The organism is Paenibacillus sp. sgz302114, from assembly GCF_056120345.1.
This window is the reverse complement of record NZ_JBVYOI010000002.1, coordinates 287,739-518,424: the sequence shown is the minus strand read 5'-3', so window position 1 is coordinate 518,424 and position 230,686 is coordinate 287,739. Positions and strand designations below refer to the sequence as shown.

211 protein-coding genes, 7 tRNA genes, 1 pseudogene and 1 riboswitch (1 of these 220 running past the window's edge) are annotated in these 230,686 nt (G+C 47.9%); of the genes and pseudogenes, 165 read left to right on the top strand and 54 right to left on the bottom strand.

All coding sequences use genetic code 11. The features are described 5' to 3' along the window. On the top strand, positions 1-149 hold the final stretch of the coding sequence (locus AC0LWF_RS07455; protein WP_474650917.1) for a hypothetical protein. It extends 232 nt beyond the left edge of the window; the window shows 149 of its 381 coding nt (coding positions 233-381); the start codon falls outside the window, past its left edge; its stop codon occupies positions 147-149. Between the two features lie 52 nt (positions 150-201). Here the strand turns inward: AC0LWF_RS07455 and AC0LWF_RS07450 are convergent, their stop codons facing one another. Beyond that, complete coding sequence (locus tag AC0LWF_RS07450) at positions 202-1,458, bottom strand: BaiN/RdsA family NAD(P)/FAD-dependent oxidoreductase (protein WP_474650916.1); 1,257 nt, start codon at positions 1,456-1,458, stop codon at positions 202-204. Between the two features lie 218 nt (positions 1,459-1,676). On the opposite strand from AC0LWF_RS07450, the gene AC0LWF_RS07445 reads away from it, so the two are divergent. The 6 genes from AC0LWF_RS07445 (at position 1,677) to nadE (ending at position 6,039) form a co-directional block, all read left to right on the top strand. Next, positions 1,677-3,383, top strand: coding sequence for an ATP-binding protein (locus AC0LWF_RS07445; protein ID WP_474650915.1), 1,707 nt, complete (start codon positions 1,677-1,679; stop codon positions 3,381-3,383). Positions 3,384-3,398: 15 nt separating this feature from the next. After that, the gene (locus AC0LWF_RS07440; protein WP_474650914.1) at positions 3,399-4,097 is read left to right on the top strand and encodes a hypothetical protein; all 699 of its coding nucleotides are present in this window, start codon (positions 3,399-3,401) and stop codon (positions 4,095-4,097) included. Positions 4,098-4,118: 21 nt separating this feature from the next. Then, on the top strand, positions 4,119-4,244 hold the full coding sequence (locus tag AC0LWF_RS28010; protein ID WP_488656650.1) for an acid-soluble spore protein SspM: 126 nt from the start codon (positions 4,119-4,121) through the stop codon (positions 4,242-4,244). A 15-nt stretch (positions 4,245-4,259) separates the two neighbouring features. Further along, positions 4,260-4,679 (top strand): DUF3905 domain-containing protein, encoded by a 420-nt coding sequence (locus AC0LWF_RS07435; protein ID WP_474650913.1) that lies wholly within the window; start codon positions 4,260-4,262, stop codon positions 4,677-4,679. 98 nt (positions 4,680-4,777) lie between these two features. Then, the gene (locus AC0LWF_RS07430) at positions 4,778-5,212 is read left to right on the top strand and encodes a BrxA/BrxB family bacilliredoxin (RefSeq protein WP_474650912.1); all 435 of its coding nucleotides are present in this window, start codon (positions 4,778-4,780) and stop codon (positions 5,210-5,212) included. A gap of 17 nt (positions 5,213-5,229) precedes the next feature. Further along, the gene (gene nadE, locus AC0LWF_RS07425) at positions 5,230-6,039 is read left to right on the top strand and encodes an NAD(+) synthase (RefSeq protein ID WP_474650911.1); all 810 of its coding nucleotides are present in this window, start codon (positions 5,230-5,232) and stop codon (positions 6,037-6,039) included. 757 nt (positions 6,040-6,796) lie between these two features. Here nadE and AC0LWF_RS07420 read toward each other — a convergent pair. Further along, positions 6,797-7,459, bottom strand: coding sequence for a DNA-binding response regulator (locus tag AC0LWF_RS07420; protein ID WP_474650910.1), 663 nt, complete (start codon positions 7,457-7,459; stop codon positions 6,797-6,799). Positions 7,460-7,913: 454 nt separating this feature from the next. Here AC0LWF_RS07420 and AC0LWF_RS07415 point away from each other — a divergent pair, with 454 nt between their 5' ends. The 3 genes from AC0LWF_RS07415 (at position 7,914) to AC0LWF_RS07405 (ending at position 9,805) form a co-directional block, all read left to right on the top strand. After that, entirely contained in the window at positions 7,914-9,050 is a 1,137-nt protein-coding gene (locus AC0LWF_RS07415) for an SGNH/GDSL hydrolase family protein (RefSeq protein ID WP_474650909.1), read from the top strand. Positions 9,051-9,071: 21 nt separating this feature from the next. Then, positions 9,072-9,464, top strand: a complete 393-nt coding sequence (acpS, locus tag AC0LWF_RS07410; protein WP_474650908.1) for a holo-ACP synthase — start codon at positions 9,072-9,074, stop codon at positions 9,462-9,464. Between the two features lie 119 nt (positions 9,465-9,583). Next, positions 9,584-9,805 (top strand): hypothetical protein, encoded by a 222-nt coding sequence (locus tag AC0LWF_RS07405; protein ID WP_474650907.1) that lies wholly within the window; start codon positions 9,584-9,586, stop codon positions 9,803-9,805. Between the two features lie 74 nt (positions 9,806-9,879). On the opposite strand, the gene AC0LWF_RS07400 is transcribed toward AC0LWF_RS07405, so the two are convergent. Beyond that, positions 9,880-10,230 (bottom strand): c-type cytochrome, encoded by a 351-nt coding sequence (locus AC0LWF_RS07400; protein WP_474650906.1) that lies wholly within the window; start codon positions 10,228-10,230, stop codon positions 9,880-9,882. A gap of 150 nt (positions 10,231-10,380) precedes the next feature. Between AC0LWF_RS07400 and AC0LWF_RS07395 the strand changes: the two genes are divergently transcribed. The 3 genes from AC0LWF_RS07395 (at position 10,381) to AC0LWF_RS07385 (ending at position 13,394) form a co-directional block, all read left to right on the top strand. After that, the gene (locus tag AC0LWF_RS07395) at positions 10,381-11,238 is read left to right on the top strand and encodes an AraC family transcriptional regulator (protein ID WP_474650905.1); all 858 of its coding nucleotides are present in this window, start codon (positions 10,381-10,383) and stop codon (positions 11,236-11,238) included. A gap of 58 nt (positions 11,239-11,296) precedes the next feature. Further along, the gene (mutY, locus tag AC0LWF_RS07390) at positions 11,297-12,664 is read left to right on the top strand and encodes an A/G-specific adenine glycosylase (protein WP_474650904.1); all 1,368 of its coding nucleotides are present in this window, start codon (positions 11,297-11,299) and stop codon (positions 12,662-12,664) included. Between the two features lie 97 nt (positions 12,665-12,761). Next, positions 12,762-13,394 (top strand): bifunctional 4-hydroxy-2-oxoglutarate aldolase/2-dehydro-3-deoxy-phosphogluconate aldolase, encoded by a 633-nt coding sequence (locus tag AC0LWF_RS07385; RefSeq protein ID WP_474650903.1) that lies wholly within the window; start codon positions 12,762-12,764, stop codon positions 13,392-13,394. A 530-nt stretch (positions 13,395-13,924) separates the two neighbouring features. Here the strand turns inward: AC0LWF_RS07385 and AC0LWF_RS07380 are convergent. Then, positions 13,925-14,293: a hypothetical protein gene (locus AC0LWF_RS07380; RefSeq protein WP_474650902.1), complete on the bottom strand. Its 369-nt coding sequence runs from the start codon at positions 14,291-14,293 to the stop codon at positions 13,925-13,927. Positions 14,294-14,428: 135 nt separating this feature from the next. On the opposite strand from AC0LWF_RS07380, the gene AC0LWF_RS07375 reads away from it, so the two are divergent. The 4 genes from AC0LWF_RS07375 (at position 14,429) to AC0LWF_RS07360 (ending at position 19,496) form a co-directional block, all read left to right on the top strand. Further along, the gene (locus AC0LWF_RS07375) at positions 14,429-14,698 is read left to right on the top strand and encodes a tyrosine-type recombinase/integrase (protein ID WP_474651217.1); all 270 of its coding nucleotides are present in this window, start codon (positions 14,429-14,431) and stop codon (positions 14,696-14,698) included. Between the two features lie 582 nt (positions 14,699-15,280). After that, positions 15,281-16,771 (top strand): HNH endonuclease, encoded by a 1,491-nt coding sequence (locus AC0LWF_RS07370; protein ID WP_474650901.1) that lies wholly within the window; start codon positions 15,281-15,283, stop codon positions 16,769-16,771. A 298-nt stretch (positions 16,772-17,069) separates the two neighbouring features. Beyond that, the gene (locus AC0LWF_RS07365; RefSeq protein ID WP_474650900.1) at positions 17,070-18,410 is read left to right on the top strand and encodes a restriction endonuclease PLD domain-containing protein; all 1,341 of its coding nucleotides are present in this window, start codon (positions 17,070-17,072) and stop codon (positions 18,408-18,410) included. A 399-nt stretch (positions 18,411-18,809) separates the two neighbouring features. After that, positions 18,810-19,496 carry a hypothetical protein gene (locus AC0LWF_RS07360; RefSeq protein WP_474650899.1) on the top strand — a complete coding sequence of 229 codons (687 nt, stop codon included), beginning with the start codon at positions 18,810-18,812 and terminating at the stop codon, positions 19,494-19,496. Between the two features lie 357 nt (positions 19,497-19,853). On the opposite strand, the gene AC0LWF_RS07355 is transcribed toward AC0LWF_RS07360, so the two are convergent. Continuing rightward, a complete protein-coding gene (locus AC0LWF_RS07355) occupies positions 19,854-21,590 on the bottom strand; it encodes a hypothetical protein (RefSeq protein WP_474650898.1) in 1,737 nt (578 codons plus the stop codon). A 168-nt stretch (positions 21,591-21,758) separates the two neighbouring features. Here AC0LWF_RS07355 and AC0LWF_RS07350 point away from each other — a divergent pair, with 168 nt between their 5' ends. From AC0LWF_RS07350 to AC0LWF_RS07320, 7 genes are all read left to right on the top strand, one after another. Beyond that, a complete protein-coding gene (locus AC0LWF_RS07350; RefSeq protein ID WP_474650897.1) occupies positions 21,759-24,212 on the top strand; it encodes a UvrD-helicase domain-containing protein in 2,454 nt (817 codons plus the stop codon). Beyond that, positions 24,205-26,763 carry a hypothetical protein gene (locus AC0LWF_RS07345; RefSeq protein WP_474650896.1) on the top strand — a complete coding sequence of 853 codons (2,559 nt, stop codon included), beginning with the start codon at positions 24,205-24,207 and terminating at the stop codon, positions 26,761-26,763. Before AC0LWF_RS07350 ends, AC0LWF_RS07345 begins: the two co-directional genes overlap by 8 nt. After that, a complete protein-coding gene (locus tag AC0LWF_RS07340; RefSeq protein WP_474650895.1) occupies positions 26,760-26,978 on the top strand; it encodes a hypothetical protein in 219 nt (72 codons plus the stop codon). Before AC0LWF_RS07345 ends, AC0LWF_RS07340 begins: the two co-directional genes overlap by 4 nt. A 12-nt stretch (positions 26,979-26,990) precedes the next feature. Further along, positions 26,991-28,403 (top strand): 3'-5' exonuclease, encoded by a 1,413-nt coding sequence (locus tag AC0LWF_RS07335; RefSeq protein WP_474650894.1) that lies wholly within the window; start codon positions 26,991-26,993, stop codon positions 28,401-28,403. 1 nt (position 28,404) lies between these two features. After that, the gene (locus tag AC0LWF_RS07330; RefSeq protein WP_474650893.1) at positions 28,405-30,105 is read left to right on the top strand and encodes a UvrD-helicase domain-containing protein; all 1,701 of its coding nucleotides are present in this window, start codon (positions 28,405-28,407) and stop codon (positions 30,103-30,105) included. An 8-nt stretch (positions 30,106-30,113) separates the two neighbouring features. Continuing rightward, positions 30,114-31,364: a phospholipase D family protein gene (locus AC0LWF_RS07325; protein WP_474650892.1), complete on the top strand. Its 1,251-nt coding sequence runs from the start codon at positions 30,114-30,116 to the stop codon at positions 31,362-31,364. Positions 31,365-31,508: 144 nt separating this feature from the next. Continuing rightward, positions 31,509-32,768 (top strand): DNA cytosine methyltransferase, encoded by a 1,260-nt coding sequence (locus tag AC0LWF_RS07320; RefSeq protein WP_474650891.1) that lies wholly within the window; start codon positions 31,509-31,511, stop codon positions 32,766-32,768. Positions 32,769-32,881: 113 nt separating this feature from the next. Here AC0LWF_RS07320 and AC0LWF_RS07315 read toward each other — a convergent pair whose 3' ends face one another. Next, a complete protein-coding gene (locus tag AC0LWF_RS07315; RefSeq protein WP_474650890.1) occupies positions 32,882-33,316 on the bottom strand; it encodes a very short patch repair endonuclease in 435 nt (144 codons plus the stop codon). A 518-nt stretch (positions 33,317-33,834) separates the two neighbouring features. On the opposite strand from AC0LWF_RS07315, the gene rlmD reads away from it, so the two are divergent. Continuing rightward, a complete protein-coding gene (rlmD, locus tag AC0LWF_RS07310) occupies positions 33,835-35,292 on the top strand; it encodes a 23S rRNA (uracil(1939)-C(5))-methyltransferase RlmD (protein ID WP_474650889.1) in 1,458 nt (485 codons plus the stop codon). A 317-nt stretch (positions 35,293-35,609) separates the two neighbouring features. Here rlmD and AC0LWF_RS07305 read toward each other — a convergent pair whose 3' ends face one another. Continuing rightward, positions 35,610-36,347: a recombinase family protein gene (locus tag AC0LWF_RS07305; protein WP_474650888.1), complete on the bottom strand. Its 738-nt coding sequence runs from the start codon at positions 36,345-36,347 to the stop codon at positions 35,610-35,612. An 81-nt stretch (positions 36,348-36,428) separates the two neighbouring features. Continuing rightward, complete coding sequence (locus tag AC0LWF_RS07300) at positions 36,429-37,613, bottom strand: DNA cytosine methyltransferase (RefSeq protein WP_474650887.1); 1,185 nt, start codon at positions 37,611-37,613, stop codon at positions 36,429-36,431. A gap of 70 nt (positions 37,614-37,683) precedes the next feature. On the opposite strand from AC0LWF_RS07300, the gene AC0LWF_RS07295 reads away from it, so the two are divergent. From AC0LWF_RS07295 to AC0LWF_RS07255, 9 genes are all read left to right on the top strand, one after another. Continuing rightward, positions 37,684-37,908, top strand: coding sequence for a helix-turn-helix domain-containing protein (locus AC0LWF_RS07295; RefSeq protein WP_474650886.1), 225 nt, complete (start codon positions 37,684-37,686; stop codon positions 37,906-37,908). A 6-nt stretch (positions 37,909-37,914) separates the two neighbouring features. After that, complete coding sequence (locus AC0LWF_RS07290; protein ID WP_474650885.1) at positions 37,915-38,553, top strand: hypothetical protein; 639 nt, start codon at positions 37,915-37,917, stop codon at positions 38,551-38,553. Positions 38,554-39,615: 1,062 nt separating this feature from the next. Continuing rightward, positions 39,616-39,936: a restriction endonuclease gene (locus AC0LWF_RS07285; RefSeq protein WP_474650884.1), complete on the top strand. Its 321-nt coding sequence runs from the start codon at positions 39,616-39,618 to the stop codon at positions 39,934-39,936. Positions 39,937-40,293: 357 nt separating this feature from the next. Further along, positions 40,294-40,512, top strand: a complete 219-nt coding sequence (locus tag AC0LWF_RS07280; RefSeq protein WP_474650883.1) for a hypothetical protein — start codon at positions 40,294-40,296, stop codon at positions 40,510-40,512. A gap of 388 nt (positions 40,513-40,900) precedes the next feature. Further along, positions 40,901-41,176 (top strand): helix-turn-helix domain-containing protein, encoded by a 276-nt coding sequence (locus AC0LWF_RS07275; protein WP_474650882.1) that lies wholly within the window; start codon positions 40,901-40,903, stop codon positions 41,174-41,176. Positions 41,177-41,390: 214 nt separating this feature from the next. Further along, positions 41,391-42,215: an NUMOD4 domain-containing protein gene (locus tag AC0LWF_RS07270; RefSeq protein WP_474650881.1), complete on the top strand. Its 825-nt coding sequence runs from the start codon at positions 41,391-41,393 to the stop codon at positions 42,213-42,215. Between the two features lie 11 nt (positions 42,216-42,226). Further along, complete coding sequence (locus AC0LWF_RS07265) at positions 42,227-42,418, top strand: hypothetical protein (protein ID WP_474650880.1); 192 nt, start codon at positions 42,227-42,229, stop codon at positions 42,416-42,418. Positions 42,419-42,870: 452 nt separating this feature from the next. Next, the gene (locus tag AC0LWF_RS07260; RefSeq protein WP_474650879.1) at positions 42,871-44,979 is read left to right on the top strand and encodes a DUF262 domain-containing protein; all 2,109 of its coding nucleotides are present in this window, start codon (positions 42,871-42,873) and stop codon (positions 44,977-44,979) included. A gap of 1,386 nt (positions 44,980-46,365) precedes the next feature. After that, positions 46,366-47,067: a hypothetical protein gene (locus AC0LWF_RS07255; RefSeq protein ID WP_474650878.1), complete on the top strand. Its 702-nt coding sequence runs from the start codon at positions 46,366-46,368 to the stop codon at positions 47,065-47,067. A gap of 680 nt (positions 47,068-47,747) precedes the next feature. Here the strand turns inward: AC0LWF_RS07255 and AC0LWF_RS07250 are convergent. After that, the gene (locus tag AC0LWF_RS07250) at positions 47,748-47,909 is read right to left on the bottom strand and encodes a hypothetical protein (RefSeq protein WP_474650877.1); all 162 of its coding nucleotides are present in this window, start codon (positions 47,907-47,909) and stop codon (positions 47,748-47,750) included. Positions 47,910-48,164: 255 nt separating this feature from the next. Continuing rightward, the gene (locus AC0LWF_RS07245; RefSeq protein WP_474650876.1) at positions 48,165-48,497 is read right to left on the bottom strand and encodes a helix-turn-helix domain-containing protein; all 333 of its coding nucleotides are present in this window, start codon (positions 48,495-48,497) and stop codon (positions 48,165-48,167) included. A 139-nt stretch (positions 48,498-48,636) separates the two neighbouring features. On the opposite strand from AC0LWF_RS07245, the gene AC0LWF_RS07240 reads away from it, so the two are divergent. Further along, positions 48,637-50,301, top strand: a complete 1,665-nt coding sequence (locus AC0LWF_RS07240) for a TniQ family protein (protein WP_474650875.1) — start codon at positions 48,637-48,639, stop codon at positions 50,299-50,301. A gap of 190 nt (positions 50,302-50,491) precedes the next feature. Here the strand turns inward: AC0LWF_RS07240 and AC0LWF_RS07235 are convergent, their stop codons facing one another. After that, entirely contained in the window at positions 50,492-50,809 is a 318-nt protein-coding gene (locus tag AC0LWF_RS07235; protein ID WP_474650874.1) for an IS110 family transposase, read from the bottom strand. Between the two features lie 1,125 nt (positions 50,810-51,934). On the opposite strand from AC0LWF_RS07235, the gene AC0LWF_RS07230 reads away from it, so the two are divergent. The 5 genes from AC0LWF_RS07230 (at position 51,935) to AC0LWF_RS07210 (ending at position 55,222) form a co-directional block, all read left to right on the top strand. Continuing rightward, positions 51,935-52,780, top strand: a complete 846-nt coding sequence (locus tag AC0LWF_RS07230) for an HNH endonuclease (protein ID WP_474650873.1) — start codon at positions 51,935-51,937, stop codon at positions 52,778-52,780. Between the two features lie 151 nt (positions 52,781-52,931). Continuing rightward, positions 52,932-53,279 (top strand): IolE/MocC family protein, encoded by a 348-nt coding sequence (locus AC0LWF_RS07225; protein ID WP_474650872.1) that lies wholly within the window; start codon positions 52,932-52,934, stop codon positions 53,277-53,279. A 142-nt stretch (positions 53,280-53,421) separates the two neighbouring features. Then, positions 53,422-54,099 carry a hypothetical protein gene (locus AC0LWF_RS07220; protein ID WP_474650871.1) on the top strand — a complete coding sequence of 226 codons (678 nt, stop codon included), beginning with the start codon at positions 53,422-53,424 and terminating at the stop codon, positions 54,097-54,099. 21 nt (positions 54,100-54,120) lie between these two features. Next, the gene (locus tag AC0LWF_RS07215; protein WP_474650870.1) at positions 54,121-54,480 is read left to right on the top strand and encodes a tetratricopeptide repeat protein; all 360 of its coding nucleotides are present in this window, start codon (positions 54,121-54,123) and stop codon (positions 54,478-54,480) included. A 163-nt stretch (positions 54,481-54,643) separates the two neighbouring features. After that, on the top strand, positions 54,644-55,222 hold the full coding sequence (locus AC0LWF_RS07210) for a hypothetical protein (RefSeq protein ID WP_474650869.1): 579 nt from the start codon (positions 54,644-54,646) through the stop codon (positions 55,220-55,222). 633 nt (positions 55,223-55,855) lie between these two features. On the opposite strand, the gene AC0LWF_RS07205 is transcribed toward AC0LWF_RS07210, so the two are convergent. Beyond that, a complete protein-coding gene (locus tag AC0LWF_RS07205) occupies positions 55,856-56,077 on the bottom strand; it encodes a hypothetical protein (protein ID WP_474650868.1) in 222 nt (73 codons plus the stop codon). 169 nt (positions 56,078-56,246) lie between these two features. Between AC0LWF_RS07205 and AC0LWF_RS07200 the strand changes: the two genes are divergently transcribed. The 3 genes from AC0LWF_RS07200 to AC0LWF_RS07190 all read left to right on the top strand — a co-directional run bounded on the left by AC0LWF_RS07200 (position 56,247) and on the right by AC0LWF_RS07190 (position 58,769). After that, positions 56,247-57,752 carry a helix-turn-helix domain-containing protein gene (locus AC0LWF_RS07200; RefSeq protein WP_474650867.1) on the top strand — a complete coding sequence of 502 codons (1,506 nt, stop codon included), beginning with the start codon at positions 56,247-56,249 and terminating at the stop codon, positions 57,750-57,752. A 143-nt stretch (positions 57,753-57,895) separates the two neighbouring features. Further along, positions 57,896-58,222, top strand: a complete 327-nt coding sequence (locus AC0LWF_RS07195) for a hypothetical protein (protein WP_474650866.1) — start codon at positions 57,896-57,898, stop codon at positions 58,220-58,222. 385 nt (positions 58,223-58,607) lie between these two features. Continuing rightward, positions 58,608-58,769 (top strand): hypothetical protein, encoded by a 162-nt coding sequence (locus tag AC0LWF_RS07190; protein ID WP_474650865.1) that lies wholly within the window; start codon positions 58,608-58,610, stop codon positions 58,767-58,769. Between the two features lie 421 nt (positions 58,770-59,190). Here the strand turns inward: AC0LWF_RS07190 and AC0LWF_RS07185 are convergent, their stop codons facing one another. The 3 genes from AC0LWF_RS07185 to AC0LWF_RS07175 all read right to left on the bottom strand — a co-directional run bounded on the left by AC0LWF_RS07185 (position 59,191) and on the right by AC0LWF_RS07175 (position 61,132). Then, on the bottom strand, positions 59,191-59,466 hold the full coding sequence (locus AC0LWF_RS07185; protein ID WP_474650864.1) for a hypothetical protein: 276 nt from the start codon (positions 59,464-59,466) through the stop codon (positions 59,191-59,193). 150 nt (positions 59,467-59,616) lie between these two features. Further along, complete coding sequence (locus AC0LWF_RS07180; RefSeq protein ID WP_474650863.1) at positions 59,617-60,090, bottom strand: tyrosine-type recombinase/integrase; 474 nt, start codon at positions 60,088-60,090, stop codon at positions 59,617-59,619. Between the two features lie 130 nt (positions 60,091-60,220). After that, complete coding sequence (locus AC0LWF_RS07175) at positions 60,221-61,132, bottom strand: exonuclease domain-containing protein (protein WP_474650862.1); 912 nt, start codon at positions 61,130-61,132, stop codon at positions 60,221-60,223. A 1,022-nt stretch (positions 61,133-62,154) separates the two neighbouring features. Here AC0LWF_RS07175 and AC0LWF_RS07170 point away from each other — a divergent pair. The 5 genes from AC0LWF_RS07170 to AC0LWF_RS07150 all read left to right on the top strand — a co-directional run bounded on the left by AC0LWF_RS07170 (position 62,155) and on the right by AC0LWF_RS07150 (position 68,845). Then, entirely contained in the window at positions 62,155-64,104 is a 1,950-nt protein-coding gene (locus tag AC0LWF_RS07170) for a TniQ family protein (RefSeq protein WP_474650861.1), read from the top strand. 100 nt (positions 64,105-64,204) lie between these two features. Further along, complete coding sequence (locus tag AC0LWF_RS07165; RefSeq protein ID WP_474650860.1) at positions 64,205-64,855, top strand: TnsA endonuclease N-terminal domain-containing protein; 651 nt, start codon at positions 64,205-64,207, stop codon at positions 64,853-64,855. A 200-nt stretch (positions 64,856-65,055) separates the two neighbouring features. Next, positions 65,056-67,164 (top strand): Mu transposase C-terminal domain-containing protein, encoded by a 2,109-nt coding sequence (locus AC0LWF_RS07160; protein ID WP_474650859.1) that lies wholly within the window; start codon positions 65,056-65,058, stop codon positions 67,162-67,164. A gap of 168 nt (positions 67,165-67,332) precedes the next feature. Next, complete coding sequence (locus AC0LWF_RS07155; protein ID WP_474650858.1) at positions 67,333-68,403, top strand: TniB family NTP-binding protein; 1,071 nt, start codon at positions 67,333-67,335, stop codon at positions 68,401-68,403. A 25-nt stretch (positions 68,404-68,428) separates the two neighbouring features. Beyond that, a complete protein-coding gene (locus AC0LWF_RS07150; protein WP_474650857.1) occupies positions 68,429-68,845 on the top strand; it encodes a hypothetical protein in 417 nt (138 codons plus the stop codon). A 602-nt stretch (positions 68,846-69,447) separates the two neighbouring features. Here AC0LWF_RS07150 and AC0LWF_RS07145 read toward each other — a convergent pair. Further along, a complete protein-coding gene (locus AC0LWF_RS07145) occupies positions 69,448-69,630 on the bottom strand; it encodes a DUF2524 domain-containing protein (RefSeq protein WP_474650856.1) in 183 nt (60 codons plus the stop codon). A gap of 201 nt (positions 69,631-69,831) precedes the next feature. Here AC0LWF_RS07145 and AC0LWF_RS07140 point away from each other — a divergent pair, with 201 nt between their 5' ends. Further along, entirely contained in the window at positions 69,832-70,047 is a 216-nt protein-coding gene (locus AC0LWF_RS07140; protein ID WP_474650855.1) for a small acid-soluble spore protein Tlp, read from the top strand. Between the two features lie 516 nt (positions 70,048-70,563). Here AC0LWF_RS07140 and AC0LWF_RS07135 read toward each other — a convergent pair. Continuing rightward, on the bottom strand, positions 70,564-71,112 hold the full coding sequence (locus AC0LWF_RS07135) for a TetR/AcrR family transcriptional regulator (RefSeq protein ID WP_474650854.1): 549 nt from the start codon (positions 71,110-71,112) through the stop codon (positions 70,564-70,566). Positions 71,113-71,327: 215 nt separating this feature from the next. Here AC0LWF_RS07135 and AC0LWF_RS07130 point away from each other — a divergent pair, with 215 nt between their 5' ends. The 3 genes from AC0LWF_RS07130 (at position 71,328) to AC0LWF_RS07120 (ending at position 73,979) form a co-directional block, all read left to right on the top strand. Further along, the gene (locus AC0LWF_RS07130) at positions 71,328-72,377 is read left to right on the top strand and encodes an NAD(P)-dependent alcohol dehydrogenase (protein WP_474650853.1); all 1,050 of its coding nucleotides are present in this window, start codon (positions 71,328-71,330) and stop codon (positions 72,375-72,377) included. 70 nt (positions 72,378-72,447) lie between these two features. Beyond that, entirely contained in the window at positions 72,448-73,626 is a 1,179-nt protein-coding gene (locus tag AC0LWF_RS07125) for an MFS transporter (RefSeq protein WP_474650852.1), read from the top strand. A 167-nt stretch (positions 73,627-73,793) separates the two neighbouring features. Further along, positions 73,794-73,979, top strand: a complete 186-nt coding sequence (locus AC0LWF_RS07120; RefSeq protein WP_474650851.1) for an AAA family ATPase — start codon at positions 73,794-73,796, stop codon at positions 73,977-73,979. Positions 73,980-74,210: 231 nt separating this feature from the next. On the opposite strand, the gene AC0LWF_RS07115 is transcribed toward AC0LWF_RS07120, so the two are convergent. Next, complete coding sequence (locus tag AC0LWF_RS07115) at positions 74,211-74,966, bottom strand: GntR family transcriptional regulator (protein ID WP_474650850.1); 756 nt, start codon at positions 74,964-74,966, stop codon at positions 74,211-74,213. A 317-nt stretch (positions 74,967-75,283) separates the two neighbouring features. Between AC0LWF_RS07115 and AC0LWF_RS07110 the strand changes: the two genes are divergently transcribed. The 16 genes from AC0LWF_RS07110 (at position 75,284) to AC0LWF_RS07035 (ending at position 93,278) form a co-directional block, all read left to right on the top strand. Then, entirely contained in the window at positions 75,284-76,399 is a 1,116-nt protein-coding gene (locus AC0LWF_RS07110) for a polysaccharide deacetylase family protein (protein ID WP_474650849.1), read from the top strand. After that, complete coding sequence (locus tag AC0LWF_RS07105) at positions 76,396-77,286, top strand: carbohydrate ABC transporter permease (protein WP_474650848.1); 891 nt, start codon at positions 76,396-76,398, stop codon at positions 77,284-77,286. The genes AC0LWF_RS07110 and AC0LWF_RS07105 overlap by 4 nt, the downstream gene beginning before the upstream one ends. A gap of 11 nt (positions 77,287-77,297) precedes the next feature. Further along, entirely contained in the window at positions 77,298-78,173 is an 876-nt protein-coding gene (locus tag AC0LWF_RS07100; protein WP_474651216.1) for a carbohydrate ABC transporter permease, read from the top strand. A 104-nt stretch (positions 78,174-78,277) separates the two neighbouring features. Further along, positions 78,278-79,660 carry an ABC transporter substrate-binding protein gene (locus AC0LWF_RS07095; protein ID WP_474650847.1) on the top strand — a complete coding sequence of 461 codons (1,383 nt, stop codon included), beginning with the start codon at positions 78,278-78,280 and terminating at the stop codon, positions 79,658-79,660. 92 nt (positions 79,661-79,752) lie between these two features. Continuing rightward, positions 79,753-81,360: a gamma-glutamyltransferase family protein gene (locus tag AC0LWF_RS07090; protein WP_474650846.1), complete on the top strand. Its 1,608-nt coding sequence runs from the start codon at positions 79,753-79,755 to the stop codon at positions 81,358-81,360. Positions 81,361-81,556: 196 nt separating this feature from the next. Further along, positions 81,557-82,366 (top strand): hypothetical protein, encoded by an 810-nt coding sequence (locus AC0LWF_RS07085; RefSeq protein ID WP_474650845.1) that lies wholly within the window; start codon positions 81,557-81,559, stop codon positions 82,364-82,366. Positions 82,367-82,989: 623 nt separating this feature from the next. After that, positions 82,990-84,798: a sensor histidine kinase gene (locus AC0LWF_RS07080; protein WP_474650844.1), complete on the top strand. Its 1,809-nt coding sequence runs from the start codon at positions 82,990-82,992 to the stop codon at positions 84,796-84,798. A 2-nt stretch (positions 84,799-84,800) separates the two neighbouring features. After that, positions 84,801-86,321: a response regulator gene (locus AC0LWF_RS07075; protein ID WP_474650843.1), complete on the top strand. Its 1,521-nt coding sequence runs from the start codon at positions 84,801-84,803 to the stop codon at positions 86,319-86,321. A gap of 169 nt (positions 86,322-86,490) precedes the next feature. Further along, positions 86,491-87,738: an ABC transporter substrate-binding protein gene (locus AC0LWF_RS07070; protein ID WP_474650842.1), complete on the top strand. Its 1,248-nt coding sequence runs from the start codon at positions 86,491-86,493 to the stop codon at positions 87,736-87,738. An 89-nt stretch (positions 87,739-87,827) separates the two neighbouring features. Next, positions 87,828-88,775 (top strand): carbohydrate ABC transporter permease, encoded by a 948-nt coding sequence (locus AC0LWF_RS07065; RefSeq protein WP_474650841.1) that lies wholly within the window; start codon positions 87,828-87,830, stop codon positions 88,773-88,775. Positions 88,776-88,779: 4 nt separating this feature from the next. Then, complete coding sequence (locus AC0LWF_RS07060) at positions 88,780-89,604, top strand: carbohydrate ABC transporter permease (RefSeq protein WP_474650840.1); 825 nt, start codon at positions 88,780-88,782, stop codon at positions 89,602-89,604. 123 nt (positions 89,605-89,727) lie between these two features. Next, positions 89,728-90,279, top strand: a complete 552-nt coding sequence (locus AC0LWF_RS07055; RefSeq protein WP_474650839.1) for a glucosidase family protein — start codon at positions 89,728-89,730, stop codon at positions 90,277-90,279. A gap of 13 nt (positions 90,280-90,292) precedes the next feature. Then, complete coding sequence (locus tag AC0LWF_RS07050; protein ID WP_474650838.1) at positions 90,293-91,912, top strand: glycoside hydrolase family 13 protein; 1,620 nt, start codon at positions 90,293-90,295, stop codon at positions 91,910-91,912. A gap of 476 nt (positions 91,913-92,388) precedes the next feature. Then, positions 92,389-92,640 carry a YolD-like family protein gene (locus tag AC0LWF_RS07045; RefSeq protein WP_474650837.1) on the top strand — a complete coding sequence of 84 codons (252 nt, stop codon included), beginning with the start codon at positions 92,389-92,391 and terminating at the stop codon, positions 92,638-92,640. Positions 92,641-92,722: 82 nt separating this feature from the next. Beyond that, positions 92,723-92,926, top strand: a complete 204-nt coding sequence (locus AC0LWF_RS07040; protein WP_474650836.1) for a hypothetical protein — start codon at positions 92,723-92,725, stop codon at positions 92,924-92,926. 151 nt (positions 92,927-93,077) lie between these two features. Beyond that, positions 93,078-93,278: a hypothetical protein gene (locus AC0LWF_RS07035; protein ID WP_474650835.1), complete on the top strand. Its 201-nt coding sequence runs from the start codon at positions 93,078-93,080 to the stop codon at positions 93,276-93,278. Between the two features lie 259 nt (positions 93,279-93,537). Here the strand turns inward: AC0LWF_RS07035 and AC0LWF_RS07030 are convergent, their stop codons facing one another. Next, a complete protein-coding gene (locus tag AC0LWF_RS07030) occupies positions 93,538-93,690 on the bottom strand; it encodes a hypothetical protein (protein WP_474650834.1) in 153 nt (50 codons plus the stop codon). Between the two features lie 74 nt (positions 93,691-93,764). On the opposite strand from AC0LWF_RS07030, the gene AC0LWF_RS07025 reads away from it, so the two are divergent. Next, on the top strand, positions 93,765-94,298 hold the full coding sequence (locus tag AC0LWF_RS07025) for a P-loop nucleotide/nucleoside kinase family protein (protein ID WP_474650833.1): 534 nt from the start codon (positions 93,765-93,767) through the stop codon (positions 94,296-94,298). Between the two features lie 445 nt (positions 94,299-94,743). Here AC0LWF_RS07025 and AC0LWF_RS07020 read toward each other — a convergent pair whose 3' ends face one another. Together AC0LWF_RS07020 and AC0LWF_RS07015 are read right to left on the bottom strand one after the other, a co-directional pair. Continuing rightward, the gene (locus AC0LWF_RS07020; RefSeq protein WP_474650832.1) at positions 94,744-96,177 is read right to left on the bottom strand and encodes an RICIN domain-containing protein; all 1,434 of its coding nucleotides are present in this window, start codon (positions 96,175-96,177) and stop codon (positions 94,744-94,746) included. A gap of 200 nt (positions 96,178-96,377) precedes the next feature. After that, positions 96,378-96,776 (bottom strand): c-type cytochrome, encoded by a 399-nt coding sequence (locus AC0LWF_RS07015; RefSeq protein WP_474650831.1) that lies wholly within the window; start codon positions 96,774-96,776, stop codon positions 96,378-96,380. Between the two features lie 167 nt (positions 96,777-96,943). Between AC0LWF_RS07015 and tatC the strand changes: the two genes are divergently transcribed. Both tatC and tatA read left to right on the top strand, forming a co-directional pair. After that, positions 96,944-97,696 (top strand): twin-arginine translocase subunit TatC, encoded by a 753-nt coding sequence (gene tatC / locus AC0LWF_RS07010; protein ID WP_474651215.1) that lies wholly within the window; start codon positions 96,944-96,946, stop codon positions 97,694-97,696. A gap of 30 nt (positions 97,697-97,726) precedes the next feature. After that, a complete protein-coding gene (tatA, locus tag AC0LWF_RS07005) occupies positions 97,727-97,939 on the top strand; it encodes a twin-arginine translocase TatA/TatE family subunit (protein WP_474650830.1) in 213 nt (70 codons plus the stop codon). Between the two features lie 404 nt (positions 97,940-98,343). On the opposite strand, the gene AC0LWF_RS07000 is transcribed toward tatA, so the two are convergent. Both AC0LWF_RS07000 and AC0LWF_RS06995 read right to left on the bottom strand, forming a co-directional pair. Beyond that, positions 98,344-100,059 carry a GMC family oxidoreductase gene (locus AC0LWF_RS07000; RefSeq protein WP_474650829.1) on the bottom strand — a complete coding sequence of 572 codons (1,716 nt, stop codon included), beginning with the start codon at positions 100,057-100,059 and terminating at the stop codon, positions 98,344-98,346. A gap of 19 nt (positions 100,060-100,078) precedes the next feature. Then, positions 100,079-100,924 (bottom strand): gluconate 2-dehydrogenase subunit 3 family protein, encoded by an 846-nt coding sequence (locus AC0LWF_RS06995; RefSeq protein WP_474650828.1) that lies wholly within the window; start codon positions 100,922-100,924, stop codon positions 100,079-100,081. 130 nt (positions 100,925-101,054) lie between these two features. Here AC0LWF_RS06995 and AC0LWF_RS06990 point away from each other — a divergent pair, with 130 nt between their 5' ends. From AC0LWF_RS06990 to AC0LWF_RS06940, 11 genes are all read left to right on the top strand, one after another. After that, positions 101,055-101,744, top strand: coding sequence for a hypothetical protein (locus AC0LWF_RS06990; protein WP_474650827.1), 690 nt, complete (start codon positions 101,055-101,057; stop codon positions 101,742-101,744). Positions 101,745-101,939: 195 nt separating this feature from the next. Continuing rightward, positions 101,940-103,184, top strand: coding sequence for an ATP-binding protein (locus AC0LWF_RS06985; protein ID WP_474651214.1), 1,245 nt, complete (start codon positions 101,940-101,942; stop codon positions 103,182-103,184). 145 nt (positions 103,185-103,329) lie between these two features. After that, entirely contained in the window at positions 103,330-104,397 is a 1,068-nt protein-coding gene (locus AC0LWF_RS06980) for a Gfo/Idh/MocA family protein (RefSeq protein WP_474650826.1), read from the top strand. A 51-nt stretch (positions 104,398-104,448) separates the two neighbouring features. Continuing rightward, positions 104,449-105,519: a Gfo/Idh/MocA family protein gene (locus AC0LWF_RS06975; protein ID WP_474650825.1), complete on the top strand. Its 1,071-nt coding sequence runs from the start codon at positions 104,449-104,451 to the stop codon at positions 105,517-105,519. 116 nt (positions 105,520-105,635) lie between these two features. Beyond that, the gene (locus tag AC0LWF_RS06970) at positions 105,636-106,610 is read left to right on the top strand and encodes an aldo/keto reductase (RefSeq protein WP_474650824.1); all 975 of its coding nucleotides are present in this window, start codon (positions 105,636-105,638) and stop codon (positions 106,608-106,610) included. Positions 106,611-106,859: 249 nt separating this feature from the next. Then, the gene (locus AC0LWF_RS06965; RefSeq protein WP_474650823.1) at positions 106,860-107,411 is read left to right on the top strand and encodes a hypothetical protein; all 552 of its coding nucleotides are present in this window, start codon (positions 106,860-106,862) and stop codon (positions 107,409-107,411) included. Between the two features lie 177 nt (positions 107,412-107,588). Next, complete coding sequence (locus AC0LWF_RS06960; RefSeq protein WP_474650822.1) at positions 107,589-109,235, top strand: ATP-binding protein; 1,647 nt, start codon at positions 107,589-107,591, stop codon at positions 109,233-109,235. Between the two features lie 230 nt (positions 109,236-109,465). Beyond that, positions 109,466-111,136 (top strand): DUF4091 domain-containing protein, encoded by a 1,671-nt coding sequence (locus AC0LWF_RS06955; protein ID WP_474650821.1) that lies wholly within the window; start codon positions 109,466-109,468, stop codon positions 111,134-111,136. Positions 111,137-111,286: 150 nt separating this feature from the next. Continuing rightward, positions 111,287-112,195 (top strand): LysR family transcriptional regulator, encoded by a 909-nt coding sequence (locus AC0LWF_RS06950; protein ID WP_474650820.1) that lies wholly within the window; start codon positions 111,287-111,289, stop codon positions 112,193-112,195. A gap of 150 nt (positions 112,196-112,345) precedes the next feature. Further along, complete coding sequence (gene metE / locus AC0LWF_RS06945) at positions 112,346-114,667, top strand: 5-methyltetrahydropteroyltriglutamate--homocysteine S-methyltransferase (RefSeq protein WP_474650819.1); 2,322 nt, start codon at positions 112,346-112,348, stop codon at positions 114,665-114,667. A gap of 333 nt (positions 114,668-115,000) precedes the next feature. Then, positions 115,001-115,828, top strand: coding sequence for a phytanoyl-CoA dioxygenase family protein (locus AC0LWF_RS06940; protein WP_474650818.1), 828 nt, complete (start codon positions 115,001-115,003; stop codon positions 115,826-115,828). A 91-nt stretch (positions 115,829-115,919) separates the two neighbouring features. On the opposite strand, the gene AC0LWF_RS06935 is transcribed toward AC0LWF_RS06940, so the two are convergent. Beyond that, positions 115,920-116,114 carry a cysteine-rich CWC family protein gene (locus tag AC0LWF_RS06935; RefSeq protein WP_474650817.1) on the bottom strand — a complete coding sequence of 65 codons (195 nt, stop codon included), beginning with the start codon at positions 116,112-116,114 and terminating at the stop codon, positions 115,920-115,922. Positions 116,115-116,268: 154 nt separating this feature from the next. Between AC0LWF_RS06935 and AC0LWF_RS06930 the strand changes: the two genes are divergently transcribed. Further along, complete coding sequence (locus AC0LWF_RS06930) at positions 116,269-117,894, top strand: glycoside hydrolase family 140 protein (protein WP_474650816.1); 1,626 nt, start codon at positions 116,269-116,271, stop codon at positions 117,892-117,894. A gap of 422 nt (positions 117,895-118,316) precedes the next feature. Here the strand turns inward: AC0LWF_RS06930 and AC0LWF_RS06925 are convergent, their stop codons facing one another. After that, entirely contained in the window at positions 118,317-119,330 is a 1,014-nt protein-coding gene (locus AC0LWF_RS06925) for a zinc-binding dehydrogenase (RefSeq protein ID WP_474650815.1), read from the bottom strand. Positions 119,331-119,347: 17 nt separating this feature from the next. Next, positions 119,348-120,292, bottom strand: a complete 945-nt coding sequence (locus AC0LWF_RS06920; RefSeq protein WP_474650814.1) for a zinc-dependent alcohol dehydrogenase — start codon at positions 120,290-120,292, stop codon at positions 119,348-119,350. A gap of 197 nt (positions 120,293-120,489) precedes the next feature. Here AC0LWF_RS06920 and AC0LWF_RS06915 point away from each other — a divergent pair, with 197 nt between their 5' ends. The 8 genes from AC0LWF_RS06915 (at position 120,490) to AC0LWF_RS06880 (ending at position 129,587) form a co-directional block, all read left to right on the top strand. Then, on the top strand, positions 120,490-121,320 hold the full coding sequence (locus AC0LWF_RS06915) for a helix-turn-helix transcriptional regulator (RefSeq protein ID WP_474650813.1): 831 nt from the start codon (positions 120,490-120,492) through the stop codon (positions 121,318-121,320). A gap of 448 nt (positions 121,321-121,768) precedes the next feature. After that, positions 121,769-122,683: a carbohydrate ABC transporter permease gene (locus AC0LWF_RS06910; RefSeq protein WP_474650812.1), complete on the top strand. Its 915-nt coding sequence runs from the start codon at positions 121,769-121,771 to the stop codon at positions 122,681-122,683. Further along, entirely contained in the window at positions 122,680-123,564 is an 885-nt protein-coding gene (locus AC0LWF_RS06905) for a carbohydrate ABC transporter permease (protein ID WP_474650811.1), read from the top strand. Before AC0LWF_RS06910 ends, AC0LWF_RS06905 begins: the two co-directional genes overlap by 4 nt. A 39-nt stretch (positions 123,565-123,603) precedes the next feature. Continuing rightward, positions 123,604-124,905, top strand: coding sequence for an ABC transporter substrate-binding protein (locus AC0LWF_RS06900; RefSeq protein ID WP_474650810.1), 1,302 nt, complete (start codon positions 123,604-123,606; stop codon positions 124,903-124,905). Positions 124,906-124,995: 90 nt separating this feature from the next. Then, on the top strand, positions 124,996-126,993 hold the full coding sequence (locus tag AC0LWF_RS06895; protein ID WP_474650809.1) for an alpha-galactosidase: 1,998 nt from the start codon (positions 124,996-124,998) through the stop codon (positions 126,991-126,993). A gap of 30 nt (positions 126,994-127,023) precedes the next feature. Further along, entirely contained in the window at positions 127,024-127,806 is a 783-nt protein-coding gene (locus AC0LWF_RS06890) for a sugar phosphate isomerase/epimerase family protein (protein ID WP_474650808.1), read from the top strand. Positions 127,807-127,962: 156 nt separating this feature from the next. Then, on the top strand, positions 127,963-128,766 hold the full coding sequence (locus AC0LWF_RS06885) for a transglutaminase domain-containing protein (RefSeq protein ID WP_474650807.1): 804 nt from the start codon (positions 127,963-127,965) through the stop codon (positions 128,764-128,766). Between the two features lie 20 nt (positions 128,767-128,786). Further along, positions 128,787-129,587 (top strand): phosphotransferase family protein, encoded by an 801-nt coding sequence (locus AC0LWF_RS06880; protein WP_474650806.1) that lies wholly within the window; start codon positions 128,787-128,789, stop codon positions 129,585-129,587. A 471-nt stretch (positions 129,588-130,058) separates the two neighbouring features. Here AC0LWF_RS06880 and AC0LWF_RS06875 read toward each other — a convergent pair whose 3' ends face one another. Then, complete coding sequence (locus AC0LWF_RS06875; RefSeq protein ID WP_474650805.1) at positions 130,059-131,243, bottom strand: conserved virulence factor C family protein; 1,185 nt, start codon at positions 131,241-131,243, stop codon at positions 130,059-130,061. A 397-nt stretch (positions 131,244-131,640) separates the two neighbouring features. Between AC0LWF_RS06875 and AC0LWF_RS06870 the strand changes: the two genes are divergently transcribed. The 6 genes from AC0LWF_RS06870 (at position 131,641) to AC0LWF_RS06845 (ending at position 137,469) form a co-directional block, all read left to right on the top strand. Beyond that, the gene (locus tag AC0LWF_RS06870) at positions 131,641-132,585 is read left to right on the top strand and encodes an MBL fold metallo-hydrolase (protein ID WP_474650804.1); all 945 of its coding nucleotides are present in this window, start codon (positions 131,641-131,643) and stop codon (positions 132,583-132,585) included. 135 nt (positions 132,586-132,720) lie between these two features. Next, a complete protein-coding gene (locus AC0LWF_RS06865; protein ID WP_474650803.1) occupies positions 132,721-134,343 on the top strand; it encodes an ABC-F family ATP-binding cassette domain-containing protein in 1,623 nt (540 codons plus the stop codon). Between the two features lie 239 nt (positions 134,344-134,582). Next, positions 134,583-135,068, top strand: a complete 486-nt coding sequence (locus AC0LWF_RS06860; RefSeq protein ID WP_474650802.1) for a zinc ribbon domain-containing protein — start codon at positions 134,583-134,585, stop codon at positions 135,066-135,068. 209 nt (positions 135,069-135,277) lie between these two features. Beyond that, positions 135,278-135,805 (top strand): class I SAM-dependent methyltransferase, encoded by a 528-nt coding sequence (locus AC0LWF_RS06855; RefSeq protein ID WP_474650801.1) that lies wholly within the window; start codon positions 135,278-135,280, stop codon positions 135,803-135,805. Between the two features lie 100 nt (positions 135,806-135,905). Beyond that, a complete protein-coding gene (locus tag AC0LWF_RS06850; RefSeq protein ID WP_474650800.1) occupies positions 135,906-136,142 on the top strand; it encodes a KTSC domain-containing protein in 237 nt (78 codons plus the stop codon). A gap of 349 nt (positions 136,143-136,491) precedes the next feature. Beyond that, positions 136,492-137,469, top strand: coding sequence for a C40 family peptidase (locus tag AC0LWF_RS06845; RefSeq protein WP_474650799.1), 978 nt, complete (start codon positions 136,492-136,494; stop codon positions 137,467-137,469). Positions 137,470-137,521: 52 nt separating this feature from the next. Here AC0LWF_RS06845 and AC0LWF_RS06840 read toward each other — a convergent pair whose 3' ends face one another. Then, complete coding sequence (locus AC0LWF_RS06840) at positions 137,522-139,054, bottom strand: class I adenylate-forming enzyme family protein (protein ID WP_474650798.1); 1,533 nt, start codon at positions 139,052-139,054, stop codon at positions 137,522-137,524. A 156-nt stretch (positions 139,055-139,210) separates the two neighbouring features. Between AC0LWF_RS06840 and AC0LWF_RS06835 the strand changes: the two genes are divergently transcribed. Both AC0LWF_RS06835 and AC0LWF_RS06830 read left to right on the top strand, forming a co-directional pair. Then, positions 139,211-139,654, top strand: a complete 444-nt coding sequence (locus tag AC0LWF_RS06835; RefSeq protein WP_474650797.1) for a hypothetical protein — start codon at positions 139,211-139,213, stop codon at positions 139,652-139,654. Between the two features lie 2 nt (positions 139,655-139,656). Beyond that, the gene (locus AC0LWF_RS06830; RefSeq protein WP_474650796.1) at positions 139,657-139,953 is read left to right on the top strand and encodes a hypothetical protein; all 297 of its coding nucleotides are present in this window, start codon (positions 139,657-139,659) and stop codon (positions 139,951-139,953) included. Positions 139,954-141,139: 1,186 nt separating this feature from the next. On the opposite strand, the gene AC0LWF_RS06825 is transcribed toward AC0LWF_RS06830, so the two are convergent. After that, positions 141,140-142,255, bottom strand: coding sequence for an MGDG synthase family glycosyltransferase (locus AC0LWF_RS06825; protein WP_474650795.1), 1,116 nt, complete (start codon positions 142,253-142,255; stop codon positions 141,140-141,142). Positions 142,256-142,437: 182 nt separating this feature from the next. Here AC0LWF_RS06825 and kapB point away from each other — a divergent pair, with 182 nt between their 5' ends. The 5 genes from kapB (at position 142,438) to AC0LWF_RS06800 (ending at position 147,563) form a co-directional block, all read left to right on the top strand. After that, the gene (gene kapB / locus AC0LWF_RS06820) at positions 142,438-142,827 is read left to right on the top strand and encodes a kinase-associated lipoprotein KapB (RefSeq protein WP_474650794.1); all 390 of its coding nucleotides are present in this window, start codon (positions 142,438-142,440) and stop codon (positions 142,825-142,827) included. A 92-nt stretch (positions 142,828-142,919) separates the two neighbouring features. Next, the gene (pyrE, locus tag AC0LWF_RS06815; protein WP_474650793.1) at positions 142,920-143,447 is read left to right on the top strand and encodes an orotate phosphoribosyltransferase; all 528 of its coding nucleotides are present in this window, start codon (positions 142,920-142,922) and stop codon (positions 143,445-143,447) included. Positions 143,448-143,559: 112 nt separating this feature from the next. Next, a complete protein-coding gene (locus AC0LWF_RS06810; protein WP_474650792.1) occupies positions 143,560-144,147 on the top strand; it encodes a TetR/AcrR family transcriptional regulator in 588 nt (195 codons plus the stop codon). Between the two features lie 130 nt (positions 144,148-144,277). After that, positions 144,278-146,296, top strand: coding sequence for a YhgE/Pip family protein (locus AC0LWF_RS06805; RefSeq protein ID WP_474650791.1), 2,019 nt, complete (start codon positions 144,278-144,280; stop codon positions 146,294-146,296). Between the two features lie 316 nt (positions 146,297-146,612). Further along, entirely contained in the window at positions 146,613-147,563 is a 951-nt protein-coding gene (locus tag AC0LWF_RS06800; RefSeq protein ID WP_474650790.1) for a serine O-acetyltransferase, read from the top strand. Between the two features lie 92 nt (positions 147,564-147,655). Here AC0LWF_RS06800 and AC0LWF_RS06795 read toward each other — a convergent pair whose 3' ends face one another. Continuing rightward, positions 147,656-149,029, bottom strand: a complete 1,374-nt coding sequence (locus AC0LWF_RS06795) for an SGNH/GDSL hydrolase family protein (protein WP_474650789.1) — start codon at positions 149,027-149,029, stop codon at positions 147,656-147,658. 400 nt (positions 149,030-149,429) lie between these two features. On the opposite strand from AC0LWF_RS06795, the gene gltB reads away from it, so the two are divergent. Further along, a complete protein-coding gene (gltB, locus tag AC0LWF_RS06790; RefSeq protein ID WP_474650788.1) occupies positions 149,430-154,034 on the top strand; it encodes a glutamate synthase large subunit in 4,605 nt (1,534 codons plus the stop codon). Positions 154,035-154,336: 302 nt separating this feature from the next. Then, positions 154,337-154,477, top strand: a complete 141-nt coding sequence (locus AC0LWF_RS06785; protein ID WP_181909381.1) for a hypothetical protein — start codon at positions 154,337-154,339, stop codon at positions 154,475-154,477. A 62-nt stretch (positions 154,478-154,539) separates the two neighbouring features. Here the strand turns inward: AC0LWF_RS06785 and AC0LWF_RS06780 are convergent, their stop codons facing one another. Continuing rightward, a complete protein-coding gene (locus AC0LWF_RS06780; protein ID WP_090578071.1) occupies positions 154,540-154,908 on the bottom strand; it encodes a helix-turn-helix domain-containing protein in 369 nt (122 codons plus the stop codon). 257 nt (positions 154,909-155,165) lie between these two features. Between AC0LWF_RS06780 and AC0LWF_RS06775 the strand changes: the two genes are divergently transcribed. The 7 genes from AC0LWF_RS06775 (at position 155,166) to AC0LWF_RS06745 (ending at position 160,291) form a co-directional block, all read left to right on the top strand. Then, positions 155,166-156,149: a dTDP-glucose 4,6-dehydratase gene (locus AC0LWF_RS06775; protein WP_474650787.1), complete on the top strand. Its 984-nt coding sequence runs from the start codon at positions 155,166-155,168 to the stop codon at positions 156,147-156,149. 16 nt (positions 156,150-156,165) lie between these two features. Then, on the top strand, positions 156,166-157,125 hold the full coding sequence (locus AC0LWF_RS06770) for an LCP family glycopolymer transferase (RefSeq protein WP_474650786.1): 960 nt from the start codon (positions 156,166-156,168) through the stop codon (positions 157,123-157,125). A 67-nt stretch (positions 157,126-157,192) separates the two neighbouring features. Continuing rightward, complete coding sequence (locus AC0LWF_RS06765; RefSeq protein ID WP_474650785.1) at positions 157,193-157,705, top strand: hypothetical protein; 513 nt, start codon at positions 157,193-157,195, stop codon at positions 157,703-157,705. A 56-nt stretch (positions 157,706-157,761) separates the two neighbouring features. After that, complete coding sequence (locus tag AC0LWF_RS06760; protein WP_474650784.1) at positions 157,762-158,217, top strand: PilZ domain-containing protein; 456 nt, start codon at positions 157,762-157,764, stop codon at positions 158,215-158,217. A gap of 17 nt (positions 158,218-158,234) precedes the next feature. After that, entirely contained in the window at positions 158,235-158,450 is a 216-nt protein-coding gene (locus AC0LWF_RS06755) for a hypothetical protein (protein ID WP_474650783.1), read from the top strand. Between the two features lie 121 nt (positions 158,451-158,571). Continuing rightward, on the top strand, positions 158,572-159,507 hold the full coding sequence (locus AC0LWF_RS06750) for an ABC transporter ATP-binding protein (RefSeq protein ID WP_474650782.1): 936 nt from the start codon (positions 158,572-158,574) through the stop codon (positions 159,505-159,507). Next, positions 159,500-160,291, top strand: a complete 792-nt coding sequence (locus AC0LWF_RS06745) for an ABC transporter permease (protein WP_474650781.1) — start codon at positions 159,500-159,502, stop codon at positions 160,289-160,291. Before AC0LWF_RS06750 ends, AC0LWF_RS06745 begins: the two co-directional genes overlap by 8 nt. Before the next feature lie 76 nt (positions 160,292-160,367). Here AC0LWF_RS06745 and AC0LWF_RS06740 read toward each other — a convergent pair whose 3' ends face one another. Then, positions 160,368-160,808, bottom strand: a complete 441-nt coding sequence (locus tag AC0LWF_RS06740; protein ID WP_474650780.1) for a bactofilin family protein — start codon at positions 160,806-160,808, stop codon at positions 160,368-160,370. A gap of 152 nt (positions 160,809-160,960) precedes the next feature. Here AC0LWF_RS06740 and cls point away from each other — a divergent pair, with 152 nt between their 5' ends. Continuing rightward, positions 160,961-162,388, top strand: coding sequence for a cardiolipin synthase (cls, locus tag AC0LWF_RS06735; protein ID WP_474651213.1), 1,428 nt, complete (start codon positions 160,961-160,963; stop codon positions 162,386-162,388). A gap of 5 nt (positions 162,389-162,393) precedes the next feature. Here the strand turns inward: cls and AC0LWF_RS06730 are convergent, their stop codons facing one another. Beyond that, a complete protein-coding gene (locus tag AC0LWF_RS06730; RefSeq protein ID WP_474650779.1) occupies positions 162,394-163,638 on the bottom strand; it encodes an NAD(P)/FAD-dependent oxidoreductase in 1,245 nt (414 codons plus the stop codon). Positions 163,639-163,727: 89 nt separating this feature from the next. Beyond that, positions 163,728-163,907 carry a hypothetical protein gene (locus AC0LWF_RS06725; protein WP_474650778.1) on the bottom strand — a complete coding sequence of 60 codons (180 nt, stop codon included), beginning with the start codon at positions 163,905-163,907 and terminating at the stop codon, positions 163,728-163,730. A 188-nt stretch (positions 163,908-164,095) separates the two neighbouring features. On the opposite strand from AC0LWF_RS06725, the gene AC0LWF_RS06720 reads away from it, so the two are divergent. Beyond that, positions 164,096-165,235 carry an asparaginase gene (locus AC0LWF_RS06720; protein ID WP_474650777.1) on the top strand — a complete coding sequence of 380 codons (1,140 nt, stop codon included), beginning with the start codon at positions 164,096-164,098 and terminating at the stop codon, positions 165,233-165,235. Between the two features lie 169 nt (positions 165,236-165,404). Then, on the top strand, positions 165,405-166,316 hold the full coding sequence (locus AC0LWF_RS06715; protein WP_474650776.1) for an aminoglycoside phosphotransferase family protein: 912 nt from the start codon (positions 165,405-165,407) through the stop codon (positions 166,314-166,316). A 3-nt stretch (positions 166,317-166,319) separates the two neighbouring features. Here the strand turns inward: AC0LWF_RS06715 and AC0LWF_RS06710 are convergent, their stop codons facing one another. Next, on the bottom strand, positions 166,320-167,177 hold the full coding sequence (locus tag AC0LWF_RS06710) for an AraC family transcriptional regulator (RefSeq protein WP_474650775.1): 858 nt from the start codon (positions 167,175-167,177) through the stop codon (positions 166,320-166,322). Positions 167,178-167,368: 191 nt separating this feature from the next. Between AC0LWF_RS06710 and AC0LWF_RS06705 the strand changes: the two genes are divergently transcribed. From AC0LWF_RS06705 to AC0LWF_RS06690, 4 genes are all read left to right on the top strand, one after another. Continuing rightward, entirely contained in the window at positions 167,369-168,544 is a 1,176-nt protein-coding gene (locus AC0LWF_RS06705) for a galactokinase (RefSeq protein ID WP_474650774.1), read from the top strand. 42 nt (positions 168,545-168,586) lie between these two features. Further along, positions 168,587-169,576, top strand: coding sequence for a UDP-glucose 4-epimerase GalE (gene galE / locus AC0LWF_RS06700; RefSeq protein ID WP_474650773.1), 990 nt, complete (start codon positions 168,587-168,589; stop codon positions 169,574-169,576). Between the two features lie 32 nt (positions 169,577-169,608). Continuing rightward, the gene (locus tag AC0LWF_RS06695) at positions 169,609-171,192 is read left to right on the top strand and encodes a UDP-glucose--hexose-1-phosphate uridylyltransferase (protein WP_474650772.1); all 1,584 of its coding nucleotides are present in this window, start codon (positions 169,609-169,611) and stop codon (positions 171,190-171,192) included. Positions 171,193-171,398: 206 nt separating this feature from the next. Next, entirely contained in the window at positions 171,399-171,860 is a 462-nt protein-coding gene (locus tag AC0LWF_RS06690) for a hypothetical protein (RefSeq protein ID WP_474650771.1), read from the top strand. Between the two features lie 70 nt (positions 171,861-171,930). On the opposite strand, the gene AC0LWF_RS06685 is transcribed toward AC0LWF_RS06690, so the two are convergent. After that, positions 171,931-172,161 (bottom strand): DUF1128 domain-containing protein, encoded by a 231-nt coding sequence (locus AC0LWF_RS06685; protein WP_474650770.1) that lies wholly within the window; start codon positions 172,159-172,161, stop codon positions 171,931-171,933. A gap of 171 nt (positions 172,162-172,332) precedes the next feature. Here AC0LWF_RS06685 and yyaC point away from each other — a divergent pair, with 171 nt between their 5' ends. From yyaC to AC0LWF_RS06635, 10 genes are all read left to right on the top strand, one after another. Next, on the top strand, positions 172,333-172,887 hold the full coding sequence (gene yyaC / locus AC0LWF_RS06680) for a spore protease YyaC (protein ID WP_474650769.1): 555 nt from the start codon (positions 172,333-172,335) through the stop codon (positions 172,885-172,887). Between the two features lie 21 nt (positions 172,888-172,908). After that, a complete protein-coding gene (locus AC0LWF_RS06675; RefSeq protein ID WP_474650768.1) occupies positions 172,909-173,736 on the top strand; it encodes an alpha/beta fold hydrolase in 828 nt (275 codons plus the stop codon). A gap of 24 nt (positions 173,737-173,760) precedes the next feature. After that, the gene (locus AC0LWF_RS06670) at positions 173,761-174,417 is read left to right on the top strand and encodes a DUF6483 family protein (protein ID WP_474650767.1); all 657 of its coding nucleotides are present in this window, start codon (positions 173,761-173,763) and stop codon (positions 174,415-174,417) included. Between the two features lie 17 nt (positions 174,418-174,434). After that, positions 174,435-175,628: a class I SAM-dependent methyltransferase gene (locus AC0LWF_RS06665; protein ID WP_474650766.1), complete on the top strand. Its 1,194-nt coding sequence runs from the start codon at positions 174,435-174,437 to the stop codon at positions 175,626-175,628. Positions 175,629-175,719: 91 nt separating this feature from the next. Further along, a complete protein-coding gene (locus AC0LWF_RS06660; protein WP_474650765.1) occupies positions 175,720-177,411 on the top strand; it encodes a histidine kinase N-terminal 7TM domain-containing diguanylate cyclase in 1,692 nt (563 codons plus the stop codon). An 18-nt stretch (positions 177,412-177,429) separates the two neighbouring features. Continuing rightward, positions 177,430-178,116 (top strand): GGDEF domain-containing protein, encoded by a 687-nt coding sequence (locus AC0LWF_RS06655; RefSeq protein ID WP_474650764.1) that lies wholly within the window; start codon positions 177,430-177,432, stop codon positions 178,114-178,116. Positions 178,117-178,148: 32 nt separating this feature from the next. Continuing rightward, the gene (locus AC0LWF_RS06650) at positions 178,149-179,231 is read left to right on the top strand and encodes an HD-GYP domain-containing protein (protein ID WP_474650763.1); all 1,083 of its coding nucleotides are present in this window, start codon (positions 178,149-178,151) and stop codon (positions 179,229-179,231) included. A gap of 65 nt (positions 179,232-179,296) precedes the next feature. Next, positions 179,297-180,016 carry a PilZ domain-containing protein gene (locus tag AC0LWF_RS06645; RefSeq protein WP_474650762.1) on the top strand — a complete coding sequence of 240 codons (720 nt, stop codon included), beginning with the start codon at positions 179,297-179,299 and terminating at the stop codon, positions 180,014-180,016. A 164-nt stretch (positions 180,017-180,180) separates the two neighbouring features. Next, positions 180,181-182,508 carry an O-antigen ligase family protein gene (locus AC0LWF_RS06640; RefSeq protein WP_474650761.1) on the top strand — a complete coding sequence of 776 codons (2,328 nt, stop codon included), beginning with the start codon at positions 180,181-180,183 and terminating at the stop codon, positions 182,506-182,508. A 212-nt stretch (positions 182,509-182,720) separates the two neighbouring features. Continuing rightward, on the top strand, positions 182,721-183,092 hold the full coding sequence (locus AC0LWF_RS06635; RefSeq protein WP_474650760.1) for a hypothetical protein: 372 nt from the start codon (positions 182,721-182,723) through the stop codon (positions 183,090-183,092). A gap of 95 nt (positions 183,093-183,187) precedes the next feature. Here the strand turns inward: AC0LWF_RS06635 and AC0LWF_RS06630 are convergent, their stop codons facing one another. The 3 genes from AC0LWF_RS06630 to AC0LWF_RS06620 form a co-directional block, all read right to left on the bottom strand. Continuing rightward, positions 183,188-183,499 (bottom strand): dehydrogenase, encoded by a 312-nt coding sequence (locus AC0LWF_RS06630; RefSeq protein ID WP_474650759.1) that lies wholly within the window; start codon positions 183,497-183,499, stop codon positions 183,188-183,190. A gap of 66 nt (positions 183,500-183,565) precedes the next feature. Then, a complete protein-coding gene (locus AC0LWF_RS06625; protein ID WP_474650758.1) occupies positions 183,566-183,895 on the bottom strand; it encodes a hypothetical protein in 330 nt (109 codons plus the stop codon). Between the two features lie 367 nt (positions 183,896-184,262). Continuing rightward, positions 184,263-184,709 carry a cupredoxin domain-containing protein gene (locus tag AC0LWF_RS06620; protein ID WP_474650757.1) on the bottom strand — a complete coding sequence of 149 codons (447 nt, stop codon included), beginning with the start codon at positions 184,707-184,709 and terminating at the stop codon, positions 184,263-184,265. A gap of 147 nt (positions 184,710-184,856) precedes the next feature. Between AC0LWF_RS06620 and uptA the strand changes: the two genes are divergently transcribed. From uptA to AC0LWF_RS06600, 4 genes are all read left to right on the top strand, one after another. Next, on the top strand, positions 184,857-185,465 hold the full coding sequence (gene uptA / locus AC0LWF_RS06615) for an undecaprenyl phosphate transporter UptA (RefSeq protein ID WP_474651212.1): 609 nt from the start codon (positions 184,857-184,859) through the stop codon (positions 185,463-185,465). Between the two features lie 83 nt (positions 185,466-185,548). Beyond that, positions 185,549-186,115, top strand: a complete 567-nt coding sequence (locus AC0LWF_RS06610) for a thioredoxin family protein (RefSeq protein ID WP_474650756.1) — start codon at positions 185,549-185,551, stop codon at positions 186,113-186,115. A gap of 1 nt (position 186,116) precedes the next feature. After that, on the top strand, positions 186,117-186,752 hold the full coding sequence (locus AC0LWF_RS06605) for an MBL fold metallo-hydrolase (protein WP_474650755.1): 636 nt from the start codon (positions 186,117-186,119) through the stop codon (positions 186,750-186,752). A gap of 106 nt (positions 186,753-186,858) precedes the next feature. Continuing rightward, on the top strand, positions 186,859-189,063 hold the full coding sequence (locus tag AC0LWF_RS06600; protein WP_474651211.1) for a Tex family protein: 2,205 nt from the start codon (positions 186,859-186,861) through the stop codon (positions 189,061-189,063). A gap of 89 nt (positions 189,064-189,152) precedes the next feature. Here the strand turns inward: AC0LWF_RS06600 and cmpA are convergent, their stop codons facing one another. Both cmpA and AC0LWF_RS06590 read right to left on the bottom strand, forming a co-directional pair. Next, entirely contained in the window at positions 189,153-189,287 is a 135-nt protein-coding gene (gene cmpA / locus AC0LWF_RS06595) for a cortex morphogenetic protein CmpA (protein ID WP_090578159.1), read from the bottom strand. A 105-nt stretch (positions 189,288-189,392) separates the two neighbouring features. Further along, entirely contained in the window at positions 189,393-189,746 is a 354-nt protein-coding gene (locus AC0LWF_RS06590; RefSeq protein WP_474650754.1) for a hydrolase/acyltransferase, read from the bottom strand. Positions 189,747-189,867: 121 nt separating this feature from the next. Here AC0LWF_RS06590 and AC0LWF_RS06585 point away from each other — a divergent pair, with 121 nt between their 5' ends. The 14 genes from AC0LWF_RS06585 (at position 189,868) to pyrB (ending at position 196,643) form a co-directional block, all read left to right on the top strand. Next, entirely contained in the window at positions 189,868-190,347 is a 480-nt protein-coding gene (locus tag AC0LWF_RS06585; RefSeq protein ID WP_474650753.1) for a SprT family protein, read from the top strand. Positions 190,348-190,376: 29 nt separating this feature from the next. Continuing rightward, a tRNA-Asn gene (locus AC0LWF_RS06580) sits at positions 190,377-190,452 on the top strand. Positions 190,453-190,459: 7 nt separating this feature from the next. Next, positions 190,460-190,550: transfer RNA gene (locus AC0LWF_RS06575), tRNA-Ser, on the top strand. 73 nt (positions 190,551-190,623) lie between these two features. Then, positions 190,624-190,698: transfer RNA gene (locus AC0LWF_RS06570), tRNA-Glu, on the top strand. Between the two features lie 38 nt (positions 190,699-190,736). Continuing rightward, positions 190,737-190,818, top strand: a tRNA-Leu gene (locus tag AC0LWF_RS06565). 161 nt (positions 190,819-190,979) lie between these two features. Next, positions 190,980-191,237 carry a hypothetical protein gene (locus AC0LWF_RS06560; protein WP_474650752.1) on the top strand — a complete coding sequence of 86 codons (258 nt, stop codon included), beginning with the start codon at positions 190,980-190,982 and terminating at the stop codon, positions 191,235-191,237. 91 nt (positions 191,238-191,328) lie between these two features. Beyond that, positions 191,329-191,403: transfer RNA gene (locus AC0LWF_RS06555), tRNA-Glu, on the top strand. Between the two features lie 5 nt (positions 191,404-191,408). Further along, positions 191,409-191,481 (top strand) — tRNA-Lys (locus tag AC0LWF_RS06550). Between the two features lie 38 nt (positions 191,482-191,519). Beyond that, positions 191,520-191,601 (top strand) — tRNA-Leu (locus tag AC0LWF_RS06545). 233 nt (positions 191,602-191,834) lie between these two features. Next, positions 191,835-192,914, top strand: a complete 1,080-nt coding sequence (locus AC0LWF_RS06540; RefSeq protein ID WP_474650751.1) for a methyltransferase domain-containing protein — start codon at positions 191,835-191,837, stop codon at positions 192,912-192,914. Positions 192,915-193,045: 131 nt separating this feature from the next. Then, entirely contained in the window at positions 193,046-193,669 is a 624-nt protein-coding gene (locus AC0LWF_RS06535; RefSeq protein ID WP_474650750.1) for a LysE/ArgO family amino acid transporter, read from the top strand. Between the two features lie 98 nt (positions 193,670-193,767). Beyond that, positions 193,768-194,148: a hypothetical protein gene (locus tag AC0LWF_RS06530; protein ID WP_474650749.1), complete on the top strand. Its 381-nt coding sequence runs from the start codon at positions 193,768-193,770 to the stop codon at positions 194,146-194,148. A gap of 109 nt (positions 194,149-194,257) precedes the next feature. Next, a complete protein-coding gene (locus tag AC0LWF_RS06525) occupies positions 194,258-195,625 on the top strand; it encodes a TrkH family potassium uptake protein (RefSeq protein WP_474650748.1) in 1,368 nt (455 codons plus the stop codon). A gap of 97 nt (positions 195,626-195,722) precedes the next feature. After that, positions 195,723-196,643, top strand: coding sequence for an aspartate carbamoyltransferase (gene pyrB / locus AC0LWF_RS06520; RefSeq protein WP_474650747.1), 921 nt, complete (start codon positions 195,723-195,725; stop codon positions 196,641-196,643). Between the two features lie 97 nt (positions 196,644-196,740). Here pyrB and map read toward each other — a convergent pair whose 3' ends face one another. Then, positions 196,741-197,487 (bottom strand): type I methionyl aminopeptidase, encoded by a 747-nt coding sequence (map, locus tag AC0LWF_RS06515; protein ID WP_474650746.1) that lies wholly within the window; start codon positions 197,485-197,487, stop codon positions 196,741-196,743. Between the two features lie 139 nt (positions 197,488-197,626). On the opposite strand from map, the gene AC0LWF_RS06510 reads away from it, so the two are divergent. The 5 genes from AC0LWF_RS06510 (at position 197,627) to AC0LWF_RS06490 (ending at position 205,957) form a co-directional block, all read left to right on the top strand. Then, positions 197,627-199,972, top strand: a complete 2,346-nt coding sequence (locus AC0LWF_RS06510) for an AraC family transcriptional regulator (RefSeq protein ID WP_474650745.1) — start codon at positions 197,627-197,629, stop codon at positions 199,970-199,972. Positions 199,973-200,160: 188 nt separating this feature from the next. After that, complete coding sequence (locus AC0LWF_RS06505) at positions 200,161-201,102, top strand: ABC transporter permease (protein WP_474650744.1); 942 nt, start codon at positions 200,161-200,163, stop codon at positions 201,100-201,102. Between the two features lie 14 nt (positions 201,103-201,116). Continuing rightward, positions 201,117-202,007, top strand: a complete 891-nt coding sequence (locus AC0LWF_RS06500) for a carbohydrate ABC transporter permease (protein WP_474650743.1) — start codon at positions 201,117-201,119, stop codon at positions 202,005-202,007. 105 nt (positions 202,008-202,112) lie between these two features. Beyond that, entirely contained in the window at positions 202,113-203,711 is a 1,599-nt protein-coding gene (locus AC0LWF_RS06495; RefSeq protein WP_474650742.1) for an ABC transporter substrate-binding protein, read from the top strand. A gap of 140 nt (positions 203,712-203,851) precedes the next feature. Next, a complete protein-coding gene (locus AC0LWF_RS06490; RefSeq protein ID WP_474650741.1) occupies positions 203,852-205,957 on the top strand; it encodes a right-handed parallel beta-helix repeat-containing protein in 2,106 nt (701 codons plus the stop codon). Between the two features lie 796 nt (positions 205,958-206,753). On the opposite strand, the gene sdaAA is transcribed toward AC0LWF_RS06490, so the two are convergent. From sdaAA to AC0LWF_RS06475, 3 genes are all read right to left on the bottom strand, one after another. Next, on the bottom strand, positions 206,754-207,653 hold the full coding sequence (gene sdaAA, locus AC0LWF_RS06485) for an L-serine ammonia-lyase, iron-sulfur-dependent, subunit alpha (RefSeq protein WP_474650740.1): 900 nt from the start codon (positions 207,651-207,653) through the stop codon (positions 206,754-206,756). A gap of 18 nt (positions 207,654-207,671) precedes the next feature. Further along, on the bottom strand, positions 207,672-208,352 hold the full coding sequence (gene sdaAB / locus AC0LWF_RS06480; protein ID WP_474650739.1) for an L-serine ammonia-lyase, iron-sulfur-dependent subunit beta: 681 nt from the start codon (positions 208,350-208,352) through the stop codon (positions 207,672-207,674). 63 nt (positions 208,353-208,415) lie between these two features. Continuing rightward, complete coding sequence (locus tag AC0LWF_RS06475) at positions 208,416-209,231, bottom strand: AraC family transcriptional regulator (protein ID WP_474650738.1); 816 nt, start codon at positions 209,229-209,231, stop codon at positions 208,416-208,418. Positions 209,232-209,396: 165 nt separating this feature from the next. Between AC0LWF_RS06475 and AC0LWF_RS06470 the strand changes: the two genes are divergently transcribed. The 3 genes from AC0LWF_RS06470 to AC0LWF_RS06460 all read left to right on the top strand — a co-directional run bounded on the left by AC0LWF_RS06470 (position 209,397) and on the right by AC0LWF_RS06460 (position 211,945). Continuing rightward, on the top strand, positions 209,397-210,164 hold the full coding sequence (locus AC0LWF_RS06470; RefSeq protein WP_474650737.1) for a sugar phosphate isomerase/epimerase family protein: 768 nt from the start codon (positions 209,397-209,399) through the stop codon (positions 210,162-210,164). Between the two features lie 34 nt (positions 210,165-210,198). Beyond that, the gene (locus AC0LWF_RS06465; RefSeq protein ID WP_474650736.1) at positions 210,199-211,218 is read left to right on the top strand and encodes a Gfo/Idh/MocA family protein; all 1,020 of its coding nucleotides are present in this window, start codon (positions 210,199-210,201) and stop codon (positions 211,216-211,218) included. Positions 211,219-211,399: 181 nt separating this feature from the next. Continuing rightward, positions 211,400-211,945, top strand: coding sequence for a glutathione peroxidase (locus AC0LWF_RS06460; protein ID WP_474650735.1), 546 nt, complete (start codon positions 211,400-211,402; stop codon positions 211,943-211,945). A gap of 38 nt (positions 211,946-211,983) precedes the next feature. On the opposite strand, the gene AC0LWF_RS06455 is transcribed toward AC0LWF_RS06460, so the two are convergent. The 3 genes from AC0LWF_RS06455 to AC0LWF_RS06445 all read right to left on the bottom strand — a co-directional run bounded on the left by AC0LWF_RS06455 (position 211,984) and on the right by AC0LWF_RS06445 (position 214,443). After that, positions 211,984-213,051 carry a phosphodiester glycosidase family protein gene (locus tag AC0LWF_RS06455; RefSeq protein ID WP_474650734.1) on the bottom strand — a complete coding sequence of 356 codons (1,068 nt, stop codon included), beginning with the start codon at positions 213,049-213,051 and terminating at the stop codon, positions 211,984-211,986. Continuing rightward, a complete protein-coding gene (locus AC0LWF_RS06450) occupies positions 213,051-213,485 on the bottom strand; it encodes a hypothetical protein (protein WP_474650733.1) in 435 nt (144 codons plus the stop codon). The genes AC0LWF_RS06455 and AC0LWF_RS06450 overlap by 1 nt, the downstream gene beginning before the upstream one ends. Before the next feature lie 115 nt (positions 213,486-213,600). Continuing rightward, positions 213,601-214,443 (bottom strand): phytanoyl-CoA dioxygenase family protein, encoded by an 843-nt coding sequence (locus AC0LWF_RS06445; RefSeq protein WP_474650732.1) that lies wholly within the window; start codon positions 214,441-214,443, stop codon positions 213,601-213,603. Positions 214,444-214,600: 157 nt separating this feature from the next. Between AC0LWF_RS06445 and AC0LWF_RS06440 the strand changes: the two genes are divergently transcribed. Next, positions 214,601-215,509 carry an AraC family transcriptional regulator gene (locus tag AC0LWF_RS06440; RefSeq protein WP_474650731.1) on the top strand — a complete coding sequence of 303 codons (909 nt, stop codon included), beginning with the start codon at positions 214,601-214,603 and terminating at the stop codon, positions 215,507-215,509. Positions 215,510-215,552: 43 nt separating this feature from the next. On the opposite strand, the gene AC0LWF_RS06435 is transcribed toward AC0LWF_RS06440, so the two are convergent. Both AC0LWF_RS06435 and AC0LWF_RS06430 read right to left on the bottom strand, forming a co-directional pair. Further along, positions 215,553-216,581, bottom strand: a complete 1,029-nt coding sequence (locus tag AC0LWF_RS06435; RefSeq protein ID WP_474650730.1) for a CAP domain-containing protein — start codon at positions 216,579-216,581, stop codon at positions 215,553-215,555. 79 nt (positions 216,582-216,660) lie between these two features. After that, positions 216,661-218,700, bottom strand: coding sequence for a beta-galactosidase (locus AC0LWF_RS06430; protein WP_474650729.1), 2,040 nt, complete (start codon positions 218,698-218,700; stop codon positions 216,661-216,663). 101 nt (positions 218,701-218,801) lie between these two features. Between AC0LWF_RS06430 and AC0LWF_RS06425 the strand changes: the two genes are divergently transcribed. The 5 genes from AC0LWF_RS06425 to AC0LWF_RS06405 all read left to right on the top strand — a co-directional run bounded on the left by AC0LWF_RS06425 (position 218,802) and on the right by AC0LWF_RS06405 (position 223,849). Further along, positions 218,802-219,686 (top strand): helix-turn-helix transcriptional regulator, encoded by an 885-nt coding sequence (locus tag AC0LWF_RS06425; protein WP_474650728.1) that lies wholly within the window; start codon positions 218,802-218,804, stop codon positions 219,684-219,686. Between the two features lie 21 nt (positions 219,687-219,707). Beyond that, a complete protein-coding gene (locus AC0LWF_RS06420; protein ID WP_474650727.1) occupies positions 219,708-220,520 on the top strand; it encodes an HNH endonuclease in 813 nt (270 codons plus the stop codon). A gap of 116 nt (positions 220,521-220,636) precedes the next feature. Next, positions 220,637-221,323 (top strand): CAP domain-containing protein, encoded by a 687-nt coding sequence (locus AC0LWF_RS06415; protein WP_474650726.1) that lies wholly within the window; start codon positions 220,637-220,639, stop codon positions 221,321-221,323. A gap of 224 nt (positions 221,324-221,547) precedes the next feature. After that, the gene (locus AC0LWF_RS06410) at positions 221,548-222,630 is read left to right on the top strand and encodes an ATP-binding protein (RefSeq protein WP_474650725.1); all 1,083 of its coding nucleotides are present in this window, start codon (positions 221,548-221,550) and stop codon (positions 222,628-222,630) included. Positions 222,631-222,696: 66 nt separating this feature from the next. Beyond that, positions 222,697-222,905: riboswitch (cyclic di-AMP (ydaO/yuaA leader) on the top strand. 113 nt (positions 222,906-223,018) lie between these two features. Further along, positions 223,019-223,849, top strand: coding sequence for a 3D domain-containing protein (locus AC0LWF_RS06405; protein WP_474650724.1), 831 nt, complete (start codon positions 223,019-223,021; stop codon positions 223,847-223,849). 71 nt (positions 223,850-223,920) lie between these two features. On the opposite strand, the gene AC0LWF_RS06400 is transcribed toward AC0LWF_RS06405, so the two are convergent. Next, positions 223,921-224,841 (bottom strand): polysaccharide deacetylase family protein, encoded by a 921-nt coding sequence (locus AC0LWF_RS06400; protein ID WP_474650723.1) that lies wholly within the window; start codon positions 224,839-224,841, stop codon positions 223,921-223,923. A gap of 177 nt (positions 224,842-225,018) precedes the next feature. On the opposite strand from AC0LWF_RS06400, the gene AC0LWF_RS06395 reads away from it, so the two are divergent. Next, the gene (locus AC0LWF_RS06395; protein ID WP_474650722.1) at positions 225,019-225,978 is read left to right on the top strand and encodes an alpha/beta fold hydrolase; all 960 of its coding nucleotides are present in this window, start codon (positions 225,019-225,021) and stop codon (positions 225,976-225,978) included. Between the two features lie 27 nt (positions 225,979-226,005). Next, positions 226,006-226,665 (top strand): SGNH/GDSL hydrolase family protein, encoded by a 660-nt coding sequence (locus AC0LWF_RS06390; protein WP_474650721.1) that lies wholly within the window; start codon positions 226,006-226,008, stop codon positions 226,663-226,665. A 654-nt stretch (positions 226,666-227,319) separates the two neighbouring features. Here AC0LWF_RS06390 and AC0LWF_RS06385 read toward each other — a convergent pair. Together AC0LWF_RS06385 and AC0LWF_RS06380 are read right to left on the bottom strand one after the other, a co-directional pair. After that, positions 227,320-228,342 (bottom strand): annotated as a pseudogene (locus AC0LWF_RS06385) (zinc-binding alcohol dehydrogenase family protein). Positions 228,343-228,455: 113 nt separating this feature from the next. Continuing rightward, entirely contained in the window at positions 228,456-229,715 is a 1,260-nt protein-coding gene (locus AC0LWF_RS06380) for a methyl-accepting chemotaxis protein (protein WP_474650720.1), read from the bottom strand. 243 nt (positions 229,716-229,958) lie between these two features. Between AC0LWF_RS06380 and AC0LWF_RS06375 the strand changes: the two genes are divergently transcribed. Further along, on the top strand, positions 229,959-230,369 hold the full coding sequence (locus AC0LWF_RS06375) for an O-methyltransferase (protein ID WP_474650719.1): 411 nt from the start codon (positions 229,959-229,961) through the stop codon (positions 230,367-230,369). 65 nt (positions 230,370-230,434) lie between these two features. Here the strand turns inward: AC0LWF_RS06375 and AC0LWF_RS06370 are convergent, their stop codons facing one another. Beyond that, positions 230,435-230,641, bottom strand: a complete 207-nt coding sequence (locus AC0LWF_RS06370) for an alpha/beta-type small acid-soluble spore protein (RefSeq protein ID WP_474650718.1) — start codon at positions 230,639-230,641, stop codon at positions 230,435-230,437. Between the last annotated feature and the right edge of the window lie 45 nt (positions 230,642-230,686).

Below are 230,686 nucleotides of genomic sequence, written 5' to 3'. Positions count from 1 at the left end.
TTCCGGCACATGTGGTGAATGAGGATTTGGTCGCTCTAGAGGAAGCGCAGAACGGGTATCAGAACAGGGATCACGACGCGCCGGCTGAGGATGAGTTCTTCCCGGATGACGGTTCGTACGGGTATTTCTCAGGTGACGTACATACTTGATCGAGAAAGAAAAAGGCTGGCAAGCGATACTCCATCGCCTGTCAGCCTTTCTTTATTTCAGCGCGGCATTCGTGCCGGCAGTATAGCCCGTCGTGAACGCTGCGGTAATGTTGTAGCCCCCGGTATACCCGTGAATATCGAGCACTTCGCCGCAGAAGTAGAGCCCATTCTTCAGCTTGGAAGCCATCGTCTTCGGATCAATTTCCTTCAGATTCACGCCTCCGCCAGTGACAAAAGCATCTTCCAGCTTCAATGTCCCATAGGCGCGGAGCGGGAAAGCCTTGATCAGCTTCGCAAGCGCAAGCCAAGCCTGCTTCGGAATATTGTCATAGGTTAGCTGCTCGTCCAGCGCTGCAGCTGCCAGAAGCAGCGGAACCATGCGCTCCGGCAAGTAGCCCTTCAGCACATTTTTGATGGACTTCTTTGATTCGAGTTTGAGCAGTTTCAGCGATTCAGCGTATACCTCGTCAGCGCTTTTGCCAGGGAAGAGGTCGATGGTCAGCAGAACGCTGCCACCGCCAGCCTGCTTCAGCTGCTTCACGACAAACTGGCTGCAGCGCAGAGCTATTGGACCGGATATGCCGAAATGGGTGAAGATCATATCGCCCTCATGCGAGATCAGCTTCTTGCCCTTCGCATTCCAGACCGAGAGGCTCACATCGCGCAGCGACAATCCTTGCAGCTCCTTGCTCGCAATGAACGGCTCGTTCACCGTAATCGGCACCTCGGTCGGGAACAGCTCCGTAATGGTATGCCCCGCCGATTCCGCCCACGGATAGCCGTCGCCGGTCGAGCCGGTATGCGGTACGGATTTGCCGCCAACAGCTATGATGACGCTTCTGCTGGAGATCATTTCTCCGGCTGCGGTCGTTACGCCCAGCACGCTTTGCTCGTTGAAATTCACTCGTTTCACCGGCGTGTTCACGCGAATATCAACGCCTTGCTTGCGCACTTGATTGATGAGGGCGTCAACGACGGTTTTGGCTTTGTCCGAAACGGGGAACATCCGGCCGTTATCCTCTTCTTTCAGCCGAATGCCGAGCTGCTCGAAGAACGCGATAATATCTTTATTGCCGAAATTCGCTAGCGAGCTGTGCAAGAATCTCCCGTTGCCAGGTATATGCTTGATGAGCTCGTCAATGTCCTTGTTATTGGTGACGTTGCAGCGGCCTCCTCCGGAGATGCCAAGCTTACGGCCGAGCTTGTCTCCTTTGTCCAGCAGCAGTACTTTCGCGCCGTTCTTGCTAGCTGCGATGCCCGCCATTAAGCCCGCTGAGCCGCCGCCGATAATAATTACATCATATGTCATTAGGTAATACCCCTTATTGTTGCTTTTTGTAGAAAGGTGCTTCATGCTTCTCTGCCGTTACCTATCATACTATCCAGCTATTTATGCGTCTACTCAGCTATATGAACTAAATCTTCTAATTCGTTACATTGTCAAATAGCGTCACCTGTGCTTTAATCGGGATAACAGTAAAATTTTGCCCTAATAACAGGGGATTTGGAAGGGTGGGATTCTACTTTGTGTGGAAGCTAATGCTCCTGCAATTTCTTGTCGCATTATTGCCAGTCTTCGTCTTCCAGATTTGGTTTGACTACTCAAAGCCACGCAAGAACATCCTGATTCTTATCACTTCTGTATGTGCATCTAGTATGATTATGGCGCTGTGCATCTGCTCGGAGGTTCGGGGCTTCGATCTGGATTACCGCTATGTGCCGATGCTTATTGGTGCCTTATATGGCGGCAGCAGTATTATGTTAATACTAGCCGCAATATTCGCCGCATCGGAATGGGCATTCATGCACGGCAACTGGAGCTGGATAGAAATCGCCGGCGCACTGCTCTTACTGCCTTTGATTTATAAGTATCAGAAAGGCTTTCTGAATTTATCGCAGCGGCGCAAATACACGATTGTTCTGAGCTTGACGGCTGTTGTTCTTATCATCCGGGCTTCCACCTTCATGTACTACTACCATGTGAAGCATCCTCAGCTTACTTCTTCCGAAATCACTCACCTTATTCTTCATGAGCTTGCTTACTTCTTAGTTATGTGGCTGTTTGTTGTTTTCTCGGAAAGTCTGCTGCAAAGAGAGAGAATCGCTCACCAGCTCAAAGGCGTCACGAATAATTACCGCATTGAAGTGCAGAAGCTGCAGCAGTTTATCGACGAGACACCGCTTGGCGTTATTTTCGTCGATTCGTACGGCGTCATTACCCATATTAATGAGATGGCGATTCATCTGCTTCGGGATAAAGTCGTCGGCAAAATGCGCCATGAACTGCTCGGTCAGCATTTTACGATTATGTACGATCATATTGAGAAGGATGTGCTCGGGCGGCTTCTGCATCAAGCGCTTAATGGGCATAAGCTATCGACGGAATATGTGCAGGAACAGGGTAAAATCTACCTCAACTCCGGCATCTGTGTTCGCGATATTCAAAATAATGAAATTATCGGCGCGGCCATCATCGCGCACGACATTACGGAGCTGAACCGACTGCGGGCGGAGCTTGGGCGGATGGAACGACTCAGCCTTGTCGGGCAGATGGCAGCCAGCATTACGCATGAAATTCGGAACCCAATGGCGGTAATTCGCGGCTTTGTTCAGCTGATGAAAGAGCGCAGCCCCGGCGATCAGCAGCAATATTACCGGATTGTCATGGATGAGCTCGACCGCGCGAACAGCATTATTAATGACTTTCTGTCGCTTGCTCAGAACCGGATCGTCGAGAAGGAGAAATGCTCGCTCCATGTCATTATTAACGATATTATGCCGCTCTTGATAGCCGATGCGAATATGCGAGGGCAATCTATAGAGCTGCAGCTGGATGATCGAATTCCATCTCTAATGCTGAATGAGAAAGAGATGAAGCAGCTCATCTTGAATTTGGCGCGAAACGGAATGGAGGCAATGGATCAGCACGGTGTGCTTCGGCTGGAAACGACGGCGTATCCGGATTATGTGGAGCTGCGTGTGACGGACAATGGCAGCGGCATTCCAGCGGAGAAGCTGGAGCGATTGTTCGAACCGTTCTTCACGACCAAGACTCGTGGAACTGGCCTGGGGCTTCCGCTGTGCCTCAGCATCGTTGAGCGGCATGGCGGCGAAATCGCTGTCGACTCGAAGGAAGGGGGCGGCACGACGTTCAAAGTGAAATTTGATCGGAACCGGAATTACTACGGAGCGTCGACTGCAACTGCCGTTGCTGCTGGGGTGCATCTTGCATAGAAGGAGCGTATGCTATTGCCGGAAGTTATTGCTTTAGGACCGCTGCGGCTTGATGCCGTGTTGCTTGCTGCACTTATAGCGGGAGCTGCCGGATTGATCGCGATCAAATTAAAGCTGACAGGAACGGAGCGGTCCGAGCTGTGGGGGCAGTTGTATGTGAATGCCGCGATCATTACGCTGCTCTGTTGGAAGCTGTTGTTTCTGCTGCGTGAGCCCTCGATGTTGTGGGAGCGGCCAAGCTCGCTTGTGATCGTGCGCGGCAGCGGATTTGATGCGATGATCGGCTTTTTTGCCGCATTCATCTATATCGTTTATGTTCGATACCGCAGGCGAATACCTAGTCTGGTGATGCTGGATACGTGGCCTTTTGCGCTTATTCCCGCTTGCCTGGTATGGACGTTGTTAACGGATATGCGGTATGGAATGGGGTATGCGGTTCTTTATGCGCTCGTGTATGCTGTCATGCTGCGGGTCGATGCAGAGGCAGGGACCGGAAGACTCGCTGCCATAGCATTGTTAGGTTCTGGCCTTGGTGGCTTGCTAGTGAGTCTGTTTGCCCCGTATGCACCTGGTGTTGTACCGGAATTGACGCTTGGTCTAACCCGTCTACAGTTGCTTTTTGCAGGATGCGGTCTGGTCGGTGCGCTCTTGCCTTTATCTGAACCCGCAAGGGATAAGGATGAGCATAAGGAAAAGGAGAGCCGCACATACTAGGCTTGGAAGGGGGTGCCAGCAATGGTAGACAAACAGGGGTCACGCGGAAAAGCAGCAGCTAGCAAGAGTCAGCGTGGCAATGGAAAAGCACCGGAATCAGACGGTTACGATAAGAAATTAGATGGCCCCAATCGCCCTTCAACCTAAGGAGGATGGATGGGGATGAGCAGTCAAAATAGAAGCGGCAGCGCTGGCAGCGACGAAGGCGGACAGGGTAATGGTTTGCGAGATGACCCTGCGCTTGATCCATATGAGATCAATTTCTTGCCTGGCTTTCGGCAAGGCCGGGGACCGAGTGCGCCGTTCGTGAATGAACTCGGCGTCACCATTGGCGATCATCAATATGAATCGCCGGAATCGCCACTTAGCCAGTGGACGGAAGAGACCGATCCCGCCGTCATGGCAGGTGATCAATGGGTGCATCCGTTCAAAGACATCGGCTTTATGACGAGCGAGAACCGGGAATATTTTGAGCAGGGGATCGCGCCTCAGAGCGGCATCTTCATGCATCCCGACAAAAACGCAGCGATGGGCATTGAAGAGGGCGAAAGCCCCGTGAATGGTGAGCAATCCGGCAATTGAGGGAGCAATCGGGCGATAGCCTGGTTGCTTTTTCTTTGCTTTCATTTTCCGCGAGGCGTATAATAGAAAGAAAATGAACTCATAAGGAGCGATTACACATGTCGATGTCTTTTGAACGATACATGCTTGATATGGTACAGCCGATGCGCGATGATCTTACACGTCTAGGAATTGAGGAGCTCCGCACACCTGAAGATGTTGAGGCAAAGGTGCCTAACGCAAAAGGAACTGCGCTTATAGTTGTTAACTCCGTTTGCGGCTGTGCTGCTGGCCAATGCCGTCCGGGCGTAGCGCAAGCGCTGCAGAATGACCTGACACCAGACCACCTGTATACCGTATTCGCAGGTCAAGACAAAGAAGCTACAGCTAAGGCTCGCGAATATTTCGCACCTTACCCGCCATCTTCGCCTTCCATCGCACTGATGAAGGATGGAGAGCTGGTACACTTTATCGAGCGCCATCAAATTGAGAACCGTTCAGCTGCTGATATCGCTGCAGATTTGACTTCTGCCTTTGAACGCTTCTGCCGTTAAGAGGTGAATTGCTTACGATGAGTCTACAAGGGGAAATCATCAAGCAATTAGGCGTTAAACCAGAGATTGACCCGGCAGCGGAAGTTCGCCAGCGGGTAGATTTCTTGAAAGAGTATGTGCTGAAGTCGGGTACGACTGGGCTGCTCATCGCTATTAGCGGCGGTGTGGACAGCGCGGTTGCGACGGGGCTATGCAAGAAAGCAACCGATGAGTTGTCCGCCGAGACGGGCAAGGAATATATAACGCTTGGCGTGTTCCAGCCTTATGGCGAGCAAGTCGATATTGCAGACAGCTACGCGGTAGCTGATGCACTGGGCCTTACGCACCGCGTCGAGACGAACATTCAAGAAGCGGTCGATGAGATTGCGATTGAGGCTGAGCATAGCCTCAAGGCAATCGGCATCTCGCGGCATCTCAGCCGCGGCGGCAAAGGCAATGTGAAGGCCCGCACGCGGATGGTGACGCAGTACGCGCTCGCATTCGAGCTGAACCTGCTCGTTGTCGGTACTGACCATGCGTCCGAAGCCATTACCGGCTTCTACACGAAGTGGGGCGACGGCGCGGTCGACATCACGCCGCTTAGCACGCTGAACAAGCGGCAGGTTCGCCAGCTGGCGGCCGAGCTCGGTGTGCCGGAGACGGTCATCACGAAGGCGCCGACCGCTGGCCTATGGGAAGGTCAAACCGACGAGAAGGAGCTGGGCATCACATACGATGAGAACAGCGACTACCTCGAAGGCAAGCAAGTGAGCGACGCCGCTCGCGAGAAGCTCGAGAAGCAGTTCGTGCGCACGGCGCACAAGCGGGATCCGATCCCTGGGATTTAAAGCATTTGTATGTGTGGTTGACCCCCTCTGGCTGAGCTGGAGGGTTTTTTTGCGTCGCAATGCACCCACGAACTGATTTTCTGTCGCTGAGAGAGCATATACGTGCTATCAGCATTGAAATGCGCCGAAAGTGGGCTGAGAGATTCATATGTGCTCTCAGCGCTGCAGCCCACCAATCTTTCTAATCTTTTGTTGCTGAGAGAACACATACGTGCTTTCAGCATCCGAAAGACGCAAAAAGCTAGCTGAGAGATCCAATATGATCTCTCAGTTCCGTAGCCCAAGTAAAGTCGGGGATTGAGAGTGCTGAGAGATCAAATACGATCTCTCAGCGTCAGAATCGTGCCAAAAGCTAGCTGAGAGATCCAATATGATCTCTCAGAGCCGTAACCCAGGTAAAATCGGGGATTGAGAGTGCTGAGAGATCAAATACGATCTCTCAGCGTCAGAATCGCGCCAAAAGTTGGCTGATAGATCGAATATGATCTCTCAGCGTCGCAGCCCAGGTAAAGTCGGAGATTGAGAGGGCTGAAAGATCAAATACGATCTCTCAGCGTCAGAATCGCGCCAAAAGTTGGCTGAGAGATCCAATATGATCTCTCAGAGCCGTAACCCAGGTAAAGTCGGGGATTGAGAGTGCTGAGAGATCAAATACGATCTCTCAGCGTCAGAATCGTGCCAAAAGTTGGCTGAGAGATCCAATATGATCTCTCAGCGTCGCAGCCTAAGCATATACGAGCACACAGCAGCAACGAAATTAGTTTAGTTCACGACTAACATTGTAACAACGGATTTTCAGAGTACCTTTGCCAGCAGGGAGCAACTTTTTCTTAGAGCTCATCCGATGTAGCGCCTCGTAGGCATCTTTTCTAGCAAGCTGCAGCAGCTCCATCACATCGCGCGGACGGATAGGTCGGTCGAGGCGCAAAGCAAGGCGGAGGATCTCGGCTTCGACGAGTTCGTCGACACTACTGGTCGAAGATCGATTGCCTCCGAGCCAGCGGCCCATGAATTGCTGCAAAGTTTGTTCGCACATCCGTGGTCGTTCGCTCACATCGTCGTAGGAGAAGCGGAGGATCTGCCATCCGTCGATGATGAGATGATACTGGCGCATAAGCGAGTCGGAGAACTGCCAGCGGCTGGCTTTGGCAGCGTGGGGGCCGTAGCCATCGATCTCGATCGCCAGTTTGATTGGTGACTGAATGTATGCAAAATCCAAGTAACTCGAGCCGTCTTTGAAGTCTGCCACCTCGTGCTCTGCTTGAAGATGCTCGAAGCTTCGGAAAGCGGTATACCACACCTGCTGCAAAAATAATTTCTCCGCATGCCCATGTCCTTCTTCGAGCCGATGCCGTCTATCACCTTGAGCGCGAATTCGTTGCCACTCGAACCATTGCTGATAGGCCATCTGAAAGTTCATACCGACTACTCTCCTTCACTAGAAAAATAAAAAAACCGCTCTCTCTGGAACACTTCGTGTCCAGAGAGAGCGGTGTGTGCTTCACAACCGTTTGAATTGATTTAACAATATCATAGCTCCTGAGAATTGAAAAGGAGTTGGTCTGTCGAACTGAAGAGAGAAGGAAATGGTCTGACTGATAGCTGGGAGAAGGAAGTAGGCAAAACCGTCTGATTGATGAATGCTGGGGGCGGACTGGGATGGTGGTAGTAGTACGTTGTGGATTCGAAAGCGCCTCAAGTTAAGGGATGTAGCGGAATAGAGCCTGAATAGTACCGTAGTAAAGCCTGACTGCAGTCTGACTAAAGCCTTGCTAGACTGAAATACTGGAAACTCCCCGCACAAGTGATATGATAGACATAGATTAGCATCTCAGGCATGTGACCCGCATGAAACCTCACGGGAGAGGAAATGAATGATGATGGATGGAGCGGTTTGGAAGCATCGCAATCCTTTGGTTCACACACGCAAAGCACTCGAAGAGGGGCAGCTGACAGTTGGATTTATTGGCGGCTCGATTACGGACGCACGGCCGAGGCATAATTGGCCGGAGCCGGTCATTGCTTGGCTCGTGGAGCAATACCCGCAGGCGCGCATCGTTGTCGAAAATGCCGCGATCGGCGCGACGGGCAGCGAGCTTGCCGTGTTCCGGGCGAAGCGGGATTTGATCGACCGCGGCTGCCAGCTCGTGTTTATCGACTATGCGGTGAACGACTCTGGTGAACCTACGAACAAGCGGCAGCGCACACGCGAAGGGCTAGTCCGCAAGCTGCTCGAAGACGGTAGCCGGGACGTCGTGTTCACGCACACATTCATGCAGAGCATGTATGCGGCGATGAGCGAGGGCGGCGTGCCGGACACGATTGCAGAGCTGGAAACTCTCGCTGATCACTATGGCATCGGTTCGATCTGGATGGGCCTGCATGCATTGGAGGAAGTTCGCAAGGGCCGCATGCGCTGGGAGGAATGGCTGCCGGACGGCCTGCATCCGACCCATCGCGGCAGCTTGAGCTATGCGCAGAGCGTCATTGCTTTTCTCGAGAAGGAGCTGTACAATCACCACAATCAGCGACTCCATCCAGAGGTGCAGCCTCCGAACTTCCAAGACTCCCTGCAGCAACAGCAGCTACCCGAGCCGCTGCACCCGCATCACTGGGGTGATGCCGAATTGCTGCCTCTCACCGAGGTGCGAACGGAAGGCCCATGGGTCCTCAGACGCTGGCCATTCTACGAGTGGATCAATCAGGTGCTGGATACGGCTGCGGTAGGGGCGAGGCTTGCTTTTTCGTTCGAGGGGCGGGGACTGTCGCTTGGGTTTGATTTTGGCAAAACATCATCAGAATTTCGTTATCGAATCGACGGAGGCGACTGGGTCACGACCTCGCGCGAGCGTCCGGACTGGTGCGGCGACGAAGGTTGGTACCGCGATTGCTTCTTAGGCGACGAGCTGGCAGCGGGCACACATCAGTTTGAACTGGAAGTCATACACGGAGACCGAGCGGAATGCCGGGGAACGAATTTCCGATTAGCGCATATTGGCGTCATTCGATAGATAAGGCGGTTGAACGCGGAAGTGATTATAGGCATCGGACATGACATCTCGTCGATCGATCGAATGGAGAAGCTCCTCCAAGGCGAGACAGGCAACAAATTTATTAGCAGAATATTGACCGGGCGGGAACAGGAGCTTGCAGCACAAACGAGCGGGGGAAGACGAGTGGAGTTTGTGTCGGGCCGCTTTGCTGCGAAAGAAGCGGTATCCAAAGCGTTCGGCTGCGGCATCGGCAGCACGCTCGGATTTCAAGACATTGAGATCGACCGGCACAGCAGCGGCCGACCGATCTGCCGCTTAAGCGAGGGCGCGTGGTCACGGCTTGGCCTGAGCGCGGAACAAACACGGATTCACGTCTCTATCTCCCACGACCATTCGCTCGCTTCCGCTTATGTAATCGCAGAGCAAGCATAACAAGCGTAAGGCTGCTGCGTAATGAAAACGAATGCATAGCAGCGTCACCTTTTGCCCATAATTGGAATAAACCAATAGCAACAACTATTGGCCTTAAGGGAACGGAGCTGCTAAAGCAAATGAAGAGTGAATCCAAGCGGTATTACAAGAGCGGTGAGTTCGTGCCGTTCGATGGCATATACGGAGATGTATGGGGCGGCTGGCTGCCTCTGATTCAAGGAGACCGGTTCCCTGCTCATCCGGAAATGGGCATATCCAAGTGGCTATACCACGGATCTCTTGCGACAGGATTGCCTGAACAGCGCAAAGGCAGCCATGCGCGCAGAACAGAATCACTCTAAAGACCGAGCATAGATAAAGGACGCTTACGTGTAGGCAGGCAAAAGCTAGCTGCCCCGCGGATAAGTGTCTTTTTTTATTTCTTCTTGCTAAGCCAGCTGGCGAGATCTTCAATCTCTGCTGCAGAGAGCCTGCCTCCGAATGCGGGCATGCCGCCTCCGCCGTCCTTGATCTGCTTCGTAATCTCGCCTTGCGTCATTCTTTTACCGACTTGGGTCAAATTTGTTGAAGCTCCCATACGGCCTTGCAGGTCGGTGCCATGGCACGAAATGCAATTGGATTTAAATACCTTCGGGACATCAGCGGCAGACGTTTGGACCGAAGAGGATGAACCGCAGCCGCTCAGCAGCGTTGCTGCACACAAGGCGGAAAGCACGAAAAAGCCCCATTTTGCTGAAAATTTCTGATATGTAGAGTGGTTTGGCATGATAGAGCAAGCCTCCTGTTGCATCGTTGTATTCAGTATAGGTCGCACGGCGAGCAGGATGCAACTGTGCGACACAAGCCTCGTCATGAGGTATAATAGAGCGTATTGCCGTAACATCAAAAGGCGGCATAATGGGAGACTGGCATCAGCATGAAGCTCACGTTCAAAACGATCATACAAAATTATTTTCACCGGTTCCATGCCGATGTATCCATGGCTGCGCACTCTGTGACGAACAAAGGCTGGCAGTCTGAACAGCCGACGGAGTTCTATCGACTCTGGTACATTAAGAATGGTGAGGGAAGACTTCAAATCAAAGACCAGTACTACGAGCTGAAGCCAGGACGGCTGTTGATGCTCCCGCCGGGGGCGCAGCAGTTCTTCGGTCCGGTTGAAGGACAAATTCTCAGCTTGTACTGGTGTAATTTTCGAGCGTCGATCGGCGATATGGATTTATTCGATATTTTGAATTTGAAGGTAAGTATAGAGCTGAACGAGCAGGAGCAGGAGCATATTGTGTCACAGTTCAAGCATTTGATCGCAGCGTATAAGTCAGAGACGCTGACGCGCGGCTTGCGTGTAAGGGCGGCGTTGTTTGAGATGATGGCTTATTTTCTTGAATATAGCGGTTTTAATGAAAAGAAATTTCTCGAGATTGAACCGATTGCGAAGATTAACCATGTGCTGGAATATATTGAAGAGCATCTGAGCGAACAAATTTCGGTGGACGAGCTGGCTAAGCTGGCTTTTTTGCATCCGAATTATTTTATCGGCTATTTCAAGAATATTGTCGGCTACGCGCCAACTCAATATATCAATATCCGCAAAATGGAGCGTGCCAAGACGCTGCTGGAGGATGTGAACGTCCAAATAGCGGAGGTTGCCAGTCAGATTGGGCTTCAGAATCATTACTTGTCACGACTTTTTAAACAATACACGGGGCTAACGCCGAAGCGATATCGGCAAATTTATATCTATAACATGGAACATAACAGCGACAGCGAATAGACGATGATTAAAAATGAACCATGCATGAACGTAAGGGTCTGAGAGGGGAAGAATGGGAATGACAACGGAAGCAGCCCGTTATTTCAGCAGAGAGCTGCTGAGCTGGTATTTGGAGGTTCGAAGGGATCTCCCGTGGAGGCAAAATCGTGATCCGTACCGGGTATGGGTATCGGAAATTATGCTGCAGCAGACGCGAGTAGATACGGTGATTCCGTTCTACGAGAGGTTTATGGAGAAGTTCCCGACAGCGGCCGCGCTCGCGGAAGCGCCGGAAGCGGATGTGCTCAAGAGCTGGGAAGGGCTCGGCTATTATTCGCGGGCGCGCAATTTGCAGGCTGGCGCGCGGGAAGTGCTGAGCCGCCACGGCGGTGTAGTGCCAGACGATAAAGAGGCCGTCGCTGCGCTTCGCGGCATCGGTCCTTATACGACCGGAGCGATTATGAGCATCGCCTTCAATCGCCCTGAGCCAGCGGTGGACGGCAATGTGATGCGCGTATTGTCGCGGTATTTCTGCTTGGAAGATGACATCGCGAAGCCGGCGACGCGTGTTGGTATTGAGAAGATTGCAGCAGCGCTCATCCCAGAGGGAGCTGCCGGTGACTTCAACCAAGCGCTCATGGAGCTAGGCGCGCTGGTGTGTACGCCGAAGTCACCGGGCTGTCTCACTTGCCCGGTGATGCAGCACTGCGAAGGCAGGATGGCAGGCAAGGAGCACATCCTGCCGATCAAGACGAAGGCCAAGCCGCCGCGGCCAGAGACGCGGCTTGCTGCGATCATTACCGGCAGCGGCGAGCACGCTGGCCGAATTCTTGTGCGCCAGCGGCCGGAGAGCGGCCTGCTCGCGCAGATGTGGGAGCTGCCGCATGTGCTGTTCGCCCCGGAGGGCGACAGCACCGGCAGCACGGCCGCGAAGCGGCGCGGGCGCGGCGCCGCCGCCGGCAAAGCGGCAGCTGCTGCGGCGGCGGAATCGGCCGCAGCAGCTGCGCCGCTCGCGAGCGCGAGCGCAGACGCAGGCGCCGCTCTATCTGCGGCGGCGAGCGGCGGCGGCGCGCCAAGCGCGCTGGAGCAGCATGCGCGGCAGGCGGACTTTATGAGCCGCGCGCTGTCGGCGGAGGAAGGCTTGCTCGTGCGGCCGACGAGCTGGTGGGGCGAGATGGAGCATGTGTTCAGCCACATCATATGGGATGTGCAGGTATTCCGCGCGGAGTTCGGCTTCTGGCTGCAAGCCGCAGCAAAGCAGGAGACTGCCGTGTTAGCGGGAGCTGCCGCGGAATCGGCTGTATTATATGAAGCTAGCAGCGCTGCCGCTGACAGCGGGACGCTCCCAGCTAATTACCGCTGGATCGGACCGGAGCATATGAAAGAGCTGGCGTTCCCGAATGTTTTCGTGCGGATTTTGCGGGATTACTGGAATGAGCTGGACTAATTTGAATTGCTTTTGTAATCATGGTCGTTCTACAATGGGTTATAGCAAAGTCAGGGTAATCAATCGCAAGTGATAGAAACCAAGGAGGCTGCTTAACTTGAGTCAAATGCTGGAACGATTACAGCAAGAGAAGATTGTTGCGATTTTCCGTTTTATTGAGGATCAGTACGCAGATCAAGCTGCACAGGCGCTGCTGGACGGCGGCATTTCGTTAATGGAAATTACGATGAACACCGAAGGTGCCACAACAATGATCAGCCGCTGGCGCGAGAAGTTCGGCGACCAAGCCGGTATCGGCGCAGGCACGGTGCTTGATCTCGACATGGCGAAGGAAGCGGTAGCCGCAGGCTCGCAGTTTCTGATCTCTCCGAATTTGGATGAATCGGTCGTAGATTACGGCTTGAAGACTGGCGTACCGGTATGGCCTGGCGTTATGACGCCAACCGAAATTGTTCGCGCATGGAAGGCCGGCGCTGAATTGGTGAAAGTGTTCCCGATGGCATCGCTCGGCTTGAAATACCTCACCGAAATTCGTGCGCCGCTCGACAAGATTCCAATGCTCGCATCCGGCGGCGTCGATCTCGACAACATCGCAGATTATTTCAAAGCAGGCGCATGCGGCGTTGGCATGGGCAGCAAGCTCGTGAACATGGATTGGGTACGCAGCGGACAGTTTAATCTATTAACTGACCGTGCACGGAAGTTTGTAGAAGCAGCGAGCGTGCTGTAGAGATAGAATGAATGAATGAATAAATGGATGATAGAAACCGCCTTGAAGCAGCTTTGCTTCAGGGCGGTTTTTCTATTGTAATAATGAGCCCTATAAAACAAAAAGGCCTGCGGCATATCCGCAGGCACAAGAGAGAAAATATATAATAAAGGGGGGTCATGTGTTTATTATAGTTTCGTAATATGAAAGGAACATGAAGCGAATATTACAATTCCATTACAAAGGAAAAATTTAGAATTCCTTTAGGTAAGGGTGATGTGGGTGGCGTCATATTTGTTGAGAGAAATTTCAGAGTTTGAGATAGTAAATGGTCAGATATACAGAGAATATACATTGATTTGAATATAAATACAGTTTATGGTCAGGTGCCTCGATGACAGCATATGTTACCGTCCAAGGTAACTGTGTCCAGTTGAACGAACAGGGAGGAAGGTTCTAAGACCATGACGAAGCTATTTCAGAAATATAGATCCGCTTGAACGCTTCAAAGAGAGAGGCAGCCGTCACATAGATCGGCTGCCTTTTGTTTTTCAATCATTGTCAAATTTGGAAATTACCATTTCCATAACAAGTTTAATTTCATTGAGGATTTCGTTACCAAAATACTGTTCTTGATCATCGCCATCTTTTATTTTATTATCTTCAGCGAAAAAAATTGTTGGAATTCTCGGCAAACCATCCACATGATTAGTCACTTTAGCACTATCCATAGTTATTGTAACTTCAACATCATCGCTTCCATCATCTTTATGCTTGAAAATCCCCTTCACGGCAAATTCACCGGGTTTTATATATTCAACCCTGTATGACAATGCAGTTGGTTCTGTTATTCCCTTTTGAATTTCTTCCATAAATTTCACTGATGCAGGGTTATTGTCAGAAGTGTATTCTGTGCTCATTAAATGATTCGCTCCTTTTTATTAAATCAGACATTTTCAATACTACCTTTTATTTCTAAAAGTTGAAAGCACTTATTATATTGAAAAAGACGCTGCGCGAATGCTCACTTACTATTGACCCATTAATAATTATGGCTGTCCTCTCATAAATTACGTCATTTAAGTACTACAGATTTATTTGCCACCGGTAGGGTTGATCTAAGAACACTACGAGAGCTACTTGGTCATGCAGACATCTCGACCAGGCAAATCTATACCCAAATTTTATTAATCATGCAAATAAGAAGCAATGCTGACTATCCAAACGATGTTATCGCGCAAAACGAAAGGGGCAAACGATCGAGATGCGGTTGGAAACGAAAAGAAATTTATAGTTACGCGTTACGCAATTCGCCTTTCCCTTGAAAATGGCTATGATAGCCCGCTTTTGCTTTTCTGGCTGGAAAGATAACATATCAAAGAGGATTTTCGAATTTTATTTTGAGCGATCCTACTACACAGATAAGATCATTCTGGACATGTGAGAGGTTAGATCTTGTGGGTATGCGAACCGGTCGGACACCGCGAATATATGGTTCAACGTCGCTTGAGTACAGTGGACCTTGCCCTGCAATAGAAAAGTAAGCTTAATAATATTTAATTTTTCCCAATTGGCTACCCCCTATAGTAAAGAATAATGCTTTGATGATTCTTTGTGTATAAGCCCTGTATAACATGATTATAAGTGGAATAAATGGTGAATTAAAGGAGGTTAGTCGTGGAACCAAAAGATGCAAGCGATTACTAACGTTTAGTTTGTAAGGAACTTCAAAAGAAGAAAGCTAGTTAGGAAGGAATCCCCATTACTTTGTCGAATAATGTTCCCAACTAGTATGCGGAGAGTTGTAATCTTAAGCAAGCAGCCGTTAACGGACGCTCGTGCGATGATAGCGAATCTAAATGTAAAGGTTGTCAATGACAAGTTAAGACATGGGGGCGTCAAATTCCTTGCTAATCGAAAGAGAGCTTAAAAAAGAATGGATTACGCATGCAAATTCAATAGAAATACTCGCTCGAATATTAAAAATTAGGAATCACCCCGATTGGGTTGGTATCGATCTAACTAAGATTTCTGCTTCACATAGATTAAAGAATATTGATTTACGTGATATCGTCGACGAGCTAATTAACTTGTCTATAATTAATAAATTTAAATTTACTATCGAGGAAGAGAATGTAATTACAAAAATAACGAAAAAGACGTTAACGATTCAAAAAGAGATTAAGCTATCAACCATAACAGCAATAACAGGTATAGTAAAATCTACGGAGTATACAAGATTAGATAATTGGCCTTCTACAGATCTGCGAAATGTATTCGAATTGCGTCAGTTAACTTTAGATCAATTAGAACAGTTATTGTTAGAATTAAAAAAAACTATCCGAAATAAAGAAGTATCTTTGAGAACGCTTATGATTAATAAAGAGAAAGTTGCCGTAGAAAATGAAGTTAATGGTTTGATACAGAATAAAGAAGAGAATGTTCTCGTTAAAGGCGAAGGTGAGAAACAAGAATTAGAATTAAAGCAAGAGGACGAACCAATTCTGATTGACTCTTTGAAAGTTATTGAGAAATACAAATACGGTAACCCAGTCATAAACAAAAGTAAAAAGGCTAATTATCGAGAAGATCAATCATGGAGGAAGAAAATTCCGATTTTAATATTACAACATATCGAAGTTAGTAAAGAAACTACGATCGATGAAATATACAAAAAAGCAAAAGAGTTGTTAACCACTTTAAAGGGCTCAGAAACGAACCAGATTCGAATCTTTATATCTGACTTATCTTCTATTATTTTTGATAGGGAAGAATTCTATCGTGAACAAAATGAAGAAAAATCTGTCGACTATAACTCCCTAGAAGATGATAAGATATCCGAGTTGGTTATGTTTAGGGTCGAAGCAATTATTCTTCCTTATACTGAAGTTTTGGAAGTCTATAAAAATAGTGGTGGAAATATCATTTATAGCAATGAGTGGAGCATAGCCTTCTCAGAATCTCTTAAGAATGAGGTTCGAGAAAGGGATGGTCACAAATGTGTCATATGTGAAAATGGTATTGATCTGCATGTTCATCACAAAATACCTCGTAATTTTGGAGGAGTACATCACAGAGATAATCTTGTGACTCTTTGTAGTTCTTGCCATCCAGCAATAGAAACAGCCGATGTACAGAAGGCTTTTGCAACATGTTTATTTAATTTCAAAAAAGCGAAAGCAATGAAAACTGTAAATGTTGATTTGCCAACGAATAAAACGATTCTCAAAAGTCAAGTCAAACAAAAACTTGAACATGTCTTAAACGAGCTAATTAGAAGAAACAATAATGAGCTAGCAAAAGAAATTGTAGAAGTAAATTCACGGTTAGAGTTAATCTTTGACACAACAATTCAATCAAAATCAGTTAGTAGACATAGACTTAAGAGCAATAAGTAGCAAGGATGGCACTCCATTTAAAGTAGCGTTGTTTTGTAGGTGTAAGATAGTATCATCTGGATTTGTTTCTGAGTCATTTGCGGTTATGGAGCCAGGTATCTAATCCTGAACCAGTTAAGATTATAACGAGTATCTTACGAAGGATTGTTCCGTGCTTGAATACAGAAGGAAAAATCCTGAAAGAGTTCTTCTGTCGAAGAAGCTACTTATGTAGCTTCTTTTTTAAATGATTTCCCTATATTTACAAGTCTGTATTATGATGAATTTGTTGAGTACTTTGCATAGGGGGAGTAGAGGGATGAACTATTACTGGCATGGTGGTACATTAGGAGAGGAACTTAGAGCGATTAAACATGTTAAACAGTTGAAATTTGCATCGGCTTATTTTTCTTCTTATGGGCTAAAGCTCCTACAGGAACTTACTTTGCAACATAAGCTTGCAAAAGAGGCAGTCGAGTTGTTTCTCTCACCTTTATTTTCGTATCAGGAACCAAGTAAGTTGCTCGAAGAGGCCTCGCGCATTGCAACCGTTTATATTGTCGATCCTATTCCGTTTCATGCCAAGGTCTACTGGATGCAAACCGAAGCGAATGCCATTCATGTCGTGTTTGGATCATCCAATTTCACGCAAGGCGGATTTGAACGCAACATTGAATTTGATATGCTTAAATCCGTCGAAGAGGACGCTGAACGATTGAAATTTAAGCTTTTTTTCGATTATTGCCGAAATGGAGCAAAGCCTGCCGATCAAGAAATGATCGATAGTTACCGTGAAAACGAGGAGGAGCTTCGTGAGCTTGCTCGAATCGAAAAACAAATAAAGTTGAAAATGCTCACTCATGTCCACGAAGACGATCCGTTCGATGATGAGACTTATGAGTTGGACGGTTATTATTTTCAGTTTCCAGATTATGAAGCATTTTTCCCGCGAAACTATAGACGAAACGATACCAGTTTCATTAAAATACGGGAACAAGTGAAAACGAAGCTAATGAAAATTCACGATCAACTATATTTATCACGTATTAAGCCAATGGGCTTACATTGCCATAAGCGAAAAGACAATATTTGCTCTTCGGTAGAACCAAACTTGTTCAATTTTAACAAGGTAACTTGGCTTGGTACGCGATACGGCAAATCACCGCAGGAAATTGATTACTTGAATGAGTTCGCGGAATCGAAAAATGATGCGTTTGCGTTTTACAAGCACGCCTGTCTACAGTTTGCAATAACAGAAAACGGATTTGAAGTAAATCTGTTCCACGCAGTAGCAAAAGGTGCATTTGACCGTGCCTATGTACATGACCAGTTTCTCAAAGATCCATTTTATGCAGACAAGTTGAACGCCGAAATCGAGAAGTTAAAAGGTGAAGGGTTTGTATGGGAAATTTTTAAAACCGATACTCAGCCTACAATCTACTACGATATCGATGAAGAAAATAAAATGGATTTTGCTTCTTTTTATCGGAAATATGACCAGGAAGGGCGTGAATCGTTTTTATCCTACGTATTCGAACCTGACCGATATGAGATTCGAAACTTGAAGTCAATTAGCGATGCGGTCATCACAAAAATGAAAAAAATGATTCCACTTTATAGGCTTATGGCTTATCGTGTTACAGGAATCTATAGAGAATAAAACTTAATGTTCTTGATACTGTAGAAGCAAAGCAGATTAATAATGAGCAGTTCAGCGAGATGAGGTAGCTTGAAAAAGCTGTTACTTTGAAAGGGTTTTGCTCCGCTGCTGCCGTTAGTTTCAGAGAACGTTCGACCGCCTAGGTTGGAGTACGGTTATCCTCCTGGCATATTACTTTAAAGTATAGAAGAAAAAAGGTACAACGCCCTCAATATTTGAGGTCTGTACCTTTTCTAAACGGACTTATCAAAGGTCTTCCTAGATGAGCGCATTAAGTTGTATGCCTCTATTCATCTCTATGTCTATGTTAAATCATCATCCGTTGGACATAAGTCCGTTGTTGTATAAAAATGGAACTTCCTTATAATTAAAAATATTAAAATAAAGGGAGACATTTATATGTATAGTAATCACGACGTATTCTCATTTTTATTTGAAAAAGGTGTAACACACTTATATCATGCAAATACGGCAACAACCGCTGCTTCATTTTTGCAAGAAGGTGGCTTGCTTTCTCGTGGAGCGGTTGAAGTTAAGGGACTATCTCAAATTAAACAAATGAGTGATGAAATTGACAAGAAGTATGGGGTTTGGAATGATATATTTCTGGATGATGTAGATATTCATCAAAGAAGTAAAAAGCACAATTTCTATGGTCCAGTTCTCTTTCAAATCAGGATAGAGATCTTAACGAGTCCCTGGACACCGGATGTGGCGATTACAAAAAATAACCCAACTGTTTGGACGGAGAATGATAAGTTTGACGAAAGGTATTTCACATCAATAGATGAAATTCGTTCTGTTTATGAGAAGGGGAATTTCGGTCAAATGATCACACTTAGAAATACATTTGATATTTTACCGTTTGAACCTTATCTAGAGGCAATCATCCTGGATGACCCACGCTGGACCATTAATGGACGAGTCTTACATAAAGAAGCTTATAAAAAGTTATATAAAGCATCCCCAGTGCTAACTGAGAAGTACTTAATTACTAGACCTTTATGCCCGAGCAACTGTAAGTGTTACAATGAAGATGATCGGTATGATAGTTATAAACAAGCCAGAATTCAAAATCTATTTTAAAAGTTAATGCAAAAAGGATTAACTAGCATTAAGAGTTTCGAGTGGCTGCACGCTCGGATAGTTAGGTGATTATCGGTTGGAAACCGATGTATTGTTGTACTTATTGTTAGATGTCGATGGACGTAAGGTTGCCTCGTTGTAAATATGAACCAGTGGTACCTGAGAGTTATTATTCTGCATTAGACAAATTTAATTAAAGATGAAATGGACAAACATTAGGTCTAAATACTCAATCAAACAACTTAGTACTGACGAGGATATACACCACCAGATCGTGAGATTAAGGCTACACTTACAAGAAAAAGAACGACTGCATCAGGCAGTCGTTCTTTTTTTACGAGTTAATTTAGAATAGATTTATAACGTGTGGTTATAACGGTATTCTGCAGTAAGTTTCAACGGGGTCCATCCGCGAGATTGGCCACCACTAAATTTAATTCGAAGTGATAATTCTTCTTCTTCTTCGTTCCAACGTAATGTAGTTTGTATAAGAGTTGGTGAATGACGGTAAACACAGACTCGAGTTTTGATTTCTGAATGTTCCACAAAAATTGCCTTATTCTGTTGATATGCTGTTATCACCATTAATGCATGCCCTAAAAGGTTTTGTATTCCTCGAACTAAGTTTTCTTGTGATGCCCGCGAGAGTGCTCCCCCAACTTCTTGTGACATTGCTACCAAACAATCTTGGTGGCTAAGTTGCCCCTTTTCGAACTCAGCTTGGACTTCTGATAATTTGATCTGAATATCCTCTTGAAGATCAAAATAAGTTTCTCCTAAAAGGGTGCCGATCCCAGGGTTTTTCGTTGTGATTTTTTGTCCCATTCTACGAATAGCTTTCAATGAAATATAGATTTCATCAATTTTACCGTCAATAAGTCGAATGGATACTTTTACATCACCAGTATTTAAGCGATCACTAGTGTAAATATCTGCTACCAATTGGATTCCTTCAATAGTTGCAGAGTTTCTTTTTTCGCAAATATAATCCATGATCAGTTGTGCTGTAAGCTCTGAACTTTTACGAATTGAAGATGCTGTCACCTGATCAATTTGTGATAGGTAGGAATTAAAATAAGAAATACATTCTTTTTCATCGTTTTGAATTATTCCAGGATTCTTAACCAATAACCAATAATATGAAAATGCTTCATGACACTTTCCCACCGAATTGCTAATATTTGAGCTACTAGAGAACTGAGTCGCTGCCCAAATTGTATCCATTTGCCGAATGGAACGTTGGTTTGTCAATTTGTTTTGATTCATAAATTCATCAACACTAGAATGTTCTTCGAAACTTGCATGAACTTTAATTGATGTAAGCGGAGAACTTTCAAATTTAAACCTAAGCGTAAGCGCTACAGAACCATACTGGATTCCAATAGTATCCCGGTTCTTTTTATAGACCACAATATCCCGATATTCACCAGCCTCAGGTATAAATTCCTCGACGCTGATCCGATCTTTGTATATTCGGGTGATAACGTTTATTTGTTTTGCCAGTAATAACTCATTGAATGCGTTTATAATACCTTCAGAATTGGTATTGTAATGGTTTTGCATCAGATTAAAACAATAATCTCGAATGGAAAGTAAAAAACGATGTCTACATGGGTTACTATGCTCATCAAAGTGTGGATAGAACCTACGAAGTGTTGTTTTGACCTCTTCAGAATTGGGTGGAATTGGAATGTTCTTGGCTTCAAACAATTCCTCTAAGAAGATATTATAAGCATATTCGAAAAAATTGTTAAATCGTAGCTGGAGACCTTCTGACAAGAAGTATTTTGATAAAAAACTCTTAGCGCCTAGATTTTTTTGTTGAATATGCTGGTTCCCGTTAACTAAAAAAAGGTTGATTGGGTAAATATCGTTACCTATGGCAACCGAAAGGTCCGGGTGTTTATCTGGGCTTGGATAATCAAACTTACATAGAATCCGTTCTATACTTGGAACCTTACTCCATATATACTCTGCCGTAACTTTGGCGATCTCTGTTGAATTGTCTGGCCATGTATTTTTCTCTTGTTTATGCATAAGGGCAACATAGACATCTCGAACATGCTGATCGCCTATAAATCTCTGGACGCTCATTATGACACCTCTATTGGATTTGTTACTTCAATATCATATTTTCTGGTAGATCTATTGGATAGCTGGTATAATCCCATTGTAATCCACACTAGTTCAAATGTATAAGTCCGAATAAATAATTAGTTCTTTCGAACTATATTTGGTGATTGAATAAAGGAGACTGGCTACATGAAGGAACCGAAACATTCAATATTAATGGTTGCATCTAGAGATAATCTACCTTCTAATTTAGAACATCTTCTATCGAATGGAATCAAAGTCATTCTGTTTACAGATTCGGAAGACTGTTTTGAATCGCTAGAGCCTTATAGAGAGGCCAACATGCTGTCTGTTTTTATTTTATCAGCTTTGGACGTCGCGAATAATGCGACACTAGCGATTAATGATGGGCAGATACTACTGCTCTCCCAACGTAGACAGCTTAAACGCATTTCTAGGCTTTGTACGTTTAATCTAGAACAATACTTGGTCGAGCATGCTCCGGCTCAAGTACATTTGAATGTGAAGGCCGGTGCAGGAACCGGCAAAACCACGGTTATGATTCAGCGAATTCTATTTATTTTACATACGACGAAAATACCACTTAAAGAAATGGCAATGATTACTTTTACTCGAGAAGCTTCTCACCGCATGTTTCAAAAGCTTAGGGAGGAGTTTTTCAAGAGATATAAAGCTACATCCCAAGTAAAATATCTGCAGTATATTGAAGAACTTCCTAAGATGCAAATTAGCACAATACACTCATTTGCCCGAAAGTTAGTCAAGGATTTAGGGGCTATAGTTGGTTATGGTTCCAACGTTCGTATTAAAAGCTTCACAATGGAACGGCAACAGATAATAGAAGATCATATTAATCGTTGGATGGACACAGAAGGCGATCCAGATAAAGTTCTCGTCAGATTTAATGGCATGATGCTTTACCAAATTGTCAAGATAGCAAGCATTTATTGGGAACAAATAGAGAAAAAGGGATTGAGTGCACACGATATTGATCATTTATACTGGGGAGATGCTGAGGGAATCAGTGTATCTTTACATAAGCTCTTTTCAACTATTTTCCCTGCATGCGAAGCTGATTTACAGCGACTAAAGTATGATTTAAATGCGATTTCTCTTAATGATCTGACTCGTCAACTAGATTCGATTACTAATAACCAAATATCATTATTTCAAAATGCTAGTCCTATTTCTTATTTATTTATTGATGAATTTCAAGATACTGATGATATTCAAATCAAACTTGCTTCTAGGCTTGCGGAGGCCTACAAACTAAGGATATTTGTCGTTGGTGATATTAAGCAAAGTATCTACAGGTTCCGTGGTGCTAAGTATACTGCTTTTGATATTCTACGTTATAATCTTGCCTCTTTAAATGAGCGATTAAAAAATTATACCCTAACAACTAATTATCGTTCCTCTGCCACTCTTTTAGAGGAAATGCATGACTACTTTAAAGTTTGGGGTTCGAAGAAACTTTTACCTTACGGGAAAAAGGATCAGCTAAAAGGTGTGAAATCTGATCAGATTAGAGATCACATCAGAATTAGTAGACCAACATTTAAAAGATACAGTCAGCTCCAGGTTGAATATACGGTTCAGATGATTCGTGAAGCAAAGGAAAGTTTAACCGACCCTGTAAAAAATAAGATAGCTATGTTGGTCAGAACTAATAATCAAGCGATGTATCTTCGGAATTGGTGCGAGCGTGTAGGTATTCATGTATACCTGAATATTGGAGGAACATTTTATCTAAGTGCGGCAGTTAAAGATTTTTATGCATTAGTTAAGGGACTATTGTTCTCAAATCAGCCAAATTACCTTCTAGATATGCTCAATTCACCGTATTCTGAGATTCGGATTGATTGGACAGTCCTACCACAATATGAAGGTAGTGAAGCGCTCTTACTTGATTTCATAACAAACTTGAACACATTTGGAACTTGGCAAGCTTATCTTGAAGAATTGCGAATTTCACCTGTCTTGTCAGTTATAAGAAGAATTATTGAAGAAATGGACCCCGTTTCCAATTACTATCAGTTGGAACTTGAGAACTTGAACCAATTATTTCCTAATAATGAAAATGAAACAGAAGCAAGGACACGGGCATTGCAATATCAGTTAAATCTTAATCATCTGTTTGAGTTGATTCATCAGCAGTTTTCGTTGGAGTTTATTACGTTATTTTCTTTACATCAGTGGTTACAGCTCCAAATGGCTGTAAATCGAGATGAGGATGAGCCATTGTTGGACACGGAGGATCAGGGCGAGCGGGTTCAGATTATGACTGTCCATAAATCCAAGGGATTGGAGTTTCACACGGTTATTATACCGTTCACTGATCGCGTCTTCCGGTATGCCCAGAGTGAGTTACTGCTCGAAAAGCAGGATAATCAATGGCAAGCTGGATGGTTTGTACGTAACGGAGATCAGGAGTTTGGAAGCCCAATTCATAGAGAACTTAGCCAGGTGGAAGAGGATGAATCGGCAAAAGAAGAGACACGTCTTCTATATGTTGCGATGACACGAGCTGAGAGCCGTCTTTGGGTGATTGCAAACCGGGAACACACATATAAAAACTGGTATACACTACTTTCGAGTCAGGGGGGGCATGGAAATGCCTAGAATGATGATAGCCTACAATCATCTTCTTAGATTAGATGATTGTGAGATTATTAAACCCTATACAGATGAGAACACCCTTCATATCTGTGCTACGGTGAGCTTGTTCCAGGGAGTACAAAAAAAATATAAAAATGTTTTCAAGTGGGTGGAAAATGCCGGTCCGTTTATTAATGGAATCTTAGGTAATTGGACTAGCCCTGCAACTAAACTTGCACAATTTACGAGACTGACGAATATTGTTCGGGAAGAAGGGAACAATCCTAGCTTCCCGGAACGATTAATGTATGCATTCCGCCATAATCAACAGAATGTTCTTCTTTCAATGCGAGTTCTTTCTGAAATGGGAATGAGACCAGATGATTTCTCGCCGGGTACATTAGAAGAGGAGTTATTTCAACGGTGTTGGAGACGAATGGAAAAGGAAAACTCCTCTTTTCAACGAGTTCGAGTACTCCTACAAAACCCAGAATTGTTTAAAACACAATTTATGCGAGCCTTATCTAATACCGGAAACAAATGGCCAGAGACTATTTTGCTACATGGCTTCTATTTCATTACGCCTCTTCAGCATCGTATTCTAAAAATGCTTGAAGCAAGTGGTAGTAATCTGATTTTCTTAAACCTATTTGACGAAAGATATCCATCTACATTTGCTTCAGTAGAAGCGTTTCTTGGGACATGGGTGGATCGAAAATCATGGCAATTTAGCAGGCATTCCATTGTTGACTTGAATTATGGTGATCGTTTTAGTTCTTCTTTTGAAGGGAGATCCGTCACGCCGAGCGTAAGTATCTGGGAGCCTGATATACATAAGTTTCTCGATTTTTCAGAATTCCTCAGTCATTACAAAATACACGAGTCACTTTATATCTCACCAAAAGAGACCAGTTTAAATGGTAGGTTAAGAGAATATGTACCTGAAGCTTTTGAACAACGGCATTTCCTTTCCTATCCAATTGGTCAGTTTCTGTTTCACTTGCATTTAATGTGGAACGAGAGAAAAGAGAGATTAGAACTGACGGAAAAGGGGCTGTTTGAGTGTTTCTCTTCAGGTTGGTTGTATCATGATGGGTATAATGGTAGAAAATATTTAAAACAGTTGCAGGATTTGTTACCTTATTTCGATGGGTGTGTCGGATTGGAAGAGTGGCGGAAAAGGTCAAAGATGCTCTTACAAATACAAGAAGGACCGGTAGAGGCCTTTATCCATTCGGATGATCGATTTCATCGGATTGCAGAAAACCCAATGTACAGATTTAGTTATTTCAACGTACCAGCTAAGGATATTCGCATTGTGACAAGTTTAATTGAAACGTTATTCATGCAAGCTGAGTTGCTATTTACAGGTCCAAGACAAGTGACGATTCACGAACATTTTGAAAAACTAGAGCAACTCATGAATGTAGGTATTGAACAGGCAGAATTTAATGAGACTGAGAAGAGTTTGTTCCAAGAGCTGCTAGATCGACTTCGTACAGATTTTACATCTGATGAGGCATTTTACATTGAGGATCTATCCTATGCCATATCCCTATACCTCGGTGGAGAGTTTCTTGATGATGAGAATGAGACTGAAATGAAACCGATCAGACAATATGAAGACGCTGACGGAGCAGCGCTTCTTAGTTCACACGTTCATCTTTGCGGAATTGATGAAGAAAGCTTGCCCTATAATAGCGCCCCACTACCTTGGCCTATGACGCGAGCTACTTTGCTAAATGCATCTACATGTAATGAGGAGCTTTCTCTACTGTTTATGAGAGAAAGGTTTGCCCCCCATATTGCTAGGTATCTATATTATAGTGTGCTTGCCTTTGCTGAAAATGTTCAGATCTCTTGGGTTCGAAATTTTGATAATTTGACCTATGATGAATCCGCTTATGTTAGCTTGTTAGGGTTAGAAGCGAAGAAAACAGATTATACCGCTGCATTCCACAGCCATAAATACCCAAAGGAAGTTATCGATGCCGATATTGAAAAAGTTAAGATGCTGCTAAACGACTACCCTGTAGATGCTGTGGCGGAAGTTGTTTTCTGTCCTCGCCGGTTTTACTATAGTTATTTAACTAAATCTTATGCAACATATTCTGATGATTTCCATCAACAGTTTTTATTTCAAGCATTATTGGAGGCTGGATATAATCTATCAGATAGTTCAGATGAAGAAGTTACGCAGCAAATATCAGAATTATTCCCGCAGTGGTCCAAAGTCAGGAAGCGTTCGATTGCAGAAAGGGCAATGAATTATAAGGTCTATTTCGATAAACGATATTCAAGTATTGGAGATAGGGATTATGTACGGGGGCGCGAACAGTTCCAGTTTTTGGTTAGTTATTATGCAGATCCTGAAAGTGGTCTTAAGTTGATGGATCCTGTTCGTGATGCGATGCGAAACAGCAGATCAACTGAAACATTAGTTAGTCATATTCAAGAGCAAGAAGGATTCCAGTTGGAAGCAACGCCATCGAAACTTTGTCGATTTTGTCCTCATTTGTCTGATTGTCGCGATGGGTATTACGCAATAGACGATCAGTTAAGGAGTATACAATGATTATCGATATAAGATTGTTTGAGTCGATTGCAATGAGATGGTCTAGAAACAGTAACAAGGAGTTACAGGAAAAGATCTATTCATCTGCTTTATCAACTGCAGAAGCGCTTACAATAGAGGCACAAGACCTCTGTACGGATCAGACACTTCCGAGTGCAATTGAAGCAATCTTTGGAACTGCAGAAATTGACAACGACGACGATGGATTTATATAGGGAGCTAAATGAATGAAAGACATTATCTTAACTTCCAAACAACAAGAGGCCGTTGATTATGACGGGAAGGAAATGTTGATTAAAGGAATTGCAGGAAGTGGTAAGACTCTCGTTTTGCTCAATAAAGCGAATAAGATTTTAACCAGTCATGAAAGAGAACACGTGTATATATTCACGTTTAATGGAACACTCGCAGCTTATGCTAAAGAGTTAGCGACGATGATTGGATCGGACTATCTTCATGTCAATACGTTTCATTCCTGGGCACTTCGGAATTTAAATAAGCTAAAGATCCGTAAGAATTTAGTGAATGGTGAAGAACAAGAAGAATTGCTGAGGGACTCAATTACTGATGTCCTTAGAGTGAAACCACACCGCTTAGTCGCGGAAGATATATATTTTGAATTTTTGGCGAATGAAATTAGTTGGATTAAAGGGAAAGGCTTGTTTACGCTCAGCTCATATCTGGAAGTGGAAAGAGTTGGTAGAGGCACAAAGGTTTACGTAGATCGAAAAGCTCGTGAAGTCATTTATGAGGTATATGGAAAATATCGTGAGAAACTAGATCGTGCAAATAAAGCTGATTTCGATGATCTTGCTGCAATTCTGGATCAGTCATTCGAGAAGTTAGGTACTCTTGGGAAACTAGATAATGTATTTATTGACGAAGCACAGGATCTGCAAGAAATTCAGTTAAGACTACTTCGCAGATGTTCTAATAAAAGGATGGTTATTGCAGCAGATAAGGGTCAAAAAATCTATAACACTTCTTTTTCTTGGAAGGACATAGGCATCAATATTACAGGAGGGAGAACGAAAATTCTTCAGGATACATTTCGTTCAACCAAGCAGATTATTGAACTAGCTTATAGCTTACAGCAACATGATCCCATCTATAAAACTAAAGATGAAGAGTTGATTCATCCGATTGTACCTCAACGTGAGGGTCCGATACCAAGACTGATTCAATGCACTAGCTATGAAGGGGAGGAAGAGTTTGTAGTCCGAACAATTCAAGAGCTATATCGGTTAAACCCCAATTGGACTATTGGAATATTAAGTCGAAAGAATGCTCCTTTAGCGAGGATATACAAAAGACTTGTATCAATTGGTATACCTACAGAATACGTAAATAAAAATAGTGGAAGTATTATAAACCCAGGAGTGAAATTATTATCATTTCACTCGGCCAAAGGGCTGGAATTTGATGCGGTCTTTGTGTATCGGCTTCGTGAGAAAGTGGTACCGATGTATGATCAAATTGATGAGCTAGACGAGGAGACTCTCGCTATTGAGCGGAGGCTGCTATACGTTGCAATGACGCGTGCTAAAACGATATTAGTCATGACCTACTACGATAAGCGCTCCCGATTCATTAACGAATTGGACTCGACACGTTTCGCTTATGAAAGCGTGGGAAGTTAGTATGGCAATTAAACATTATTTTTGGAATCAACTATCTGATGCATGGTCTGATCGTGACTACTGTAAGGATGAAGTTATGCAAAACCGTCATTACTGGAATAGTTTTCTCAATACGGGGAACCTGTTTGATACTATTACACTAAGCCGCGAACAATTAGCTGTTGTTCAGCAACGTGATAAGTATCTAATGGTCAATGGATCCGCAGGAAGCGGCAAGAGTGTGACTTTGTTAGGTCGTATGTTTAAAGCGATGGCGGAGGAAAGCAAGCCTCAGCGTCTTCTGTACGTAACATATGGTACTACTTTGATTGAGGATGCACGAAAGCGCTGTAGACAATCTCCGATTTTTAGAGAACTGCAAGAAAAACATGCGATACATTTGATGACTTTCCATCAGATGGTGAGTGAGCTATTTAAAGAAGCAAACATAATGCAACTCGAGTCGATACGAACAACGACAGCAAATACAAATAAGGAAGAAGGACTTGTATATCGTAGGACTGAAGCTTATTTAACAAACTACATGAAGTCCAAAGAATATCAAGCCCTTCCTCGCTCACGACAGTTATATAAAACACATATGGATGGGTTTATACGAGATGAGTTTTTTTGGATGAAAGGAAATGGTTTCATCGAAGTCGAGAAATACTTAACTTGCGATCGGGTCGGGAGGGGGACAAATCCAAGGTTAACGGTTGAGCAGCGTAGAACGATATTTGAAATATTTCAAGGTTACGAACGATTTCGAAACGAACGCTGGCCAGGTGATTACGACCCGGAGGATTATGCGCTATTGTTAATTCAGAGGATTGCTAGTATACCTGATGAGCTTAAGTACGATAATATTTATATTGACGAAATGCAAGATCTCCAGCCAATGCAGGTTTTAGCGCTGAGTATGTTATTTAAGAAGAGTATTACACTAACTGGTGATGATAAACAACGAATTTATCGACGCTCACCACTATCATTAAAAGCACTCGGAATTGAAGTGGAGGGGCGACGAAGCAAGAAGTTAAAACGGAATTTCCGCTCGACGAAACAAAATATGAAGTTGGCACGTTCCATTCGTTTCTTAGATATAGAGAATGATCGGGAAGACGATTTGATATTTGTCCGTAATGGACCTAAGCCGGAAATTCGACTATATTCTGAAAATTCAAGAATGATTCGATATCTTATTCACGAAATTCAGAAAGTTCGACTCGAAGATTCGAAAACGAGTATTGCGATCATACATAGGTATGAAGGTGATCATTGGAAAATTAATAACTCATCGGTCCGCTCTCAGTTAGCACGTGAGTTTAGCATTATAGGTGTGGAAAGTTATGGAAGACGATTTGATTACGATACTGTCAAGCCTCCAATATTTTTTACGGATGTTTATTCAATAAAAGGACTCGAGTTTGATTATGTATTTATTTTACACTTTGACCGGGAACACTATCCTCTCCAAAGTAAAATTAATGAAATTGAAAAAAGGCATAGTAATGAAACCGGTTCAAAAGCATTTGAGCAAGATTTAGATACTGTCTTAAATGAAGAAAAAAAGGTGCTTTATGTAGCTCTTTCTCGTGCAAGACATAAAACAATTATGCTTTGCGTTGGGGCAAAACAATCATTTATTTCACCTTTTATCCGGGATTTCTCTAGCCGTGATTATGAGAACTTCGGATTTAATAAAAGCATGTTTTCAAGATAGGAGGAAGGATGATGTATAAAGCCTTCTTTGAGATTCCGGATGATGTTAGAAAAAAAGGGATGCGTGGAAACTCCCCGAAATTGCTGAAAATTCTCATGAATGAACTTGAAGGAGCCCAAGAGATTTGGGTTTCTTTGTTTTTGTATAATAATCCTTATTTCCACCAATATCTAAAGGAAAAAGCTAATAAAGGCACAAAGGTGACTGTAATCTCAATTCCATTAAGCGGATACAGTGATAAACCATATAAAGTAGATGGTTTTCGATCTAAACGATCAAAAAAGGAGTATGCACAACAGATTTATGATAACCCAGGGGCTATAGAGCTGCGAGTTTTTCCCCATACATACGTATGGAAACAAAAACAGGTAAAGCGCGGAACTAATATTTATAGCTTACATGTTAAATGTTTACTTGCAAAGTTTACTGAAGGACATTCTAAATGCATACTTACTTCAAGCAACTTTGCCTCAGTTGATCAGTTTCATAGCGAGAATATGTTAATTACCATTGATGATATAGAAACCACCACTAGATATACAGATTATTTTGAATCTCTATATCTAAATACTATCGACATACCTTCATATCAGAAGTTCCTTGAGGACAAGAAGTTTGATGCCTATTATACAATTACAAATCGAGTAAATTGGTCGAATTTTGAACACACCCAAGTATTGTTTACTGGTCCTTGGATAAGGTATGGTATGATTGGTAGTAATCATGCTGCCAAGAAGCTGATATTGCAATTGCTTACGAAAGCCCAGAGTCGGATTTTTCTATGTGCTCAGCATTTCAATGATATAAACCCTTATGGTAACTTGGTAGGTATGCAAAGTATTGTGGATTGTTTATTAGAAGCAGCTCGAGATAGAGGAGTCGAAATTCGTTTATTAACGCAAACCACAAGCGCCCAACAAGAACTGATGAGTCGAACGATACAATCAGAAGAAGCTATTTTCGGTAATCCCGATATAAAGCGGAAATATTGGTCACCAGTTATTCATGATAAATTCATTATTATGGATGATACTGTTGTGGTAATGACAGCGAATCTTACTTCAACTCAATTCGCTTGGGATGATGACCGTGAGATGCACTACGAAATAGAAGATGTCGAGTTTTCCGTTTCGCATCAATGTTTTTCGGAAGTAAATGCCTTTCAAGTAGTAAATGATGTATTAATTACTGAGCAATATGAGGAATACTTCGTGCGATTATGGGAAAGGGCACTCCCAGTTAACACCTTACGATATTAGTTAGTTTAGCTCAGAGTGACAATTCACAAAAAAAACAAGAACGTAAGTTCTTGTTTTTTGTGCTATAATTAGTATGATTTTGTAGATTGACTCAGGTATTTGACTTGGCTAACATAGAACAAGAAGAATTGAAGGAGCGGTAATATGATTAAGATTGACCAAAGGGGTCGAGGCAAATTTAAACCAGCTACTGACCTGAAGTTGGAAGATATTCGAGATGTCTTAATGCAAAAAATCATGCAAGAAAAGGAAATAGAAGCTGAGTTTGATCTTGATGCTAAGCATTATAAAAAAGATAAATTCAATGTGATTTCGTTGTTTTGTGGTGCGGGTGGATTGGACCTTGGATTCGAACTCGCTGGTTTACAAGCTGTAGTAGGTCAGAAAGTCGCGGAAACTGCTTTTTTTATAGAAGAAGAGTACAAAAAGCTTCGTGAAAAAAGTGTATTTCACACGATTTTAGCTAACGATATTTTTAAGGAGGCCCTTCAAACTTATCAAGCAAATGTACAAGATCCAGATCTAACAAAGATCTCAAACCTTGATATTCGTAAGGTTAATTTTCCTAAAGCGAATTTGGTGTTAGGGGGGTTTCCGTGTCCTGGATTTTCGGAGGCCGGTCCTCGACTTATTGACGATGAGCGCAATTTTTTATATCTACAATTTATTCGCTGTCTTACACAGTCAGAGCCGGAAATATTTGTTGCAGAAAACGTTAAAGGCATGCTTACACTTGGAAAAGGGGAAGTATTTCGGCAAATTGTCGAGGATTTTTCCTCGGTTGGCTATGAAGTCTACATTAATGAAGAAAATGAAGTGCCTAAACCTTTGAATGCTCGCGATTTTGGAGTGCCTCAATTGAGGGAACGTGTATTCTTGGTTGGAGTTCGGAAGGGTGTCGACTTTAAATATGAGTTTCCTAAGCCAACCCACGGACCGGGGAATTATAAGACTTTGAGGGACACAATAGCTGATCTTGCGAGTGAGCCAGGTCCTTGTTACGAGTCATCGTTCTCGACAATTTACATGTCCCGTAATCGAAGGAAAGAGTGGGGGGAGCAAAGTTTTACGATTCAAGCATCAGGTCGTCAAGCCCCTTTGCATCCTGATTCCCCTCCTATGGAGTACGTTGAGAAAGATAAGTGGCGGTTTTCTAATTCGGATAAGAAAATCCGGCGGCTTTCCATCAAGGAGATTAAACGTATACAGACATTCCCAGATTGGTATAAGTTTTATCCTGAGAATTTGGATAGTTCCAGTAATATAGATAAAGTATATAAGCAAATTGGTAATGCTGTACCTGTTATGCTTGCCAGAGCTGTTGCGGAACCTATTGCAAAATGGGTAAGAGAATATCTTATTACTAAACAAACTGAAAACAAAGGCGTTGCCATTCCAAAGTAAACTAAGAATAGTAGAGATAGGTCTTACCTAAGGCCTTAGTACGGTATTAATACCGTACTAAGGCCTTTTTATAGTTTTTGCTAAATAACGCAATAAGTGTAATAATTTGTCCATTAGAAATGTTTCGGAGGGAGGTCATTTTTAATGTTTTCAATGGTTTGAATGATATACTCAACACATCTCTCAATATTTTCTTTGATCTGGTGCTCCCAAATGCGGATAATATGCCATCCATGACTTATATAATAATTCCCTACCATATAATCTCTTAATACATTCCGATAGATTTTCTTGTTCCAGTATTCTTGATTACTTTTAGGGATGTGACCGTGTTTCGGGCAATAGTGCCAGAAGCATGAGTCTATAAATATAACTATTTTGTATTTTTTTATTGATATATCTGGTTTTCCGTAAAGAGTGGAGACATTTCTTCGAAAGCGTAATCCCCTGCGCCACAAGCTGCTACATAAAATATCTTCTAACTTAGATTTAGATCGTATTGACTTCATAATTTTGCTTCTTGTTTCTGGAGAAAATTTATCCGGCATAGATTCCTCCCATAATGTGAATGAGGTAAGCTAAAGTTAATATTTACATTTGGATGTATTTTTAAACTGAGGATATTCACGCAAATATAGTTTCTATATGTCTAGTCTGTTATAAAGAAATCCATTATGGATTATTCGAAGATAAGAAAGAAATAATAGAGAAACTATTTATGAATAGAAAAGCTAGACTTTAAGAAAGTGGAGTTTGTGTATCATTAAATGAGATTTTTAGCTATTATAAAGATAATGTATTGTTAAAAGTTATTTGTAAACCACTTTGGCGATGATTCGATCTATTGGCTATGTCCAATTTATATGGGAACGATTTCTGATCTGTATTTTTCATTAATTTACGTTATTTTTTAAAATCCTATAATTTTAATGTGTAGTAAAGTTCGGCATGGCTACTGAAGTTTATAATAATACTTATTAAGCTGATTAAAACCATGGTGTGAGGGCTATAAGTAATTTATGTGTATTAGCTAATAATTTGAATACGGAACGGGGATTTAAGTAGTATGAGCAGTAATGAGTCAGTGACTTTGGTGAAAAATCAAGAAATCATTATCGACATTATTGGCTTGTCGCACGAGGGTGAAGGTGTAGGTCGTAAAGATGGGTTTATCCTTTTTATAAATGGAGCACTACCCGGAGAACGCGTGCGGGCAAAGGTGATGAAAGTGAAAAAGGCTTACGGTTACGCGAAGCTGTTAGATCTTCTGATCCCAAGTGTCGATCGCGTCGAGCCGCCGTGTGCGATCAATAAGCAATGCGGCGGCTGTCAACTGCAGCACCTTAGCTATGAGGCACAACTTAAATGGAAACGTCAACACGTGGTGGATAATCTCCAGCGGATCGGAAAGCTACGAGTTGCAGGAGAAGGGGATTTGGCTGCGGATACTGACGTGGTAAAAGTGCATCCTGCGCTAGGCATGTTCAAGCCTTGGCGTTACCGGAACAAGGCTGCCGTTCCGATGGGTATGGCAGCTGCAGTGACAGATGGCAACGGCTTGATGTCATCGGACCGGCTGATTGGTGGCTTCTACGCGCGAGGGAGCCATCGCATTATTGACATGGACGAATGCATGATCCAACACTCGTTCAATGATGAGATAGTAGCTCGCGTCAAGGAGATTGGAAACAAGCTCGGCATCACGGCTTACAATGAAGAGACAGGCCGCGGTCTGCTGCGTCACGTAATGGTACGTGTCGGCTTCGTCTCCCGCGAAGCGATGATTGTACTCATTACAAATGGAGAGCGCATCCCGCAAGTGGAATACTGGATTGAGCAGATCCGCGAAGCCCTACCCGGCGTGTCCAGCATCGTGCAGAACGTGAACACGCGCGACACGAACGTGATCTTTGGAGACAAGACCCGCGTCCTCTGGGGCAGTGAAGTAATCTACGATGAGCTCGACGGCATTCGATTCGCGATTTCGGCACGCTCGTTCTACCAAGTGAATCCGGTACAAACGGTCGAACTGTACCGCAAAGCGGTGGAATACGCCTCACTCAGCGGCGGTGAGCGTGTAATTGATGCTTACTGCGGTATCGGGACGATTTCTTTATTCTTGGCGCGGGCTGCTGGTCACGTCTACGGCGTGGAGATTGTGCCTGAAGCCATCGAAGACGCGAAACGCAACGCCGAGCTGAACGGCATTACGAATGCTTCTTTTGAAGCTGGTCCAGCCGAAGTCGTCATCCCGCGTTGGCGCCGAGAAGGCATTGTGGCCGACGTCATCGTCGTCGACCCACCGCGTAAGGGCTGCGACGAAGCACTGCTTGAAACAATCCTGGCAATGCGCCCGGAACGCGTGGTATACGTGTCATGTAATCCGTCGACACTCGCACGCGACCTGCGTGTGCTGGAGGATGGTGGCTATCGCACTGTAGAAGTGCAGCCAGTGGATATGTTTCCGCATACGACACATGTGGAGTGCTCAGTGTTACTAAAATGGAGAGGGACTAGCGATTAGTCCCTCGATTCTTACGCCCCAATTAATGTGGGGCGGGTGATGTTGTAGTGAATTTTAATTGAGCCATCTTCATGGACATCAATCTTATGAATGAGAGTTTGAAGTAGTTGCTTTAGTACACGATCATCTTCTATGTCTAACTTTGCAAACTTATCAATTTGGCGTTAAAAGGCACGAAGATGATCGTCCGTACTTTTCTTAGCTTCTTGCTGTGATTCTAATTCTGCTTTCTGTTTGGCCAGTTTACCTAGGTCTGCTTGAATGCGCTCATTCTGAGCAGAAAATTGTTCGATACTAACAGCTTTTTGGGTGTAAAGTTATAGTAGCCCCTGAAACTCAACGTCTAGCTGTTTAAGGCTGTTGTTAACTTTCTGCAACTCCTTCTTACTGTTACTCTGATGAGAGTTTACTTCCCCGTTTATTACAGTATAAAGTCTGTCTAGCTTGACGTTACTACTAATGAGTTCCCGAAGATCATCTTTAACCATTAGTAGCAGCATTCGCTCCTTAATCAGATGTGAGGAGCAAAATGACTTTGTATGCTTTACATAGCCTCCACATACATAAGCCCCTTCTTTACCTCGATCCTTGCGGAACGTCATCCCTTTACCACAATCAGCGCAAACAGCAATGTGAGCAAACAGGCTTTCCTGACCATTGCTTTTGTTCTTGCCTTTCACCCGCATTCTTTCTTGAACTGCTTGATAATCCTCCATTGTAATTATGGCGAGTTCGGGGCGGTGATGGATAATCTGTTTATCAACGTCTATCTTTTTGCGCTTCTTTGTAATGAAATCCACAGTTTCTTCACAATGCTGGACAAGTGTTCCAGTGTAAATGATATTACTAAGAATCGTTTTTACACTGCTTTGATGCCATCTAATCCCCGCATTACTTGCACCTGAAACTGATCGTGGAGTAGGAACGCAGTTTTCACTAAGATAATTGCTGAGTGTCAAAAATGACACTTCATGAAGTGCTAAAAATGACACTTCACTTTGCATGTGAAGTGCTAAAAATGACACTTCACTTTTATTGGAGACAGCGTTATTCACAGATTATCAACATTATCCACAATATCCACATTGTCAGTAAGATCGATAAGGGATTTCTTACACCAAATAAAAAGCCCCACCTTAGGTGGGGGAAACTGTTGCAGGCTGTTTAGACTCTAATCCCAGCATCGTTGTAATTGATTCCGCTATTGCTTTACCTAATAATGGTGGCACAGCATTACCAATTTGTTTTACTACTTGACTTCTATTTCCGTAAAAACTGTATGTGTCATCAAAACTTTGGATTCTAGCCCCTTCTCGTGGGGTAAGTGCTCTATCCTGTATTGGATGAATACACTTGTTTGATGCGGGGTGAACGAAGTTTACAGTCATTGTTACCGATGGTTCATCAGCTTCCAGTCTGGAATAAGATGAGCTAAACCCACTGGATATCAGATGTTTGGGTATGCATTCTATATTAGAACCAGAATGTTTAATAATTTCAAGCATCTTAGGTGAATGATTTGTTGATTCATGTAGCAATAAAATATCTGATCCATTTCTTCTTTCGTTTTGGTATTGGTTGATTGGTGCCTTATCGTATTCATCAACTTTCTCACCGCTTTTTAGATACGGAAGATCACCAATTGCATCCATTACACTAATAGCATCGGGTAAGTTTGACTCAAACAAGTTATGTTCAGTCACAAGCATTTTTGACTTATCTTTATAACCAATAGTTTTACCATTAAAAAAATGAGTTGGTTTTGGAAACAGGATAGGAGTTCCTTTTTCTGCGCCAATCATTATTAGACGTTCCCTCTTTTGGGGGACACCAAAATTTGCAGCATTTAAGATTAACCACTCAGTATCATACCCAATGTTGAAAAAACATTCTTGAATTGCTTCTATAGTTTGTCCTTCTTTATAAGTTGCTAATCCAACTACATTCTCTAATACAAAAGCTTTTGGTTTGAAGAAATTAACGAACAATGCAAATTGCTCAAATAGGTTATTTCGAGGGTCATCCTCATTACTTGATCGAAACGGTCTAATTGACGAGAAGCCTTGACATGGCGGGCCGCCAATAATTAAATCGACCTTCTTATTATCTTTTTCTAATGCACCTTTAACTTCAGATGGGCGAAGCTTTCTGATGTCTTCGTTAAATATAAAAGCATTTTTATGATTTAGTCCCGCTGTCTTGGCAGGTTCTTTTAGAATGTCGATTCCACAAACAGTTTCATACATTCCCTTATATTTACTAAAACCATATGAGAATCCTCCAGTGCCACAAAATAAATCCATAATACCTAATGTAGACATGTTGTCACCATCCCTTATTGTAGACTATAGTCTCGTTTCGAAGCAATGTCAAGTCTGATAACTTAATAGTATGGATCATAAATATATCGAGATTGGAAAAGTAATTGCTAAACTTCGAAAAGATAAAGGTCTGTCACTTGAGAATGTTGCGCTGGCTGCTGGGATTCACAGGACTACTGTGGGTCTTATCGAGCGTGGGGAGCGTGAACCAACAATAAACACAGCAGCGAAAATAGCAAATGCTTTAGGGATATCACTAGTAGATCTGTTAATGATGGTAGAAAGGGAAGAATAGATAAATATGAGCAGACATGTAAAGAAAGAGTGTTTTCGTGATAGTGCTTTACCTATGTTAGCACATCTGAACATTCCTCAAGATATGATACTAAATGCAATTGAACATTGCTATAAAACACTTGATATAATAGACCAGCAATTAGTTATTAATAATTCTCCTAGATTATCCAATTTAGTTGAACTTGCGAATTTGTCCTCAATTGTGGGTAATTTATTGGGTGCTGGGTGTGAGCTTCATTCCAATAGTACATTTATAAGAAATAAGCCACATACGTTCCCTGACTTAATTCCAGCAAGTGGTGAGGGAGAAGGGCTAGAAATAAAGATTGCTTTAGAGACAAATAAACCTAAAGGTCATTTACCTAAAGAAGGTTATTATCTAACATTTAGATATGTTTTAACTGATTCGTCAGGTAACTATGTTAAAGGTAAAGATTCAAGAGGTGATGTAGTTTCAATTTGGGAAGCGAAAATTGGTTACTTACAAGACTCTGATTTTTCAGTAAGTAATACAGAGGGCGATTCTGGAAAAACGGCTACAATATCAACTGACGCACATAACGATATGAGGTTAGTTTATTTTGATGAATCTATAGTGCCATATAGACATTCGGAAAAAAAGCCATACCCTGGCTATAACTAAAATAAACGAAGACCTTTTATCATATCAGATAGTAAGGTCTTCGTTTATTATTTAGATCAGCGAATACTCCCGCTTCGACTGGGAATAGATAGATTGTTCTCACTGGATACTCAACACATGTGGAGTGCGTATTATGGATGGAATGGAGGGGCGAGCCTACATAGGCTACGCCCCTTGTTTTAATGGATTTTGGGAAAAAGGAGAGGTCAACAACCGATTGATTGAGGCCTTCGTCAAAAGCATAACGCCGGCTACGACAAGAGGCTGGCTTTTTGACCTCGGACCCTACCCCGCTATGGTCTAAGGACATGGTTTGGTCCACGGTGAATTGGTTGAATTCCATCCCGATGATGTAGCAAGGGGATTCGAAGTAATGGATCGGCCGGAAGGCGACGAGAAATATTGGTTGGGACGAAATTGGTGTTAACCTTTTTGAGGGCTCAAGCCTGACTCGTGAACTCGGTATTCAGCAGCAATATCAGAAGGAGTTGGAAGTGTGTTCTCCGTGCTGTAACCGATACTGGAATCTTTGGTCTCGAATATGGGGATCAGGGGAGTACTGGGAAAGAACAAAGGCTATCCGCTATTAGACAAAAACTAAAGCCAAAGTTAGAACAAGATAAAATCCGTTTCATTCATGGGAGCGGGTTTTATCTTCACTATGCACATATCGTGGGTATATGTTTGTGAAAAATTCGAGTCTGAAATTGGGTTGGACGTTATGCATATAGCAGGTGCAGAAGTATTTGGAAAAGGAACTGATATGTTGTTGGAGAGTAAAGCGATAAAGTAGAAATAATTTCGTTAGGAGTAGGTTATATGAGTAAAGTAATGCTAATCTGACAACAGTGGCAATGAAGAATCTAAGCATGATGGAACAATAGGCTAATAACAACCTTGGTATTACACAGTAATACAATAAGGAAAATAGAGATAAAAAGCTATTAGATATAAGGGTATAATAGAGATACTATATGGACAGGCGCGTGCCCTAATGTTTGAGTGTAATTAAACATAATTACGCAGAGATGAAAAAACTCGCGTTGAAAGGGTTGGAGTATTATGGCAAAGGAAATTGCTATTCTTGATGAAAACCAAGGGCTTAGTGAGGATGTAGCTGACGGTGGTTTTGATTTTTTTGGTCACTTTACTTTGCCTTCCCCAATTTCATACGATATAAGTTTCTTAGGAGAGGCCAAAAGATTTAGCAGAGATCGGTCTGTACAGCCTAAACATGTTTCAAGATTGGTAGCTCGTTTAAATCGCGGACAATATGGAATTTTTGTTACTACTTCCTACTATACTGTTCAAACACAAAAGGAAGTCCTTGAGGACGGATATCCAGTGAAATTATTTTCTGGAATAGATTTAGTATATTTTTAAAAGGAACTTAGATTAATAAGTAAAGATAGAATAAGTGAATTATTTCTTACTAGTGTTAAAAAAGGAATTAAATAGGGGAATATGGACCCCGCTTTTAGGGTACCAATCAATCGACTCATTCTGTTTAATTAAGCAAAATTGGTCAAAACAAATATGTCAAAATATGTGTTAATACCTGTTTTTGTAAGAGGCTTGGAGATTCGGTAGTTGGTAAATAATATCCAATTAAAAACACCTTCAGCTGTTACAATTGAATCCCGCTATGTATGAGTGCTTTCTGTATTTCATAATTAATATCATATTAAAGATCACATCCTTATATAGTAATTATGCATCTATTATACTGGGAGTGGTCAAATGATGAAATTAAAGGAACAGAACGACGACGATGATGAATATTTTGATTCTAACTGTATTCAATGGAATTCAGATTTTAATGGTGAAGAAGCTGGCTATGATGAAATCGAGGTTATAAGATTTTGTGTGTTTAAGGAGAAATCCGGTAGTATAATATCATTTTATATAGATGTTTCTACAGGCGAGATTATTGATTTTTGGAAAGAGGAAGAAGACTGAACCATTTATATGAATTTCATAATTCTGAATAATGGTTAAAGTTGCTCATGAGACTAAATTAAACTATGAGTATGGCTAAATCGTTAATTTGTTGGTAAGACTAGGTAGTAAAACACGGGCTATAGATCGTTAAAGCAGTTGTCCAGATTGAGTCAACATAGCAATCTATCATTCATGAGCAATTCTTACAATGAATCAGTTAACACTCCCTAGTGGATAACGCCGACTGATTTTACTCTACATGATAGTGCTGTCTTCAGAGCACCTTATATACCTGGTACTCAGTCATTTTCTTCTTAAACTGATTCCACACAATTTATTGTTTAGTATTACTCAAACTGAATAATATTCTTAAAAGGTAATTTTTTAATGTCAGGAGAGTGTGTATTTGTCTTCAAATATGTTAACTGTCACCGAGGCGGCAGAAATTGCAAATATTAGCAAGGATAAGTTATATGCATTAGTTAGGGAAAAAAGTGATATCCCGCATGTAAAGATAGGTTCTAAGATTCTACTTCCAAAAAACGCTTTTTTGAATTGGCTTGGAATTACTCCTGAGATACCAATAAATAACACGATAGAGGGAACCTCATTCATCAGTAAAGAGAAAAAGGAAAAATTACGAAGAGTCCTTCATGAATTAATTGATGTAATATTGGAATGAAATGAAAAGCAAAATAATATTAGACAAGTAAAGTTCAGTATACTAACATGAAGATACGTATAACTATTCATCCGTACTCTACTGCGAGTGCGGAATTTTTTTTGTATTTGGAATTGACGAAGTTTACAAATCGAAGATTTGACCGATTATAGTGAGCGCGATAGCTCTATCATTGCACTTATGTATCGTATTCTAATTTTGAGGAGAGCGATTTATGGTATCGATGGTCCAACCCCCGTGGTATAGCTGGCCTGAGTTCGATCAAGAGACAGGCGATTTGCGTCTAGATACTCCACTTGAGATTATCAAGCGCTACGAACGGGAGCAGCGACGCTGGGAGCGGAATTTACGTCGTATATGGGAGCAAATGGAGAATCCTCCGAGTTCGAACATTGAGATCATACCATTGATGGATGGTAGAGTCATGTTCCGCGAGCTGGACGAGACCGGGAATCTTATCCGTGAGACATTCGGCGTTATAGGGGCAGAAGCCTTGGATCGGGAACCAAAGGACGATAAAAACCGTCAGAATGAGGATTCATCGTGCGAAAGCAGGACAAATGAATTGCATGAAATTTTTAGTATTCCTAAGGGGAACCTTGAGATTCCTATTGTCATTGATATGGAGAAGCCGAACGTAAACGACGTTATGAGCTGGGATGCAGAACAAGGCTTTTTGATTGCCGCGCTCCAACAAACCGGACAGGACGATTCAGCTATTCTCAAGGTGCTGAATGAACTGGAGAAGGTCTATAAACAGAAGTCTCCGCAATTTGGCTATGAGACGTACTACGCGTTTCGCGATCGGACAGAAGAGCGAGTACCGATTAAGGGCTATGAAGGCCAGTATGAGATAACGGTATCTGGACGGGTTTTTAGCATTGCCAGAAACCGTTTTCGAGAGCGAGGAGGTAATGAGTACGGTTTTAAGTGGGTTAAGCTATCTAAGAATGGAGAGAGCAAAAATTTCCTAACAAAAGTGTTATGGGAACAAGCGTTTGAGCAGCGCTTATCTGAGATTGATTACCGCGGCGAGTAGGGGTGTTAGAGGTGGAAGAGAAGTTTCGATTACAATTAATAGAGGCCAAACTGTCTCGTCAAATTATTATCGTTATGACGGACGATGGGGAGCGGCTGCAGGGGACAGTAGAGGATCTATCGACGTGGACGGTTAGGCTGCGGCTTAATGATGGAATCATGTACATACCGTTAAGTGGAATTGATGTCATTACATATGGATAGTGATATCAAGGATGAGCTTGTCTTTGCCCAGTTGGTCTACGACAGACGATACCGAGCCTGCCGTAGGACCCACAGAACTGCGAGAGGTGAAGAAGATTCGTATCCATCTGTCGACCGCTCATCATTCTTCTCGGCCTTAACGATATTGGTTAAAGTTCTTCAATAGGATAGTCCACAGGAAATGAGACTTCACGCAACATACGATAGTTAAGGAGCTGGCTATGCGTTGGCTCTCTTTTTTTGCGATAATATCCGATCACCTATAGCTTGTTAATTTATATCTGATTACCAACGGAGCCTTTACAGTTGCTCCATTAATACAAACTAAAGATAAACATATTAATAAGTATTGCCCAATAATCTTCCAAAGTAAGGGGGGGAATAAAGGGATTTGATAAAACATATAGAATATTCTGGTGTTTGAATTATTTCTTATGTGAGGGGAATATACCATGTTTGAATTAAAAGAAGTCACTATCGATGCTTTTACCACAGATGACAAAATAATGTTACCTCGATTTCAGCGAAAACAGACGTGGTTCGACAAACAAAATTTTGAACTATGCATTAGTCTTTACAAGGATTACCCATTAGGTGTTGTTGTAATAAATATGGAAGAAGATGAGGGGAAACTACAAAAGTGGTTGCTAGACGGAAGACAAAGAAGAGAAGCTTTAATTAAAATGAAGAACCCAGAGGAGATTTATCGGTGGGCTAAAACCTTTGTTGGGTTTAAAGTAAATGATACTCAACATGAGATTAGTAGAAAGTTCTGGGAAAAGCTTGATGAGTATCTTGGTGATGATGCGGAAGACGCTCCAATAACTAACACAGAGAGTGACGAAACTCAAGAAACAGGAAGCAACGATTTTACAGATACAGAAACTGAGGAATCCCTTCAGGTACAGGAACTTGCTGTTGCAAGTGAACAACTTGCGGCGGCTTCAAGTGGACCTCCTACTTCAGCAAACTTTTATAAAAGAGGAGATCTTACTCGACTTTTAAATGTTATTCTCGCTATTCATCCAATACGCGGAAAACACAACGGTCTAACTAAGCCCTTCAATTTTTCAAAACATGTAGAGGGACTCGATTACATCGAAACTGATAGCAACGGAGAAGATTTCGTTAATACAGAAGAGCTACTACTTTGGATTGACTACCAAAAAGAAAAATCTTTAAAAAAGCAACTTGAATATCCCCCTTCTCAAGAAATATTTTTCGAATGGATCAAACAAAAAAACAAAATCTTAAAGGGAGATCCAGCATTAAAAAAAGAAATCGATAGACGATGGTCTGATATATTAAACATTTTCAACGTTCTGGAATCTTTAAATTTACAATTAAAAGAAGGGAAAATTGGCTACATCCAATTAAAAGGATATAGAGATGACGATGCAAAAAAAATCTTTCATATTATCAATACTGGCGGCACAAAACTTGACCCTGCAGAAATTTTGTCAGCGAAACCATCTTGGAATAAAGTGGTAGAGGATCCGTCGGAATATCTTGTCTCAAATGTAAACAAGCTCTACAAGAAATTGGGAGTAAAGCAGTATGATGACATAGTTAAATGGGATGTTGCAGCTACAATACTAGAGAGACTAAAAATAAAATATATTTGTTCTATGAGTGATGACCTTACTATCGGTTTTAGATTATTGAGTGGTTATTATGAAGGGGGTATTAAAAAAGAACACATTGAAGACCTCCCAAAATCTAATAAGAAACTAAACTGGGGGAACTTAGACTTTGAGGTAAAAGTCAATCAACTGAGCGATGAGTTATTAAAATCTCCTTTTTTTCAATACTGGGCATCATGGAGTAAGTCTCTAATTTCACTTACTAGCCAAGCAGCCGCAATAAACTTTCTTCTTGTAACTTTAAGGGACTGGGAAAGAAAAGGAAAACCAACACAGGCTACGTCTACTGAACATAAAAAGTTTCTGAGAAATGCCGCAATAACTTTTGATCAAGTAATATATGAATATATTACGAATCAATGGCGTGGTCCAGGCGACTCAAAACTCGAAACGAATTTAAAGAACTTGAACGCAAATGATATGTTTGAACCAGTCCCACAAGAAAGATGGGACATACTTATTAATGAGGTTATAGATTCAGGGACTATAAATGGAAGTGTTTATAGTAATACGGAGTCAGTTGATAAAAAAATAAAACTCCTACTCCTTTATTATTATACACTAGCTGAAATTATGGGCCCTCAAATAGGTACGATAATTTTGGATTACGATTTTGACCACATTATTCCTAAAAGTGATATTGCTTCTTCTAGCCATGCAATTGCTAAAATGAATAAGAGCAATATCTTTAATATTTGTGCCTTACCTCGAAAGGACAATGTATTAAAAGGTGACAAGAAACTTAATAACTTAACGGATTCATGGTTAATAAAGCAAGTTGATACTTACGCTCAAATTCCAGAAACAATGTTCAACGATTTTTCGACTTCCTCTTCAATGGAAGCATTAAGAGATTTTCGAGGCAAGCTAATTAAAGATACTTTTACTATAAGAAGAGAGCAGATTCTTCGAGGATAAAACAGATGCATTTTTACCCATTATCCTCCCCTATCAGAATGGGGGAGGTTTTTTTTGAAAAAATAGCTAATTTTTCGCTCGGACTATTACCAGAAGCGGACCTATTTTTCCGACGAAATGAGGACACTTGGCTATTGATATAAATTATCGTTGTTGTAATAACTCCATATGATTTGCAATCGGACATGATGCTGACAGATTACAATAAAGTATTGTTCTGAGCTAAATGGTTGCAAAAAAGTATTGGTCTGATGACAAATGAAGAAATAATCAACTAAAAAGTCACGGTGATGCTGTATTTGATCACCGTGACTTTTTCTGAAGGAGCAGCTATTGTGTCGGAGACAATCGGTGCACGTGTAAAAAGGGTATGCAAATTGAAAGAAATGACTCAAGTTAAATTCTCTTCAATTTTAGGGATCTCCAAAGGCCACTAATGTCAACCTGAATTACAATTTCTATTACAATGCCGGTTGGAATATTGTTTGCTACCAATTTGGAACGTTAAATTGGCACAAATAAGTTAGTCCTGTTCATTAAGAAACCTTGATATATCAGAAACCATTCTTCAAGGGGTAGCAATCCCGCGGAATGGTTTTTTTGTCTGCAATAATAAGAAAGGCAGGCTTTCTTTAATTTCTTTATTTTCTTTTGATTCATTACGAATAGGACAAATTTTAAAGAGCGTATTAATTATCAAGAAGCAATTAAGGAAAGGAGGAAACCAGCCCAAGCTTGAGGGCACTCGCTGTTCTCGGTGATGTTGTGCTTATAGGCCGTCGCTTTGGATCACGCTGCAACTCGACGGTCTAGATCGTATGCATTGTTTTGGCTTTGTTAGATTCTGTGGAATGGTACTGGGCTTCAGATGGGGTTGAAAGTTTTCCCAGGGGTTTATTTTAACTCTAATGACGAGGTGATATTGATGATATTGACGATGGGGATTGTAATGATCAGTTTTAGTGCTGGTGGCATCTACGTATTGTTTAAACATGCAAATGACGATGAAGGAAATCCGCCTACGCTAAGTAAAGTCAATGAAGAAGTTAGACCGCTAAAGTTACAGCCACAGCCGATATCTATTAGCATTAATATAAACATCTCGCAATAACAACGCCGCTTAGGCATTGTTTCTTGCTTTAACTTCGGCGTCCTCGCACCGCCGAGGTCGTCCAGTTCATCCGTGAGTACAAAGTCCAGCTTTTACTCCTCGCTCTACTCCGGTTCGTTCAACAGGAAAGCTAGATGGTTCTCCTTCGCGATTTCCAGCGCTGTCATCTTGATCTAGCCCAGCTGCTCTTTGTTCTTTAATTTCATTAGTTTCTTTACGAATTTGTCAAATGATAAGAGCATATAAAGTTAATAAGGATTAAAGGAGTGGATAAAATGACAAGGGAATATCAAACACTACCCGGATTCATTACTGTTGCCGAAGCAGGAAAAAAATTAAACGAAATGATGGGAGGGGACAAGGATAGCTGGAATTTTTGGTACACGAAATTACAACAGGACATAAAAAATGATAAATTGCCATTTCAATTCCACGGAACGCGGATCAAACAGATAAGTGAAGACTATTTACATCAATGGTTTAAGCAGGCTAAAGATGATATGCAATTGGAACTGGTTTTTTTGAAAAACAAAGTGCTTAAAGAGACTAATCTCCTTAGAGAAAAGAGGGAGTTATTAATAAGAGAGCTTCAATTTCTAACTGATAAAGAACAAAGTGAGGAAGAACGGAGTCAGTTTGAGTTCAAAATTAAAGAACTTGAAAAGCAACTTGAAGAGCTTAAAGATGAGGAAGCGCAAAAACAGAATGAACTTCAGCAGATCCATTTGAAATTCAAGAAACAAGAAGAGTTGAAAGCCATTGAAGAAAGAAAACAAATGATAAGAGCTCAAGAGCAAAAACTTAAACATTCCGAGTATAGAATCAATATGTCTGAAGTTAAACCCAATAAAAAGAGCTCAGTTATTATTAATCTTGATCAACTTGATCAAAGAATTAATGATCTCTTAGATGCCTATGATAAACAAATCCTTGAAAGAGATGAGATCGTCAGAAAGCTCAAGGCATTAATGGAATGAAGGTATATTCCGAATATCATGGTGAAAACGATCCGCTGGAGAGCAAATTAATGCTTCGGACAAAAGCGAATGCCGACATATTATGATATCCATAGCTCAAAATGTTAGGCAGTCGTTTAGAATAATCGGCTGCCTTTGTATGCGAAGAAAGTGAGTATAAACAGTGACTTCGAGAACAATACATTATTGTAATGAAGTCGCTGCAAATTGTTCTCTATAAATCACTTGGAACAATACTTTATTGTAATTTGAACACAAGCAGGTGCATGAAAAACTCAGTGATATCAAAGGGGTTTAAAACAACACTTTATTGTAATGAATCACATGTAGCCAAGATATTGCATGACCTTCTATTCTGGATCGCAACATGTTGGCATAATAAATTAGCCCGCGGGCTGTAGCCAACAGACCCAAGTAAATGTTCTTTAATTGGCCTACACAGTCAATTAAATCTATCGCCTGCATGGAAGGTGGAGTTAATAAAAGCATCTATTGCATATTGATCAACTAACAAAGTCATACGTCAGGAGATTTTCAAGATCAACGATAATTACTACATAAAAGCAGCCTGCTGTTTTAATAGTCGGGAGGCTGCTGGAATAATTCGGGCAATTTTTTCTCGTTATGGATTGAGGGAGCTACGTAAACAGTGAAAGTAAAAGAGCAAACTTTTTACTGACTCACCTTACTTCCTTGATAACAAGCTTTCTTTCATTTGGAAGTATGTTTCGCTTATTCCACAGTTCTGTACGGACTGCGATTTTATTAATATCATCTCTGCCAAGGGCTTTACTAAAAAGCTCTGCCAAGCTGAACAATGTTGTGTCTTTCAATAATTTCACTCTAACCCCGCCTTTACCGAATCAGACAAGCCTACTTAATAGATCCAATTTTCAACGTGTTTTCTTCTCTTTAACCTAGATACAAAAGGACTTCCGTGCAAGCCGATGGCAGTATCATAAGGACTGTCGCCTTACATCAAGTTTGTCAGCGATGAGATAATAAAATTAAAAAAATGATCTGAGGGTTTTGTTTGTTTCGGAACTAAGTTTACAGAAATAAAAAATGCGGAGTAGTCATTGACTATCCCGCATTTTTTATTCCAAGAATTGCTTCACAATCGCCTTAACTTTCTTTAAATCACTTAACTTTAATTTCGAAAGCAAACCCAACAGCTCTATCATAGTTTTTTCTCTTGCTGTAGAAGCAACGAAAGTTTTCTCATATGTCAATAATTCCTTGACGCTAACATCTAATGCATCCGCAATCTTTTGAAGGTTTAATAAAGAAACGTTTGTTTCTCCACGTTCAACTCCACCAAGATACGTATAATAAAACCCAGCTTTTTCGGCCAGCTGCTCCTGGGTCAAACCCTTCTGATTTCGGAGTTCGCGCACTTTTGCTCCAACTGACAATAAAATGTTAGCCATTGCTACACCTCTTAAAGAAAGTGTAGTAAAAGATAACTATTGAGGAAATGGTTAGATATGTAGTATTCAATATTAAATACTATATATATGTGGTATTTTTGAAAGTTTTGGAGATACTGTTTGATAAGGAGGGAAGAGGATGTTTCTACAACGGTCACGTCCATACAAGGATGAAAGTTTAGCCGGCTATATTTACAGAGTGAGTGTAGCGAACGGAGATGTAAATACACGACACTTGAAGCAACAACTTAACTTATGCAAAACAGATCTCCAGAATAACTTGTTTCAAGAACAGACCCTGATGACACTTTGTGATCTTACAAATCAACAGCTAGAGATGCTTCAAGACATGAGCTCTAATAATTTATTTGAGGAGCTTGAAAGTAAAAAAAATTTCAAAATGATAATTTTAAGCCACAAAGTTCAATTCTGCCCGCTGTGTTTAAAAGACAGAGCATACCACCGAAAACTGTGGTTTTTTAGTCCATTTATCATTTGTCCTATTCACAAAATTCATTTACTAAAATCATGTTCGGTTTGTCAGAAACCAGTGACACTTATCTCTCTCAATCAGGATCAATGCGGGAATTGCAATGAAGTATTGGGCAGACAGAATACTCTAACCACACAAGATCTTGTACCTAATTTTATTGACTCACAAATGGCCTTAGCAGAACTTTTCAGTACTACAGATTCAAGGATTACAATAGCTGGTATGAAGCTTACGATAGTCCAGTTTATTACACTTTGCCAGCATAGCTTAGCATTTTTTCGAAATAAACGGAGTTCTAACATTCCGAATTCAGTAACAGATACTTCAATCAAAGATAATGAGAATTACTCAATTGGGTTTTCTGTTTATGAAGTAATGCAGATGTATGAGCAGTTCCCTACTAATTTTATCCGTGTGCTTAGTCAACATTATAGTGCTGCGGTAAGGTTATGGACGGATCAGAGTAATTTTGAAGAGCTTTTTGTAGATCCTGTTTTTGATCGGATTAAATGTTCATACCTTGACTTTGTCGTAGCTAGACTAACGACGAAGGGGATAAACACATCCTCAATGTCATTCCGTCACACACAACAATACATTACTAGGACCGCGGCAGCGGACATCATGGGGATCAATTTAGAAGTAATTGAAGATTTGATAAGACTCTCCATCTTTAAAGAAGTCCAAGTAAACGACCGAGCGCTTCTAGTCAGAACAGAAGTTGTAGATGTATTCAATGAATGTAAGGGGGAAGTTAGTTCTCCGATAGGGAAAATAACTCTTCGAGACGCTTTGCTTAAATACCCAGGGCAAGGGATTTCCGTTTCATGGCTTGTGCTGCTAATTAAGAATAAGATTTTGATTTCAGGAAGTTCAGAAAATTGTATCTCAATTATGGATGTGTCATTCGATGAGGGAGAGCTAAGAAGTTGTATACACCAATTTGTAAATAATAATGGCCGAGGGAAGGGAAGAGCTATGATACCAGATGATAAGGCGGGGCTGCAATTTGGTTTAGCAACTGTGACGGGCAAAGGAGTCGTCTTTAATGACAAAGTTTACTCTAATGCCCAAATGTTAAAGAATCAGTGGTTTGAACTTGCTCAGAGGACTGGCAGCTGGACAATCCCAATCTTATATAGTTCTGATAAATCAGACCACCTTGTTTTGTTAGATGCCGATGGCCTAGAGGTTGCTTCATCTCTTGAGGAGGCTCCTGAAGTTGAGGCTGAAGTGCTTGAGAGTTATTATCTTGCATTGAATTCGCTGAAGGAAAGATTGAAATTGAAGAATAACAACTTCAAAAAATAAAAATGCTTGTATCTGTACAAGGTAAAGTCAATTCAGTGACAATCTTTTAGTGTTGTAGTGAAGCCAGCCGTACGTCTATTATGAATCGAGATATTCTTAAAGATCGGGAGCTCCGAGTACAATGGAGGCTCCTATTTTTTTACTGTAGTAGGAGCGTATTACTAAAGTGGTCAAACTGTTATTGAACACTTCATCGTATCTTTGGTCGGCGAGGAGGTCTCAGGTATGCTCTATAAATACCGGGAATCGATTGGATAATCTGATATTCTTCCAATTCGTTAGCGAGGGCATCCATTTGCCTAGTTTTGTACCTTTCAAAGTCTTCTTTGTAAAACAGTTCACAAAGGGAGTAGGCGTCAACAGCATCGGTCTTTACTTTGCGTAAACTGGAGGCTTTCTTGGCCTGATAAGAAAGCATCGGATTAACTACGACAAACAAGTAATTATGATCCTCCAAGAAGCGAGTAACTGGAAGATGGTAGTCACCTGTCGATTCGAAGATAACCATGGGTTTTTCGTCGGTTTGTTCCTCGATAAAGCTTAAGAACGAATGGAAAGCCTCTAAACCTTCGTGAATATGAGGGACGCCAGTAAGGCTGACCTTTATCTAAGAAAGCCTGGCCCTGACTGTCTCCCTAAGCAATGTCCAGCCCAACTACTGGATTCATCGTTTGTAACACCTTCACTTCCTAAGATTCGCCGGTAGCCCCAAATCCCGCTTGTAGTGTCATAGCTTCGCTTGTTATTCGGGATCGATGTCCCAACCAGCCTCAAACATGTTTCTACAAGTAGGGGGGTGAACAGTTTAGCGCACGGGGGCTAGCCCCACGGACAGACGTTCTACCCCGGCTATCGTAACTAACTAAACTAAACCTCTTACAGAGAAAAGAGGTCAACCAGTAAAAACTGGCTGACCTCATAATACGAACGGGGCACAATAGCGCAGCCTATTCCGCTAACGGGGCAGTTAGAATAGTTCAATGCCTTCGAGAAAAATTAATTGTAGAGTACTCGCGAAATTTATATATAATAATTCGTTAGATATAATTAAATTCATTCGAGACAATGGGGGATTTTCATTGCATCAGAAGACAGAGATCAAAGTGAAACATCTAAAGTTTGGTTCATTTATTAAATGGAATATTTGCATCTCACTTTCGATAGGGGTAATCATTGGATTATTATTTGCCATTATAAGTTTACTTGGTGGTAATGTGAACGCAACATTCAATGGCAAAGAACTTTCAGGGGCAAACGAAATAATTTTTTCACTTTTATCTACTCGATTACGATGATATTTTTTGAAGTTTTCTTTTCTTCGATTCTTTATCTTCCGCTGATATTGATATTAAAGCTTAAAAAAGGGATTGATCTTAAAGGAATATTTGAAATTGAATCAAAGCAAAGCGCCATTGATAAAATAGAGGTTCAAGAATCGATTTCTGAAAATAATGCTTAAAAGATTTTCATTTTTAAAGATTATCTAAGAAGAGTGGCAGTGTCTATTATTTATTAAACAAACGGGCACAAGAGCTTCAATAATTCAAAACACAAGGCTGCCACGAGACATTAGGCGGATGATAAAACCAATGGAAAGTGAATGTAATAAAAATAACTAATGAGGTAGATTACAATGTTGAATACTAATAATAACTCAATTCAATTACCAGAATTAAAGCCCAGCGGTAGAATTAGAGAATATAAACAATATTCAGATGAAATTAAAGCTAGAGTTTTATATGAACATTTAATAAATGGAAAAGAACATAGATGGTTAGACATATATGTATTAGGGATAAGTAGTGGTAGAACAAATGGGCGAAACTCAGCTAATATTCTTTATTACTTTGGATTAAAAGCAAATTATCGAGCGTTATTTAAAGATAAGACGGTTGCAGAAGTTATAAAGATACTTACTGAATACGGATCAAGTTATCTAGATGTTATTCGATTACTGAAATTATTAGATAAGGATAATTTAGACTCGACCGGGCTGGTGCACTTAGAACCTGATGACGGCAAGTTCCAACTTGATGTACTTTCGGAACAGGTTCCGGACAACGTTGAAGTTGAGGACAGCCCTAAACCAAAGCCCGGCAAAATTAACAATAATAATAGCGCTAAATATAAGCGGAGTTCCCACACCGCCAAACGAGCAATTGTCTCTGCCAAATATATTTGTGAAGTGGATCCCAACCATCGAGAGTTTACATCCAAAATCACAGGTAAGAATTATGTTGAAGCCCATCACTTGGTGCCAATGGAGTTCCAAGATGCCTACTCTTATAGCTTGGATGTAGAAGCCAATATTGTATCACTGTGCGCTGCATGTCACAGAAAACTTCATCATGCTATTTTTATTGAAATAGAGCCTATACTCGTCAAGTTGTTCAATGAAAGAACAAATCGACTCACAAACTGTGGCATACAACTAACCATCGAAAAATTGTTCAAAATATATTTTGATCAAAGTAATTAAGTAAAAGATACGCTGCCGAACGCACGATTAAAACAGGTTGCCAAATTAACGGCAACCTGTTGTGCTAACTAGAGGATAGTTTAAACACTCGCGAATAACTTGTAACAGGCCAATTGATGTCACTGTTAAGCGTTTGTGAGGTGCTTAGATAATGGGAAAAATGTGTGTAACAATTAATGTCGGTAATGTACATCACACCATAGATGCAGTAGGAAAAACTGAGGACTCTTTTAGAAACCTTGATGGGATTGCTACAACAGCATCTTCGTTTGATGGTGAAAAAGATGTTAAATTCAGACTTATGATTGAGGGGGATCTTACAGAAACTGAAGCAACCAAATTATTCGGACGAATAATGGATACTGTTGCCGAGTTTTCGAATCGTCCAGATGTATGGAATTATTACAATGGTTACTTTGATATCAAGAGTTATGACCATGGTGTCATTTATGATGGGATAAAGCTGATTGGTGAAGATTTAAAGGTCCAGCCGAACTGAAATTTCTAATCCACTTACGTGAATTTTTGAAGTTTATTAGATCGAAAAGCTCATGGTTAAGCATTAAATTCATAGAACAGAAGTAAGCAGAGGTCAACAAAGAAAGTCATCGAGGTATCATGAACAATGAGGAGGTTGTACAATGTCCGTCCATCCGCAAAAGGGGCAAGGAAAGGGCAGCCTGTTTGACATCCAGCAACTTGTAAATCGTTTTCCCGCGGTTTTCAAATCCCACTGGATTAAGACCGGGATGCCCTCGGAGTGGGATTTCAAGTGGGTTTCACCGCTTGAGTGTAATAACTGGGCGGAATACCGAGATGAAGATTTTTTGGAAGGATTACAGTTAACAAGACGGATCCAAACGCCACTACATCAATTTTGGCCGAACAGAGGACCGCAATGGGATGCATTAGCTCTTGCAAATGGAGACATCCCTATTTTGGTGGAAGCGAAAGCAAATATTCCGGAAATGGTTACACCACCCTCTAAGGCAAAAGGGGCTTCCAGACAACTGATTGAAAGCTCTATGCAAACGGTACGCGACTACCTGGAAGTTTCAACTTATTCAGAATGGACCCGGACTTATTACCAATACACTAATCGGCTCTGTCATCTTTATTATTTAAACGAGTGCAACAAGATCCCTGCTTACCTGGTCCATATCTATTTCATTGGGGATAAGTCTGTCGGTGGGCCGGAGACGATCGAGGAGTGGCAAGGAGCGATTACAGTTATGAAAACCTACCTAGGTCTTAATAAACATCACATGTTGAGTAGCAGGATGCTGGACTTCTTTATCCATATGGATGAAATTTCATAATGTGATGTGGTTGAATATTATGTGGACAGAGCTAATTTTTATGATTCCATTTACCTTAGGAAAAAAGCAATTGAAACGATGAAAGAGGCTATAACCAACCGTTCACCATCAAAGAAAGAGCGAGTGGTTTATTTTATTTGGGGTTTTCTAAATCTAAAAATGAAGGATTTTAAGCAAGCATCCGAATATTTTAATCAAGCGCTTGAATTGGTATCCAAAGAGCAATTCAAATATGGCAGCAATTTCAAACGAGTCATTAAAACCTTTATTAAAATTGGAGAAAAACAAAGAGCATTATTTTGGTTAGATAACCTTTTGGAACGACAAAGTTATGACAAAAGGTTTTCAAAATTAACTTATCTAAAAAAGCATTTTAGTTAACGCTCATTCCGCTAACGGGGCAGGTTTGTTTAATTGGGACCACGAATATTCTTATGGATGTAAAATACGTATGACTGTAATAGGGCTGAAGTAGCATAAGTCACAAAGGGGAGATGTCTCCGAATGTTATAATAAAAATACAAAGTATGTGGGAGGTATGTCGGTGTTCAAACGGATCCTGCTTGGGGCATTTGTGCTTGGTTTAGCTTTCGCAGCTGGTTGTGTGATAGCTAGCCCTGAATTACGTCTTTTTGTAGATGGTAGAGAAATGGAAGGCGTGGTTATTAAAGAGAATGGCAAGTATTACGTCACCGTCGATACTGCAGCTAGACTAGCAAATAAAACCGTCAACGTGGATTCTAACACAAACATAATCAACTTTAGATCACTCCCATCGACGAATACATCGGCTAGTTCGGCAGAATCTACAAATGGGACCTCAACGGATACTGTACCTAAAGATGCCTATGCTGTAGGTAAGATATACTTCAAAGACATCCAGGTTAAAAACAACATGGGGATTGGATACTTGGTAACTGTAGAAGTGGAAAATCACGAAGTGGATTATCAAAGTCTCATCGTTACAGCTACTTTCTACGATGCAAACAAGAAACGTGTAGGAACAGCAGATGGTGCCCTCAATTATATTGATAAAGGTGATACCAAGACACTAACGCTCACTAGCCTAGATGATCTAAGTAAAGCAAAATCCTATAAATTCCAAATCGATGCTAAAATCTGAGATGAATGAGAGGCATACACTTCGACGTGTATGCTCTTTCTTTATATATGCCTACATACTTAAATGCCCCTCTTATTTATTCTTACCAAAGTATACAAAGAAAGTAAGGGCAGCACCTGCATTGACATAGGTCAACTTGAACACGATCTATAGCAGTAATCAATATCTAACTAAATATTTAATAGTGAAAAATTGAGGTTACCGCTGGGGATCTAATGCTGAACGTGCAGACAGGATTCTGGGGTACCGAACAAGGGCAAATTGCTTTACGGAAACTGCAGTAGGTAGATCAGGCAGATCGTCAAAGGTGAGAGTAAGAACTGGATTTACCTTGAGCAGGTACTCACATGCAAAGTTAAATTTCAGTGCTTCACGAAAGACAGTAAGCTGCGTCACCCTACATTTGAATCATTTATTTTATAAAGCTGCCGAGTCGCAGCTTTTTATTTGCCCAACCGTTCACGGATCCACGCTTCAAACAAAAGAGCCGAGGCGTTAGCCCCGGCCTATTTGTTTAATCTACGGTTATGTTACGAAGTTGTGATATTACTACCCGAGCAGATCGGAGATCGTCATCGTCTTACAGGAGCGTTCCATACTGCTTTGCAGCGTTATAGGCCGCAGTCGCGTTCGTTACATCGTTGTTAAATTGTCTATGCCGGCTTGTGTATCAGTCTTGATAGCTCCATATGACTGAGCATCCATAAGCGCGTAATCGAGGGCGTTGCTTACGTCATACGTTACCGCACGCCGAAGCATATCCGCGAACTGATGGTTCGACTGCTGGCGCCGACGCCGAACGACCTGATCTGCGATATAATTATTCAGAGATTGATACAATTTAATGATTACCACAGGTCGCTGCCGCATGCAGGGTAAGTGACACACTTGCGGGGAAGCAAGCCGTGAGCTCCCGGTTGTTTTTTGCCTTCTTTTTAGTGGGACTAATATGGTCCCTTTATGCAAAAAAGTGGTATAATTATGGTTTATAATACTTTCATCAAACCTACGGAGGTGTTATTCGATGAAAACATATAATTACGAAATGCAATCTGCTCAAGAGAACGAAATCGTGTTGCATGAGCATGAGGAGGACATTTCATTCAGCGAGGAAACCTTTGCCAATTTTATAAAGAACAAAAGAAAGCTGGAAAAAAACAGTAAAGGCAAGCCCGGATTGTCTACAAAGGAATTAGCTGGCCGTGTTGGGGTTCCACCAGAAATGTTCCGTAAGATAATAAATAAGCAGAAGCCCAATCAATCAAGAGACTGCATTATTGCCATATGTGCGGCTTTACAATTAGATGTTGAAGATACCAATGAGGCTCTCCGAATTTATCAGTTTATGCCCAAACTGGATGAAGATAGCCCGCGAGACAAATTGATAATTGAGGTTTTAAACGGTGGGTTTGATATAGAGATTAGTGTTGGCGCCATGAATGATAGACTGCAACGATATCGTTTTCAGTCTCTTGATATAGTTAAATCAAGAGCTCGGAAAGGAAAAGAAAATTGCTTGTTATATCAAAAGGCTTTCCCGTATGAAGTAAAAAAGAAAAATGTTAGAACTTCAGTCGACGAAATGTTGATTGGAGACCCATACGAATCACTTTCAACAGCATATGATTTTCACAGATATAGATGTATCGCCACAATGTGGTTAGATGATACCCAAAATAAAAAACAGTACAAACTCACTGCTGAGCCAGATGGAAATTATTTTCTTGAAATTTTGCCTTGGCCTGATGCACCTGAAACGCCATTTCGCTCGTTTAAGTCGATTGACGAGACCGATGTGTTTAGGGATTGCTTTTTGGAACTGCAAAGCATGGCAAAAAGCGAACAGCGTCATATGGAAGAATATCTCAACGATACTCGCAACTATTATGAAAGAATCAATGCTGACATTTTGCATGACTCGATCCATGTATATTTCGAGAAATACAATTATACTATACCGGAGAGAAATGAGTACTATTTAATGGAATACATTGATGGCATATATCGGCTTTCGGTTTCTCATAATAGCCAATTTATGAGTAAATACCTGACTTCGGAAGAATACAGAGAACACTACGGAAATGCCGAGTCGATGCTTATTAAAACATATGACTCCATAGAAGAAATCGAAGCTTTATATAATAGCCCTGACCTGCCTCAAGAAAGCAAAGTGGTCTTAATGCTTCGGAAAAATGCATACAAGAAGATGCAGCTCGTTATAGATAAATATCTTGAACAATTGAGAGCCCGGACTGTATTCGTTCGTAACCTTGAGCGCATTTGGGATGACCAGGATAGAGTGTGTGCTTATTATGGGCTGGAAAAGGAATTTCAGTGCAAACTCGAAGATGAGTGTGGAGATTTCATGACAGCTGAATTAGAGTCCGCCGACATAATAGATTCTGACGGCCAGAAAGTTACTGTTACTCTTTCGGATTTAAGACGCGCTTTTGAACTGGGGTATAAGGATGCAGCTGAGATATGTCGTGTATTAAGAAAAAAAGGCAGCATTGAAGCCGTACTACAATAAATATCATAATTTCTAAACGGGACTACTATAGTCCCGTTTTTGTGTTTGTAAATTTTTGAAGGAGTATAATACGAGTGTAAACAAAACACAAGAGTTACCGAAAATACACTGGTACGTGTTTAACATCAGAGAGGGGTATAATCATGAGAAAGACTAACGAAGAAAAAGGGTTACTTGCAAAGCTGGCTGGCGGAATTCTGGACGGCATGGTCGGAGACGAAAAAGTCTACAGCGGCTATAAGAATGTTTACTGTGGCAAGTACATCAAAGACGGTGAGCCAGTCTCCTACAGGGAGGGCGAATCAAGCCGTTTCTTCAATGGGAAGGAAAACGAGCGAGTACCGGGAAAACGAATTGAGGATCACTATGATACCGACGAGCGCAAACTGGAATTTCTCCAGAGATATGGTTGGCTGACTGACGATGAGGATGCCAAGGCATATAGTGCCAAGTTCAAACCGAAAAAGTAATGAGTTGTCATCTCTTATTGATATTAATGGCTCCTCATTACCGGAACCTATCCAGGAATAGCAGTTATATTAGGCGGTTGATAAAGTCTCTTGTCGTCATAATATCGAATCGCTCATTTCACTGTTAATTTGTTACAATCCTGAACATTGCCTGGCTGGTTTTGAATGCTGCGGGGGAGGGGAGGAAGGAATTCAAATAATGCAGATTCTGATTAGCTACTAGACCAAAAGAATGAATGTATGTCCATCGTGTAAAAAACGTATGACTATCTTCCGTTTTAGTAAATCGCAAAAAAAACACAGTCTATAATAGAGAAATAAGTAATTCTGGCTCTCTAAATAAATCATGATAAATTCAAGCTAAAAGAAGAGAGGTGAAAGAACAATGGAGAGTTCATTAAAGGAAAGATTGATGACATGGGCTGAGAAAAACCCAACACAAACAGCGGTCATTTCTGTTGCTGGTATTGCTGGTTTTGTAATTCTTGCGTTGAAAAGTCCTAGACCAGTCAGTATTGGAGTAGGACCTGTTAAAGTTCAGTGTTAGGTCCCGTAAGAGGTAGGATTACATAAATGAGCGGCATAGCTTCATCCGTTTAAACAACAAACTATCATTACAACTGAATATAGGGACCCAGGGTAGCCCCGGGGTTCCTTCTTTCATTTTTTGAAGTCGGTTCCTAGCTCCTGGAATCGGCACCTTTGCGTCATGGGCCGGCGGCAGCCGTCGTATAATTGGTCATTTTCATCTTGTTGATAACCTAATAGTTCTCGCTTACTCCATGACTTTTATACTTGAATTCAACCACGGCTAGGATCACCACGATGTTACTTTCTTTATCTAAGTAGATGGACGCTCGACGATCTTCCTGCCCAATATGAGTATATATCATGGTTGTATTCATATCCTCGTGTACGAGCAGCTCCTTAAGCTTTGCGAGATCGTTATTAACTTTAGAACGCATAAATCACGCGAAATTCCTTGAAAATGGTGATAAAATAGACTGGATAACGGTCAAACGAGAGAGGATGCCAACCATTGCGCTGCTGTGATAATCAAAAGAAATGCCGTGCTTTTTGCAGAGCTTTTTACATTCTTCGATTTCGTCAACTTGAGGATCGAAGGAGAGCACAGCCACACACAAAGCACCTTCATTAATGTTCAGCGAAACGAGCTTTATTACGCTCTTGTTTAGATCCTCAAGAACCTTACCTTTGGCACTATCGGCGGTTGCTGTAGACATAATTATCGTCTTCGCGTTCACAGTAAGCGTCTGGTGTGCCTTTTCTGGTTTTATTCGTTCCTTCCACGGCACCACTTTGTATAATTGTCCCCCACGAAGGATTCAGTTTTTTCAAATATTCGGCGGCAAATTGTTGTAATTCACCAGCGTTTAGACTGCGGAGCATGATTTGTGTATTGTTCGCTGTACTGCACCGCGGGGACCTGTAGGCAGCGACAGGAAAAGAGCAGGCTGATTGTCTCCAACCTTATAACGAGCTTTTCGTACGCCTATATACGAGAGCAAATCCTGCAATGCAATATCACTGATTGTTATTGAGTCTTTCTTGTTACCCTTCCGAGTTACAGAAACCTTATTTTTCAACGAATCAACATCATCAAGGTCGAGTGAGAGCGCTTCGGATACACGCAAGCCGGAACCTAAAATCAAGCTTACAAGAGCGAGATCTCGTTCTTTGTTCTTATTGTGGGAGTTTAAGATTCGCTTGTTATCGGCGCAAACCCCTTGGAATCCTTCGGCGACGAACAATCGAAATTCGAAGATTTCATCATCACGTAAGATTTTATCTTCAATACGGCTCGCCTTTTTCTCAATGGTTAGCTTCTCTTTTTCTACCGGCAGCACCTTTACCACGAGCCGACAGGAGCTGAGGAATGTCCTAAAAATGCGGTTTTATTTACGGAGTGCAGAGAAGAAGCATGACCGACTCACTTCTAAGATTAGAGAGGACAGGATTAATTAAATCTAAGGGGCATCACTTGCAAAAAAAATTTCTTAGCCTTTGCCATAAAGAATCGCCCTTAGGCAATTCGTTATTACTCGTGTGTCGATAATAATAATTCGTGGCCGACTCTATGTTGCGTTGGTAATCCCGCTTAGGCAAATCTTCTCTACTCGCCTTCGTCACCGCCGTCTTTAGAGAATGCATGTAATCGTGCTTTGGCACTTCACTACTCGCAGCAACCTCTAATGCGCGGTGTTTAAATTTCCTAAAATCCTCAAACTTATCATAGTTTCCTTTAATAAATGGCTTATTATTTATGAGTTCCTTGAGATATTTGATTCCATCCTGATTTGAGATATTGAGTAATTCTATTGCTGCCTTAACGTCCGGCGCTGCTCTATGTGACCCGACCGAATAGATACGAAACCAACTAATGAGTGATTGAAGACCTTTGGAGTAACAACCGCTTTTGCTCCAGTTAATACCTGTCATGCTGCAATACCAAGTGATTGAACGTTTATCAAACATGTTTGTTCTCTCAATAAAGGCGGAGTCAAACTTTGCGTTATGAGCAATAAAGAACTCTGCTGGCCCTACAACTTGCTGAACTCGCTGAAGGTCTATCTTTTTGCCAATAACATGGCGTTTGTAAATGCCATTCACAGCGCTGGCAGCTTTTTTTATTGGAATTGAAGGCTCTCGTAACCCAGAATAGATGTCTAGTATACCGAAAATATAACCGGTCTCTCTTTCAAACACAAATGAAGCAACGCACATTTCGATAATTTCATCCGCATAGGGATCCAACCCTGTTGTTTCGAGATCAAGAAAGCATGCTATTCCATAACGTGAATAATCTTTTGACAATGATTGTATGTCCACTGAGAATACGCCCCGTTTACTTAAAATGTTTATCTCTCTGACCCACAATAAATTCTTCATCTGGAAGCTGTTCTCCTTCCATTCAGTCGCTGGAAGAAACAGTGGGCTGAAGGATATTACACTAACGTTGAGCCGGGTCTTCGTTGGAGCTACTCGTTTGATCCGTTTAAGGAGATAGGTGAGCTTTGAAGGAGTACTGCACACATTACAAGAATGGGCTACAGATGAGCAGAAGTTAGAATTTTTCAAAAAGTTGGGATGGCTTATAAGGACGAGGTCGTTACAGCAAAAGCGCCAAGTTCAAACCAAAAAATAACAGAAGAAGTAAAAATAAGGCTCCCCATCATCGGATTTATTCCAGTAGCCATATATTTGCCGGTAGCATCATTGAATACTACCAAGTGCCTGCCGACGTGTTGAAACCACGGTTCGCAATATTATTATTAAGGTAAACACCGCTTTAATTTATATTAATAGGGTCGGCAATACGTTAAGCAGCCGTAGTTAATACGTATTGCTGTGTAATAATGGAACACCGGGCGGGTGACCTGTAATTGTTGATCTCCTGTCGGGGCAATTGGTTGATTCGCCACGCTAGGCGCTAACATGCAGAAATGGAAACCAAATATTGGTTGCCGTTTTCGCGCTCAAGTGATATTCGCCGACCAACACAAGCGGGATTATGTGCCGGTCAGTTCGTCTGAATGGGGGCACTCGGTCGAACTATGAGATGTGGCTATACCTTCGTGGTTTAAACAATTGCTCCTCCTTTGAGCGGGTAGCGGCAGTGAAAGACCAGTGTTTCGTAGCAAGTTTAATTTGTAATATTCCTCATCTAAGACAGAAACTCAGAATACAACGACAACGCCAGTGGATTAATCAACCAGTAAAAACTGGCTGATCTTATGATACGACCGGGTACAAATAGCAATGAAAATCATGGGCAGTTTGCGATTTACGCAACTGTTCCATTTTTATTGCGCTAATGAGATTAATAATATCTTCAATTCAATGTATATGTTATTCATTTTAGGATAATAAATTAATAGATTTGAAAATGCTGAAAGGAGGTCTATTATTTGTTGAAATCACGAATCTATCCTTACCCTGATGAGGGTTTTTTTAGTTATGCTGTGCGGTTGGCTGAGGAGAATGGGTATCAAAATTACCATAGTATATATTCTGTAGCGAAATTGAAGAATCGAAGTGGCTTTAATTTAAACATCTTGTTAAAAGAGGACATAGTGAAAAACGGGTTGTTGATAATGCTTGGGCCAAATGTGACATCAATGTTATCATGTATGGTCCAAGTAACGAAAGCATACAGGCGCATTTATGATGTAGAAGCATATGGGAAAATTATCCCTAATTACTTAGTTAACACCTCATCGGTTAAGTTGTGTAGCGCATGCATGTGTACTAACCGCTATGTAAAGAATGTGTGGCAGTTCGTCCCTATCACCACGTGCGAGATACATAAATGTCTGCTAATCGACCACTGTCCTAAATGTTCCAGTCCGTTTCGATGGGATGCAAGTATCCATAATGGCTGCCGTAATTGTGGGGCAAATTGGAAAGAGTTGCAAAGTGAAAACTTAGCGGCAGCTTCAGCAAGCGATTCATTTCTCTCCGATTTCATTCGTTTTAAGTTTAATTTAGGACCAATGCCCGAGAGAATTGATTACGCAGAAGGTTTATTCTCTCTTGATTTCAATGAGCTAATATCTCTTCTAGCACTTACTGCTTGGGTCATGCCATCTGAACGTATTTTTTGGAGCATGAACCATTTTGAACAACAGAGTAATGCAGAGACACACAAGCTATTAAATAGTGCTCTTAAGGTATATACAAATTGGCCGAACCAGTTCTTTTCATTTTTGTCAGACCTTCGGGGCACAAAAAGGTATCACAGAAAAGACTACAGAAGAGATAATGATGATAAATCCGAAGTTAGAATGTATCAATCAGCGTTTGGTGATTTTTATACAAAGCTGTACAATGACGAATTAACAAGCGGGTTTGATTTTGTCCGAGATGCTTTTGAAGAATTTATGATGAAGTATACGAAGAATTCCTTTATTAAGCAGTATCAAAAAATTGATTTTACTAAACTTCCTAAGATCTATTATTCCGGGAAAGATGTTTTAGATATATATGGAATGGCACCGAAAACCTTCAAAAAGTATGTTAGACAAGGACTGTTTGAGGGGTTTGAAACAATTAGCAATAAGGTTAAAGTCACATTGGCAACACGAGAGAGCGTAGACTTATTCATGAAAATACATAACGAATCCTTAAACTCATCAGATGCTGCAGCAAGACTTGGAATAAACCATGAAAGATTATTAGTTGAGCTTACGGATGCATGTTTAATAAAGGCAGTTAGAGGTCCGAAATTAGACGGTCATCCACATTGGCGTTATGACGTAGAAAGTTTGGATCATTTATTAGAAATGTTTCATTCAAAAATGGTAGTAAAGAGAGTTAATCTTGGAGAATTGGTCGATTTTCACAAAGCGTGTAAATCGATGGAAGGGAGATACTATCCTAGCTACCTGGAAGTAATAACTAAAGTAAAACAGGGTACCTTACATCCATGTGGTGTAGATAATACGCAGATTGGCTTATGTAAATATCTGTTTTCAAAAGACGATATAACTATAGCCTTTAAGGACAACCTTGAAAATGTTAAGAACGGTGAGTACTCATTAATGGAGGCTTCCAAGAAGCTGAAAATGAGTAGTAATAGACTGTCATATCTGATTAAGACGGGATTTTTGGAACATAGAAAAGAGCCGACAGGTTATTTGAAAATTACGCAGCAGTCACTTGATAGATTTAGCGAGACTTATATTACATTGGGGGAAATTCAACGACTCACTGGAAAAAACGGAGTGTCGTTACTCCGAATTCTGAGGAGTGAAAACTTTTCACCTGCAAATGGACAGAAGTCCACTGAGGAATTCCAATATTTATTTGCTCGAAGCGACTCACTCCTTCAACTAATTAATAGCTTGGTTTCAAAGTATTAAGAGCCTCCAATACTAGTTTGGGGGCTATTTTTATGTATATATTCTTTCATAATTGGTGAGAATGATTCCTAAAAAGGTGACAAAAAAGAGGTGTCCAACAATGCAAGATGTAGTAGCTAGAAAAATCGGACCGAAGCGTAAGGGCTTTCGTGGGAAAGAACCCTTCTTAACAACCAGCGAAATGGTTCACTGGGAAAGTTACTTGGAGAGGGATTTTATTCGGTTAGCTGATTTTGCTCGAGAAATATCCGAAATTCACTATCAGCCGCTATGTATAAAATACACTCACATGGGCAGAACGCATCGGTACTACCCAGATTTCAAAGCTGCATCGCCTGAAGGACAAATAACCATAGTGGAAGTAAAGCCTAAAAAATATTTAAACTACCCGAAAAACATTCAGAAATATGAAGTAGGGCGACGCTTTTGCGAAGAAAGAGGATGGAAATATGTAATTATGACCGAAGAACAAATTCGGCCTGGTTATTTGCAGGAGAATCTCTCTATACTTCGTGCGCATGGATTTGAGGACGGCGTTGACGAATTGACCCTGCTAATAACAGAAAAAATGGTGGAGAGAAAGCGTTGTTATATCTTTGAGATCAGGGAGGACTTTATGGATGTCTCGGACCATGATTTCTTTGTTGCACTGTACCGCTTAATCTACATGGAGGATTTGCTGGTCGATTTAATTACTTCGCCTCTCACTGAAGATTCCTATATTGAGTTAAATGATATGGAGGTTATTTAATATGAATAAGAATACTGCTGAGTTGTATGAACAAAAGTTGGACTGCTGTGTTCAGGGTTATCATGAAAGGCTTACGTTGTACTTGGCAATTGATACAAGTACTCGAGTTCCAATTGGTTATGTTGTTTCTTTAAACCACTCCGCGCATCCCATCTCTAAAAGGCCCTTACATGAAATTGCTATGAGAGGGGGGGAATAATATGTTTGGAGAATTTGTTTACGGAACGAGGTTTCGAATTGACAATGTTGAATACGAAGTCCGAAAAGTCCTTGATAATGAGTACGAGGTGAAAAACCTATCCTACAATGAGATTGAATTGCTAAGTGAGGATATGGTTTTATCCGCGTACGAACAAAAACGCCTCTTTTTTAAAGAGGACGAAGGAGAGGACAGGCAGCAAGACGTCAAAGACTCAATTGACGGTATCGAACATTCTCTTGAAGACTACACTGATGAACAGAAAGAAGAAATGAAACTTCGATATAAGCTCATTGATCCATTTATTTCCGGTAAAATAAAAGGGCGAGAGTTAACAACCTATCTTGAAAACTATCCGATCGAGCAGCGACCAAAGTCAATGCCAAAGCTGTCCACTGCGTCATTTTATAGACTTGTTGAGCGCTGGAACAAGCATGAGGATAAACGGTATCTCCTGCCGAAAGATCGAGGACCACGATCAAGACAAACGGATGTGGAACTGATTAAAAGAATCAGTAAGCTTGTTCATGCCGCGGATAGTAATGCAGAGCAACCAACGGATCATCAGCTATTTAGAGAGTTTACGAGTCTAATCCGAACGGATAACGAAATGAGGAATGAGAAAGACAAGCTACATCTCATTTCCGAATCGACCTTCCGACGAATTCGGAAAGAACTGAAGAACCCGTACCCTCGTAATAAATTGCTTTATGGTGTGGCAAAAGCAGACTATATCCAGAATGGTGTTAGCTCAGAGACGGTTACTTCTCGGCCACTAGAAGTAATGGAGGTAGACTGGACACCATTACCATACTTAATCCGTGATTTCGATTTGGATGAAACGATGAGACCGACACTGTTATATGGCATTGATAAGCATACAGGTTATCCTCTTGGATTTCACATCATCATGAAGAAGGAGCCTAATGCGCAAGACTTAAAACAATTACTGTTGCATTGTATGATGCCTAAGACGTATTTGAAGGATCTTCTGCCAGATCTTAATTATGAATGGGCAGCTTATGGAAGGCCAGAAAATATTAGAGTGGATAATGCCAAAATTAATGACAGTAAAGATTTTGAGGAGGTATGTGACTTTCTTAGGATTGGAACGCAGTTCTGTGAAGTAAGAGCACCTCATCAAAAAGGATCTGTTGAAGGCTCTTTTCACGATGGGAACATGAAAATTTTCCAAGCGAACGAAGGGGCCATCATCCCAGAGGCTGATGTATATGATGCGAGAGAAAGAGCATGTGTAAGCATGCGAGGGCTATATAAAATTATTCACATTTGGCTCGTTAAACTGAAAGCACATAACTATAATCGTGGAAAAGGCGCAAAAGGTGAAGGTGGTGTACCACATCACTTGTGGGAGAGGGGATTAAGGGAGTGTAAAGTCCATCGAAAGTTACCTTATAAAAGGCAATACCTTGAATTGTTGCTCTCGACTAAAACTGTATCGAGGAAGATAACTCCAAAAGGAATTGAACTGCTAGGAAACTTTTTCTTCAGTGATGACCTGAATCAACTTAGATTAAAACTTGAACGCGAGAAGGGCGATACAACCGTACTTGTAAGATACGGAGATTCTGATCTTCGCACCATATTTGTCAGGGATCAGAAGGAGAAGCGTTATATTGAGGCATACCCCCGTAATGGAAGCTTGGAAAACAAAAAGATTGATCGATTATTTCCGGTACATGCGGAGTTGCTTGCATATATATGTCATAAGAACAATAGCGACTACTATCACTTTGATCCAAAGGTCGAAGAGAGTGGCTACCAGGATATTGCAGATATTGTAGCTGAAGAAAAGAAAGAGTATAGGCTAACGAAAAGAAGGAACGTACGAAGCGCAGCAGCTAATCTTCCAATGGTTACAGCTCTAACCGGTGTGCCTTCACATCTCATACCAGTGGTAGAGAATGCTGACCTGATTAAGAACATTGAGGATGCCACACTTGAGAATAAATCTACTGGCTCCAATTCAAGGAAAGTATCATCAATTAAGGTTGGCGAGATTGAAGGGCCGATTCCTGGGGAAGGCATTCCATATGATGTGGACCTAGATTCGCTGCCAGAATGGGGCACTGGGACGAAAGGAAGATAGCAGGCGAGAAGCGCATACCAAATAAATTTGATTGGATAGCTCCCATTTTGGGAGCTGTTTTTTTGGTCAGCTAGCATTTTTAATGTATACAATTTTCAAATTTGGTGAGAATGGTAGATATAGTTGAATATCCTTCTTTAAACCAAATCGAACGAAGGGGAATAAAAAATGAATAAGGAGTTCTCTGAGCTCAATGGTGTCAAACCAAGTCGTGTAGAACTGAAGAGACGCGTCGAACATGTAAAGAAAATCATTGTTCACCACCCGATCTATAAACAAGTGCTAGACGAGCTTGAATTGCGGTTCGCACTTGGAGAGGACTCTGTTGCACCGGATTGCTTATACTTGTATGGTCCAACAGGAGCTGGTAAGAGTACAGTAACCAGTGAGTTTACAAATCGCTACCCTCGTGAAGAGGTAGTTACAGACACACGTGAGTACACAAAAGTTCCTGTACTACACGTCAAAGTACCACCTAAAGCAACTCCTCGTTCATTAGCGTCAAAGGTTTTATTTGATATGGGGGATCCCTATCATTTTCGAGGGACTGAGTCTGAGTTGACCAGCCGTGTTCATCATCTGGTTAGGAAGTGCGATGTCAAGATGATTATACTTGACGAGTTTCAGCACCTAATTGATAGCGACACTCACCACGTACTTGTTACTGCGTCGAATTGGGTCAAAACCTTTACCGAGGAAAGTAATATACCGGTGGTTCTGTGCGGAATGCCGGAATCAATGCGGATTTTTGTTAATAATCCTCAGTTGGACCGTCGGTTTACAAACAAGATCGAACTGCCACCATTCCGTTATGGTAGTGCTGCGGAGATCACGACTTTCCGAAAATTCGTCCTAGAGATCGAGAAGCAATTACCTTTCGCTAAGTCGACGAATCTCACTGACATGGCCATTTCAGATCGAATCTATTACACTTCACTAGGTGTGCCATCTTACGTGATGCAACTGCTAATTGAAGCAACAATGTATGCTGTAAATGCTGGATGTGACTTAATTGAAATGAGTCATCTGAATCAGGCATTCAAGAAAATCAAGCAGACTGCAAGACCATTTTCGGTCAATCCCTTTGAAATTGAGGATTTCGAATTGGCAGCAGTACTGAAAAAGGAAAAAGAAAAGGAAGATAAATATAAACAAGATTTGCTTGCAAAGCAGAAGTTAGAAAACCGGCTTCTAAGGAAGTTGCGAAAACAAAGCATGGATCAGCCTGTCGGGGGCTGATCCATGCTTTAAAGGGGGGATTTCATTGATACAAAGCACTAATAATGAGTGCAAACCACATGATAAAATTAATCTGCATCTTGAAATGCTAGAAATTGAGCTATTCGATGCCGTGGAGAATAAAAATAAAAGACCAATCGTGATATTTGTTTTTGACTCAGCAACTAGAAATGTCTTATTTTCCGAACTCTCCTTTGAAGCACTAAATATAGAAAAACTGAAGCAGATTCTAGAAAAGTATACTCCAAAAGAAATGGTTATAAACTCTTTTTATCTTTACCATGCTTCTTTAACCACAAAAAGTTTGCAAAAGCTTTTTCAACAATTTAATCTTCTAGTTACATATAAAGAAAAGCATATTGAACACAGTATTTTATTTAATAAACCATCTAAAGTTACTAAGGCATCATTGAGAAGGCAAATGAGTAATATTGGCCAGTAAGTATTAAATAAAACAAGTGGGGTAGTCACTGTGTGTGACTATCCCACTTGTTTTTCTCTGTAAATTTTTAACTGTATATTTATACACAGTCTCTTGAAGGATATTCTCAAAAATTGTGGTAAATAGTGATATGCTTGAGACCTCAGGCGACATTGATTCTCAGTAAACTTGAAATTGCCCCCTTGAAAAACCAAGCTTTTTGCTCTCGTTTTCTCCGGATTTCTGACGCCACTCATGATGAGGGAAAATAAAGTTCTTTAATTGAAAATAAAGTTCTTTAACGCAAAATAAAGTTCTTTAATCACTCCAGTCTGAAATGAGGCTTATTATTAATAAAGTTCTTTAATCGCTTGATATTACTGACGCGAAGAGATAGAACAGAAGATGTATCACACAGCAGTTTCGTCGCTGGTTAAACATGGAACAACCCTAAGGTGACTAGTACAGGTAACATAGTATACAGATTAAACCTCCCAAATTTAGCGAAGCTAATAGTAACAAAAAACTTAAAACAAAAATCCGCATGAAAAAAGCCGCAACAATGCGGCTTCTTAAGCAAATATGTTCTTATCATCCGAAAATGACATCAAGCCGTGTCAAGACTAGCGGTTAATATCGCATTTATTTAAAATGAACGAGATTTGATTTTCAAGACGATTAATAGCATCTTGTGTTGCCTGTTCTGTTGTTTGGCGATTCCGAATTGAATCGAGCTCCTGCTTAAGCTGATGCAAGTCATCACCAGCATTGGCACAATCATAATTGCTTTCAAGGTTGTCGAGCATGTTATCTCCTCCAGTCGTTAATGAAGTGTACTCGACTATTATGGTGGATTTTACTTTTTATATACATCCTCTACATGGTTGCCGATGAAACCTAAATCGGAGAGCGATGACATGCAAAATAAAAAATTTCCGTTGAATAGTGGAAGTAAGTAATGGCCAATATGAAAAGGTTCGTAATTAACACCAAATGGAGGGAATCACATGGCTAAACCCGATAACCGTGCAGATAATAAGATCCATCTGCAGCAGCATATTGAAAACACGCAAGCTAATTTGCAGGAAGCGGAAACCTATTTGGATGAGCATGCAAATGAAATTAGTGCCGATGAAAAAGGAATCATCGAAGCCAAGAATCAGCGGCGCAAAGAAAGCATTCAAGAATTCCAAGCTGAGAAGCAGGATGAAGCCGACCAATAAAAGTTTACTATATGGTTTCTAGATTCCAAATAAAGGCATCCGAATCCATTCGGATGCCTCTTTCATCTTGAGGTTATGGTTCTAGGAAGTATTTTACATTCTCGCCTCCGATCTCATCTCCCTCTCAGTCCTCGCTCATTGCCGTGACGAAAGATCTTGCTTGAGTTACGACTTCGTCAAAAGAAGCCCCATGTCCACTTGACCATAACTCCGTAAATTCAGCTTTCAAATCCGCCCAATTCTGCTTGTCCTTCGAGGGATATGGTATCCAACCAAAGCACGATAGTTTTTACATATATAGCCGGAAAATGCAATTATGCATCTATAACAGACCTAAATGGAAAGCCGATCAAAATAACACCAAGTTCCTTCTATCAGGTAGCGACCGTAAAATTGGACCAAGTAAAAATTATCCAAAGAAGCAACTCAGATGGCCGGTTAGAAACGAAAGGCCACCTTTTTAATATACTAATGGACATGGACATTTTACGTTACTCAATTTTACTTGCTCCGTGTTTAGAGACTGCGACCCAATAATGTTCCCACTTGCTTAGCCATTACTTGAGGCGGATAAGGCATTCCGCTCGTAATCCACCACTCAATTACACCTACATAAGCCGAACCAGCGAATTGCAACATGACATCATCATTAAGCCCTGTATTCTTACCGCTCTCTCTGTCGATCTCAGCTTTGAATCCTTCCACGAATGAAGCAAGCAGCCGTGTTCTAAAGGCAGACGGAGCTTCTTTACTAGCTAACATGGTCGAAAAAAACAAATAATTTCTCTCGAAGTATTCAAAATAAGGAACAAGTGCTTCGTTCCAATCCATCTCACATGCCCAATTATCCATTGCTTGCATTTCATTAAGATGGGTTTCGATAAGCTTCTCCAATAAATCGTATTTGTCTTCGTAATGAAGATAAATCGTTCCTCGATTTACATTTGCCCGATCAGCGATATCTTGAATCGTAATTTCATCGAAACTTTTTTCAGTCATAAGCTCAAGAACCGCTTTTTTCAAGGATTCCTGTGTCTTCATAATTCTTCGATCCACTTTTGCCATTACAGCCCCACCAAACTCTCCATTTTATTAGACAGATTTCATTGTTCTGTTGAGATATTGACACATTGCTTGATTTTAACCATTGAGTAACAGTTACTTCACAATATAATAATAGACATGAGTTGATTAAACCAATAAATATGTTTTTTCGATTGCTGTTATTTTAGTCGATAGTAGCAAATGTCCAAATATGAAGTCCCAGGAGGTTATTTACGATGATTACTGCTCATGCACGCGCTACATTCAGCCCTGAAGGTCCATTCAATCTGACAACGATCGAGCGTAGAGAGCTTGAACCACAAGATGTCCTAATTGAAATTAAATACGCCGGAATTTGCCACTCTGACATTCATACAGCCCGCGGGGATTGGGGGCCGGTAAAGTATCCGCTCGTACCGGGTCATGAAATTGCCGGTATTGTCGCAGCTGTTGGTTCGGCAGTTACAAAGCATGCGGTTGGCGATCGAGTAGGGGTAGGATGTATGGTTGATTCCTGCAGAGAGTGCGCACATTGCCGCAATGGCGATGAGCAATATTGCCTGAATGGAAATACGGGAACCTACGCTGCAACTGACAGATACGGGCATTATACACAAGGCGGTTATTCCACCCATATCGTCGTAACGGAAGACTTTGTTGTTCGAATTCCAAGCAGCATCGGATTAGACGCCGCTGCTCCGCTGCTATGCGCCGGAATTACAACCTACTCGCCGCTGCGCCACTGGGAAGCTGGTCCTGGCAAGAAGATTGCCGTCGTTGGGTTTGGCGGACTTGGTCATATGGCGGTCAAGCTCGCACATGCCATGGGGGCAGAGGTTACGGTATTATCTCAAACTTTGAAGAAGCAAGAAGATGGACTACGCCTTGGAGCAAGCCATTATTATGCTACAAGTCATCCAGACACGTTTAAGACATTAGCGAATTCATTCGATTTGATCATTAATACGGTGAGTGCGCCAATTGACACAAGCGCGTTCCTTTCATTGCTGGCGCTCGACGGTACTCTGGTCAATGTCGGTGCCCCAGCCGAACCGATGACAATTAACGTATTTCCACTTATCCTTCATCGTCGCTCGTTTGCAGGCTCGACAATCGGAGGTATTCGAGAAACACAAGAGATGCTTGATTTCTGCGCAGAGCACGATATTGCTCCCGAGATTGAGGTTATTTCGGCCAACCAGATTGATGAGGCGTGGGAACGTGTTCTAGCTTCTGATGTAAGGTATCGTTTTGTCATTGATATTAGCACAATGAGTGCGGAGTAACAGGCAGCCCCTAGAGTGGTTTTAATGAAATTTCCACACGATATCTGTGAGCCCTTGGAAGGAATGGTTAATGAAAACTGAACGAAATCAATTGCTTGTATATATATTGACCCTTGGTGTATTCGGCATCCTAAATACCGAAATGGGCGTGATCGGTATCTTGCCACTGATTGCGGATCATTACGATGTCAGCATCTCTTCCGCAGGATTAACCGTGAGTCTATTTGCGCTAGCGGTTGCCGTCTCCGGGCCCATATTGCCTTTACTATTTTCGGGGATGAACCGTAAGAGTGTGATGTTGTTCGTACTTGGCATTTTTATTGCAGGCAGCCTTGTCTCAGCCTTCACGTCAAATTTTACGATGTTATTGATTGCACGGGTTATTCCGGCCTTTTTCCATCCGGTTTATTGTTCATTGGCGTTTACCGTCGCAGCAGCGACGGCCAGCAAGGAAGATACTTCAAAGGCGATTGCTAAAGTATTCATTGGCGTGTCTGCGGGGATGGTGCTTGGCGTACCGGTCTCAAGTGTAATCGCATCCGCTACTTCGCTTTCCTATGCGATGTTGTTCTTTGCAGCCGTAACAATGGTCGCTTTCTTCGCGACACTTCTGTTCGTACCTTCGATGCCTGCTTCGACAAGGCTCTCTTACGGTACTCAATTGCGTGTACTACGAAGAGGAATGACTTGGCTTTCCATTGCTGGTGTTATCTTCATGAACGGAGCCGTATTCGGGGTGTACAGTTACCTTGCCGAGTATCTGAAGACCGTGACTCATTATGCTTGGAACACGATCAGTTTGATGTTATTCATGTACGGCGTGGCTAATATTGTTGGGAACATGATCGCTGGGAAGCTGCTGGCTAAGCACTCATTAAGAACGGTTGTGTCATATCCATTCGCAATGCTTGCAGTATACCTCCTGCCTTTATTTTTGGGGCAGTTTAGTGTGCCAATGGCATTTATCATATTGATTTGGGGGATATTGGGCGGGATAGGAGGCAACATCAATCAGTATTGGATCGTATCCGCAGCACCAGAAGCTCCTGAATTCGCGAATGGCATCTTTCTGACCTCGGCCAACTTGGGTACTACGATTGGTGCAGCAGTATGTGGGTTATTCATCACAGGTGTAAGTACGCAATACGTAGTACTTGGGGGAATCTTGTTCTTAATCCTAAGCGTTGGAACGATTTATCCAAGAATATATCGGAATGTTCGATTGGAGGGGCTCAAAGGCGAAGGTTAACCCAACGACGCTTTTTACAGGATGGAGCTATCAAAAACGGATTAACCTACCATGATACCTTCAGGCTGTTTCGGTGATCTACCCGAAGCGCTAACGAGCGATAAAAATTCCAATATCCTCGTGAAAGCATTGAAAGAAAAAATGAAGGTAGAAAGAGAGGAAATGATATGCCTAAGTTAATCATGTTAGTTGGCTTGCCCGGAGCAGGGAAATCTACATTCGCAAAGGAATTAGCTATTAAAGAAACTTCGGTAATACTGTCTTCTGATGCATTAAAGAATCCCAACGGCTTAATCGACGGGGATTACCCAGATTTCATAAGCAAAGCCCACGAAGATGCTTTCTCTGCTTAAAAACGAAGGTCCAGCCTCCCAGCTTCGTAGCTTGCAAATTATGTATTCGTTGCTGGAGTTTTTGTAATCTAACGAAAATTGGTGCAACAGTTCAAAATATATAAAATCATATTATACTTACAGGTGCGATGGAGAATTCATGTAGTGACCTATTGACTCGTCTTTAACTGCGCAACTATGAAAAAAGCTTCCCGGTCCGCTCTCGGGAAGCTTTTTTATGCTCGGTCTTTCTCAGCGAATAAATTCGGACGGTTCCACATCCGATTTGACTCTTAGACTCCGTTCAAAGGTGAAATTCGAACGATCTCCGCGGTAAACCTCTTGCGAGTACTCGATCGGTTCTTCCTTGATGTTATAAGTGATTGATTTCAATAACAATGCTGGCGCTCCAATCGGTACCTCGAGAAACGTGCTAGCTTGTTCATCGATCAATATGGGCTCGATTTGTTCGACGCATTTCATCAATTCTTGGTGATATTTGTGTTGGAATACGGCGTACAGAGATTCTTTGCAATCGTCTTGAGTCAAACCGGGTGTAATCGTCCAAGGAATGTAGGTTATTGCGTATAGAAGAGGAGATTCTTCAACATATTTGGTTCGGATAACCTTGAAGATTGGCGTTCCCTCAGGAATATGAAGGCGATTGGCTAAATTCAACGTGGCAGGTACAATCGTAAATTCGTTGACTTTGGTCTCATAAGATAGACCCAAATCTTTCATAGTTTCCACGAAGCTGACATTACTGGAAAGCGATTGTTGAAATTTGGATCCTGAGACGAACGTACCGCTGCCTTGAACCTGATTCACATAGCCTTCCAATTTAAGTTGATGCAAGGCTTGGCGTACCGTAGTTCGGCTGACATCAAACATTTGACATAACTCGTGTTCTGTCGGTAGCTGATGCCCTGTTACATATTTGCCGGTTTCGATCATTTCGAGAATTTTGTCTTTCACGCTGTAGTACAGCGGCTGCTCTTTCTTTGTCATGGTTGAGCCTCCCAAGGTAAAGGTAAAACTAAGTAAACAAATATACATTAATCATACCGGAACGAAGTGAAAAATCAATCTAAAAATACAAATTCCTCTACATCGAGTACAAATGAATATTAAATGTATCTGAAATGTGACATTTGTATTGACTGTCTAAGGTGGGGGTGATAAATTTAGAGACAAATAGGGTTTCCATTACCAATCCGTGACCAATGTAAACAAAGCAAGTCATAAATCGTACTGCCAATGTTATTGTAAGCGCTCTATTTATGAAATTAATACCATTCTATTAAAAAAAAAGAGGATGTTGAAAGATGATTATTATAAAAAATGGGCATCCAGATCAAAGGCAGTGCGCATTCACGTTCGATGACGGAACAACTTATTTGGAATTGGAGCCTTGGCTTGAAGCTTTAGAGCGACATGGAGTCGTCGGTACCTTCTTCTTCACAGGGGAATGGATGGATCGCAATCCTTGGAATGCAAGGGAAATCATCGACCGGGGCCATGAACTTGCTCCACACACGTATCATCATCGCAGGATGGCGGAAGTGACGAAAGAAGTATTCTTTGAAGAAATAATGCTCACGGAGCTGGCTTTCCAGGAAGCAACAGGGCAATTTTGCCCGAACTTTATGAGATTTCCTTACCGTTCATATAATGATCAAAGCTTAGAATGGCTATCTGAATGCGGGTACGTGGATATCGAAGGGGAAGACTCGGGCGATTGGGCGGGAACGAACCCGGATCAAATTGTTGAACGGCTTAAACCCCATATTAAAAATGGCGTCATCTTCGTGCATCACGCCAATGATATCGCAAGAGGAACTCCTGAAGCCGTGAAAAGGCTAGTACGGCTAGTTCATCACGAAGCGCTTGCACCTGTAAAAATGTCTGAATTTCTCCTTGCGATGGGGATCATTCCTAAATACCGTGCCTGGCACCTATTGATTGAAGTCCCGGATGAAGTTCCGTATTCGACCGAGGACTGGGAGGAAGTGAATCATTTGGCTGATCTGCAGCAGCTTGCTGCGGAGATGTCGGATTGGGCAATCCCGCAAATTCCAAGAGGAGTTGGCAAGGAAGCCAGCTGGACTTTCAAGATGAGGGAATGTTTTGAACAGCGCAATTCAGCCGACCGCTCCATCCTATGGCATGCACGCCGATTTAATGATTCTTTCTGGGCTTATGTCCAGGCGGAGGCACATGGAGATACGTTAGTGCTGCTAGACTTTGCCACCAAGGAATTCACGGCGGATGCATTGGTATACATCCTAAGATGGACGGCCAAGAAAGCGGCAACGATGGGGTGCTCTTACATCAGCGCAAGCAAGGAAATGAGACGTCTGAATAAAATGTGCGCGCAAATGGGATGGAAAGCGGAATACAAGTCGGAATCCGCACCTAAAGAAAGGAGCCTTCTCTTTTGAAGAATAAGACAAGTTTCCGCGAAACCTTGTATATGTATACGTTTATTTCTCCATGGCTGATTGGCTTCATTCTCTTCATCGGCGGTCCAATTTTGGTTTCGGGATACTATAGTTTCACGCGATACGACATCGCGAATGCGCCGGTTTTTATCGGATTGAAAAACTATTCCGACTTATTTGGCAACAGCCTGTTTTGGAAGTCATCAAGGGTTACGCTCTACTATACGTTAGTGGGTGTTCCGGCCGGCCTTTTATTATCCTTGCTCGCCGCTATGCTGCTCAATATGAAACTTCCAGGCCAACGGGTCTTCCGTACGATTATTTACATGCCTTCTGTCGTTTCAGGCGTTTCTCTATCTTTATTATGGCTCTGGCTGTTGAATCCGGACTTTGGCGTGGTGAATGTGGCGATATACAAAATATTTCATGTCGTGGGACCCCAATGGCTATCGGATCAGAAGCTGGTTATTCCTTCGTTAATTATGATGTCCTTTTGGACGCTTGGCAACAATGTGGTCATCTATCTCGCCGGCTTGAAGGGGGTTCCGGCTAACCTGTACGAAGCCGCGCAGATCGATGGCGCATCTAAACTTCGGCAGTTCTGGCATGTTTCCGTTCCGATGGTCTCGCCAGTTACGTTGTTCCTGTTGATTACAGGCATTATCGGTTCATTTCAAGTGTTTGTGCAGGCAGCCGTCATGACTAATGGCGGTCCAAACTACGGCTCATATTTCTATGTGTTTTATCTTTATCAGCAAGCTTTCAAATCGTTCAATTTAGGGTATGCCTCAGCAATGGCTTGGATTCTGTTCGTAGTCGTCAGCCTATTAACCTATGTCATGATGAAGCTGTCTAATAAATGGGTGCATTACGAAGGGAGCGCGTAATCGTGGCTAATATGTCTCGTACGATTGGGAGATCCAAATCCTCTCTCTACGGTTCTGCGAAAAGGCGTGAGAAGGCAATTAAGACGACCGCTTTTATTTTGCTCGTCCTTGTATGTACGGTCATGATTTTACCGATCTATATCATGCTTAGTACAGCATTAAAATCCAAGACGGAAGTATTCCTGTTTCCACCGCATTGGATTCCGGATAAAATTCTTTGGCATAACTTTATCGATGCGATGAGAAGCAGAGATTTCGGTCACTATTTTTACAATACAACGATGTATTCCGTGATCGGAACGTTTGGCGAAGTCATATCCTCGGCAATCGTCGCCTACGGCTTCTCGCGCTTTAAAGGAATAGGCCGTAATTTCCAATTTATGATTCTACTCTCAAGCATGATGATTCCTTATCCGGTAACGATGATACCGCAGTTTGTGTTATTTAAAGATTTGGGATGGACAAATACTTACCTTCCGCTCATCGTACCGTCATTCTTCGCTTCGGCGTACATTGTTTTCCTGCTCCGCCAGTTTTTCAATACGCTGCCGTATGAGTTATTCGAAGCAGCCAAGCTGGACGGCTGCGGAGAATTCAGAACGTTTTGGAGTATCGCATTGCCGCTATGCAAAACAGCCATTGCCAGCTCCGCTATATTCGGAATTATGTGGAGGTGGAATGATTATCTTGGCCCGTTAATCTATTTGAACAGCGATCGGAAATATACGGTCTCTATTGCACTGTCCTCATTTACTAGCATGTATTCCGTGGTGCCTTGGAATTGGCTGATGGCAGCTTCATTAATAGCGATCTTACCGCCAATTGTTCTATTCTTCTTCGCGCAACGATATTTCGTAGAAGGCATAGTCGTATCTGGATTGAAATGATGATATCTGGGATGGAGGTGAAGCGAGGGAAACTTGGTTTATCGTTTGTATGAACTCGTTAAATACGAATAAGATGAAGCCAATTCAGGGAGGTCTATACCGCTATGAAAAAGAAATGGTTAGCTGTTTTATCCGTATCTACTGTTGTTTCGATGTTCATGCTCCAAGGATGCGGAACCAATAATGCTGCTTCCAGCGCATCATCTACGAATGAAAGCAAGGGCCAGTCATCTGAACCGATAACGCTGACCGTTCTCAATGCAGCCGATGACGGCATTCGGGACAAGTTTTTCGCAGATGTGGTTAAACCTCAATTTGAGAAAGAGAATCCCGGCATTACATTAGATATCATCACGACGCCATATGAAGATTTTGATTCCAAGTTTTCGACGCTTGTTGCCGGGGGCACTCCTCCTGACGTATGGAGCCATTGGGGAGAAAGCGGATTCGTCGATTATATGACTCGCGGACTGACGCTGGATTTGACGCCTTATTTGAAAGATTTGAACAATCCTAATCTACCTGCAGCGTCAATGAACATTTATAATGTGGGCGGCAAACAATACGGGATTCCGTTTTCCATTTTCCCAAGCTTAGTTTTCTATAATAAAGATATTGTGAAACAGGATGGCATCAGCCTTCCGGATTATAAATATGGAGATCCTGCTTGGACATGGGACAAACTTGTTGAGTTGGCCAAACAAGCGACCAAAAATTATGGAAAGCCGGACGCCGTTTACGGTTTCACTTGGAATATGGGCAGTCACATGGCTACATACAGTTGGGACTGGGGATTGGATATTTTCCAAGACGCGTATAAAACCGGTTTCCTGGATAAGGCAAACTTAACAGATCCAAAATTTGTGTCGGCTGTTCAGTTCACTCAAGACTTAATCTTTAAAGAGAAAGTATCGCCTACCCAGGCCGTGAACGATGCGATTTCGAAAACTGGCGATCCGGATTTGACAGGAAAAGTTGTATTTGATTTGAACGGCGCTTGGCAATTAAGCGGATTCAAGGATGCGAAGTTTAACTTTGGCGTCGAACCGATGCCGATTGGGCCTGCAGGGACCTCCACACCGATGGTTTACACGGACCCGCTTATGATTTCTTCCAAATCGAAGCATCCAGATGCGGCTTGGAAACTCGTGAAATTTCTGACTACCCCGGAAATGCAAAAAACATTCACGACGACTACGGGTTATCCGCCTGCGGATTCCGCCGCCTATACGGAGTGGCTAAAGCAATTCAGCGATACCGTTGACCTGAACTACTTGACGAGCGTTGTACAAGATTCAATTGCTCACGGCAAGGAATCGCCAAACCATTTGATTGCGGGCTATGGCGAAATTTCTCCGTTCATGCAGAATGAACAACAGCAGATCTACGTCAATGATGCCGATCCGGCAGCCGTACTGCCGGACATCAATGATAAATTCAATAAATTGCTGCAGGGAATTAAGGAGAAAAGCAGCGCCGGCAAATAATCCGGAATGATGAAGAGGAAGATTGGAGAAATCCATCTTCCTCTTCTTTAACAAAGGCAAGAAATAAACCGAGAGGGCGCGTGATAACAGATATGAAGAATGATCCCTTGTTTAATCCTTATCCCTCCCAACGTATGACGACTTTTGCCAAGAAGGGCATGGTATCGACTACGCAGCCTCTTGCGGCGCAAGCGGGGCTGGACATGCTGAAGAGAGGCGGCAACGCGATCGATGCTGCTGTCGCCGCCGCAGCTGTACTGACTGTAGTGGAGCCAAACTCAAATAGCATTGGAGGGGATTCCTTCGCGCTCGTCTGGACGGAAGGGAAGCTTCACGGCTTGAACGCAAGCGGGCCTTCCCCAGCCTCAATCACACTTGAACATTTCCAAAAGAATGGTTATGAAGAGGTCCCAACCTATGGTGTATTGCCTGTAACGGTTCCGGGAACACCAGCATCATGGGCGGCATTGTCTAAACGTTTCGGTCGTCTTCCGCTAATCGAAGTATTACAGCCTGCAATTGATTATGCGGAGCAGGGGTTTCCCGTTTCGCCTACCATTGCGAAGTACTGGAAGCTTGGATTTGAAACGATAAGCGCTTTAAGAGATGAAGTATTCACGCAATGGTTCTCTACGTTCGCACCCCAAGGCAGAACTCCTCTCGCCGGTGAAATTTGGCGTTCGCCGGACCATGCGAGGACGCTACGCTCGATCGGTGAGACGAATGCAGAATCGTTCTACCGCGGCGAGTATGCACAGAAGATAGATGCTTTCTATCGCGAGAACGGAGGCTTCTTAACGAAGGAAGATCTTGCAGCTTATAAGCCGGAATGGGTAGATCCGATTCATATTCAATTCAAGGGATATGACGTATGGGAAATTCCCCCGAACGGTCAAGGATTAATTGCGCTAATTGCCATGAATATTTTGAAGGGGCTTGATTTTGATGCGAAGGATACGGTGGACTCCTACCATAAGCAAATTGAGGCGGTTAAGCTGGCTTTTGTGGATGGTCAACAATATATTGCCGATCCAAATTCGATGGATGTGTCCATTGAACATCTTCTCTCGGATACATATGCAAATGTAAGAAGAGATTTGATTCATGAAGAGGCTCTGCAGCCTTCGCCGGGAGAGCCTCAGAAGGGCGGGACCGTCTATTTGGCCGCGGCCGATGGAGAAGGAAATATGGTTTCGTTCATTCAAAGTCATGCTTGGGATTTTGGATCCGGAATTGTCATTCCCGGGACGGGCATTTGTATGCAAAACCGCGGCACCGGCTTCGAACTTGATCCGAACCACCCGAATGTGCTTGCGCCCGGTAAAAAGCCGTTTCATACGATTATTCCGGGTTTTCTAACCAGGGACGGGGAGGCGGTCGGTCCGTTCGGTGTCATGTGCGGATCAATCCAGCCTCAGGCTCATGTCCAACTACTAATGAACACGATTCAATTCGGGTTAAATCCGCAAGCAGCTCTGGATGCGCCAAGGTGGCGTTGGGTGAGAGACAAGGTCATCGAAGTCGAACCGCAATTTCCCGACTCTATTGCCCAGGCGCTGGCAAGAAGAGGCCATCTCGTGCAGCGGGCGCTGGACTCAGGCATGTTTGGCCGAGGACAAATCATTTGGCGGGATAAAGAGACCGGTGTACTGGCAGGTGGAACCGAGCCGAGAGCGGACAGCTGTACGGCAGCATGGTAACGTAGAAGGAGAATGTGATAACGTCATTCAACGAACGGGCACGAGAACTCAACAAAATCGCGGAGGCAGCTGACCACAGATGATCGGCTGCCTCCGTTCAGCTAACGGGCAGAAGAGTGAAATACATTTGCAACATTACTTATAGAGCATTCGTCATATCTGTAAACAAATTACTCTGAAGGGTTGCTCAAGACCAATGAAATTCACCCAATTTGCAACTTTGTTTGCCTTTGTTGTTTTAATGATTGCTGGATGCTCGGTAAATGAAAATCAACCTCTGACAAATATTCAACAGTCAAATGAAAGCCCGACTACCGCTGGTGTACAAGAGCCACAAAATGAGTTGAAAACACTCGTTGCAGAAACGTCTTCATGTGAAAAACCACCTATAACGATGGAGTGGGCAGGAAAAAAATACATATTGAAAGATAAAAATTCATCTGCGGAGCCAGGTATGAAATTTGGATATGTATCTTGTGAAGAAGGACAATTTGAATTAGGAGACGGTGGTCCTGGTACGTTGGTGGTTTATAGTAATGGGGACCCTAGAACAAACTATGACTTAATTTTCGCAGGAAAATGGGGCTATGCGTTATATACAATGACGCAATCACTTAAGGTCGAAGATATTGCATCTTTGCAGGTTGTCGGGGGATTACCAGGAACTAAAGGCTCCCCTTTGTATCAAAGCACTAATGAAACTGGAAAAGCTATAATCAATAAAATTGTTAGCTGGATAAACTCTTCAAAGCCTATCGGAGTTCAAGAGGAATATGGAAAGCATGGCTACCCAATGATTATAAAATTAAAAATGAATGATGGAAAGTTCATGTATGTTGAAACTGGCTATAACTGTGTTTCCAAAACTAATGCTGATGGGAGTGGTTCAAAAAGCTGCACTACCTTAAAAGGCGAAATTGTTCTAAGTAATGATTCCATCAAGATACGTGCAGAGTCACCCGAACTGTACGAATGGTTAAATGCAGGTTGGAAAAATGAAAAATAGAGCTTGTCAGCAACTTTATTCAGCAAACGGGTAACGATAGTTCAACGAAACAAGGAGCAGATGCCGCGGCAGCTTGCTCCTCTTTTTGTTGAAGTAACGGGCAGGATTATTTAACGACTTTGAATTCCTGACATTAATAAAGGGGGATGGGTTCGCAATGAAAATGGAATTTACACGTGCATTTGTGAAATCAATTGGTATGGAATGGGATTGTTTTGTAGCTTCAATGTGTTTATGATCGTGCTTAATTTATTGATTGATAGCCATTGCGAGATGATGGCTCCTTTTGTTTGGGCACCATCCTGGGCTCGACGAAGAGGCGAGCCTGAAGCACCTAGTTTTTGAGCGCAAGGTCCGGTGTAATGGAGCTGCGGTGACCGCCGGACAAGCAGCGCGGCGCAAACGATCGCGGACCGCGGGCCGTCCAATCACGTTGAAATCTAGGATGTAAACATATTCGGATCTCATTTCGTTGATTTCCGTCTGCGTATGCCCTATACTCGCGAAAGAAAACTCTTCATATGGGGCTTGGCCCAAACAGTCTGTCTTCCTATCAAAGAACAAGGGAAGGTAAGTTAAGAATCGTTGAGAATATTCCCAGTCAGAATGAAATGAGTGAGGTTATGAAGGCGCTTAAGAATCAATGGCTTCATATGGGTCTCAGGCAAAAGCTGGTTTTTGCTTTTGCCTGTTTCATCGTGATCCCTTTTATCATTATCGGCGGCACCTTATCCTGGCTGTTCGTCCAATCCAATCAGCGTATGATCCTCGACGCAGCCTTGGCTAACAATAAGCAAATCGCGCGAAATATTGATACATCGCTATCGCCGTTATTGCGATTGACGACGTTTCCTGTGCAAAATAAAGCGTTGTTCCAAATGATGCGGAAGGACTACGATTCCGTTCCGTATCCGTTATTCGAAAGGACGCAAGCATTTAACGCGGTCGGCGATATGATCCGAAATAGCATCATGCTCTATACGGATCTAATCGATTCCGCCGTGATCTATCAGAGTAAGAATCACATGATCCTCGGAAGAAGCAATGAGGACTATATGAATCATGTTTATTTAGAGCATGAATTCTATAGTGAACCGTTTGTCCGAAACATTCTGCGACAGAATGGGAAATATGTTTCTGTAGGCATTCATGAGGAAAGATTGCTTTCCATAAAACCCATACCCGTCGTTTCAATCGGACGAGCGGTGGTGGATCCTTTTTCAAAAGAGAATCTCGGATTTATTCTGTTCAATATTAACGCGGAAAATCTAAAGTCGCTGTGGAGCGATATTCCGTTTACGGAGCATGCGCGGTTTTACCTCGTGGATCAGAACGCAAACGTCATTTACAGTAAAGCCGGCGGCGACATTGGGAAATCGGCTGAAGCCATACTAGGCAAGAGTTTCCAGGCCGTCTCGGGAGGCAAGGAACAGTTATATCAAGACGGGCAGCAGTATGCGATTGCCGCTACTTCAAGTCTGTCCGGTTGGAGTGCGGTGAGCGTTATACCTAAAAATGAACTGTTCGGTTTCGTGAACACGATCCTAAGAACGATAGCCATCTCTCTTTTCGTGCTGCTCGGTTTATCGATCGCCGCTTCGATTTATATTGCGACCGGCGTCACGAAACCTCTATATCGATTGGAGCGGCAAATGAAGCTCGTTTCCCAAGGTGAACTCGATATCTCCATTGACATTCAACATGGTGAAATCGGCAAAATAGGCGTAACGATCAACCGGATGCTTCAGGACATTAGAAGGATGATTCGGACAATATATACGGAAGAACAAGAGAAACGAAGGCTTGAAACCCTTGCATTGCAATCGCAGATAAGGCCTCATTTTATGTACAACACCTTGAATTCGATCAAGTGGATGGCTAAAATGCAAGGAGCGTCCGGCATTGAAGAGGCACTGACTGCGTTTTCTTCGGTTATTCAATTTACAGCCAGAACGCAACTTGATTTCGTTAGCGTCAGGGAAGAAATTCAATTCATTCGTGATTACACGAAAATATTAGACATCCGTTATTTGGGCAAGTTCGACGTGTCTTTCGAAATCGATGAAGGCGTTTGGGATAATCAAATATTGAAGTTTCTGCTTCAACCCTTAGTAGAGAACGCCATCTTTCACGGATTCGATAAAATTCCCTATAAAGGGAAGCTTATAATCCGCGTGTATGAAGAAGCGGGGACTATCAGGATGATTGTTACGGATAACGGAAGAGGCATGTCTCCCCAGGAGCTAGAAAGCATGAATTCAAGCATGAATACGGACGATAATCTGAATGCCATTGGCATTTCCAATATTCGCAAACGGATCGAGCTGCACTTCGGGACAAGCTACGGACTGACGATCACAAGCGCGGAGAATGTCGGTACTACGGCCACCATTATCGTGCCCATAGTAAAACAAGACTATAAAGGTGACTAAAAATGAAAATATTAATCGCGGACGATGAACCGCTGGTCAGAATCGGAATTAAGTCGTCTTACAACTGGAAAGAAGCCGGAATGGAAATCGTCGGAGAAGCGGCGGACGGCGAGGAAGCGCTGCAGTTAATCGAAGAATTAAAACCGGATATCGTTATCCTGGACATCAAGATGCCTAAGAAAGATGGCATCGAAGTATTAACTGCCATTCGGGACCGAAGAATGAGTACCAAGGTGATCATGCTAAGCAGTTTCGACGATTTCGTTCACGTCAAACAAGCGATGCAATTAGGCGCTTTAGATTATTTTCATAAACCCGGCATGAACGTTCAGGAGATCATTAGCTCCCTTCAGAAATTCCAGGAGGAAACAACCACCGGTGCGAAACCTGAGGGGATTAAGCAGGGGAAAGATTCGATTCTTCGGGAAATGATCGCAGGAACCTCAGAACGCACGGAAGAAACCAAGCTAAAGGAAAGCAATCTTTACGCAGTTCTGTTTACAGTTAAACGGTTTGGACATGTTTTGAAGCGGTACACGCAGGGGAATGCGGCTTTTCTGCCCACCACCATTTCCAATATCGTCAACGAGCTTTTAGCAAAGGAAAAGGAAACGGAATTTATTCAGCTCGAAGACAATGCTTTCCTCGTTGTCCTCTCGCATAGCGACTCCAACAGCGCGCAGGCTTCATTCACACATGTCAATGATATCGTGTATTTGATTCACAGCTCCTTGAAACGTTTTCTCAATATCGAGCCTATTTTCGGAATTAGTGATGCCTTTCATACGTATGCAGAGCTTCCTCAGGCAGTTGATCAGGCTAGAGAAGCGTTGCAAATGAAGTTTTACCATCCGAACGATCCGGTATTTTATTACCAGAACCGCAAACGCGACGATGAGTCGGTGCAAGAGCAAATCGGTACGGCTATCGTGTCGATGAAGGCCTGCTTGAAGGAGGAGAACTACGACTTATTCGCCGCTTCTCTCGCGAATTGGGAGCAATTGATCCAGAATTATGAATGGATGAATGAAAGAGACGTCAAAAAGGTGTACGAAGGTCTTCTGTTCATGATGACGGAAGGGGAGGACGAAGAGGTACACACCGGAGAAGCAGCTCAGCTTGATGATTTTACCGAATGCTCCGCCTATTATCACGCCGCGTTTAACGAGAAGCTGAGGGCCCGCATTATCGGGAAAAACAAGGAATACAGTCCCCTAATCCGCAACGTGGTCCAATTTATCGATAACCGGTACAACGAGAATATCTCGCTTAAGCTGCTTGGCGATACGTTTCATTCCAGCCCTAACTATATAAGCAGACTCTTCAAACAAGAAGTGGGCAGAGGCGTATTCGATTACCTAAACGTCGTTCGAATTCGGCACGCCAAAGAGCTGCTGAAGGATTATACCTACAAAATTTATGAAATATCGGAAAGGGTCGGCTTCAACAGCCAAGTGCATTTCGCGATCGTGTTCAACAAGTATGAGGGAATGTCGCCCTCGGATTACCGCAAGGAGCTTTGATGAATTAATTAAAAAAAAGATAATTTAATTAAAAGCGAGTCTCCGATTGGCAGCTGCGGATAAAAACAGGTTCATTTCGTTAAATGAATGAATATCTGAATGATTTCGATTGCGAAATCGATCCCTTATGATGAGAGAGCACACATATTACAGACAAGGGGATGCTTGGATGAGTAAGAAAATGAAATATGGATCAGCGCTCTTGCTGACGTTTTGCATGATTTTCGTGCTGGCGGCCTGCGGAAGCAAGAACAACAACGCAAGCGAAGGCGGACAAGCTTCGTCGGATACCGGTAAAAAAACGACGATCACCATGGGCTTCTGGGGGACAGCGGAGGACTTGAAAATTTATCAGGAAGCGGCCTCCAACATTTCCAAGCAATACCCGAACATCGATCTCAAGATCAAGCAATATCCTAGCAGCGATCAATTTTGGAATACGCTTCCAGGTGAAATCGCCGCAGGCGTAGCGCCTGATTTCATTAAAATTACGAACGAAGGCTCTTATGAATACATCACGAAAGGCATGTTCGCTCCGCTGGATGATTTGATCGGACCTGCCGGCGTGGACATGAACCGTTATGTTCCTTCCGCGAACGACATCTGGAAAGTGGACGGCAAGCAATACGGATTGCCGAGCAGCGTTATGCCGGGTATGTTCTTCATCAATGAGGACATGTGGAAGAAAGCGGGCCTTGGCGCGTACCCGACCACGTGGGATGAAGTGCAGGCCGCGGCCAAAAAGCTGACGACCAAAGATGTTCATGGTATTGTCATCAACATTGACCCGTACCACATCACAAACTACGTGAAGAGCTACGGCGGCGGATGGGGCAACGGCAAAACCATCAACTCGCAGGAAAATGTTAACGGTCTGCAAAAGATTTTCGACATGTATAAGGATGGCGTAGCCGTAACGCCAAAAGCGCTCGGCTACGGCTGGGACGGCGAAGTCTTCGCAAACGGCAAGGCGGCCATGACGACGGGCGGCTATTGGTATAAGAGCTTCTTGAAGGACGCGGCTCCGAACTTGAAATACGTCGCGCTTCCGGTACCGAAAGGAACGACGGAAGGAAGTACGATGATTGCGGACGGCTACGTGGTGCTGAAGGACGCGAAGGATAAGCAAGCGGCTCTCCAAGCGGCTTACTATATGACCAACGACCAAACGCAAACGGAGTTCATGAAGAACGGCAGCAATTCCGCCGTCAAGACGTTGACGCCGAAATTCTTTCAAGAAAATCCGGAATTCAAATCCGTCGAACCGGCTCTGAAAACGGCAACCGACTTCGCCTACCCGGCAGAAACGAAGAAATTTAAGGATGAGCTTGTGAATCAAGTAGAAGCCACGATTCTGGGCGGAGCTAAGAAATCGCCTAAAGAAATCATGGATGCCATCCAACAAGAATTCAAGTAAGACTGACAAAAACCGTTCCCGTTTCTAGACGTAACGGGAACGGTTTTTTATTCTATGGCCAAATGGTCTTGTTGCAAGGAGGGAATTTGATGAGTGCTGGTGGAAATACAACCGCGGGTAGACGGATAAATAGTAAGGAAAGCCATGCGTGGTTACGTAAAGTCATGGATTCGGATTTTTCTGTCGGCTGGCTGTTCAGTTTGCCGTTCCTGGTGCTGTGGGCATGGTGGTTCTTCTATCCGTTCCTGCAGTCCTTTATCCGGAGCTTCCAGGATGCAAACTTCGCCGCATTGGACAAAGCGAAATTCATCGGATTGCAAAACTACGTGAACATCTTGCAGGATCATGAATTTTACCGAGCGGTCTTGCATTCCTTGGAAATCGTGGTCATTGCCGTACCGCTGCAAACCGTCATCGGATTGGTGATGGCGATCCTCGTGAATCAAAAGGTCAAAGGGAAGAGCCTGTTCAGAACGTTGTTTTTCATTCCGTACATCACTTCGCAAATCGCGATCACGACGGTATTCATGATGTTGTTTAAGCAAGGCACCTTCGTAACCGACTTATTCGGATGGTTCGGTTTCGGCAATGTGACCTGGTTTGCGGACACGCATTATGCTCTGCTTTTCGTTGCGCTTCTCTTTATTTTTCAGCAATGCGGTTTCAGCATGATCGTTTATTTGTCCGGGCTGCAGGAAGTCCCCAAAGACTTGTACGAAGCGGGTCAGATCGACGGCGCGTCCAAATGGGCACAATTCCGGTACATCACGGTGCCTTACTTGAAGCCAATTACTTTCTTCATCGTGTCGGTGGCGACTATCCTGGGCTTTCAAATTTTCGACCAAATTGCCGCCATTTCCAGATACGGAGCTCTCGGATCCCCAGCGGGGGCCACGAATACCGTCGTGACCTATTTCTATCAGAACGGGATTCGATATATGAATATCGGTTACGGCAGCGCGGCCGTAGTTCTGTTCTTCATCATCATCATGATTATTACGTTCCTTCAGAAAAAATTGCTGGATGAAAAGGGGTGAGCTCATGACAAGCAGAAAGAGCGGAGCTCTGATCGGCAATTATGCGCTCCTGATCGTGCTCGGATTACTGTTTGCCCTTCCGTTTCTCTATACGTTGTACACATCGGTACTTCCCATGGAAGACGTCAATAAATGGGCAGGGATTTCGAAATGGACGTTTGTCAACTACAAACTGTTTTTTACCAATGATGCTTATAATGTGCCAAAGTGGCTTGTCAATACGGTCATCATGACGGCGCTCGTCATCCTTGGGAACCTCGTGATCAATCCGATGGTCGGTTTTGCCCTTGCGAAGCTGGACTTTCCAGGGAAGAAATTGATCTACTGGATTGTGGTCGCCTCCATGATGGTGCCTTACCATATGATTCTGATTCCGGTCTACGTTAACGTCGCCCATCTGGGTTGGCTCAATTCCTTATGGGGACTAACGGTGCCGTTCCTATACCAGTGTCTTTATATTTTCATGCTGCGTCAGTTTTTCACGAGCATTCCCAATGAATTCATCGAAGCGGCGAGAATAGACGGGCTTACGAAGATGGGCGCTTTTTGGCGGATCGTATTTCCGCTCGCAAAGTCGGCGCTCGTTACGATGTCGATTCTGGCGTTCTCGGGAACATGGAACAGCTACCTCATTCCGAGCACGTTCACGAGCGATCCGAATAAATACGTGCTGGTGGTCGGTTTAAACAGCGTGAAAGATATGTTCTTCGAAAATACGCCGCTTATTATGGCAGGGGTCGTGCTTGCTACATTGCCAATCTTGATTTTCTTCTTTATTTTTCAGAAGCAATATATCGAAGGCATATCGAGCTCCGGCGTGAAAGGGTGAATAGCCTTTTCCCGCCGTTTGCTTTTTATGGGCACCTGACGAGGAAGAGGGGAAGTCGTTAACTGGACTACCGAGTGACACGAGCAGTTCTACGCGGTCGCCCTGGATGAGGAGCAAAGACAGGTGCGCTCCGTTACGTCCAACCCCGGGCATTTGCTGCTATCGGGCCTGCCGAATCAGGCCCGTGCGGAGCTTGTGGCCCGGAGACTCACGACAGAGGATATGTTCAGCGGATACGGCGTTCGTACCATGAGCACGAAAGCATTAAGCCGGCTGGGGATGAAGAGGGAAGCCGGACAGCTCCTTTCCGGATTGCTAGAGGCGTCCAAGTCTTTCGAGTATCAGCGGCTGCCTGAACTATTCTGCGGCTATGACAAGGCAGTGTACGGAAATCCCATCCCTTATCCGACGACATGCTCCCCGCAAGCTTGGTCGGGCGCGACCACATTTGTATTCCTGCAGGCCATGCTGGGCTTGTCGCCGGATGCGCTGGAGAGACGGATCCGCATGAATCCGTTCATGCCTGCCGAATTCGACGAGCTGACGGCACGGAACATCGCGATCGGCGAAGGGCGCTTGTCCGTGAAGCTGACCCGGACGCCGGAATCGGCCGGGAAGCAAGCGAAGGCCGAGGTCATCCGGAATACGACCGGATACGAACTTATTTTGGAATAAAAGGAGCCCCCATATGAAAAAAACATGGTGGAAAGAAGCGGTCGTTTACCAAATCTATTGGCGCAGCTTCATGGATACGAACGGAGACGGGTTTGGCGATCTGAGAGGGGTTATCGAGAAGCTGGACTATGTCCGCAGCCTGGGGGTTGACGTGATCTGGTTGAATCCATGCTACGGATCGCCGGACGTGGACAACGGCTACGACATTTCCGATTATCGTTCGGTGATGGCCAAAGCGGGAACGATGGAAGACTTCGACCGGCTTCTGGAGGAGGTCCACGCCCGAGGCATGAAACTGATCATGGATTTGGTCGTGAACCATACCTCCGATCAGCATCCTTGGTTTCAGGAATCTCGATCTTCCAAGGACAATCCGAAGAGAGATTATTACATTTGGCGAAACAAGAAGAACAATTGGCGATCCTATTTCACGCCTTCTACATGGGAGCTCGACGAGAAAACGGGAGCGTATTATTTTCACTCCTTTGCCACGCAGCAGCCGGATTTGAACTGGAGCAACCCTCAGGTTAGAGAAGAGATCTATGACATGATGCGTTTCTGGCTTGATAAAGGAGTCGACGGCTTCCGCATGGATGTCATCAATCTTCTCGCCAAGCAAGAGGGTTTCCCGGACGCGAACAATCCAGATGTGATTTCATACTTGGGCAATAATCCGGGCATCCACGACTACCTCCAAGAAATGCATGAGCAGGTTCTGAAGCAATATGATGTTTTTACCGTGGGAGAGATTCCGTTCGTATCGCCGGAAGACGGCGTTCTCTACGTAGGGGAAGACCGTGGCGAGCTCAATACCTTGTTTCACTTTGAAGTATGCGATTATATGGCGCATTGGGATATGCATCGTTTTAAGGAAATCCAAAATCGCTGGTATAACGGCATGTGGGGCAAAGGGTGGAATTCGCAGTTTTTGAATAATCATGACCACACCAGGCTCGTGACTCGTTTCGGTAATGATACGACATACCGGGTGGAATCCGCCAAGTGCTTCGCTACCCTGCTTCACACGCTTCCTGGGATGCCGTATGTGTATCAAGGGGAAGAGATCGGCATGACAGGCGTTCGCTTCGCTTCGATAGACGATTACAACGACATTGCCATGAAAAATAAGTACCAAGAAGAAGTGGCCAAGGGAAGAGACCCGTTGGAAGTGTTTGAAAGTCTGCTTCATCTCGCCAGGGACAACTCCAGAACGCCGATGCAATGGGACGACTCGGTCAACGCAGGGTTCAGCAAGGGTAATCCTTGGCTGAAGTTGAATCCCAATTATCGGGAGATCAATGTGAAGAAGGCTCTCGCCGATCCGGATTCGGTGTTCTATTATTACCAGAAGCTCATCCGCCTGAGGAAAGAGAATGACGTGATGGTTTACGGTACCTACGAACCGATTCTGGACGATGACTCACACATTTACGCTTATTACCGTACATTAGGGGATGATAAATGGCTTGTACTGCTTAACATCTCGGAACAAGAGACGCTTTGCCGTCTCCCGGATGCCGTGACCTCCGGTCTTGGAGAGACGATCATTCGGAATTATCCGGAATTGCCGACGGAAGCCTCGGACAGCTTTCTCCTTCAGCCCTATGAAGCACGGATTTATCAGTTGAGATAAAAGCGATAACCGGACGGCCATCGGGCTGTCCGGTTTTTTTTATTGGGATCTTTCCCGGTGACACAAGGTCGTATCGCTTCGTTGTCGGATGCGCAAGGTTACGCGCGTAAGCCGGATGCTTGGCCTGCATTGGCTAATATTGTACGATTTGGTCTGTATCGTTGTCGGCGTTTTCGAATGCAGTCATGTTCCCTATGTTAAGTTGGGGATACTTATCAAATATTATAACTGCTAAGTTTACTTCTAATGGGGGATTCAAATGTCAGTAAAACGACGTCGGGTGACAAGAACATTATCCCATCAAAGCCGCGTATATCGTGTCTTTTCCGATTTTGACAAGAACATGATGTCATTCCCGACGGAGCAGGTCTAAGCAGGCAAGTTCTTGTGCGTATTCGCGAACGAATATAGAAGACGTGTCGGGTGACAAGATATTATAATAGAGCTTCAAGATATTAAGCGAAGGCGTGACGAATGTGGCAAAAGCGAAAGTACCGAAGAGACCTACCAGAGACGAATTCGTTCTGGAGGAGATAGGAAATCAGTTGGTGGAGGCTTTTCAGGAGGAATCCGTGATTCTGTTGACCGTTTGGGGAAGAGAAGAGTGCGTGCGGGGACAAATCGTAGCGATGGATTCCCGAACGGGCAAGGTCCATGTGGATACGGCAGACGGATTGGATAAGGTTCCTTTCATGGATATAATGAACATGAATTATCCAAGGGATTGAGTTGGTCTGCTCAAATGAAGTGAATGACAAAAGAGCGTGAGCTGCAGCTGCAGCTGTCGCAGCCAAATCGAAGACAGCTCAAGTGCAGGCGATTAACGCCTTCTCGATATGGCTGAAGCGGATCCTGCCTATTACGAGGCTCTACCCTAGCGCGATGACGCTCGCCCGCTGGGAACTGAATGCTGGCATTGCTTTACTCAAGCTTAATGTGAAATTACGTGATAAGGGCTACGGGGTCATATTTGAAGCAGGCGGGGGAATTTCTTCGCAGTCGAAACCGAAGTGAAGAAAGGGCTCCTGTCCCTGATATAACGGATATGCGCTAATGGCGCAATCGTTGCGCCTTGCCGTTTCTGAACGAGTGCTGCTTCGCATATGATGCTATCGGGGTGATCGAATTGCTTCGAAGATGCAAACCAAAGCAAGAGCCAAAGACTATGCTTGAGATTCTCCAGGAACAGCGCTATAACCGGCTGCTGTGGTATATCGATAGCGAGAAGGAGCTTTTACGGCTCATCGATGCGCTCTCGGACCACTACGAATTTAAAGCGGATTTCAAAGCGCGCCATGAAGCGAAATTGGCGGAGTACGAGCGCCAATTGCAGCAATGGAACAACAAAAGTCACCAGTATAGGTGAATTCCACTTCCTGGCCAATTGAGCACATTCATTTTCTAGTCGTTGTCGGGCCTTAGGTAGGTTGAATTCAATTACGGACAGCACGAATCGGACATCTCACAACCTCACTAATGCTTATGTTTCAAGAAAGAGAGCAGATCCAAGCATTCGAGAGCTCAACTTTATTGGTTGAGCTTTTTTTTTTTTACGCAGTTGCTTGAATATCGATTATAGATTCCTGCATCAACCCGTTTTCTTTACCGCGAAACCCCACCACCCACTAAATCAGAAGCGACCAATCCGCAAAACCAGCTGCTTGTTCCGTTCTGATTTTTGCTCCACCTATCGTCTTCGCAATCGCAGGTCTCCGGTCGTGGGGGAAATGAATTTCTTTAATCGGCTTCTTCAAAAGAGAATTATAGAATGGAAACATTTTATCTTTCCCCTTCGTCCTTAATTTAGAATTAATAATCAAGACATTTGGATACAAATATGGGGGGCGTAAATATGTTCTTTTTGCAAATGTCTGGATTTCCTGGGTCGGGAAAATCAACTCTTGCCAGGGAAATTGCGAAGTTCACTAAAGCAGTTATTATAGACCATGATATCGTGAAAACAGGATTATTAGAGGGACTGAGGCTAGAGGAGCTGGATGTAGATCCCCAATGTGCTGGCGGGGTTGCTTATCATATTGAATGGTCATTAGTCGATTTCCATCTCTCGCAAGGACATAACGTCATCTTAGATAGTCCTTGCTTGTATGACGTGTTGGTTGAGAAAGGAACTTTACTAGCTGAAAAACATAGTGTGAAATACAAATACGTAGAGTGCGTATTGAACGACATTCATGAACTTAACAATAGGTTGAAAAACCGCGAGCGAATGATTACTCAAATCGGTCCAGTCGATATTCCCGAAGAAAAGTGGCAAGAGGTTATCAACCGAGCTAAAAAGCCATCACACTTGGAATGTAAGAAAGTAGATACCTCACAACCTGTAGATGATTACATCAGTGATGTTCTGCAATATCTATATAAATAATATCCAGATGTCTTCACGTTGTGGGACTCTGCGATCGGGCAGATGAGTTGAACACTAGATTACATTGATAATCATAGCATTCTCATCACAATTGGAATATTTAGAACAATGTATACAATCTTTCCAGATCTTCGTCATCGGCAATTTGTTTTTATCAATGAGGCTGAAACCACATTTTTCAAATCGAGCTCTAGCTAATGGATGATCACCCTATTGCCAATTAGGTGAGTGTCGAAAGCCGACTTTCTGATTGTACACCAAACCATTTTTGATAAAAAGGATTTTTTTGGCAGCCAAATTTAAAGAATCGTCCTTTATTCGCAGCTCGTTAAGTAAGAGAAATTTACGTATTGTGGAAAGAACAGCAAAAAGATCAGCTTAACTCATAAGGGTTAAGCTGATCTTTTTATTACCTGCTATTTTATGATGCCGACCAACCTCGAACCTACTGCTTAATCAACAGCCACTTCTGCGCGCCGGAGTTGTTATCCGTATAGATTTGCACGTTCGTACCGTTCGTTGTGCCGGAGTTCGATACATCGAGTGCTTTGCCGCTGTTCGGGTTGATGAGCTTCATCGTACCGTCTGAGTTGGCGGTTATGGTCCACTTTTGTTTGGCGGCGCCGCTTGAGTACGTGTAAATCTGGACGTTTGTGCCGTCAGTGGTGCCGCCGTTATTCACGTCCAGCGCCTTGCCGCTATTTGGATTGATCAGCCGGTATGTGCCGTCTCCGTTCGAAGTGATCGTCCATTTCTGGGCATTGGTGTTATTGTCGGTATAGATTTGTACGTTCGTACCGTCGGTCGTTCCGGAATTCAACACGTCGAGCGCTTTACCGCTATTGATGTTGACGAGTTGATACGTGCTGCCGGAGACAACGCTCGTGCTCGGTAGATAGAAATAGTAGATCAATTCACCGCTTTCACCTGGACCGGCGTTCTCCGATGGGACGAATATCGATACGACAATTGCTGCGCGGCCGTTGATTGTCACATTGGCGAATTTCGGATTGGCGAAATTCAGTGTGCCATTCGGAGTATTGATGTTAAGCTGTTCCGCATTTCCTGTCTGGTAATCGTAGATAAACGTTCGGAACGAGCCGAAATCGCCGTTCGTAAACTGCCCCTCAATGAGTCCGTAATTGTAGCTGCCATAAGTGAGCATATCGCGTCCGCCAATGTTTCCTTGTACTCCCCAATAGAGAAGAGCGTTATCGAAGTTAGATTGGGCGCTGCTGCTCCAGGAGTTAAAGTTCGTCACCGTGCCTCGTGCCTGGCGATCTACCGTGCAGTTGGAATAAAAGTGGAAGCCAATATCGACGGTTGTGCTGCTGGCTGAATAAATATTTGGCGTTCCTTCTGCGCAGGTTGAGAGCTGGCGTGGAGGGTCATACGATTTGGCATAGGTTCCGTTAGAGAGATTCGTCCAGCTGCTGTAGTAGCGTACGCGCAGATGATTATTGGGCTCTTGCTCCCATGCGACAACGAAGCCACCGTCGGAAGCGACGGCAATGGTCGGCTGAGTGGCGTTGGAGCCGGAAGCGCCAGCCAAGCTTTTGACGAACGTCCAGTTCAGCAAATCTGTCGAGGTGGAGAGATTGACTCGTGCGACGCCGGATGTGTCATACGTATGATAAACGGCGATAAACTGACCGGATACGGACGGGTTTGCGATAATTTTGGCCGTGTCCATTTTGTTGCCGGAGCTGTCTGTTGCGTTATACCGTACGCCATCCGCTCCAGTAACGTTTTGTAGTAGCACTTTCAACTCTGCTCGTTTCGAATCGGACGGGGCGGCAAATACGTAAGCGCTTACAAGAGAGAGGGAAAGAATCGTGATGAGCATGACTGCGATCGCTGATTTCCATTTCCGTATCATGTGGATGACCTCTTTCTGTATGAAGTGTATATTCAATATAAATTATACAGCAATATGGATTGAAAATGTAAAAAAATGTTTGCGATAAGCTGCGTGAAATTACAGGTTAAGTCGAAAAAAAATGCCCCGTAAGGTCGATCGACCATGCGGAGCATTTGTTTATGCTTATGTTTGTGCCCGTGCTTTTGTTTGCGTGCTTCTTACTGTTTCGTCTTCAGCCAGCCGGCTAGATTGGCGATTTCATCGTCGGTTAGCTGTCCCTGGAAAGCCGGCATTCCGCCGCCACCTTGATGGATACGGGTCGAGATTTCATCTACAGACAACCGGCTGCCTACCTTTTGCAGGTTAGGGCCCATGCCGCCAGATAAGTCAGCTGCATGACAGCTGACGCAATTGCTTTTGAATACGGTTTCGGCTGCGGCTGTATCGACGGTACCGGCTCCGGCATTATTGCTCGTACTCGGCGTATTCGTTGAAGTATTGCCGCCGTTATTTGTGCCAGTATTATTGTCGTTCTTGTTCCCACCGCAAGCGCTAATTGACAAGGCGATTGTTAGCCCCGCAGCAGCAACCATCAACCATTTGGATTTACTCATCATCGTAAGTGCACCTCATTCTTTGTCTTATTTGTCATACGTTTCCCTCATTCCTCGCACCGTATGCGGGCATTGCCCACTTTCAAATGCATATCGGTACCCAAGATGGACAATCTAAGTTTGGGACTTGAAAAATATAACAGGCGAAGCCAGAATCGAGGTGAGCGCTGCTGGACATTAACGAAGATGTCGTTAGGCATTTGACGGAGCTAAGGCGAAGATTGCTGATTGTATCTGCCTGCTTCCTCGTTTCCATGTGCGGCGGCCTTTATTTGTCGCCCCGCATTTTGAAGTACATTAAATCGAGCTCGACTGCAGCATCCGTCGAGTGGAACGTGTTCTCGTTCACAGATGGCTTGTTTATCTACTTGAGATGCGCATTTTTGCTGGCAATGTTATGTACGCTGCCGATACTTCTTTATCAGACCTGGGCGTTCGTAAGACCGGGCCTGACGCTCAAGGAGGCGAAGGGGACGCTTGCTTATGTACCCTTCTCATTCCTATTGTTTCTTGGCGGCATATCGTTCAGCTATTTCCTCGTATTCCCGATGATGCTCCGCTTCATGATGCAGATGAACCAGACAATCGGAGCGACGGAAACGTACGGGATTGATAAGTACTTTGTCTTTCTATTCAGCGTTGTCTTCCCGCTTGGTATTGCGTTCGAGATGCCCCTCGTCATGCTGTTCCTGACTAGACTGGGTTTGCTTACTCCGGAGAGGCTGAAAACTTCGCGCAAATATGCTTATGTTGGCTTGGCCATAGTCGGCGCAAGTATATCACCGCCGGACTTTGTCTCGCATCTGTCCGTGACGGTACCGCTGCTGCTGCTGTTTGAGATCAGCGCGTTTCTGTCGAACCGGTTTGCACGGCGGCATGCAGCTGCGTCGGCGTATTCATACCCAGATCCAGATCCCGCGTAATTAGACGGTTTGCAAAAAAGGAGAATACACATGTTCAATAACATCGGTGTTTCAGGGTTACTCATTATTTTGCTCATTGCGCTCATTGTGTTCGGGCCAGCCAAGCTGCCGATGCTGGGCCGCGCGTTCGGCGACACATTGCGTGAATTCCGCAGCTCGACACGAGGTATTGTGGAGGAAGACACGATTACTGCGGCTCCGACTGATCAGCTAGAGAAAAAAGATACCCAGAAGCTGCTGTAAGCGGCGACTGCTGGGACCACAAGTTTGAACAACATCGAGAAGGGGCCTTATCCTTAAGTGGATAAGGCTTTTTCTGTTGAGCGAAAAGAAGCTGGTGTGGTGGATTACATTGACCAAGAGAGTACCCAGAGTCACTACATTGGTGAGATTTCACCGGAATAGTGCAAAGAGAGTACCTAGGGTCACTACATGTGTAGCACAAACCCTACATGGGGGAAAATCAGGTAGTTTGAGCTTAAGAGGTGTAGCACGTACCCTACATGAGAGAAAATCAGGTAGTTTGAGCCAAAGAGGTGAAGCACGTACCCTTCATGGGAGAAGTCTGAGCTGTGAGTTAGTTAGCCAGAGCACAAAGAGGGCCTTATCCAATAGCGGATAAGGCCCTTCTCTTTGTCTGCAGCTGCTCAAACGAGCAAGCCTCCATTTTTCCGGTAGCTCAGTATGCCTTCAGCCGTCCGATAAGCGAGCGCGCCCACCGTGTTGGTCGGGTTGTAGCCGGCGTTCTGCGGGAAGGAGCTTGCGCCGATGACGAACACATTGTCCGCATCCCACATCTGGCTGTAATTGTTGACCGCCGAATCGCCCGAATCCGCGCCCATGATAACGCCGCCGGTATTGTGGGTCGACTGGTACGTCATGATCTCATAGGGACCTAGCTCCTTCAAATAGTCGACGTGATCCGCGCCCATTTCCTTCATAATAACCGAGCATTTGAGCGCTAGAAACTTCGCCAGCTCGCGGTCCTGATCTTCAAAATCGAACGTAATGCGGATGAGAGGGTCGCCGAATGCATCTTTAAAGGTCGGATCAAGATCCAAATAATGATGCTTGAAGGACATCGAAGAGCCTTGCGCGCCGATGCTGAGCGTGCGGTTCGCATACTTGAGAGAATTCGTCTTAAATTCCTTGCCCCACGTAGGCGTACCCGAAGGAACCGGGTTGTTCTGGATCGGCCTCGCACCCGATTGAGTGAGCGTAATGACGCCGCCGTGGATAAAATTCAGACTGCTGTGGTCGAAGTTGTCGCCATTATAGTCGTCGACCGATACACCAAGCGCGCCAGCGCCGGCGTATGTATTAAACTGCTCCTTCTCGAAGAAGCCCGCCGCGCTTCCCTTGATCACCTGATACGCATAGTTTTTGCCGATGGCGCCTTTGCCTGTGGAAGGGTCGTAAGGCTTGCCAAGTCCAGAGAGCAGGAGCAGCCGTGTGTTGTTGAACACATAGCTCGCAGCAACAACAATATCGGCAGGCTGGAAGATTTCTTCTCCTGTCGTCACGTCGATATACATGACTCCGGTCGCTTTGCCGCCTTTATGTATGATCCGCCTCACATCGGAATGGCTGCGGATTTCGAATTTGCCGGTTTTGTTCGCAACAGGAATAACCGTTACGACCGGATCGGCCTTCGCTCCGTATTCACAACCGAACCGTTCGCAGTAGCCGCAGTATTGGCAGGCGACCCTTGCAATGCCATCGGGATTCGTATAATTCTCCGACAGGTTGGCGGAGGGCATCGGATAAGGGTGGAGCTTGAGGCGCGTCGTGGCTTCGGTGAACTTCTGCAGCGATGGCGACTGCTTCATCGGAGGCGTCGGATACGGATTGCTGCGCTTGCCGCCGAGTGGATTTGGCGCTCCAGATATGCCGGCCGTCTTCTCGAACTTGTCGTAATACGGCTCCAGCTCGTCGTACGTAATGCCCCAGTCTTGGATGGACATGCCGGCTGGAAGCTTGTTCTTGCCATATCTCTCGATCGTCTTGCTGCGAATCTGAAAATCATACGGCAGGAAGCGGTACGTATGCCCGTTCCAATGGACGCCTGAGCCGCCAAGCCCAGTACCAAGCAGGAAGGAGCCGTATGAGCGCATCGGCAAGGCGCGAACTTTCTCATTGCTGCGGAAGGTGATCGTTTCCTTGGACAAGTCCTGGAACAACTCGTAGCGCAGCGCATAACGCAGCTCATCATGGACCATGAAATAATCCTCGGTTTTGCGTTCCTTCCCGCGCTCAAGGCCCACGACGTTAAGCCCGGCCTTCGTTAACTCAGCCGCTATAATGCCGCCTGACCAGCCGACGCCGGCAATGACGACATCTGTTTTCGGTAATGTTTTTGCCATAGCTGTCTCCTTTGCTTAACTAATGAGCGGCGAGATGATCCTGCAGGCTGCTCGGCTCAAGCTTGCTGTATCCTTTATCAATTGCTGCTGCGTAACTCATTTGGTTGCCCGGATAACCGCGCATCCGCCAACCGCCCATATTGATATTGCCGCCATAAAGCGGATCACTGTATGCGCCTTCGAGCGTGTTGGAACGAAGCGTCTTAAAGAAGCTGCTAGCCGAAATCGTGGTCAGCTTGGCCGTATCGGACTCGAAGTCCTTCAGCACAGCGTCCATTTCCTCGGGTGCAAGGGAAGCGAACCCTTTCTGGTACTTGGTGTTGCTGTAGTTGTCGAGCTCACGAAGGCCGATCTCATAGATCTCGCGCCGCTTCAGCCGGCCTTGATAGCCCTGCTCCTTCTCTCCGGAATAGAAAGGCGGGCTCATGTAATCGCGAGAGTTGAAGCCGTAGTCGCCGGCTAGCTGATGGTCGATGAAGAACGCAATGCCAAGGCTTTTGGCGCCAGGTCCGCTGTCATCTTCCGGAAAGATTCTCTCTGCTGCGTTTTCGACGATGCGGAATTGCTCTTGTGTAAAGAACATCAAAGCTCGGTTATAGTTGCGCGCTTCTTCCGTGGCACCGCCTGTGCTCGTCGATGGCGTATTGACGGTCGTATTATTGTTACTGCTCGTGTCTTCCTTCTTGCCGCAGCCGATGAGCGAGCCTAACGCACCGCCAATAACGAGAGTGCCAATCGTGTAGCCGGTCGTCTTCAAAAATTTACGGCGTGAATTGCTGTGGATCTTTTCCTCGGAATCGGGCGATTCAGTGGGTACGGGGTCCCGTGACTGTTCGGACAGGTTTTCGTGATCGGTTTGAGTCAACACTTGTCCCTCCTGAAATGTAATTCTTGAGCGTAAGGTTATTATTTTCCAAGTGAGCATGAATATTCATTTCGATAGCTAGGATATGCTAACAGCAACAACGAGTCTCAAGCAGGGAGGAATATTAGCAATGAAAAAGATGACGATGATGGCATCAGCAGCAGGAGTGCTATTGCTTCTGGGCGGCTGCGCCAGTACAAATACAGAGGTGAAACAGCAGGGGACTCATGCGGAGCATATGCTCCACGAAGCGGCGGTTAGGAATCCTTATGTAATCCCTTCCGCAAACGGCGTGAAGACGATGACTACGAACCGCAGCGGAACCACGACAAACGGCATGGGCACGACGGTGTATAGCATGATCGGCAGCTCTGGGCTGCATTCCACCGGATTCTCTGCGCATCTGGAATCGAGGCTGAGTGGCGTGGGCATATCGGATGTGCGCGTATTTGTTTTCGATGATACGGTCGTGCTTGCAACGGACAAGAGAGTTCCGAACGCTTCCAGGTACGACGACGTGCAAATGAAGCTGCTCAGCCCCAATGAGGGGATATCAGGGAAAGGCTCCACTCCCGGGCATGGACTTGGTGGAATGGCGGGAACGGATACGTCAAGCCATGATAATCTAACGCTGGCAGCAGACAAAATTCAGGATTTTATGGGCGGCGGGAAAGTTAAAGTGCTGACGGTGGAGAGTGCCAAAGCGGTTCAAACGATTGAGCGAATACGTGCGGATGCCACAGCGGACAAGCTGTCTCCGGCGAAGATTGCTGGCGAGCTCCAAACGCTTCTGCAAATTGTGGAGAGTCAGGGACATTAGCAAGTTTAAGATGACTGGAAGTCCGCGTACACCGCGGGCTTTTTTTCTGCGCCTGCCTTTACACGTATAATAAAAACAGGAATTAATTTACAAGAGGAGTAATGGCTGGATGAAGCGAATACTTGGGGGATTAGATAGATCTCATCATCCCATTATCGAGGTGGAAATCATTTGGCGGAGATTTTACAAAGCATCATGGGCAATTTTATGTTTATTTGTATTCCATCCATTTTATATTTTGTTTTCTGGACAAAGTATGGTTCGGCTCCCGGAAAGGTGCAGAAGACTGTACTGTTCCTCTTTCTAAGTATAACCTTAGTGCTTTGCATGACGTTTCCCTATCATTTTGCCGGACGGTACATGCTAGACTTTCGACTTATTCCGCTCGTGCTTGGCGTCTTATATGGCGGTCCATGGGTTGGGGGAGCTCTTCTTGCTATTTTGACAGTGTACCGCTGTATGAAGGGTGTGAATGACGGTACTTTCTTTGCCGTGATGACGGCTGCAATGACTTATACGAGTCTCGTCGTAATCTCAATTAGGGTACGCTTGAACAACCGCAAAAAACGATTTTATGCGCTTCTTGCCTCTGTTGTACTGTTTCCCATCTCTTTGCAAATCATATGGCTGAGTCTGCAATTTGTAAATCTCAAGGAAACGTTGCATCTCTCCGTATTTAAAGTGATTGAATTCACTGCGATTTGCGTAACCGTATACCTCGTGGAGTTAGTCATCAGCCAACTCCGCATTCAGATGGAGCTGCAAGAGATTGAGAAGATGAGGGTCATCAGCCAGATAGCGGCTAGTGTATCGCACGAGATCAGAAATCCGTTAACGACGGTCAAAGGATTGCTGCAATTGTTCAGAGAGAGGGAGCTTCCGGCGGCTAAGCGGGAGAACCTAACCGAGGTTGCGCTGCACGAGCTGACTACTGCAATCAACATCATTTCGGATTATCTCACTTTCGCCAAACCTCAAATCGCCAAAATGACGCCGCTCGATCTCGAAGTAGAGCTTCAGCAAGTTATGAGTGTATTGACGCCATATGCGAACATGCAGCAGGTGACGTTAACGGTTGCAATCGGCTCCAATCAGCCAATTCTTGGCGATAGCCAGCAATTCCGTCAGAGCATCATCAATCTGGTCAAAAATTGTATCGAAGCTTCTTCGAATGGAAGTGTACATATCGCCGTTCTAGTGAACCGAGAAACGCTTATCATGCGAATTCAAGATACGGGCTGCGGCATGACGGAGGATCAAATTCAGCGTCTGGGCTCGCCTTACTACTCTACGAAGGAGAAGGGCACCGGCCTCGGTACGATGGTCGCCTTTAGTATTATTCGGGCGATGAACGGTTCCATCCGTGTGGAGAGCGTAGTGAGTAAGGGGAGTATGTTCGAGATTTCGTTTCCGATTGCAATTGATGCCCATCCATTATAAATGCTGCTAATAAGGTTCCGGTTGCTTGAGGGCGAACGGAGCCTTTTTCGTATAGTTTGTTGTTTACGCAGCTCTTGCAGTGGTTTATGTTAATAATGGTATTGGTATTGGGGACATTATCCAAAATATCGCGAGGTGGATCTCTATGAACAAATTAACGGCAGCCGTGATCGGCGGTGGAGTTGGCGGGCAGCTGAGCATGAATGCACTGCATCAATCGGAGCTTTACGAACTGGTCGCGGCCGCGGATCTTCGTCCGGAGGTTTGCGAGCAACTGAAGCAGAAGTTTCCTGGTATTCGTACATACAAGAGCCATACGGAGATGTTTGAGGATTGTCCAACGGACGTTGTCTGCGTTAGCACATTCCCGCCTTCTCATGAAACAGTTACGCTGGATGCGCTTCATGCACTTCCACAGCTTAAAGGAATTGCGGTGGAGAAGCCGCTCGGGGATACGGTCGTGTCCGGCAGGCGGATTCTCGAGGAAATTAAGAAGCGGAGCCTGCCGATGGTTGTGCCGCACGGACTGCTGGTGAAAGCGACGCCACTCGAAATAATCTCTAAGGTGCAGCGAGGAGAGATTGGCGAGCTCACGCTCGTGGAGATTCAGAACAAGTATTGGGACATCATTAACGCCGGCATCCATTGGCTTAATTTCTTCGTGACGTTAACGGGCAATGAGGCGATGGACTCCGTCATGTGCATCTGTGAATCGAGCACGCGCACCTATCGCGACGGGATGCAGGTGGAGACGACGGCGGTTACGTACGGTCAGACGAAGAGCGGCGTTCGTGTAGTTATGAATACCGGCGATGACGTATTCGTTAACCGTGAAGGGAAAGATACGCTGTTCCGCTTAATCGGCACGAAGGGACAGATTGAGTTCTGGGGCTGGGAGAGCGGCTACCTGATTCAGAACGCGGAATATCCCGAGGGACAGCTTATCGTTCCGGAGGAGTTGCCCGAGACCGGACACTTAGCACATGTAAACAACATGGCTCGCATGATTGCATCCGGTGAGCGAGACTACTCGATTCCAGAAAGCTCGCTGCTTGCGCTTGAAATTGTCGAAGGCGCTTACATTTCGAGCCGCACGCGCAGCAAGGTGACGTTTCCGGTCGACAGCTTTGAAGCGCCGGTTGCGCCGGATTGGAATCCGGGTGTGGCGTACAGTGGCAGCGGCGGCGGACGCGACGGCAGGAAGCTCATTTAGACTAAGCTGATCGAGACCGATATGGACCGATATGGAGATGGAGGAGAAATAATGAGTCGAATTCGATTTGGTATCGTGGGCAGCGGCTGGCGGACAGACTTTTATTTGCGGATTGCCAAGGCGCTCCCGGAGCGCTTCGAAGTGAGCGGCGTTGTCGTGCGGAATGAGGAGAAAGCGAGGAAGCTGGCAGAGGAGTGGCAGGTGCCGGTCTATCGCAGCATCGCCTCGCTGGCGGAAAAAGGCAAACCAGCCTTTGTCGTAACAAGTGTGCCGTGGGATGCGAATCCGGGCGTCATTGAGGAGCTAGCAGGCTGCGGCATGCCGGTTCTGTCCGAGACGCCTCCGGCACCGGACTTGAACGCTCTAATCGAGCTGAACGAGAAGCTCGGTCATGCCCGCATTCAAGTAGCGGAGCAGTATGCGTTCCAGCCGATTCATGCGGCGCGCATCGCCATTGCCAGATCAGGCAAGCTTGGCACCGTGACGCAAGCGCAAGTATCTGCCGCGCATGGCTATCATGGCATTAGCCTGCTGCGCAAGCTGCTCGGCGTCACCTCCGAGAATGCGCGAATTCATGCGTACCGATTCGCAGCGCCACTTGTGAATGGTCCGGGCAGAGACGGCGCTCCGAGCCAGGAAGTGCTGAAGGAGTCGGAGCAGATGATCGTTTCGCTTGATTTTGAAGGGAAGCTGGCGGTGTATGATTTTACAGGTGATCAATATTTCTCATGGATTCGTTCCCCCCGAGTACTCGTTCGCGGCGAACGCGGCGAGATCAACAATCGGGAAGTTCGCTATTTGAAGGATTATTTGACGCCTGTAGAATTGGAGCTGCGCCGATTGAATGCAGGGGAAGACGGCAATCTGGAGGGCTTCTACCATAAGGGGATTATGGCTGGCGAGGAGTGGGTATACCGCAATCCATTCGTGCCGGGAAGGCTCAGCGACGATGAGATTGCCATTGCAACATGCCTCGCGAAGATGGCGGAATATGCGGCTGGCGGACCGGACTTCTACAGCTTGGCGGAAGCATCGCAGGATCATTACATTAGCCTAATGATGAACGAATCGCTGAGAACCGGCGAGCCGGTGCAAACAGAGACTCAGGCTTGGTGGAGATAGAAGCGGGTCTCCCCCCTACTAAACTCAAGTTTACCAGCTACATTCAAAGTGCGTACTTCTCAAAGCTAGCGCTTTCACGTATGATTCGAACTAGATTGTGATTGGAAAGGATGATAATGATGGAGTATCGTGTACTTGGTCGTTCTGGACTGAAGGTTAGCGAAGTAAGCTTGGGCTGTTGGGCAATTGGCGGTCCTTCTTGGCGGGATGGCAATCCAGTCGGATGGTCCGGCAACAATGACGAAGAATCTATCGCCGGGCTTCGGCGTGCATTTGAACTCGGGATTAACCATCTGGACACGGCGGACGTATATGGGGACGGGCATTCGGAGCGGGTAATTGGCAAGTTTCTGAAGGAAGTGCCGCGTGATCAAGTGGTCATCGCCACGAAAGTCGGCTGGTTCAAAGGCACAGCGCCGAATGCGATGCAGCCGATCCATATCCGCCACCAGCTGGAGCAGTCGCTGACGAATTTGGGCACGGATTACTTGGATCTGCATTATTTTCATAATACGAACTTCGGGCCGGATGATCTCTACCTTGAAGAAGCCGCAGACACGATGCGCCAATTGCAGCAAGAAGGCAAGGTGCGCGTCATCGGCCAATCCGGCTATAGCTATAGAGATCTCATGCGCGTAGCTCCGGTTACGCGTCCGGACGTGCTGCAGTTCCATTACAATGCGTTCGGCAACGAGTTCGATAAGCCGGAGACGAATCTGTTCAAGTGGGCGGATGAGAATAACGTCGGCATGGTGCTGTTCGGACCGCTTGCGCAAGGCTTGCTGCTTGATAAGTTCGATCCGGAGAATCCGCCGCAATTCGGCGAAGGCGACATTCGCGCAGAGAACAGCGGCTTTACGAAGGAAGGCTTGCTTGCGCTTCGCAGCAAGCTGCAGCCGATCAAAGAGCGTTTCGGCGCGGACACGCAGGATCTCATTCGGGTTATGCTTCAGTTCGCGTTGGCGCAATCGCCGAATGCCTGCGTCATTCCAGGCTTCAAGAACGCTCGCCAAGTAGAATCGAACGCAGCGGGAGCAGGCAAGCCGCTGACGCCGGAAGATGTAGCATTTATTAGAGAAGCGCTGCGCTAGTGCACAACTAGCCAGTAAATAGCAGGCAATAACAGCAGATAGCAGCAGATAGCAGGAGACTGTCCCGAAGGGGTGGTCTCTTTTTTTATGTATAACTGCAACATGCAATAATGGCGATGTTAACGTGCTATTTATGCCATTCTATGTACTTTACATAATTTATTATGGATTACTATAATAAACTAGAGACAGTAATCAGAGTCCTCGCCAGCGTTGGAAGCGCTTAAATGAATGTCCGGAGGTTACGACTTGAGACAGGTGCTGGAGCTCTATAACTCAATTGCAAAATGGACAGACAGAAGCATAGTTCGAAAGCTAGTGTTATATATTCTGCTCGTCAGCGCAGTCATGTTCACAGGCTCCGGGTTGTTCTCCTATTGGCAGGCCAAGCAGATGATAATTACGAATTTGGAAGCGCAGCTCACGAGCAATGGAGATGCGATCGCATGGCGAATCGATGATTTCTTTAAAGAGAAAGGCTCAATTGTTCGGCAAATGGGTGTTAATCCTTCATTAACGAAGTATCTCGCCTCCGTATCGGAACGCGGCGATGCGAGAACGAATCCGTTCTACCGTGAAGCGATGTCAACACTGACGTCAATCAAGCAAACCGATGATACACTTGGCACGGTCTGGATTGTCAGCGACCGAGGTAATTTCCTGCTGGCGAACGATGCGCTGCTTACGGGTACCGATTGGAGCAAATATAATCAAGAGTGGTTTACGGAGGCGAAACAGCTTCGACTATCAGAAGGTTGTCTACTCGTATCCGGTGTACAGCGCTGCAACCGGCGAGCTTAACGTTGATATTGTGAAGCCCGTTGATGATGGCAAGCGGATCGTTGGCTACGTCGGTATTTCCGTATTGCTCCAAGATTTTCCTCGAATTATGCAATCCTATAACCCTGGGGAGAAGGGGTATACGTTCTTGTTTTCTCTAATGGCAAAATGGTCTACCACCCTGACCCTGTTACCTCAATGAAAGATGATGTCCAGCAGATGCCTGGCGCGCTTGGAAGTCTGGCTAAAGAAATGATTGCCGGAAACAGAGGCTTCGAGCGTGTGAAATTAAACGACCGTTATGAGTATGTCTATCATGGACCTGTCTTATCTACGGGGTGGTCTGTCGCGGTTGCGATACCTAAGGCTGAAGCACAAAAGCAGCTGACTTATTTTAGCCGGTTAACCTTGCTCTATTTTCTTGCTGCAGGACTGCTGCTGGTCATCGTTGTCTATTGGCTGATGCGATCGATGCTGAGGGATATTCCCGCCATATTGTCAAAAATCAAACAAATTGCTGGAGGAAATTTGCAGGTTGCGATAGATGTCAAATCCAATAACGAAGTTGGACGAATAGCGGATGCCATAACGCAGATGGCCTCGCAGCTTCATCATTACAAGGAGCATCTGGAAGAGCTGGTTGAAATACGCACGTGCCAGTTAAACGACGCGAAGGAATTTGCGGAGAAAGCGAATCGCAGCAAAAGCGAGTTTTTGGCCAATATGAGCCATGAAATACGGACGCCGATCAATGCGATTATGGGGACGAATTATCTCTTGCAGAAGACGGCGCTGTCGGACAAGCAGGCGGAATACGTCAATACGTCGATACAAACCGGCAAAGGCTTGCTCACCATTATTAACGATAACCTCGATTTCTCGAAGATCGAAGCGCAGAGAATTGAGATCGAGCACATTGATTTTGATCTCTATGGGGTACTGAGCAACATATCCAGCATGATCGGTTTGAAGGTGAAGGATAAAGGGCTTGGGCTTCGCATATCCCTTCATCCAGATGTGCCTCAAATGTTAATAGGGGACCCTTTCCGTCTAAATCAGATTCTGCTCAATCTATCGAACAATGCTGTTAAATTTACAGAGGTTGGAGAGATTCAGCTTCGTGTGAAGCAGATTGGTCCGCATACTGGCGGTAACGAGGTCATCCTTCAATTCGAAATTTCGGATACCGGGATCGGCATACCGGAGTCGCAGCAGTCTTTGCTGTTTAAGGAATTCTCCCAAGCCGACATGTCTACGACGCGCAAGTATGGAGGGACGGGGCTCGGACTTGCGATCAGCAAGAAGCTGGTCGAGATTATGGGTGGAACGATCGGCTTCGAGAGCAAAGCGGGCGCTGGCAGCACATTTACGTTCACGGTGAGGTTCGGCCTCGGTTCAGATTCGTTTCTGAGCGAACTGCCAAGTGATCATAACATGTCACTCCGTATCTTGTCCGTAAGCAGCGACCCGGAGATGCAGGATGTATTGAAGAACCAATTGGAGCAGTTTAGGTTCGAGGTCGAGCCGGCTTCCTCCATAACTGAGGCTATCGAAGCGATTCGTCGATCGGACGAATTCGACCTGGCGCTTATAGATAGCAGATTGGAGCAGGTGAGCAGCTTGCCGACAATGATGCAGCGGAAGCTGCTGCTGGTTGAAGCTGCACTCAGCCAAGCTGGGGTCGCTGCATCGAGCGAGATGGATGATATGCGGCGTATTCCGTATCCCGTTAGTCAATCCCAGTTATTTGATACGATCGTGTCGAGAATCTATCAGGATAAGAGGACGGATAGTAGTCTCCGAATGGATGACAGAACGCTGCTGGAGTTCGTTACATATTTTTAAGCGAGGAATTTGGGCGAATAAGATGTTTACGATTCGTTAGCGGAGAGAGAGAGTCGGTAAAACTGCCCCGTAAGGGCAGTTTTTTGTTCTACACATCCATAGATTGGAGTGCTATGATGAATTTGGAAACGATTACTTAAGCTCAAAAAGGAGCGGAGAAGCTATGTCTTCCGCAACGATATACGGCTGCTTATATTTCGATAAAAAAATGAAGGGAGTACGTTGAACCGATGACAACGGCTAATCTAGCATTTGAACTACGTACTATTAGCTCGCTCGCCAAAGTGTTCGCCGATGAGGAGCTTAGTGCGCCGCCGCATCAGCAAGCGTCTGCGCTTGCGAACGAAACATTTGCTTTCCAAGTGGCTTATCGCTCGAAGCATCTGCTCAAAGGGATTGGGGTGAAGGTCCGCAGCACGCTCAGCGACGTCATCTCCATTCGATCCGTCGGCCTCGTTCCTTCGGAGCTGCCTGTTTACGAGGATCATGACGAGCATGTTCTGCGCGCAGTGCCTGGTCTGTTCCCGGATCCATTATTCGAAGTGGACACGAAGGCTGGCATCATTGCATTTCCAAGCCAGTGGCGGGCAATCTGGGTGACTGTGGATCTGGCCCAAAAGCAGCCTGTAGCCGGTAGACACACAATCGAGCTCGCATTCGAGAATGAACGGGGTGAGCTGCTTGGATCAGCGGCGTTTGAACTTGACGTGCTGGCTGCCGCTCTGCCTAAGCAGACGCTTATGCATACGGAATGGTTCCACACCGATTGTCTGGCGACTCACTTCGGCGTTCCCGTCTTCAGCGAGAAGCACTGGGAAACGATTGAGAAATACGTACGCACAGCGGCGAAGCACGGCATGAACATGATTCTAACGCCTGTATTTACGCCTCCGCTGGATACGGCGGTAGGGGGCGAGCGTCCGACGGTGCAGCTGGTCGATGTGAATGCAGCCGATGACGGCACGTACCAATTCGGGTTCGAGAAGCTGGGCAGATGGGTCCAACTGTGCCGGAGACAAGGTATCGAGTACTTCGAAATTTCGCATCTATTCACGCAGTGGGGAGCGAAGCATGCGCCGAAGATCGTAGCGACCACGTCAGATGGGCAAGAGAAGCAGATTTTCGGTTGGGATACAGATGCGTCAGGCGATGCGTATCGTTCGTTCATTGCGCAGTTTCTGCCTGCACTCGTCGATTGGATCAAGCAGAACGATTTGCAGCAGAGCTGCTACTTCCACATCTCTGATGAACCGTCGATTGATCACTTGGAGTCGTACAGCAGCGCGAGCGGCATGGTGAGTGAGATTTTGCAAGAGTTCCCGATCATCGATGCGCTCTCGGACTATGCTTTCTACGAGAAGGGACTCGTGAAGAAGCCGATCCCGGCCAACAATCACATTGAGCCGTTTATCGAGAATGGAGTCGCGGGGTTATGGACGTACTACTGCTGCGGCCAATATAAGGAAGTGTCGAACCGGTTCTTCAGCATGCCTTCGGCGCGCAACCGGATTCTCGGCATACAGCTCTACAAATTCCAGATCGAAGGCTTCCTCCACTGGGGCTATAACTTCTGGTACGCGCAATACTCGACGAAGCCGATTGATCCGTTCCGGAACACAGATGCGAATTATGCTTTTGTCTCCGGCGATGCGTTCTTGGTGTATCCGAGCGAGGAAGCGCCAATCGAGTCCATTCGGCTAGAGGTGTTCTATGAGGCGCTTCAAGACTTGCGTGCGCTTCAGCTGCTGGAACAGTTGTATGGCAGAGAGTACGTGCTCGCCGGATTGGAAGAGGGACTGGAGACGCCGATTACGTTCAGCGAGTATCCGCGTGAAGCGGAGTGGCTGCTCGCGAAGCGCGAGTGGGTGAATATGCAAATTCGGGCGAAAATATCGGAATAATAGAGTAGGGCAGTGATTCTATAGATAGAGCTACTAGGTGAAGAGCCTCTGCGCGCCTCATACGTGTGCGGGGGCTTTGTTTTGTTGCTGCTTGCGCTGAATGAGGTGTACACTTGTAGCAAAATATTCGGCGACAGGAGAGGGCTAGAAATGACGTTGCAGCAGCTTAAGTACATCATTGAAGTGGCTAATCGCGGCTCTATTAATGAGGCGGCGAAGCGGCTGTTCATCTCGCAGCCGAGCTTATCGAACGCAATCAAGGAGCTCGAAGCGGAGATTCAGATTACGATCTTCGAGCGGACGAACAAAGGCATCTCGCTATCCAATGCAGGCGCGGAATTTCTCGGCTACGCTCGCCAGGTCGTAGAGCAGGCGGATCTGTTGGAGAGCCGGTATAAGAATGCGAAGCCGACTCCGCAGCATTTTGCCGTATCGACGCAGCACTATGCGTTCGCGGTGAACGCATTCGTGAACCTCGTGCAGCAGTTCGGCCAAGCGGAGTACGAGTTCGCGCTGCGGGAGACGAAGACGCATGAGATTATTGAGGATGTTCGCACGCAGCGCAGCGAAATAGGCATTCTGTATGTGAATGATTTTAATCGAGCGGTTATGGGCCGTTTGCTGCGGGACGCGAATTTGGTGTTTAACGGTCTGTTCACTGCGAAAGCGCATGTGTTCGTGAGCATTTACAACCCGCTAGCGAAGCAGAAGTCGGTGTCGCTGGAACAATTGAAGGACTATCCGTATTTGCACTTTGAGCAGGGGGAGTACAACTCGTTTCATTTTGCCGAGGAAATCTTGAGCACGCGTCAGCATCCGAAGAGCATTCGGGTTAATGACCGGGCGACGCTTTTCAACCTGTTAATCGGTCTGAACGGCTACACGATCTCGACAGGTGTGCTTAGCGCGGATTTGAACGGTAACGAGATCATTCCGGTTCCGCTCGAGAGCGAGGAGACGCTTCATGTCGGCTGGATCTGCCATCGCAATGCGGCGCTGTCGAAGCTGGCGCTGGAATATGTGGAAGCGCTGAAACAGTCGGTTGCAGATGCGAAGTAGGGGAATGGCTGGAGCTGGAGGCAGGCAGGTCTGTGGTATAGCTTTTGGCTATAACAGGGAATAGATTATAGGCGTTACTTGATAGCTGAACGATCGTGGTATCTTTTCCTTATCAACTTGTTAGCAGAGATTGAGAGGAGAGAAAGTCGCATGTTAAGCGCAAATTTGGGATATCCCCGCATCGGTGCGAACCGGGAATGGAAGAAGGCACTCGAGCATCATTGGGCAGGTGGACGTACAGAGGGAGAGCTGAGCGATGAGCTTCGCGAGATTCGTCTTAGCAACTTGAAGATCCAGCAGTCGCTTGGCATTGATGTTATTCCAGTCGGTGATTTTACGTATTATGATCACATTCTCGATACAGCGGTTATGTTCGGCCTTGTTCCGCAGCGGTTCGGCTGGACAAATGAAGCAGGCGAGATCGATCTGCCGCTCTACTTCGCGATGGCCCGCGGGAACAAAGGCGCTGCTGCATGCGAGATGACCAAATGGTTCAACACCAACTACCACTACATCGTGCCTGAGCTGAAGGGACTTACGCCAAAGCTGACACGCAATCGCCTTGTCGATGCTTATCGTGAAGGCAAGCAGGAGCTTGGCATTGAAGGCCGGCCGGTGCTGGTTGGTTTATATACATTCCTGAAGCTGTCCAAAGGCTACACGTCAGAGGAGCTCCCAGGCTGGATTGATGCGCTGCTCCCGTTGTACGGACAGGTTCTGAATGAGCTTGCGGCAGAAGGCGCGGCTTGGGTGCAGATTGACGAGCCGATTCTATCGTCGACGCTTGCTGCCGATGAGCTGGCGAATATTGAACGAATCTATGCGGAATTAAAGCGACTTGCTCCGAATATTCGCATCTTGGTGCAGACGTATTTCGAAGCAGTCGACTACTACAAGGAAGTTGTTCAGCTGCCGGTTGATGGCATTGGACTTGACTTCGTGCACGATAGTGACGGGCGGAACCTGCAGGCGTTGGAAGCGGAAGGCTTCCCTGAAGGGAAAGTGCTAGGTGCAGGAATCGTCGACGGGCGCGGAATCTGGCGGTCGGATCTGCATGAACGATTCGATCTGCTTGGACGCATTCGTGCGCATGTCGCAGATGAGTGTATTATTGTGCAGCCATCGAACAGCTTGCTGCATGTGCCGGTAAGCGCGGAGCGGGAGGCGGGGCTTGATCCAGCACTGCGCGGGGCGCTCGCGTTCGCGAATGAGAAGCTCGAAGAGCTGGTGCTGCTTGTAAGAGGGGCGAAGCATGGCATTGAGTCGATTACGGAAGAATGCGTTGCTTCGGTGTGGAATCGAGAGGCGCTTGGACGCATTCGCGGCTCGTTGCGTGGTGGTGGCGATGGGTCTGCGGTCGAGGGAGCGAGTGTGGCGGATCTGGGACCAGAGCAGTTTGCTAGACCGAGCGTGTTCGCGGAGCGTCTAGTCACACAGCAGCAGCGCTGGCAGCTACCGCTGTTGCCGACGACGACGATCGGCAGCTTCCCGCAGACGCCGGAGGTGCGCAGCGCGCGGTTCAAATGGCGAAAAGGCGAGTGGAGCTCCGAGCAATACGAGCAGTTCATTCAAGCGGAGATTCGGCGATGGATCGATATTCAGACGGAGCTGGAAATTGATGTGCTTGTGCATGGCGAGTTCGAGAGGACCGACATGGTGGAGTTCTTCGGAGAGAAGCTGGCAGGCTTCGCTTTCACGGCAGGAGGCTGGGTGCAATCATACGGCTCGCGCTGCGTGAAGCCGCCAATCATCTACGGCGATGTGGCGTTCACTGCGCCGATGACGGTGCAGGAGACGGTGTATGCCCAGTCGCTGACGGAGAAGCCCGTGAAAGGAATGCTGACGGGACCGATTACGATCCTGAATTGGTCGTTCGTGCGTGACGACCTGTCCCGCGAAGAAGTCGCATACCAGATCGCGCTTGCGATCCGCAAGGAAGTCGAAGCGCTCGAAGCCGCTGGCATCGGCATGATTCAAGTCGATGAGCCTGCTATTCGGGAAGGGCTGCCGTTGAAGCGGGAGAATTGGCCGGTCTATCTGAACTGGTCGGTCCGCGCATTCCGTCTCGCTACTTCGACGGTGCAGGACGAGACGCAAATTCATACACATATGTGCTACAGCGAGTTCGGCGAAATTATGGAGGCGATTCATGCGCTCGACGCTGACGTCATCTCGATTGAAACGTCCCGCAGCCACGGCGAGCTGATCGCGAGCTTCGAGGAGCGAACGTATGACAAAGGCATCGGCCTTGGCGTCTACGACATCCACAGTCCTCGCGTTCCGACAGTGGACGAGATGAACGGCATGATCGACCGTGCGCTGCGCGTCCTTGCGCCGGAACAATTCTGGATCAACCCCGACTGCGGCCTTAAGACGCGGAAGGCGGAAGAGACAATCGCAGCGCTGCGCAACATGATCGAGGCGACAGGGCAGGCGAGAGCGAAGTATGGCGTGGCGGCTGTGCAGCAGTAATGAAGGGGGAAGAGGACCGCATGTCGGGAGGCATGTGGTTCTTTTTCATGCAAACCTCTAACGAATCGTATCGTCGCTATTGAGGCATTTTTCGGGGGGAAAGGCTCTATTTGCAGCAAATAGCGACTCCCCGTTTCGTTACGTTATTTTCCCTAGCAAAAACGAGCCAATAACGTTAACTGAGTTCGTTAGACGAGACACATGGGTGTGCTGGCAGGATACAGAATTAAGTAATCCGCTTTCAATTTTCTCATCGCCCCTTTCCATCCTTCATGTATTTTGTTATTTTATAGACTAGCAAGGAAGATTGAATAGGAATGGGATGGGACTAAAGTGAAATTAAGCGCAGAAGAATTGGCATCCGGCAAGCTGAAGCCGGAAACCATTGAGCTGGCTGTACAGCTCATTCGGATTAACGGGTATGTGCTATTTGAAGAAGTAATGCCAAGAACGCAAGTGGAGCTGCTGAACAGCCATATGGGCGATCAGCTGACGAGCTTTATGGTCAAGAACAACTTCACCCTCGAAGAGGGCTTCCATGACGGAACGAACCATATCGGTCTTTATGTGCCGTTTGAGAAACCGTTCTGTGATGAATCCATTATCGCGAATCCGTTCGTGCTTGACGTTGTCGAGCAGATTCTAGGCTCCGACTGCATGCTTACTTATTTCGCTTCCAACACCTCGATGCCTCAAGGTACGCAGCCGCAAAAGGTTCATGCCGATATGGGCGCGAGATTCGGCGACCAATGCGAGGCGAATTTGCCGATCACGAACTTGGTTGTCAACTACCCGCTGGTCGATGTAACGCTCGAGAACGGCCCGATGGAAGTATGGTCTGGCGGCACGCATCTGCATCCAGACAAGTGGTACAGCTCGAACGCGCATGACAAGTCCGTGCTTGCAGAGCATATGCAATCGTTCAAAGCGACGATGCCTGCCGGCTCCATTATGATCCGCGACGATCGGATGTGGCACCGCGGCACGCCGAACCGCTCCGATAAGCCGAGAACGAACATCGCGCTGATCTACTCGCTAGCAGCAGCCGTTCGCCATCCGGGCGGCATCCAAATTCCGCAGGAAACGTATGACAGCTTGACTGACAAGGCGAAGCGTCTCGTTCGCAATGAGCGAATCGGCGTCCCAGCCATCCAGAACTAGAACTAACAACAAGATAAAGAGGCTTTGCCCCTAAGCGAAGCGCCATTCGGATTCCCGACCAGCGTTTCACATGCGTGGCAAAGCCTCTTCTTTATTTCGTAAAAGCATGCAAGCACGCCTCACATATACACGCCTTCCCCTTCAACTCCTCCGGCACAAGAGCGATCAACTCCTTCGGAAACTTCTCTCTGCTGCACCAGCACGATTCATTGCCCTCGCACCGGTTCGATTGCCGGCAGAGCGGACATTCCGACGCCGATACGTAATTTGGCTGAGGCTCACTCATCTTCGCTCCTCCTTCTACACCAACACCGCCCGCAAGCTTGTAAAACAAGTAAAGAATGAACACTGACATCCGCTACGGAAACGCTACAATTAAAATTATACACATATCATGCACAGCGGACACTACCATTTTGAGAGAGGGAAGGTGTTAAGCATTGTCTTCGGTTATGCAAAATATCGTCAATGAATGGGTGTTCCAATCTGAACGCAGCTATAGAGATCCTTTTCACGAAATTAGTGTAAAAGCAGAGGTGACCTCGCCGAGCGGCAGCGTCAGACTCGTACCCGCCTTCTGGGCTGGGGAGCAGACATGGAAGCTGCGCTATTCCTCAAGCGAAGCAGGTGTTCACCGGTATCGCACAATTTGCTCGGATACCGGCAATGCGTCGCTGCACAATCAAGAAGGGGCGCTTGAGGTTGTGCCTTATGAAGGTGCAAACCCGCTGTATCGTCATGGCAGCCCGCGTGCAGCAGCGAATCGGAAGCATCTTGCGTATGCGGACGGCACGCCGTTCTTTTGGCTCGGCGATACGTGGTGGATGTCTCTGACGGACCGGCTGAAGTGGCCGGACGATGTAAAGTGGCTCGCGCAGGACCGCGTTAACAAAGGTTATACGGTCGTGCAGGTTGTCGCCGGATTGTATCCGGATATGGGGCCCTTCGACCCGCGCGGTGGTAACGAAGGCGGGCAGGCGTGGGAAGAGGGTTTTGCGCGCATCAATCCAGCGTTCTTCGATTATGCAGATCGGAAGCTTGAGTGGATGGTTGAAGCGGGGCTTATGCCTTGTATCGTCGCTTGCTGGGGCTACTATCTGGATTTTGCCGGGCGGGATGTTATTCGGAAGCAGTGGGAGCATTTGATCGCTAGATATGGCGCGTATCCGGTTGCGTGGTGTCTCGCCGGTGAGGCGGATATGCCGTATTACCAGTGGGATTCGTTCAAGGAGCCGGATAAGAAGGCACATTATGTGGAGCGGATGAAGCAGGAATGGACCGCGATGGCAGCCTATGTGCGGGATACCGATCCGTTCGGGCGCTTGGTGACCATTCACCCAACGGGGTACGGTCATCATATGGTAGAAGACGCCTCGATTCTTGACCTCGACATGCTGCAGACCGGACATGGGGCGTACATATCGCTGGAACCAACGGTGAAAATGATTCAGGAGTCAGTCGCGAGGGAGCCACGGACGCCGGTTATCAATTCGGAGGTTTGTTATGAGGGAATTGGCGGCACGAGCTTTCAGGAAGTGCAGCGGTTTACTTTCTGGACAGGGATGCTAAGCGGTGCATGCGGTCATACCTATGGGGCGAACGGCATCTGGCAGGTGAATGCGGAGGATAAGCCGTATGGACCTTCCCCGCATGGCGTTGCCTGGGGTCACACGTTCTGGAAGGAAGCCGCGCAGCTTCCCGGATCAAGGCAGGTCGGTCTTGGCAAAAAGCTGCTCGAGCGCTACGCGTGGTGGTCGTTCGAGCCGCATCCGGAGTGGGTGCCTGCTGCGCCGGAGAGTGCGCCTTTGATGGCAAAGCCGTACGCTGCCGGTATTCCAGGTGAGGTACGCGTCATCTACGCACCGTTCCTGATGGCGTTTGGCGGAGTCGAAGTGCTGTCGCTCGAGCCGGAATCGGAGGCGGCGTACCGGGCATTCTTCTTCGATCCGGCGACTGGCGACGAGTACGACTACGGGCGAATCACCCCAAGCCAAGACGGCAAGTGGCAGACCGGTCCGGCGAAGATTTTCCAAGACTGGGTTCTCGTGCTTGGGCGGATTGGATAACGAGGCGCGCAGTTATGCACGAAGAGAGTCTAAGGCGCTAGCAGATACGCTACATTGGTCAGTTTAGTGTTTAGGTGGAAAATGATGAAAGAGGAGTAGCAGGTACGCTACTTCACAGCCAAATTGGCGCTGAGAGAGCGAATATGCTCTCCCAGCGCCCAAACCAAGATAAGAAACAGCTGAGAGAACACTGTCATCTCAACGTTTGCCAATTCGATCTGCAGGGAACTCTGAGAGTCCAAATACATTACTCTCAGTTCCAAAATAGCCGCTGTATTGCTCTGAGAGTTGGAAAATCGAACTCTCAGCACCCAAGACACACCGAAAGGATGGTTTTGAAACCCTGAGAGTCGAGAAACATTACTCTCAGTTCCAGAACAGCCACTGTGTTGCTCTGAGAGATGAAAAATTGAACTCTCGCCTCACCGCATATCCCAATCCAAAACAACCCCCAAGCAAGGGCTGCCCTTGCTTGTAATAAGCGCCCAAGCCTGCGCCGCATCTTCGGCGGCGAAGCGGTGCGTGATGAGCGGCTCGGTCATGAGCCATCCCTCGCGAATGGCTGCGATCGTCGCATCGATGCGGCTTTCCGTCCAGCCGGAAGGAGTGTGCAGCGTAATCTCCTGCTCACGCAGTTTCTGTATATCAATAGACCCTTGCTCGCCGAGGTACCCGGCGGAGACGAGATGGCTGTCACGCTTCATAAGCGGCTGCAGCATTCTGAACGTCCCGAGATGCCCGACCGTATCCACGACGATTGACACCACTTGTCCGTTCCCTGAACTTCCACGCTGAATCTCTTCCACGGCAACATCCACGCCATCGATCGGCACGGCATATCCGCCAGCCGAGGCGAACGCGAGCCGCTCTGCCCGATGCCCGAGCAGATACACCTGTGCTCCGCGGTGCGCGAGCGTCTGCGCGGCCCAGTGGCCGACGAGCCCGTCGCCAATAACGACGGCAATATCGCCTGGCTCGACTGGTGGCCGAATGCCGCAATTATATCCGACCTGCGCGAGCACCGTCCCGGCGTACGCCACTGCGCCTCGACCATCTGCAGGCAGCTTCCACACTTGGCTGCCGTCGGTTACCGCCGGATTGATATGACCGGCGAAGTCGAAATACATGCCGTCTACCTTGCTCACCGTCGCGAATACGAGATCGCCCGGCTTCACATGATCAACTAACGCGCCAACCTGCGTAACCCGTCCAACCTTCTGATAACCGGCGACTTGTGGAAATGGCCACGGGCCGTCTTCCCGATATGGCGTTTCGCCAGAGATGCGTTCCCCTCGGAGGAAAGACGACTCCGTCCCAATGCTGATCCACGAATGCGCCACATCAATGACGACATCACGCGCTCCCGGCTCAGGCACCTCCACATCGCGCACGGCGATATCATTCTTATTCTCAAACACGACTGCTCTTGCTTTCATGATGCATTTCGCCTCCTTCAGCCGAGTTCTCCGGGATCGAAGCAAATTTTGACCGCTTGCTGTGCCCGCAATCGTTCCACTGCCTGAGCATAATCAGCAAAGGAGACCTGCTCCGTCTGTAAACATTCCGTATTAAACGATGGGCGGCTTAGCGCATCTAGCAGCAGTCTGCGGTCGCGCGCGGTCGCCGGATGATACCGGAACGATTCCAGACGAACGCCGGTGAACCAGTACGATGCCGGATACGTAATGTCACCGCGAAGTACGCCGAAGATTACGCAGTGCTCCTTCGTACGATTGAGCACGTTCTGGGCTGACGCTGCCGCGCCGACACAGTCGTAGCCAAGGTCGAATTGGCGGTCGCCAAGCTCATCGGCGACAACAGCTTCGCCAAGACCAAGCTCCCTCACAAACGCGACGCGCTCCGCATTGACGTCGATCCCCGTCACATTCGCGCCCCATAGCGCAGCGAGCTGCATCGCGAGCATCCCCGCAGGGCCGAGTCCTGCAATAAGGATCGACTTGCCGTGCAAGTCACCGAACTGATCAAGGCCGTACATGACGCATTTGAGCAGCTCGGATGATACAGCGCGGCGATCCGATATCGTATCGGGCAGCTTTAGCAAATCTCCTTCGCGGTAAGCCATGTACTGCGCATAGGCGCCTTGGCCGGGGAGATGCTCCAGCGCGGCGACGCGATCGCCGACCGCAATCCCCTGAACGCTTGCTCCGACCGCTTCCACAACACCGACTGCTTCATGGCCGGGGAAGCCAGGCGGGAGTGGGTAGTCAGGGGAACGACCTGCTACGAACATATCCTTGCCGCCCATCATGCTGATGTCCCAGTGTGGACAAGTCGCAACGAGGCGCACCTTAACGAGCACTTGATCGTCCTTAATCTCAGGTATCGCGGTGTCAATCACTTCGTACAGGCCCTTACCCGTAATTTGAATCGCTTTCATTATCACGCAGCTCCTTTACCCGAATCATGCGCTCGCATAGCTGTTCCCTGCTTCTAGAATAGGTCCTGAGGGTACGATTGTCTTTGCACAATATCGTCTACTCCCCTGATTTGTCACAAAATGCACCGTATACGGGCGTTAGGCATCATGATATGATTTGCACAATATTGACATCTTCTAATGATGAGGTGTTCGTTATGAAGCTCAGGAAGCATGGCTACTTGGACGCAATCGGTGGTATAGGAAATCGCGCTGGCGGAATTCACCCTTATTGCGAGCTGTTATGCATCACGGAGGGGGAGGCAGAGCTAGTATGGTCCGGGGTCTCCTATCCAGTGAGGGGCACTGCAATGTTCATTCTATTGCCGAACACGCCTCATCAACTCATTCAGCGCTCGGACAGGCTCAGCTATTGGTTTGTCGAGTTTCTGGCCGAAGAAGAGGATAGGCTGCCGGCAATCGAGGGCATCTACCGCTGGAACCGGCAACAGTGCGAGCTGGACTGGGAGAGTTCGCCCTATACTGCGATGCGGTCAGCTTTCGAAGCAACTCGGATGCTCTTTCGTGCAGAAGCCGCACTGCCGGAGGAGCTCTTCAAAGAAGCGCTGCTAGCAGACTTGCACAAGCTGCTCGTGCTGATCGGCAGCAATCGGGCAGTTGATTCCAAACAGGCTCAGGCGGCATACCCAACGAGCGAGATGCTGGTAACGGAAGTGCTGCGCTTCTTGGAGTCCGTGTTTCCACAGCCGATTACACTCCAGACTTTGGCTGATTATACCCACTACAATCCGTCCTATCTCATTAGGCTGTTCCGTCAGCAGACGGGGAAGACGCCACTGGCGTATTTGAACGAGCTGCGCGTTCAAGCTGCGTCGCAATATTTGCTCCACTCAACGATGTCCGTACAGCAAATTTCAAACGCATGCGGCTATCAAAGCATTCATTACTTCAGCCGCCTATTCAAAAGAAGCTTCGGCCTTGCACCAAGCGAGTATAGAAAGCAGGCAGCAAATGAATCTTCGCCTTGAAATCACCTGTATCAAATGAAGTGTCAACTGAAACTTTTATATTGTTAACAATATATTTTTTACAATATTCTATTGCAAACGCATTCATCATCGCCTATACTGAGGTTCATATAAAGATTCCGAATCGTTTCGGACATTGCTTAGATGCCGGAAACGATAGATGTACATATGGTATGAGCTAAGGATCCATGTGGACAGCTGCATTGCAATGTGCGCGGGCACGATAATAGAGAGAAGTCATGTCATAATCGTAAACGCTCTCATTTATCATTCATTAAGAGGTTGTTAGCCGTCACGCATACCGCCGCACCTCGCTTGGGGGAACCGTGAGAGGTGTTGTAAGGAGTAGCAGCTCATTCATTCAAGAGATTATCGTATCCATTTTCCGAAACGTTTTGGAAAAATTGAATAAACAGCAGTTTGTATTATACCTGGGGGTGAATCGACTATGAATACAAAGAAAAAGTGGTGGACGAGGTCAAGACGTGAAGCTGTGGACGGTTATGTCTTCATGAGCCCGGCGATTCTCGGCCTACTGTTCTTTATGCTCGGCCCAATCGCGGCATCCGCTTACTTCAGCTTTACGGAGTATGACATTCTTAGCTCGCCGAAGTGGGTCGGTCTGGACAACTACATCGAGCTGATCCACGATTCGCTGTTCTGGCAGTCGTTGAAAGTAACGCTTACCTATTCCGTGGTCAGTGTTCCGCTTAACTTAGTCTTTTCGTTGGCGCTCGCGCTATTGCTTAACAAGAATGTGAAAGGGATCTTCGTCTTCCGGACGATTTTCTACTTGCCGGCTGTTATGTCGGGGGTAGCGGTAGCGCTGCTGTGGAAGTGGATCTTCAACCCAGACTTCGGTCTCATCAACTGGGCAATCGGCCTCATCGGCTTCGAAGGGCCAAAATGGTTCATCGAAGAGAATTGGGCGCTCCCTCCAATTATCATCATGGGACTATGGGGCGTAGGAGGCAGCATGCTCGTCTACCTCGCCGGATTGCAAGGCATTCCGACTGATCTGTACGAAGCTGCAGAGATCGACGGCGCCAACAAACGCAAGCAATTCCGTCACATTACGATTCCAATGCTGTCACCGGTTATTTTCTTCAACCTCATTACAGGTATCATCGGCGCTCTGCAAGTCTTCACGGAAGGCTTCATTATGACAGCGGGCGGCCCGAACAACGCGACATTGTTCAGCGTGCTGTACCTGTACCGTAATGCTTTCGACTACTTGAATATGGGATACGCGTCTGCGCTAGCATGGGTGCTGTTCCTGATCATCTTGGCCTTTACGCTTATCGTCTTTAAATCATCACCGATGTGGGTCTTCTACGAAGGGAACAGGAGGAGCGCCAAATGAGTACGATTACACAAAGCGACGCGCCTGCTCGCAAACGGATTTCGAGAAGCCAGTCGGAGCTGCTTTCCAAGCTCTTCAGTTATTTCCTGCTCTGCGTGGGCTCGATCGTCATCCTGATTCCTTTTGCATGGATGATCTCCACCTCGCTGAAACGGAAGGCAGATGTGTATGTCTTCCCTCCGCAGTGGATTCCGTCGCCGGCGCAATGGCAGAACTACAAAGAAGCCTTCACAACATTCCCGTTCGCGCATTATACATGGAACTCCTTCATTATCGTCGTGCTCGTCATGGCAGGAACGCTGTTCTCCTGTTCCTTCTCCGCCTACGGCTTCTCACGGCTCCAAGCGCCGGGCCGCAACTTCATCTTCATGCTGCTGCTCGCTACGATGATGCTGCCAAGTGCCGTTACAATGGTGCCGATCTATCTGTTCTTCAACAAGCTGGGCTGGGTGAACACGTTCAAACCGCTCATCATTCCGGCTTGGTTCGGAACCGCTTTCTACATCTTCATGATGCGTCAATTCTTCATGGGTATCCCGTATGAGCTTGAAGATTCGGCGCGGATCGACGGCTGCACGACGTACGGCATCTGGGCTAGAATCATGGTTCCGCTCAGCAAGCCTGTGCTCGTAACGGTTGGCGTGTTCACCTTCATGGGGACTTGGAATGATTTTATGACACCGCTTATTTACTTGACGGATGAGGACAAGCGCACGCTTGCGCTCGCACTCTCTTACTTCCAAGGCTCCGCACGCAGCGCGCCAGATCTTCACTTGCTCATGGCCGCGTCACTCTATGCGATTGCACCATGCGTAACTCTGTACTTCCTTTGCCAGCGCATCTTCGTCAAGGGAATGGTATTCACCGGCGTCAAAGGTTAACCACCATATAACGAAATATACAGAAAAGAGGGATTGGGTATGTTTAGTAAGAGCAAAGCGGCTTTAGGGTTGGCTTCGATCGTGGCATTATCCTCTATGTTGTATGCATGCGGCAGCGATTCTTCCAATAATGGCAACAGTGCGAGCAAGGACGAGAAGGTGGATCTGAACTTCATCCGCTGGTCTAACGGCCCTGCGCTTGATAATGAAGAGAAAGATAAAGTGAAACGCTTTAACGATACACACCCGAACATTCAGGTCAAAATGACGCTGCTCCCATGGGACGAGACGTTCAAGAAGATCGAGATGTCGATGGCTTCGAACTCCCCTGTTGACCTGTTCTACTGGGACGTGCCGGCATACGCTTGGTATAAGAAGGGGCTTATGAAGAACCTGCAGCCTTACTTCGACCGCGATCTGAAGATGAGCGACTACGACGAGAAGCTGTTCGAGCCATTCAAATTCGACGGCAGCAACATGTACGTCGCACCTGAAAACTATCAAACGCTCGTTCTCTACTATAATAAAGATTTGTTCGACAAAGCAGGCGTAGAGTATCCAAGCGAGAACTGGAACTGGAACGACTACCTCGAGGCTGCGAAGAAGCTGACCATTACGAAGGATGGCAAAACAACGCAGTTCGGCACGACGATGTCGCTTGGCGCATGGTGGGGCTGGATGGCACTGAGCCAAGAGCAGGGCGGCGCGCTCGCTCCGGACATTCACGATCCAGAGAAGCTATCGTTCAACACGCCTGAGACGAAGAACGCTCTGCAATACTTGCAAGACTTGATCTACAAGTACCATGTAGCTCCAGATGCGGCACAATCGAGCGCACTCGGCGGCGACTTCCTGACAGGCAAGATCGCGATGTATGTTGGCGGTGACTGGGATCTTGGCAACCTCAAGGACAAGAAGGATCTGAAGTGGGACCTGGCTCCAATGCCGATGTGGGAAGACAAACGTGTCGTTCCTTACTGGGTTGGCGGTTATGCAATGACAGAGAAGTCGAAGCACCCGGATCAAGCCTGGGAATTCATCAAGTGGACGATGACCGAGAACCAGAAAACGCTTGCGAAGCAGCAATCGTGGATTCCGGTGAACAAGGATGCATTGTCGAAGGTAGAGACGCCTGCATGGGCGCCGGCTGGTTACCAAACCGCTCGCTTCGACTGGATGAAGTACGGTATTGTCGGCGACCTGTATCACCTGAAATGGCGTGAAGCGCAAGATAAAGCGATCGCACCAATTACAGACCAAATCTTCGCGAATAAGATTACAGTCGATGACGCGCTGAAGAAAATGGACGAGCAGGTAAACGAGATCATTTCGAAGAAATAATGAACTAAGGGCTGCGCGTTAAAGTGGATCTTCTGCTTTAAGGCGCGGCCCTTGCTTCTAGCAGACGGTGCGACGGGGAGGAATGGAGCTTTGATAGAAAGTAACTGGATAGAGAGTCGTTTGATAGAGAGTTATGAGTTTGCCGTACATGTTGACGGTTTACGTGTAGACAGCACTTCGGATGGGATTGTGCTTGACCGCACCGAGGAGCGTAATGCTGCAGCAGACAAGAAGCATAGAATGGCGACGTATCTCTATGAGCCTGCAACGCTTGTGATCGAGAGTCATCTCGTCTGCTATACGGACACTACGCTAGTCGAGCGTTGGGTCGTCATACGAAATAACGGGGAAGCGCCGGTCACAATCGGGCGCGTCGATTCGTTCACGCTTCAGCTCCCGCAGACCGAATGGAAGCTCATGCATTATACGAGCGATTGGGGCGCGGAATTCGAGCCTGTCGTGGAGCCGCTCGCTGGCGAGTCTATTGTGCTCGAGACGCGTTCAGGTCGTTCGTCCAAAGGGAAACATCCGTGGATGTCGCTCTTCGGGGCTGATGGCGAAGTGCTGACGGTGTCGCCGATGTGGTCGGGGAACTGGCAGCTGAGGTGTGAGTATGACGGCGGCTGCGACGATGCTCAAAGCGGGTATCATGTGAGCGGTGGATTGAGCGACTGGGAGTTCTTCAAGACGCTTGCGCCTGGCGAAGCGATGGAGAGCGTTCATGTTGCCATTGCTGCCGGCAGTGGCGGGGATCTGAATAGCACTTCGATCGCTTTTGCTAGAGTTGGTCGAAAATATTGGTACCCGCATAATGAGTTCTCCCGTTCCATGCCGATGGAGTGGAATCATTGGTGGAGCTACGAGGATAAAGGTATTAATGAAAATATTTTTCGGGCGAATGCGGCTGAAGCGGCGAAGCTCGGCATCGATATTTGTACGCTCGACGCTGGCTGGTTCGGTCCTTCCGAAGAAGCGTCGGAGTGGTATGAGCTTCGCGGCGATTGGTCGATGGTCAATGAGAAGCGGTTCCCGAGCGGCATCCGCGCGGTGTCGGACGATGTGCATGGACACGGCATGAAGTTCGGTCTATGGTGCGAGATCGAAGCGGTCGGCAAGTCGGCGGCGCTGGCGGAGAAGCATCCTTCCTATGTGGCGAGAAGAGAGGGCGAATCGCTGGGTTATCTCTGCTTCGGCAATCCAGAGGTGCGGCAGTGGGCGTTCGACACGTTGGATCGACTGATAACGGGATATGACAGCCAATGGATTAAGCTGGATTTCAACCTCGATCCGGGGGCAGGCTGCAATTGCACCGATCATGGACATGGCGCAGGGGACGGGCTGTTCGAGCATTACAACGGCTACTATAGCGTGCTTCGGGATATTCGAGCCAAGCATCCGGAAGTGATTTTGGAGAACTGTTCTTCGGGCGGTCTGCGGATCGATCTCGGCATTATGCAGCAAACACATACGACGTTCCTGAGCGACCCGGACTATCCGGAGCACAGCTTGCAGGTGTTCTGGGGAGCAACGACGATGCTGGCGCCGGATGTATGCTTGCATTGGAGCTATTCGGAGTTTCGTTGGAAAAATGATTTTCAGCTATTCAACCCGCATGACGTAAATTTGAAGCCATACCAGTTCGACTATTATACGCGTATTGCGATGCTGCGCGGCTTCGGCATTTCGCAGAAGCTGCCTGAGATGCCGGAGTGGATGAAGGCGCGTTTGGCTCATCATATTGACGTGTATAAGTCGGAAGTGAAGCCTTTTGTACTCGGGGCGGATTTGTACCGGTTGACTGGTCAGCCGGGGCGCGGCGGCAAGGGCGACCGTTGGTCGGCTTTCCAGTACAGCATGCTAGGCGGGGATGACCATTTGTTATTCGTTTTCCGTTTGCCAGGCGGCGAAGCATCGCGTGCGATTCGTCTGCAAGAGCTGGAAGCTGATGCAGCGTATGAGCTGACATGGCTGTCTGGTGAAGAGTCGAAGGTTGTGCAGATTGCAGGCGGTTCTTTATTGAAAGACGGGATTCTTTTTGATAGGTTAGAGGAGGAAGAATCCGCTCTCATTCGGTTGAAGAAGCTCTAATCGATTATTAATAAACGGAGGTTATTTCGGATGAAATTAGGTATTATTGCTGAAGCTGTGGCAGAACGGTTCTATGACGCACAGGCAAAAGGTTTGGAGTTTCTCGAGTTCTGCATCAATGTGGAGAAGGACGTCGACGCTTTCGCGGCGAGCGTGCCTGAACTGAAGCAAGCGAGCGAGAAGTCTGGCGTAGGCGTAGCTTCCATTGGCCGTTGGGGCTCCGAGCGCATTAACGCGCAAGGCGTAAACGCGGAAGAGTTGGAGAAGTCACGCAAGCTGATCGATGCGGCGGCTGAGCTTGGCTGCCCGAACTTTGTGTGCGGCGTCAACTATGTAGAAGAGCTTTCTTACTTCGATAATGTGAAGCTTGCGATTGAATATTTGAGCGCGGTGCTTGAGTATGGCGCTTCGAAAGGCGTAGCTGTTGCCGTATACAACTGCAACTGGAACAACTTCGTAGATAACGAGGAAGCATGGAAGCTCGTTCACGGCCATCTGCCGCAGCTTGGCATTAAATATGATCCGTCGCACTCCCGTTATGCGGGCCGCGACTACTTGAAGGAAGCTAGTAAATGGGGCGATAAGTTCCGCCATGTTCATATCAAAGGCTCCGTCATCATCGACGGTCAGCGCTTCGACGATCCGCCGGCGGGTCTTGACCAGACGGATTGGGGCACTTTCATGGCTGTGCTGTACGGCAAAGGCTATGAAGGCGGACTGTCGATCGAGCCGCATTCCGACGTTTGGAATGGCGACCTTGGCGACCGCGGCGTTCAATTCACAATCGAATTCATGCGTAAAATGATTTTCTAGCTCTGAGGGCGTTCTCTGGCTGCACACTGTGTGCGGCTGGGGAGCGCTTTTTTTGATGGAGCGAAATGGATATAATAGGTAATAAAGATTCGAATAAGATTATGAATGAGAATGAGAATGAGGCTTAGGATGCGAAAAGAAAGGGGGAGCCGCAGGATGATGAGGTTAAGAGGGAAGCTGGGGCGGCCGTTGCAGCGATTAGGACTCGTCGCGCTGATGCTGGCGGTGGGACTTGGTTCGGATTTTCGCTATTCGCCGGTGTCTGCGGCTCCTGCTTCACTTGAAGCGTTGCAGGATGAGCTCGAGCTTCAGCTGCACGCCCATGAGCTTGAGCTGACGGCGGATTATTCCGGTGACCGCAAGCAGCTGAGCGCAGGAGTCGATCAGCTGGTTAGTGGCCTAATGGCGTCGGACGACTATATGAAATATATCGTAGACTCTTATATTTATACGATCCGCAGCTTCGGCGCAGCCGCGAAGGTGAAGGTGAATATCCAATACCGCGAGTCAGCTGCTCAGACCGATGAAGTGGAGCGGCGAGTGGCGGAGCTGCTGCCGACGGTTGTAGATGCTGGCATGACGCCTGAACAGAAGGTGCGGGCGATTCATGACTGGATCGTTACGCATGTACGCTATGACGAATCGCTGCTGCACTATACCGCGTATGATGCGCTGGTGAATGGGAGTGCGGTGTGTCAGGGATACGCGTTGCTTGCTCTTAGGATGCTGGAGGATGCGGGGATCGAGGCGCGTATTATTGAAGGAACCGTCGCTTCGGGCAGCCATGTTTGGAACTTGGTCCGACTGGGGTCTTCGTGGTATCACCTAGACGCCACATGGGATGATCCTGTGCCGGATCGCGCGGGAGTGGCGAGCGATACGTATTATTTGAAGAGCGATGCGCAAATGCGCGTTGATCACAAGTGGGACGCTGCGGCGTATCCGGCTGCAATGGGATGATTAGAGGGGAGTGACTGCTGATGCGAGGTCGATTGGTTGGCACGGGGGCTACGGCAAATGTATATGAGTGGGGCGAATCCGAGGTTATTAAGATCTTTCACGATGCTAGCCGTGCGCAGCAAGAGGCGGAGAAAGAGGCAAGGACCGCCCGAGCGGTTGGTGGCTTGTCCGGTGTTAAAGCGCCGAAGTTCGTAGGGATTGAGCATTACGAGGGAAGTGCGAGTCTCGTCTACGAGAAAGCAGACGGACCGACGATGCTGGGTCATATTCAGGCGACGGAGGAAAGTGTGATTGCGAATGCTCGCATGCTAGCGGAGCTTCAGCATGAGCTGCATCAGATCCGGCCGGACGTTACTCCGAACCTGAAGCTGGAGCTGGGGCGAAGCATTCAGCGGGTCGGGGAGCTGAGTGATGCGGAGCAGGCGAAGCTTGCGTCGCTATTGGATCAGCTGCCGGATGGCGGAGCTCTTTGCCATTATGATTTTCATCCCGGCAACATTATTCTCACGACTGATGGACCCCAGATTATTGACTGGATGAACGCCCTCGTCGGACATCCCGCCGCAGACGTCGCGAGAACCTACTTGCTGCTAACGGGAAGCGAGCTACCCCCGGATATGCCGGAAGAGTTGAGTCTGAGAATAACTAGATATCAGGAGCTGTTCACACAGGTCTATATGGATGCCATCTTCGCGCTTTCGGGACTGAGCATGGAGGATGTAGAAGCGTGGCGGGCACCGACGTTAGCGGTGCGGATTAGCGAGCTGGGCGAGGGGAAAGAGAGAGAGAAGAAATTGGTAGAGTTGCGGGGGTTCACCTAACTTCCGAAAAAATGCTTTACTTGGTAGCACGCAGTTAAAGTAAGGATGGCTCTTCAATCGGATTGGCATCCATACCCCGCTGCTCCCCCTACTACTATTGGGACATTCAGGCAGGTCGTTCTGAAACTAGACAACTAAAGTTATGTTTTACTAATTGCGTAAAGGCGGATTTTCAGATTATAAGAGACATACTGCCATTATCAGATGAAGTAATTAATACCGATAGTTGCTATACCATCATTCATATCAAGGTAAACGCCGAGAGTGAACTGTTGAGACATTACGAGCTTGAGGGGTTAAAACATATCGAAATATTTACCCTTAATTACTCCGTGCCTTGGTTATCTATCCTTTGTAACGATGTGTCACTTGAAGAAGTTCAGTAATGTTTGGATTACTTGCAGAACGAATGCTCCATCTAGGATCACCCAAAAGGGCAGCAGAGTAGACACTCTACTGCCCTTCCCATATCTATGCATTGCCGTCCTTACCATCCCGGCTGCGCGAAGTAATCTGCTGCCAGACGGACCCGGCAGCTTCTTCGCCGCGCTCGATGCGCTCGAGCGCGATGCGAGCTTGCAGGCTGACCTCGAATTCCGGGTCAGCCGCTGCTTCGCGCAGAGCCTCGATCGCGGACTCGTCGCCGGCTTCGTACAAGAACCGCGCTGCGCGCCAGCGCACGAGCTTGTTGCGGTCGTGCAAAGCCTCGATCATCGGCGCGATCGCAGCCGGATCGCCAAGATCGGACAGCGTGTCGCCGGCGGTGCGGCGCACGGAAGCCGAAGCGTCGCGGAGCGCCGCGAACAGGAGCGGCATCGCCTCCGGCAGCCGCAGCTCGCCAAGATAGACGACGGCCAGTCTCCGGATGGAGACGTTGTCGTCTTCAAGCGCTTTGGCGAGCAAAGGCAGCATCGCCGGCTCCGGCGCGGTGCGGTTGAGCGCCTCGTAGCGCACGCTCCACTCCGGCGACCCGAGCAGCTCCGCGAGCTGCTCCGCCGTGAGCGGCGCAGGTCGCGCCGCCGCCGCCGCCGCGGCGCTGCCCTCGCCGGCTGCGCCTTCCGCGCCAAGCGCGATCGCTGACGCGACAAGTGCATCCAGCCGCTCCTGCGGATACGCGGCTGTCAATTCCCGTACGAGCTCCGCGGCAATTTCCTCGGGCTCGCCGTAACGCACGCCGAGCTCCTCCAGCTTCCGCTCGCGAATCATCGAAGCAGCAGAGGCCTTCGTCACCGCCTCTGTAAAAGCCGCCGGAAGCGCTGCGCGCGCTTCGCCGCCCGGCGTGCGTACGCGCACCTGCATCGGGATCTCCCGATACAGCTGCACGAACGTATGCGCTTCGCCAAACGCTTCGCCCGCGCCTAGCGTACCATTGCCGGCACCTGCACCGCTGGCACTCTCGCTCTCGCCGAGCACGCGCTTCGCCGCGTCCAATATCGCTGCCCAGTCCGCCCCCGCCTTCCGGTCGAGCGCAATAAAGTCCGCCGTGCGGAACAAGCCGCGCACGCCTTCAATAACAAGCAGGCTGCGCAGCGGCTCAGCCGCGCTCTCCGCATCCTTAACAACCAAGCTAAAACGTTGCCCTGCAGGCAGCTTCGCATCGACATTCAACTTCATCGTATTCGGACTAGGCGTCGGTTCAATACCCGTCAATTTCATTCCAATCGCTCCCCCTAACTTGCCCGCAAATCCCATGCACTATTGATATAAGTGTAAACCATCTCCATACCTAACTACAAACCGTCTGCCTTGCTCGCTTTTGCCCACTTCACTCAGCGGTCTTTTCCTTTGCCAATCCCCACAAATCCTCCCAAATCAGAGGTTTCTCAGGGTGAACTGGAACAAGCGGTCCCTCTCGTTTGCTTAATCCAATTAAGCTTGGTATCTTTGAGAGAGAGAGACTTACAAAGAGAAAGTGGATTAAGCTGATTCCTGTGAACATGAACATTGAACAGTATGCCATTTGTATCATCAAACCTCATTATATTTACACTTTTCGTAACGCCAAGCTTACTTCAATCAATGTACTTCACGATCAGCAGCTTTGTCATGGGAGATGATAGCGATGCGGTATGAGAATTTGGATACGACAGCAGTACCTCGCACTTTCAAGGAAGTGCGGCAATGGCGCAGAGAACGCGCTGGCAAAATGAAACAGAAAGACTATTCCTACACCGTTCCCGTCGTGGAACCCGATCTGAAGTTCCTTCACGAGAACAGGACGGTCCCTTCCTTATCCTGGATCGGTCATTCGACATTCCTTATTCAAAATTCGGGACTGAACATTATTACAGACCCGATCTGGGCGGAGCAGCTTGCGTTCCAGAAGCGAATGGTGAAGCCCGGCATTGAAATAACGGATGTGCCGCCAATTGATGTCGTTCTTATTTCACATTCTCATTATGATCATTTGAATATCAAATCACTCAAACAGCTGCCCGGCAGCATCACCATCATTGCGCCTGTCGGCCTTGCAGATAAGCTGCGGCGCAAGGGCTTCTCGTCGATTATCGAGCTCGACTGGTGGGGGTCTGCAACCATCAGCGGCGTCAAATTTTCGTTCGTCCCTTCGCAGCACTGGACACGCCGTACGCTTACGGATACGAACTCTTCTCTTTGGGGCGGCTTCGTGATTGAGCGTGCAAATGAGCCGACGATCTATTTTGCAGGGGACAGCGGTTATTTCGACGGGTTCAAAGAGATCGGCAGCCGTTTCCAGATCGACATCGCTCTGATGCCAATTGGCGCCTACGATCCTGAGTGGTTTATGGGACCGCAGCATGTAACGCCAGAGGAGGCGCTGCAAGCGTTCCTCGATGTGCGCGCTAGCGTGTTCGTGCCGATGCATTACGGTTCCTACAGGCTGGCTGATGATACGCCGAAAGAAGCTCTCGATCGACTTCACGCGGAGCATAGAAGACTGAAGCTCCCGAGCGAAAGTCTGATGATTCTGCCCCATGGTCAAACAAAAATCCTTAAAAATACTGACAAAGAAGTGTAAGAGTGACCGGAGGTCATGCCTTAAAACGTACTTTTAACAGTACTTTTAAATAATAACAATAAAGCATCCGCTCCATAAGTTGTGTTATAATGGAGTGATGATTAAGATGATTAGTGAAGGACGGGATTAAGTCTAATGATAAGTACAAGCGGCATTACGCTTCGTTACGGTAAGCGTGCGCTATTTGAAGATGTTAATATTAAGTTTACGCCAGGCAACTGCTACGGTCTTATCGGTGCGAACGGCGCCGGCAAATCGACTTTTTTGAAAATTCTTTCCGGCGAAGTAGAGCAATCGCACGGTGAAGTTCACATTACGCCGGGCGAGCGCCTTGCGGTCCTGAAGCAGAACCATTACGAGTACGACAACTTCCTCGTGCTCGAGACGGTTATTATGGGTCACAAGAAGCTTTATGAAGTGATGAAAGAAAAAGACGCAATCTATGCGAAAGCGGAATTTACCGACGAAGACGGCATGCGCGCAGGCGAGCTGGAAGCGGAATTCGCAGATATGAACGGTTGGGAAGCAGAGTCCGAAGCGGCAGGCATGTTGAATGGACTTGGTATTCCACCAGAGCTTCACGACAAGCGAATGTCGGATCTGTCTGGTAATGAGAAGGTAGGCGTATTGCTCGCGCAAGCATTGTTTGGCAATCCGCAGATCCTTCTGCTCGATGAGCCTACCAACCATCTTGACATGCAGTCGATCAAATGGCTTGAAGATTTCCTTTCGCGTTATGAAGGTACCGTTATTGTCGTATCTCACGATCGCTACTTCTTGAACCAAGTATGTACGCATATCGCGGACATCGACTTCGGCAAGATCCAGATGTATGTCGGTAACTACGACTTCTGGTACGAGTCGAGCCAATTGGCGCTTACGCTTATGCGCGACAACAACAAGAAGAAGGAAGACAAGATCAAGGAGCTGCAAGCGTTCATCCAACGTTTCAGTGCCAACAAATCCAAATCCAAGCAAGCGACTTCCCGTAAGAAGCTGCTTGATAAAATTTCGCTGGATGACATTCGTCCATCCAACCGGAAATATCCGTTCATCAACTTCAAGCCTGAGCGTGAAGCGGGCAAGCAATTGCTGCTGACGGAAGGCTTAACGAAGGCTGTTGACGGCGTGAACCTGATTGAAAACTGGACGCTTGCCATCAACAAAGGCGACAAAATCGCACTTGTTGGTCCTAACACTTTGCCTAAGACGATCTTTATGCAGCTTCTTATGGGCGAGATCGAACCAGATGCAGGTACATTCCAGTGGGGTGTAACAACCACGCAAGCGTACTTCCCTAAAGACAACGCGAAGTACTTCGAAGGCGTTGAGCTGAACCTTGTTGACTGGCTGCGCCAGTATTCCAAGGATCAGGACGAGAGCTTCATCCGTGGCTTCCTTGGCCGTATGCTCTTCTCCGGCGACGAAGCGCTGAAGAAAGCAAGCGTATTGTCCGGTGGCGAGAAAGTACGCTGCATGCTCTCGAAGATGATGCTTTCCGGCTCCAACGTTCTTCTCATGGACGAACCGACGAATCACTTGGACCTCGAGTCCATCACAGCGCTCAACAACGGCTTGATCGATTTCGACGGCACGATGATCTTCACATCGCATGACCATCAGTTCGTCCAAACGATCGCGAACCGCATTATCGAAATTACGCCAAACGGCGTTATCGACCGCATTATGACTTACGATGAATACCTTGAGAGCGCTGAAGTAAAAGCACTCCGCGAGCGTATGTACCCAGCTGAATAATCGCAACATCTATAGAATAGGAAGGGCTGTACTCCACGGAGTGCGGTCCTTTCTTTTTGGCCCAACGCCAGCTCCTTTTTGCGGCTTCGCTGGTTCTTTCGCCCCTGGAGGCCTCATAAACTAGAGCAAGAAGCGGACCGGCTAAACAAGTCGTGCGATTCGTGACCAGGCCTATCTGTTTATGTTAAAATGATAGAAACGACACAATTAGACGAAAAGTTCAAAGGAGTCGATCATAGATGTCATTTTTCGATAAAGTGAAGCAAGGGGCTTCCGATGCGGCGAAGAAGGCTCAGCAGACAGTTGAGATTACGAAGCTGAAGGCGCAAATCAGCGGCAAAGAGAAAGAGATTGAGAAGCTGTACACAGCCATCGGCGCAGCGGTATACCGCGGCCATCAGATTCAGGACTTTGCGGCGACCGAGCAGGAAGTGGGCAATGCATGCCATCAGGTTGACGAGCTGACTGGAGAGATAGGCATCCTTGAAGAGCGCATTAAGGCGATTCGTTTCGAGAAGACTTGCACATGCGGCAAGGTCGTTGCGCTTGATACGAAGTTTTGTCCGGATTGCGGCAGCTCGCTTGGGGAAGAGCCGAAGGTGGAAACAACAATTGGCGAGATCGTCGTTATTTGCAGCCAATGCAAGACGGAGAATGAGCTGAATTCGAGGTTCTGCATTTCCTGTGGCTCCGGTCTGTCCGGCACAGCGAATGATTTTGAATAACAATTGAGAAAACGAATCACATATGGAGCAGTCTCGAGCAGCCATTAACGGCTCATAACCGAGGCTGCTTTTTTTGTACTCAGACAAGCGCCGCTACCGATTCCCGCAAAGACTCATAGAATAACTAGCATAATCGGGAGTATAAGGAGGCGTGGGAGATAGCACACGAAACATTCGACTATCGCATATTGGAGACGATTAAGGAGCACATGAAGGAGACGGACAGCTTGCTCGATATTGGGAGCGGCCCATGCGTGATGCTGGACAATCTGGATTTCTTCAGCACAATTATTGCGCTGGACATTTATAGACCATATCTCATTAACCGGGTAACGAAATCGCCGCATATTATTCCCATTCATGCTGATGCGCTAACTATTGGTCAGCTGTTCGTGCCGAAGTCCGTCTCGGCGGTGTCGCTATTCGATTCGCTGGAGCATTTCACAAAGCTCAATGGGATTAAGGTACTGAGAGAAGCGGAGCATATTGCAAGGAAACATGTTATTATCTACACCCCTCGCGGCTACTTTCCGCAGGAGGGCATCGACCATTTTGGGCTGAACGGCGAGCGGTATCAGGAGCATCACAGCGGCTGGGAAGTAGAGGAGCTGGAGGCTCTAGGGTATAAAGTCATTATTTTAAAAGGGCAGCATGACAAGCTCAATCCGGCATTTGTCCGGGCGTTAGGCGCAGATCACGAGCCGGTCGATGCGCTGCTCGCCATCAAGACGATGTAAGCGTTCAAAAAGTGTTCACCTCCCAAGTGCTTTATTCGTTGCCATATGGATATATATAGTTATGAACTTGTAAATTAAGCTCGCTTGGGAGGCGTAGGCCATGCTCGTACCGGTGGAGTCTAAGCAAATTGCATTCTGTTCGTATAACGAAGGCGAGTCGTCACTGTATTTGTATTATCATACAGGTGATGTCGCCATCTTCTCATCCATTGGCAAGACCGACTACCAATCTATCATTGATTCGCCGAACCGCTATGATACGCTAATGATGATAATGAAGAAGAGCCATACTGAAGCGGAAATTGATACCAATATCCCAGAGCTGAAGCCAGATTGAGGCTAGGAGAAAGTTATTGGTATTATTTACATGTTAAGGGCGATTTTGCTTCCAAATAGTACTTTTGGCATTGGAATAGGACCAGTTGTGAATGGATTGTAAATGCAGGGAAAAGTTAGCTTTCGTCTAACTAAATAAGCGTTTTATCGTACAAAGACGTCCCGGTCGGGAGGCGTCTTTTTTGCTGTTCAGCCGCATGGCGATAGGGCTTATCGACTACGGCAGTGATCGACAAATGAGACAAGCGGACGATATGTCGAGTAGTCTCTCGAACGTACAATTGTTGCAGGGCTATAGAGCCTACAGCACGAAGCAACTTATCCATTACTTGAGGAGGAAGTTAAGCATCATGAAAAAGATTACAGCAGCGTTACTTGTCTTCATCTTAACTGCTTTGCTCGTTATTCCTGCCGCCATGGCTGCACAAGGGACATCGCCGGTCGTCGGTGAGATCCAGTCCAGTGTAAGCTTCCGAAGCCAGCCGTCCACAACGTCCACCGTCTATAAGTATTTTAAAACAGGCGATAACGTCGTCATTCTCGAAGCAACGAACGCGTACTGGTACAGAGTGCAAGACATGTACGGATCAATCGGTTATGTATCCTCCTCGGACAAATATATCGATATTATCTACAACGCAACAATTGCAGCATCGGTAAACTTCCGTACTTCGCCATCGACAGACGGCTCGAAGATCCGTCTCCTGAACCAAGGCGAGTCGGTGTTGATCACAGGCAAGCCGAATAGCGCTTGGTATGCAGTGACAGATTCGAAAGGCAAGAAGGGTTATGTCAGCACGCAAGAACAATACATAACGACTGGTCCGGCATTCTCGATGCCAGCAGGCACAGTCACTGCACCATCCACGCCATCTACGCCGTCCCAATCCGCGAAGATTGAGAATATTATCGCAGCTGGCATGAAATACTGGGGCACGCCGTATGAGTTTGGTTCCGACCGTGACACAACAACGACGTTCGATTGCTCCGACTTCGTTCGCACAGCATTCCGTGAAGGCGCAAGCCTTACACTGCCTGCGGATTCCCGCAAGCAAGGCGACTTTGTGAAAGCTAATGGTGCTGTGAAGACAGATTGGCATCAATTGAAGCGCGGTGACCTGATGTTCTTTATGGACTACAAGGGTACCAAAGCTTCGTCTTACTCAGGTGTAAACAAAGCGACTGAAACGATTACGCATGTAGGTATTTACCTCGGCAATGGCCAGATCCTGCACACGTACTCCACAGAGTCCGGCGGCGTTCGTACAAGCGACATCGCAGGCACGCAGTGGGATTACCGCTTCCTGTTCGGCGGCAGCGCACTGTAAAGTAACTATAGAGAGCCTCATTTCCACGGCAAGTGGAGGTGAGGCTCTTTCTTTATTGAAGCTGTAATCGCAGCTGCTTCTTGTCCACCTTATCTACAGCCGTTCGCGGCAATTCATCGAGGATGAGCAGCTGAGTGGGCCATTTGTGCCGGGCAAGGCTTGGTGCGCAATGCGCTTGAAGCTGCTCTAAGTCCAAGCTGCCTCCATCCTGTAATGCAACACAAGCGACGAGCTGCTCACCTTCGAGCGGGTGTGGAAGTCCCACCACCGCTGCGTCAATAACCATCTCATGAGTGGAGATGACCTGTTCCACTTCAGCGCAGTAGACGTTGGAACCGCCAACGATAACCATATCCTTCAGCCGATCCAATACATAGAGATAGCCGTCTATATCCAGATAGCCGATATCTCCAGTTCGTATCCAGTCCTCTGCTATCGCTGCATTAGACGCCTCTGGATTGCCCCAATACCCAATCATCGTCTGCGCGCCACGAACAACAATTTCACCGGCCATGTTGGTGGCTGCTTCTAGGCCGTCCTCGCCGATAATCCGTACTTGAAAGGCATGTTCCCCTTGGGCACCGAGATCGGCTGGTCGGCCTACGGAGCGCAGCCGGACTGGCTCGTTCAGATGATGGATCGGAAATAATCGGCTTATCGACATGCCGCATTCCGCTTGCGAGTAGTTGTTGACGATCGTGACTCCTGGGAACTGAGCAACCGCTTCCCGCAGCGTCTCCGGTGCGATGATAGACCCTCCGCAGCCGATGACCTTCAAGCTTGATGTATCGCGGCCGGTCGCAGCCGCTTCGCGGGTCATATCACGGAGGAGCTTGCCGACCGTACTAAGCTGTGTAATTCGGTCGCGTTCCACCGCCGTAAGGATGCTTTGCAGGTTGGCGGGATACTCGTCCAGAAAGACAAGACATCCGCCAGCAGCCATGGTTGCCCACAATTGAAACTGTCCAACAAGATGCGAGATGTTGTGGACGAGCACTCGTCGCTCCCGATCATAACCGAACCCGGCTGAAGGAGTGAGCTGATTCCAGGCCGACATGCCGCGATGCGAATGCATAACTCCTTTCGGTTTCCCTGTCGTTCCGCCCGTATAAATAAGTATGGCTGTATCCTCTTCTTTTCGGTTGCATGCGCCGGCTGGAGGAGGAAGAAGCTCCTTCAAGAGCAGCAGCTGTAGAGCTGCTGTCGTTAACCGCTTTGGGGGATTCGAGAGAAGCTGTATGGCGGATTGTGCGGTCTCCGTATAACGAGTATCATGTATAAAGATGTGCGGCTTGGCATCTTCGAGAATGGAGGCAATTTCGAGTGAAGTCAGCAATGGGGATGGAACGAGCGGGATTGCGCCGATCTGGACCGCTGCATAGAGAATGACGACAAGCTGCGGATCGGGCTCCCCTAGAAGAGCAAGCCGATCACCGGGCCTGAGGCCCTCTGCATGCAAAGCGTGGCTAAGCTGATTGGCAAGGCGATGAAGCTCCCCATAAGTCAGTATTTGACCATGACGCTCAAGCGCCGGCGCTTCAGGGTACAGGCTTGCAGCGAGTGGAAGTCGTTCAGATAAAAGCATATCATCGCCTCCAAATGAATTTATCGGGTGTGATAACTCGGATTTATTAGAGCATATCATTTATGAGTCATAATGAGGGATCGGTTTTTCCAATTAAATCCATAACATCTGCTAATGAGATAATGAAGCGAGCACATCGGAAGGGGGCCGCCAATAATGGAATACAAGTATGAGAGAAACAAAGAAAACTATGAGGATTTTGCAAGCGGAAGGGTGCTCTATAACGCGCAAGGAACAACGGCATTTCCTGTAAGGCTGGCAAGCGAGATTGTTCAGCGATGCTTTCAAGCTTTAGAAGCCAAAGGGAGCAAAGGTCCATATTCCATCTATGATCCTTGCTGCGGCGGGGCTTACCTGCTCACCGTAATCGGATTGCTTCATAACGATCGAATTCAGAGGATCTATGCCTCCGACATTAATGCGGATGTACTTGGGATTGCTGAAAAAAACTTGTCCTTGCTCACGGCTACTGGAATAAATAAACGGAAAGAGCAAATTAAAGAGTACATTGAGCTGTATAATAAAGAGTCTCATATTTTGGCGCTTGAAAGTGCAGAGAAATTAAGCAATTATATTGCAGGCTCAATATGGAGAGCGTGACTGTGTTTCAGAGTGATGTCACCGCTGCTGATCATAATACAGACATACCTAACCGAGTGAATATTGCCATTACAGACCTTCCTTATGGCGACATTGTTACTTGGAGCAGCGGCAGCTCAGATCCGTTAGTCGACTTTTTTGAAAGTATGTATGAACTATTAGAACCTACGCATTCCGTGTTAGCGGTCGTTGCAGACAAGAGTCAAAAGCTGAAGCACGAGAAGTTCAGAAGAATCGAATCCGTCAAGATTGGAAAAAGACAAATGGCGATATTTGAACCCATCAAGGCATCAAATTAAATGAATTGCAATGACAAGAGAACCCGCGAGTTTTTCACGCAATTGGACGTTGGGTTCTTTTTTTGTTGTTTAAGAAATTATACGCTCACTGATCAAATATGCTCTTTCAGCTCCAAAACGAACTCGAAATTTGCTGAGTACACTTATACGTGCTCTCGGAGCAACCCGCCCCCCGCTCGCTGCGTAAAAATGGAGCTGAGAGAGCAAATATGCTCTCTCAGCTCCAAAACGAACTAAAAAAATTGCTGAGAGTACGTATGCGTGCTCTCGGAGCAAACTGCCCCCCGCTCATCGCGTGAGAATGGAGCTGAGAGAGCAAATATGCTCTCTCAGCTCCATAACTAACTTAAAAAATTGCTGAGAGAACGTATACGTGCTCTCGGAGCAAACTGCCCCCCGCTCGCCGTGTGAAAATGGAGCTGAGAGAGCGTAAATGTACTTCTGTCAATAAAGTAGACACAGTAAAATGGTCATCCAATTTGCTTAGTCTTTACGCTTTTGAGGTACAACGACTCAAAGCGGCACCTCAAGCTCCCCCAAACTCCTCAAACTCTCCAAACTCTTCGAACCGACACTAACTAGGGCTCATTGAACTCACTTCAGCTGTCTCGAGCTAGTCCCAGCCGTCCCCTTTGCGGGAAGAGAGTACTCCAAGTACCTACACTGGCGGAAAAGTTGAGGATCAGGTGGAAGAGAGTACTCGAGGTATCTTTATTGGCGGAAAAGTGATGAAGTAGGTAGAAGAGAGTGCTCCAGGTAGCTGCATGAGTGGAAAACCGGGTATGGCGGGAAAGAGAGTATTCATGGTATCTACATTGGTGGAGAACCGAAATTTGGAGGGAAAGAGAGTACTCGAGGTATCTACATTGGTAGGAAACAGTCGTATGAAGAGAAAAAGCAGCTGTCCCCAACTAATCCCCGCCATCCCGACATGCAGGAACATTCTAACGAATCTCAGAGACGTTATTTGGACAAAAAGAGCTCAGTAGAAAATCTAACGAACCATAGACACGCTATTGCGTGCAGATAGGCCTTATTTTGCTGGAAAACAATCAAATAACGTTACTGGTGTTCGTTAGAATCGAGAAATGCCGATTTTTCGGCGAATAGATGCTTCTGAGTTCGTTAGACGAGGCTCCATCTTGAGGGCGAGGTTTCTAGCTCCTGAAAATGCAAAAAAAAACCGTCACTGCATCAGCTGCAGGACGGCGCGTGAACATTCCATTGGGTTGTATTGTTGATTGCGTTTTTTCATGAGATCTATCCGGTGCTGGACCGATGTGTACGGCTCCTGGATGATTTTGAACCATTTATCGATCGTCTCTGTCGATTCGAGCATTTCGCCGAAGCCGCTCGCGACGAAGTATTCGCAGTTGACTTCTTCTTGCCCTGGGATTGGCTCGTAGAACAGCATCGGGATGCCTTTGCTGAGCCCTTCCGTACAAGTCATGCCGCCGGGCTTCGTAATGAGCAAATCGGACAGATCCATCAGCTTATTAATTTCTTTTGTAAATCCGAGCACCTTAATGTTAGGGTGTTGGAAGTTCGGATCTGCGAGCATTCGCTCGCGCACCTTGTCGTTGTTGCCAACACAGTAGATGAGCTGGACGGAGTCGCGGTAGCGCGTCATATACGATAGCAGATCGTCGCTGTACATAATCCCCCAGCCTCCGCCCATAATAAGGACGGTCGGCAGTGCTTTCAGATCAAACTGCGCTTGAAGCTCCGACCGGTCATACGTCTGCCAGAAGTTCGGATGCACCGGGATGCCCGTGACCTGAATCCTGCTCGCCGGAGTACCACGCTCGATTAGCTTCTTCTTTACGTCCACAGTTGATACTAAATATTTGTTCACTTCGGAGCTAGTCCAAGTGCCATGCGCATCATAGTCCGTAATGAGCGTGTAGAGCGGGACGTTGAGACCAAGCCGCTTCAGCCTCGCCACGACGGCATTCGGAACGGGATGCGTGCAAACGATAAGATCGGGCTTCAGCTGCGTGATCACCTGCTCCGTATGCTTATAGAACAAACGGTGCAGCGCGAGCTGCGTGAATCTGTTCAATGATTTCTTATATTGTCTGCGATAAAGCGTACCGAGAAGTTTCGGCTGCTTTGTAACGGTTCTGCGATAGGCGGATATAATTAATGGCCCAATAACCGGATTGAGAAAATTGCCCAGTTCGATCACCCGGGTTTGAATTTGAGGATCTAGCGAACGCAGGCCGACAGCTAGTGCATAGGCGGCTTGGGTATGGCCGGATCCGAACCCTTCGGATAAGAGCAATACTCGTTTTTTACGCATTTCTTCACCTGCTTCTCTAACCGGATCAACAACTCATATTTAATGCTCCTACTCAATATTACGATGCATCAGAACACAACACAAGATTGGAATTAGCACTTGCAGTTGCTTGGCGCATTAAACTATTCTAAAAAATAGGAGATTTGTGCTCCTATATAGACGAATGAGAATGGAGTGGATGAATGATGCAGCAAGAAAAATGGATTCCGGAGATTGGTACAACTGTAGCCTTTACCTATAAAACAGGACAATATGCAGGGGAAGTCATGGAAACAAACGGGCCGCGCGCGCTTCTGAAGGTGCTGGCTGTGCTCAAGCATCCTGAGCAAGGCGATTTGCACAATCCGTACAACCCGGATGTGCCAATGTTTCACGAGCGCAGAGCGCTGAGCTACACGGAGAAAACGAATGTCCCATATGGCGATATCGGTCCGTTCCGCGGAGAGCTGCCTTCGTACAAAGAATCCCTCGATAAAGCAGTGCAAGCCGAAATCGAAGCAATTGATAAACTGAAGCGCTGGGCGGAGCGCGGTCTGGAGCAGCTGCAGCAGCTGGCGAAGGAGTACAAGTAAGAAAGTAATAAAGTAATAAAGTAAGAAACACGGACAAGCAAAGGATATAATAAAGGCAGCCTATCTGCCGCAGCCTTAAGGAGCTGACATGTATGAGCAAGCAAATTCTTGCACGTGAAATTTACGCAGCATCGCGATTGTCGGGGGAGTTCACGCTCCGATCCGGCCAGCAGTCGGATACGTATTTTGACAAATACATGTTTGAAGCGAACCCTCGTCTGTTAAGCGCCATTGCAGCCGAGCTATCCTCACACATTCCGGTTGGCACACATGTGCTGGCGGGGCTTGAGATGGGCGGCATTGCGATTGCAACTGCGCTATCCTTACATACGAATATATCTGCTGCTTTTGTCAGGAAGCAAGCGAAGGCATACGGTACAAGAAAGATTGCGGAAGGCGCCGAAGTCCAAGGACGGAAAGTATGTGTCGTCGAAGACGTCGTTACGACAGGCGGACAGATTCTGCAAAGCGTGAAAGAGCTGCGGGATGCTGGCGCGATTGTGCAGGATGTCGTCTGCGTCATTGAGCGTCACCCGGACGGACGAGCCAATTTGGAAGCGGCAGGGTTGAAGCTGCATGCACTGCTCACGATGGATGAGCTTGTAAATTCCGCTGAATGATCGGTAGTAGGAAGAGCATAGATCATAACAATCGACCGAATGACTATATTGTATTTCTGGTCAGTTTCTGATAATATGAGTGTCAACGAAGTTATAAAGGAGCTGCGGCGTAATGGAACAGAAGAAGCCGGTCGATCGCAGGCTGCAGATTGTTGAAGCGGCTGCGAAGTCTTTTGCCATGTTTGGTTACAAAGCGACGACGATGGAACTGGTATCCAAGATCGCTGCAGTCGGTAAAGGCACGATTTATACGTTTTTCGCTACGAAGGAAGATCTGTTCAGCGAAATTATCGGTCAATTATGCGCAGAGCTGCGTGTGCTTGCGGAACGAATCATCGACAGGGAGCGGAATTTCTTCGATAATCTAGCTGCTGTGCTGCACGAGCTGTTGCTGTTCCGCGAGAAGCATGAACTGATTGTGAAGCTGTCTCAAGAAGTGCGCGACATCGGCACGCCGATGGCGAAGGACGGCATCGCGAAGATGGAAACAGCGATTCATACCTTTATCCAGCATGAGGTTGAGCTTGCGGTACAGAAGGGCGAGCTTCGCGCAGTAAATCCTGGGCTGACAGCTTTCATGATGCTGAAGATGTATGTCGCGCTCGGTGCAGAGTGGAACAAGCATCACGAGCCGCTGACACGCGAAGAGATTGCTGCCTATTTTACTTCGCTGCTACGCGACGGGATTACGGCGAGCTAGCCTAATTTCAAAAAGCAAACACGATAACAATAAAGAAAGCGGCAGATGCTGCTTCTTTTTTTGAAATAAATTGACCGAAAGTACAATCCGGTCATTTGTTCAATAACGAAATTGAGAGGTGTGAGGAAAAGTGAAGGCTTTATCATTTACAGGCAAGGAGTTTGTGCGCATTATGCGCAATCGGAAGCTTATTATCTCGATTATCGGCGTCATGTTCATTCCTATTATGTACAGCGGCATGCTGATCGGCTCCTTCTGGGATCCGTATGGCAAGCTGAACGAGCTGCCAGTCGCCATCGTGAATGAGGATGCAGGCGCTCAGTTCAAAGGGAAATCGCTTGCCGTCGGCAGCGACCTTGTGAAGGAGCTGAAGGAGAACGAGGATTTCAAATGGGATTTTGTCGATCGCGATGCTGCCAAACAGGGGCTGCAAGATGGGAAATACTATTATGCCGTAGAAATACCGTCTTCCTTCTCGCAGCAAGCAACGACGCTGCTGGATGAGAAGCCGCAGCCGGCGGAGCTCACGTACATGTCTAACGACAGTGGGAACTACTTGGCTGCGAAGATCGGACAGAGCGCGATTTCGAAGCTGCAGTCGGAGATTTCGCAGCGGGTGACGAAAGCGTACGCGGAGGCCGTGTTCGCGAATATCGGCGAAGCGGCGGATGGCATCGCCAAAGCGAGCGACGGTGCAAGCCAGCTGAGCAGCGGCGCCACTGATGCGAACACAGGCGCTGAGAAGCTGCGCGATAACGTCGCGAAGCTCGCGAGCAGCACGGAGCAGCTTGCAGGCGGCGTAGCGACGCTGGGTAAAGGCGCGGAGCAGCTTCATAGCGCCACCTCGCAAGTAAGTGATGGCGCGGCGGCATTGTCCGCCGGCCTCGGCAAGCTTGAAGCTGCTGGCGGCAAGCTCAGCGGCGGCGCGGATAAGGCTGCCTCGGCCGCGAAGCAGCTGGCCGACGGGCTTGCTGCGGCGAAGCAGGGCAGCGCGCAGCTGGCCGGCGCAGCCGCGAAGCTGTCGGCGGCGCTCGACGCATACGCCGCCGCGCAGCCTGATGCAGCGCAGGATGCGGCGCTGCAAGGTCTTATCGGCGCAGCCCGCGAGGTATCCGCGGGCGCAGCCGGGCTCTCCGGCGGCAGCGCGAAGCTGGCCGCCGGCGGCACGGAGCTGCAGCGCGGGCAGAGCCAGCTGCAGCAGGGGCTTGCGGCGCTGGAGCATGGGCTCGCTAGCGCCAATGCTAGCGGCGCCAAGCTCGCAGCTGGCGCGCACAGCACCGCGGATGGCGCCGCGAAGCTAGCTGGCGGCGCAGCCGCCGCTGGCCGCGGTGCGGCGCAGCTTGCCGATGGGTCCGGCAAGCTGGCAAGCGGCTCCGCCGATCTCGCGAGCGGCACGGCCAAGCTCGCGAACGGCTCAGCCGAGCTATCGAGCAAGCTCGGCAGCGCCGCAGGCGAAACGGGGGGCATCATCGGAACCGATGCCCTGTACGACATGTTCGCGAAGCCTGTACAAGTCGAAGAAGAGAAATTGACTGAAGTGCCGAACTACGGCACGGGCTTCGCGCCTTACTTCCTATCGCTCGGTCTGTTTGTTGGGGCGCTGCTGTCCACGACCGTTATGCCGATGCGCGAGACAGGAACACGACCAACCTCCGGCTGGAGCTGGTTCGTTAGCAAGCTGTCGCTGTTCGCCATCGTTGGTCTCGTACAAGCGACAATTGCCGATCTGATTCTGATTTACGGCATTGGACTGCATGTGAACCATATGGGCGCATTCATCGGCATGTCGCTGCTAGCAAGCTTTACATTCATGATGATTATTCAGTTCCTTGTCACACTGCTGGATAATCCGGGCCGCTTCGTCTCCGTCATACTGCTTATCTTGCAGCTGACTGGCAGCGCCGGCACGTATCCGTCCGAGCTTGTGCCGTCATGGCTGCAGCATGTTGGCGCTTGGCTGCCTATGACTTACACGATCAAAGCGTTCCGCGAAATCGTGACAGGCAACGAGCTGGAGATCACAGGCAGCATGGCGATCCACGTCGCTCTGTTCGCAGTCGTCTCCGCAGTGCTGACGCTGCTCGTCTTCATCATGATGCACCGCAAGGAGAAGCGCCAAGCGGCAGCTCCAATCGAGCTGACAGCATAACAACCACCTTGCAATTTTTAGTGGAGCCATCTGCATCGATACCTCCAATAGATGTGGATTGACACTTTCTCGACAAATCGATTATACTGGGAAAAATTTCATTAATCTCTACCGTTCAAACGGGGGCTCTTATCTTTAAAGTCGAGGAGACTGGCGGGAAAGAGCCCCTTTTTCTAAGAAGATTCGGACAGGAGAATACGGTCAGGCCATCGCTGGCGTTCTATAACACTTTCGAGGAGCTTGATCTGATCGCTTCCGTGTCATGCGTCTGAAAGACCGGTCGATATTGAGCTGAATATGGAGGGGGATGAATTCGATGGGCACCAATTTTCATAAGCAAATCGGCGGCCTCGTGTCTGCGATTGCTAGCAGCTATCGTGAACAGTCGCACACGATTTCTCAGGATGCCAAAGATTTGCCTAGTCGGGATACGATCATCGAAGTCATTCATCTGCTAAGAGAACTACTGTTCCCGGGCTATTACGGAAAAAAGAATCTTGTTAACGCGACGATCGAGTACCATATTGGCGATTTGCTTATCAGCATTGGTGAGAAGCTGCGCGAACAGATTGCATCCGCGCTGAAGCATCAGTCGTCTTACAATCCGAGCCACGGCTCGGATGAGGATGCGGATGCGACATCAGATGCCGTCATCTATGAGTTTCTGAGCCAAATTCCCGAGCTGCGGCGCGTGCTGGCGACTGACGTCAAGGCCGCTTTCACTGGGGATCCTTCTGCCGAGAATACGAGCGAGGTCATTTTCTCTTTCCCAGGCATATTCGCCGTAAGCATTTATCGCTTGGCGCATGAGCTGTACAAGCTGTCCGTCCCGCTCATCCCGCGGATTATGACCGAATACGCGCATAGCGTAACCGGCATTGATATTCATGCTGGGGCAATAATCGGCGAACATTTCTTCATCGACCACGGAACAGGAGTCGTTATCGGCGAAACGACGGTTATCGGCAATCATGTTAAGATCTATCAAGGCGTGACGCTCGGTGCGTTATCTACGCGAGGCGGTCAATCGCTGCGCGGCGTGAAGCGTCATCCAACACTTGAAGATGAAGTTACAGTCTATTCCGGCGCATCCATTCTGGGCGGGGAAACGGTCATCGGCAAAGGCGTAGTCATCGGCAGCAACGCGTTCATTACACGTTCGGTTCCGGACGGCACCAAAGTGAGCGTAAGAAATCCGGAGCTTGTCTTTAAAGGCCGCTTGCCCCAGGAGTTCAAACAGGAATTTACTGCAGATTGGGTAATTTGATCCGTGCATGACAAAAGACGCCTTCAGCACCACTGTTCGTGGTTGCGAAGGCGTCTTTTGTATTGCCATTGGTGTATATTACATTTTACTGATTAGCCTTGAATAAACACCGTCACAATCGGCTTCCGATAAACGACCTTATAGCCGAGTCCCTTCGACAATGCGGCGAGAGGCAGGTAGGTGACGGAATTTCCGCCAACCTGCTGCAAGTAAGCCGGTGTTTCGAGCGGCACGGATTGGCCGATCACTTTCATCGTCGTTGCACCGATTGTGAACGCGACTTTGTTGCTGCCGGAAGTTACCGTTGCGGTGCGCGTTTTGCCGTCCCAGGCAAGAGTTGCATGGAGCGCGTTCGCGATGTCGCGCATGGGCAGAAACGTCGTATTATTTTTAAGGACTGGTTTATTTGCGCCTGTTAGATCTTTGCCGTTCACCACGACACGAAGAGGTGCGCCTGCTTGAAGTGTTGCGGGATCACGGTACTCGCCCCAGATGCCATCCGCAAACTGACGGCCCATTACATCGTAACCAGACTGCTTCGGATGGATATCTCCCTTTAATATGTACGTGTAGGTAAACTCGTTGCCGAGGAACGGCTCCGATACATCGACCATACGCACATCGTACCTTTCTTGCTTCAGCTTCCCAGCAAGCGCTTCGGCCAGTGATCTCAGCTTTTCTACGCCGTTAGTCAGCACCTTGTACTGCTCTTCTGTAACCGCCTTGTTAATTATAGAAGGCGCCGGCACCGGCAAATATTGATCCGCGAAAACGAGCGTCGCTTTCGGATTCAAGCTCAGAATGGTCCGAATCGAAGCTTCGAGCGTCGGGATGTAGCTATCCAAGTGGCTGTCCAGCCGCGTTTGCAGCTGATCTGCGCTCAGCGACTCTTCTTTAATTTCATCGAAGAGCGACAGGAAGTCATTGCCGCCAATGGTCATAATGACAAGATCGGCTTTCTTCAGATCAGCGGCAAGCTGTGCGGATTTGGCTACCGTCTCATCGGCAAGCGGGTATGTAGACAGATTCGGTTGAATTTGCTCCGCCGTCACTGACTTGCCAGCTGCCGCGGCGTCTAGCAGTCCTTTCAAACCGGAAGACTTCAAAGCGATAATGCCATAATTATTCAATTCAGCATCGTCATGATAAAGCGCCTGCTCATAAACGCGCTCCACGTAGCCATACGGAATCGACTTCACGGTCATGCCAAGCTCGTAGCCTGCAGTAAGCGAGTCGCCGACAGCAACGATATGCAGCGGCTGATTCACTTTCGCCTGCGGGGCAGCTGGAGCCGCCGATGATGCTGCTTGCGTCGCGTCAAACTGAACTGCCGATGCATTTCCTGTACTCATTACGTTCGCAGGTGCGTCAGCATATGATCGATAAACCTCGGAAGACCCGAGCAAAAGTGCAACTGCCGTTAAGGATACAAACCATTTTGGTGCTTTCCTGAAATTACTAAACAATAAATCCACATCCTTTTGGTTATTTATGCGTTACAATGGGTGTACAATTTTCTGAGAATTTTTCAGATTGCTGCTGTGATGTGTTAAAGAAGTCTTATCATTACCATAAAAATATTAAATTGAAATTCATTGCGTTCTGGTGGTACAATCAAATAATAACAAAAATTCGTACACCCGCTGTTTCACAAGAAGGATGCTGAAGAGCACGGCATGCTGTACAGCCGCCTCAGCGTCTTTTTTTCGAATCATTCAGGATGACCTGTCTGTTTGGGCCCTAAGCGGTGACCGCGTGTACACCTTCATTCTAAGCGATTATCCGCTGGAATTGAAGCCGGATTCCATGAATAAGAATCCATTCCTCCGTTTATTTAAAAATTTCTCATAGAAAGGTTGCATCCAAGTGAAAGAGAACCAGTCAGGATTGCCGCCGAAGCAAGGTCTATACGATCCGCAATTTGAGAAAGACGCCTGCGGAATGGGCTTTGTGGCTAACATCAAGGGAATTAAATCACACACGATCATCCAACAGGCACTGACCGTGCTTGAGAACATGGAGCATCGCGGTGGCCAAGGCAGCGAGCCGAACACAGGGGATGGAGCCGGGATCTTATTGCAAATTCCGCATACTTTCTTTGCCCGTGAAATGAAAGAGCTCGGCACACAATTACCGGCAAGCGGCGACTATGCAGTTGGTATGCTTTTCTTGTCCCAAGACGAGAGCATTCGCAGCAAGCATGAACGCGAGCTGGAAGCGATCATCCGCGAGGAAGGTCAAACTTTGCTAGGCTGGCGTACCGTTCCAACGAACGACGAGAAGCTTGGACACTCTGCGAAGTCGGTTAAACCGTTCGTTCGCCAAGTGTTCATCGGGAAAAGTGCTGAGCTTCAAGATGAGCTTGCCTTCGAACGTAAAATCTACGTCATTCGTAAACGTGCGGAGATTGCGATCCGCTATTCCGGCGCTGAAGGCGCTGATAGCTTCTATTTCTCCAGTATGTCCAGTAAAAAAATCGTGTACAAAGGGATGCTTACAACCGAGCAGGTTCGTTCCTTCTACGTCGAGCTTAATGATGAGACGATGGAAACGGCGCTCGCGCTCGTACACTCCCGGTTCTCCACGAACACGTTCCCAAGCTGGGAGCGCGCGCATCCATACCGTTATCTCATTCATAATGGCGAGATCAACACGCTTCGCGGCAACGTGAACTGGATGCACGCTCGTCAAACGATGTTCGCTACGGAATTGTTCGGTGATGATCTGGCGAAGATTAAGCCAATCATCAATCCAGACGGCTCCGATACGGCGATGTTTGACAACACGCTTGAATTCCTCTATCTCTCGGGACGTTCGTTGCCGCATGTGGCAATGATGATGGTACCGGAGCCTTGGTCTAACCACGAAGGCATGAGCGAAGAGAAACGTGCATTCTATGAATACCACAGCTGTTTGATGGAGCCGTGGGACGGACCAGCCGCAATGGCGTTCACCGATGGCACTCAAATCGGTGCGGTTCTTGACCGGAACGGTCTTCGCCCAGCTCGTTACTATGTAACGAAGGACGATGTCATCATTCTCGGTTCCGAAGCAGGCACCGTTCACATTGATCCAGAAAACATCCTATATAAAGACCGTCTTCGTCCAGGCCGTATGCTGCTTGTTGATACAAAAGCAGGCCGCATCGTATCGGATGAAGAGGTTAAAGCCCAAATCGCTTCGGAGCACCCATACCGCGAATGGCTCGATGAGCATCTCGTAGGTCTGGATGAGCTTCCGGATGCGCCTGAATTGCCAGAGCCAAGCCACGAAACGGTAGAACAGCGCCAGCAGGCGTTCGGCTATACGTTCGAGGATTTGCGCAAAGTGCTTGAGCCAATGGCAGGCAGCGGCGTTGAGCCGATCGCTTCCATGGGTTATGACGCGCCGCTTGCGATTCTGTCGGAGCGCCCGCAGCGTTTGTTCAACTACTTTAAGCAAATGTTCGCGCAAGTAACGAACCCGCCGATTGACGCGATTCGTGAAGAGATCATTACAGCGACAGGCACAACGCTTGGACCTGAGCGCAACCTGCTCAACCCTGAGCCTGAGAGCTGCCGCCATATCAAGCTGGCAACACCAGTATTGTCGAACGAAGAGTTCGCGAAGCTGCGCCATATTCGCCGTCCGGGCTACAAGTCCATCACGCTTCCTACGCTGTTCACAGCGGACAAAGGCGAAGAAGGCTTGCGCTATGCTCTGAAGCAAATGTGCGAAGCGGCTGACCGCGTTATAGCTAAAGGTCATAATATTCTTATTCTATCCGACCGCGGCGTAGATCGTGAGAATGCGGCAATTCCGTCGCTGCTTGCTGTATCTGCTCTGCATCACCATTTGATCCGCGAAGGTACGCGCACGAAAGTCAGCATCCTGCTTGAATCCGGCGAGCCGCGTGAAGTGCATCACTTTGCACTACTGCTTGGCTACGGCGTAAGCGCAGTGAACCCGTACCTCGCATTCGAGACGCTTGATGACATGATCCGCCAAGGCATGCTGCGCGGCGTGAAGCATGATAAAGCGGTGAAGAACTTCATTAAAGCTGCAACGAAAGGCGTCGTTAAGATCCTGTCGAAGATGGGCATCTCGACAATCCAATCGTACCGCGGCGCACAAATCTTTGAAGCGGTTGGTCTGAAGGAAGATGTTGTTGACCAATACTTCACATGGACACCGACGCGTATCGGCGGTATTGGCCTTGATGTCATTACGGAAGAAACGCTTAAGCATCACAACCGTGCGTACTCCGAGCAAGAGGGCCGCGTAAGAGAGCTTGACTCCGGCGGTGAGTATCAATGGCGTAAAGACGGCGAAGATCACTTGTTCAGCCCGCAGACGATTCATACGCTGCAGATGGCTTCCCGTAACAACGACTACAAGCTGTACAAGAAATTCTCGAATCTCGTGCAAGGTGAAGATAAGAAGCATCTGACTCTTCGCTCGCTGCTCGAGTTCAACTTCGACGCTGATCCGGTACCACTGGATGAAGTAGAATCCGTGGAATCAATCGTGAAGCGATTCAAGACTGGCGCGATGTCGTATGGCTCAATCAGTAAAGAAGCACATGAGGCGCTTGCAATTGCGATGAACCGCATCGGCGGCAGATCCAATACAGGCGAGGGCGGCGAAGATCCAGCTCGTTACATTCCAGATGCGAACGGCGATTCCCGACGCAGTGCGATCAAGCAAGTTGCATCCGGTCGTTTCGGCGTAACGAGCAACTATTTGGTCAATGCCGATGAAATTCAAATCAAGATGGCGCAAGGCGCGAAGCCAGGCGAAGGCGGTCAATTGCCTGGACGCAAAGTATACCCTTGGGTTGCTGAAGTTCGCGGTTCGACGCCAGGCGTAGGTCTCATCTCGCCGCCGCCGCATCATGATATTTATTCGATAGAGGATTTGGCTGAGCTCATTCATGATCTCAAGAACGCTAACCCTCGTGCACGTATCAACGTGAAGCTCGTTTCCGAAGCTGGTGTCGGCACAATCGCAGCCGGCGTAGCGAAGGGCCGTGCAGATGTTATCCTCGTCAGCGGTTATGACGGCGGTACAGGCGCTTCTCCACTTGCATCGATCCGCCATGCGGGTATGCCGTGGGAGCTTGGCCTCGTTGAAACGCATCAAACGCTGATGATCAACAACCTGCGTGACCGCGTCGTTGTTGAGACTGACGGCAAGATTATGAACGGCCGCGACCTTGCGATCGCAGCATTGCTCGGCGCAGAAGAATATGGTTTCTCGACAGCTCCGCTCGTCGTGCTTGGCTGTATTATGATGCGCGTGTGCCAATTGGATACTTGTCCGGTTGGTGTCGCAACGCAGAACCCGGATCTTCGTCAGAAGTTCATGGGCGATCCAAGCCATGTAGCGAACTTCATGCTGTTTGTTGCGCAGGAGCTGCGTGAAATTATGGCTGAGCTTGGTTTCCGTACGATTCAAGAGATGGTCGGTCGCGTTGATCGCTTGAAGACCAAATCGCTGATCGAGCACTACAAGCTTAAAGGTGTTGATCTGACTCCGCTGCTGCATCAAGTGGAATTGCCGGAAGGCGCTGCACGGTTCTGCACGCAAGAGCAGGATCATAAGCTTGAAGAATCGCTTGATATGCAGAAGCTGCTGCCTCTGGCACAGGCTGCAATCGAATCGGGTGATAAAGTTCGCGCTACATTGCCAATCACGAACATCAACCGCGTAGTCGGTACAATCGTGGGTAGTGAAGTGACTCGCGCTTACGGTGCGAAGGGCTTGCCTGAAGATACGATTTCGTTCCACTTTGTCGGCTCCGCTGGCCAAAGCTTTGGCGCGTTCGTACCGAAGGGTATTACGCTCTCCCTCGAAGGCGACTCCAATGACTATGTCGGTAAAGGTCTATCCGGCGGTAAAATCATTGTAGCTCCGTCTCCGAAAGCAACATTCAAAGCAGAAGAGAACGTCATTATCGGCAATACAGCGTTCTACGGAGCAACTGGCGGCGACGCTTACGTCAGCGGTATCGCAGGCGAGCGTTTTGCAGTTCGTAACTCCGGCGTGAATGTCGTTGTCGAAGGCGTTGGCGACCACGGCTGTGAGTACATGACAGGCGGCCGCGTTGCAATCCTTGGCGTCACAGGCCGTAACTTCGCGGCTGGTATGTCCGGCGGCGTCGCGTACGTGCTTGATGAAGCAGGCGATTTCTACAAGCACTGCAACATCGAGATGGTCCTTCTGGAGCGTATCGAAGAGCAGCGCGATTCGGATGAGCTTCAGTCGATGATTCAGCGCCATGTGGATTACACGGGCAGTGAAATCGGCAAACGACTGCTCTCCGATTGGGAGACGTCCAAACAGAAATTTGTTAAAGTTATCCCGAAAGACTACAAGCGGATGCTGCAGCAAATCGAGAAGATGGAGCAATCCGGCTTAGTCGGAGATGAAGCGCTTCTCGCAGCTTTCGAAGCGAATATGAAAGAGCTCGCTCGTGTAGGCGGGAACTAAATAAAGAGCCTGACAAAAGAAGCCGTGTAGCGAGATGTTTCGCTGCCGGCTTCTTTTTATGTCAATAATTTTACCATCCGTTATTTAAATTACCATATATCGACAATAATAGAAGCGCCATGTGAGATTAGTCCCACATCCTTCGACACCCTTTTTGATTTCATTTGGATATAATGAGAAAAGACAAGTAGAGAGAGGACAATAAAGGAGTCGGTCAAGTGGATGGAGTGGTAGCTGGGGAAGATAGACGGAAGTCGTTCGGCAGAAGGTTCACTTTAATCAAAGGGAGTAGGAGCCGCGGGATGAGGAAAATAGAAGATCAGAAACAAGAGGTACATAACACCTCGCAGGCAGCCATAGAATTGGACGTACGCACCATTTTGGAGCAGCTTGGTATCGATCTTGCGAATTGGCCTGCAGACTTGCCACCACTACAAAAATAAATATTCCGAAAATGAAAACCATAGTCGGCTGACGACTATGGTTTTATTTATTTGCTTTTTCGTTATTTCATGTTACGTTCTGCGCGTACGAAAGCGATGAAGCGACGGGCCTCTTCAGGCGAGAGCTTCAGGCCGTCGATCGTCAGATCAAAGCGTTTCAAGAGATCCTCTTCGGAGAGCTCCAGCTGATCCACGAATTCACGCACAGGCGATTCGACAGTGGCATGAGGCGCGTTCGTCCTGCCGACTAGAAAATCGACAGTTACTTTGAACAAATCTGCGAACTTTGATAACGTTTCCGTGTCCGGCTCACGTCGGTTTTTCTCGTAATGGGATAGTGCCGCGCGTGATATTCCGAGCAGCCCCGCTGTCTGTTCCTGCGTCCAGCCCCGATCGTCTCTCAGTTTGGAAATCCGACTACCAATGCCCATAATTCTCCTCCTGATTCGAAATATACAACTCCATCTTAATACGAAATGTTTACAAATGCATGAAAAGCTACAAAATGTCACGTGATGAAAAAGAAAAGAATTGACATGATACAAATTGTATCTTAATGTATAAAGTGTAGCAGTTACAATTTGTATCATTCAAATGCGACTGATACATATATTATTTAATGTTACCCGAATTTGTGAAGTCTGAAACAAGTATAGCTAAATTTTTTTTGTATAGGAGCAGATGAGTTATGAAGCTGATGGTGACAGGCGGATCAGGATTTATCGGCAGCAACTTCATCCGTTACATGTTTGATCGCTATCCGGGCTACACGATTGTTAATTATGATCTGCTTGCTGATACGGGCAATGCGGCGCACATAACTGATCTATTCGGTGATGAAAGCTATCATGCTGTGCAAGGTGATATATGTGATTCGGCGCTCGTGCGGGATACGATTGTACGTTTCAATATTGATGTCATAGTGAACTTCGCTGCGGTGACAGACACAGGCGCACAAGCTGCGGAGGATACGGAGCGGTTAGTCCGCACGAATGTCCTCGGGACACAGGTGCTGCTTGATTTATGTAGAGAGCAGCAGGTGAAGCGGTTCGTGCAAATCTCAACGGGTGGCGTTTATGGCTCTTTGGGCAGAACCGGTTATTTCACGGAAGAAAGCCCTATAAATCCAAGCAACCCCTATGATGCGAGCAAGGCAGCGGCGGATCTTCTCGTGCGTGCTTATTACAAGACGTATGGGCTGCATGTGAATATGATTCGTTCAGCTTGTATTTACGGTCCGTTTCATTATAGTGCCTCATCCGCCGCTGCGCAGTTCATTACGAGCGCTATGCAGAATAAGCAGCTTCCGCAGCTGGATGGCAGCTTCCATGTGCGCGATTGGCTGCATGTAATGGACCTTGCTTCCGCCGTTGAACGGGTGCTGCATGATGGTAAATCCGGCGAGGTGTACAATATTGGCGGCTTTAATGAGCGCCGCGATTTGGACGTTGCTGAGCTAATCGTTGGGCTGCTTCAGAAGCCATCCTCACTCCTTCCTGTCGCCAAGCAATGCCGCGAGGGCAAGTACCGTCGATACACGCTCGATCCGTCGAAGATCGCTTCATCGCTCGGATGGAAGCCGAAATATACATTCGAGCAAGGCATTGAAGAGACCGTCGTCTGGTTCGCTCGCCATCGTGTGGATGGCCTTCAATTGCAGGAACGGGCTTAGGAAGAGGTGAGCATACATGAAATTTACCTATAAGAAGCTACTCATATGGACGAGTGCAGCCGCTGCTTCTTTCATACTAATTGCAGCTAGCTTGACATGGTATCTGTATCACTCTGCTGAGCGGACAGTCGTTCAGATGCATGAGGACATTAAGCCTACGAAGCAGGTTTATGTGAGTACCGATACGGATGTGAAGAATTCTGTAACCTCACCTTTGCTCATGAGTAAAGGGCAAGGGTTAGCGCCTTTCACCGTGCTGATGCTTGGTGTAGATCAGAGAGAGCATGACCGTGGCCGTTCGGATACGATGATCGTGCTTGCCGTGAACCCGCAGAAGAAATCCGTCCTGATGTTCAATATTCCAAGGGATACGCGTGTCGTCATTCCAGGCAGGGCCGGCATGGACAAAATCAATCATGCTTATGCATTCGGCGACGTGGAGATGTCGATCGGGGCGGTCGAGCAGTTTCTGGATTATCCAATCGATTACTACATTAAAGCGAATATGGAAGGCTTTGCTAGGGTCATAGATATGCTCGGCGGCGTTAAGGTCAACAATGAGGCGGCGTTCCAATTCGACGGCGTGAGCTTCGCCAAAGGGAATTTGTTGCTGAAGGGTGAAGACGCGCTGAAATATTGCCGGATGCGGCATGAAGATCCAAGAGGTGATCTTGGCCGCAACACAAGGCAGCGAGCTGTTGTAGAAGGTGTTATGCATAATGCGGTCAGTCTTGCTAGCGTCACTCATTTCCACGCGCTGTTAAGTACCCTTGGCAACAATGTGAAGACGAATATGACCTTCAATGAGATGAAACATCTTGTATCTGTTTATAAGCCGCAAAGCGAGAGTTTCACGACGACTGAGATCTCGGGGAAGGGAGCCACGATCGGTGGCATCTGGTACTACCTTGTCAATGATACGGAACGAAGCCGCATTCACAACCGTTTGAAGTCGCAGCTTATGCAAGGAGATTGAATAGAGGTATAAAACAAGCCATCCGTTCATAAAGTGAAGTAGCTTTTTGGACAGGGGTGGAAAGTAAATGAGCGGACGACAAAGAGGCGGGTTACCCGGAATGAAGCTGCTGCTGGGACTTGTCATCGTGCTAGTGGTGTGGCTCTGTTGGCGTAATCTCTCTGGCCTGTTCCAGTCCGGAGATGATGAACAGGCGCAAGCGGCGGTAGAGCAGTTCTATTCATTTGAGCAGCAAGGCGATTACGGCAGCTCATGGGAGCTGTTTCATCCCGAGATGCAGCAGCGCTTCAAGAAAGCGGAGTATATACAGAACCGCGCCCATATTATGATGCAGGACTTCGGCGTGAACACGTTTGATGTTCATATTGGCAGTCCTTCCCGCATTGCCGATTGGAAGTTGACCGAAGGTGCCGCGCCGATTCCGGTCGTTTACGAATTCGATGTGGAGGAATCGTTCCATAGCCAGTATGGCAACTTCACGATCGTACAACCTTGCTATGCAGCCTATGACTCCGGCAAATGGAAGCTGCTCTGGTCTTATGAACAGCTGCATGCAGGCAATGCCCAGAATGCGCACTAATGTTGCAGGTGCAAGTCATCGCAGTTAGATTTCAGTTGAAATGAGGCGTAGACGTCGTGGAAAAGTCGAGCGAGAAGCAGCCGCGCGAACATATCCGAATCCGGCTTCGAGAGGGCGCGCAAGTAGAGGTGTCCATCTGTCATATTCAGGGAGAGGGAGCGGATTCCGCCGCTTCCAAGGTCCTGCTGCACAATATGAGCCCCGCGGGGCTGCGATTTCAGAGCCATCTACGTTTTCCAGTCAGCAAGAGCTATCTGCTTCAATTCTCGATTACGCTGGATGAGTGGCAGTTCTGTCTGCTTGGACATGTTGTCTGGCGCCGGAAGGAAGGCAATTATTATGCGTACGGTTGCTCTTTTATCCCGGATGAGGAAATTCGTAAAGCCATTATGTGCGCCTTACTGACAAAGTTGCAGGCAATGAGTCCAAGACAGGTGCGTATACATGAACTATATCGCCGGATGACTTATAAGAAAGAGGCTTCCTTAAACCGGTTGGACGTCAAAGGATAGAATAGGAGTGATAGAACTTGTTGAATAAAGAGCATTTTCATTGCGTGGGGTGCGGCTGCATGCTGCCTAGGCTAGAGGCTGAAATGGTGTTTCTGACCGGGTTTTATAAAGTCATCTATCCGCTTGGCTGCTGCAAATCTTGTTGTAGGCCGCCGGATCAGCGGCTCATGCGCATCGAGACTGACACGTTCTCGATATTGAGACAGACAGAACAGCTGCTTCTGTATGTATAAGCTGGAGTTGCTGGATAAGCATAAACTTCCAATCGCTTCCTGACTTCTGTATACTGGTGAAGACGCGAGCCGTGTAAAATGATTACCGCTCACAGAGCTTTGCCAAACAGGGGGTATAGAGGTGAACAGTTCATTCGGCTCCATAGAGGAGCCAATAGTCAGGCTGCAGCAAGTGACGAAGACAATCGGCAGGCGGACGATTATCGACAGCTTAACGCTTGATTTGCCGCGTGCGGAGGTGTTCGGTTTTCTTGGTCCCAACGGTGCGGGCAAGACGACAACGATTCGAATGATGGTCGGGCTGATGTCACTGACCAAGGGCGATGTCCTTATTGAAGGCCATAGCATCCGGACCCACTACGAGCAGGCGATCCGCCATGTTGGTGCAATTGTAGAGAATCCAGAGATGTACAAATATTTGACAGGCTTTCAGAACCTGCTGCACTTCTCGCGCATGGTGCCGGGTATTACGAAGCAGCGCATTGACGAGGTCGTTGAGCTTGTTGGCCTGAAGAGCCGCATCCATGACAAAGTGAAGACGTACTCGCTCGGAATGCGCCAGAGGCTCGGCGTCGCGCAAGCCATTATGCATAAGCCATCGCTGCTCATTCTGGACGAGCCTACGAACGGACTTGATCCAGCCGGTATTCGCGAGCTGCGCGATTACCTCAGGAAGCTGGCGAAGGAAGAGGGCATAACGGTATTCGTATCGAGCCACTTGCTGAGCGAGATGGAGCTCATGTGCGACCGTGTCGCCATCATCCAAGCAGGCAAGCTCATCGACGTGCGCAGCATCCGTTCGGACAAGCCGCTCGCCGATCAAGAGAGCCAAGTGCTGTTCGAGGTCGATCAACCGGATAAAGCGGTGCAGCTGCTTGCGGAGCACGGAGCTGAGCGAGAAGAAGACGCTGCACTTGTGCGGGCAGACCGCGAGATGATTGCGCAGATCAATGCATCGCTTGTAGGAGCAGGCATTAAAGTATATGGCATTCGCGTCCTGAACAAGTCTCTAGAGGATCAATTCCTGGAGATGACGGGAGGTGAGCAGGTTGTTTGATTTCCTACAGCTTGTACGTAATGAGAATATGAAGATTTATCGCCGAATCGGAACATGGATTATGCTCGGTATTATTCTTGTGCTCGTAATCGTCTCCAGCTCGCTGACAAGGTGGCTGTCCGAGAAGGATACGATGTGGACCGTGATGAACGGTATCGATCAGCTGATGTACTACTTGATTACGATTTTTACCGTTGTCGTATCAGCGGAAAGCGTAGCTGGCGAGTTCTCGTCCGGCACGATTAAGCTGTTGCTTATCCGGCCATGGAGCCGGAGCAAGATTCTGCTCTCGAAGTATGTTTCCCTGCTCTTGTTTGCCCTCGTGCAAACCGTGCTGATGTTCGTCTCGTCATTTGTACTGAACCTCATCTTGTTCGGGTACAATCAAAGCGCAACAGCTAATGAGGCGCTAGGCGTATTGAACAGTGCGCATCCGCTCTCCTATATGATTCAAGCGTATGTGCTTGATTACATCGGGCTCATTATGATCGTGACATTCAGCTTCATGCTGTCGACGATCTTCCGCAGCGGCGGGCTTGCGATCGGCCTGTCGATGTTTATTTATTTCTTCGGACTTATCGCAAGCGGCATCCTGATGTCGCTCAATTATAAGTGGGTCGAGTACCTGCTGTTTCTGCACCTGAACTTGAAGCAGTATTTGCAGAGCACAACCATTGCGCATAATATGACGCTCGGCTTCTCGCTCGCCGTTCTAGCCGGGTACTACATCATCTTTATGGGGATTACATGGCTAATCTTCAATAAGCGGGATGTGGCGACGTAAACGAACGAAGGAACAGATAGAAAGGAGCCTTAGGCTGGTCTTTTGTAACCGGCTCAAAAGGCTCCTTTTTTGCGGTTTATCCGGCTTGACGAGTTTTTTCCTTCGCTTGCTGCTGCTGTCCTGGCTGTTGGGAGGGAGCATCATTTTCTGGCAGCTGGCGCGTGCGCGGTTCGATCTGGCGTTCCATTCGGCAGTTGCCGTTATAGATGCCGCCGTCTTGAATCAGTATGCTGTGCGCCAGCACATTGCCGAATAGCTGGCCAGACGCCGTAATGATAAGCCTGCCCTTGACGACTATATCGCCGTGGACTCTGCCGGCAATCGTCAAATCTTGAGCCGTGATGCTAGAGCGCGCTACGCCGTATTCCCCGATAATGACATCGCCCTTGCATTCGATATCTCCTCGATGCTCGCCCTCAATACGTATGCCATGTTCGCTGATCAGCTTCCCTTCGACATGAGTGCCTTGTCCGATAAGGGTTTCAGCCGATGAGCTCCGCTTTGATTCCTTGAACACCCGCAGATAATCACCCGCCTTCTCTCACGGTTACATGCATAATGCTATTTATTCTTAGAAGCAAAGAAACATGCCAACTAAAGATGTATACGGCTCCTATCGAGAGAGAAAGCTAGTTCTATATCATCTGGGAGGAAATGGGGGAACCTGCAATGATTTGGGCGCTCGCTGGACTCCTGATCTTTATTTTTCAAATCGCGACGATTCTCGTTCTGGAATACCGCCACCCGGCCAAAACGATCGCCTGGCTGCTTATTCTGTTCGTTCTGCCGATTATCGGCTTCGTCATGTACTACTTTCTCGCGCAAGAATACCGGCGGCGAAGAAATATACGCAGAAGAGGCATCTACATGTCGGATACGCTGCGTAAGGCGCTGCTCCGCTGCAAGCTTATTCACCGGCAGAGCGATATGCAGGGGAATCGGTTTGCCGAGCAAGAGAGACTCTATCACATTTTGCAAAATATTTCCGTTTCCCCAATTACCGGCTGCAACGAAACGACCGTACTGGCGAACGGCGAAGCGACGTATGAGGCGATGTTTGCTGCGATTGCTTCGGCACGGCATCATGTTCACGTCGAGTCGTATACGATTCGGGACGATTCTGTTGGACAGCAGCTGAAGGAGCTGCTGCTTGCGCGGGCGAGAGCCGGTGTTGAGGTGCGGGTTATCTACGACGGGATCGGCAGCGTGGAGCTTAGCGATAAGTATGTGAAGGAGCTGCGCCTTGCAGGGGTAGAGATCCAGTGCTTCCTGCCGCCACGCATCGCCTTCTTCGAGAAACGGATGAACTTTCGCAATCACCGCAAAATCATCGTCGTTGACGGTCTTGTCGGCTTCATAGGCGGCATTAACTTCGGAGTGGAATATGTAGGCGGCAATCCGAAGCTCGGCTTCTGGCGGGATACGCACCTGCAGCTTCGGGGGGATGCCGTATACTTCCTGCAGGAAGTATTCATCTACGATTGGTGGTATGCATCGAAGAAGAAGCTGGCTGGATCTGCGTACTTGCCCGAGCATTCGTGCGAGAGCTCGGAGCAGGTACAGATCGTGCAGAGCGGTCCCAACATGCGGGATGACGCCATACTGGAATATATATTCGCGGCGGTTACCGCGGCGAAGTCTCGAATTTACATGACGACGCCTTACTTTATCCCAGACGCGAGCATTCTGATGGGACTGCGGACTGCGGCGCTTGGCGGCGTGGATGTGCGGATAATTATTCCGTACGTGCCGGATACGAAGCTTGTGCTCATGGCCTCGCTGTCCTACGTCGAGGAAATGCTCGCAGCCGGCGTTCGGATCTACCGCTATAAAGGCGGCTTCGTACACGCGAAAGTCATTATCGTCGACCAGCTGCTCGCATCAGTCGGGACAGCGAATATGGATATGCGGAGCTTATTCAGCAATTTCGAGATTAATGCGCTGCTATTCGACGAGAAGGCGATCGAGCGGCTTGAGGCTGATTTCATGAACGATTTGCAAAGCTGCACAGAGGTCAGCCTTGCGGAGTTCCGCAAACGTCCGCTGAAGCAGAAGGTAGCAGAGGCAGCCGCGCGGATGCTGTCTCCGCTGTTGTAAGGTGTTTAAACGTTCAGCAGCGACGGACGGTCCAGCGCGACAATGGAGGCGAGCGGATGGTCGCGGCCTGTGATGAGATGATGCAAAATATGCGCACCCATCATGCTATAGACAGTGCCGTTGCCGCCGTAACCGAGACAGTAGTAAACGCCGCTCCAATTCGGATCGGCACCGATGAATGGGAGCCCGTCGCGCGATAAGGCGAAGGTGGCGTTCCATGCATAGTCAAGCGAGAAATCAATAGATGGGAATAACGCTTGGATGTTGGACAGCACCTTCGCGGCCTCCTTCCTAAGCTCGCTGTCGCTTGTCAGCAGCTCCTTTGTTTGCACATCTCCTCCGCCTGCAATGATGCGTTTGTCTTCCGAGAATCGCATGTAGAAGTATGGCCTTGCCGTCTCCCAGAACAGGTAACGGCTGAACGTTTCGTATAGCTCTGGCTGAGGATTCGTCACAAGCGCGTAAGTGCGGTTCATCACTGACTTCACGAGCTTGCCGCGCAGCTCTTCTGGCTCGTAGCCGACGGCGTAGATGACATGCTTCGCCTGCAGCTCGTGCCCAGCGGAGGTCTGCAGCTTGTGTTCGCCACCGCTAGGATCCGTACTATGGTTGATGAGATCCGTCTGCTCATAGACGGCAAGCCCGAAGCGGCTCACGGCGGCATCAATAAGGCCGTGCACGAACCGATAAGGATTAACCGATGCATCGCCATACGTCTCGATGGCGCCTGGCTTGCGAAACGGAAACCGGGCTGAGATTTGCTCCGGCTCCAAGTATTCGACTTCGAACAGATGGCGCTTCAGCAGCTCGTACTCGCGCTTAAGCTTAGGGACATCCTGCTCCGTACTCGCATAATAAAGGCTGCTCTGCCTAACATACTTTGCCGCGCCTGACCCAAGCTCGGCTGCTAGCTCGCCAATCTGCTCGACCGCCAGTTTGCAGCCTTTATAGAATAGGACCGCGTCCCCTTCGCCAATCTGATCCGCAAAGTCGCACAGCATCGTATCATTGCAATATTGAAGCAGTCCCGTATTGGCAAGCGAGCTGCCTGCGGCGATATCGCCGCGTTCAAGCAGCACAGTCTTCAAACCGCTGCGGGATAGGATGTACGAGCAGAGTGAGCCGGACATACCGCCTCCGATAATGGCGACGTCGGCCTTCATATTTTGGGTGAGCGGGGGATAGACGGTTGGTTGGTCCATTGTACTAGGCCAATACAGATGGCCTTCATGTAGATGTTTGATGGTCATACTCATGCCTCCTCCTGGCTACTATGCCCCAATTTGCCATGAAAAAAAGAGGAGATCGCATGGATCCCCTCTTCGTACGGTACGATTAATTAATCTTGAATCGGATCGGGCACGAGCCCTTCCTCTAGCAGCTCACTATTCGTCTTCATCGCTTCCATGTCTGCGCCAAGCTGCTGCATGTCGTGGAAGTCATGAACCATTGAACCGTTGAGCACCTCCTGTATCGCTTTTGCTTTGCGTCCAGCACCGCCGGGTATTGGATTTTCCATGATCATCAGCTCCTTGGTATACTAGTGATGAGATGAGACAAGCTTGTCAAAGCGTATTTGATCAGCTTGCAAGTATATAACCATCCATAAGCCAATTTGAAACGGATGGACGGATAGCTGGCAACAAGAATAGGCTGTTAGGGAGACAAAGCTTAAACATGATGGAAAAGGTCGGATGAGGATTGAATATGGCTAAAATAGGCACGAAGACAGACAAATATCCGGCGGCAAACGAGGTGCTGGGCGTTCCCCTCGTACTTACGACTAGAGGCGATTTCGTCGAAAATGTTCACAGCGGCCATGCGGCGGTTGTTACAGCGGACGGCCGATTAGCCGCACATGCCGGGGATGCGAATATTATTAATTTCTTGCGGTCCACCGCGAAGCCGATTCAAGCTTTGCCGAGCGTGATAGGCGGCGTAATTGAAGCGTATGGGCTTGGCGATGAGGCTATCGCGTTAATGTGCGCCTCGCATCAAGGCACTCCTGCGCATATCGCGGTGCTCGAGCGGATGCTCGCGCAAACCGGCTTGCTGGAGGAGCAGCTTGTGTTCGCGGCTGCGCTGCCGGCGAATGCCGAGGCGCGCGACGCACTGCTCGCAAGCGGAGGAAGCCCGCGCAAGCTGTATCATGTTTGCGCAGGCAAGCATCTCGGCATGCTCGCGCTGTGCAAGCTGCGCGGCTGGCCGATGGAGACTTATACGCAGCCGGAGCATCCGCTGCAGCAGGAACTGCTGCGCATCGTCGCAGCGATCGCGGACGTGCAGCCGGAAGCCGTCGAGTCGGCAATCGACGGCTGCGGCTTGCCGGTGTTCGCGCTGCCGCTTTGGCGCCTAGCGCTCATCTATGCGCGCTTCGCTGCCTGGGGCAGCGATGAAGCGACTGCTGCGCAGCCTGCCGCAAGCGGCGAAGCCGCAACGGGTCCGGCGGCAGCGGCGCCAGCGTCAGCGGAGGGCATAGCCGCCATCGGTGCAGCGGCGCGGCGGATCGCCGCTGCAATGGCCAGCCATCCGGCCCTCGTGGAGGGACCGGATCGGCTGGCGAGCGTCATGCTCGGCTGCGGCGACGGGAACGTCGTCGCGAAGAGCGGGGCGCAAGGCGTCTTCGTCTTCGCCCTGCTAAGAGAGCAGCTCGCAGTGGCGATTAAGCTCGCGGACGGCGGCGAATCGGCTTGGCCGGAGGCGGTATGCGCCGTGCTCGAGCAACTGCAGCTCGGCGAGGAGCTTGCCCGCTGCATCCGTAGCCAAATCTCGCCGGAGCTGCGCAACGATGCCGGGCAGCTGGTCGGCTGCCGCGAGGCATGCGTGACGCTGGAGCGGCATCAATAAGGGAAGCGCCAAGCTGCGGAGCTTAATGCCGCCGTTTGGCGCTTCTTTTTTACATGAACCGCAGCGCTTCAAAGGAATCACGGCTGCTCGTTGTCGAATGTACTGGAAGCAGCTTGTTTTTTTGTTTTTTATACAAGCTTAGCTTGGAGAGGAGATTGATTATTACGTCATGACACTAATACCAGAGGATTTCAATGCAAAGATGCTAGCCAACCACGGTTCACGGGTAGAAGGGTGGATGCAGTCGCTGCCCGAGCTTATCGCTAGAAGCGAGGAACAATTCGGCATTAAGGCGGAAGCGCCATTCAACAATTTGTCTTTTAACTATATCGCTCATGGAACTAACGAGGCTGGCAAGCCGATTGTGCTCAAGCTTGCTTTTCTTAAGGACGAGCTCGCTCAAGAGATGAGGACGATGAACGCATACGCTGGCAGAGGAGTGGTTCAAGTGCTCGCATTGGACGAGGAGCTTGGTGCTGCTGTACTCGAACGTGCTGTTCCAGGTACGCCGCTGTCCGCTATGCTCGATGACAATGCAGCGACTGTCGTTTTCTGTGAGATGTTGGGGCGGCTCCGCCGTCCGTTCGAAGGTGAAGCGGGGCATTTCCAGACGATTCGGAGATGGTTCGAAGGGATTGTCCGCTACCGCGGCCGATTCAACGGGGGTACAGAAGGACCGCTGCCCGAGCATTGGGTAGTCCGTGCCGAAGAGCTATTGGAAGAGCTTATCGCGACGACAACCGAGACCGTTCTGCTGCATGGCGATCTGCATCATGAAAATATTTTGCGGCAAGGGGATGATGGATGGGCTGTCATCGATCCGAAAGGGATTGTCGGCGACGTCCATTTCGAGACGCTCCAGTATTTGCTCAACTATAAGGATCGGGGCGGAGATTACGATACCGTCCTCCGCCGCCGCGTCGCGATAATGACAGAGCGGCTTGGCCTGGAGCATCGCCGCATCGCGCTGTGGGGCATCGCCCGAGGCGTCCTTGAAGCGTGCTGGACAATCGAGGATGGCGATGATAACTGGCAGGAAGGCATCGACATTTCGGAGCGGTTCGCGAAGCTGCTGGACTAGCCTTCACAGCAGCTTCATCGCCTCGCGATAAGCAGTAGGCGACTGGCCGTAGAAGCGGCGGAACTGCTTGGAGAAGTAAAGCGGGTCCTGGAAGCCGACAGAAGCCGCAATCTGTTCGATCGTCAGTTCCAGCCGCTCGCGCAGCAGCAGATGAGCCTTGTCGATGCGCAGCTTGAGCAGGAAGGTTACCGGCGTAATGCCAGTCTGCTGCTTGAACATGCGCGATAGATAGGCGCGATTGTAGCCGAGCGTTTCTGCCATGTTCTCGATTGAGATCGGCTCGGCGTATTGGGTCGACAAGTAGCGGATCATCTGGTTTGTCAGAACTTCACTGTCCGAGCCCTGCTGCTCGGCGGCACTATTCTCCCCTTGCTGCGCTGCGCCGAACTCTGCGAACAGCAAATGCAAATAGCCGGTCGCGCGCAGACTTGCCGTAAGGCCACCAAGGCGGAACGCCCGCTGAATGCTGTGAAACAGCACGCCGATGCGCGGGTTCGTCCCTGTATCGATGATCGGCACATTGGTATTGAGCCCCGCACCAGTTACGAGGCCCGTCGCTCGGTTCCCTTCGAACGCAATCCAGCGGTAACGCCAGGGATCGTCCTCGCTCGAGGCATAGCTAATCAGCTGATCGGGATGAATGAGGAACGATTGTCCAGCTCGTAGTTCATGCTGGATGCCAGCATATGAGAACGTGCCGGTTCCGGCTAGGATATAGTGCATCAAATAGAAGTCATATACCTTCGGACCGATGAGATGATTGGGCTTCGTCTGACTCTCACCGGAAAATAATACATATATATCACCATGTTCATCCGGCACAGGATTGGATAGCACGGAGTAGGTCGGTGTAAGCTCCATTTGGCTGTACTCCTTCGTTTACGACATCTTCCTGTTACCATTTATTGTAGCATATAACGGTGCTGTAGCGATCTGTGAAGTCACAAAATTCCATGTGATAAGCACATCATACCATTTTGTTCATATGCGTGAGCCGCTATACTGAACCTATAATCATTCAACTACAATACGAAAGAGAGTGGTATGAATTCATGGCTAACATTGAACAATTGACGAATCAGTTTCTGAACATATACGGGGAATCGGCTGAGCCTATCGCTGCATTCCATGCGCCGGGACGCGTTAATCTCATCGGCGAGCATACGGATTACAACGGCGGTTACGTCTTCCCGGCCGCACTTACTTTCGGTACGACGCTCATCATTCGCAAACGTAATGACGACCAGCTCGGCCTTGCGTCGACGAACTTCGGAGCGACGAAGAAACATCTGCCTATCTCGCCGATCGTATTCGATGAAGCGGATGATTGGATGAACTATCCGAAGGGTATCGTGGGCGAGCTTCAGCAGCGCGGCACGACATTCGCAAGCGGCTTCGACCTGCTCTATCACGGTGAAATCCCGAATGGCGCTGGATTGTCATCCTCGGCTTCCATCGAAGTCGTAACAGCTTACGCGCTTCTCACAATGGCTGGACTTGCAACAGATACAGTCGAGATCGCTCGTTTGGCACAGAAATCCGAGAATGAATTCAACGGTGTCAAATGCGGCATTATGGACCAGTTCGCGGTTGCGAACGGCAAGAAGGATCATGCCATTCTGCTTATGTGCGATACGCTTGAATATGACCTGATTCCGTTCAGCTCCGGCGACTACCAGCTCGTCATCGGCAACACGAACAAGCGCCGCGGGCTTGTCGATTCCAAGTACAACGAGCGCCGCAGCCAGTGCGAGCAGGCGGTTCAAGATTTGAAGGCTGCTTTCCCTAACTTGACGCTGCTCGGTCAGCTGTCGGTAGAGCAGTTTAATGCGAATCAGCACTTGATTGCGGACGAGGTTGTACTGAAGCGCGCGAAGCATGTTATTGAAGAGATTGATCGCGTGCTCCAATCCATGAAAGTGCTGAAGGAGAACGACCTTAGCGCATTCGGACAGCTGATGAACGCTTCCCACGATTCGCTGCGCGACCTGTACGAAGTAACAGGCGATGAGCTTGACGCGATGGTAGCAGCAGCGCGTACCGTTCCAGGCGTGCTCGGCTCCCGCATGACAGGTGCTGGCTTCGGAGGCTGTACGGTATCGCTTGTGCACAAGGACAGCATCGATAGCTTTAAAGCGGAAGTTAGACGTCAATATACGGAAGCAACTGGACTGACAGCAGACTTCTATGTTTGCACAATCGGCAACGGCGTAGAGCGTCTGTCTTAATCGTATTACAAATAAAGATGTAGAGAGGGAGAGGACCTGCTTATGGCAGTATTAGTAACTGGAGGCGCGGGCTATATCGGCTCGCATGCCGTAGCGGCATTGCTCGAGCGTGGTGAAGAGATCGTTATCGTCGATAATTTGCAGCAAGGCCACAGAGATGCGGTGCTTGGCGGTAAGTTGTATGTCGGGGATTTGCGGGACGGCGAGTTTTTGGATACGGTGTTTGGCGAGAACAGCATCGACGCGGTCATTCATTTTGCGGCAAACTCGCTCGTTGGCGAGAGCATGAAGGACCCTGGAAAGTATTATCATAATAACGTATACGGTACGCTTTGCTTGCTCGAGAAGATGAATCAGTACGATGTGAAGAAGATCGTCTTCTCTTCAACGGCGGCAACGTATGGCGAACCGGAGAGTGTGCCGATTCACGAGCATGACCGCACACTGCCGACGAACACCTATGGCGAGACGAAGCTTGCGATGGAAAAAATGATGAAGTGGTTCGATGTCGCATCTGGCATCAAATATGTATCGCTTCGTTATTTCAATGCAGCAGGCGCGCATGCAAGCGGCAAAATCGGCGAGGATCATAATCCTGAGACGCATCTTGTGCCCATTATTCTTCAGACGGCGCTCGGTCAGCGCAGCCATATCTCGATCTTCGGCGAAGATTATCCGACAGAGGATGGCACTTGTATCCGCGACTACATTCACGTCAGCGACTTGGCGGATGCGCATGTGCTGGCAGTTGATCGCCTACGCAGCGGCGGAGACAGCGCGATCTATAACCTTGGCAACGGCACGGGCTTCTCCGTGAAGCAAGTCATTGATATTGCGCGCCAAGTTACGGGACGCGACATTCCAGCTGTCATTGAAGCGCGCCGCGCAGGCGACCCGGCGGTGCTTGTCGCTTCATCGGAACGCGCTCGCAGCGAGCTGGGATGGAAGCCTTCGCGCGATAAGCTCGAAGATATTATTGGCAGCGCATGGGCTTGGCATCTAGCTAATCCGACTGGCTACAACAAGCAATAATGCGTGAAGTTGCAAGGAAAGGAGCATTTCAGATGACCGAACACCAATCAGTCCCAAGCACGGGGGATGTGCTCATTCTTATCGAACGGCTCGTGCAATTTGCAGCGCAGCGCGGCATGCTTGCTTCACTGCTAGATGAGTATGGCGCTCGCAATGCGCTGCTTGATCTATTCCGCTTATCAGAGGCTTATGGAGGAGCGGTGCCGGAAGAACGGCTTGAAAGCGCAGGCCCGTTGCTCGAGCCGCTGCTTGATTATGGCGCTTCCATTGGACTCATTCCGGACAACACGCTGACTTTCCGCGATTTGCTTGATGCGCGCATTATGGGGCTGCTTATGCCGCGTCCATCCGAAGCGGTTGCGCAGTTCAAGCGCACCGCGCAGCAAGAGGGCATTAAGAAAGCGACGGATGATCTATACCGCCTTAGCATAGATTCCAACTATATCCGGATGGACCGGATTGCGAAGAATCAGTATTGGGAGCATCCAACCGATTACGGCAAGCTGGAAATAACGATCAATCTCTCCAAGCCCGAGAAGGATCCGAAAGAAATCGCTCTGTTGAAGACGATGGCGCAGAGCCATTACCCGAAATGTCTGCTATGCCCGGACAATGTCGGGTACGCCGGCCGCGCGGATCATCCCGCTCGCCAAAATCTGCGCGTCGTGCCGCTTGAGCTGCAAGGCGATGCTTGGTATTTCCAGTACTCTCCATATGTGTACTATAACGAGCACAGCATTGTGTTCCACAGCAAGCATGTGCCAATGCGGATTACACGGGATACGTTCGCGCGGCTGCTGGATTTCGTCGATGAATTCCCGCATTATTTTATCGGCTCGAATGCGGATTTGCCGATTGTCGGCGGTTCGATTCTGAACCACGATCATTTCCAGGCGGGGCGTCATGTGTTCCCGATGGAGATTGCGCCGATCGAGCAAACATTCGTGGATCCTTCCGTACAGGGCTTAACGTTCAGCACAGTGGCATGGCCGATGTCGGTAATCCGGCTGAGCGGCAATGACAAGGCCGCTGTTCTTGAGGCGGCAGGCCAAATCTTAAGTGCATGGCGTGAATACAGTGACGCGGATGCGGATATTCGAGCTTTCACCGAGAAGGACGGTGAGCGGATATCGCACAATACGATTACGCCGATCGCCCGTCTGCGTGACAATGGGCAATATGAGCTCGATTTGGTACTGCGCAACAACCGGACGAGCGCTGAGCATCCAGATGGGATTTTCCATCCACATGCGCATTTGCATCATATTAAGAAAGAGAACATTGGCCTCATTGAGGTGATGGGTCTTGCAGTGCTGCCGGGAAGGCTCAAATCCGAGCTGGAGCAGATCGCTTCGCTGCTGACGGGCGATACCGCTTATGACAGCACAGCGGTACAAGGCGGTGCGCTCGGCAAGCATGCGCATTGGATTGAGACGATGATTGCGGAGCATGGTACATCTCTGAAGCAGGAACAAGCCGAAGCTCTGCTGACGGATGAAGTTGGCAGCAAATTCCTTGAGGTGCTAGGAGATGCCGGCGTTTATAAGCGTACGGCGGAGGGACAGGAAGCTTTCTCCAGATTTATGCAATTTATCGGACTAGCAAGAGCTTACTAATCATAGATCCTATATGGAGCTTTTCCCCCGAAACATGGCAGTGTGCATGTACGGGAAGGAAGGCTTCTTTTTATGTTAATTTATAAAATTTCACAAATAAATCACAAATTCACGTATATATTTCAATATAATGAAAAGGAACTTAAGAAGTTACGTCGAAAATAGTTATGTAAAGTAAAATTAACGATAACTGGGGGGACATTCATATGCCAATTCCTATTATTCCAATCGATGCCTTCTTGGCGCTGTCGAGTGACGACCAAGTGGAAAAACTCAAGCAGTGGAAGATGGATTACACGTTGAAAGATATTCGAGATGCTTGGGGTTTTAAGCACTCCGCTCAATATTACATGCTGCTGAAGAAGCTTCGGATCTATGAGCGAGTCGTCAATAAATCGGATAAATTCTCGCCGGAACAGCTGATGTCAGCCCGATTGGGCGCAGAAGCTTATACTTCTGCGGGTTATTCGGTGAACGAACGTACGATCCCAGCGGATCAATTCGGCTACGAGCTGAATGTGACGCTGAATGGGCCAGAGCTTGCAGATAAGTTGGATCGCCTTGCTCATTTTTTAAAGGGTGAACATAAAGCGGTTACAATTAAGATGTCGATCTCTGCTTCACGCGCAGTACCGGCGCCGCCATCTGATTTGAACGACGAGGAATAATCCTCCAATAGGAATACATAAATAAAACCGGGCGCAGCTGCGCTCGGTTTTATTTATGTATAATATCGGATCAGTTCTTCTCTCTCAGATGACCTAGCTCGGAGACGATTGCTTCAACTTCGCTGATGCTGAATTTATCTTTGCTCGCTACGATATCGTATACGTCCTTCAGATCCTCATATTTGGTCAGGCTGAAGTTGGAAGCTTGCATCGCAGCTCCAGAAGCCATGCGCAGCTTGTTCTTGATCGTATCAATCATGAATTCGACGTTGTCTTGATTCGGTTCTGCCAAGTTTCTCATTCTGGTATTCCTCCTTACGCGACTTGTATAGCTTGAACGTATTGTATCACGACGGCAGCAATGTTTGCTATGGCATATCATGCAAAGCGATCTTCGCGCCAAACGTCAATTTGATGGGGCTGGATGATTTCGGTACAATGAAGAATGAGAGAACTCAAGAGGAGAACCTTAATGATGGGCAATCGGGCGAAAACGCGAAAATATCGGCAAACAGACCCGGTCAGCCGGGAGCGGGTGTCGATTGAAGGTGTAACGGAGCTGCTTCGCGAAGCGTCGGCTAAACATCCAGATCGTTCGAGTATCGCATTCGTATGTATCGGGACGGACTGCTCGACTGGAGATTCGTTCGGCCCTTGGGTCGGAACGATGCTTACGGAAGCTGGCTTCCCTCATGTAATCGGCACGCTGGCGCATCCCTGTGATGCGGATCGTTACGAAGCGCTGACTGTTGCGATTCCGAGGGAGCTTGCGATTGTTGCGATAGATGCGAGTCTGGGTAAAAAGGATGAAACACCGAGTTATATGATAGCGCGTGGACCGCTCTATCCCGCTCACGCGGTTGGGAAGCGGCTGGCGCCAATCGGCGATTATAGCATCGGAGGCATTGTTGCGCCGAGCAGTGTGAAGCCGTATTGGGCGATTCAGCACGCGTCATTATATGAAGTGGTGGGAATGGCACGCGCCGTTGCTGATGTTATCGTGCAGGCTTGGCAATTTGAACGCTAATTCCGATATGAGGATGTGTCTATGATGAGTGTAATTTCTTTAGCGAACGGGCAAGTACAATTACCGAATGGGCAGCAGCTGGCCTACTATGATTCTGGTGCTGGGGCACAAGTGAAGCCGAGCATCGTGCTGCTGCATGGCTTCTGCGGCAGCTCTGCGTATTGGGAGGAGATCGTACCGGCGCTTGAGGAGCATGGACGGGTAATTGTTCCGGATCTTCGAGGCCACGGCCGCAGCTCAGCGCCGGATGAGTCGCCATACGCGATGGAGCAGTTTGCGGAGGATCTGCTCGCGCTGCTGAATGAGCTTAACATCGAGCGCATCTGTTTGTTCGGTCATTCGCTTGGCGGCTATATTTCACTCGCATTCGCGCAGCAGTATTCTGAGAAGCTGGCGTCATTAAGTCTTGTTCACTCGACGGCGAAGCCAGACGGCGAGGAAGCGAAGGGCAACCGGGATAAAGCGGCGCAGTCGCTGCTCGAGAACGGCATTCGTTCCTTCGCGGACGGACTTGTACCGAAGCTGTTTGCGCCGGCACACCGCGATTCCATGAAGGCCGAGGTTAAACATATCACTGAAATTGGCTACGAGGCTTCGGCCGCAGCCGCAGCAGCGACTGCATTAGGAATGAAAGCAAGGCCTGATCGCACAGCCGTTCTGGAACAGCTGAACGTTCCGATTCTGCTCGTAGCTGGCTCGGAGGATGCAGTCGTTGCGCCAGCAAATACATTCACGGTTGACGGCCCGCTTGTATCGCAGGTGCTGTTGGAAGGATCCGGTCATATGAGCATGGTGGAGTCTCCTGCGGAGCTGGCTGAAGCGCTGATCGTTTTTATAAACAAGATTTAGCTCCGTGGAGAGGAGATGGCCCTATTGTTTCAAAGGGATTATTTTATGCGCATGATTGAGCAAATGAGCGAAGTGGTCGGGCAAGTGATGGGACTGCGCCAGCAACGCAAGAGCGAGGAAGCGCTTCTCTTCATTGATGAGCAGCTGGACCGCAAATTCCGGATGAACAGCAAAGTGATTCGCCAGCTGTCGGACGCCGATCTGGTGCGGATTATGACGGTGCACGGCGTTGTCGAGACTGCTAATTTGCATGCCATCGCGCTGCTCATCAAGGAAGAATCAGAAATATTGATTGAGCTCGGACGGAAGGATCATGCCTATCTGCTGCAGATGAAATCGTTCCACCTCTTCATGCGCCTCGCGCTGCTGGATGCGCCGGCTATGCTGCGAACGCCCTCCGAGGAAGCGGCGGAAATGGCCGAAAAGCTGGATGTTTATGAACTGCCGGAGGCGACGAAGCTGCTTATGTATGAATGGCAAGAGGGCGATGGTCGTTATGATGAAGCGGAGAACGTGATGTATGAGCTGCTTGAAGACGGCGTCTTCATTCAAGAGGATGCCGTTAATTTCTACCGCAGGCTGCTGCAGCTGCCTGATGAGTCGTTAATGGCTGGCGGATTGTCGCGCGAAGAAGTATTAGAGGGCTTAGAGAAAGTAGAAAATCAGACAGAAGTACACTAGGAGCTGAAATACGCGAGATGGATCGTAAGGAACAATGGCAGCTCGACATAGAAGAGTGGGTGCGCACACGTCAGCTGAGACAGGCAACTTTCAGCCAGCTGCGGCGCAAGGACGGCGATGTGCCTGCCAAAACCATTATTCGCCCGATTGAGCTAAGAGGCGAGCTACACTATCAATTTCAATATTTTATTGGCAATAAAGTAACACATGATAACGTGCCGCATACTGACGCAGCGGACCGTATGATTGCATGGCTGGAGCAGCATTACCGCCAAGCGCTCATCAAGTCGAATGAAGCGGATGTGCAGTTGCTGTTCTCCAAGAAGGGAAAGGCAACTGTACTAACGAAGCCTTCTACGGCGAAGGCTGAACCGGAATCGCTTGACCACAACCGACAGAAGCAGCGTGTCGTTCAAGAGGGAGAAGCGGCACCGTTTCTCGTAGAGCTCGGCATTATGACGAAGGATGGCAAAGTTGCGGCGAAGAAGCAGGATAAGTTCCGTCAAATCAATCGTTTCCTTGAGATGGTGACGGACGTTCTGCCCTACTTGCCGGAAGAACGCGAAATTACGATTGTTGATTTTGGCTGCGGTAAATCATATTTGACGTTTGCACTGTATCACTTGCTTGCGGTGAAGCAACAGCGGCGGATCTCCGTCGTCGGGCTTGATTTGAAAGCGGATGTTATCGCTTTCTGCCAGGAGCTTGCGGATAAGCTCGGCTACGACCGTCTTCGTTTCCAAGTAGGGGATATCGCACAATATAAGGAGCAGTCAGAAGTCGATATGGTTGTGACGTTGCATGCATGCGATACCGCAACGGACGCAGCGCTTGTGAAAGCGGTGGAGTGGGGAGCTTCCGTTATCCTCTCCGTCCCTTGCTGCCAGCATGAGCTGTTCCGTCAAATTGAGAATGAAGCGATGGCGCCATTGCTGTCGCACGGCTTGTTGAAGGAGCGTTTCTCCGCGCTTGCAACCGATGCGATCCGTTCACAGCTGCTGGAAGTGCTCGGCTACCGCACGCAGCTGCTTGAATTTATTGATCCGGAGCATACGCCGAAGAACATGCTGATTCGCGCAGTGCGGACAGCCGGCAGCGGCGGCAGTGCGGAGAAAGCCCGCAAATGGCAGGAATATGTCACATTCCGCGATATGCTGAATATTTCTCCTTATTTGGAGCGTGCGCTTGGATCCCGTTTGCCTGAGCAATGAAGTTATTGTCGAACAAATAATGGGTATGTTAGAATGAAGCTGCAACTATGAAAATTGTCCCGAACCTTTCTACATAGAAAACATTTATTTCATGATTTGGGTGAAGAATATGGGACTGATGACCGGGTTTGATATAAGTTTATTTATATTTTTGTTAGCTACTTTCATCTATGTATTCACATTCAACGTCATTACGACGCAGCATAAAGTTTATTTGTTATTCCACTTCTTCATGATGCTATGGCCGATTGGTCAAGTCGGTGTCCACTCAACAGATAATCCCAACCTCCAGATCATTTACATTAATATTTCCTTTGTCTGTTTATCGATGCTTGGCTTTGGGTGGCTCCTGTTTACTAGATTTTTAGTGTACGCCGCCTATCGGCCAAGCCGTAAATTTGTCCTATTCATGATCTCGCCATCGCTCATCATGTCGGTATTCATCGTATGGAATCCGGCAGGTCTATTTATGCATGCGGTAAATGGGAGCTACACCGAACGGATTTATGGTCCCATTTTTTGGGTGCTGGCAGCGCTCTTAATCTCTTATTACGGAATCTCCGTCCGCATGCTGTTGCAAACTTACCGTTTACGCAAAGCGCAGCAAGAAGATAGAGTAAGCATCGTCAATGCGTTAATTGGCATTGTCATCATCGTATCCTTGGCCTTGCTGGATTTGTTTGTGAATGTAGTGCTTGACCCGTGGCTGCCGGTAATTCCGGGGCTCACGTCGCTTGGCATTGTTTTGTCCAATCTATATTTCTTATTCGCCTTGCAGAAGAATCGTACTCTCGATCTCGTCAAGATTGCGCATCAGGACGTTGTCGACACGCTCTCTGTCGGCATTATCGTACTGGACGAGCATGATCACATCATCGAGATGAACCGGATTATTCGTCCGTACATTCGCACGCATATAGGCGACAAGCTGAATATGGCGAGGTTGCTTGCAAACTATTCACAGGATTCAGCTCGCGAAGAATCGTTCCTGCATGCATACCATCATCAGCCTTCAACCCGGATTCAAACGGAAATTATAATTGAGCAGAACCGGCAACCTGCGAAATGCTTCTCCTTGCATGTCGCTCCGACTATCGTGAGCGGTCGCCGAATCGGCAAAGTTATTACGTTCCAGGATATTACGGAGCTGAAGTCGCTTATTTTGAAGTCGGAGGAGCATAACTCTTCACTGCAGGAGAGGAATCGGGCGCTCATATATATGCAGGATGAGCTGTTTCAGGCAAACCGCAAGCTCGAACAGATGGCGATTACGGACAGCTTGACCGGCTGCTATAACCGTAGATATTTAATGCAGCAGCTTGAACACGAAGTGATGACGAATATGAGATATAAGATACCGTTTGCACTCATTCTTTTTGATATTGATTTCTTCAAACAAGTGAATGATAGCTATGGCCACATTGTTGGTGATGAAGTCATTCGGCGCACGGCGGAAGCGGTTCGCTCTTCATTGCGCCGAACCGATATATTGGCGCGCTATGGCGGCGAAGAGTTTATCCTTTATATGCCGCACACGACGAAGGAGCATGCAGAGATGCTCGCGCAGCGCGTTCGTGAAGTGGTAGAGAATAATCAGGTTCCGGTTGGACGAGGTTATCCTCCTATCTCGGTCACGGTCAGCATGGGTATGATAGCAGTGGAAGAACCTTTCCATCAGCAGTATGAAGACATTAAGGATTATTTAAAAGAATTGTTCTCGAAAATAGATTCGGCGCTGTATCGCGCAAAGGATGACGGTCGAAATCGGGTCGTCAATCTGTAACGATGAGGGGGCAAGCGAATGTCGCATCATGGGCGGAATTCAGCACTGGCAGTTGCACTGGGATTAATAGCCGCTGCCTGCGGTTTGAGTTTATTGGCAAGTCATGCGCATACGCTGCTCCCTGTCCTTATTGGCTTGTGCGCTTTTACGACGGCTGTTGTTTCTTTAGGATGGCTGCTTGGAACGAAGTATGATCGTCTGAAGTTTGAGGCGACAATGGATACAGTGACCGCTTTATACAATCGCAGATTTATTGAGGATAGCTTCAAGACCTTGCTGCGGCAGGCCGCGCGCAAACGGAAGAGAATGACCGTTATGTTACTCGATGTCAATGATTTCAAGGATGTTAACGATCGATTGGGGCATCTGCAAGGCGACACGGCGCTCGCAGCCATTGCGGCTACGCTCAAGCAGTGCGGAGACCGAGGCGAAATTATCGGCCGGTGGGGCGGCGATGAATTTATTATCATTTGCCCTTATGCCGATGAGAAACTTCTGGAAAGACTAATGAAACAAATTCATGAACAGCTTCAAAGCATATCGCTAAGGACTGGTCTTAGACTGTCGGTTTCGGTAGGTCATGCATCGTATCCGGAACACGGCATGGAGCTAAGCCAGCTTACGCAAAGCGCCGATAAACGAATGTATGCCGACAAATATTTGCACAAGAAACAAGCGACAGAACCGGCTGCGTTGCAAGCGTAATATGCTGTAAGCGATAAAAGGCGGGAACAACGATGAGGAAGGTTCATATTAACTCCGTAAAGCCGGGGGAAAAGCTTGCCCGCCCTATTCACCAAGAGAACGGGAACATATTGCTTGGAGCTGGAGTAGAGCTAAGTCAGCGCTTTATTGATCGTTTGGCTGGTCTCGGTATCGATATGCTCTTTATCGATGACCCGCTTACGGAAGGGCTAGAGCCAACACCAGCCATACAGGATGAAACAAGGAAGAAAGCGTCTGACAGCATCTTCAAAACAATGACGTCTTTTATGGATCAGCCTCTCATCAAAGGCAGGGCGATTGCCCCAGACCTTGGACGAAATTTCCGCAAGGTGTTCGGCGACATTATGCAGGACCTGGTGCGCCGTGAAGATGTCATGGTTAGCTTGACGAATATCCACGTTGCCGACAGCTACTTGTTTCAGCACTCACTGAACGTTGCGATATTAGCTGGCATTATGGGACTAGCCAAAGGCTACAATCGTAATCAGCTGGAAGAGCTCGGCATGGGCGCATTGATGTTTGATATCGGGATGACACAAGTGCCCAAAAATATTGTAACGAAGGCTACAGCGCTTACCGACCAAGAACGTATTCTTATCGAAAAACATACCGAAGACGGTTTCAATATGATTCGTGGACATCATGATATTTCACTTCTGTCTGCGCACTGCGCATTGCAGCACCATGAGAGGTACGATGGCTCCGGTTATCCGCGCATGCTGAAAGGCGACGGCATTCATGAATATGCGCAGATTATCGCGATTGCGGACGTGTACGATGCGCTAATCTCGCCAAGGCCGCACCGCAAACGGCATACGCCTTCGGAGGCGATTGAGTTTTTGTTTGCAGCAGGCAATACATACTTCAACATTGATCTGATCAAATTGTTCTGCAAACATATCTCGATCTATCCCGTTGCAACGACTGTATTGCTAAGTACGGGACAAATTGCTGTCGTCGTCAGCAATGATCCGCTTGCCGTGCACCGTCCGATTGTGAGAGTCATTCGGGAAGCGGACGGAAACGCACCTGCCGGGGTCTACGATATAGATCTGAAGAATGAGCAGAATTTGATGATTACGAGAGAGCTATAACGGGATAAAACTTGCTTGTCCTATGTTGAGAGCGTTCTTTCATGTGAAGGGGGAAAACAACTACAATGGCAGGCATAAATGAACGCGCCAAGGACAACTACAGCACGAGCAAGGCAACCTTCTCCACTAAAGCACTGCTTCATAGCCGAACTGTTGTTGAGAAAGACGGGTATGTGTCGACAGGCGTACTCGCTCATGCAGAAGGCGACATGATGGAAATCGAAATGACCGAGTTCAAAAACTTTGAGCTCGGTGATCCTGTAAGCATGACTATCTACTCTCCCGTTGGCATTCATCGGCTGCAGTCGACGGTAATTGCGAAGGCCGAAGGATCGCTAGCCGTTATTTTCCCTGTTCGTGCGCTTGAAGGGCTGGAAGAGAAGCGGGAATCGATTCGTTTTGCCGTTCAAGTGAAGGGGAAGATTACGCGGACGCTTTCCAGAACGTTAAAGACGGAGGAAGGCGAAACTACGGTTGAAGCCGCCGATCATTTAGACATCTCCGTTCGCAATATTAGCGATACCGGTCTTGGCTTTATTCTTACTGCTGGAGGCGCGGATATTAAGAGGGGTGAAACCTTAAAAGTATCGCTGTCCGTCGGGTTCAGCTTCGAATGTGGAATGGAGGTTATTCGGGTCGAGGATCAAGGCGAAGGGAAGTTCTACGGAGCTCGCTTCCAAGCTTTGGATGAGCTGCAACAGCGCGCGCTTCGTGCTTTTCTGCTTCGCGCACAGGTCGAGAATTACTTTCAGCTTAAGCAGGACAAGGCGGCGAGGAGTCGGTAGCTGCTTGGCATCGCTTTAACATTTTCATATCCAGTTCCATCAAGACGCAGGTCGGATGATTGGCATCCGGTGGGTGTCTTTTTTTTGTGTGTTGATGCATTATGCTACAATTGGATGAAAAAGGAAGTTGGATTCGGCTGACAAGAAAAGGAGGGAGCAAGGCTATGCGAAGTGTTGGATTAACAGCTTTAATGGCATTATTTGCTGCCTTCGTCCTGTCGGGCTGTGCTTACGGATATGGGATGTTTTTCGATACGGATTTCTACCGCTGGGAATGGCTTATTATCGTTGGCAGCGCGCTCGCTGTCGTCGCTCATAGGTTGTGGATGCCGAGTGCAGAAAGGAAGCTGCCGGTAGAAAGAATGCTGTCGCCGGTATATGGGCTTTTGATTATCGCACTCTTATACGTGCTGGCGCTGGCACATCATCCCGCATCTGTTCAGAGCAGCCTCGAACAAACGATTCGCTGGTCCGCCTATGCAGCTTTCATGTCGGCAACGACGATCTGGTTCAGCGCTAAACAGTACCGGAGGTATTTAGTTGCGGCTCTGTATACCTCTGGATGGTTTGTTCTTGTTGGTGCATTGGCTGGCTGGACAGGGCTAATTGCATTCCCCAATATCGTGCTGATTACGACAGACCCAAGACTCTCAGCAGTCGGCAGCCGGCTTGCAGGCTTCATGCAATACCCGAACTTTCTAGGTGCGGTTGCCGGTGCTTATTTGCTGTGGTTTCTCATCCAAGCAGCAGGGTCTCGTAAAGCGTTATCACTGGCAGTGGCTTCGGCAGGGGGAGTTCCCGCCGCACTCGTGCTGCTGCTCACGGAGTCTCGCGGAGCTTGCCTCGTAACGGTGATAGGGTGGCTAGCGGGGTGGTGGTTGGTTGGAGGGAAGAGATCGGAGGCAAATGGAACGTCGGGAGGGACGGGAGAGACGGGAGAGACGGGAGAGACAGGAGAGACAGGAGAGACGGCACTGTTGGGAATAGCGCCACCGATGGCAGCACCGAGAAGTATGCCAACAAATGACCGGACGGTTTGGCTGCTGTACAGTGGCTGGATGTTGCTTTGTGCTTTGTTTGGTTATCGGTTAATTGTTGGTATTGGTGCTCGAGGTGAGCGTGCGAGGGCTACGCCTGAGGAGATTGTATGGCTAACTGCGATCTGCGCGGCCGCGGTCGGTGGCTTCGTTGCTTTGCGTTGGCTGCTGGAACATATGAAGGCGAAGCGCTTAAGCGTTGTCTCTTGGAGTGGATTGCTGGCGGGATTAGCGTCATTCGCATTGCTTCTCCCCTCTTTCAATCACGGCCGGTTGACCGGAGGATATGAGACGGCTGGTGCGCGCAGCTTGTTTTATCAGGATGCTTGGATTCTTTTTCGCCGCGCCCCCCTCCTTGGAAGAGGTGGAGAGAGCTGGCGCATGCTGTTCACTCAGGTGCAGTCGCAGCCTTATGTCGGCAATGAGGTGCATAGCGGATATCTGGAGCTCGCCCTTGATCTGGGTCTTATAGGGCTGATCATATGTGCAGTGGTAGGGGTTGTTATCCTGCGGCAGGTCTGGCGTTCGGACCGAGTAGGGCTTGTTCCGATTGGCGTGCTGCTGCTGCATGCAGCGGTCGATTTCGACATGTCGTTCGGCTATTATTGGCTGCTGCTGATCGGTTTTGTGGTTTGTTATATGGGGGAGCGGGGGACGGTAGCGAGTGAGTTGGTGGGGGAGCGCGGACGGAATGTGGTAGCGAGTGGGTTGTTGGGGCAGCGAGATGTGGAAGCGAGTGTGAAGTTAGAGGAGCGCGAGCAGAAGATGGTAGCGAGCGTGAAGTGGCGGCGGCTAGGTTTGCCAGCCGCTGCGGTGTGGCTTGCCGCCGCCGCTGTGCTCGGCGTGCGGTTTGATCGCGCTGTTCAGTACCGAGAGGCCGCCTCTGAGGCCTCCGGTACTGGCCAGTTAGCCGCGCTTCGCCAATCAGCCGCGCTTCGCGCGGCGTTCGATGCGAATCCGTATTGGACACGGATTCGCATCGAACTGGCAGAGCTGGCACCGCCGCCGGAACGGGCGGTGCTGCTAGCGGCCGGGCTGCGGTATGAGCCGCAGTCAGTGCCGCTTCTTTGGGCGCTCGGCCAATTAGCGGCCGAGCGTAGTGATGTGCAAGGCGCAGCGCACTATACGCGCCTTGCACTGCGCTACGACCGCTTCAGTCTGGATCACCAGACTGAAGCGGTCGTGACTATGTCGCAGCTCGCCGCTGGGATGCGAGCTGCCGGGCGCCTCGAGGACGCGAGGCTGGCCGCGGATTCGGCGGTTACCTTCTTCGCGGCGTACGAGGCGCAAGAGCGCCAAGCTCTCGGCGTGAACAGCCGCAAATTCGCTGTCACTTCCGAATCGTTAGAGGCAGCGGAGCAGAGCCGCCAGCTGCTGCTTCAGATCGGTCCCCCAGCGGGCAAGTCTCCACTCGAGGAGCCCGTTATAACAATTACACGATCATTCTCCCCGTAGCTCGCCCAACTATTTTGCGAAAGAACGTCCGGTAGCCAACAGTGGCCATCAGACGTTCTTTTTTTACCGAGTCCACTCCTCACCGCACTGCTCTTTTCCCGCCAGTTCACCACGCCCCAAAAAATAGGCTAATCACCCCCAAGGTTTGTCCACTCTATCAAAGGGGCACTTGCATATCCTGATAGCAAACCCCGAAAGGAGAGTGATAATTTATGGCTACTAAACGCGTAAAACCACTACTGTATAATCCAGCTAGTACGGGTAGAATCATCCGCAAATCGGTTCAAAGTAGTTGTTCTGGCTCCAATGGCTCAAGCTCTGGTCCAACTTTTAACCGTCTAACGGTTGTTTGGGTCAATCAAAATGGCGTTCCGTTCAATACAACCGGCTTCTTCGCTCGTTTATTCCGGAATGGTCAGCTTGTCTCGACAGCTTCCTTTGACAGCTTCGGTGTTGTTCGTTTCAACAACATCGGAACGTTGACGAATGTATCCTACAATATCCGTACGTTCAATGCTAACGGCGTCCAGTTCCGTTCCCGCAACATTCCGGCTGGCGTCCAAACTTATGCCATTATTGGCTAACAGGCAGCTTATCCCTCATTTATGACAACAGCAGCACGGCTCTTTGAGAGGGCTGTGCTGCTGTTCCTTGTTTTCTTGCATCTCCTCATCAATCCTCATCCGCCAAAAGCATCGCGGAACGCTGAGCAAAGCTTCGCCCGATCGACTTCCCACAACTCGGCGATCCCTTCGCTCACATTCTCATCCCACCAGTCAGACAGCAGCTTTCGGTTGCTGGCATTCTCATGAATATAGTGGAGACTGAAAGTGACTTTCTCTAAATAAAGCTTCTCGGCAAGCTCGATTTTCTCTTTCGGAATGTAGACGCCGAGTCTTTTGATGGTGCGATAGAGTTCATTTTGGCACGCGCGTCTTACTTTGCGGGCACTCGGATAGGCCGAGTCATGCTTCGGGGCAGCGGATTTCATCAATCACCGACTCCTCTCTAACCCTATATATGCGTCCCGAAACGGACTGGTCACAAGACCCGCACACTAGTCACCAAAGAGAAGCGCCACGTACCCCACATCCGCGAAAATTAGTCGTATCCCAACAAAGAAGAGTACCACGTACCCTACATAAGCAAAAAACAGCCGTTTTCCAGCAAAGAAGACTACTCCGTACCCCACATCCGAGAAAAACAGCCATTTTTCACCAAAGAGGAGCACCTCGTACCCTACTTTCATGAAAATCAGCCGTAATCCACCAAAGAAGAGTACCATGAACCCTACATAAGCTAAAAACAACCGTTTTCCAGCAAAGATGGGTACTCCGTACCTCCACAACAGCGCAAAACAGCCGTACTCACCAAAGAGAAGCACCAAGTACCCACATCCACAACTGAGAGAGCGCATATGGAACTCTCAGAGCTAAGTCCAGTTGGTTTGGGCAGTTTACTGCCGAGAGGATTTGGATGCCGAGAGAACGAAATGATCTCTCGGCAACCGCCCAGTGAATCCTCGTTGCGAAACCTGTCCAATTTCCTACCGTATAATTCGATTGGTTCTTCGTTCTCGCTCTACCGCCCGGCATTGGTTCCATCATTCTCGCCCATCCGCCAGCAATGGTTCCGCAGCTCTCGCACTACCGCCCGGCATTGGTTCCATCGTTCTCGTACTTCCGCTTTGCAATGGTTCCGCAGCTCTCGCACTACCGCGCAGCAGTGGTTGGCCGCGTCCGCGCCTTCGAAAATTACTGCACCACAATATACCCAATCATCGGCCCGCCGTTGGCTAGTGATGTATGCGTGAGGCAGAGGATAGGGTATGTCCCTTTTTGCTCCGCGGTGAAGTGCACGGTCGTCGTTTGGCCCTTGTTGATCTCCCCTTTTACCCCCAACTCATGGATGACAAAAGGATGCGATTTCCCGTTTACCCCCGTAATCCGCAGCTCCACATGCTCGCCCTTGTTCACGACGATCGTCCCAGGATCGAAGCGATACACTTCGAGCTCTTTGCCGTCATCGGTCTTCGTCTTGAACTCGCCCGTTACGAGCTGGATGACGCGCATCTCTTGCTGGGCAGCAAGCGTAGCCCGAGATTGATTCCACCGCAGCCCAAAAGCGGCCGTAATCATGACCATCACCACGAGGAAAAACAGCCACAGCTGTTTTCTGCTAATGACAAAAATATTTGACATATCCGCCCACCTGCTTTCACAGAATATGATAGCTAGTCTATGCATAGGTTTAGGCAGCGATGACTTTGCTTTAAAGCGGGTTTGCAAGTGTGCTAGAATACCGTAAGAAGCCATTACAAATTATAGGTAGGATTGGAGATGGGGTACCTGAGCTTATTTCATGAAATCGTAGACAAGCTGCTGCACTGGATTGAGGGACTTGGCTATTTCGGCATCATGATCGGTCTAATGATTGAAGTCATTCCGAGCGAAATCGTGCTTGGCTATGCCGGTTACTTAGTATCCGCTCATAAAATTACATACTGGGGAGCAGTATTGTTCGGTATAGTCGGCGCGGTGGCGCAGCAATGGATTCTGTACGGCATTGGCCGCTTCGCAGGCCGCCCGTTCTTCGAGAAATACGGCAAGTTTATCAAAATCAAACCGAAGCATCTCGACATCGCGGAGCAGTGGTTCCTCCGTTATGGTACAGGCATCGTGTTCACTGCACGTTTCGTGCCGATCATGCGTCAAGTTATTTCGATTCCGGCGGGGATGGCAAGAATGTCGTTCGGGCTGTTCACGCTGCTAACGACTCTCGCGTCGATTCCTTGGGTTCTGCTCTTTGTTTACTTGGGCAAAAAAGCAGGAGATAGCTGGCAGGATATCGATAAAACAGCAGCGCCTTACGTGCAGCCTGCGATTCTAATCGCAATTGCCGTTCTAGTCATTTATGTGCTCTACAAAGTGATGAAGCGCAAGGGCAAAACAATTTAATGGGGCATTTGTACAGAGGGTGAAGCGTTTGATACAATTGGATATTATAAGCAATCTATCTAATAGAGAAGAGGCGAATAACGATGGCGAAGAATGTAGCAAGCAAACTCAGCAAAGGCATTAGCCCGCAGCAATTTGTAGATACAATGCAGAAGAATAAAGAGGCTTTCCAAGATTGGGGCAACCGTTTCGAGTGGGCAAAGGAAGACGACCGTGAGTTTTTCGAGTCGATTGCTAACCGTGACGACCTTCGCTGTTTGATTCTTATGGCAGAATGGTGCGGCGATGTTGTTCGCAACGTGCCTGTCGTGTTCAAAGCGCTTGAACTGACACAGATGCCGGTCGATGTTCTCATTATGGAAGAGCATCTGGATACGATGGATGAGTTTCTGACGATGGGCGGCCGTGCTGTACCAATCGTTATTATTGCTGATACAGGCGGTCACGTGCTTGGTCAATGGGGCCCGCGTCCTGCACATGTGCAAGAAGTAATGACGGCATTCAAGCAGGCGAATCCGGACCGTGAAGCAGCGGATTACCAAGAGAAGATTGGCATTGCCCGTCAAGAAATGGGCCGCCGCTATGGTGAAGGTACGGCGTATCAGCAAGTGATTCTCGAAGAGCTGCGCCAGCTGCTCGCTTCTGTCTAACATGTTCAAGATTGAAACATTCACGCTCGGCCCTTTGCAAACAAACTGCTACCTTCTCACCGAGGAAACGGGCAAGCGTGCTTTTATTATCGATCCAGGTATGGGACCGAAACGTCTCATCGAGCGGATCAAGGAACGCGGCTTGACGATTGAGGCGATCGTGCTGACGCATGCGCATTTTGACCATATGGCTGGTGTTGACGATGTTCGTCGCGCGTTCGGCTGTCCTGTGTATCTGCATGATGCAGAAGCGGACTGGCTGAAGGATGCGCGCAAGAACGGCTCTGCTCGCTGGGAGGATGTTACGCCTCCGCTCACGACTGAGCCTGCTGAATATGCGTTATCCGAAGGTCAGCAATTGGAGCTGATCGGTCATACGTTCCGCGTCATGCATACGCCGGGTCATTCCCCGGGCAGCGTAAGCTTGCTATGTGGCGAGCATCTGCTCAGTGGAGACGTCCTGTTCCGTCAATCGGTCGGACGCTCCGACCTGCCGGGAGGCAAGGAACGCGACTTGTACGATTCAATTCGCACGAAGCTCTATAAGCTCGATCCTGCCGTTCGTGTCTATCCTGGACATGGCCCGCAGACGACAATTGGTTTTGAAATGGCAAACAATCCTTTTGTGCCGGCTTAATTAGCCGGCTTTATCTATTCCATGAGCTAATGGAGGAATCATAAGCGTGGCAGAAACGAAGACGAAACTAAAGGATGAAGAGCTCGAAGGCGGCTCCGCATCACGGATCGAACTGAGTCCTGAGGAGCAAGCAGCCGAGCAGGAACGCATATTGAAGCGGGTATCTGCAGAACTGAGCTTGCCATATAGCAAAGTGAAATCGGCGGCATCGCTGCTTGACGAAGGCAATACGATTCCGTTCATTGCCCGTTACCGGAAGGAAATGACCGGTGAGCTAGACGAGAACGAGCTGCGCAGCATCGAGGAGAAGCTGCAATATATGCGCAATCTCGAAAACCGCAAGCGTGAGGTTATGCGCATCATTGATGAGCAGGGCAAGCTGACGGAAGAGCTGCGCCAATCGATTATCGCGTCGGTGAAGCTGCAGGAGATCGAGGATTTGTACCGCCCATACCGCCAGAAGCGGAAGACTCGCGCAAGCGTCGCGAAGGAACGCGGATTGGAGCCGCTCGCCCAGTGGCTGCTGTCGCAACCGCGCATCGCTGACCCGGCGACGGAGGCGGCACGTTACATAGATGCCGAGAAAGGCGTAACGACGGCAGATGAAGCGCTGCAAGGCGCGATGGATATTATTGCGGAGCAGCTCGCAGACGATGCGAAGATTCGTGCATGGGTGCGCCGCTATACGTTTGATCAAGGACTCGTTCGGACCGAGGCGAAGGATGCATCGCAGGAGTCGGTGTACGAGATGTATTACGCGTACCAAGAGCCGCTGAAGAAGCTGCCTCCGCATCGTACGCTTGCGATTAACCGCGGCGAGCGGGAGGAAGTGCTGCGTGTGTCGCTCGACATTGCAGTCGAGAAGATCCATGATTACATGGATCGCAGCTTGATCCGTCCGGGCACGGCACCGTCGATTAAGTCGCTGCTGCTCCAGACGATCGAGGATGCGTATAAACGGCTCATCGCACCTTCCATAGAGCGCGAAGTTCGCGGAGAGCTGACGGAGAAAGCGGAGGAGCACGCAATCGGCATTTTCTCGGTGAATTTGCGCAACCTGCTGCTGCAGCCGCCTGTTCGCGGTAACGTCGTGCTTGGTGTAGACCCGGCGTTCCGTACAGGCTGTAAGCTGGCTGTTATTGACGAGACAGGCAAACTGCTTGAGGTTGCTGTCTCCTACCCAACGGCGCCAAACAACAAAGTAGCGGAAGCAGAGAAGCTCATTAACGGCCTCATTGATCGTTACAAAGTTGAGCTGATTGTCATCGGCAATGGCACTGCGTCGCGAGAGACGGAGCAGTTCATCGCTGAGCTGATTAAGGGACGCAAATCAAGAGGAGCGCAAGGCGCTGGCGAGTTGAAATATATTATTGTCAACGAAGCGGGAGCAAGCGTGTACTCGGCGTCGAAGCTTGCTGCCGAGGAGTTCCCGAAGCTCGACGTTGCAGAGCGCAGCGCCGTGTCTATCGCACGCCGCTTGCAGGATCCGCTTGCCGAGCTTGTGAAGATCGAGCCGAAGGCCATCGGCGTCGGCCAATATCAGCATGATGTTAGCCAGAAGCGGCTTGAAGAGTCGCTGGGAGGCGTCGTCGAATCGGCCGTTAACCATGTCGGTGTCGACGTTAATACGGCTTCACCGTCATTGCTCTCGTACGTGGCAGGCATTAACGCGACGACGGCGAAGAACATCGTGAAATACCGTGAAGAAAACGGCAAATTCAGCGACCGCAAGACGCTTTCGAAGGTTCCGCGTCTCGGCGCAAAGACGTACGAGCAGTGTATCGGCTTCATCCGCATCCCAGAGAGCAATAATCCGCTCGATCGGACTCCGATTCACCCTGAATCGTATGCTGTTGTCGACAAGCTGTGCAGCCTAATCGGCGTCAAGTTGACAGCGCTTGGTACTGATTCTTTCCGTTCCGCGCTGGAAACGATCCAAACGGAGCAGATCGCCTCACAGCTCGGCGTTGGCGTACCGACGCTGCGCGATATTATCGACAGCTTGCTTCGCCCGGGCAGAGACCCGCGTGAGGAGCTGCCAGCGCCGATTTTCCACACGGACGTGCTGAGCATCGAGGATTTGACGCCGGGCATGGAGCTGCACGGAACGGTGCGCAATGTAATTGACTTCGGAGCCTTCGTCGATATCGGCATTAAGAACGACGGGCTTGTCCATATTTCGCAGCTGAGCAACAGATTCGTGAAGCATCCGATGGATGTCGTATCCGTCGGCGATACAGTAACCGTCTGGGTGCTGAGCGTTGATGAGAAGAAGGGGCGCGTCAGCCTCACGATGCGCAAGCCGGAATAACTGCAGGCATGCATATATAAAAAGGGTGTTATCTTCGAGCAGTCACTTGTAAAGCTAAGTCACTGCAAAGAGATAGCACCCTTTTTTAATTATAAACTTGCGGAATCATCATCAGGACGTCCGCTAGTACGATAGAAGTACCAGCAGTCGTTCAAGAGACGAATTTGCCGGCGATCCTTCTTTAAGAAAGCACGCATCAGTTGGTTGCAGAGCCATTGCGGCATAGCTTCGCCCTCCTTCCAGCTATCACTCGTTGTAATAACTAGCTTATGAGAGCGGGCGAATGTCCGTGCAGGTCCCATTTACAAAAACATGCATTTCTCGCGAAATTACATGTCGAGTTCTTCCTCGTACCATTGCTCCAGCTGCGCTTGCAGCGCACGGATTTCCGTGAGGAGCGAGATGAGCGGGTAGGATTTCTCTTCGACGGAGGAGAAGTCTTTCTCGAGCTCGTTCATGTAATCGAGGCCGGAATGAACGGAAATCGACTTGTCGTGCAGTTCAACGTCCGCGCACTCTGCGATTGCATAAGGCAGCACAGGCACATGAACAGCTGTCAGCTTGTCGATCTCTTTATGAAGGCGCAGATTAAGCGCACTTAGTTGATAGGCGTGCGAGGCTGGCATTTCGACGAAGGAGACGTCTTGTCCGTTCTTCATTACGATATAACGCATTGCTGGCATATTGATTTTCCCCCTATATTCTACTTGATGACTTGACCGATGAATACCTCTTGACAGTGTAGCGTATTCGTCCTTTAAAATTCAAGTATACGCGGTAACTTTAATCAAGGAGAATTATTCGATGCAGGATCATCAGTTACAGGAATGGATAGAGCGGGTTTCGCTGCAGTACTTCGGCATTCCTTTTCGTCACAAAGCTTCGTTTAATGCGAGGCTGAAGTCGACGGGGGGCCGTTATTTCACAAAGTCGCATAATATCGAGATTAGTCCGCACCAGCTTCGCAATTATGGGGAAGAGGAAACGGAGAAAATCATCAAGCATGAGCTTTGTCATTATCATTTACATATTTTGAAACGGGGATACCAGCACCGGGATGCGGACTTCAAGCAGCTGCTCGCCAAAGTCGGCGGAACCCGCTATTGCAAATCGCTTCCGCCAGGGGAGAAACGCAAGACGGAGCCGTATCGATTTAAGCTTGTGTGCCGCAGCTGCGGCATGGAATACTTGCGCAAACGGAAGGCCGATCCGAGGCGATATGCGTGCGGAAGATGCCGCGGACAATTATTGCTTTATATGCTTGACTTCAAATCTCAGACGTGATAAATTATTTCTTGTCACTCAAACAATATTCCCTGATAGCTCAGTTGGTAGAGCACTCGACTGTTAATCGAGTTGTCACAGGTTCGAGTCCTGTTCGGGGAGCCAATTCTTTGGGGAAGTACCCAAGTGGCTCAAGGGGACCCTCTGCTAAGGGGTTAGACTGCGCAAGTGGTGCGAGGGTTCGAATCCCTCCTTCTCCGCCATTTTTATTAAGTGGCATTAAGTAAAGCAATGATTCTTCAATCTTGACTAGGTGCGAGATTGCAAGAGCAACTCGGCCCGTTGGTCAAGTGGTTAAGACACCTCCCTTTCACGGAGGTAACAGGGGTTCGAGTCCCCTACGGGTCACCAATTTAATAACTTGATATGGAATTACGACATATCACTCCGCGGTCGTGGTGGAACGGCAGACACACCATCTTGAGGGGGTGGCGCCTTATGGGCGTGAGGGTTCAAATCCCTCCGACCGCATCCCAAGAAAAACCCTTGTATATCAAGGGTTTTTCGCCTTTTCAGGCTTTTTTTATTTTGCAGATCGATTCTTTGCTAAGAGAAGCGGTCTGTTTTTTCTGCAACTTCCGGCTTGCAGGGTATAATAAGATAAATGATAAACAGAACGGTGGAGAGATAATTTGAGGGATATTGTTAATCATTACTGTGTGAAGATATTCGGTGTATCAGGAGTTATTAAGGAAATCGGCGTTGTGAAGAAAGTTGCCAGTCGTACGATTCATGTGGATTGGGGCACGAAAGTATGGATTTATCAAAACAAGGATTTTCGCTGGATTCCGATGTCTAAGGAAGAGCTTGAAGCTAAGTACAGAAAACATAAATTTACTGAAGAAGCGCTTAAACGGGCGTTAGCATTAGGCATAGAAGTGAACGATTAAAAAACATAAAAAAAGGACTTGCATTTTGATTCCCAGCGGGATATAATAATTTTCGTTGCTTCGGACAATATGTCGAAACAAGTCGAATTTAGGCCCGTTGGTCAAGTGGTTAAGACACCTCCCTTTCACGGAGGTAACAGGGGTTCGAGTCCCCTACGGGTCACCATTTGCGAGTCATTAGCTCAGTTGGTAGAGCACCTGACTTTTAATCAGGGTGTCGTAGGTTCGAATCCTACATGACTCACTTTTATTTTCTTGATATGGACAATCACATATCACTTCGCGGTCGTGGTGGAACGGCAGACACACCATCTTGAGGGGGTGGCGCCTTATGGGCGTGAGGGTTCAAATCCCTCCGACCGCATTCCGAGAAAAGCCTTGTTGTATAAGGCTTTTTTCTTTTTTAATCTAATGAAAGCCGAGCGCGTGTAGGAGTGAATTCTGCCGCGCTTCGGCTTTTTTTTCGAAGCGGTGTCCTTTCGCGATATAGACAGTGCTTCTATTCATTGACAGCAGCTGTATCGATTGCAATGGAGCGTATATATGTTAATCTAAACTTGTATGTACTAACAGCAAACTACGAGGAGAAATTCACACATGGAGAATGTTATTTTATTTGGAGCTTCTAAATATGGTCTCTCAGTACTTTATTTTGTGCAAAGCAAGTATAATGTTTTATATTTTTGCGATAATGACTCCCGTAAGTGGGGCGAGAGAATAGAAGGGATTGAGGTCATTTCGCCAGATCAGTTAGCGGGATTAGATTATTCGAAAATCATAATAGCAAGTACATACTACAAAGAGATAGCGGTACAACTTCATAATATGAGCATTTATAATTTTGAAAGAATAGAAATAAAGACCTATAAAGATACAAACAATGATTTAGGGATGTATAAAAGGTTGTATGGAGAAGAAGCTACAGAAAATAGAAGATTTTATAACATTGGAGCTGGCCAATTCAGACATGTTGCATGGCAAAATGTAGATTATGCCAGTGATTGGTATGCGATGAACCAAGTTGATATTCAGTGGAACCTTCTTGAGAATACTCCGTTGCCCGTTGAAAGTAATTCAGCTTCTGTGGTTTACACCAGTCATACAATCGAGCATATTCCGAATGTAAGTGCACAAAATATGTTCAATGAAGCTTATAGAATTTTGAAAGAAGGCGGGACTTTTAGGGTAACAACTCCCAATATCGATTTGGCATACAATGCTTTTAAAAAGAACGATAGATATTTCTACAAAATGATTGACACTTATAGCACTAAAGATCAAATGGAACGTGTTAATATAAGCATACCTATGAACGAAGCATCTATACATCAGGTGTTCCTGTTCCACTTTGCTGGTCAAACCTCTAGTTTGCATGCAGATCCTAATACTGTGAAAATTAGCGATGAAGAGCTTGAACACACATTCAAAACATTGCCTTATGATCAGGCATTGGATTATTGCGTTTCAAAGTGTTCTTTAGAAATACAAAATAAATATCCTGGTAACCATATTAATTGGTGGAATCAAACTAAATTGATTCAGAGTTTGAAAGAAGCGGGATTTAAGAATGTTTATTTATCCGCTTATAGTCAAAGTGCCTCACCTGTTCTTCGTAATACGGATCTCTTCGATAATACCCACCCTGAGAATTCTATCTATGTTGAGGCGATTAAATAATCTTTCTTGCGTTTGCGCGTAACACTTAACCCTTGATCTTCAAGGGTTTTTTCATTTTACTTACTGCAGTCAATCGTGCGGGGATTTTCAGGCTTATTTATTCTTAATAAAGAGTAGGTGTATTTCACATCATGATTCACGCGATAATAAACGGCTTTATTTTAGCATTTGGATTGATTTTGCCGCTTGGGGTACAGAATGTGTTCGTCTTCAATCAAGGTGCTGCACATCGTCAGTTCCACCGTGTACTGCCAGTTGTCATCGCAGCTGCTCTATGCGATACGCTTCTCATCTCGCTGGCGGTGTTCGGCGTATCTGCGATTGTGCTCGGGATCTACTGGCTGAAAGCGTTGCTGCAAGGCATGGGCATTCTATTCTTGCTCTATATGGGCTGGGTAACCTGGCGCAGCAGCAGTGGCGGGCAAAATGGCAAGCCTGCAGAGCAGCTTGATACGAGGAGACAAGTGGCGTTCGCGTTATCGGTATCGCTGCTTAATCCGCACGCTATCCTTGACACTGTCGGTGTCATCGGGACGAGCTCGCTTAGCTATTCGGGAGCAGATAGGATTGCATTTGCGCTTGTATGTATCGCTGTGTCCTGGCTTTGGTTCACTGGGCTTGCGCTCGCGGGACGAATGATTGGCAGCATGGATCAATCCGGCAAAATCCTGTCGCTGCTGAACAAAGTGTCTGCGCTCGTTATTTGGGGGACCGCGGTCTATCTCGCTGTCGCGCTGCTGCAAGGGCAACATTAATTTGTAGCAGGCTGACAATTTATGTGATATATATAGTACATAAGTACGAATAGGGATAGTCTGGAATTAGCTCCAAATGCTAACGGGGGAAAGCCGAGATGCCGGATGATTCGAAGAAAGATGGTCGAATGCTGGTGCTGGATGATGTTGCAACGACGATACTCAACAATGCACTGATTGATTTTTATTTGGAGAAACGTAATTTTCATGCGATTCAATGTTTGCAGGAGCAGGCACAGCAGCAGGCGGGCAGCTGCAGGGAAGTACTCGTATGGGCGATGGATGATCAGCTTGGCGACTACTACATTCCCGAGCAGGCGATGCAGGATATGAAAGCGCAGATTAATGCGTTAGCTGCAACACCTGGGGCAGCTTATATCGCGGATCCGCTTTATTTCATGGACATGATGCGCGAGAGGTTCGTGAAGAAGTATTTGGGGACCGAAGGAAACCGGTATCATTTTGTCCCGTATCAGTAGTAGCGATAGAAGAAGAGAATCCTCTCTATATGCAGAGAGGATTTTTTGTACTTAATTAGGGCAAACAACATCCATACGTCCATATCCAGAAAGGAATTATTGACTTGCGATGCTTAGAACGATAATAAGGAAGCTCTCTCCGGGCAAAATCATTATTTTGGCTTATATGATCGGAATCGTCGTCTTTACGCTGCTGCTTAAGCTGCCTGTAAGTTTGAAGCCTGGGGTTAAGCTTCCTCTGATTGATGCGCTGTTCACCGCTGCAAGCGCGGTAAGCGTTACGGGGCTCACGACGGTATCGACAACTGATACATACAGTACATTTGGCGCCATCGTGCTGATGTCGGCTTTTCAATTCGGTGGCGTCGGCATCATGACGCTTGGAAGCTTTTATTGGTTTCTGATGGGGCAGCATATCGGCCTGCTTGAGCGTAAGCTCATAATGATTGATCAGAACCGGAACCAGCTGGCGGGACTTGTCCAGCTCATGAGGGTGGTCCTTGTGCTGACATTAGCCATTGAGCTGACGGGCACGCTGCTGTTCGGCACCTACTTCTATGCGACTGGCTATACAGATTCACTCTCGAATGCGTTGTTTAACGGGATGTTCCACTCCGTATCAGCGTTTACGAATGCAGGCTTCGACCTGTTCGGTGATTCGCTTGTGCGCTATTCAAAAGATTATTTTGTCCAAAGCTTCACGATGCTGCTAATCATTCTGGGGGCGATCGGATTCCCGGTGATGGCGGAGCTGTGGGAGTATGTGAGCAACCGCCGCAGAAGCAACACGAATAAGCGCTTCCGCTTCTCGCTGTTCACGAAGGTGACGCTGTCTACCCATGCGATTCTGCTGCTCATTGGCGCCATCATCATCTGGCTAACGGAAGCGGGCCACTCGTTCGGCCATATGCCCTTACATCAGCAGTGGATGAATTCGCTCTTTACATCGGTGAGCTCCCGTAGCGCAGGCTTGACCATAGTGGATGTGTCGTCGCTTCATCATGCCTCGCTGCTGCTTATCTCGGGGTTGATGTTCATTGGGGCAAGTCCTTCTAGCATGGGCGGGGGGATTCGGACGACGACAATCGCCATCATTGTGCTCGCAATTCTAAGCTTTGCAAGAGGCGAGCGGGTACCGAGGGCATTCAATCGTTCCATCAGCATGGAAGATACGATTAAGAGCTTCGTGTTCTTCGCGCTGGCTGTACTGCTTGTGTTGACTGGCATATTCGCCGTGTTCATGTCGCAGTCGCATCAATTTGATCTGTCCGCTGTCCTCTTCGAGGTGACGTCGGCATTCGGTACTTGCGGCTTGTCGACGGGCATTACAGGTTCACTTCATCTCGGAAGCAAAATCACGCTAATTGTGCTCATGTTCATCGGAAGAATCGGGATGTTCCTGTTTATCTCGCTGTTCAGCTCGGGTAAGAAGAAGCCGGATATCCGCTATCCGGAGGAGAAGCTTATTATTGGTTGATGCTGCAGCTTTATTCCCCGTTTGAACGAGCGAAGGAACTCGCTTATAATACGCTTGAGCATCTGTTGTCATCATGAATGTAGGGGGACTTCAAACCGTGAAATCATTGTATCATGTACTTGGCGCGAAGCAGTTTGACCGGGAGGAGCTTGAACAGCTGTTCAGCTCGGCAAAGGCGATGGAGGTCGTAGCAGGCGAGGGCGGTACACAGCGCTTCCCGAACAAAATTATGAGCACGCTGTTCTTCGAAGCGAGCACTCGTACTCGGTTCTCGTTCGAATCGGCGATGCACCGCCTCGGCGGACGTGTAATTGGCACGGAGAATGCGAGCCAGTTCTCTTCTGCGATCAAAGGCGAGACGCTCGAAGATATGATCCGAATTATTGCCGGCTATAGCGATCTCATCGTCATGCGGCATACGGATATTGGTGCGGCGAAGCGGGCGGCTGCCGTATCTACGGTGCCTGTTATCAACGCCGGTGATGGCTCTGGGGAGCATCCGACGCAGGCATTGCTTGACCTGTACACGATTGAGAAGGAGTTCGGCGGCATCAATGGCGTCCATATCGCGATGATCGGCGATTTGACCTATGGCCGGACGGTTCATTCGTTAAGCTACCTGCTGGCGAATTATCGCAACGTACATATTTCTTTTATCTCTCCAGACAATGTTCGCATCCCTTCGTATGTAAAACAGTACTTGGATGAGAAAAGCATCTCCTACGAAGAAACGACGGATCTGGCGGGAATTGCACAGACGGCGGATGTTTTCTACCAGACGCGGATTCAGAAGGAGCGCTTCCCGTCGCCAGAAGAGTATGCGAAGGCAGAGGGCAAATATATTATCGACCGCAATCTGCTGGATACGATGAAGGACAAGGCGATGATTCTTCATCCGCTTCCGCGTGCTGGCGAAATCCACCCGGATGTGGACCAAGACCCGCGGGCGGCTTACTTCAGACAAGCTGTGAACGGTTTGTATATTCGGATGGCGCTTATTGAGAAATGTTTTAGTTAAGCTAAGGCGCAAATTGCAGTCGTTTGTCGCCAAAGGCGCAAAAAAGCCTCAAGTCAATAACCGGCAGCAGCTGGTTGGCAGACTTGAGGCTTTGTTCTTATTGCTTCGTCAAAATAATCGGGCCGTCTTCCGTAATCGCAATTGTGTGCTCATATTGCGCGGAAAGTCCGCCGTCGATTGTGCGAGCGGTCCAGCCGTCGCTGTCGATCTTGCTCTGCCAAGCTCCGGTGTTCAGCATCGGCTCGATCGTCATGACCATGCCAGCTTTCAGACGAATGCCGCGACCTGGAGGTCCGTAATGCGGCACTTGCGGCTCTTCGTGCATGTCGCGGCCGATGCCGTGACCGATGAATTCGCGAACGACCGAGAAGCCATTCTCTTCCGCATACTTCTGAATCGCATTCGACACATCGCCCATCCGGTTGCCGACAACCGCTTGCTCGATGCCTTTATACATGGACTCCTCTGTCACCGTAAGCAAGCGCTGGGCCTGTTCGGAGACGTTGCCGACCGCATAGGACCATGCGGAATCAGCCAGCCAACCGTTTAGATTGACAACCATATCAATCGTAACGATGTCGCCGTCCTTCAGCGGAGTTGCCGAAGGGAAGCCGTGGCAAATAACGTCGTTGATGGAAGCGCATGTCGCGTAAGCGTAGCCTTTGTACCCTTTCTGCTCAGGCGTTGCGCCTTGCTTCTCAAGAAACTTTTCGACGAATTGATCGATCTCATTCGTTGTAACGCCAGGCTTAATCATACCCGCTATCTCGCGGTGGCAAGCAGCAAGAATTTCTCCTGCTTTGCGCATATTTTCGATTTCTTCTTTGGTTTTAATAATAATCATGCTACACCTCTTTAATGGTCAATTATAAAGAAAAAAATGTCCGGCGTAAAGAAACTAGGGCCGGCTTGGGTATAGAAGTCTTGCTCCTCTAATGACATAATAAAGCTATGCCGCAGAAGCTAACGGAAGGGGAGCTTGCATGATAGGTTTTGGCATTTACAAGTCAAAGAAGTACTTGCAGCGCGTATTAATCTCCATAATGTTATCGATGGTTATCGTACTCATCGCACTTACACTCGTCAACACCTACGTGCTGGAGCAATCAGTCCGGCGCAATCAGGAGCAGTCCAACCTGAAGGTGCTGTCACAGATTCAATATAATCTTTCCTATATGAACGAAATCATAAGCCACTTATCGAACTACGTGAACAAGGACAATCAGATTGCGGCCATGCTGTTTGACCAGAAGCTCCCCAAAATGGACTGGATCCGCGGATACAGCCGGCTGTCGAGCTACTTGGACAGCTCTTCCTTCCTGCACTCCATTGCTGTATACAACCACACGCAAAATGAAATCTATGCGACATCGACTGCTTTTTTGCTCGATGGCGGCATAACGAAGGCGAAAATACGCTCCTGGCTGTTTGATCCCAATAAACCGCATTCCACATCACGTTTAATACCTGTAAGTCTGGAAAGAGAAGATGGACAGATTGACGTTTTTGCCTATCTCGTCACGAATTCCTTGAAACCGTTCTCAAGGTCGGAATCCGCAATCATTCTCTACATCAAGTCGGACTGGGTATTCAACAGCTTGAAGAAGATGGATGCGGTGAGCAGCCAAGAGGGCGGAGAGATCTATATCGCTGATCAAGACGGGCAGCTCTACTCCTCAGATCTGAAGCAAGCCTCTGCTGGCGTGGCGGAGAAGGAACAAATCAAGCAGCTCATCGCCACAAATAAAGCTACGAGCAACAAGGCATCCGGCTTCGTCGTCGGCCAAATTGACGGGCAGAAGAATCTCATCTCGTATATGGACGATGGCGTTCGCAATTGGACAATTATCTATGTTCAGCCCTATGACAAGCTAATGAAGGATGTTAGAGAAACACGGATAAAGTCGATCGTCATCGCGGTCGTATTTCTCCTTATCGCAATCGGCATCTCGATTTGGCTGTCGTACAAGCTTTACACACCGATTGAGCGAATGCTGCGGCGTATTCGGCTTCAGCAGCCTGACAAGCAAGGCGGCCAGTCTCAAGCGACGTATGAAGGCGATGAATTCCATCTCATGAGCGACAATTATATGCGCCTGAGCCATAAGCTGCAGGAGATTAGCTCGGAGCAGATTGTGAACAAATATTATTTGCGCAAGTTTCTGACCGACAGCAGTCTGTTTACGCATCATGATATGTTGGAGCTCATCCAGAAGCATGGGCTGCAAATATCGGTATCCGACGAAATTGTCGTGTGCGTGCTGAGGATCGATAATTACGCTTCATTCGACCAAAGTACGACTGGCACTGCGAAGAAAATGTATAGCTTCGCAATCGTCAATATCGCACACGAAATGATGTCGCGCAGCTATCCTTGCGAGGCGGTGGAGGTGAGGGGCGATCATGTCGTTCTCATCGTCTCTAGAGGCGTAGAGGACGAGCAGGTCCATTTCGGGCAGGTCGTGCCGCTTATTAGTGAAATCCAGCAAACGATCGAGCTTTATTACAATTTGTCGCTCTCCTGCGGAGTCAGCGATCCGTTTCAACAATTCCCGTATATCTCAACTGCGTATAATCAGGCGCAACAGCTTTGTATGTACAAAATTATAGTGGGCAACAAAGCGATCATTACCTCGGATCAAGTGCAGCAGAATTTAACCAACAAGCAGACGGTCATTCCGGACATCATCGAACGGAGGCTGACCGAGGCGCTCAGGAAGGGGCAAATGTCCGAGGCAGGAAGCGAGCTTGAGAAGGCGTTCACGATGCTGGCGGGGTTCCAATATGACGATATGCTCCGTGCTTTGTCCAACCTCGCTTGGGCAATGAAGAATACGGCAGTTGAAATTGCGAACAACCGGCTCATTAAGCTGGACGTCGATCTCGAATACGCGACCCATATGGCACTGGAGAAAGAATCGCTGGAAGAGATGTATATTACGCTGCTCTCGCTCTGCGCGAAGATCTGCGAAGGGCAGCGGCCTGCCAGCATGGAACGCAATGATATGATATTGGAGACGATCAAAGAGCTGATCGAGCAGAAATATGCCGATATCAATCTCAGCCAGCAGTCGATTGCTTCGACCGTGAAGCTCACCTCGGCATACATCGGCAAGCTGTTTAAAGACAGCAGCGGCCTCTCAATTACCGAATATATGAACGATGTGCGGCTCCGGCACGCTCAACAGCTGCTCGAGAATGACGATTACACCGTAATCGAGATTATGGAGAAATGCGGATATGCCAATCCAAGCTATTTCTTCCGACTGTTCAAAGGGAAGTTCGGAAGCACGCCGAAGGAATATCGGATGAAGAAGTCGATCTCATAACGGGGCAAGTCCGCAAGACGAAGCCGCCGATTCTCACGAAACTAAAGTGGGAACGGCGGTCTTTTTGCGTTATTTACATAAATTCGAACATTTTACATGCGTCTGCTACAGCTATTCGAAGATCGTATTCTAGCTGGCGTTCGTGCTGCCGTGGCAAGATGAATGTCAGAAGGAGGCGGTCATCCGTTATGAAATTATGGTCCCGAACGGGGAGATGGCTCAAGAGAGAATGGATTTATCTGCGCAAAAATCGAGAACTGCTCATGCTAGCGATCCCGGGGATTGTGTACAAACTGCTTATCAGCTATATCCCGATGGTCGGCTTAATTCTTGCCTTCAAGTTTTTCAGGTACGACCAAGGCATCTTCGGAAGCAGATGGGTAGGTCTCGACAACTTCAAGTTTCTATTCAAGTCGCAGGATGCGCTGCGCATTATACGGAACACGCTGCTCTACAACTTTGCTTATATCATACTGGGCACACTTGCAGCGCTGCTCTTCGCACTTCTTCTTAATGAAGTGTCGGGCCGGATGGTGAAGATTTACCAGACGACGATGTTTCTGCCGTACTTTATCTCGCTCGTGCTCGTTGGGTATATCGCTTATGCCTTCCTTGAGCATAAAAGCGGGTATATGAACAACCTTCTCCAAACCTTTGGCCTATCGCCGCATAAATGGTATTTCGAGACGAAGCCGTGGATCTTCATCCTTCCGCTGGTAGCCGTGTGGAAGGGCGTCGGCTTCTCTACACTTGTCTACTACGCCGGGATACTTGGGATTAACAGCGAGTATTATGAGGCTGCCAGATTGGACGGGGCTTCAAGGCCGCAGATGATGCTCCGGATCACGCTGCCGCTGCTGAAGCCGCTCGTTATCATATTGTTCATTTTGGGACTTGGCAATATTTTCAGAGGCGATTTCGGCCTGCATTATTTTGTACCGAACAATGTAGGGATGAACTTTCCGACGACAGACATTATCGACACGTATGTGTTCCGCGCTCTGACGAAGCTCGGGGACATCAACTCGGGCGCAGCTGTCGGATTCCTGCAATCCGCCGTTGGTCTAGTAACGATTGTGTCGGCGAACTATCTGGTACGCAGAGTTGATAAGGAAAGCTCTCTATTCTAGGAGGAATACATGCTATGCCGCTGAATAAACAGGGCCAACGTGCCAACTGGTTCATAAATGCCTTTTTCATCATCGTATGTGCGCTCATCACGGTGCCTTTTCTGCTCGTCATTGCCGTATCCATCTCGTCTGAGAACAGTCTTGTTCAATACGGCTATCGGTTCATTCCGCATGAAGTGAGCTTCGAGGCGTTCCGAATCGTCTTCAAGGAGCCGAATATTATGCTTCGCGGTTACGGCGTCACCATCTTAATTACGGTGATCGGTACGGTCGTTGCCCTGTTCCTTACTGCATTAACCGCTTATCCGATCTCCCGGCGGGACTTCCGCTATCAGCGTCCGCTGACGTTCTACGTGTTCTTTACTTTGCTGTTCAACGGCGGCCTGATCCCGTTCTATATGCTGATGACGCAGTATTTTTACCTCAAGAACACGCTCGGCGCACTCATCATTCCGCTGCTGCTCAGCCCGTACAACATTCTCATTATGAAAGGCTTCCTGGACAAAATCTCGATGGAGATCATTGAGTCCGCCAAGGTGGATGGGTCGAGCGAAACACGGATCTTCATGCAGATGATTCTGCCGCTGTCGACGCCTGCTCTGGCAACGCTCGGCTTGTTCATCTCTTTCGCCTATTGGAATGATTGGTTTAACGCGCTTCTGTTCATCGACAACGACAAATATGTACCGCTGCAGCTGCTGCTCGTACGCATTCTGTCTCAGATCGAGTTTCTGGCGAATTCACCGCTCGCGGAAGCGGCAAGCAAGCTGCAGTTCGCGAACTTCCCGACGCTGTCTGTACGGATGGCGATGGCGATTTTGGCGGGGGGGCCGATGTTGGTCATCTTCCCGTTCTTCCAGAAATATTTTGTCCGGGGCATTACGGTTGGTTCACTGAAGGGATAATGACGGACTGATCGGCTATTAAGGGAGGTGAGGGATAACGATTGCGGTTTGTACTTGATTAATTAAAAGGTATGGGGTTAACTAAAATTGAGAGGTGTGTCGTTCATGAAAATGAAAGTATCCGGGGCTATCTACAAACTATGTCTTGTCCTGTTATGTTTCGGCATTATCGCAGCCTGCTCCAGCAACAATAATTCCAGCACAAACAATGAAGGCAAGACGAATACGGCGGCGGACACATCGAACACGTCGACCAATACCGCTGCGGATACGACGAATAATGCGGCAGACGCAACAACGGAGCCGGCAAAGGAAGAGCTCCCTGAAGTGAAGCTGACGTTCTACTATCCGAGCAATCCGTCCGGTCCTGATCTATCGCTGGTAAACGATGAAGTGAATAAGTACTTGAAGGAGAAGATCAACGCAACGGTTGACTTGAAACCGCTCTCTTTCGATGAGTACGATCCGAAGATGAATACGATTATGGCTTCCGGTGAAGAGTTCGACGTCGCATGGGGCTCGAAGTATTGGCTGCTTAGCTATCAAGCGAACATCGATAAAGGTGCGCTGCTTGAGCTGACAGACGACATGATAAATAAATATGCTCCGGAAGCGCGTGCGAACATTCCAGATAAGTTCTGGCCAGATATGAAAGCCAATGACGGCAAAGTGTACGGCTTCCCTGTGTATCAAGTTGCAGCGAAGACGAAGAGCTTGGTTATTCAGAAACGTTTTGCCGACAAATATAACCTCGATATTAGCAAAATCCACTCGTACAAAGACATCGAACCGTTCCTGAAACAAATTAAGGACAATGAGCCTGGCATCGTTCCGTTCGGTCTTGGCCAGAATTCATGGGGCTTCTACACGGATCCGGATTGGGTAGGTACGGATGGTTTGGCTGTCTCCTACAAGAAGGATGACCCGAACTATACGATCCTTACCGGTGAAGAGCAAATCAATGCCAAGAAGGAATACTATGAAACTTTGCACAGATGGTACGACGCGGGTTACATCAACGACGATGCTCCGATCTTGAAAAACTTCGGTGATCTGAAGAAAAAGGGTACTGTGGCGGTAGGCATCGAATTTACGACGAAGCCTGGCGGCGAAATAGATGAAATGAATAACAATGGCGGCAACGAAGTGGTGTACGCACCGATTTCCGATACGTACTTCACAGGTATCGCGAGCGCGATGCAAGTCGTTAGCAAAACATCTAAAAATCCTGAGCGCGCCCTCATGTTCATTAACCTGCTCAGCACGGATAAATACCTGTACAACTTGATCTGCTACGGTATTGAAGGCAAGCACTACACGAAGAAAGACGAGAATTACATCGAGCCGATCAAGGATTCGGGCTATGCACCGAACGTAGACTGGGTATTCGGCGATCAGTTTAATGCATACTTGAAAGCACCGCAAACAGCGGATGTATGGCAGAAGACAATTGATCTGAACAACAGCGCAATGGTAGCGGCATCGTATGGCTTCTCCGTCAACCAAGATCCGATTAAGTCGGAGCTTGCGAATACGGCAGCAGTTAATAACGAGTACGCTCCGGCACTTGAGACTGGTGCGGTCAATCCGAGTGAAATCATTCCGAAATATCTCGAGAAGCTGAAAGCTGCTGGTCAAGAGAAGATTGACCAAGAGATTCAGAAGCAGTGGGATGAGTTCTTGAAGAAGCAAGGGTTGAAGTAATTAGAGCTGAAGAGGTAAGGCTGAAAAGAAGCAGAGCTTAAAAAAGCATGGGATGCGAGGAGGCACGGGTGGAGAGAGCGCCTGTGCCTCCTTTTCTATTGTGAAAGCGTGGAAATGTGGTTGTGGAGGGAGGAGTTCGGGTGGAGTTTTATGTGTCGGTCGTGAGTGGCGATGATAGGGACGGCGGCGCTTCTGCCGGAGAAGCGGTGCGTAGCATTGGGCGAGCTAGGGAGCTGGTGCGTGAGAAGCTGGCTGTTGGATATGCGGAGAATATCACCGTGTGGATTGGTGGCGGTGTGTATGAGCTTGCTGCACCGTTAAGCTTCGATTCGCGCGATGGGGGAGCAGCGGCCGGAAGTTCGGTGACGTATCGAGCCATGCCTGGGGAAGAGGTGTGCATCGCTGGCGGTAAGGTGCTTGGCGATGCTTGTTGGGAGCACTATCGCGATGGAATCTATCGTGCTCGGCTGGATGGTGCGAGTGCAAGTGCAAGTGCAAGTGCGGTGGTTCATACGCTTTATGAGAATGGTGTGCGAGCGGTGAAGGCGTGTTGGCCGAAGGCCGGTTATAACGCGGCTGCAGGGAAAGCGGAGCGCGATGTCAGGCGCGGCTTCCGGTTCGCGGAAGGCGACTTGCCGGACTTTGGGCTGGATGCGGGGGCGCAGGTACATATTTGGCCTGGGGAAGGAGAGTGGAACTGGTTCACGGAGACGAAGACAATCTCGGAGATCGATTGGAGCGCGTTGGAGATCTCGTTCGCAGAGCCTGCCCCGTGGGGGATCGACCGCGGCTCCCGCTATCGGATTCAGGGGGCGTTGCAGCTCCTCACTGAGCCAGGCGAGTTCTACTGCGATGAAGCCGAAGGCAAGCTCTATTATTATCCGCGACAGCTTCCAATCGCAGAGCAATCGATTGTTGTACCGACGGTACGGCGGGTAATTGAGCTTTGCGGAGAATCGGCGGATAACCCGGTAACCGGCATCTGCTTCGAAGGGCTGACGATTGCCTATTCGGATTGCGCGCAGCAGTATCGCATGCCTTCTTCGAACCGCGAGCATATGGAGAGCAGAGATGGACTGATTTATATGGAGAATGCAGTGGGGATTTCTGTGCGTGGTTGCCGGATTATACAAAGCGGCTTCAGTGGCGTCGTGCTGAATGGCTATTGCCAGCGAAATGTGATTGCGGATAATCTCATTGAACACCTGGGCTATAACGGTGTCTATGTGATGGGATTATCCCCTGGAGAGGGGGATTTTGCAACTGTTGTGGGTTCGGATGTGAACAAAAACAACGTGATCACGAACAATCTGATTCGTTATGGCGGCGAGCTTATTGGTCACGGGAGCGGCATCCAGCTCTATCAGAGCGGCTCGAACGAAGTGTCGCATAATGAAATTCACGGAATGCCGCGGTATGGCATTTCGCTGAAAGGGCTGCGCTACGGAGCGATGGAAGAGTCTTATTATGGGATGAAGGTGGCTTGGGAGAACCATTATGATTTTGCCCATACAAGAAATAACGTCATTACGCGCAATAACGTGTGGGATGTCATGAAGGATAGCCAAGACGGCGGCATGATGGAGTCGTGGGGAGCGGGCATCGGCAACCGGATTACGTACAACCGGTTCCATCATAGCGGCATATATTTCTCCTATGGTTTCTGTATCTATCTCGATGATGCTTCCGACCATTACCTCGTCTCGCATAATGTCGTTCACGACCTGTTTAGTAGGGGGAGCGGGACGCTGTGGTTCGTGATTTTCGCCAAAGGGATCGGCAATCGGATCGAGAACAATTTGCTTATCCGCAACGGGGCGAGGGCGGCGTTCGGCACGCAGGAGATGGCAGGTGAAGCGAATCGGGACATTTCGTTCGTTCGCAATATCGCATATGAGTCCGGTGAACAGCTGTACCACTTCGTTAACTTTGATGACCGCAGGCTGGAGGAAGCGGATTACAACCTATACTTCAATGGCGAGAGCTTGCCAACGGTGTCGGGCATCTATGGTGACGATAAGCGTGGGCATCGTCCAATTGCTTGGGAAGAGTGGCGGATGCAGTCGGATGGGCGTTATGATGCGCATACGCTGCATGAGGATCCGCTGCTTGTGATTGAAAAGTCGAACGACGGAGCGCAACAGTTTGCGCTGGAGCCGGAATCGCCAGCTTTCGGGTTAGGATGGGAGACGATCGACATGAGCCGGATCGGGTTGAAGGCGTCGTTTCCTTGGCCGAGAGGATAGGCGGAGCGAAGGATGTATATCCAGGAAGCGTGTTGGTGCGGGGGAGACTGGGAGAAAGAGCGAAAGAGCAAAAGAGCAAAAGAGCAAAAGAGCAAAGAGCAAATGAGTAAAAAGCAAAGAGCAAAAGAGAGTCCCACAGGGATACACATTGGTGGAGATTCGGGGGAAGGAGGGAAGAGTGTCCCCCCAAGGATACACATTGGCGGGAAGTCGGCAGAAAGAGAGAAAGAGTGTCCCCTGGGGATACACATTGGCGGGAAGTCGGAAGAATGAGGGGAAGAGAGTACTCAAAGTAGCTTACATTGGCGGAATTCCGTTGGGATGAGTGAAAGAAGCTGGTTTGTTGGCTTACATAGGCGAATTTCCGGTGGGATGAGTGAAAGTCACTGGTCTGATGGACTACATTGGCAGCATTTCGTTGGAATGAGGTAAAGTAGCTGGTTTGGTGGACTACATTGGCAGCATTTCGTTGGAATGAGGAAAAGTAGCTGGCCTGATGGACTACATTGGCGGATTTTCACTGGGGTGAGTGAAAGAAGCTGGTGTGATGGACTATATTGGCAGCATTTCGTTGGAATGAGGAAAAGTAGCTGGTTTGGTGGACTAGTTAGTAATATCAAGAAGAGTACTACGTACCCTTCTTGAGCGAAAAACCAGTGAAAACTTCAAAAGAAGAGTACTACGTACCCCTCTTGGGCGGAAAAGCATCGAAAACTTCAAAAGAAGGGTATCAGGTACCCTTCTTGAACGGAAACCACTGCAATTTAATAGCACCACATAACTGGTGAAGCCTTATCTAGCTTCGAGGAGGCTTTGGCTCCTTATTCTCCCGAAGCTCCTTCATAATTTTGCGGCCGGTTGGCGTTGTTGCTAGGCCGCCGCCTGCTGTCTCGCGGTGGATCTCCGGCATCGCGGAGCCGACCTCGAGCATCACTTGAATCACTTCGTCCGAGGGGATGACGCTGCGGACGCCGGCTAGAGCCATATCCGCGGCGGCAAGCGCGGACACTGCGCCGAAGCCGTTGCGCACGATGCACGGAATCTCGACGAGTCCGCCGACTGGGTCGCAGATGAGGCCGAGCGTGTTCTTGAGCGCGAGTCCGACTGCGTGAATCGCCTGGGCAGGCGTGCCGCCGCGCAGCTCGACGAGCGCGCCTGCCGCCATGCCGATGGCGGAGCCGACTTCGGCTTGGCAGCCGCCCTCTGCGCCAGAGACGAACGAGTTGTTCGCGATGACGTAGCCGATGGCGCCTGCCGCGAACAAACCGTAGACGAGGCGCTCGTCGTCCCAACCGAAGCGCTCCTGGCTGCTGACGAATACGCCCGGGATGATGCCGCAAGAGCCAGCGGTTGGCGTCGCGATGATGCGTCCCATGGAGGCGTTGACCTCTGAGACGGCGAGCGCATACGCCATCGCATTGCTGGCATGCTCGCCGAGGCATGCCTCTTCTTGCTGCCGATGGGCGACGACTCGCTGCGCATCAAGGCCGGTTAGCCCGCTTCGCGACGTCGTATTCTCATGAAGGCCGCGCTGCACCGCCTCTTTCATGACGTCGTAGTAGGCGGACATTTTGCTGAATTCGTCCTGCTGCGACCTGCCGGATTCCGCGCTTTGTTCCTCCAGCATCAGCTTGCCAATGGATAAGCCGCGCTCCGCGCAGAGCGCGCCGAGCTCAGCCAGCGTTCGAAAGTTCATCGCAATCATTCGCCTCGCTTACACTGAATTAAGATCAATCTTAGAGATCTCCTGCACATGATCGATACTCCGTAGCTCACCGATAATCGAGTCGGGCAGCATGCCGTCCAGCTCCAGCACCGTCAATGCCTCGCCACTTCTGCCTTTGCGGTCGACGGACATATGCCCGATGTTGACCCCTTCGGACCCCAGTAGGGAGGTGACATCTGCAATGACACCGGGCCTGTCTTTATGCAGAATGACGAGCGCAGGATAGCTGCCGGTTATCTTCACCGCAAACTCATTCACGTCTACGATCTCGATGTTTCCGCCCCCGATCGATGTGCCGACAAGCGACAGCCTCTTCGGCTTCGGAACACTCGTTTCGAGCAGAAGCTTTACCGTATTCGGATGAGAGAACAGACCTTTCCCTTGACCGAATATGACTTCAACACCGCTCGCTTCGGCTATAGCCAGAGCTTCGGGAATTCGTCTATCATCGGTTGCGAATCCAAGGAGTCCGCTCACAATTGCAAGATCGGTGCCGTGCCCTTGATAGGTCGCCGCGAACGAGCCATAGAACAGAATTTCTGCCCGCTCCGGAGCGGCGCCAAGCAGCTGATTCGCGACAAGACCGATGCGTACCGCTCCCGCCGTATGCGAGCTGGACGGCCCGACCATTGAAGGACCGATAATGGAGAACACATCTTTAAACCGCAAGCTGCACGCCGCCCTCCTGCACCATTTTGACATAGTGTTACCCAAGGAAGGGGCCTCAACTCATTATTGGATGCGGTAGACAGCCGGGGACACGCCATACTTCTGCCGGAAGACGCGGTAAAAGTAAGAATAGCTGCCGAAGCCGCATGTATCGGCGATTTGCTCCAAGGTCATGGTGCTGTATTTGATTCGTTCGATCGCCATGGATAAGCGGACATTTTGGGTATACTGTATGATGGTCATGCCATAGCATTCCTTGAAAAGGTGAACGGTGCGCGAGACGCTTAAGCCTACATGTTTAGCAATATCGGACACGCTGAACGAATCGGCAGCATGCTCGTCGATAAAGTTCTTCATTCGAGTCGCGATGAAGGATTTGCCCTGCAGGTCGGATTGCGTCGTGATTGCGCGATCTAGACCGAGGCAGAGTGCGCGGAGCAAGTAGTCGGCGAGCTCAGTATCCTCCGCTTCGAAGCGCCGCTTCTCTAGAATGAGAGCCTGCCATATCGACAGCCACCGCTCGTCGGGAACGACTTTCACTTTGCGGGGGCGCTCCTTGCGGCTCCACCACTCATCGAGCCAGCTGCCGCGGCAGATCACGTAGTAGTCTCCGCTTTTGACGTTGGCGTTGCTCTGTATCTGGGCTGCCCCGTTCTCCGCATCGCTTTGCGGTGCGATGACATTCAGATGATAGGCATCGCCTGGCCTGAAGAGAAGCAGGTCACCGGCTTCAATGCGCTGCATTCTTCCGTCCACGAGCGCTTCGCAAGTGCCCTCGGTTTGCAAGCGGAAGAGATAGGCGCGCAGACTCCCGTGATTCGTGATTTGGAAGGGCTGAGTGTGATACGAATAGCTGCAGCTCATAATTTCGGATAACATCTGTTCCACCTCATTTTGTAGCAAGATTGTACATGTTATTGTTATATAATACATCTCGAAAGCACTCAAATTCTACTATAATGAGTGTCAGATTGGTAAACTTACAGGTGCTATGCGTTTCATCCGAAACGCTAGCTAAACCGTCCCGAAAGGAAGAGATTAATCGTGAAGATCGGTTTGCAATTATTCACACTGCGTGACGAGTTGGCTCAAGATTTTAAAGGCACGCTTCGTCAAGTAGCGGCTATGGGTTATGAGGGCGTTGAGTTTGCTGGATATGGCGACATTCCTGCTGAAGAATTGAAAGCATTGCTTAATGAACTTGGCATTGAAGGCTTCGGCAGCCACATTGGCTTGCAGCAGCTTGAAGAGAATATTGAAGGCGAAATCGCGTACTTGAAAACAATCGGCGCGCGTTATGCGATCCTTCCTTGGGTTTCCCCTGAGATGGTAGCCGGCGGCGAAGCGTTCTGGCGCGATCTGATCACGAAGCTAGAGAGCTTCGGTAAGAAGTTCCATGAAGCAGGCATTGAATTCTGCTACCATAACCATGATTTTGAATTCGCGCTGAAGATTGACGGCGAATTCGTATTTGATGCGATGTACACGAAGGTTGCAGCTGACCTGTTGAAAGTGGAAATGGATATCGGCTGGGTACAATACTCGAACCAAGATCCAATCGCTTATATCGCGAAGTATGCAGGCCGCTTGCCGCTGCTTCACTTGAAAGACTTCCGCAAAGGCATCCCAGGCGAGCAAATCGACACAGTCGAGCTTGGCAATGGCGACCTCGCGCTGAACGAGATTATCGCAGCAGCAAGTAAAGCAAACGTGGAATGGATCGTTGTCGAGCAAGACAGATGTGCGAATCCACCGCTTGAATCGGTACAAACGAGCATCAACTGGCTCCGTGAGAACGGGCACAAAGCTTAAATCCATCATTTGATTAAGGGAGATATACGCTATTATGAGTAAAGTTAGAGTAGCCGTTGTAGGTAACGGGGCAATTGCAATCCGTCGTCACATTCCTGAGTACGCAGTAAATCCAAATGTAGAATTGGTCGCTTTCGTTGACCCGGTTATCGAGCGCGCGCAAGAGCTTGCAGAGAAGTACGGCGCAGAAGCGTTCACAAGCTATGAAGAAATGCTTAGCAAAATCAAACCGGACGCAGTTAGCGTATGTACGCCTAACTACCTTCACGCTCCAGTAACAATCGCAGCGGCTAATGCTGGCGCACATGTTCTGGTTGAGAAGCCAATGGCTTCGACTGACGAAGAAGCGGCTGCAATGATCGAAGCGGCAAGCAAGAACGGCGTTTACTTGATGGTTGGCCACAACCAACGTCTGATGCCTCCTCACGTGAAGGCAAAAGAAATTCTTAATAACGGCTCGCTTGGCCGCGTTCTTACATTCCGCACGTCGTTCGGCCACCCAGGTCCGGAAGGCTGGAGCGTAGACGGTAAAGGCAGCTGGTTCTTCCGCAAGCCAGAAGCGATTATGGGCGCTATGGGTGACCTCGGCGTACATAAATCCGACCTCATCCGTTACCTGCTTGACGACGAAGTCGCTCAAGTAACGGGCTACATCGGTACGCTGGACAAAGAAGGAACAGACGTAGACGATAACGCTACTTGCCTCCTTCGCATGAAGAGCGGCGCAATCGGTACGCTTGTTGCCAGTTGGACGTACTACAAGGGCGAAGACAACAGCACAGTGTTCTGGTGCGAGAACGGCGTTCTGAAGATCGGTACGGACCCGCACGATCAAATCATCGTTGAATTGCGCAACGGCACAGTCGAGCGCTACAACGTTGGTGCGATCAGCACAAACGACAAACAAGAGTCGAGCGGCGTTGTTGACGCGTTTATCAACTCGATCGTAACAAAGACGAAGCCAAGCATCTCCGGCGAAGAAGGCCGCAAATCGCTGGCTGTTATTCTTGGAGCATTTGAATCGCAAGCTACTGGCAAAGTCATTAACCTGTAATAGAAGAAAACCTCCAGTTCTGCCTGAAAGGGCGGAATTGGAGGTTTTTTGCAACTTATTTTGCTTCAGACGCTGTAGCTTTATTTGATATATCTATAGTTTATATTGATTTTATATATTATCGCAATAAAATCTGCTGTGTTATTGTTTCCGTATGATACGGAAATGAGGTGGCTAGCCAATGACTATTTATGATTTTCAAGTGAACACCATTGACGGTTCTCCAATTCAAATGTCCCATTACCGGGGCAAAGCTCTTCTTATTGTCAACACGGCCAGCAGATGCGCTTACTCTCGCCAATTCGCTGCTCTTCAAGAGCTATACGAAAGCTATAAAGAGCGAGGGTTTGAAGTGCTCGGATTTCCTTGTAACCAATTCAACGCGAAAGAGCCAGGGAGTAACCCGGAAGTGCGGGAGTATTGTGAGAATCACTTTGGAGTGACGTTTCCGTTGTTTGAAAAAATCGAGGTTAGAGGAGAGCAGGCGCATCCGTTGTTTCTATTTCTGACAGAGCAGGCTCCCTTTCAAGGTTCCGATCCTCAAACGCCAGATGGTCTAATGATGCAAAGCTTTGTAAGTGAAAAATATCCTGACATTTACGCCGGTGATGGAATCAAGTGGAATTTCACCAAGTTCTTGATTACTCCGGACGGTCAGCTGCATGGCAGATACGAAACAACGACTCCCCCATCCGAATTAGAACCGATCATTCAATCCTTGCTTTAAGAAAAAGGCTGCCCAGATTTCTGGACAGCCTGCTTTCGTTATTTAAAAAACAAAAAGTGCGTCGGCAGAGGCCGGAGCGTGCCGTCAGACGGATGGTTAATGATGCGTCCGTTGAAGATGAGCGACGAAGACCCGCCGCCGTCAAGGTTGTAGCCGTCGATGGCTCCGAATCGTGCGAGCAAGTATTGCATCTCCTCCAGCGTTGCGCCGGAGCTGCCTGCTTCGTTGCGACCGTCGATGACGAGGAACAGCAGCTGGTTATCTTTGTAGTTCGCGATTACAGTGCGCGGTGCGCGGGAAGGGCTGCTCTGCCACTTGGCTGGAATCGGCATCGGTACGCCGTTCTTCATGAGCACAGGAACGAAGGATGCGCCGAACTTCAGCTTCTTCGCATCGAGAACACTCTGGTCAGTCACTTTGCCGCCTATGAGCTTCAGGCTTTCATTAATTCCGACGAAGAAGAGGTCCTTCTCCGATGGCTGGAAGCCTCCGAGATACCGACCATTCAGCACCGTTGTGCTGAGCGGATACCGTTTGCCCGCTTGGTCAGCGAACCCTCCGGCGTTCACGCCTGCGATAGCATTGTATCTCCGCACAGCGGATAGCGTCGTCTCGGCGCTGCCGTACTTGTCATTGCCGAGCACCATCTTCATACCCTTCGATGATTTCAGCTTCACCTTCAAGGCATAGCCGCTGAAATATTGCGCGTTAATCGTGAACAGCTGAGCTGTCAGCTTGTCGGATTGTACCTGTTGAACCGGCGAGCCGATCTTGCGCGTAATGCGGCGGTCATAGATGAGCGCCGGACGGCCAAGCTGGGAACGGGTCAACACGACGACACCATTCAAGTTTTCATTCATGGCATGATATTGCTTCACGCTCTTCTTAATTGAAGAAGCGGTATGTAAAGCCATCGCCTTCGCTTGATCGAGGCCGCTTATGACTAGATTAGTCCCCTCTGGAATGGAGGCGTGCAGAGTATGATCCTTCGGGAAGGCGGAGTCCTTCAGCTCAAAGGATCGGTTCGTGCCAAGCAGCCATATCATCATGCCGATAAAGGGGGCTAGCGACACCAACATGAGCCGATTTAATTGTTTGGCGGTCATTATTTGAGCACATCCAAACTTTTCTTCAGCTCATTCAGCTGCTTCTTCACTTCGGCAATTTGGCTGTAGAGTTTGTTGCTGTTATCGGTTTTGCTGCTCATATTGTCCTTGGAGAACTCGAGCAGCTCGTTTAGTGCATCGACTTTGCTCTGAATTTTACCAAGCTCACCGTTGAAATTCGTCGCAAGCTCATCCAGCTGCTTCTTATAGTCAGCCTGCATGGCGGTAATCTGCTGTGCGGTCTGCTGATTGACTTGATCGGTTAAGTTCTGCTTGAGCTTGCCTGTATACCAAATCGTTCCGAGCAAGCCGGAGCCAATGAGTAGAACCCAGATGAAGAGAAACAGCGGTACGGATAATCCTTTCTTGCGTGTCTGTCTGCTCCGCTCATAGCTGGCTGCGGATCTTGTTTCATAACCTGTATTTGTTTCCATAAGTAATCAATCTCCTATTTCGGTAAGCACTGGACTTCTATTTTACCATAAGAGATTGATAGAGAAGAAGAGCTCTCTCTGCGTGAGCAGAAAGAGCTCTTCTAAGTCGTAAGGATTATGCGTTCTTATTATACAGAACCGGATTAAGTGGGGAAGCAGCAAGCTCGCCTGGTTTGATGCCTGGGAACCAGCTATTGAGGTCGCTTCTGCGTGCGTTGCTATCCGGCTCGGCAACGATCATATCGTCTGCGATATAGATGATCGTCATGACTTCGCGCATCCGATCCGACGGATTGCCTGGAGCGGAGTGAATCGTCCAGCCAGCGTGGAAAGTCGCATCGCCTGCATCCATCGCGCCGTAGTTGGTCGTCGGCAGCCCTTTGCCAGTTACATAGGAGCCGATCGTCTTATGCGATTCATCGGAAATATCTTGGCGGCTCAAGTAGCCGCTTTGGTACGACTCGTCGACGAACGTCATGGAGCCGATTTCTTCGGAGATCGGAACGAGCGGCATCCACAACGTAATGGATTTGTTGTTGCTGAGCGGCCAGTACGTCTGATCCTGATGCCACGGTGTATGACCGCCGCCTGGTTCTTTGAACAACGCCTGGTCATGGTACAAGCGCACGCCATCTACACCCATCAGCTCAGCTGCGATTTTGGCAAAACGTCTCGCATAGGTGAAACGCTTCGCAGACTCGCTCATTTCGCACAAGTTCGTAATTTGTATGAATGCTTTGCCGTAGGTGTCGCGCTCTTCGACAGGCTTCGTCTGATTATTGTGTTCGCGGACGACACCTTCGATAATCGGCTCATAGATGTCCACTTCTTCCGGCTTCAGTACATTTTTCAGAAAAATATGGCCGTTCTTCTGATACGACGCGATTTGCTCCGCCGAAAGTTCATAGTCCTCTGCTAAAGTTGGCAATTGAGCCAGATTCGTATTTGTTTCCATCATTATCGCTCCCCTTATTTCATACTCGCATGCAATATGATGCTATTATAGCCCTTGAACGGTATCAGCTTCTTTGTTCCGATATCTTATCCTTTTTGTCAAAAACGACTGTGTTTATTACAATAGAGAGAGCATAGCTGCATGAGGGAGGCGTAACGATATGATGTATTTATCCGAAATGATGGCGAAGCGCCCAATCGTTCCGTACATACGGGAAGGGGATTTTGCCATACGCAAACCGTGGACTTACCCGGAGCGCAGGCTGCTCGATTATTTAATCGTGTATTTTCAAGAAGGCTCGTGCTTGTTTACGGTTGATGGCGTGCCTTATGAATTCGGCAGCGGAGAGTTTTGTCTCATACAACCAGAGAGCTTGGTCGAATTAGAAGGGCGGACGAATACGATCACGCCGTTTGTACATCTCGATTTCTTCTACGACGAGCTAAGGGAAGAGCGGTTCCCAACTAGGGGCGGGCAGACGGACTTAACCGCTTATGTTCATCTCATGCAGCCGAAGCTCAATGACTTCAATGGAATCAACATTCCGGTAAAGCTGACCCCGAAGAAGCCGATCGTGCTGCGAGATAAATTTGTCGAGATGGTCAAATGCTGGCAGCATCGTGATCCGATTATGCAGCTTCGTGCGCAATCATTGGCGACCGATGTGATACTGGCGATACTGGAAGATCACACGGACTTGAAGGAAGCGGAGAAAGCAGCGCCTCAACCGCTGAATTGGATTACATCGTTCTTCTCCTTCAATTTGTCCGAGCATCTGACAGTGAACGAGATGGCAAAGCGTGCGAATTTATCTCCATCCAGGTTTAGCGCCAAGTTTCGCGAGCAATTCGGCATTCCGCCGCATCGCTACTTGCTGGAGCTGCGCATCGCTCACGCGAAGGAGCTGCTTGTCTCATCCGAGCTGCGTCTGGAGGAGATCGCAGAGTATTGCGGCTTTGCGGATATTCATCATTTTACGAAGGCGTTCAAGAAAATGACTGGCGAATCGCCCGGCTCCTTCCGGAAGCTGCATACTCATGTATCAAACGAAACGAGCATTGACCGTTAAGATACGGTGCAATGCTCGTTAGGTTGTACTGAATATTAACGGCTTACGGACTGATAAACTGCTGTGTCCAGTATGGGCTCATGTTGCCGCCTGGGGCATAACCAACGCCGAGTTTCGTGAAGTTCGGGCTAAGAATGTTAGCTCTATGACCAGGAGAGTTCATCCAAGCGGTCATCACTTCCTGAACGCTCTTCTGACCTGCAGCGATATTCTCGCCGGCATACGAATAGTTGATGCCGAATTGCTTCATCATATCAAATGGGCTGCCATACGTTGGTGAATCATGCGAGAAGTAGTTCTTGTCGCGCATATCTGTCGATTTGGCTTGAGCACTCTTCGATAGCGGATCGTAAAGCGACAATGCCGATAGGCCGGCTTTAGCACGCTCTGCATTCACTTGCTGCAAAATTTGCTGTGCAATGGATTGATTGCCGCTGGAACCTGCATTGCCTGAGCCTGCGGTATTGCCAGTGTTGCCCGTATTCCCTGTGTTGCCCGTATTACCAGTGCCAGTGTTGCCGGTTGGATAACCGGTTTTGCCGCCTGTGCCATAATTATAACCGCCACCGGTATTACCTGTTGTACCCGGAGTGACTTGACGCAGCTGACCGTTTATCCATTCGTACCATTGATTGTTGGCTATGTTGCCCAAATTGCCTAAGTTGCCTAAGTTGCCTAAGTTGCCGAGATTACCTTGAAGAGTGCCGTTATTGGAATAAGCATTGTAACGATGATCGTTGTTGTTAAGTGGCGTAGCTGTGCCATTGTACGAATAACCGCGGTACGTGTTGTTGTTGTTGTACAAATTACCGTTGTACGTATTGCCATACATGTTGTTGCGGTACGTACGGTTGTTCAACGGCAGCAGCTCGTCTGCCGTGTTAACTGCTTTTCGCTCCAGATACCTCACGCCATTGCCGGTTTTGTTTTCCAAATACCTCACTTCATGGCCTGCCCTGTTGGCCGCTTTGTACGTGTTGTTCGGTCCAGGTCCAGACACTGCGTTATAAATCAGAACACCTACGCCGACCGCTAAACAAATCCCTAATAATGTTCCGAAAAATCTTCTCATTTGTCTGATCAAGCTCCCTTCACACCCACTAATATGTTCAGCGGCGCGAGGGGCTATGCGATCAGGGAACGAGGCAATATCAAGCAATTTGCTCAATAATAAGGACACCGTAGCCTTCTAGCGGCACTTGGCCGGCAGCTGTTTCACCGGTTAACAGGTCGACGCCGGCGTGTTCGCCAAGCTCGATCGTGACTTCTGCTGCGTTGTGATTTAGAACGAACAAGTAGGAGCGGTCATCCTGCGAACGCAGAGTTACCTCAACGCCTGGCTGCTTGCCAGGAAGCGGCTTAATGCTGCTGCTGTCGCACAATGCGCCGAGGAAGCCTTGCAGGAATTCGGCATCCGGACTTGACGCCACATACCACGCTTCGCCACTGCCGAATAGGTTGCGGGTTAACGCCGGCATTCCTTTATAGAAATCATCGCCGTACACAGCCATCACTTCTGCGCTTTCGGCATGAATGAGATCGCATAGAATCGAACAGCTGTACTCGCTGCCAACTTGCAACTGCTTGCCAACTGTTTCCTTCATGACAATTCTGTTGTGCTGCCCTGGAAATAGCGCGTCGATCTCCTCTGCCCATATGCCCAGCAATCCCCGCAGCTCTCCCGGATAACCGCCGAGCGTTACCAAGTCGTTCTCATTCACGATACCGCTGAAGAATGTCGTGACGAATTTACCGCCAGCTGCGACATAAGCTTCAATTCGCGCAGCCATGCCCGGCTTCACCATATACATGACTGGAGCAAGCACGATGGCATAAGGACTGAGATCGTCCTCGAATGACACGATGTCGACTTGATGCCCTTGTTCATGCAAGGCGCGGTAATATTTATGAACTTCATCTACATATTTGAGATCAATGGTCGGACCGCTCGAATATTCAATCGCCCAGCGGTTCTCCCAATCATACATAATGGCGATGCGGCTAGGCATGCGCGAGCCGAGCAGCTTCGTGCCAAGGCTGTCCAGTTCCTTGCCGAGCTGCGCGCATTCGCGGAATACGCGGGTATGCTCATGCCCGACATGCTCGATCAGCGCACCATGATACTTCTCACAGGCCCCAACGGAGCGGCGCAGCTGGAAGAACATGACGCTGTCCGAGCCATGCGCCACCGCCTGGTAGCTCCATAAGCGCATGATGCCCGGCCGCTTCAACGTGTTGTACGCCTGCCAGTTCTGCTGGCTCGGCGTCTGTTCCATGAGCAGGAACGGCGCGCCATTCTTCAAGCCGCGCATGAGGTCATGCGTCATGGAGGTGAAGCTTGTGGGCGTATCCATGGAAGGGTAGTTGTCCCAAGCTATAATGTCCAAATGCTTCGCCCATTTGAAATAATCGAGCGGCTTATAAGTGCCCATCAAATTGGTTGTTACTGGCATGTCAGGCGTAACCGCTTTAATCGCGTCATACTCAAGCTTGTAGCAATCAAGCAGGCTGTCGGAATTGAAGCGGGTGTAATCAAGCGATATGCCTTGGAAGCAGGTACGGTCCGACGCCCACTGCTCCGATCGTGCGCTTGGCAGCACGATCTCGTCCCATTCATAGAAGGTATGTCCCCAGAAGCAGGTATTCCACTGCTCGTTCAGCTTGTCCAGCGTGCCGTATTTGGCGCGAAGCCAGTCGCGGAATGCGGCTTCACAGTTATCGCAATAGCATTCGCCGCCATACTCATTGGAAACATGCCAAAGCAGCAGGGCAGGATGGTCTTTATAACGTTCAGCCAGCTTGGAAGCAAGCCGAGTAGATAGGTCGCGATACACCGGACTATTCGGGCAGGAGTTATGGCGCCCGCCGAATTTGCGCTGTTTGCCGTCGAACTCGGTGCGCAGCACTTCTGGATATTTGCGCGCCATCCAAGCTGGATGTGCGCCTGTGCTAGTTGCCAGACACGCATATATGCCATTCTTATGCAGCATATCCATAATGCGATCAAGCGTCTCGAAATGGTATGTATCTTCATTGGGCTGAAGCATCGCCCAGGAGAATACGTTCACTGTTGCAATATTCATTCCCGCAAGCGGAATGAGCCGCATATCTTCGGGCCAAATGCTTTCGTCCCACTGTTCCGGGTTGTAGTCGCCGCCATATAACATTTTGGGCAATTTAGTCGTATCCATCTGTGTGAATCTCCTTTATGCAAATAAGATGATAACAGCTCTATTTTATGGTAAGATTCGAGTGAGAGATATATAAAATAGTTTAGGCAGGATATCATAATATGGAACAGCTAACTGAGCGGAAGCAACATTACATAAATGGGCAGCAGCAGAACCGGTTCATGTTCAAGAGCGGCGAGTTCGAGCTGCCGCTATATATGGATAGCATTGGCTTCAATCCGGAGCAGGAATCGGTAGACCGGACGAAAGGATATCCGTACTTCCACTGGCTGCAAACGATTGAAGGAGAAGGGGAATTCGAGCTGAACGGCAGACGCTACTCGCTGCCGCCGGGGCATGGTTCGCTGCTCTTCCCAGGCGTGCCGCATTTCTATGCCGCTAAAGGCGGGCGGAAATGGTCAACGCTCTATGTGACATTCGGCGGCGTATTGGCCGCTTCGATGCTTGCGTCGCTTGGCATTCGACATACGGAGTGGCTGCATTGGGATGAAGATGCGCCAATCACATCGCAGCTCATTGCGATGATCAATCAAGCGCAGCATGACGAGGACCGGACCGGGCTCAACGCATCGGCGCAGCTGTACCGGTTCCTTACGATGATCAAGATTTATGGACAGAAGGGCGGCCGGTCATCGGTATTCCAGCATTTGGAGAAGCTGGACCCGCTGCTCGGATGGCTGGATGTGAATTACGGCGATCCCGATATAAGTCTTACGGATATGGCGGAGAAGCTATTGATCAGCCCGCGTTACTTGAATTCACTGTTCAGACAAGCCTTCGGCATTACAGCTTATGCCTACTTGATTCGATTGCGAATTATCAAGTCCAAAGAAATGATGAGCCTTGGCGACAGCTCACGCTCCATTAAAGAAATCGCGCAGCTATCAGGTTATCGCGATTCCAGTCATTTTATTGCGGCATTCGGCAAGACGGAAGGAATTACGCCAGAGCAGTTCCGCAAGCTGCACGGCTTAATATCAGGCTAAAGCGAAAGCGAGAATAGAGCGATGGAAATGAAGCAATGTACAGTATGCGGGCAAGAGAAGCCGCAATCCGCGTTCACGAAGCGGGCAGGCAAGAGCGGCCGGCGCGGAACATGCCGCTCCTGTATGCGTCGGCGCAAGCGTGATACGATAACGGCCGTATTGCCGCTGCATTCGGATTCAGCCCTCGCTGTAGAGACGGCTGCGAACATAACCATCCAAGCAGCCGCAGAAGTGGCTGCAGTCGGACAAGCTGCTGCGGCTGAACCGCGAGCTGGCGAAGGTATCGCATCGGAATCACCGCCCGCACGAACGCGCAAGAGAAAGCATAGGCGCCGCCGCGGACGTTACAACAAATCCGCAAGACTGCGGAAGCAGCAGGAGACAGAGCAGGCAGTAGAAGTGGTGAAGCTGCCCGTTCGGCCGCCGGACCGCGTCATTAAGCAGATTCAAGGCTCCTTCACGTTCGCGACCTCGGTATTGAACGACAGGGGAAGAGGGCATATCAGGCTGCGCGGCTATCGGGAGACAGGGAAGCGCTGGTCGACGGTCATACCGACGGAGATGGCCGTTCGTATGGTCGAAGAAGGCGCAGCAGGCATTATTAATTCAGGCATGATCCATAAGCTTTATACGAAGACGGACTTCAGACTGCTTATTCTGCAGCGCGACGATTATATTTGCCGCTATTGCGGGAAATTCGGCGACACGATCGACCATGTCATGCCCAAATCGAAGGGCGGACTGTCATCGCCAGCCAATTGCGTATGCGCTTGCTCGGAGTGCAATCTCAAGAAAGCCGATAAATTAGACTTTGTTAATAATGATGATTTCTAGCGGGTTTGACGCCTATTTTCCAATATTTAGTTCATGAAAAGTGAATAACTCCCGTGTTAGTATGAGTGGCGTCGGGGCGCCCGGCATACAACATTTGTAAACGAGGAGGATTTTTCATGAAGATGCAACCATTTCGTATAGGTGTAGCTAGTGTACTCGCCGCGAGCTTGATCGCGCTTGGAGGAGGAGCGGCCCTGCAGAAGGCAGAAGCAGCCTCCGTGAACAGTTCCGTCTCTTATAAAGTAACAAGCACGGATACGATGTATAAAATCGCTAAGAAATACGGTGTGAGCTTGAACACGTTAATCGCGGCTAACCCGTCCATTAAGAATCCGAATATAATCTGGGCAGGCATGATTGTGAAGGTGCCTGTGACGACAACAGCTGGCAGTGGCAGCACAGGGTCCGGTTCCACAACAACAAGCACGACGGACAAGTCTACTTTTGCAGCTCAAGTTGTGTCGCTTGTGAACCAGGAACGCGCTAAGACAGGCCTTACGGCGCTTAAGTCCGATACGCTGCTCACGAAGGTCGCGCTGGATAAAGCGAAAGATATGTATACGAACAATTACTTTGACCATAACTCGCCGACCTACGGCTCCCCGTTCGATATGATGCGTGCATACGGAGTCGCTTATTCTTATGCTGGCGAGAATATTGCCAAGGGTCAGCGTACGCCTGCGGAAGTCATGACGGCATGGATGAACAGTCCAGGTCATAAAGCGAATATTATGAGCGCCAACTACAAGAAAATTGGCGTTGCATACTACAACGGTGAATGGGTACAAGAGTTTACATCATAATAGAGCAAGCAGCGATAAGCGGCCCCAGATGGCCGCTTTTTTTAAATTAGGTTTACATAATTATTGAATGAGAGAAAATTAATTCTTCATTCTGCGCAGGTATTGGGTAAATAAAGGCGAAATCTACTCTTACGAATTTGACTACTCGGAGGTCCACTATGCGGCGGAAGGCAAGGGCAATATACTGCAACCAGACGTTGGCTGAACGAACGAAGAGGAAATTAATGCTTACAAGCCAAGAGCGCGATATCGATGCGTCTTATTCAGTTGCGCTAAGCTATCAGCGTTTAATTAAATATTTGCCAGAGCCGATCTTTGTGCATGACGGAATCGAAGTGCTGTTCGCCAATCAAGCGGGACTTCGATTGCTTGGCATGACTGATCTGTCAGAGATCATGGATGAGGTAAAGATTTGGAAGTTCATGCACCCGGATAATCAGCTTCGCTCAATGGAGCGAATCCGCGCGGTCATGCAGACGGATGAGCCGAATGAATTCGAGGAATGCCGCCTCATTGACGTGAGGGGTGAAGTTATTGATGTGGAGGTATCCAGTACCCGTATACATAACTATCCGGGGAGAGGAACTGTCGTCCAGAGCGTCTTTCGCGATATCCGTGAACGGAAGAAAGAGGAGGAGGCGCTCATTCATTCCGAGAAGCTCTCCGTTGCTGGACAGATGGCGGCGGGAATTGCACATGAGATTCGCAATCCGCTGACCTCCTTGATCGGATTCTCGAAGTTTCTGAAGACGAAGATTGATAAGTATCATGAGTACTTTGACATTATGCTCGTGGAGCTCGACCGGATCAATTCGATCGTACAGGAGTTTATGGCGCTGGCGAAGCCGCAAGCAAGCCAGTTCCGCAAGCATGATCTGAACCGGATTATTGGCAATGTGCTGACGCTGCTCGAAACGCAGGCGATTCTGAAAGATGTGCAGATTATCCCTCTGCTCGATTCCGATGTGACGGAGCTGCTCTGTGACGAGAATCAGCTGAAGCAAGTATTCGTCAATGTGCTCAAGAATGCCATCGAGGCGATGCCAAGCGGCGGGATCATTACCATTACGCTTACGAATGTAGATGCGCAGCATATTGCCGTGTCGATTATCGACGAAGGAACAGGCATCCCAGAGGAGCAGCTGCCGAAGCTCGGCGGTCCGTTCTTCACGACAAAGGACAGCGGAACAGGGCTTGGCCTTATGATTTGTTACCGGATCATTGAAGGCCATCAAGGGAAAATGGATATTAAAAGCGTCCCCGGCAAAGGGACGACGGTAGCGATTCGACTGCCGCGCAATCTGTGATTATGCAGCATGACGGGGATGTTGGTCACTTTTTCCTGTAGGATTTGCATGAGTTTCTGTGTTATCCTTTAACGCGAGCCGAAACATTATGTGCGGGGGATATTTTTAGAGCAATGCTGACGTAATAAAAAGTCGCTTTTGCTCGCCAGTCAGCTATTGGCTGGTTAATGCGCTGTCAGCAGCGCTGGGGTGAATCGTTTGGTTAACAAGCGTAGGGCGGAACTCCTTTCGTCCGAATCCGACAACTAACCTCGTAGGCCGCATGCGATGAAGATGAGTAGCTGGCTTAGCCATTAAGCAGCTTGACCTGTCAGCATCGTATTGACGGAATATATCCGGGTCGTTCAAACAAGGATATATGTCCGTAAATTAAAGGAGGAAGTTCATATTGAAGCAATCATTCTGGAAAAAGAGTGCGTTACTCGCTGCACTTAGCATCGCGATCTTCACGCACGCGGGCGCAGCGCAAGCAGCATCGGAGTACAAAGCGACGGACGAGGATACGTTCTGGTCGTTGTCGCAGAAATTCGGCGTATCGCTGGAGCAGCTGCTCAAGACGAATCCGATGATCGATCCTGCGAATGTGTATAAGGGACTGACGATCGTTATTCCAACGACAGTGACAGTCGCGAACTCGAAGCAGGATGCGCCGCAGCCGATTTCGCAACAGTCGAAGCAGACTGAACAAACGGCAAAGCTGGATAATTCAGCGGAGGCATCTGTGAAAGCCGAGAAGTCGGTGAAGGCTGAGAAGAAAGCGGCAGAGCCGAAGAAAGCCCCTAAAGCAGAGGCAGCAAAGAAAACGGTGAAGAAAGCTGCAAAGAAGAAGTCGAGCCAATCGACGGCAGCGAAAAGACAAGCGAACCAAAACGAAATTACAGTTGGCGGCAGAGCATATGACGTCTCGGATGTCGTACAGGTTAAAGCAAGCGCATATACGGCACATCCGTCAGAGAACGGCTGGGGAGCAGTCGACTACTTCGGCAATCCGCTGAAGCTCGGTACGGTTGCAGTAGACCCAAGCGTCATTCCGCTGGGAAGCAAGTTGTATATTACCGGCTACGACCATGATGGGTTGCCAGTCGGCGGCATGATGGGAGTTGCTACCGATATGGGAAGTGCCATTAAGGGCGACCGTATTGATATCTTTGTTCCGCAATCGAAGGAAGCTGCGAGCGACTTCGGTTTCCAATTCGTAAAGGTATTTATTCTAGATTAGTCTTACCTTGAAGAGCCCCGCGTCTTATGGACGTTGGGTTTCTTTTTTTTGGGCTAAGGCGGCTGGGGCGATTAACGGCTGCGCCAGTTGCGCCCGGCTGGCCGGTTCAAGAGCTCCGGCAGTGTGACAATCTGATAGCCCTTGCTGCGCAGTAGATTGATGAGCCGTGGTAGCGCCGCTATCGTGCCGGAGAGGTCCTGTCCTTCGCCGCCGCCTGCATGCTGCAGGATAATGGAGCCGGGCTGCAGCGTCCGCTTTATATTGATGAGAATGCGGTTGCTGTCGAGGCTTTTCCAATCGACCGAATCGGTATCCCAGTTCACTACGATGTATCCTCGGCTGCGCAGCCAATCGACCTGGTACGGCGTAATCTCTCCATAAGGCGGACGGATGAACTTCGGGCTATATCCGATCAGAGGGCGGATAATCCGGTCGGTCCGTACAATTTGCTGCTCGAATGCATAGCGCGAGATACGCGAAAATACAGCGTGATCATACGAATGATTGCCGATAATATGCCCTTCTCTGCTGATCCGCTGGACGAGCGCCGGATGTGCCGCTGCCCGAGAGCCAACGACAAAGAACGTTGCGCGCACTTTGTAGCGGGCAAGCGTCTCGAGCACCTGCGGCGTAAAGCGCGGATCGGGCACGTCGTCGAACGTAAGCGCGACTCTGCGTGAGCCTCGTGGTCCCCAGATTACGAAGGAACCCGGGAACATACGCTGCAGCGTAACCCAAGACATCGCTTCTGCACGGCTCTTTTTCTTCTTCTTTAGCTGCTGGCCGCTCGTGAAGGAGGGCTCGGCTTCTGCTGGTGACTGCCAGCTGCTCCCGAGCTCTGTCGCGGCAGCTCTATTGCGTTCAGATAGCGGAGGGGGGCTCGCAGATGCGGCAGCTCTTTCGCCTTGTATGGCATCTATGCCACTGCAAACGCACAGGATCCAGGTCAGAAGCAGCAACAATGATCTGCGTGCTCTGCGCATCGTTCCCATGGACCTTCTCCCCCCGTCAACCAAAATAAACTACCTGCTGTGCTTACCGTCTTAAACATTCGATTTCATTGTGCCCTCTCCGCACGTGATCATGCATGAGACGCAACTTCACACTTTACAGCAGGAAGCTCACCACGTAACATGAAGAGGAATAATGGTGAAGAGGAGACCGTACATATGCCAACAATTGATATGCCCTTGAATGAATTGAAAACGTATTCAGGCATAAATCCGCGCCCGTCCGACTTCGACGACTATTGGGAGCGGGCGCTGAACGAGATGCGTCAGGTTGACGCCGCCATTGAACTTGTTCCAAGCTCCTTCCAGACGCCGACAGCAGAATGCTTTGATTTATATTTTACAGGAGTAAAAGGTGCACGTATTCATGCCAAATATGCGCGTCCGCGCCATTCGAACGGGCCGCATCCCGCGGTTGTCCAGTTCCACGGCTATACGGGCAACGTTGGTGATTGGCAGGATCGTCTCATCTATGTATCGCTTGGATTTTCCGTATTTGCGATGGATTGCCGCGGACAAGGCGGCGGCTCCGAGGATAGCGGCGGCGTGAAGGGCAATACGCATAACGGCCATATTATTCGCGGCTTGGACGACAGCGCGGACCAGCTCTTGTTCCGTCATATTTTCCTCGACACCGCACAGCTAGCTGGGATTGCCTTGGAGATGCCAGAGGTTGATCCGAAGCGTGTCTATGCGATGGGCGGCTCGCAGGGTGGTGCTCTGACAATTGCATGCGCTGCGCTTGAGCCCCGTGTGTCAAAGCTTGCGCCTGTGTTCCCATTCCTCAGCGACTACCGCCGCGTATGGGATATGGATCTCGACAAGGATGCTTATGCGGAGCTGCGCACATTCTTCCGTCACTTCGATCCGCGGCATCAACGCGAAGAAGAGATTTTCACGAGACTCGGTTACATTGATATTCAGTATTTGGCGAACCGGATTAAGGGCGACGTGCTGATGGGTGTCGGCTTGATGGATACGATCTGTCCGCCTTCATCGCAGTTCGCTGCCTATAACAAAATTACCGCGCCGAAGCGGCTTGAAATTTATCCGGATTTTGGACATGAACATCTCCCGGGGTTGAACGATAAAGTGATTCAATTTTTCTTGGAAGAATAGTGGAAATAGAGGAGGATTGGAAGAATCATGCGTCTGACGAGCAAAGATAAACTAGTGATGATTGGGGATTCGGTTACGGATTGCGAACGCGCGAGACCGGTCGGAGAAGGACTGTTCGGCGCAATCGGCAAAGGATATGTAAGCGTCGTTGATGCGCTGCTATCCTCGACCTACCCGGAGCTTGGCATTCGTGTCGTGAATATGGGGTCGAGCGGCAATACGGTGCTGGATTTGAAGGATCGCTGGCAGAGCGATGTCATCGCTTTGAAGCCGGACTGGCTGTCTATTATGATTGGCATTAACGATGTGTGGCGCCAATATGACAGCCCGACAATTCCAGAGCAGCACGTCTACCTCGAACAATATGAGTCGACGCTGGATCAGCTCGTTGCCGAGACGTTGCCTTCTGTAAAAGGAATCGTGTTGATGACGCCGTTCTACATCGAGCCGAATACGCAGGACTTGATGCGTGCGGAGATGGATCGTTACGGTGCGGCTGTGAAGCGCATTGCCGAGAAGCATGGCACGCTGTTTGTTGATACGCAGGCTGCGTTCAATCAAGTGCTGGAGCATCTATATTCCGGCACAATCGCATGGGATCGCGTTCATCCGAACCATACGGGCCATGCCGTTCTTGCTCGGACATTCTTGCAGGTAATCGGTTACGATTACAATAAAGGGCTATAGGAAGTGCAAAGGTCGAGTTCGGGGCATAAATTTGCCCCAGAACTCGACCTTTTTGGAAAGCAAGACGAAGCCGCTTGCCGCGGGGAAACTAACCCGAAAAGCCAGCGAGAGAACATATACGTTCTCTCAGAGCAGTACGAAGCTGCTTGCCGCGCGAAAATGGTGCTGAGAGCACAAATAGGTGCTCTCAGCACCAAAACTAACCCGAAAAGCCAGCGAGAGAACATATTTGTTCTCTCCGAGCGGAGCGAAGTCGCTTGTCGCGCGAAAATGGTGCTGAGAGCACAAATAGGTGCTCTCAGCACCATAACTAACCCGAAAAGCCAGCGAGAGCACATATATGTTCTCTCAGAGCAGGTTGAAGCCGCTTGCCGAGGGGAGCAGTGCGAGTACGGTTTTTGCTGAAGTGAGAGTGCCGAATTTGCACTCTCAGCAGCGAAATGACCGATTTTCGAGAACGAGAGAGCATATATGATCTCTCAGCCCCAAGAGCAGCACGTATTCGGCTATTTGCTGAATTGAGAGTGCCGAATTTGCACTCTCAGCAGTCCCGCCTCAGCTGCTGCTACCCGAGAGGGCGTATTCGTTCTCTCAGCTCTCTCAGCTCTCTCAGCCATCTCAGCCACATTCACGCAGCGTCCCAGACCTTTCTCGTTACTGCCATTTCTCAATGACCAGCTTGCCGATCATCGAGCCGGATTCGAGCTTCGCATGCGCGGCACGCAGGTTCGCGGCGTTAATCGGCGACAGCCTTTCCGTCATCGTCGACCGCAGCGCGCCTTCAACGACGAGCTGCGCGACTTCGTTTAGCAGCCGGTGCTACTCAATCATGTCGGCCGTCTCGAACATGGCTCGTGTGAACATAAACTCCCACACGAAGGAGGCGCTCTTGCTCTTCAGCAGATGCAGCGGCACAGGCTCGGTCGTGTCGACGATGGAACAGATCCCTCCTTGCGGAGCGATAGCTTGAACCATGCTCATGAAGTGAGCTGTCGTGGCATTGGTGCACAGTATGTAATCCACATAACGGAGGCCGATGGCCTCAAGCTGGGGTGTCCATGGCTCGTGATGATTGATAACGTGATCCGCCCCATGCCTCAAAGACCATTCCCGAGACTCCGCTCGGGAAGCCGTTCCGATAACAGTCAAACCTGCCAGCTTCGCCAATTGCAGTGCAATGGAGCCAACACCGCCAGCCGCACCTACGATTAGAATCGTTTTACCGGCATTGTCGGTCTGAGCTCTGGAGATATGCAGCCTGTCGTGCAGAGCTTCCCACGCTGTAACAGCTGTTAGCGGTAAGGCAGCCGCTTCAGCAAAATCAAGCGAAGCTGGCATAAGGGCCGCGATCCGCTCATCGACGAGCTGATACTCGCTGTTGCTTCCTTGACGCGTAATGCTGCCCGCATAATACACACGATCACCTGGCCCGAACAAATGACAATCGGGCCCGACCGCATCGACGATACCCGACGCATCCCAGCCGAGAATGCGGGGAGCCGTTTCAACCTTATCCTTCGGCGCGCGCTGCTTCGTATCGACCGGATTTACCGAGATCGCTTCGACCTTGACCCGTATATCTCACCCAGTCGGGGCAGCGGGCTTCTCCACTTCGATATCCATCAAACTATCTTCTCGCTCGATCGGAAGGTATTTCGTGAGCCCGACCGCACGCATTATTTGTGTCATTTCTTCAACTTCCCCTCTACAAATGAATGTGTTCATTATAACAAAAAATCCCCCACCCTGGCCCCAGAAGCGGGAGGATGGAGGACATAGCTGTTACTGGATTATATTTTGAAAATCGACATTGTGCGCTGCAGCTGCATGACGATCTGCTGCATTTTCTCCGTTTCATTTACAACATCTTGAACGGAACCCATCTGCTCGTTCATCGAAGCGGACACTTGCTCTGTGCCTGCTGCCGATTGCTGCGTAATTGCGGAGATGTTCTGGATGGTTCCGGAAATTTTGCGAGCGCTCTCCATCATCTGATCGCTCTCAGCCGAGAACTCGGTAATTTGCTGCGTAATGAACTGTACGCTTGTAACGAGCTCGGAGAAGACCAGCTCAGAATCGCGCAGCATTTGCATTTGCAGCTGAACGACTTCTTCGTTCACTTTAATATTCTGAATAGCCTGCTTAACGCCTTGATCGATGCTGCGTACGAGCGTATGTATTTCCTTCGTGGAGGAAGTCGACTCTTCCGCCAGCTTGCGTACTTCCTGAGCAACGACAGCGAAGCCGCGTCCGTGCTCGCCTGCTCGTGCTGCTTCAATTGAAGCGTTCAGCGACAACAGGTTTGTCTGTTCCGCGAGATCAGAAATCGTGCGTGTAATGGCCGAGATACCATCAGCTTTGCGCGCGAGTTCCTCAATAGCTTCCGCCACCTGAGAAGTCGCTTCAACGTTGCGGGACATACCATGCGATTGACTCTCAACCGCCAGGCGTCCGCGTTCAACGAGCGCGATTGTTTGTTCAGAGCGCATGTTCATTTCTTTTGTGGAATGCGCGTACGTTGTTACTTTCGTCTCAATATCACGAATGGAGTCCGCCATGTCGCTGACATCCTCGGAAATCGTATTCGCACCTGTTGCAAGCTCGCCGGCGGAAGTAGCCACCTGCTCCATAACTTGCTTCAAGTTAATATTTTTATCGAAGATGCTGCGGCTCGTATCGTTTACGACTCTTGCAATCGTTGATGTTTCCTTCAATATCTCGCGCAGCTTGTCCACCATGCTGTTGAACGAATGGCCGAGCTCGCCAAGCGATGCGGAAGAGGAGGTGTCCACTTTCTGAGTGAAATCGCCCTTCGCAATGCTGAACGCGATAGAAGTCATTTCATCAATCGACGATGTAAGCGCATTCTCAATGACGCGAACAAGAGGGAAGGTTACTACTGCCGCTATCACAATGATGACAAGGCCGAGTACAATGCTGCCACCGGTCAGCAGTAATCCAAGGATGAGCGCAATTGAGAAGATCGCGACAATTGTGTAGCAACCGGTCAAAAGCTTGTTTCGAATCGACATAGAATGGAACCATTGCATCGTAAAAAGCGCCCCTTTATTTGGAATACCACTATTATATCACCGCCTAGAGGTTTGTCTATATTCGTATCTTCGAAACGAAAGATGTCGAAAGAAGGAGTTGAATATAACGGATAGATGTCGAATGAACTATTTTTCTGTAAGGTTTTTGTAAAATAATGTTGATGTCTATAATTCTATGACATATAATGGGTCCGTAGGCTGGTATCGCCTAATAAGATAAGAAGATGGAGGCGGACAAGGATGAATTTGGATACAATGCCGTTAAGTCGTCAAGTTGATTTCGTCTTTAAGCAATTGGAAGAGGAGCTTCATCATTCCTTGGCAGGTACTGTAATCATACAAATTCGTAATAACATCGTTGGCAAGTACGGCGTTCGCCACAATCCAATTGAGAGCAAGAACGGAGAAATTGGTGAAGCGGAGCAGGGCATGACCAGAGAGCAGGTACAAGCCTTCCGCAAGATGGCTGTCGATTCCATTCGCTTGAAGCGCAATTGGACGCATGGGGAAATATTATATGATTTCTCGGTTCGTTCCGGCACAAGCACGTGGTCGGCTAGTATCTCGTTCGAGAGTAACTATAATTTGGCGGCAGGGATGTTCCGCTATACACCGAAGTATGCACAGCACGCACTGCGTGAGACGCCTTAAACTATACATAACGAGAAAAAGGCTGCCTCAATGCGGGGCAGCTTTTTCTATCGTTCTGCGCTTGATTAGCGAGCGGATCTGCCTGCAAGTTGTTGTTCTGCGATTTGAACGAGCTTGCGAGTGATATTACCACCGATCGAACCTGCGTCACGAGTCATCATGTCACCGTAATAGCCATCTGCAGCGAACGCAATACCGAGCTCTCTTGCTACTTCGTATTTCATTTGATCAAGCGCCGCACTTGCTCCTGGTACGACTAATGTACTAGCCATTGTAATCACCTCCTGCTCTTATGTGCTACGGAAGAAACTACGTAT

Coding starts and splice junctions, on each gene's coding strand:
- AC0LWF_RS06475 (WP_474650738.1), bottom strand. CDS start 209,231: ATGTTATCCGAAATTATGAGCTGCAGCTATTCGTATCACACTCAGCCC.
- AC0LWF_RS07020 (WP_474650832.1), bottom strand. CDS start 96,177: ATGATACGGAAATGGAAATCAGCGATCGCAGTCATGCTCATCACGATT.
- AC0LWF_RS07330 (WP_474650893.1), top strand. CDS start 28,405: ATGGCAATTAAACATTATTTTTGGAATCAACTATCTGATGCATGGTCT.
- AC0LWF_RS07085 (WP_474650845.1), top strand. CDS start 81,557: ATGAAATTCACCCAATTTGCAACTTTGTTTGCCTTTGTTGTTTTAATG.
- AC0LWF_RS07095 (WP_474650847.1), top strand. CDS start 78,278: ATGAAAAAGAAATGGTTAGCTGTTTTATCCGTATCTACTGTTGTTTCG.
- AC0LWF_RS06980 (WP_474650826.1), top strand. CDS start 103,330: ATGAACAAATTAACGGCAGCCGTGATCGGCGGTGGAGTTGGCGGGCAG.
- AC0LWF_RS07450 (WP_474650916.1), bottom strand. CDS start 1,458: ATGACATATGATGTAATTATTATCGGCGGCGGCTCAGCGGGCTTAATG.
- AC0LWF_RS06510 (WP_474650745.1), top strand. CDS start 197,627: ATGATAGGTTTTGGCATTTACAAGTCAAAGAAGTACTTGCAGCGCGTA.
- metE (WP_474650819.1), top strand. CDS start 112,346: ATGTTAAGCGCAAATTTGGGATATCCCCGCATCGGTGCGAACCGGGAA.
- AC0LWF_RS07280 (WP_474650883.1), top strand. CDS start 40,294: ATGATGAAATTAAAGGAACAGAACGACGACGATGATGAATATTTTGAT.
- AC0LWF_RS06905 (WP_474650811.1), top strand. CDS start 122,680: ATGAGTACGATTACACAAAGCGACGCGCCTGCTCGCAAACGGATTTCG.
- AC0LWF_RS06640 (WP_474650761.1), top strand. CDS start 180,181: ATGCGAAGTGTTGGATTAACAGCTTTAATGGCATTATTTGCTGCCTTC.
- AC0LWF_RS07235 (WP_474650874.1), bottom strand. CDS start 50,809: ATGGTTATCTTCGAATCGACAGGTGACTACCATCTTCCAGTTACTCGC.
- AC0LWF_RS07340 (WP_474650895.1), top strand. CDS start 26,760: ATGATTATCGATATAAGATTGTTTGAGTCGATTGCAATGAGATGGTCT.
- AC0LWF_RS07065 (WP_474650841.1), top strand. CDS start 87,828: ATGAGTGCTGGTGGAAATACAACCGCGGGTAGACGGATAAATAGTAAG.
- AC0LWF_RS06375 (WP_474650719.1), top strand. CDS start 229,959: ATGAATTTGGATACAATGCCGTTAAGTCGTCAAGTTGATTTCGTCTTT.
- AC0LWF_RS06970 (WP_474650824.1), top strand. CDS start 105,636: ATGATGGAGTATCGTGTACTTGGTCGTTCTGGACTGAAGGTTAGCGAA.
- AC0LWF_RS07175 (WP_474650862.1), bottom strand. CDS start 61,132: ATGAAGAATTTATTGTGGGTCAGAGAGATAAACATTTTAAGTAAACGG.
- AC0LWF_RS06840 (WP_474650798.1), bottom strand. CDS start 139,054: ATGCTTTTATCTGAACGACTTCCACTCGCTGCAAGCCTGTACCCTGAA.
- AC0LWF_RS06730 (WP_474650779.1), bottom strand. CDS start 163,638: ATGACCATCAAACATCTACATGAAGGCCATCTGTATTGGCCTAGTACA.
- AC0LWF_RS07380 (WP_474650902.1), bottom strand. CDS start 14,293: ATGAGCACAGAATACACTTCTGACAATAACCCTGCATCAGTGAAATTT.
- AC0LWF_RS06955 (WP_474650821.1), top strand. CDS start 109,466: ATGACAACGGCTAATCTAGCATTTGAACTACGTACTATTAGCTCGCTC.
- galE (WP_474650773.1), top strand. CDS start 168,587: ATGGCAGTATTAGTAACTGGAGGCGCGGGCTATATCGGCTCGCATGCC.
- AC0LWF_RS06415 (WP_474650726.1), top strand. CDS start 220,637: ATGAAGATGCAACCATTTCGTATAGGTGTAGCTAGTGTACTCGCCGCG.
- AC0LWF_RS06990 (WP_474650827.1), top strand. CDS start 101,055: ATGAAAAAGATGACGATGATGGCATCAGCAGCAGGAGTGCTATTGCTT.
- AC0LWF_RS07035 (WP_474650835.1), top strand. CDS start 93,078: ATGCTTGAGATTCTCCAGGAACAGCGCTATAACCGGCTGCTGTGGTAT.
- AC0LWF_RS07165 (WP_474650860.1), top strand. CDS start 64,205: ATGCAAGATGTAGTAGCTAGAAAAATCGGACCGAAGCGTAAGGGCTTT.
- AC0LWF_RS07345 (WP_474650896.1), top strand. CDS start 24,205: ATGCCTAGAATGATGATAGCCTACAATCATCTTCTTAGATTAGATGAT.
- AC0LWF_RS06850 (WP_474650800.1), top strand. CDS start 135,906: ATGCTCGTACCGGTGGAGTCTAAGCAAATTGCATTCTGTTCGTATAAC.
- AC0LWF_RS07405 (WP_474650907.1), top strand. CDS start 9,584: ATGAAGAGTGAATCCAAGCGGTATTACAAGAGCGGTGAGTTCGTGCCG.
- AC0LWF_RS07320 (WP_474650891.1), top strand. CDS start 31,509: ATGATTAAGATTGACCAAAGGGGTCGAGGCAAATTTAAACCAGCTACT.
- AC0LWF_RS07185 (WP_474650864.1), bottom strand. CDS start 59,466: ATGTCTACAGCAACCGCCGATAGTGCCAAAGGTAAGGTTCTTGAGGAT.
- AC0LWF_RS06440 (WP_474650731.1), top strand. CDS start 214,601: ATGATGTATTTATCCGAAATGATGGCGAAGCGCCCAATCGTTCCGTAC.
- AC0LWF_RS06455 (WP_474650734.1), bottom strand. CDS start 213,051: ATGACCGCCAAACAATTAAATCGGCTCATGTTGGTGTCGCTAGCCCCC.
- AC0LWF_RS07290 (WP_474650885.1), top strand. CDS start 37,915: ATGAGCAGACATGTAAAGAAAGAGTGTTTTCGTGATAGTGCTTTACCT.
- AC0LWF_RS07420 (WP_474650910.1), bottom strand. CDS start 7,459: ATGAACTTTCAGATGGCCTATCAGCAATGGTTCGAGTGGCAACGAATT.
- AC0LWF_RS07195 (WP_474650866.1), top strand. CDS start 57,896: ATGAGAAAGACTAACGAAGAAAAAGGGTTACTTGCAAAGCTGGCTGGC.
- AC0LWF_RS07025 (WP_474650833.1), top strand. CDS start 93,765: ATGTTCTTTTTGCAAATGTCTGGATTTCCTGGGTCGGGAAAATCAACT.
- AC0LWF_RS07230 (WP_474650873.1), top strand. CDS start 51,935: ATGTTGAATACTAATAATAACTCAATTCAATTACCAGAATTAAAGCCC.
- AC0LWF_RS07395 (WP_474650905.1), top strand. CDS start 10,381: ATGAAGCTCACGTTCAAAACGATCATACAAAATTATTTTCACCGGTTC.
- AC0LWF_RS06425 (WP_474650728.1), top strand. CDS start 218,802: ATGGAACAGCTAACTGAGCGGAAGCAACATTACATAAATGGGCAGCAG.
- AC0LWF_RS06710 (WP_474650775.1), bottom strand. CDS start 167,177: ATGGAGCTTACACCGACCTACTCCGTGCTATCCAATCCTGTGCCGGAT.
- AC0LWF_RS07355 (WP_474650898.1), bottom strand. CDS start 21,590: ATGAGCGTCCAGAGATTTATAGGCGATCAGCATGTTCGAGATGTCTAT.
- AC0LWF_RS06590 (WP_474650754.1), bottom strand. CDS start 189,746: ATGCCAGCAATGCGTTATATCGTAATGAAGAACGGACAAGACGTCTCC.
- AC0LWF_RS06925 (WP_474650815.1), bottom strand. CDS start 119,330: ATGAAAGCAAGAGCAGTCGTGTTTGAGAATAAGAATGATATCGCCGTG.
- AC0LWF_RS07360 (WP_474650899.1), top strand. CDS start 18,810: ATGTATAGTAATCACGACGTATTCTCATTTTTATTTGAAAAAGGTGTA.
- kapB (WP_474650794.1), top strand. CDS start 142,438: ATGATGCAGCAAGAAAAATGGATTCCGGAGATTGGTACAACTGTAGCC.
- AC0LWF_RS06875 (WP_474650805.1), bottom strand. CDS start 131,243: ATGAAATTGACGGGTATTGAACCGACGCCTAGTCCGAATACGATGAAG.
- AC0LWF_RS07245 (WP_474650876.1), bottom strand. CDS start 48,497: ATGGCTAACATTTTATTGTCAGTTGGAGCAAAAGTGCGCGAACTCCGA.
- AC0LWF_RS07435 (WP_474650913.1), top strand. CDS start 4,260: ATGAGCAGTCAAAATAGAAGCGGCAGCGCTGGCAGCGACGAAGGCGGA.
- AC0LWF_RS07225 (WP_474650872.1), top strand. CDS start 52,932: ATGGGAAAAATGTGTGTAACAATTAATGTCGGTAATGTACATCACACC.
- cmpA (WP_090578159.1), bottom strand. CDS start 189,287: ATGCCGCAATGGCTCTGCAACCAACTGATGCGTGCTTTCTTAAAGAAG.
- AC0LWF_RS06500 (WP_474650743.1), top strand. CDS start 201,117: ATGCCGCTGAATAAACAGGGCCAACGTGCCAACTGGTTCATAAATGCC.
- AC0LWF_RS06450 (WP_474650733.1), bottom strand. CDS start 213,485: ATGGAAACAAATACAGGTTATGAAACAAGATCCGCAGCCAGCTATGAG.
- AC0LWF_RS06890 (WP_474650808.1), top strand. CDS start 127,024: ATGAAATTAGGTATTATTGCTGAAGCTGTGGCAGAACGGTTCTATGAC.
- AC0LWF_RS07130 (WP_474650853.1), top strand. CDS start 71,328: ATGATTACTGCTCATGCACGCGCTACATTCAGCCCTGAAGGTCCATTC.
- AC0LWF_RS07255 (WP_474650878.1), top strand. CDS start 46,366: ATGACAAGGGAATATCAAACACTACCCGGATTCATTACTGTTGCCGAA.
- AC0LWF_RS07125 (WP_474650852.1), top strand. CDS start 72,448: ATGAAAACTGAACGAAATCAATTGCTTGTATATATATTGACCCTTGGT.
- AC0LWF_RS06530 (WP_474650749.1), top strand. CDS start 193,768: ATGCCGGATGATTCGAAGAAAGATGGTCGAATGCTGGTGCTGGATGAT.
- AC0LWF_RS06400 (WP_474650723.1), bottom strand. CDS start 224,841: ATGGGAACGATGCGCAGAGCACGCAGATCATTGTTGCTGCTTCTGACC.
- AC0LWF_RS07140 (WP_474650855.1), top strand. CDS start 69,832: ATGGCTAAACCCGATAACCGTGCAGATAATAAGATCCATCTGCAGCAG.
- tatA (WP_474650830.1), top strand. CDS start 97,727: ATGTTCAATAACATCGGTGTTTCAGGGTTACTCATTATTTTGCTCATT.
- AC0LWF_RS28010 (WP_488656650.1), top strand. CDS start 4,119: ATGGTAGACAAACAGGGGTCACGCGGAAAAGCAGCAGCTAGCAAGAGT.
- rlmD (WP_474650889.1), top strand. CDS start 33,835: ATGAGCAGTAATGAGTCAGTGACTTTGGTGAAAAATCAAGAAATCATT.
- AC0LWF_RS06535 (WP_474650750.1), top strand. CDS start 193,046: ATGATTCACGCGATAATAAACGGCTTTATTTTAGCATTTGGATTGATT.
- AC0LWF_RS06715 (WP_474650776.1), top strand. CDS start 165,405: ATGACACTAATACCAGAGGATTTCAATGCAAAGATGCTAGCCAACCAC.
- AC0LWF_RS06690 (WP_474650771.1), top strand. CDS start 171,399: ATGCCAATTCCTATTATTCCAATCGATGCCTTCTTGGCGCTGTCGAGT.
- AC0LWF_RS07160 (WP_474650859.1), top strand. CDS start 65,056: ATGTTTGGAGAATTTGTTTACGGAACGAGGTTTCGAATTGACAATGTT.
- AC0LWF_RS06390 (WP_474650721.1), top strand. CDS start 226,006: ATGCGTCTGACGAGCAAAGATAAACTAGTGATGATTGGGGATTCGGTT.
- AC0LWF_RS07300 (WP_474650887.1), bottom strand. CDS start 37,613: ATGTCTACATTAGGTATTATGGATTTATTTTGTGGCACTGGAGGATTC.
- yyaC (WP_474650769.1), top strand. CDS start 172,333: ATGATGGGCAATCGGGCGAAAACGCGAAAATATCGGCAAACAGACCCG.
- AC0LWF_RS07315 (WP_474650890.1), bottom strand. CDS start 33,316: ATGCCGGATAAATTTTCTCCAGAAACAAGAAGCAAAATTATGAAGTCA.
- AC0LWF_RS06725 (WP_474650778.1), bottom strand. CDS start 163,907: ATGGAAAATCCAATACCCGGCGGTGCTGGACGCAAAGCAAAAGCGATA.
- AC0LWF_RS06660 (WP_474650765.1), top strand. CDS start 175,720: ATGATTTGGGTGAAGAATATGGGACTGATGACCGGGTTTGATATAAGT.
- AC0LWF_RS06860 (WP_474650802.1), top strand. CDS start 134,583: ATGTCATTTTTCGATAAAGTGAAGCAAGGGGCTTCCGATGCGGCGAAG.
- AC0LWF_RS07220 (WP_474650871.1), top strand. CDS start 53,422: ATGTCCGTCCATCCGCAAAAGGGGCAAGGAAAGGGCAGCCTGTTTGAC.
- AC0LWF_RS07295 (WP_474650886.1), top strand. CDS start 37,684: ATGGATCATAAATATATCGAGATTGGAAAAGTAATTGCTAAACTTCGA.
- AC0LWF_RS06765 (WP_474650785.1), top strand. CDS start 157,193: ATGAGCGGACGACAAAGAGGCGGGTTACCCGGAATGAAGCTGCTGCTG.
- AC0LWF_RS07200 (WP_474650867.1), top strand. CDS start 56,247: ATGAAAACATATAATTACGAAATGCAATCTGCTCAAGAGAACGAAATC.
- AC0LWF_RS07115 (WP_474650850.1), bottom strand. CDS start 74,966: ATGACAAAGAAAGAGCAGCCGCTGTACTACAGCGTGAAAGACAAAATT.
- AC0LWF_RS06650 (WP_474650763.1), top strand. CDS start 178,149: ATGAGGAAGGTTCATATTAACTCCGTAAAGCCGGGGGAAAAGCTTGCC.
- AC0LWF_RS06950 (WP_474650820.1), top strand. CDS start 111,287: ATGACGTTGCAGCAGCTTAAGTACATCATTGAAGTGGCTAATCGCGGC.
- AC0LWF_RS07000 (WP_474650829.1), bottom strand. CDS start 100,059: ATGGCAAAAACATTACCGAAAACAGATGTCGTCATTGCCGGCGTCGGC.
- AC0LWF_RS06920 (WP_474650814.1), bottom strand. CDS start 120,292: ATGAAAGCGATTCAAATTACGGGTAAGGGCCTGTACGAAGTGATTGAC.
- AC0LWF_RS06465 (WP_474650736.1), top strand. CDS start 210,199: ATGAGTAAAGTTAGAGTAGCCGTTGTAGGTAACGGGGCAATTGCAATC.
- AC0LWF_RS06885 (WP_474650807.1), top strand. CDS start 127,963: ATGATGAGGTTAAGAGGGAAGCTGGGGCGGCCGTTGCAGCGATTAGGA.
- AC0LWF_RS06540 (WP_474650751.1), top strand. CDS start 191,835: ATGGAGAATGTTATTTTATTTGGAGCTTCTAAATATGGTCTCTCAGTA.
- AC0LWF_RS06645 (WP_474650762.1), top strand. CDS start 179,297: ATGGCAGGCATAAATGAACGCGCCAAGGACAACTACAGCACGAGCAAG.
- AC0LWF_RS07100 (WP_474651216.1), top strand. CDS start 77,298: ATGTCTCGTACGATTGGGAGATCCAAATCCTCTCTCTACGGTTCTGCG.
- AC0LWF_RS07335 (WP_474650894.1), top strand. CDS start 26,991: ATGAAAGACATTATCTTAACTTCCAAACAACAAGAGGCCGTTGATTAT.
- AC0LWF_RS06800 (WP_474650790.1), top strand. CDS start 146,613: ATGGGCACCAATTTTCATAAGCAAATCGGCGGCCTCGTGTCTGCGATT.
- AC0LWF_RS07060 (WP_474650840.1), top strand. CDS start 88,780: ATGACAAGCAGAAAGAGCGGAGCTCTGATCGGCAATTATGCGCTCCTG.
- AC0LWF_RS06880 (WP_474650806.1), top strand. CDS start 128,787: ATGCGAGGTCGATTGGTTGGCACGGGGGCTACGGCAAATGTATATGAG.
- AC0LWF_RS07015 (WP_474650831.1), bottom strand. CDS start 96,776: ATGATGAGTAAATCCAAATGGTTGATGGTTGCTGCTGCGGGGCTAACA.
- AC0LWF_RS06870 (WP_474650804.1), top strand. CDS start 131,641: ATGATAGCGATGCGGTATGAGAATTTGGATACGACAGCAGTACCTCGC.
- AC0LWF_RS06655 (WP_474650764.1), top strand. CDS start 177,430: ATGTCGCATCATGGGCGGAATTCAGCACTGGCAGTTGCACTGGGATTA.
- AC0LWF_RS06435 (WP_474650730.1), bottom strand. CDS start 216,581: ATGAGAAGATTTTTCGGAACATTATTAGGGATTTGTTTAGCGGTCGGC.
- AC0LWF_RS07415 (WP_474650909.1), top strand. CDS start 7,914: ATGATGATGGATGGAGCGGTTTGGAAGCATCGCAATCCTTTGGTTCAC.
- nadE (WP_474650911.1), top strand. CDS start 5,230: ATGAGTCTACAAGGGGAAATCATCAAGCAATTAGGCGTTAAACCAGAG.
- AC0LWF_RS07325 (WP_474650892.1), top strand. CDS start 30,114: ATGATGTATAAAGCCTTCTTTGAGATTCCGGATGATGTTAGAAAAAAA.
- AC0LWF_RS07400 (WP_474650906.1), bottom strand. CDS start 10,230: ATGCCAAACCACTCTACATATCAGAAATTTTCAGCAAAATGGGGCTTT.
- AC0LWF_RS06705 (WP_474650774.1), top strand. CDS start 167,369: ATGGCTAACATTGAACAATTGACGAATCAGTTTCTGAACATATACGGG.
- AC0LWF_RS06525 (WP_474650748.1), top strand. CDS start 194,258: ATGCTTAGAACGATAATAAGGAAGCTCTCTCCGGGCAAAATCATTATT.
- AC0LWF_RS07285 (WP_474650884.1), top strand. CDS start 39,616: ATGGCAAAGGAAATTGCTATTCTTGATGAAAACCAAGGGCTTAGTGAG.
- AC0LWF_RS06810 (WP_474650792.1), top strand. CDS start 143,560: ATGGAACAGAAGAAGCCGGTCGATCGCAGGCTGCAGATTGTTGAAGCG.
- AC0LWF_RS07075 (WP_474650843.1), top strand. CDS start 84,801: ATGAAAATATTAATCGCGGACGATGAACCGCTGGTCAGAATCGGAATT.
- cls (WP_474651213.1), top strand. CDS start 160,961: ATGATTTGGGCGCTCGCTGGACTCCTGATCTTTATTTTTCAAATCGCG.
- AC0LWF_RS06835 (WP_474650797.1), top strand. CDS start 139,211: ATGGAATACAAGTATGAGAGAAACAAAGAAAACTATGAGGATTTTGCA.
- AC0LWF_RS06610 (WP_474650756.1), top strand. CDS start 185,549: ATGGCGAAGAATGTAGCAAGCAAACTCAGCAAAGGCATTAGCCCGCAG.
- AC0LWF_RS07155 (WP_474650858.1), top strand. CDS start 67,333: ATGAATAAGGAGTTCTCTGAGCTCAATGGTGTCAAACCAAGTCGTGTA.
- AC0LWF_RS06460 (WP_474650735.1), top strand. CDS start 211,400: ATGACTATTTATGATTTTCAAGTGAACACCATTGACGGTTCTCCAATT.
- AC0LWF_RS06855 (WP_474650801.1), top strand. CDS start 135,278: ATGAAGGAGACGGACAGCTTGCTCGATATTGGGAGCGGCCCATGCGTG.
- AC0LWF_RS07030 (WP_474650834.1), bottom strand. CDS start 93,690: ATGTTTCCATTCTATAATTCTCTTTTGAAGAAGCCGATTAAAGAAATT.
- AC0LWF_RS06635 (WP_474650760.1), top strand. CDS start 182,721: ATGGCTACTAAACGCGTAAAACCACTACTGTATAATCCAGCTAGTACG.
- AC0LWF_RS06665 (WP_474650766.1), top strand. CDS start 174,435: ATGGATCGTAAGGAACAATGGCAGCTCGACATAGAAGAGTGGGTGCGC.
- AC0LWF_RS07430 (WP_474650912.1), top strand. CDS start 4,778: ATGTCGATGTCTTTTGAACGATACATGCTTGATATGGTACAGCCGATG.
- AC0LWF_RS07050 (WP_474650838.1), top strand. CDS start 90,293: ATGAAAAAAACATGGTGGAAAGAAGCGGTCGTTTACCAAATCTATTGG.
- AC0LWF_RS07240 (WP_474650875.1), top strand. CDS start 48,637: ATGTTTCTACAACGGTCACGTCCATACAAGGATGAAAGTTTAGCCGGC.
- AC0LWF_RS06780 (WP_090578071.1), bottom strand. CDS start 154,908: ATGGGCATTGGTAGTCGGATTTCCAAACTGAGAGACGATCGGGGCTGG.
- AC0LWF_RS06825 (WP_474650795.1), bottom strand. CDS start 142,255: ATGCGTAAAAAACGAGTATTGCTCTTATCCGAAGGGTTCGGATCCGGC.
- AC0LWF_RS06865 (WP_474650803.1), top strand. CDS start 132,721: ATGATAAGTACAAGCGGCATTACGCTTCGTTACGGTAAGCGTGCGCTA.
- AC0LWF_RS07080 (WP_474650844.1), top strand. CDS start 82,990: ATGAAGGCGCTTAAGAATCAATGGCTTCATATGGGTCTCAGGCAAAAG.
- AC0LWF_RS06370 (WP_474650718.1), bottom strand. CDS start 230,641: ATGGCTAGTACATTAGTCGTACCAGGAGCAAGTGCGGCGCTTGATCAA.
- AC0LWF_RS07070 (WP_474650842.1), top strand. CDS start 86,491: ATGAGTAAGAAAATGAAATATGGATCAGCGCTCTTGCTGACGTTTTGC.
- AC0LWF_RS07120 (WP_474650851.1), top strand. CDS start 73,794: ATGCCTAAGTTAATCATGTTAGTTGGCTTGCCCGGAGCAGGGAAATCT.
- AC0LWF_RS06770 (WP_474650786.1), top strand. CDS start 156,166: ATGAAATTTACCTATAAGAAGCTACTCATATGGACGAGTGCAGCCGCT.
- AC0LWF_RS07145 (WP_474650856.1), bottom strand. CDS start 69,630: ATGCTCGACAACCTTGAAAGCAATTATGATTGTGCCAATGCTGGTGAT.
- AC0LWF_RS06960 (WP_474650822.1), top strand. CDS start 107,589: ATGAAAGATGATGTCCAGCAGATGCCTGGCGCGCTTGGAAGTCTGGCT.
- AC0LWF_RS06975 (WP_474650825.1), top strand. CDS start 104,449: ATGAGTCGAATTCGATTTGGTATCGTGGGCAGCGGCTGGCGGACAGAC.
- AC0LWF_RS06775 (WP_474650787.1), top strand. CDS start 155,166: ATGAAGCTGATGGTGACAGGCGGATCAGGATTTATCGGCAGCAACTTC.
- AC0LWF_RS06380 (WP_474650720.1), bottom strand. CDS start 229,715: ATGCAATGGTTCCATTCTATGTCGATTCGAAACAAGCTTTTGACCGGT.
- AC0LWF_RS07090 (WP_474650846.1), top strand. CDS start 79,753: ATGAAGAATGATCCCTTGTTTAATCCTTATCCCTCCCAACGTATGACG.
- mutY (WP_474650904.1), top strand. CDS start 11,297: ATGACAACGGAAGCAGCCCGTTATTTCAGCAGAGAGCTGCTGAGCTGG.
- AC0LWF_RS07260 (WP_474650879.1), top strand. CDS start 42,871: ATGTTTGAATTAAAAGAAGTCACTATCGATGCTTTTACCACAGATGAC.
- AC0LWF_RS06685 (WP_474650770.1), bottom strand. CDS start 172,161: ATGAGAAACTTGGCAGAACCGAATCAAGACAACGTCGAATTCATGATT.
- AC0LWF_RS06785 (WP_181909381.1), top strand. CDS start 154,337: ATGAGGAAAATAGAAGATCAGAAACAAGAGGTACATAACACCTCGCAG.
- AC0LWF_RS06430 (WP_474650729.1), bottom strand. CDS start 218,700: ATGGATACGACTAAATTGCCCAAAATGTTATATGGCGGCGACTACAAC.
- AC0LWF_RS06695 (WP_474650772.1), top strand. CDS start 169,609: ATGACCGAACACCAATCAGTCCCAAGCACGGGGGATGTGCTCATTCTT.
- AC0LWF_RS06900 (WP_474650810.1), top strand. CDS start 123,604: ATGTTTAGTAAGAGCAAAGCGGCTTTAGGGTTGGCTTCGATCGTGGCA.
- AC0LWF_RS06630 (WP_474650759.1), bottom strand. CDS start 183,499: ATGAAATCCGCTGCCCCGAAGCATGACTCGGCCTATCCGAGTGCCCGC.
- map (WP_474650746.1), bottom strand. CDS start 197,487: ATGATTATTATTAAAACCAAAGAAGAAATCGAAAATATGCGCAAAGCA.
- AC0LWF_RS06985 (WP_474651214.1), top strand. CDS start 101,940: ATGGGCAATTTTATGTTTATTTGTATTCCATCCATTTTATATTTTGTT.
- AC0LWF_RS07270 (WP_474650881.1), top strand. CDS start 41,391: ATGGTATCGATGGTCCAACCCCCGTGGTATAGCTGGCCTGAGTTCGAT.
- AC0LWF_RS06395 (WP_474650722.1), top strand. CDS start 225,019: ATGCCAACAATTGATATGCCCTTGAATGAATTGAAAACGTATTCAGGC.
- AC0LWF_RS06420 (WP_474650727.1), top strand. CDS start 219,708: ATGGAAATGAAGCAATGTACAGTATGCGGGCAAGAGAAGCCGCAATCC.
- AC0LWF_RS06605 (WP_474650755.1), top strand. CDS start 186,117: ATGTTCAAGATTGAAACATTCACGCTCGGCCCTTTGCAAACAAACTGC.
- AC0LWF_RS06720 (WP_474650777.1), top strand. CDS start 164,096: ATGGCTAAAATAGGCACGAAGACAGACAAATATCCGGCGGCAAACGAG.
- AC0LWF_RS07135 (WP_474650854.1), bottom strand. CDS start 71,112: ATGGCAAAAGTGGATCGAAGAATTATGAAGACACAGGAATCCTTGAAA.
- AC0LWF_RS06410 (WP_474650725.1), top strand. CDS start 221,548: ATGCTTACAAGCCAAGAGCGCGATATCGATGCGTCTTATTCAGTTGCG.
- pyrE (WP_474650793.1), top strand. CDS start 142,920: ATGAGCAAGCAAATTCTTGCACGTGAAATTTACGCAGCATCGCGATTG.
- AC0LWF_RS07110 (WP_474650849.1), top strand. CDS start 75,284: ATGATTATTATAAAAAATGGGCATCCAGATCAAAGGCAGTGCGCATTC.
- AC0LWF_RS06915 (WP_474650813.1), top strand. CDS start 120,490: ATGAAGCTCAGGAAGCATGGCTACTTGGACGCAATCGGTGGTATAGGA.
- AC0LWF_RS06495 (WP_474650742.1), top strand. CDS start 202,113: ATGAAAATGAAAGTATCCGGGGCTATCTACAAACTATGTCTTGTCCTG.
- AC0LWF_RS06620 (WP_474650757.1), bottom strand. CDS start 184,709: ATGTCAAATATTTTTGTCATTAGCAGAAAACAGCTGTGGCTGTTTTTC.
- AC0LWF_RS07190 (WP_474650865.1), top strand. CDS start 58,608: ATGGAGAGTTCATTAAAGGAAAGATTGATGACATGGGCTGAGAAAAAC.
- sdaAA (WP_474650740.1), bottom strand. CDS start 207,653: ATGAACTTTCGAACGCTGGCTGAGCTCGGCGCGCTCTGCGCGGAGCGC.
- AC0LWF_RS06505 (WP_474650744.1), top strand. CDS start 200,161: ATGAAATTATGGTCCCGAACGGGGAGATGGCTCAAGAGAGAATGGATT.
- AC0LWF_RS07365 (WP_474650900.1), top strand. CDS start 17,070: ATGAACTATTACTGGCATGGTGGTACATTAGGAGAGGAACTTAGAGCG.
- AC0LWF_RS07350 (WP_474650897.1), top strand. CDS start 21,759: ATGAAGGAACCGAAACATTCAATATTAATGGTTGCATCTAGAGATAAT.
- AC0LWF_RS06910 (WP_474650812.1), top strand. CDS start 121,769: ATGAATACAAAGAAAAAGTGGTGGACGAGGTCAAGACGTGAAGCTGTG.
- AC0LWF_RS06585 (WP_474650753.1), top strand. CDS start 189,868: ATGCAGGATCATCAGTTACAGGAATGGATAGAGCGGGTTTCGCTGCAG.
- AC0LWF_RS06935 (WP_474650817.1), bottom strand. CDS start 116,114: ATGAGTGAGCCTCAGCCAAATTACGTATCGGCGTCGGAATGTCCGCTC.
- AC0LWF_RS06675 (WP_474650768.1), top strand. CDS start 172,909: ATGATGAGTGTAATTTCTTTAGCGAACGGGCAAGTACAATTACCGAAT.
- AC0LWF_RS06445 (WP_474650732.1), bottom strand. CDS start 214,443: ATGATGGAAACAAATACGAATCTGGCTCAATTGCCAACTTTAGCAGAG.
- AC0LWF_RS06845 (WP_474650799.1), top strand. CDS start 136,492: ATGAAAAAGATTACAGCAGCGTTACTTGTCTTCATCTTAACTGCTTTG.